We start from the raw sequence: 227,063 nt of genomic DNA on the forward strand, positions 1-227,063 counted from the left end.
CGAAACAATCATGCGATACACCGACGAATAGCTGCCGGTGTAGCCGTGCTCGCGCCGTAATGCGGCCAGAATCGCGGTGCCGGGCACGTTCTGCTCGAGCCAAGACGCAATTAAGGCGCGGTGGACCTCGAGCCCTGAGACAGTCGACCGCGCCTTGTGCGGTGGGCCGAGCGCCGCGGCGATCTCGGCGTCATCCGGTAGCGGCGCGTCGGGCCTGAGCCAGCCGCATTGTTCGGCCAACTCTCGCAGTGCGGCGAGCTTGCGTCGGCCCATGTAGCGGCAGCGCGCCAGCTCGCGCTCGGAATCCCCGTGGCGCATGCGCACGAGAACCTGTCGATATTGATGCATCTCGATTCTCCGTCGGCCCATCGCAGCCTCCCTCCGCGCGTGACGCTACGGTCGTCCTTGACGCTCGGGAACTTGCCGATGGCTAAGTGTCCGTCCTCATCGAGAATTGTGCACTTGGGTCGCATGCCGCCTAGCGACGTACCGCGGCCTCGGAGGTATTTCAGGTCGGCTTCCGTTTCCTTGTTCATCTCCACGGCGCGGGTAGCGCTGAGGAGGTGCGCGAGTTCTAATAGCGGTGGTGTACCGCGACAGCCGTCCTCGCCTGTACGCATGAAGTTGCCCGATGCGTCGAGTAGGCGGAGTGCGCCGATGCGGCTTATGTCGTCGACGCCGAGCAGATAGTCCATCTCGGTCAGTGCGGCGCTGGCCCCGGGGGTACCCGCGGTATGGGCCGCCTTGCGCCGCTTCGCATGGTCGCGCGCAATCACGCGGCAGCCCCAACCATCTGGTCGGTGTCCGCGAACGCGAAGTGAAAAACCGAGTCGTCCTTTGAGGGCGCCTTGCGGAACTGATGTCCCTCGACGAGCGGGAGGTCGGGAGACAATTCGAAGCGATCCGGCGCCGCGAGCCACGTGGTGTCGTATGCGAACGTCGTGAATTCACGGCCGCCGTCTTTGCTGTAGGTAAGCGTGCCAACAGGGCGTCCCGCCTCACCTAGGGCTACCTTGACGGTTTGTTTTATCGCCGGTTTGGTCATAAGGCTCCCGAATCTGGGGCGACTCGCTTTTTGCGAACGCGCCGAGGGAGTTGTTCGTTCATGAGCGATAGGCCGATGTCGTCCGACGCCGTGTCGAGCAACCGGGTGATTTTGTCGAGCTCGCCCAGAACGAAGAATGCCTGAACGATAGTCCCGAGCGAGATCCCGGAGTCACCATGCTCCATTCGACGCACGGTGACCTCGGACACGCGCAGCCGCTCAGCCATCGATGCCTGGGTTAGACGGCGGCGGCGGCGCGCCAATGCCAAGTCCGCGCCGAGCTTTTTTAAGGCGCGTGTAACCGGGGCTGGGAGCGATTCGATCACATCCTTACTAGGCATATTTGACCGCTTAGAAATCATAAAGGTGCTTATTTGATCGCTAAGCGATCTCGGGCCAGGTCGAAACATTGTGCTCCAGGTCAGCAAGACCTGTCAACGTCGTTCAGACTTAACCGATCATATTTGGCTGCTTAAGACATAAAACCGACAATAAATGATCGGTTAAGGTGCATTGCTGAGAAAAGCTCGATGGCGGACACGTGAAGCAGCCGGACAGAGGGCCACCGGACTCATAATCCGCCTCCGAGAGGCCACCATGGGTTCGAATCCCACCCGACCCACCGTTCGACGGTTGTAAGGGGGGGCAGAGCGTTCCGTTTTGGGCATCCCAACCCTTCACATTTCGTCAACGTTCCCTTGCCAGTCAGGTAGTAAGCTCGCTTCCTGGTTCCTCCAAGCGATTCGGCGCTACAACGTCAGCCGATCAGCGACCACTGGCCACCGGTCGTTCCTTATCTAAACCACCCAACGGCTTCGCTACCTAGGCAAGAGGTCCTGGTCAGCCAATCTCACCTCTATTGCGTTTGCAATCCGCAGATGCTCCGGATTGTCGATGGAAAAGATGCCGCTGGAGACGCTGCATATGATCGTGCCCTTTCGCGTACCGCCTTCCACGACTGGCACCAGTTCCGCCGCCTCGGGTAACTGCTCGCGCTTGATTTGTAAGCCGCGCATGAAGCGTTGCATGTTGTACCGCAGGCAGGTAGGGAGGTCGGGATCGGAGGAAAACGAGATAGCGAGATGCTCCTCTCGTGGAGGAAGGATCGGTTGTTGAAGCCTGAAGCTTAGGAAAATGACCACCGCGAAAAAATCGGACTGCCGGCACGTTTGACCGAGCGACGACCAAAGAGCAGCTTGTCGAGCGCGCCTTGCGCGCCACGAATTGTGGGTTCGACTATTGAGGTCTATTGCGCCGACAGCCTCGTCGCAACCCGCATTTGCTGATTTTCCGGCGCTGGTTCAAAGGCATCCAAGTCGTCGCTTGACATGCCGACCGGCGCCGATTTCGCAATAGCTTTCCAGTTGAGAATCACAGCACATACTTCATTGAGTACGCGCCTGGCGTCTGCCTCGGATAGCCAAAAGTAAGAGGCCACCTGCATGACGTCGTTGATGGAATCGACGGGCCCCGAGTCGCCGGTGAGCCAGAGCTCGAGGCGCCCATATCGCGACGCCTGTTCAGAGGATCGAGCGGTAGGTGCCGCCTTCGACGCGCACCGCGGCGCCATTCGATGCCGCGCCCAAAGGACTGGCTAGCAACGCCACCATCGCGGCAATCTCGTCGGCCTCGATCATGCGGGCAATGAGCGAGCTTGGACGATACGTGTCGAAGAAGTGCGATTCGATTTCCGCATCGGTCATATCGGGTCGCGGCGCGGTTTGCCGAAGATAGGCGACGATGCCTTCGGAGCGCGTTGCCGATGGCAGTACGCTGTTGACGGTCACGCCGGTCGCCTTCGTCAGTTCCGCCATTCCGCGCGAGACCGCGAGTTGAGCCGATTTGCTGACACCGTAATGCACCATGTCCGGCGGCGTGAATGCGCCGACTTCGCTAGACATGAAAATCACACGCCCCCAGTTCTTCTCTAGCATGCGAGGAAAGTAATGACGTGACAGCCGTACACCCGACATCACGTTGACGTTGATCATCCGCAGCCAGTCGTCGTCGGTGATCTCGGCGAACGGCTTTGCTTCGTAGTAGCCGAGATTGTTCACGAGAATATCCGTGTCCGGCTGTGCATCGATCAGTTCCGTGACGCCTCGATCGCCGCTCACGTCGGCGACGATTCCACGTACGCTGCCGCGCTGCGCGGCAGCCGAGAGCTCGGCGACGGCCGCGTCGAGCTTGTCGCGTTGCCGCCCGGTGATCGTGACCGCCACGCCTTCCGCGGCCAACGTTCGCGCGATCGCCATGCCGATGCCGGCAGTGGCGCCGGTGACGATCGCAGTTTTTCCTTCAAGTTGCAGATCCACGGTTTGCTTCTCCTTTACTCATCGAGGAACCGGCACTGCCGGTCTATTGCACGGCATTACTTGGGCCGCTTCAGCATTTCGCCGGCGACGCATCGGGAAATTTCAAGCTTGTTGCGAACCGGTGAGCAACAGATGACACATCGCGGCGCCCACGCCGGAAGCCGACTGCGGGTTTTGGCCGGTCACGAGCCGTCCGTCGACAACGACCTTGGCGGTCCAGTTCGGCGCGGGATGGTGAAGTGCGCCGCGCTGCTTCAAGGTGCTCGCGAGCAGGAAGGGGACGACGCGATCGAGCTGGACCGCCCGCTCTTCTTCGTCCGTGAATGCGCTTAGATTTTTGCCGGCGACGAGATATGTGCCGTCGCCAAGTTTCACGTCGACCAGTGCGGCCGGACCGTGACATACGGCGCCGACCACGCCGCCCGCCTCATAGACCGTGCGCGTCACCTTCTCCACGTCGGCATTGCCGGGAAAATCCCACATTGCGCCATGTCCGCCGGCAAAGAAGACCGCCGCATATTTCGACGCGTCGACATCGTCCAGCCGCTGCGTGTGGCGTATTGCGTCGCGGAAAGTGGCATCGCCCCAATAGCGCGCGTTGATTTCGTCGGCGAGATCGAGCCCGTCGACTGGTGGTTCGCCGCCCTGAATCGATGCGAATTCGACGGGAATGCCGGCCGCATCGAGCTCAGCCAGCGGATGCGTCACTTCGCCGAGATAGAAACCGGTCGGCTCGCCGGTCGAGCCTTTCTTCGCTTGGCTCGTGAGTACGAATAGAACCGACAGATTCCGCCGGTCGCGGTGTTCGCCATTCATGCTGTGCTCCTGGATTTCAATGAGTGACTCCACGATGCAGTCACGATGCACGCACTTTATTTGGCTCCTTGGTGCAGATAAACTGGCTCGAAAGTAAAGGTTTTGTTCTTCGGAGGACAAGATGGCACGTAAATTCGACCATCTCGGTGACGTGGAAGCATTCGTGACGGTGGTCGAAAAAGGCTCGATGACTGCCGGCGCGGTGGCATTGGGCAGCACGCCTTCCGTGTTGAGCCGAGCCATCACACGCCTGGAAGCCCGGCTCGGCACGCAGTTGCTACGCCGTTCCACGCGGCGGTTGAGCCTGACGGAGCACGGCAGGCTCTATTTGGAGCAATCGCGGGCGGCGTTTCTGCTGATCGATGACGCCGAGCGGGCGATTCAGGGGCACGGCGGTACCTTGACCGGCCATGTCCGGCTGAGCGTCCCAACGACGTACGGGCACTATCGTCTGCCGCCGCTGCTGCGACGGTTTACGCAGGAACACCCGCACGTTCGCGTCGAGTTGAACATCTCGAACAGAAACGTGGATCTCGTGGCCGAGGGTTTCGACCTGGCGATCCGTCTCGGCGAATTGCCGGATAGCGGTCTGGTCGCGCGCAAGCTCGAGGATGCGGCGCTGTGCCTTGTCGCTTCGCCCGAGTACGTTGCCCGCGCCGGCACGCCCGGAAACGTGGCCGAGCTGGAGCACCATCTTTGTTTGCCGTTCATGCTGCCGAGCAGCGGCCGTATCGCGCCCTGGGTATTCCGTGACGGCGACCGGAACATCGATTGGCTACCCGCTTCGAACGTCGCAGTGTCCGACGATGTGCTCGGTGTCGTGTCGATGGCGCAGAGTGGCGCCGGTATCTGCCAGACCTATGACTTCATCGTTCAGGAGCGGATCCGGGCCGGGAGTCTCGTCGAAGTGCTGCCCCATCTGCGAGGTCGCACAAGGCCGTTTTCGGTCGTCTATGCGCCGCATCGCCGCCTGTCGGCCGCGTCCCGCAACTTAATCGACATGCTGGTCACGTCGGCGGCCGAAGCTTGAAGCGATTGCGATATTTCCCTCGTCGGTGACCCGCGATAAAAAGGCCGGCGCGAGTCGTGGAGTCCAAGCAGGAGCGCATCACGTTTGGTTCGCGCATAGAGCAGATAGTCATCGCCTCCTTCTCGTCCTGCAATAGGTTGCGGTTGAATCAATGGGTCAATGAATCAATCGGGGGATTTTCTCGTGGGAAGATGTCTGAAAAACACTTATTTACGTGCATTGCATAAATGCAGAAACGATTCAACATTGGAGTCTGAGTCTCAACCCGCCTCACACGCGGAATTTCGGATGCCTTCTTAATTTGGTGGTTTTAATATCGCCAATGATCCAGCAAGTCCGTCTGTCGGCACGAAATCCCTTGAAATTTGCAGGCCACCTACTACGCTTCAATCAGTTTGCGGGTATCGATCAGCGGCTGATGGGAATGCCAGACGCCGCCGGCTCGCGGCAAATACTTACCTTTTCGAAAGATCGGAATCACTGTCAATAGTGATTCATTTCCGAGGTCGGTTCAAAGGGCATCGCTAACCACACATCCGTGTCGAGGCTCAACCACGATCCTCCCTTTGAATGATCAAGGCACGCAAGCGCTCTGCCTCGCCAACGACCAGGCATGCTTTCTCGCATATCGCGAGCGTTGTGATGGATTTCGCAATCGCGCTACCGTCCGTTGGACAACCAGCTCACGCCCAATGCATTCAATCCGACGGCACAGGTCGCAAGTGACTAGGGGGCGGTGCTGAGCTTCGCGACCCGGCCGCCGCCGGCGCGTGGCTCGCGCAATTCGACATGGCCTTCGACAACGTACGCAAGGAAGTTCAACGCCTCTTGCTCACCCTGACTGAAGCTTGACGATGATACGTGACCCTTCGATCCTCGTCGCCGCGCGCTCGGTCGCGGATGCCGACCTCGTGGCGTATCTGCTCCGCGACGAATTCGCCAACGTCAAGACGTCAACGACGCCCGAGTACGCAATCGCGGATTTCGAAAAGCGCATGCCGTGCATTCTCGTGCTCAGCTTCGACACCCTGGAGGGGGCACAACGCTACTACCTCGGCCTCTATCGACTTAGCAAGGTTATTCATACGGTGCCGCACAGGACGATCGTCCTGTGCGACAAGAATGAGCTCTGGCTTGCTTATGAACTCTGCAAAAAGCAGCAGTTCGACGATTATGTCTTGTTCTGGCCGATAACGAACGATGCGCCGCGGCTCCGGATGGCCGTTCACCATGCGGTGCAACTGTTGGAGCCGCCTGGAACCGGGTCCGTAACGTTGGGTCAATTCGCCGCGCAAGCGCATCGGATGTCATCTCTCGAGCCGACACTGGCGGAATTCACGCGACAGTTCACGCAGGCCATCGACGAAACGAGCGCCATCGCGCGCACGGGCGCGACAATTCATGGCCGTCCGCTGAGCGCTGAAGAGCTGCGATGGCGAATGCGAAACGTCGAGACCTTTCTGGCAGATCTGCGCCGCGGCGTCGCCGCGTTGCCCGGCGCGATCGCGTCGCAGCTCCAGGCTGCGCAAACGATGCGGCACCTTGCGGAAGCCGTTCGGCCCGTCGTGCTCGCCGTCGACGACGACGCTTTCGAACAAACGCGCCTGACCGGACTGCTGGCCGGAACGAAGGTCGACCTGCTTTGTGCCGGCAGCGGCGCCGAGGCGCTCGGCATGCTCTTCAAGCATCGCCCCGATCTCGTGCTCATGGATGTCGAGTTGCCCGACCTGAATGGCGTCGAGCTTATGCGCCGGCTCAAGTCCGCCCCGCAGTTCGCTCACATACCCGTCATAATGTTGACCGGGCACAGGGAAAAGTCCGTCGTGATGGAAAGCCTCGCGGGCGGAGCATCCGATTTTCTTGTCAAACCCTACGTGCGCGCGCGGCTGCTCGAGAAGCTCAACGCGTTTATACCGGGAAGCGTCGAACGCGCTGGACAACCGGGCGGGCCAGGAACCTTGCATCCCAACGACCCTGGTGCCGTGCCGCCCAGCGCAAGATCAGGATGGTCGACATGATGAATATGTCCGCCAACCGAATCGCAGCGCTCGTCGTCGACGACGAGCCGTTCGCCCTAAGCTCTTTTCGCGGCAATAGAATCAACTGGGCTTTGAGTCCGTCATTTCATGCGGATGGTTACCCGGCTAACCGCGGGGCGCGCGTCACACCACCCTCGACGCATCGAAGCCATTCAACGAGTACCTCGCCAATTCGCGCCGCGTGGTCTTCCTGCAAATAATGAAAGCCCGCGCCCAATTCGACTACCCGGATATTGAGCTGCGTTGCCGCGAACTGCCTGGCGAATGCCGGCGACACCACTGCCCCCGGCGTACCAACGAACAAGAGCTTGGGGTAAGTCGATGTCTTGAGCGCGGCGTGTGCTTCGGTCAGCCAACGATGTACGTCTTCGGGGTGTCCCTCGATTGGCAACTCGTTTGCGAATCGCCAGATCGGTTTGCGCGATTCCTCGGTCGGGAAGGGGGCGCGGTAGGCGGCGAGCTCCTCGTCGGTCAGCGCGCGGTGGATAGACCCCGGCAAGATCCGCTCGAGGAAAAGATTGTCGCGTTCAATGAGGTCCTGGCCGACCCCTGGGGTGCGGAACTTCCGAAACGTCGCACGCGCTTGGGGATTTTGATGGAAGTCGTCCCAGCTATCGAACGGGCGAATGAACTCCATAAACGCCAAGCCTTTCACGCGCTCGGGAAAGCGCGCGGCGAAATGAAATGCGAGCGCGGTACCCCAATCTTGGGCGACGATGTAGAAGCGGTCCAACGCCAACGCTTCGATGAAAGCATCGAGGTATCGGACATGGTCGGCAAAGCGGTATTCGATCTCGGGCTTGCCGGATTGCCCGTAGCCGATCAGATCCGGCGCTATGGCTTGGTGAGAGCCTGCGACAGCGGGCATGATGTTGCGCCAGATATACGACGAGGTGGGATTGCCGTGGAGAAATAGTACGACTGGCGCGCCTTGCGGTCCTTGTTGCCGATAGGCCATCGTAGAAGCGAGCACTGGCACGCGTGATAGCGAAGGCGTTGCGTTTTGGGACATAGCGGCGCTCCGTGGGAGGTTCGGACTGGAGGTACGAAGTAATCCTAGTTACGCGAGCCGCGGTTGATAATAGTGTGCTCGGTGAAGAGACACTGCACTGACAGTGAATAATTCGGCTGGAACGGGAAGGAGCCCGTTTGCCGCGCTCTTCCCCGCTCCAGACGCCTGCTCTCCGGTAGGTGATGGTCGCGTTCTTCTCGGTATGTGGCGTGAGATGCAAGCTCGCACTGTGCACAGGTGCTCGACCGCCCGAGGTATGCCGGGAAATGCGTGCATTTTCCCGATCCCCGGCGTCGGCCCTTGGGAAGAGATTCTGAAAAATCCTCAGCTTTGGCATTGCCGGTTTGACGGTCCCGACATGGAACGGCTCGTCAAGGGTCGTGAGCGGATCTACCTCGGCCGGTTCTGGAATGACTTCTCGGCTAATCCCAAGAACTTCGATGAAGCGAGCCGCGTCCATTACGCCAAGCTTTATGCCCGGCCGAATGCGATGCACGACGGCTTCGAGCAGTTTCACGCGTTCGACCAGGACGCTGTCGACGACCAGGCGTTCCTGACCAACGGCCCGCTGCCGATCGCGGTCCCGGCCGTCGGCGGCGAGAAATCCTTCGGTCCGGAAATGGTGGTTGTCGCCAAGGCGACCTTCAGCAATGTACAGGGCGCCGTTATCCCCGACTCGCGCCATTGGTTGATGGAAGAAAACCCCAAGGCCACCGTCACCGCGATCCAGGATTTCATTCGATAGGCGGCTCGCCTGAACCCAGCTCTGTTCAGATTTGCGCCGGTATCCTTATCGAGCTCGGGCATGCCCAAGTCGCACCGGAGTCGTTGGCCGGTACGACGGAGCCATTGGTACCTAGGGACGTTTTCACGCTGCTATGTCTGCCGACTTGCAACTCGCCGTTGGTAACAGTAAACGCCGACCCGCCGCCGATATTGCTGTTCGTGATCGAGATCCCCGTATTGCCCGATGCGGGCACGCCCATCAAGCTGTTCGCGAGGCCGATGATTGCGCCCTGCGTACCCGAGCCGGTCGCGATCACATTATCGATAGCGACGTTCGCAATCAGCGGCAGATCCCCGCCCGTCCCCGAGGCGTACGTATAAGTAAACAGAAACGGCTGTTGGACGTTGATCATGCATGTGTTCCGGTACGTTACTCCGGTCGTGGCGCCGCTGTCTTTCGCAGTCTGATCCGTCTTGATTCGGTAGCCGTAGTCCGTTCCGTTGAATTCGACATTGCCGACCGTCACCTGCGAGACCCCAGGATCGGCGAGCGTATGTCCGGCCGCTTCCTGACCGCCGATCGAGATTCCATGGCCGCCACCCACCACGCAGTTGCTGATGTTGACGTTGGTCGTTGCCGCTTGACCGGCGTTGGACTTGATCGCGATGTCGTCGTCACCGGTGTCGAGCAAGCAATTCTTGATCGTCGCGACATCGGTGCCGATGATGTCGATAGCGTCCGTGTTCGGTGCGAGGTCCTGACCGCTCGAATTGCGATTGGGGTTCGCATAGATCCAGACGCCGTCGATCGTCACGTTCTTCGAGCCTGACTCGATGACGAGTTGCTCCTTCGGCGAATTGCGAATGATCAATGCGTTGCTTGGGTCGTTCGATGCGGTGGGAAATGCCACCACCGATTGCGGCTTACCGGTATCCGTAAAATTCGCCCCAACCTGAATGTTCGAGCCGGTAATGGCGATCAGTTTCGGGCGAGCGGTGTTGCTCTTGCCGACCGCGCTCGGCCAGTAGGCCTGTCCGTCGCCGTCGATCGCGCCCGCGCCCGTGATGGTGACATTGGAAACCTTACTGCCCACCAGCATCGCGCTATCCGATGGTTGCGACGGCGAGCCCTTGAGCGTGAACCCTTTCTCGAGCTTGAGGACGATGTTGCTTGCCAAACTCACGCTCGTGATGACGGCGGTCGATACGCCGTTGTTCGCGGTGAGATCGATCAGGCCAGGACTGCTGCTGGTCCCTGCGCACTGAGTGATCGCCGCTTGAAGATTGGCGGTGTTTTGGCTCGACGACGAACTCCACTGAGGCGTGCTGCACGGTGCGGCGTCGGCTGCGCGGTGCATCAATAGAAGGGTAGTCGACAAACCCATCCCGAGCGCGAGCATGATGGTTCTCTTTGTTCTCATCAGCATCTCCTTTCATAGTAGAGGGGGTTCTACACAGCGCGTAAATTCGTCCATGCGTCGCGTCGGTTTCGGATAAGTCAAGCAGGCCGCAACTCGACACGTTCAATCTTCTTGACGATCACCAGATAGCTGAACACGGTCACGATCGCATTAACGCCGACAAAAGCGAGCGCGCCGTTGAACGAGCCTTGCGTTGCCACGAGGTAGCCGATCACGATCGGCGTGACGATGCCCGCGACGTTGCCGAACATATTGAACAAGGAGCCCGACAAGCCGATTGCCTCCTTCGGCGCGGTATCGGCAATCACGGCCCAGCCAAGCGCGCCCAATCCTTTGCCGAAAAACGCGGCGGACATGAGCGCGACGACGATCCAGTCGCTGTCCACGTAGTTGCAGCCGATGATGCAAGTGGACAGCAACATGCCGCCGACGATCGGGACCTTGCGAGCCACGGTCAACGAGCGGCCGGCGCGGATTAGCGCATCGGATGTGACGCCTCCCAACACGCCTCCCAAAAAGCCGCAGATGGCCGGAAGCGATGCCACGAAACCGGCCTGCAGGATGGTCATGTGCCGGGCCTGCACGAGGTAGATCGGAAACCAGGTAAGGAAGAAGTACGTCAGCACGTTGATGCAGTACTGCGCGAGATAGACGCCGAGCAGCATTCGGTTACCCAGCAACTGCCGAACGACAGCCCAGCTCGCGCCTTTGCGTTCGGCCGGCGCCGTATTCCGCCGGCTGGTCGCAAGTCCGCCGCCTTGTACGATGTGTTCGAGTTCCTCGCGATTCACGCGCGGATGATCGGCCGGATTCTTCATGGCCTTCAACCACAGGCATCCGATGACGAGTCCCCCCACGCCCATCACGACGTAGACCTGGCGCCATCCGCAAACGTGCGTGATCCATGCCATGAGCGGTGTGAACACCACGGCCGCGAAATACTGCGCCGAATTGAATAGCGCCGACGCCGTGCCGCGTTCGTGCGCCGGGAACCACGTCGCGACCACCTTTGCGTTGGCCGGGAAGGCCGGCGCTTCCGCCGCGCCCATCGCGAAGCGCAGCGCAAACAGGGCGGCGATCGCGGCTCCCGCGCTGCCGAGCAAACCGATCGAGCTCTGCAACAACGTGAAGACCGACCACAGCACGATACTGCCCGCATAGACGCGGCGCGCGCCGAACCGGTCGAGTACCCAGCCGGCGGGTACTTGCGCGAGGACGTACGCCCAACTGAAAGCCGAGAAGATATACCCCATGCGGATAGCATCCAGCCCGAACTCGGTGCGGATGGCCGAACCCGTGACCGAAAGCGTCGCGCGATCGGCGTAATTGAGCGTCGTGATAACGAAGATCAACGCGAGGATGAAGTAACGGACCTTCGTGCGCCTCGCGACTTCGGTCGAAGCTGCAGTGCGGCTCAAAGCCATGTTGATGGACCCTTGTTGTGCGGACTACGACGCCTCGAATGCAATGCGGCACGTTGTCTGACATTGGACGAATTTGTAAGGGAGGATCGTATAGCTCATGAGGCGCGGAATCAATGTCGATTGGACGGAATGTCGCAGAATTGAGGGTAAACGTGGATTTCACCAAGCATGCCGGGCAATGGACGATAGCGACATTGTTAGACAACTTGGGTTGGCGGGGAATGCGCGTTCATGACCTGATTGATATACAAGATTCGGATGGGAAATCGATGCGCAACATGACGGTGAGAGCGAGCCTGCTCGCGGTATTGGTTCTTTTCGGTGTGATGATCGCGATCGGCGGCATCGCAGGGGTGCTTGCCCTCGCTCAAGCCAATGCCAACGGGCAGCGCTTACGCGAAATCGCGCGAGAGACGATCCTCGTGAACGATGGGTATAAAGAAACGACGCGCACACGTTCGGCGCTCGTTCGCGCGTATAGCGCGCTTAAAGAGCGTAACGATACGGTCACGCGCGATGCGGCGCTGCAAAGCGCCAGCAAGACGTTCGAGCTCGCGGCGCATGACACGCAGGCACTGCAAAACGCGCCTCGATTCGAGGGCATGGACGAGGCATTGAGGGGGCAGCTCGTCGAATCGTCGACTAGCCTGGCCGCCACGCTCGCGCGCGCGACCGCGGCGTTGCGCAACGGCGATGCCAGTGCTTACGCGGCGATCAACGATAGCGATATCACCGCCGCGGGCGCGGCCTATTCGGTCAACGTGGAGAAGTTCCAGCAGCTTGCGAACCAGCTCTCGGAAGCGGCACTTGCGCAAGGCAACTTGCGTTATCGGTGGGTGATCGGCCTCGTGGGCGTCGGTGTGGCGCTGGCACTGGCGCTCGTCGCCGGTAGCCATTTCGTTCTGCAAGGTACGGTGTCGCGGCCGCTGGCCGACGCTTGCACCGTACTTGACCGTATCGCATCGAACGATCTGACCGTCGAGGTTCCCCCCGCGGGGCGCAACGAAATCGGGTTGCTGTTCGCCTCGATGCGCCGCATGCAGGCCGGCTTGTCGCGCACGGTGGCCGGCGTGCGCGATAGTTGCGACGCCATCCACGTGGCCGCACGGGAGATCGCCGCGGGCAATCTCGATCTGTCCAGCCGCACGGAGCAGCAATCGGCCGCGCTAGAGGAGACGGCGGCCAGCATGGAAGAACTGACCTCCACCGTGAAGCAAAACGCCGCGAACGCCTCGCAAGCCAGCACGTTGGCATCCGATGCGGCCGAACGCGCCCGGCGCGGCGGCGAGGTCGTGGACCGCGCTGTCCAGACGATGAGGGAGATCAGCGCCAGCTCACGCAAGATCGCTGAAATCACGGGCATGATCGACAGCATCGCGTTTCAGACGAACATTCTTGCGCTGAACGCCGCGGTGGAGTCCGCTCGTGCCGGCGAGCAAGGCCGCGGCTTCGCAGTAGTCGCAGGTGAAGTACGTACGCTCGCGCAGCGCAGCGCGAGCGCGGCTCGCGAGATCAAAGCGCTCATCGCCAGCTCTATCGAAGATGTCCGCAACGGCAACGCATTCGTCGCTCAAGCCGGCGAGGCAATGGGCGAGATCGTCGATGCGGTCGGCAACGTCGCCGCGATCATGGCCGAGATCACCACGGCCACCGGTGAACAGACCGTGGGTATCGAGCAGGTGGGCATCGCCGTCGGCCAAATGGATGCAGTCACGCAGCAAAACGCGGCGCTCGTGGAACAGGCGGCTGCCGCGGCGAGTGCGCTCGAACATCAGGCGCAATCGATGAAGGATGCGGTGTCCGTGTTTCGTGTCGGTGCCATGACGCGCAGCGGCGCGCTGGCCTGAACGATGCGCGGATCGACAACGAAAACAACACGAGAAGGAGCGTCATGAAAACAAAGGGGCCCTTGCGCCATTTCATCTTCGGCGTCTTGGGGCTTGCTGCCTCGCTCGCCGTCCACGCGGCGACTTTCGTCTATGTCGCTAATGCCGACAGCCGCGATATCTCCGTGTTTCGCACCGATGCGCAAAGCGGCGCACTCACCGGTATCGAGACGGTGCCGGTAGGCGGCACCGTGATGCCGATGGCGCTATCGCCCGATCACCACAAGCTGTACGCGGCGTTGCGCTCGGAGCCGTACAGTGTCGTGACGTTCGCGATCAACCCGCTGGACGGCAAACTGACCGAACTCGCCCGCGCGCCGCTCGCACAGAGCATGGCCTATCTGTCCGTCGATGAGAGCGGGCGTTATCTGCTCAGCGCGTCGTACGGCGGCAACTTGCTGGCGGTGAATCGAATCGATGGCAACGGCGTGGCGGGCGAAGTGCTGCAGACGGTGAAGACAGGCCCGATGGCGCACGCCATCCGTACCTCGGCGGACAACCGCTATGCCTTCGCCTCGGTGCTCGGCGCCGATGCGTGGTTGCGATTGAAGTTCGATAGCCACACCGGCACGCTGACAGAAGATCCGATGCCGGCCTACGCTTTGCCGAAGGGCTCAGGCCCGCGCCACTTCGTATTCTCGCCGGATGGGCGTTTCGCTTATCTCATCGACGAATTGGACGGGAAGCTGCACGTGCTTGCGCTCCGTGGGGCCGGTCAGACGGTGAAACCGATTCAGACGATCTCGATCTTGCCGCCGGACTTCTCGGGCGATAAGCCTTGGGGTGCAGACTTGCACCTCGCGCTGGACGGCCGTTTTCTCTATACGTCGGAGCGCACGTCGAGCACGTTGGCTGTCTATCGCGTGAACCGGGTGACGGGCGAGCTCACGCGCATCAATACCTATGCGACGGAACGACAGCCGCGCGGCTTCAACATCGCACCATCCGGACGCTACTTGTTCGCCGTGGGACAACGATCGACGACATTGAGCGCCTATCGCATCGACGCGCGAACAGGTGCGCTCGACCGGATCGGTCAGTACCCGGTCGGCAAGGGGGCGAATTGGGTGGAGGTCGTGCAGTTCGATGGGTCGAACGAATAGCGCGATGTGGCGCGGGGCGTAAGCCGCGCGGTGCGCAAATGACCGGCCGCCCGACGGAGGGCTTCGGGCGGCACGTTCGCGAGGCGTGGGTCACGCCGCCGTTTGCGTGAGGGACGGATAGTCGGTCAGGCCGCGTGCGCCGCCGCCGAAGAGCGTTTTGCGGTCGTGCTTGGCCAGCGCGGCCCCCGTGCGTAGACGCTCGGGCAAGTCGGGATTCGCGACGAACGGGCGCCCGAATCCGATGAGATCGGCCCAGCCGGCGGCAATCGCTTCGCGTGCGCGCTCGGCGGTATACGCGCCCGCATAGATCAGCACGCCGGGGTATGCCGCGCGCAGTTGCCGCTTGAATTGAACCGGCATCTCCGGCGCGTCGTCCCAGTCGGCTTCGGCGATATGCACATAGCCGACGCCGAGTTCGCCGAGCAAGGTCGCCGCGGCGAGATACGTGGTCTGCGGGTCGTCGTCGACGCAGCCGTTCAGCGTGGTCAGCGGCGCGAGGCGCACGCCGACGCGCGAGGCGTCGCCCGCACCTTCGATGAGTGCTTGAGCGACCTCGCGCAGGAAGCGCAAGCGGTTCTCGAGCGAGCCGCCGTATGCGTCGGTACGCGTATTCGCGTTCGAGTCGATGAACTGGTTCACCAGATAGCCGTTCGCGCCGTGCAGCTCGACGCCGTCGAAGCCCGCGTCGACCGCATTACGCGCGGCGATGCGGTATTGATCGACGATCTCGCGGATTTCGTCGATGGATAGCGCGCGCGGCTCGGACGCTTGCACGAAACCCGGCGTGCTGCCGTCTTCACCGGCGATGAATACGTTCACGCCCGTCGCCTGGATCGGCGAGGACGATACCGGTTGCCGGCCGCCGAGCAGGCTCGTGTGACTGAGGCGGCCCACGTGCCACAGTTGCGCGAAGATGCGGCCACGTGCGGCGTGGACGGCATCTGTGACCTTGCGCCAGCCCGCCACTTGCGACGGCGTGTGAATGCCCGGCGTCCATGCATATCCCTTGCCCAGTGGCGCGATGTAAGTGCCTTCACTGACGATGAGCCCCGCACTCGCGCGTTGCGCGTAATAGGCGGCCATCAGTTCGTTGGCTTCGTCGCCGGGCTGGCTCGCGCGCGAGCGCGTCATCGGCGGCATGACAATGCGGTTGGGCAGCGTCAGCGCGCCCAATTGCAGCGGTCGGAATAGCGGATCTTGGGTCATGATGTTCGTCCTGTTCTATGCCCGCGGCCGGTTCGCCGTGGACGTGTAGTTCGATACGCCGATCTGTTTCGTGAGGCCTTGCGACTTCGCCTCGGCGAGTGCGCTCATGAATTCCTCGAGCGAGACGCCGTTGCCGGGCGCGGGCCAGTGGATCAGCGTGAGATCGACTGCGTCGGTGCGTAGTTTCTTGAGGCTGTCTTTGAGGCTGGGAATCAGTTTCTCGCGCGCGTAGTTCTCGACCCAGATCTTGGTGGTCAGAACGAGGTCCTTGCGCGCGATGCCCGATGCGGCGATTGCTTCGCCGATTTCGGCCTCGTTGCCGTAGATCTGCGCGGTGTCGATCGCCCGGTAACCGGCTTCAAGGCCGTTGCGGACCGAATCGATGACGACCTGGCCTTGCAGGCGGAACGTGCCGAGGCCGAATGCTGGAATCTTGCTCATCGTATGCTCCTAAGAGAGGCGAATATCGCGTATGAAGTTGGCGTGAGCGCTATGCCGCGCAGGCTTGCGCCTTCGCATGGAACGCCGGCAGCACGTCCGATGCGATCTCGCGCATCGTTTCGTCGAGCGGACGCTGGTTGCGGCGGAAATGCAGGCCGATGTGTTGTACGCCCGCGTCGCGCAGCGCCGCCAGCTCTTCGGTTAGCGCGACACGCCCGGCTCGCGCGCCGAAGCGGTGCCGCCGCAGCGGTTCGCGCGGGTCTTGCGCGAGGTCGAGATGGATAAAGCTCACGTACGGCTTGTCGCCCGCTACTGCCCGCCAGTTCGCGGCGCGTTGCAGGTGATCGGCCGGCGTGCCCGGATACGCCAGGCAGCCGTCCATGTGTGCGCCGATCCAAGCCGGGGTCTGCTGCGCGAGGCCCGCGACGAGCAGCGGCACCGGCCAATGCGTGGTCGGCAGGATTTCAAGGCCGGGGGGCAGGTGACCGCGGGCGCCGTCGCGCAGCAACGCGATCTGGCCGCGAAAGCGGGCCCCGCGCGAGGCGAAGTCGCGGCCGAACAGCGGATATTCGACCGGCCGGTCGCCGCTCGCGACGCCTAGCAGCAGGCGTCCGCGACTCAATTCCTGGATCGTTGCAGCCGATTTGAGCGTAAGCAGCGGCTCGCGCAGCGGCAGCACGACGGCCGCCGTGCCGAGCAGGATGTCGCGCGTGATGCCGGCGAGGTAGCCGAGATACGAGAACGTTTCGAACACTTGCGCCGCGTCGCCGAACGACGGGTCGTACACCGGCACGTCGCGCACCCATAGCGCGCGGAAGCCGAGCGTATCGGCCAGTTGCGCAAGTTCCGCATGCGCTTCCAAGTCGGGGACGCCGGGGTGGCGTCCGTCATGCCGGCGTTTCCCGTCGCCGGCCGCGGTCCAGTCGTTGTCCAGCGGCAGTTCGATGCCGATGCTGAAACCGCCGTCCGTGAGCCTGCCGAGCGAGGTGGGCATCATCGTAGCCTCCGTTCGAATTGAGGGCAGGCGGCTTTCCAGCCTGCGGAAATCGAGCAACGTCGCTATGAGGAAAACGTGCGCGAAGCGTGCGGTTCAATGAGTCAGTTCGACGGGTTCGGCCGTGCGTTCGGGCAGCCCTTGCCGGCGGTCGAGGCGGCCGCTCAATGCGGTGAGCACGAACGCGCCGAGGGTCACGACGGCGCCGATCCACGGCGTGTGCGCGAGGCCGACGTTCGCGACCACCAGCCCGCCAAGCGACGAGCCGCCCGCCACGCCGAGGTTGAATGCGGCGATGTTGAAGCCCGATGCGACGTCGGTGGCGTCCGGCGCGAAGTGGCGCGCCTGCTTGACGACGTACACCTGCAGGCCCGGCACGTTGCCGAATGCAACGGCGCCCCACGCGAGCATCGTCAATACCGCGAGCCACTTCACGTGCACCGTGAAAGTCAGCGCGAGCAGCACGAGTGCCAGCAACAAAAAGATTCGCTTGAGCGCCTTTACCGGACCGACCCTATCGGCCAGCTTGCCGCCCCAAACGTTGCCGAACGCAACCGATACGCCATAGCCGACGAGCACGAGGCTGACCTGCGACGGCGTGAAGCCGGCGATTCGCTCGAGCAGCGGCGCCATGTAGGTGAAGGCGATCAACGAGCCACCGTACCCGACCGCCGTCATCGCATAAACGAGCAACAGGCGTGGCTGGGCGAGCACGCGAATCTGGCGGGCGAGCGGGGCGGGCGGCGTTTGCGGCAGATGGCGCGGGACGAACGCGATGGAGCCGGCGAACGCGACAAGGCCGAACAGCGCGACGATGAGGAATGTCGCGCGCCAGCCGAAGTGCTGGCCGACGAAGGTGCCGAGCGGAATGCCGGCGACGAACGCGACGGTCATCCCGCTGAACATCGTGGCGATCGCGCTCGCCGCCTTGTCCTTCGGCACGAGCGTGGTTGCGATGATCGAGCCGACCGAGAAGAACACGCCATGCGCGAGGCCGGTGAGCACGCGCGCGACGATCAGCGATTCGTAGCCCGGCGCCTGCCATGCGACGAGGTTGCCGACGGTGAACAGCGCCATGAGTCCGGCGAGCAGCGTTTTGCGCGGTACATGGCCGGTGAGCGCGGTCAGCAACGGTGCTCCGATTGCAACGCTGAGCGCATAAAGGCTAACGAGCAGCCCGGCCGACGGCAGGCTCACTCCGAGATCGGTGCCGATGGTCGGGATCAGCCCGACGATCACGAATTCGGTGGTGCCGATAGCGAAGGCGCTGATCGTCAGCGCCAGCAAGGCGAGTGACATGATGCGATCCTGTTCCGATAAGGATGAACCGCAGTGTGCCCGCTTTACTTTTGCAGAAAAACCGGCCTATGAACCAAATTGTTTTGATTTGAAATCAATAATCGGCGGCGATGTCCCGGGCGATGCCGGCCGGCGCTCATCGGGCCGGCTACTACGCCGATGCGCCGGCGTACTCGCGCATAGCGAGAGACATTGGCGCGATGTGTTCCCTGAGATGCGCGTGCAGATACTTCACGGCCGGCGAGAACTGCCGACGGTGCGGGCACACCAGGTTCAGCGGCGCGCTTTCTCCCGGATGATCCGGCAGGAGAATTTGCAACCGTCCGGCTTTGACATCCTCGTGCACGTCGAGCCACGATTTGTAGGCGATTCCTCGGCCTTCGACGGCCCAGCGTCTCGCTATTTCCGCGTCGTCGCAAAGCAGAACGCCCTTCACCGTGACCTGCCGTCGCGTCCCTCCCACCGGGAACCACCAGCGATCATAGACTCGTCCCCCGAGCACGTAAGGCAGGCAGTCGTGCGACGCGAGTTCATCGAGCGAGCTCGGGACGCCACGCCGCCGCAAGTATTGCGGAGAAGCGACCAGTACTCTGCGATTGTTTTCCGCGAGCGCAAGCGCAACGTAGCTCGCAGTCTCGGGGGCGCCGTAGCGAATGGCCACATCGACAGGATCGCGGAAGACATCGATCACGTGATCGGACACGGAAAGCTTCAAGATCAGCTTCGGATGCATATCGCGGAATGCGCCGAGCAACGGCAGCAAACCATTGCGTCCGAGGTCCGACGGAGCGGTGATCCTGAGCGTGCCTCGAAGGGCATGCATGCTGCCATGCAGACGCTCGCGTCCCTCGTGCAGCATCGAAAGCACTTGCTCTGCATAGGGAAGATATTGTTCGCCCTCGGCGGTGAGCTTCAGGCTTCTCGTCGAGCGCGCGAACAGGCGCACGTCCAGATCGCGTTCGAGTCTTTGAATCGCCGCGCTGACTTGGCCCGGCAACAGATCGGCTTCCCTGGCCGCACTCGAGAAGCTGCCTAGCGCCGCCGTCCGCACGAACAGTCGCAGGTCGTCGAAGCGAATCATTTTCATTCCTGGAGTGAAAGTGTTGCCTAATTTAACGGATTTTTCTTCTAGATGCGCTCAGGCAAGATCGCCCATCCGGAACGCCGGACAAATTGGGAGAACAGGCATGCGTTTCTCGCAGCAAGGCAGCAAGCGGTCTTCATTAGCCCGTCCCAGGGCGGTTGCGGTCGCTATCGGTGTAGGTATCGTCATTTCCGCTGCGTCGATCTTTTCGACGCAGGCTTGGGCCGGCACGCCACCGACAGTCGAGGCGACCGAGCGCACCATCGGTTCCATCGAAACCGTCGCCACCTTCCCCGGCCCGATGCCGACGGGAGTCACGGTGACGCCGACCGGCCGGATTTTCGTGAACTTCCCCCGGTGGGGCGACGACGTACCGTTTACGGTTGGGGAATTGCGCGACGGCCAGGTCGTCGCGTATCCCAATGCGGAAATCAATCGTGCCGACGCATCGCATCCCGCCAAGCGTTTTCTGAGCGTTCAAAGCGTCGTTGCCGACGGCAATGGCCGTCTGTGGGTGCTGGACACCGCCGCGCCGCACTTCTCGAATCCCCTCGCGGGTGGAGCGAAACTGGTCGCGATCGACCTGAAGACGAATCGCGTCGTGAAAACCATCGTGTTTCCGGCGAACGTCATGCGCCCCCAAACGTACGTGAACGACATGCGCTTCGATTTTCGCGTCGGAAAAGCAGGCGTTGCCTATGTGACCGATTCGTCGCTGAGCGGTGTGGGCGGTTTGATCGTGGTCGACCTGAACACCGGAAAGGCCGTGCGGCGTCTCACCGGCGACGTATCGACGTCGGCCGATCCGAAATTCGTCCCCATCGTCGAAGGCGAATCGCTTCGGATTCAGGACGCGGACGGCGCGATCAAGCCGTTCTCGGTAGCCTCCGACGGCATCGCGCTCTCGCCCGACGGCGAAACGCTCTACTACAGCCCGCTTTCCAGCCGTCGTCTGTATGCGATTCCCACCGAGCTGTTGCGCGATCCGTCGGTAAGCGAAGCTCGACTTGCCGCGGCCGTGAAGGATCTCGGGGATAAAGGCGCATCCGATGGCCTGGCCAGCGACGAGCACGGCAATGTCTACGCCGGCGACTACGAGCATGACTCGATTCGCAAACTTCAGCCGGGCGGCGAGTGGCAAACGATCGTGCATGATCCGCGGGTGCTGTGGCCCGATACGCTTTCGGTTGCCACGGACGGTTACCTCTACTTCACCGCGAATCAATTGCATCGGCAGCCGGTATTTCACGGTGGCAAGGATCTGCGCCGGCCTCCGTACGCCCTGTTCCGCGTTCGCATCGATGCCGGTCCCGCTCCGACGCTTTAATCCGTTTGATCTCTTCGATCTATATCACCTCCCACCCACACCCAAGCTACACATATGAATCTCGCTGATGCCGTTCATGCACGCCATACCGTAAAAGCGTACGAGGCTGGCAAGTCTTTGCCCGATGCGCAAGTCGAGACGCTACTGACTGCGCTGCACCAGTCACCGTCTTCCGTCAACTCGCAGCCATGGCATTTTGTCGTTGCGTCGACGGCCGAGGGCCGCGCTCGGATCGCCGCCGCGACGACGGGTGCCTATGCCTACAACGAACAGAAAGTAATCAACGCCTCGCATGTGATCGCGATGTGCATGCGGATCGATCTGGACGATTCTCACTTGGAAGCGATTCTCGAGCGCGAATCGGCGGACGGGCGCTTCAAGACGCTCGAGATGCGTGCGGGCCAAGATAAATCCCGCCGTTCATACGTCGATATGCACAAGTACGAACGGCGCGATACGGCGCAGTGGATGGAAAAGCAGGTCTACCTCGCACTCGGCGGATTGTTGCTCGGCGCGGCGGTGCTCGGTATCGATGCGACGCCCATGGAAGGCTTCGACAGCCGGGCGCTCGATGCGAGCCTCGGTCTGCGCGAGCGGGGGCTGACGAGTGTCGTCCTTGTTTCGCTTGGCTATCGTAGCGACGAAGACTTCAACGCCGGCTTGCCCAAATCCCGCCTGCCGCGCGATCAGGTCTTCACGTTTATTTGATTGGCTCAGGCGTTCTGCTGAAGGCTTGCGGCGGCGTTCTCGCCGCCGTCGTCGTATTCGACGAGCCGATTGATCGGCTCGTGTGCGCTTTTGGTCGCGGCCGCCTCCTTCATCGCTAAGCATATCGGCTGAAGTCCGCCGACTGGCCTTTCAAGGGCTGTCGCAGGCTACTTGGCGCAACGGCTGGTACCGCGCGCAAATAGACAGCCCCCGAAGCAACAACCGTGTCAATCCGGAAACACCGGCTCGCCGAGCGTCAACATGAGGCGGTTTGCCCACGCGAAGATTGCGACCGTATGGTTCAGATCGAAAATCTCGGCCCGCGTCAGCCCGGCTTCGATGAGCGCATCGATCGATGCGGAACCGATCTCATCGGGATGCAAAGTCAGATCGATCGCATAACGGATAATCGCGCGCTCGCGCGGCGTCGTGCCGGCCGTCTCGGGATCGGCAAAAATCTCGCGGATCACGTCGTCGCGCTTCGCGAGCTGCTGGAATCGCTGCGCGTGGACGGAGGCGCAGTACACGCAGCCGTTCACGCGCGACACGACCGTGCTCGCCAACTCCCGCTCGGCGCGCGGCAGGCCGCCTGGCGCGTACATGATGCTGTTGAATGCCCCCGAGCGTTGCCGCAAGATCTCAGGCTCGTGCACGAGCAGCAGATAGTAATCGGAGGTCTTGGCCTGCGGATGACTGGCTTCGAGGACGGCGGTCTGCCCAGGCGAAGCGTCGGCCAGTGCGACGGTGTCGAGCCACGCGGACCATCCCAGCGTTTCCGAAGTGAAGGCGTGCGGCGCGCTCATGCGGTGGCCTCCAATGCGCGCAATCCGGCGATAACCCGTACCTGATAGCTAACGAACGCAACCAGTTGCGAGAGAGCGACGACTTCTCGCGTGCCGAGCCCTGCTTGCCGCAGACGCGCGAGCGCGGGCTTGCCGGGTGGCGGCTCGAGTCGCGCCAGCGCGTGGGTGTGCGAAAGGATTGCGTTGATGCGCGGGTTGTCGCCAGCATCGAAGGAAGCCGAAGCGGGTTGTCCACCGAGTGCATCGCCGCTCGCCACAAGCCGTTCCAGAAGCGCCGACGTTTCATCGCCCGCTGCGGACCGCACTGCGTGCAGACGTTCCCGATAAGCGCGCGCCACGTCGGGCGCCGCCGCCACGTGAGCCGCATAACTGGCCGCGGCGAGGCGTTCTTCGAGCGAGAGGCCCGTTGCATTGCGATCGAATAGGGCGTCGTGGCTACCTTGAGTAAAGCTCGTCACATCGGCACGCGCCGCACGCAGCGCTGCGACGGCGCCGTCGGGAGCGAGGCCCGCGAGCGTGCCGACGAGATCGCCGTTGATGACCGGCTCATTGACTGGTATCGCCATGTGTCCTCCTGTAATGGATTTTTCGGTCGCTAAATCACAATTCGCTCGTGACGACGGGGCGCGACATGTCGGCGTCGGCATCCGTCCATTCGTCTCCGAGCAGTTCGGCCTTGTCGAATGCTTGCAAGGCCGCGAAATGCTGTTCGCGGTCGGCATCGAACAGCAACGAGGCAATGCCGCGCGCGAGCCGCTGCGCGCCGTCGCTGATCGCGGGGATGTCGCCGGCGACCTTGCCGTGCGACAGACTCGCCGCATGATTGAAGCAGTGGATATGGCGCAGTGACGGGCAACTGCCCGGCACACGCTCCTGAAATGCAAGATTCGAATCGAGGTCCGGCGACGCCGCCAGTTCTTCGTTCGCGAGTTCCGGGCTCGGGTCGAAGCGATCGCGCCAGCGCCGCACATGGGGGGCAATCGACGCGAATTCGCTGCGCGTGTCGATCTCGGAATGAAACCCTGTCGCGAAGATCAGATAGTCGAGCGCGTACGTTCCCTTCGGCGTGTCGAGGACGATCTCGTCACCCTCCACGGCCGCGGCGAGCAACGGACTGCCGAGATGAAGGTGCGCATGAGCATGGCGCGTCACGCGCAGCACACTGTCGCGCGGCGCGGGCGTTTGGGATTGCGCCGAATAGTGCAGGAAGCGCCATTTCCACTCGTCGGGCAAATGTTGGAAGCCGTGCACGAGTCCCGGACTGCCGATGCCTGTCAGCTTATTGATGCGCGGCATGTCGCTGCGGCGGATGAACATGTCGACGCGCGCCGCACCGGATTCGAGTGCGACCGCCGCGTTGTCGAACGCGGATGCGCTGCCGCCGACCACGCCGACGCGCTTGTTACGCAGTGCGTCGAAGTCGATGGCGTCCGAGGAGTGCGCGTAAAAGGGTGCGGGCAGCGTGCCGGCGATCGGCGGTAGGTAGGCGCCGCCGAGGCCTTCGCGTCCGGTGGCTAGGATGACGTGTCGCGCGAGGACGGTTGGCGTGCGCGCCGCATCTTCCGCGCGCTCGGCCGCCGCCGGCTGCAAATGCAGCGTCCAAAGGCCATCGGTACGCGGCTCCAGAAGGGCGAGACGCGTGTCGTTCGTTACCGGCAGCGCCAGCACGTCGCGATACCACCGCAGATAGTCCATCCATTGTCCGCGCGGGATCTTGTTCAACGCGTCCCATTGCGCTCGGCCGAACTGCGCCTCGTACCAAGCGCGGAAGGTGAGGGCGGGCAAGCGCAGCGCCGGGCCCGTCAACTGTTTCGGGGAACGCAGCGTATTCATTCGCGCATACGTCACCCACGGGCCTTCTTCTCCCGCGCCGGCTTGATCGAAGAGCAGGATGTTGTCGATGCCGAGCAGACGCAGTTCGGCCGCGGCGGTAAGCCCGGCCATGCCGCCGCCGACGATCGCGACATCGAGGACGCGCTCGTTTTCTGCGAACCGTGGCGGAACCCACGCGGGAGAAGGCAGGTCGAGCCAGGAGAGATCTTCTCGAAGGCGCGCTTCGAGCGCGGCGAGTCCGGAGGCCATCGTTTGCGTTCCGTTGGTTGCATTCATACTTCGGCTCCAGCCGTGTGCCGCGTCGAACGTTTGCTGTTCCTTGCGGGCTTTTTGACGGGTTCGGACAATAGCGTGTCGTGCTGGCCGGCTTCGTGGCGCGTGGCGCCCGGCAGCAGCTCATGCGAGACAGCGTCGATGGCGGCGATCAGCGCATCGAGCGCCGGCGAGCGTGCCTTGTCCGCCGACGTCGCCACGCCGTAGAAAAACGGAATGTGCACGTCGAGCTGCCGCGCGACCACGCCTTCCACCGGCGTGCCGAACGCGGTGGCCGGATCGACGACGGCCACCGCGAAGTTCGCTTGCGCGGCCATGACCGCGTTCAGCGATGCGTTGCTCTCGAGCACGATGGCCGGGGCGAACCCAGCGGACTCGAATGCCCGGTCGATGCGGCGGCGCAAGCGGTAGAGGTTCGCGACGGTCGCGATGCGGCGCGGTGCGAGGTCGCTCCACTTGACGATGGGCGCCGCGGCCAACGGATCGTTGCGGCCGACGACCGCCACGCACGGCGCTTCGATGACGTAGTGCAGCCGCAGCGCATCATGGTCGAGCGGCAGCGTCGCGATGCCGACATCCACCGCGCGCGAGAGCAGTGCCTGCACGACCTGCTCGGCCGATGCGCTGCGCACGTGCGTTTCGCAAGGCGCAATATGCGCCTCGATCTTGGCCAATGCGCGGGGGACGAGCGCCGCGGCAAGCGCGGGCGTCGCGGCGATGCGTAGCGGCGGAGCTTCGTCGCGTCCGATGGCGAGCGCGCTAGCGCGTATCCGTTCGAGCCCGACTAGCGCGCGCTCCACTTCGGCATAGAGCAAAAACGCGCGGTCGGTCGGGGCGACGCGAGGGCCGTTGCGGTCGAACAGCGCGTAGCCGATCTCGTGCTCGAGGTCTTGAATCGTGCGCGATACGCCCGGTTGCGAGCGGCCGAGCAGACGCGCGGCCCCGGTGATACTGCCCGCCGACATGACGGCCGAAAATGCTTCTAGCTGATGCAACTCCATGTGCTCATCCACCCATGTGTTGCACGCATTGTAGGGGCCGTTGTATGCGCAATTCTTATAATAAATTCGGCTATCGAAAGGCGGAATCGGCACGAAAGGGCCAAGCCCCACGCATTGCATGGTGGCGGATTGCCGTCGAATGGCAACGCAGTGCGGTGCGCAAACCCTTGTCCAATAAGGAATTGCTGGGATACAAGAATGACGAGGCGCCGGATCGAAGCGTTCATTGCTCTTATTCCGATAAGCATTTCATCGAAAAGCGAATATCGATCGTCGCTTATCTTGTTTGGGTTGCTTTCGGCCGACATGGTTACATCGCATCACATCATCATTGGAATGCGTGAGATCAACATGTCGATAGAGTCGAAGGTAAAACCGGGCCGTCCGTTGCATCGTGTGTTGTTGGCCTGGGCCTTGAGCATGGCGGCTGCTTGGCCGCTCGTCCAGTCGAACGTGGCGCATGCGGCCGGCGATCCGTACTGGGTTGGCGTGACCGGCCCGTTGAGCGGACAGGATGCTCAATACGGCGAGCAATGGAAGCGCGGCTTCGACCTCGCGCTGGAGCAAATCAACGCGAGCGGCGGCATCAACGGTCATCCGCTCGCGTACGACTTCGAAGATAGCCGCAGCGACCCGCGCCAGGCTGTCGCCATCGCGCAAAAGTTCGTCGACGACAAGCGCATCCTGCTCGAGCTGGGCGATTTGTCGAGCGGCGCCTCGATGGCCGCGTCGCCTATCTATCAGCGCGCGGGACTCGTGCAGTTCGGTTTCACGAACTCGCATCCGGACTTCACGAAGGGCGGTGATTTTATGTGGAGCACCGCGATCAGCCAGGCTGAAGAGCAGCCCTTGCTGGCCGACTACGTCACTAAAGGGCTCGGCTTCCGCAAGATCGCCGTGCTCTACCTGAACACTGACTGGGGCCGCACGAGCAAGGACATCTTTGCCAAAGCCGCGGCGGCCAACGGCGCGCAGATCGTCGCAGCCGAGGGTTATCAACCCAACGAAAAAGACTTTCGCGCGACGCTGACGCGCGTGAGAAGCGCCTCGCCGGATTCGATCGTACTGATCTCGTACTACTCCGACGGCGCGCAGATCGTTCGCCAAGCACGCGCCTCGGGCGTGCGCGAGCCCATCGCGGCGGTGGGCTCCGTGTACTCGCCGAAGTTCATCGAGCTAGGTGGCGAAGCGGTCAACGGTGTCTACACGGAATCGAACTTCTTCCCCGGCGATCCGCGCCCCGAAGTGCAAAGCTTCGTGCAGCGTTATCGCGCCCGCTACAACGCGGATCCGGATACGTTCGCAGCGCGGGCTTACGACGCAATGACGCTCGCGGCCGAACTGATTCGCCGGTATGGCGCGACGCGCGGCGGCGTGCATGACGGCTTTGCAAAGATCGATAACGTACCGAGCGTGATCTTCGGCAAATTCCGCTTCGATCCGCAAACGCGCCGCGTGGCCGGCGCGAAGAATCTCGACCTCGTCGTGAAGGGCGGCAAGTTCGCGCTGTGGGACGGCGCGAGCGCGCCGCACGCTCAGTAATCCACCGCATCGATCGAGGCTTTGTCATGGCAGCGTGGTTCGACTACACCATCAACGGGCTTATCGTCGGCAATATCTATGCGCTGCTTGCCGTCGGCCTCGCGTTGATTTTCGGCGTCTCGCACCTCATCAATTTCGCACACGGCTCGGTGTATATGGCGGGCGGCTTCATCGGCTGGCTGTGCCTCGCGCGGTTGGGCTTGCCGCTGCCCGTTGCATTGCTCGCCACGGTAGCCGGCTGCGCGCTGCTCGGGATCGCTATCGAACGTATCGGTCTGCGGCCGCTACAGGGCGCCGCGCGCATTGCGCCGCTACTCGCAACGATCGGCATCAGTTTCGTGCTCGATCAACTGGCGCAGATCGTGTTTGGCCCGGATCCGCGCGCCGTGCCCGGCTCGTTGCCCCAATGGGCCGTGACGATCGGCGGTGCATCGCTGAACTCGCTGGATCTGCTGATCGCGGCGATCGGCGTCGGCGCGGCCGCCGTACTGTACGCGTTTCTGCGCTTCACGCGGCTCGGCTGGGCCGTGCGAGCGACCGCGCAGGATCGCGATGCCGCCCAGCAGATGGGCGTGAACGTGCATGCGGTGAACCGCACGGTGTTCGCCATCGCATGCGGCCTCGGCGGACTCAGCGGCCTGCTGGTCGGCATGTACTACAACAGCATCGATCCCGCGATGGGCTTTCAGGCGACGCTAAAAGGCGTGGTGGCGTTGTTGATCGGTGGCCTCGGCAACGTGCCCGGCGCGATCGCGGGCAGTCTGCTGCTCGGTCTCGTCGAGAGCTATGGCGTTGCGCTGTTCGGCACGAGTTATCGCGATTTGTTCGCCTTCGCGCTGTTATTGCTGTTTCTCGTGCTGCGTCCCAATGGGTTGTTCAGTGCGAACCGCCGCTTGCCGCCCGAACCGTTGACGGGAACCTTTCTCTCGAACCGGCAAGCGGTGCGTCTCTCGCCGCGCATAGTCGGCGTGCTCGTTGCGATCGCCTTCGCGTTGCCGCTCGCGGCCCCGTTCCCCTATCTGTTGCAGACGCTGACGAACGGCTGGGTGTTCGGATTGCTGGCGTTGAGCCTCACGCTCGTGGCGGGCACCGTCGGGCAGATCTCGCTGGGGCATGCCGCGCTGTTGTTGATCGGCGCGTATGCGTCGGCGCTGCTCTCGGGGAATCTGGGTTGGTCGCCCGTGTTGACGATCGTGCTGGCCGGCGGCATGACGGCAGCCATCGGTACGCTTTTGGTCTATCCGTCGTTTCGACTGCGCGGGCACTATGTGTCGATCGCGACGCTCGGGATCGGCGAGATCGTCGGGCTCGTTATCCTCAACTGGGACGGCCTGACGCGCGGACCGATCGGCGTGACCGGCATCGCGCCGTTATCGCTCTTCGGCCGGCCGCTATCGGATGCGCGCTCGGCCTACTGGTTCACGCTTGCCGTGCTCGTCGTACTGGCGTGGCTGCAACTGCGGCTGTTGCGCTCGCACCTAGGGCGCACATGGCGCGCGATTCGCGAAGACGACGTCGCCGCGCGCGCATACGGCGTGAGGCCGAACCGCTACAAGGCGATCGCGTTTGCGTGCGGCGGCTTGTCGGCCGGTATCGGCGGGGCGATCGCCGCGCACTTGTACAGCTACATCAACTACCAAACGTTCGATTCCCAGGTCTCCATTCTTGGCCTCACGATGGTGATCCTCGGGGGCCTAGGCAACGTGCCGGGCGCCATAGTGGGCTCCGTGGCGCTCGTGGGGCTTCCCGAACTGATCCGCTTCGCAGCCGACTACCGGATGCTGGTCTACGGCGTGGTGTTGCTGTTGCTCGTTCGTTTCCGCCCGCAGGGGCTGTTCGGTACCGTTTGAGGAGAGTGCGATGACGATTGCCGGCAACGAGGGGCGTCCCATCTTATTCGACGTTCGGCATGTAACACGCCGTTTCGGCGGCCTCACGGCCGTCAACGAAGTGAGTTTCGACGTCGCCCAAAGCGAGTGCGTGAGCGTGATCGGACCGAATGGCGCGGGCAAATCGACGCTGTTCAATCTGCTCGCCGGAACGGACAAACCCGACGAGGGCATCGTGCGATTCGACGGCGAAGACGTGACGGGCTATCCGCCCGACGACCTCGCCAGACGCGGCGTGGCGCGTACCTTCCAGCATGGGCGCGTGTTCGGCAACCTCTCGGTGCTCGACAACGTGTTGATCGGCGCGCACTCGCGTCTTACCGTCGCGCGGCCCGGCTTGCCGTTGATCGGCGCGATTGCCGAGGTGTTCCGCGCGCTTGCGCCAAGAGCGGCAGTACGCGACGAGGAGGAGCGTCTGCGCGACGAAGCGAAGCGCGTCCTCGCGCGCTTCGGCACGCGGCTGTTGCCGCGCATCGATGCGCCCGCGCACAGCCTGTCATACGCCAACCGGCGGCGTGTCGAAATTGCCCGCGCGCTGATGCTTCATCCTCGCATCCTGCTGCTCGACGAGCCGACCGCGGGGATGAACGAATCCGAGACGGCGCAGATGGAAGAGCTCCTGCTCGAACTGAAGCGCGAAGGGCTCACGATTCTCTTGATCGAACACAAGCTCGACCTCGTGATGCGTCTCTCGGACCGGGTGATCGTGCTCGACGACGGGCGCGAGATCGCATCGGGGATGCCCGAGGAAGTCCGCGACAACCCACTCGTTATCGAGGCGTATCTCGGGCACCGCCATCTCGGCCGGCAGACCGGCCACCCAGTGCACGCCGCGGCCTGAGCCGCCTGCCCGCGAGCGATCGCACGCCCAACATAGTCTTACGCGACACGCGCCATGACGGATATTCAGCTCAAACTCGACAGCATCGATACGTTCTACGGACAAAGCCAAGTCCATTTCGGCGTGAGCCTCGCGGTGCCGCGCGGCGAAATCGTGTGCCTGCTCGGCGGCAATGCGAGCGGGAAGTCGACGGCGATGAAGGTGATCCTCGGGCTGCACAAGCCGCGTTCTGGAGACGTCGTGTTCGGGGGGCAATCGTTGAAGGGAATGCCGACAGCGCAAATCATTCGGCGCGGCATTGCATCGGTGCCGGAGGCGCGTCGTTTGTTTAGCGACATGACCGTACGCGAGAACCTCCTGATGGGCGCGTTCTCGCGCGGCGATCGCGACGGCATTGCCGACGACTACGAGCGCATGCTCGACCTGTTTCCGCGCGTGAAAGAACGGCTCGCCCAGCGCGCCGGCACGCTTTCCGGCGGCGAGCAGCAGATGGTGGCGATGGCGCGCGCCTTGATGAGCCGGCCGTCGCTCGTCTGCATGGACGAGCCGACGATGGGGCTTTCTCCGCTCTACGTCGATAAGGTCCTCGAACTGATCCGCACCGTGAACGAACAAGGCGTGACCTTCTTCATGGTGGAGCAGAACGCGAGTCTCGCACTGCAGATCGCGCACCGTGGGTATGTGCTGCAAACAGGGCGGGTCGTGCTATCGGGCGATGCGCGCAGCTTGCTCGGCGACCAACGGATACGCGACGCCTATTTGGGCGGCGCGCTGGCTGCGGAAACGGCGTCTTGACGATGCGCTGCATATGACCGGCGCCGCTTTGCTCGTGACGATTTTTTCGTTCACTGCAAAGCATGCCATTGCTAAAGTCACGGCTCGTTGCACGCGGAGCATGCCGACACGGCGCACGCGGTAAGGCAAAAAATATCAAAAAGGGTTTGTCCACATGAAAATCAAATATCTCGGCGCCGCGGTCATGGGGTTGATGCTCGCCGTCTCCGGCGTTGCGCATGCCGATCGTCTCGACGACATCAAGAAGGCGGGCGTGCTACGCGTCGCAACGTTCGACAGCAATCCTCCGTTCGGTTTCGTCGATCCGAAGAGCAACCAGATCGTCGGCCTCGACGTGGATTACGCGCGCGCCGTTGCCGGTAAGCTCGGCGTGAAGCTTGAAATCCAGCCGACCAATCCGGCGAACCGCATTGCGTTTCTGAAATCGGGCAAGGTCGATCTGGTTTTTGCGAACTTCACGATTACCGACGAGCGCAAGAAGGAAGTCGACTTCAGCACGCCGTATTTCGCGTCGGGCACGCAGTTCATCGCGAAGAAAGGCTTTCTCAAGAACCCGCAGCAATTGAACAGTTTGCGCATCGGCGCCGACAAGGGCACGACGAACGAGCAGCAGGTGCGCGCGCAGTTCCCGGGCGCAACGATCGTGGCCTATGACGACACGCCGTTCGCGTTCGCGGCGCTGCGCGCGGGCAACGTGCAGGCGATTACACAAGACGGCCCGAAGCTCGTGGCGCTGCTCGCCAATGTGCCGGACAAGGCCAATTACGAAGTCTCGCCGTTCACGATATCGAACGACTACGAAGGCGTCGGCGTGCCCAAGGGCGAAACGCGGCTCGTGACGTTCGTCGACGGCACGCTCAAGGAACTCGAGGCCAACGGCACCGCGGGAAAGATCTACAACCATTGGTTTGGTCCGGCAAGTCCCGCACCGTTGCCGCGCTTGTTCAAGATCGGCGATCCGCAAAAGAGCTGATTTCATAGCCCCGAATAGAAGAATATCGAATGAACGGCTGGCTGGCGCCGAAGTACGCCGAATGGCTTGCGCGCGGTTTTCTCACGACGTTGACATTGTCGGGTTGCGTGATCGTTACGGCGACGCTGGCCGGGTTCGTGCTGGCGCTCGCGCTCGATCCGCGCATCGTGCGAAACCACGCCGTTGCGCGCGGGGCTGCCTCGTACGTGCTCGTGTTCCGCAATTCGCCGCTGCTGGTCCAATTGCTCTTCTGGTATTTCGGCGCGGCCACGCTGCTGCCGCCAAACTGGATGGGGTGGCTCAATAGCGCGCATTCGTTCAACTTGGGGCCCATTACGCTCACCTGGCCGTCGTTCGAGTTCGTGGCGGCGTGGGTTGGACTCACCTGCTATTCGGCCACGTTCATCGGCGAGGAGTTCAGGGCCGGTATCCGCGGCGTGAAGCCGGCGCAATATCAGGCCGCGGCGGCACTTGGGCTGACGCCGTTCGCCATCTTCCGTTACGTGATCCTGCCGCAAGCGCTGCGAATCGCCACGCCGCCGCTTGCCGGTCAATACATGAATATCGTGAAGAATTCGTCACTCGCCATGGCGATCGGTCTCGCGGAACTCTCCTATACGTCCCGTCAGGTGGACACCGAAACCTTCAAAACGTTTCAGGCGTTCGGCGCCGCGACCGTGCTCTATATCGTCACCATCGCGGCGATCGAAGCCATGCTGCTCGTGCTGAAGCGCCGCGGCGCTCCAGGCTGGCACGGGGAGCAGGCATGAGCACGTTCGAATGGTGGCCGACGTTGCGCTACTTGCTGCTCGGCACATTTCCCGAGGGGCCGCTCGGTGGCGCGGCGCTGACGATCGCGATGTCGATCGTATCGGCGCTGCTGTCCGCCGTCGTGGGACTCGCCGGCGGCATCGCGCTGTCGATGACGCGCGGCGCGCTCCATCTGGCGATGACCGCCATCGTCGGCTTCTTCAGGGCCATTCCGGTGCTGATGCTGATCTTTTGGACGTTCTTCCTGATGCCGATGTTGCTGCATATCGACGCGCCGGGAATCGCAACCGTCATGTGTGCGTTGGCATTGATCGGCGGCGCCTATCTCTCGCACTCGGTGCATGCCGGTATCGCGGCGGTGGGGCGAGGGCAACAGCAGGCCGCGCTATCGCTGGGCATGACGCGCTGGCAGGCCCTGCGTCATGTGTTGCTGCCTCAGGCGGTTCGGATGATGGCGCCATCGTTCGTGAACCAGTGGGTGTCGTTGATCAAGGACACGTCGCTGGCTTATATCGTCGGCGTCCCGGAGTTCACCTTTCTTGCCAATCAAGTGAACAATCGTCTGATGGTCTATCCGGCCCAGATCTTCTTATTCGTCGGATTCGTCTATCTGCTGCTTTGCTCGGCCATGCAATGGTGCGCGGCACGTGTGCTCGATCGCCGGCCGGGGGCCAATCGCGCGCACGCCGCGCTTCTTTAGAAATGAAAATTTATTGGTTCGTCGTGGATCGGCGCGCGGGCATGATCGTTTCCTGATGGCTATAGACGGCTTGGCGCTGATTTATCCAAGCAACGACCTCAGGAGGCGCAATGGCAGCAGTACTCGAAGAGCGGCCGGTCCAAACCGTGCTCGCAGCGGCACGCGAACAGGCGGAAAAAGAAGGGCTGGCCTATGGCGGCGGCGTCGCGCCGCGCGATGCATGGGCCTTGTTTTCGCAGGGCGGTGCGGTGTTGGTCGACGTCCGTACCGCCGAGGAACGTAAGTTCGTCGGTCATGTGCCGGGCAGCGTGCACGTGCCCTGGGCGACCGGAACGAGCTTGACGCGCAATCCGCGCTTCGTGCGCGAACTCGAGGCGAAGACAGGCAAGGAAGCGGTCTTGTTGTTGCTGTGCCGCAGCGGCAACCGGTCGGCGCTCGCGGCGGAAGCGGCGGCGAAGGCCGGCTTCGCGAATGTGTTCAACGTCCTCGAAGGTTTCGAAGGCGCGCTCGACGACGCGCAGCACCGCGGCCGCCAAAACGGTTGGCGCTTTCACGCGCTGCCGTGGGTGCAGGATTAGCGCGCGCGTGCGGTGAATCGTTCGGATGCATCACGGGGATGGCAGGTGCGATGCGTTGCGGACGGGTCTTGCTCAGCCACTTGCCGACGATGAATCATAAGGAGATCAGCCTGTGGCCGTATTCGATATCGATGCAATCGTGGGATCGCTCCATACGGTTCGGCAACGATGGCGCGACGAGCAAAAGCGCGCGCTGGAGCCGGGCGGCCGCGACTTGCCCTCGCGCGATGCGTTGTCGGAAGTGCTCGACGCCCTGAAGGGCGTGCTCTTTCCGATGCGGCTCGGGCCGCCGAGCCTGCGTCAGGATAGCGAGAACTTCTACGTCGCCCATGCGCTCGACGCCGCATTGCACGGCCTGCTCGCGCAGGCCCGGCTCGAATTGCAGTACATCGCGCGTCGTGAGGGCAAAGACAGCGACGCTGTGGAGGCGCGCGCGCTGCAAGCCGTGCGCGCGTTCGCGCAGCGCTTGCCCGAAATCCGCGCGCGGCTGGACAGCGATGTGATCGCGGCATATCACGGCGATCCGGCGGCAGGTAGCGTCGATGAGGTGCTGCTTTGCTATCCCGGCGTACTCGCCATGATCCATCACCGTTTGGCGCATGAGCTCTACGGGTTGGGGTTGCCGTTGCTGGCGCGTATCGTGGCCGAGCTTGCGCACGCGCAGACCGGCATCGACATCCATCCGGGCGCGCGGATCGGCGCAGGTTTCTTTATCGACCACGGCACGGGCGTCGTGATCGGCGAAACGTCGATCATCGGGCAGCGCGTGCGCGTTTATCAAGCGGTGACGCTCGGCGCCAAGCGCTTTCCGCTCAATGCAGACGGTCACCTCGAAAAGGGTCTCGCGCGTCATCCCATCGTCGAGGACGACGTCGTCATCTACGCCGGCGCGACGATCCTCGGCCGCGTGACGATTGGCCGCGGTGCGACGATCGGCGGCAACGTGTGGATTACGCAGGACGTCGCACCGGGCACCCACGTGACGCAGGCCAGCTTGCGCAGCAAATCGAGCCGGGCCGCGGGCGCCGTGCTCGCCGCAGCGGCGGCGGGAGCGCACTCATGACCACGCTCGTTCGGAACTTCGGGGCCGCGGTGCGTGCACTGCGCGAGGCGCACGCCTGGTCGCAAGAGCAGCTCGCGGAGCACGCGGGATTGAACCGCTCGTATGTCGGCGAAATCGAGCGCGGCACGGCGATCGCGTCGATCGTCACGGTCGACAAACTGGCCCGCGCGCTCGACGTTCCCATCGCGACGCTGCTCGGCGTGCCGCCCGAAGCAGCGGCGGTCGCGCCCGCCCCCGCGTTCCCGGGCAGTACCGGCCGGTGACGGCTATAGCATGTTGAACGGTATTTTGAGGCTCTCGATAATTCCCAGCGCTAATAAGCATTCCCGCATGTCTTCTATCGACCTGGAGCCTCAGAATGTCGACGATCGTGAGCGGCCCGACCGCGCTCGGCGATAACGCAGCACGGCAACTCGCCAATGCCACCAAGACCGTCCCGCAACTTTCCACCATTACGCCGCGTTGGTTGACGCATCTGCTGCAATGGGTCCCCGTCGAAGCGGGCATCTATCGCCTAAACCAGGTGAAGAATCCCGAAGCCGTGCGCGCCGCCTGCACGGCACGCGAAGACGAAGGAACGCTGCCGACAACCTTCGTACCTTACGAAGAAAATCCGCGCGAATACTTTCTCAATGCCGTGAGCACGGTGCTCGACGTGCATACGCGCGTGTCCGATCTCTATAGCAGCCCGCACGATCAGATCAAGGAACAGCTTCGCTTGACGATCGAGACGATCAAGGAGTTGCAGGAGAGCCAGCTCATCAACAATCCGGACTACGGCTTGCTCGCGAACGTCGATGAAGAACAGCGCGTCTTTCCGCTGACGGGCGCGCCGACGCCCGATGACCTCGACGAATTGCTGACGAAAGTCTGGAAGGAGCCGGCGTTCTTTCTCACGCATCCGCTTGCCATCGCCGCATTCGGCCGCGAATGCACGCGTCGCGGCGTGCCGCCGCCGACGGTCAATCTGTTCGGGTCGCAGTTCCTCACTTGGCGCGGCATTCCGCTGATTCCGTCGGACAAGGTTCCCGTCGCCGACGGCAAGACGAAGATCTTGCTGCTGCGCGTGGGCGACAAGCGCCAAGGCGTGGTCGGTCTGTATCAGCCGGGTGTCGCGGGCGAGCAAGGCCCGGGGCTGTCGGTGCGCTTCATGGGCATCAACAATCAGGCGATCGCGTCGTATCTGATCTCGCTGTATTGCTCGCTCGCGGTTCATTCGCCCGATGCACTCGCGGTGCTCGATGACGTGGAGATCGGCAAGTACCATGACTACCCTGACACCTACCGGTAACCTGCGCGCAGGCGACGCAGTGGGCGACGTTCCCTCCGCCACGGTGCCGACCGGGCTTCCCGATGCCGATGCGATTGCCCGCCTTGCCAATGCATTTTTCTCGACGCTGCCGGGCAACGTCGCGCCGGAGCAAGGTACCTCGGCCATAGGTGGCCTGCCGTCCGCATGGCCGGCCGCCGTGCCGGTCCTGTCGACGGTCACCAATCCGGCGCCGGCCGGGTCGCCGCTTGCCGGTCCCGGTGGTACCGGCACCGGCGTGCCGGGAGCCTCGCTGCCCGCGGGGCGCGTGCCGGGCGCCAATCTCTTGCCGTCCGCGCCCACGCATGTGCTTGCGCTCGGCAACCGCGCACCGGCTTTGACGCCGCACGCCGCCGCGCAAACGGGCGTGCCCGATAACGTCGCCACCATTGCGCCCGCGCTCGAGCCGCGCGTGGGCGGTGCCGCGCTCGGCGTCCCGCCGCAGACGCGTTCGCCGGCCGTTGCGACTGAAGGCCCCGCGGCGGCATCGGCTGCGTCGGATTCGGCCGCGCCAAGTGCGCCTTATTACTTCATCGGTGCCCCCGAACATGGCTGGCAGCGCCCCGCGCAGGACATCGTCGTGCCGTCGGGCGCGCTCGCGCCGCAATCGTTCGGGTTGCCCGCCGAAGACGATTTGCGTTCGCTGTTGTCTATCCACCGCTTCAAACCGGGTGTCGAGCCGCATCGTCAAGCGCCCGCCAACGTGCCGTACTTTCTCGACGGCGAGCACGCCGCGCTTCGCTCGCATGGCGCGGGCTCGGCCGTTCCGGCTGCGCACCCGCCGTTCGACGTCAACGCGATTCGCCGCGATTTCCCGATCCTGCGGGAACGCGTCAACGGAAAGCAGTTGGTCTGGTTCGACAATGCCGCGACGACGCAGAAACCGCAGGCGGTCATCGATCGCCTCGCGTATTTCTACGCGCACGAGAATTCGAACATCCATCGCGCCGCGCATGCGCTGGCGGGTCGCGCGACCGATGCCTACGAGAATGCCCGCGCCATCGCGCAGCGCTTCATCGGCGCGGGATCGCCCGATGAGATCGTGTTCGTGCGCGGCACGACCGAGGCCATCAATCTGATCGCGAAGACGTGGGGCGTGTGCAATGTGGGCGAAGGCGACGAGATCGTCGTATCGCACCTGGAACATCACGCGAACATCGTGCCGTGGCAACAATTGGCCGCGCAAACGGGCGCGATACTGCGCGTAATACCGGTCGACGACTCGGGCCAAGTACTCCTCGACGAGTACCGCAAGCTGCTTTCGAGCCGCACGAAAATCGTGGCCGTCACGCAGGTATCGAATGCGCTTGGGACCGTGGTGCCGGTGCGGGAGATCGTCGAACTCGCGCATCGAGCGGGCGCGAAGGCCCTCGTGGACGGCGCACAGTCGGTCTCGCATATGCGCGTCGACGTGCAGGCGCTCGATGCGGACTTTTTCGTGTTCTCCGGCCACAAGATTTTCGGGCCGACCGGTATCGGCGTGGTCTACGGCAAGCGGGCCGTACTCGACGATATGCCGCCCTGGCAGGGCGGCGGCAATATGATCGCGGACGTGACTTTCGAGCGTACGGTGTTTCAGCCGCCGCCCAATCGTTTCGAGGCGGGTACCGGCAATATCGCGGACGCGGTTGGACTGGGGGCCGCGCTGGAGTATGTCGAGCGGATCGGCATCGAGAACATCGGGCGCTACGAACACGACCTGCTCGAGTACGCGACGAGCCGCCTCGCTCCGGTGCCGGGCGTGCGGCTGGTGGGTACGGCGCGGGACAAGGCGAGCGTGCTGTCGTTCGTGCTCAAGGGCTATGAAACGGAGGAGGTCGGACGGGCGCTGAACGAAGAGGGCATCGCGGTGCGCTCGGGCCATCATTGCGCTCAGCCGATTCTGCGTCGTTTCGGGCTAGAAGCGACCGTGCGTCCATCGCTCGCGTTTTACAACACGTGCGACGAGGTCGATGCGATGGTGTCGGTCATCCGGCATCTGTCCGCACGTAGGGCCTGAGCCGCGCGCTCGGGCCGTCTTTGAAGGGGGGAGGTCGTCGATTCGATGACCTCCCCCCGTCTCTACGTTCGATTGCGCGTTCGTCGCCCCAATACGCGTTGCGAACCCCAATCCGTCTACCGTCATTTCCTTCGCTCGAAACATCAGTTCGCCGATGCCGATACGGCCGTTAGCATCGTTCGTCTGATGCGCAATTCCGTCCGATCGGGCGGCACACGTCGCTTACTCCAGAGAACCGACCAAACCGGGGAACCATCATGAAGCAACCGAAGCGCGCCGCTTTCGCGCGCGCACGGGCGGCCGTTGCCGCGTTTATCGCCATCGTCTTCACGATGACGCTCGGGGCGATCGCGTCGAGCGTCGCTCATGCCGCGGACGCCGTCCCGGCGGAGCTGAAGCTCGACTACGCGTATTACTCGCCGGAAAGCCTCGTGATCCGCCATTACGGCTGGATCGAGCAAGCGTTTGCGCCGGATCATACGAAGGTCACGTGGGTGCTCAGCCTCGGGAGTAACCGAGCGCTCGAATACTTGAACAGCGGAGCGATCCAAATCGGTTCGAGCGCGGGACTCGCCGCGGTGCTTGCCAAAGCGAACGGAAATCCCATCCGTACCGTTTACATTTTCTCGAGACCGGAGTGGACGGCGCTCGTCGTGCGCAAGGACTCGACCATTCAGTCGCTCGCGCAGCTCAAGGGAAAGAAGATCGCCGCGACGAAGGGCACCGACCCGCATCTGTTCACGTTACGTGCGTTACACACGGCGGGCCTGTCCGCCGACGACGTGGAGATCGTCAATCTCCAACATCCCGATGGACGCACGGCGCTCGTCAACGGGCAGGTGGACGCATGGGCCGGGCTCGACCCGCATATGGCCGCGGCGCAAGTGGATAACGGCGCGCGCCTCCTGTATCGGAACGTGGACTTCAATACGTGGGGCTTTCTAAACGCGCGCGAAGACTTCATCCAGCAGTACCCGGGCGCGCTTGCTCGCGTGCTGAAGGTCTATGAGAAGGCACGGCTTTGGATCGCCGCGCATCCGGACGAGACCGCGCAAATCATCGCGAGCGAATCGAAGATTTCGCTGGCGGTCGCCAAGCTGCAATTGAGCCGCAACGATTTCAGTCAGCCGCAGCCTGGACCGAAGCAAATTGCCGCGCTGAAGGCCGCGGCGCCTATTCTCACGCAGGAACAGTTGGTGAAGCCGGGCACGAACGCGGAGCAGGTCATCGATGCGCTGATCGACGTCGGGCCCGCTCAGGCAGTGATCGCGTCGACGGGTACGCCGTAAAGGATCGAACGATGGCGATGGATGATGCGCTCGCGCCGCGCAGCAGGAGCGCATCGAGCTTAGGGCCGGCCGAGGGTGCCGCACCCACCGCGCGGCTCTGGCATTGGGCCGGTTTTGCGCTGCCTGTGGTGTTTCTGGGCGCGATCGAACTGCTGGTTCGTCTCGGGGTTTTGCCCGCTAACTTAGTGCCTGCGCCCTCGATGATCGCCGGCACGCTGACGCACATGGGCGGAGAGCATCTCGCGCGCCATATCGGCGCCAGTACGCTGCGTGTGTTGGCGGGCTTCGGTATCGGCACGGTGCTCGCGGTGCTCGTCGGCGCCGCGATGGGATTGAGCCGCAAGCTCGAAGCACTCCTCGATCCGTCGTTTCAAGCGCTGCGCGCGATTCCGTCGCTCGCCTGGGTCCCCGTGTTGCTGCTTTGGATGGGCATCGACGAAGCGCCGAAGATCGCGCTCGTGGCGATCGGCGCATTCTTCCCCGTTCACCTGGCGGTGGTGGCGGGCATTCGTAACGTCGAGCGCAAGCTCGTGGAACTCGGGTCGGTTTACCGCTTGAGTCCCTCGCGCATGCTGGTGCGCATCCTGTTGCCGGCGGCACTTCCGCAAATCTTCACGGGACTGCGCACGGGCCTGAGCCTGGCATGGATGTTCGTGGTTGCCGCGGAGCTGATCGCGGCCACGCGCGGCCTTGGTTATCTGTTGAGCGACGGGCGCGAAACCGGGCGGCCCGATATCGTGTTCGGTGCGATCCTTCTGCTCGCGCTAATGGGCAAACTGACCGACGGTGTGATGAAAGCACTTGAAGCACGCGTTCTCGCCTGGCGCGACACGGATACCGGGGAGGGAAGACGATGAGCGATCCGTTGCTCGATGTACAGGTACGGCTCAAGCGGTACGGCGGTCGCGTAGTGCTGAAGGGCGCGCGGCTCGTCGTGCACCCCGGCGAGATCGTGAGCTTGCTCGGTCCGAGCGGTTGCGGCAAGAGCACGCTGCTGCGTATCGCGGCAGGGCTCGATCGCGACTTCGACGGTTCGGTCGGGCTGTGCGGCCTGCCCCTGGACGGTCCCTCGCCGGAACTTGGCGTGGTTTTTCAAGAACCGCGTCTGTTGCCATGGCTCGACGTGGCGGGCAACGTTCGTTTCCCGCTGCGCGCTCACCGGGAAGCCGACGAGCGCGTCGCGGCGCTGCTGGCCGAAGTCGGCTTACCCGGTATGCAAGGACGCTGGCCGAAGGAACTGTCGGGCGGTATGGCGCAACGCGTCGCCATCGCACGCGGGCTGTTTTCACGTCCGAGCGTGCTGCTGCTCGACGAACCGTTCAGCGCTGTCGATGCCATCACGCGAATGCGTCTGCAGGATCTTCTGTTGCAGATCACCCGCGCGCATGAGATGGCGGCCCTCGTGGTGACGCACGACGTGGACGAAGCGCTGCTGCTCTCTGATCGCGTGCTCGTGATGCAAACGGGGCGAAACGGCGCGGGCGGCGGTATCGTGCACGAGTTGCGGGTGGATGCGCCGTATCCGCGCAGCCGCCAAGCGCGAAGCGACGGTGCGTTGCGGTCCGCCTTGCTCGATCGCCTTGCCGCCTCGTTCGAGCAATCCCTCGAAATCGCTGCGGAACGGGTTTAAGGCATCGACACGAGCGGCGAGCGCGGGGTGCCTACGGCACGACTGCCGCGCCGGCGCCAGTGGGCGCCGGCACATTAGCCGTGGAGGGGTTAGAAGTCGAAGCCGGGACCACCGGCACCGGCTCCAGCCGGTGACGCAGCAGGCGCGGCATCCTTTGGCGATTCGTGTACCGTCGCGTCCGTGGTGAGCAGCAGGCTCGCGACCGATGCCGCGTTCTGCAGCGCGGTGCGCGTCACTTTCGTGGGATCGACGACGCCCGTTTCGACGAGATCGCCATATTCGCCCGTGGCCGCGTTATAGCCGAAATTGCCCGATCCTTCCGCGACCTTGGCGACGATCACGCTGGGCTCTTCGCCGGCATTCGCAACGATCTGGCGCAGCGGCTCTTCGAGCGCGCGGCGTACGATGTTCACGCCGGCCGTCTGGTCGGCGTTCGCGCCTTGCAATCCGGCAATCGCTTGTTTGACGCGAATGAGCGCGACGCCGCCGCCCGGCACGATCCCTTCTTCCACGGCGGCGCGCGTGGCGTGCAGCGCATCGTCGACGCGGTCCTTCTTCTCCTTCACTTCGATTTCGGTCGCGCCGCCCACCTTGATGACGGCCACGCCGCCCGCGAGCTTCGCGACCCGCTCCTGAAGTTTCTCTCGGTCGTATTCGGACGTCGCCTCGGCGATCTGAACGCGAATCTGTTTGACCCGCGCCTCGATGTTCGACTTCTGTCCGCCGCCGTCGATCACGGTGGTACTTTCCTTGCCGACCTCGATGCGCTTGGCTTGACCGAGTTCGGCGAGCGTCGCTTTTTCGAGCGTGAGGCCGGTTTCTTCGGCGATCACCTGGCCGCCCGTGAGAATCGCGATGTCTTCGAGCAGCGCCTTGCGCCGGTCGCCGAAGCCCGGTGCCTTGACGGCCACCGTTTTCAAAATGCCCCGGATGTTGTTCACGACGAGCGTGGCGAGCGCTTCGCCTTCCACGTCTTCCGCGATGATCAACAGCGGCCGGCCCGACTTCGCGACTTGTTCGAGCAACGGCAACAGATCGCGAATGTTCGAGATCTTCTTATCGTGCAGCAGGACATACGGCTCTTCGAGCACGGCGAGCTGACGATCCTGATTGTTGATGAAATAGGGCGACAAGTAGCCGCGATCGAATTGCAGACCTTCCACGACATCGAGTTCGTCGGCGAGCGACTTGCCGTCCTCGACGGTAATCACGCCTTCCTTGCCGACGCGGTCGATGGCTTCCGCAATGCGCTGGCCGATCGACTCTTCGCCGTTCGCCGAGATCGTTGCGACCTGGGCGATTTCCTTGCTGGTCGTCGTCGGCTTGCTGATCTTTTTCAGCTCCTCGACGGCCGCCACGACGGCTTTGTCGATCCCGCGCTTTAGATCGAGCGGATTGAGGCCTGCCGCGACGTACTTCTGGCCTTCGCGCACGATGGCCTGTGCGAGCACCGTCGCGGTGGTCGTGCCGTCGCCGGCCGCATCGCTCGTTTTCGAGGCCACTTCCTTGACGAGCTGCGCGCCGATATTTTGCAACTTGTCGGCCAACTCGATTTCCTTGGCCACGGACACGCCGTCCTTCGTCACCGCGGGACTGCCGAAACTGCGTTCTAGCACCACGTTGCGGCCCTTCGGACCTAGCGTGACCTTCACCGCATTGGCGAGCAGATTCACGCCTTCTACCAGTTTGGAACGTGCGTTGTCGCTGAAGACGACTTCTTTGGCTGCCATGTTCGATTCTCCCTCAGGATTGAACGACTGCGACGACGTCTTCCTCGCGCAGCACGAGCAATTCGTTGCCGTCGACCTTCACCGGCTGCCCCGCGTATTTGCCGAACAGCACGCGTTCGCCGACCTTCAGGTCCGGCTCGATGCGCTTGCCGTCGTCGCCGCGGCGGCCCGGACCGACTGCGACGATTTCGCCTTGGTCGGGCTTCTCGGCGGCGCTGTCGGGAATGACGATGCCCGAAGCGGTGCGGGTTTCCTGATCGAGACGCTTCACGATCACACGATCATGTAACGGACGTAGACTCATTTGCTGTTTCCTTCTGAACGATTGAGAGAGCACGGGGTCTCTGCGCTTGCTGCCGTTTCGATCGGCACTCGCTTGCGGCGAGTGCTGCCCGGAAGCCGAGTATAGAAACGGCGCGCAAACGGCTCCAATAACCGATTGGCAGAAGGTTTGCCGGACGCGCGGGATTTGCAATGCACGTTTTGCGCTAAAGGCGCGAGCGCGGCGCGGTAGGCGGCCGTCGCCGCGCCGCTACGACACGCGATCGTCGAGTCAACACATGCCGCCGTTCGCCCGCACGATCTGGCCATTGATCCAGCCGCCTTGCTCGCCGGCCAGGAAGGCGACCACGTTGGCGATGTCGTCGGTCTGGCCCAGCCGCTCCAGCGGATTCATGTGCGCCATCCGATCGATGAGTTCGGGACTCTTGCCGGCGAGAAACAATTCGGTGGCCACGGGCCCGGGCGCGACGGCATTGACGGTGATTTTGCGTCCGCGAAGCTCTTGTGCGAGAACCTGCGTCAATCCCTCGACGGCGCACTTCGTGGCGATATACACCGCATAGGTCGGCAAACGTACGCCGGTCACGCTCGTCGTCAGGTTGATGATGCGGCCGCCGTCGCGCACACGGCGGGCGGCTTCGCGCGAGACATTGAAGGCCCCCTTGAAATTGATGGCCACCGATCGATCGAACGTGGCATCGTCGAAATCGACGATCTTTGCCTGCCGCATCACGCCGGCGCTGTTGACGACCACGTCGATGGCGCCGAAAGTTTTCTGTGCCGCGTCGAACATGGCGATCGTGGCGGCCGGATCGGCGATATCGGCTTTGAAGAGCAGCGCCTGGCCGCCCGCCTCGCGAATCTTGGCGACGACTTCTTCCGCGGGAGCGGAACCGCTCGCATAGTTGACGACGACCTTAAAGCCATCTCGTGCGAGACGAGTCGCGATATCGGCGCCAATGCCGCGCGACGAACCGGTGACGATGGCAACTTTGTCGGACGATGAGGACATACTAGACTCCTTGAGGTGAAAGCCGGATAGTGGTCGGCACTGCGAGATCGAAGGACCGAACCCGGGCACTTGGATCGAAATGGGGGATGGAAACGGTGTGGCGGCGCGCTCGCTTATGCGCCGTTGTGGACGCGTGGCGTCAGCAGCTCTGATAGCCCCACCCGGTGCAGCATTTCGGCGCGCAGACGATCGAGAACCGTGAAGCCGACATTGGCGCCGTCTTCGGTCGGATCGACGTGCACGCGGAACGGACGCTTGCCGAACGGCGCATCGACGACTTTGACGATGGCGTCGGCAACGAGGCCCGCATCGGCTTCGGGCGGCACGATGGCGGCGAAGGCTTCTTGAACTTGCTTGCCGAAGCCGGCATAGGGCCCTGACTCGTACTCGTCCGCGCGCGTCTGATCGGCGGGGAGCGCGGCGTGCGCGAAGTGATTGGTGCCACGCGTGAATGCGCCCGGCACGATGATCGACGTTTCGATACCCCAACGCGAGAGTTCGCGCGCATAGAGCACGGCGATCGCATCCATGGCGGCCTTGGCGCCGAAGTAGGGCGCGAGGTAGGGCGGCGTTCCGCCGGCCACGCTGCTGCTCGATACCCATACGACGAGCCCTTGCCGCTGCTTGCGCAGATGGGGAAGCACCGCGCGATTGACCCGCTGCGTGCTGACCACGTTGACGTCGTAAAGCTGCGCATACTGTTCCGGCGTGAACGCTTCGGCCGGGCCGTACGCCATATGGCCTGCGTTGTGAATCAGCACGTCGATGCGTCCGGCATCGGCGATGACCTTGGCGACCGCCTCGTCCACCGACGTGTCCGACGATACATCCATTTCAATCGGGCGGAGGTCCAGGTGGGCTTGGCGAGCCTGTGAGGACATGGCCTCGACGACCGATGCGTTGCGGCCGTGCGTATCGCGCATCGACGCATAGACGGTGTATCCGGCTTTCGCCAGCGCTTCGGCGCTGAGCCGGCCGAAGCCGCTGGATGCGCCGGTGATGAGAACGACTTGGCTCATGATCGAATCTCCTTGAGCGGTTGGATGAAGTGACGCGCGAGTGCGCGCGATAACGGTCGAAGTCACGCGTCGTGCGCGTCTTGGGCAGTGCGGGCGGGGAGCGGTGTCCATCGCTGCTCGATGCGTCCGAACTTCCATATCGAAGCCGAGACCGCCCATGTGGCGATGAAGAGCGCGACGATGGCATAGCCGGCGCGGTTGAGATCGATGCCCGACGCCCACGTCCACATTGAGCGGTGCGCGCCGAGACCGGCATCGAGCAGACCGAGCACTTCGATGCCGGCGATGCCTACCGCGACGCTCGTGGATAGGCCGGTCACGATCAGGTTGTAATAGACCTTGCGCACGGGTTTATCGAGCGCCCACGCGTACGCGTAGCTCATGAACGAGCCGTCGATCGTGTCGAAGAGCAGCATGCCGGCGGCGAACAATACCGGTAGGCATAGGGCTGCGTACCACGGCAGCCCGGATGCGGCGCCCGAGCCCGTCAGCACGAGCAGCGCGATTTCCGTCGCCGTGTCGAAGCCGAGGCCGAACAGCAAGCCCACCCAATACATCTGCGCGGGTTTGCGTACGATGCGCATCAAGGGCGCGAGGATGCGCGCCAGTAGGCCGCGGTTTTCAAGGCGTTGCGTAAGATGCTCGTCGTCGAAGCGCCCCGCCTTCATTTGCCGAAAGATCCTCACGATGTCGCGCAACGCGACGACGTTCTGGAGCGCGATCAGAAATAGAAAGCCACTCGAAACGATGGCGCCCAGGACAGCGGCCGACGTGTGCCACGACGAGCCGCTATCGATCAAATGGCTCGACACGGACCGCATGCCGAGCGCGATCGAGAGCGATAGTCCGAAAACGATGCTCGAATGACCGAACGAGAACCAAAAGCCGATCGATGACGACGCCTTCCCTTCGCCGACGAACTTGCGCGTCGTGTTATCGATGGCGGCGATATGGTCCGCGTCGAATGCATGACGCATGCCGAGCGCGTACGCGGCGATACCCGCGCCGATGCCGAACGCGGTGGACCCCACGCCGCGATGCGGCTGGGCAACCGAGGCGAACAGCGTGCCCCACCCGAGGGCGTGCAGGAGCGCGATGAAAGCGCCGATCCCGACGATGGGGTGCGTCGCTTTAGGCGAGTGAGATAAGGTGCGGCGTCGGAACCGGAGCACGGCCCCGGCGCCATCTCGGCGTATAGACATGGCGGCCTCGTCAAATGAGGGAAGCGCGGCTGGCACGTTGAACGTGCGCCCCGGTGTTATGCGACGGCTTTGGGCACGTACGGAAAGGTCGCCGAAGGTTTCGACGTGACGGATTCTTTTCCGATGCCGAGGCTAATCGGCGTATTCGCCGCGATCGTAAACATGACGTCGGGCGCGTTGTCCGTCATGTTCCGCCCGTTCCAGAGCGCGACGCCGAATACGGCGGGCGTCCCCACGGTGTACGGAAGAACGTTCGGCAAAAAGCGGTGGGCGACGGCGGTGGCGTAGCCGAGCGGGTCTTCGGTCGTGCCGTTGGCCCGCACCGCGCCGGCGATCGACTCGATGAGCAGCGCGCCATAGGTCTGGAGGTCGTCGGCGGGACGGCCCGCATTGAGTCTATCGCCGAGCGTTTCGTTGTACTGCGTGAAGAGCGGATGAATCATCGGCAGGCCGACGCGGTTGATCGAACGCCAGCCCCCGGCATCGGTGGCGAGCGTCGCCACCGCCCATACGCCGATTTTCCGGTTCGCGCCGGCTGCCGCCAGCAGTTCGGCGTCGGACACTTCGAGTACGATCGAGTAGACCGTGTGTCCCGCGAAAAGATTGCGTGCGTGGGCGGGTTGCCAGCCGCCGAGGTCGAGCGGCGCGCCGTCTTGGAACGCGTGACCTACCGCATGCAGTACGTCGGGCTCGATCCAAAAAGGATCGCCTGCCAAACCGGCCCACACACGAATGCCCGAGGATGTCGCGACGATCTCATCCGTGCTGCCTCGTGCCACCACTTCGCCTTGCGCATGAGGATCGACTGCCTCGGCGCCGGCAATCCGCCGCAAGACGTAGCGTTGTGTTCCTTTTGCATCGCGTTCGTCGAACGTGATGCGATACGTCAGATCCTCGATGGCATCGTTGTCGAGATCGATCTTGAATTCGTAGAAGCCTTCGGGATGGTAGCCGGGCGTACGTGCGTCGCCGGCTATCGAGTGGCAGACGTTGATGACGAATGCGGTGCCGGTCTCGCCGCGGAAGCAGTAGAGATCCGTGATATCGAGGCGCACGTCCTGCCGGGCGAGCGGGGAGTCGAGATGATGGGACATGATTCGATCCTTTCCGTGATGTCGATGACGAGGGGCCGCGCCGCGGGGGAGGCCCCGATTGCGGCGCATGGCGCTGGACGACGGAAAGGAGTGTGGCGCGCGCGTGGGATGCGCGCTGTCGGCAAACGAATGGGTTTTGCCGAATTGCACGGTGAGGACGCGACGCGTGTCGCGCCGCGGACCGGCTACGGGTTAGCGGCTTTGCTTTGCTCCGCGGCGATACGCGAGAGGCGCAGCATGCCAATCGCGATTAGCGTGGTGGCAGCCGACACGAACACATACCAGCCGGCGGCCCCGCGCGTCCCCGCCCAAGCATTGAACGAAGCGACGACGAAAGGCGTCGTGCCGCCGAACAGCGCCACGCCGGTAGCGTAGACGAGGGACATGGCGACGGCGCGGCCGCGTCGCGGAAACATCTCCAGAATGAGGGCGATGGTCGGGCCGCCGGCAAGTGCGGATAGCCCCGCGAACAGCGCGACCACGGCAAGCAGCGCGATCGGTTGCGGATGGACCGCGGCGTAGTGAAACGCCGGCACGACCGCCGCCATCGTCAGCGCGCGGGCGCAGGCGATGGTCCGCAGGCGGCCGATACGGTCCGCGAGCCAACCGCCCGCTACCGAGAGCGCCAGCGTGACAGAGCCCACGACGGCGGTCGTCGCAAACGACGCATAGGCGGACGGCGAGGTACCGGTCACGCCGAACGTCGTCACGTAGGTTGCCACATACGTGGGCACGGTCCCGCCGAAAATGAGTATTACGGCGAGAACCCATTGCCCGCGCAACGGACTGAGCATGCCGCGCACCGGCTGCTCGCCGAGCGGCGGCTGCGACGTCTCCGCGATATGGCGGCGCAGATGGATTTGAACCGGAATCAGTGCGCCGGCGAGCATAAATGGAGCGCGCCAACCCCAGTGTTCGATTTGCGCCGACGTGAGGAACGCGTGTAGCGCGATGCCGCACGTGCCGGCCGCCACGAGCGCCAGTCCTTGCCCTGCCATCAGCCAACCGGCGTAGAGGCTCTTTTGTCGCGGTGGGCAATGTTCGATCAATAGGGCTCCCGACGAACCCATTTCTCCGCCGACGGCCACGCCCTGAAGGATCCGGCAGAGCAATACCGCTACCGGCGCAGCGACGCCGAGCACGGCATAGCCCGGGATGAGCGCAACCCCGAGCGAGCCGGCGGTGACGAGCGCCGCCGTCAGCAGCAGTGCCGGCTTGCGCCCGGCGATGTCCGCCTGCAAGCCGATGAGCAGCGCACCGATCGGGCGCGAGAGAAATCCGGCCGCAAACGTGCCGAGAGACAGCAATGTCGCGGAGACCCCCCCCGCATGCGGGAAAAACGCTCGCCCAATCGATGCGGCGAACAGCGTGTAACAGAAGTAGTCGAAGAACTCGATCGCGTTCGCCAGCACGATCGTGGCGAGCGTGGCGCGTGCGAGACGCGGCGAAACCGTATCGTCCGCGTGGCCGTGGAAAGGGTAGAGCGGCATGCGAAAGCGGCGCGTTAGAGCGAGCCGTGGTTCTCGTTCGGCCCTCGCCTCGCATCCGCGCCGAGTACTCCGGCGGAACGCGCGCGGGCCGAACGCGGCAGCGTGAAGCAAAACCGGGTGCCGGATTCGCCCGTGTCCGCCACCCAGATCGAGCCCCCGTGCGCCTCGACGATCGACTTCGAGATCGGCAAGCCCATACCCATTCCATCGCTCTTGGTGCTGGACAGCGGCTGGAAGATCGCATCGGGCTGCAAGGACTTGATCCCGCCGCCCGAGTCGATGACTTCGAATAGCGTCTGCGTGTCGTTGTAGGGACGCGCCCGCACGGTCAGCAGCGGCGCGCGGCCGTGCGCGTTCGCCGCGGCGATCGCATGGATGCCGTTGATCAAAAGATTCGTCAACACCTGCTGCAGTTGGATCCGGTCGGCATATGCCGTCAATGCCGGTTCGATTTCCTTTGCCAGCGTGATCGCATTGGCATTCGCCTCCGACGCGATCAGCAGCATCGCGGAGTCGACGATCTCGGCGCAGTCGAGTTCGACCGCCTCGACGGGCGCGCCGGCGAGAAAGCCCCGCAGACGCCGGCAAATACCCACGATGTCATCGGTCCATTGCGACGCGTGACGGAACGCGGCCAGTGCCTCGGCGATATCGGGCGCGGGGCGGTCCAGCCAGCGCACGGCGGCGTCCAGGCCGGTGCGGACCGCGCCGAGCGGCTGGCCGATCTCGTGCGTGATCGACGCGACGAGCTGTCCGACCATCGACACGCGCGCCGTGCGCGCCATCTGTGCGCGCAGCGCCTGCAGCCTGTCGGCGTTCTCCTTATGCTCGGTGACGTCGAACGCGTAGAAGTGCAGCCGTCGATACGCGTCGACGTCCTTCGGGAGTGAGCAGCGCCAGACGATCGGTACTTTGCGGCCGGTGAGCGTGGTCAGGACCCGCTCGCCCTGGCACGAGGTCCGGCCTTCGAACATCGCACGCAACACTTGCGAGTTGCTGAACCGGTTTGCCGGAAGCAACTCGCGCGACCACGCGAAAAAGGTCTCCTTCGATTCTGCATCGAAGAGGGCGAGCGTCGCGTCGTTGGCATCGACGAACGCGTGCAATTCGCGCAATTTGTCGATGACCTCGGGGTGTTGATCGATAAACGATTCGAAGTCGTTCACGCCGCTCGTCCTGAGCGAGTCGATCCATGCTTTGATGCCCGACCAGTCCTCGATCAGGATCGGGATCGGCGCGTCGCGGAATAGCCCGTCAGTCTCGACCGGCGCGTCGCTCACGGAGCGCGTGGACGCGTCCAACGGTTTCCGTGTCGGCGCGGTTATCGCCTGGGCATTGTGCTCGTTCATGCGGCAGATCCCGATGAGGGGCAGGTGGACAACTTTCCCTGAACTATGGCGGCGGGAAGTCGCGAGAAGAAAGTTGCCGCGATTATACAAAATCAAAAGGGGCGCAAACCGCAAAATGCGTCCCGTGATTTCGTTTCGACGACTTCTTCGATCCGAGGAAAGTTATCTGATCAGCCGCGGGCAGTCCGCGCGGGCTCGGAGGATCCCGCGCGCAGCCATGCACGGTCACCCGCCGAAGTAGGGCGTGCAAAAGCTAATGGGGCCGCTGCACGAGGTTGCCGCGCCGGTGCCCCCACCCGCGTGGGTGTGCGTGCCGCTTGCCGCCATGGCGCTCATCGGTGTGCCGCCGACATCGGCCGCCACCTGCTGTTGCTCGGCGCCGACCTTCGCCTCGGCCGCCTGAATATCCGCGGGATACCGCGGATCGTCTCCGGCCGCTAGGTTGTAGCCGGCTTGCTCCACGCGGATTAGATCGGCGCGCACTTGCGCGCGTGTCAGCGGCGTAGTGCTCTGAGCGAAGCTCAGCGCGGGAGCGGCGAATGTGCCGATGACGAGAATGAAGCAAGCAAGCTTATTCATGATGAGACTCCTTCCGGTGAGTGAGGCGCGAAACACGTTCCGCGGCCGACACGCGCGGCGGGCGGCTTCTCGCTGCTCGCGTTTCACGGCGTGTCACCCGTGTTTACGCCTGCGGTCGCAGCTTTATTCCTTGCGATAACCGCGCGCCGCTCAGCTTGGTTGAAATTGGCGATCTCGACGCCGGGCCCCCGCGGAAACATATTTTGTGCGCGACGGCTGTATGGCGCGCGATACGGCAAGACTCTGTGTGTTCATGGTCCATACCCGACCTATACGGACATATAGGGCAGCCGATCCCTCCAACGAGCCGGCCGGCGTCCGGCCCGCGTCAATGCGTTGCCGCGCGCGCATCGGTTAAACCTTCATATAACGTGGTCAAACGATCGACGGGTCCGGGCCACCCTTTCCGGGCTTGAACCAACCGAACGTACGTCTACTTCGGCGGATCGAGTTTCGATACCTTGTCTTCAACGCGCCGTCATGCCCGCGCGCCGTGCATCTCCGATCCCGTTAGGTAGCCAGCCATGCTTCTCTTAACACCGAAACGTTCCGAGTTAGCGGACGCGCGCATCGCGGCGCATGCCGCCGCTCGCCCCGTGTCCAGTCCCATCAGCGTCGAGCGCGTGTGGCGCGAGCCCGAAGCGGCGTACGACGCCGACATCGTGCTTTCGCGTTGGACGCGCAACGCGCGGCAGCCGGTCGAACTCGTCAACGCGGGCAGCCAGCGCTGGCACTGCATCGGCATCAACCTGAAGTGCACGACCGTGACGTTCGCGCATGCGGGCCGTACGCTCGTGCAAGGCCGCGTGACGCCGGGCGCCGCGCAGGTCACGGCACCCGGCGTGGCGTGCAGCGCGGTGTTCGATGCGCCGAGCGACGTGCTGCATCTATTCGCATCGCAATCGGTCTTTGCCGAATGCTATGAAGACCTATTCGGCCGGCCGCATGGGGGCGATATCGTCATCGACGATCCGCGCCTCGTGCGCGATCCGGCGCTTGAACGCCTCGGCCAGGCGCTGGCCGTCTCGCACACGCAGGATGCCGCGCTCGGCAAGGTGTTCGCCGACAGCGTGAGCCTTGCGATCGTCTCGCGCATCGTCGCGCGGCACTTCGCGGTACGGCCGAGCGATGCCGGGAGCGCCGCCGCACTACCCGCATGGCGCATGCGACGGACCATCGAGTACGTCGATGCCCACCTTGGCGATCCGATCGGCCTCGAAGACATGGCGCAAAGCGCGGGGCTCACGCGCATGCACTTCGCGGCGCAATTCCGCCGTGCGACCGGCCTGCGACCGCACGAGTATTTGATGCGGCGGCGCATCGAGCACGCGCAGCAGTTGCTGCTCGAAACGCGCCACGGGGTATTGGATGTGGCGTTGAGTTGCGGTTTCCGCTCTCAGGCGCATTTCACGGCGGTATTCAAACGCTTCGTCGGCGAGACGCCCCACTGCTGGCGGACCCGAGCGAATGCCGATCGATGAGAGGGTTCCGGCGCTCGGCGGCCGCCCCTATACCTACATATGATTTTCGCGCCGGAGCGTTTTCATTAAGATGGGGTTCGACCTGGCGGGCCGTTCCGGCTCGCTTTGAACGTCATTTCGGCCGAGGACCCGTTGCTTGCACATGAATCCGATCGTTTCGATTGTCGACGACGACGAGTCCGTGCGCGTCGCAACCTCGAGCCTCGTCCGCTCGCTGGGCTGGACGGCAAGGCAGTACGCATCGGCGGAGGAGTTCCTTGGTTGCGGCGACATCGATGGCGTGGCCTGCATCATCTCGGATATTCAGATGCCGGGCATTTCGGGGCTGGAGATGTACCGGCGTTTGCTCGAGACAGGCATCGACGTGCCTGTTATTTTCATTTCGGCCTTCGCGTCGGAGCTCGTGCACCGGCAAGCGCTCGAAATCGGTGCGCTTTGCGTGCTGAGCAAACCAGTCGATGCGGCGGCCGTGTCACGTCATCTGGAAGCGGTAAAGGCCGGTGGCGCGGGTACCGAGCGTTGAGTGCGTCGTCATGGTCATGCTAGTGGCGTGCGCGGTGGGCCTGTTCGCAATTGCCGCCACGGCGATCCTCGCGTTGCGCAATCGGACCGATATGCCCACGCCCCGCGTCCCCCCGGACGTGATCGAGCGCATCGCCGCGCAGCATGCGCTCGAGCGCTCGCGGGCGGAACTGGCGAATGCCGAGCGAACGACGATGCTCGGCGAGATGGCTGCCTCCATCGCCCACGACGTGACCCAGCCGCTGGCCGCGATCGTGACGGCGGGCGACGCCGCTTTGCGGTGGCTCGATAGGCCGCGGCCGGACGTGGCGGAAGCGCGGCAATCGATCGAGCACATGATTCGCGATGCGAAACGCTCGGCCGACGTGATCGGCCGCATGCGCGCCATAGCGCGCAAACGCGCACGCGAAGACGCATTGCTCGATCTGAATACGGTTGTGAGAGAATCGCTCGATCTCCTCGGGCATGAGATCGAGCGTCACGGCGTCGAACTCGAAACCGACTACGCGATGGCGCCGCAGCGCGTGCGCGGCGATCGCGCGCAGCTAAAGCAGGTGGTCGTCAATCTCGTGCTAAACGCGGTGCAGGCCATGTCGGGCGTGAACGCCGGTGCGCGCCGCTTGCTGATTCGTACGCGCGCGTTTGACGATCGCCATGTGCAGGTGATCGTCGAGGACACGGGAGTGGGAATCCGCCAAGCCGACTTCGATCGGCTCTTTAGCGCTTTTTATACGACGAAGGTCGATGGCATGGGCATGGGACTGTCGATTTGCCGGTCCATCGTCGAAGCGCACGGCGGCCGTATCTGGGCCGAATGCCGAGCCCATCCGGGGACCGTCATGCAGTTCGTATTGCCAGTCGATGAGGACATCTCCAATGAGCACTGAGGCACAAGAGTCTGTCGGACAATCGATCGTCTACGTCGTCGACGACGATGAGTCGATGCGAACGGCGGTCGACATGCTGCTTCGGTCGGTGGGGTTGCGCGTCGAATCCTTCGCGTCGGCGCAGGAGTTCCTTGCATTCGACAAGCCCGACGTGCCGAGCTGCCTCGTTCTCGATGTGCGCCTCAAAGGTCAAAGCGGTCTCGCGGTTCAAGAGCAAATCGCGGCCGCCGAGTTGCATCTGCCGATCATCTTCATGACCGCGTACGGCGATATCGCGATGTCGGTGAAGGCGATGAAGGCCGGCGCCGTGGATTTTCTCGCCAAGCCGTTCCGCGAGCAGGACATGATCGATGCGGTGACGTCCGCGCTGGCGCGAGACGAGCAGTGCCGAGGCGAAGTTCGGTCGCTCGCCGCGCTTCGGCGCTTGTATGCGGCGCTGACCGCACGAGAACGTGAGGTGATGGCATTCGTGGCGAGCGGGCTGATGAACAAACAAATCGCGGCGGCCATGAATCTGAGCGAAATCACCGTCAAGATTCATCGCGGCCAAGCGATGAAGAAGATGGAGTCGCGTTCGTTGGCCGACTTCGTCCGCAAGGCGGAGGCGCTCGGCATTACTGAACCGGGCGATACCGCTGTCCCGGCCAAGATTCGGAGCAGTTGAAACCGGCGCTGGAGCCGGTCCGAACGTTCGGCCGACGCCGCGGGCGGCACGACCGCTATGATTTTCGGGGTTGCCGCGGCGGCATGGAGGACGACTCGTGAGTATCAACTTCGATCTGAACGACTTGCAGGCGTTCCGCGCCGTGGCGGAGTTGGGGAGCTTTCGCAAGGCCGCGGAGGCCGTCAATATTTCGCAGCCGGCCTTGAGTCGCCGCATCGATAAGCTGGAAGAAGCGCTCGGCGTGCGACTCTTCGAGCGCACCACGCGCAGCGTCACGCTAACCACAATCGGCCGCGTATTCGTGCCGAGCGCCGAACAACTGCTCGACGATCTCGACGCCGCGCTGCTCGGCATCCGCGATGTGTCGACGAGCCGTCTGGGTCATGTGACGATCGCCTGCGTGCCGTCGGTGGCGTACTACTTCTTGCCGAGCGTGATCTCGACCTATCGCCGCCGCTTTCCGCGGATCAGAGTCAAGTTGCTCGATTCGAGCGCCAACGAGGTCCTCGCCGCCGTGCTCAGCGGCGAAGCCGATTTCGGCGTGAGCTTTATGGGCAGCCAGGATCCGGAGGTCGAATTCAAATCGCTGCTGGAGGAGCGCTTCGTGGCGGCGTGCCGCCGCGATCACCCTCTGGCCGGCAAGAAGCGCGTGACCTGGAACGAGCTCTACGAGCACGAGTATGTCTCGGTGGATAAGACGTCCAGCAACCGCTTGCTGCTCGATCGGGCGTTATCGGCAGTCACGCCGCGCGCACCGAGCGTCTGCGAGACACGGCACGTGACGACGATGCTCGGCTTGGTGGAAGCGGGTCTCGGCGTCGCCGCGGTGCCGTCGATGGCCATGCCCGGGAACAATCACCCCGTTCTCACGAGCGTGCCACTCGTCGAACCCGTCGTGAAGCGCCGCGTGGGTATCGTGAAGCGTCGCGGCCGCTCGTTGACGCCGGCCGCCCAGGAATTTTACAAAGCGATCGTCGAGAAGCGGCGCGGAGATGGTGCGGACGAAGGCATCGCAAGTAAGAAGGCCCCATCGAAAGCGAGGAAGCGCGCCGCTGTCTAGCTCGACTCAATGGCCGGAAACGCTATCGAGCCCCGTCGATTGGACTTGCGCCTGCACGCCGGGCGAAGCGAGATACTCGAGCAAGGCTTTCGCTTCCTGCGGATGCTGTGCATGGACGGAAATGCCGGCCGCGTAGCGCGTGATCGATTGCAGCGACTCGGGGATCTTGCCGACGAACGTTGCGCCTTTGACGGATAGCAGTTCGCTGACCTGCTGAAAGCCGACTTCGTAGTCGCCATTGGCGACGACCGAGGCCACCGGGATCCTCGGAATCATCTTCGCTTTCGGCTTGACCTGATCCTCGATGCCGAGCTTTCTAAACAACTCTCGTTCGATATAAGCGCCGCTCGCACTGTCCGAGTAGGCGATCGATTTGGCATGCAAGAGGGTCTGCCGCAGGCCATCGGGCGTGCTGATGTCGGGCTTCGCGGCGCCTTCGCGCACGACCATGCCGATGCGCGAATCGGCGAGCTCGACGCGCGATCCGGGGATGACTTCGCCGTTTTGGATCAGCGCGTCGAGTGCGTATCCGACCATGATGACCGCGTCGGCTTGTTCGCCGCGCGCAAGCCGGTTGGGAATTGCTTCGGGCGATTGGCCCATCGACGGGCCAAGCTGGGTGTCGAGCGTGTTGCCGGTCGCGGCGGCGAACTTGGGGCCGAGTAACTTGTACGCGGCCGTGAACCCGCCGGAGCTCATCACATGGAGATCGGCTGCTTGCACGTTAACCGTCGCGGCCGACGTTGCGACGAGTGCCGCCGCGCATAGTTTCCGGAAAAGATTTCTCATGATTGGACTGGCATCGAATGGCAGGTGATCGAAAATGGCAAATAAGCGAGCAGATAAGATGCCTAACGGTGCGCCGGCGTCAAAGCCGCTGCGTGCCGGCGATAAAGCGCGAGCGTCGCAATGAGGGCGCAGGCCGCGGCGAAGCTCATCCAGTAGCCGGGCGCGGCTTTGTCGCCGGTCATATGAATGAGCGCCGTCGATATCGCGGGAGTGAAGCCGCCGAACACCGCGGTTGCCAAGCTATAAGCGAGCGAGAATCCCGCGACCCGTACATGCGCCGGCATCACTTCCGTCAGGGCAACGACCATTGCGCCGTTATACATGCCGTACATGAACGAGAGCCAGAGCAGCACGAGCAGCATATTCGCGAAGCTCGGCGCGTGTGCAAGCAGCGACAGTGCCGGGTATGCGGTCGCGATGTTCAGCAACGTCATGCCGATCAGCAACGGGCGGCGGCCGATCTTGTCGGACAACGCGCCGCCGATCGGAAGCCACACGAAGTTGGACACGGCGACACAGAGCGTGACGAGTAAGCTATCGGCGGTGCTCAGGTGGAGGACTGTCTTGCCGAACGTCGGCGCATAGACCGTGATGAGATAAAAACTCGAGGTGGTCATCGCGACCAGCATCGCGCCTGCGACGACGACGGCCCAATTTTGCCCCAGTGTGCGAAACACCTCGCTCATGCCCGGGCGATGCTGACGTGCCTTGAATTCCCGCGTTTCTTCCAGGTTGCGGCGAAGCAAGAAGATGAACGGTACGATCATGCAGCCGACGAAGAACGGAATGCGCCATCCCCAGGCCGCGATGGCTGCGGCGCTGAGCAATTCGTGCAGCGCGAAGCCCAGCCCCGCCGCAATGACGATCGCGACTTGCTGACTCGCGGACTGCCAACTCGTAAAGAACCCCTTGCGGCCCGGCGTCGCCATTTCCGCCAGGTATACCGAGACCCCACCTAACTCCGCGCCGGCGGAAAAGCCTTGCAGCAGCCGTCCGGCCAAAACGAGTGCGGGCGCCAACAAGCCTATCGCGCCGTAGTCGGGTACGAACGCGATGAGCAGCGTGCCGCTCGCCATGATCGAAAGCGTGACGATGAGCCCTTTGCGACGGCCCACCTCGTCGATATAAGCGCCGAGTACGATCGCCCCCAGCGGCCGCATCAAGAAGCCGGCTCCGAAGACCGCGAACGTCATCATCAACGAGGCGAATTCGCTTCCTGCGGGAAAGAAGACTCCGGCGATCTGCGTCGCATAGAAACCGAACAGAAAGAAGTCGAACTGTTCGAGGAAGTTTCCGGCTGTCACGCGCAAGACCGTCGCGGCCTTCGAGCGTCCCGGCGAAAGGGAGGAGGGGGAGGGATGCATCGGGGTGTCTCCTGAGATTCCGAAAGGGGCGGTGGCTCGCTCTTCGTCGTTTCAGGGATATTCGCCCGCGGCCGGATAAACGATAAGTGCAATGTTTCGAACGATTGATGTGTTTTCATTATCAATCGGCCGAACGCAACGATTGCGCGCGCCATTTCGCGGGTGTGATACCGACCTGCCGTTTAAAAACGCGTTGGAAGGCGGCTTCCGATCGATATCCCACCGCTTCGCCGATCTCGGCGACAGGCAGCCTCGTTTGCGCGAGTTTTCGGCCCGCGATCGCCATGCGAATTTCCGTCAGCACGTCGCTCGGAGAGCGGCCGATTGCTTCGTCGAAATGACGAGCGAAGGTGGCGCGCGACATATGACATAGCTCGGCGAGCGCCGGCAGCGTCCACGGCTTGCCGGGTTCGTCGAACATCGCCGCGAGCGCCGGTTGCAGACGCTGACGCTGCGCGAGCGCAAGCAAGCCGCGTGGCGCTTCGCCGCTATCGGAGGCGCAGCGCAGGGTCAGTGCAAATAGCGCGCCGGAAAGCTGATTCACGACCGTCTCGCTGCCCGGGCGCAACTCGAATGCTTCCTCGCGCATCAAGTCGATGACACGGGCCAGCCGGCTCGCCGCGAAGGCGGCGTCGCACGCCGGTCCCTGCGCCGCGCCGACGCTGCTCACGAGCAGACGCCCCGGTAGGTGATCGCGCATCAATTGCCGCGGGACGGCCGGCAGCACGAAGCGGCCGCATAGAACGTCGGCGCCCTCGCGCTTGCTGCTGTTCGTGACGACGCTCAATTCGCCGACATGTTGCTCGCGCACCGCCCGCGGCGACTTGCCGCTGCCGTCGTGCAATCTATGCGCGCCGCCGGCGGGGAACAATACGATATCGCCGGCCTTCATGTGAAGCGCCGGTTCGCCGTTCTGCGCGGCGCCGGTTTCGACGATCGCCTCCCCGCGCAGCAGCACGTGATAAGGAATCTCCCACTCGCTCGACGCGGGATGGTCGATGCGCCAAGGGGCGCCGAAATGGCACCGTACGTCGAGCCGGCCGGTGACCGGCATCAGCGACAGCAGTCGATCCAATAGTTGCATGTGAGTCAATTGAGCATAATTTTGCGAAATTATGGCATTAAACAACTCGACGCGCCTCAGTACACTGCCTCCCATGCCATACGACATGGCTAACGCGCTCAACCACCGATCAACACTGAACAAAGGAGTCCATCATGTCCCGTCTGCATACCATTCGCCCTGAAGACGCCACCGGCCCGGCAGCGGAAGTGTTCGCCAAGCTCAAGAAAGCCGTCGGCAAGGTGCCCAACGCCTACGCGACCGTGGGCTCGCAGAGCCCCGAGGCGCTGAACGCGGCGCTCGCATTCGATGCGGCGGTTGCCGCGAGTACGCTCGCCAAGGCGGACATCGAAGTCATCAAGCTCGTCGTGAGTGAACACGTGGGCTGTGACTATTGCGTGGCCGCGCATACGCTGATGGGCAAGCTCGCCGGATTATCGAGCGATGCGATGAAACAAGTGCGCGCCGGGGTTGCAACGGGGGATGCGAAGCGGGACGCGCTCGTCACGTATGTTCGTGCGCTTGTCGGTACGCGCGGCACTGTCCCGGAGGCGGTCGTCGATGCGGTGCGCGCGGCCGGCTATACGGAGCGGCAGCTCATCGAAATCAATCTCGCGATCGCGTCGATCACGTTCACGAATCTCGTGAATCGCGTGAACGATACGACGCTGGATTTTCCGTCTGTCGCGTAGGTAGATATCGTAGTATCGGGTCTAGACTGGTAAGCGCTGTCAACCCGATACCGATTTCGTTCGCCCATGCTGACCTCCCTTGCGATTTCCAACTATCGATCGATTCGCGAGCTAGTTATCCCGCTGAGTCGCCTGAACGTGGTCACGGGCGCGAACGGCAGCGGTAAGTCGAATCTCTATCGCGCATTGAGCTTGTTGGCCGGCGTCGCGCAGGACGGCATCGTCGGACCGCTCGCGAGGGAGGGCGGGCTGCAGTCGGTTCTTTGGGCGGGCCCGGACGATCGCTCCGGCCGCATGCGGCGAGGCGACGTGCCGGTGCAGGCTCGCGCCAAGGGATCGCCGCCGCCTCGTTTGCGGCTGGGATTCAATGGCGAAGACTTCGGCTACGCGGTCAGCATGGGGATCGTAACGGGTTATGGAAACGAGGATAGGGAGACGTCGTCGTCATTCACGCTCGATCCCGAGTTCAAACGCGAGTCGATCTGGTGCGGGCCCCTTCTGCGTCCGGCCGCCGTTCTCGTGGATCGCGAGGGCGGCGTGGTACGGCGCAGGACGGATGATGGATGGGCTGTCGTGACTCAGCACCTGCCGCGCTACGAGAGCCTGTTTTCGCAGATCGGTAGAGACTCCGTGAGCCCGGAGGTTTTTCACGTTCGCGAGTCGATGCGAAGTTGGCGGTTTTACGACCACTTCCGCATCGATCCCGATGCGCCTGCCCGCCGTCCCCAAATCGGTACGCGTACCTCGGTGCTGCATCATGACGGCCGGGACCTCGCCGCGGCCTGGCAGACGATTCGAGAGATCGGCGATCGCGAGGCGCTCGACGATGCCGTTGCCGATGCGTTCCCGGGCGCGAGCGTCAAGATAGATAGCCAGCCCGGCGGGCTTTTCTCATTGCAGTTCAACCAGCACGGGCTGATGCGTCCGTTGACGGCAGCCGAGTTGTCGGACGGCACACTTCGGTATCTGCTGCTCGTTTGCGCGCTGTTGACGGCGAGGCCGCCCGATCTGATGGTACTGAACGAACCGGAAGCCAGTCTGCATCCGGATTTGATGCCCGCGCTCGGGCGTTTGATACGTCAGGCGGCACGTCATACCCAGATCTGGGTGATCTCGCATTCGTCGCGGCTGGCGGCGGCGCTCGAGGAAGATCCCGAATGCAACTGCCTCGAACTCGAAAAGACGTTCTCGGAAACGGCGCTCGCCGGTCAGGGGCTATTGGATCGTCCCGCCTGGCGGTGGGCCGACTAAGGATCGCCCGGTCTTATCCCCCGCTAACCCACCGTTCTTCCGAAGCCATCAAGTGCGCGCGCATCGCCGTTTGCGCAGCGATGGGGTCGCCGGCTTGCAGAGCCTTGAGCACGGCCTCATGCTCGTGCACGGCGACCGTCCAGGTTTGCGGGTTTTCCGTATGGTCCCGCATCGCAGCGGCGATTGGATCATGCCGACTATCGAACAGCTCGCCCACGTAACGGCTCAGCACCGAATTGCCCGCGGCTTCGGCGATCAACATGTGAAATTGCCGGTCCGCCTCGACCGGCGATTTGCCGGCCGTGGCCAATCTGCGCATCCGATCCACCGTACGGCGCAACCGGTCGAGGATGGCCGCGGTCATATGCGCCGTCGCCAGCACGACCACGCTGCCTTCGATCGTCGCTCGCGCTTGCATCAATTCCGACGGACTGTCGCCTAGCGCGCTCACGGTGCCCGCCGCGTCCTCGCTCGCTTCGCAAACGTAGACGCCCGATCCCATCCGGATCTCCACTTGCCCGCCGATCTCCAGCGCGATCAGCGCCTCGCGCAGCGACGGGCGCGATACGCCCAGCTTCAGCGCGAGTTCTCGCTCGGGCGGCAGGCGCTCGCCCGCCGGGAATTCGCCCTGACGAATCAACGCGAGGATCTGGGTAGCGACGGATTGGTAAAGCCGCTTGGGTTCTGTCGATTTCATCTTCTGCCTGAAAAGGCCCTGCTCACGACCATGTACGTTGCGTCGGAGTCTAGCACGAGGGTCCGCTGCCGTTGCCTGGCAAGCGATTCGGCGATCCATAGGGTTTTCACCATTGGTAAGATGGGTTTAAGTAAACGAACATTGGCTTGACCAAGTCGATGATTTTGTCTTTAATTCAGCAAAATTGGACTGACCGGATAGAAGCCAGGTCGGCCGTACATGGAGACGGGATGACAGTGCTCAGCAGTTCGCCAAGCGTTGCCGTGACCGATCGCGATGCGCCGGGGCGCGAGATCCTGCGCCTCGAAGGCGTCGTGAAGCGCTTTCCGGGCGTGGTCGCGCTCGACGGCATTCGTCTGGACCTTCGGGCGGGAGAGGTGCACGCGGTCTGCGGCGAGAACGGCGCCGGCAAATCGACGCTGATGAAAATCATCAGCGGCCAGTACCAGCCCGACGAGGGCACGATTCACTATCGCAACGCGCCGGTCCGGTTCGGTTCGACTGCCGAAGCCCAGGCAGCCGGCATCGCCATCATTCATCAAGAACTGAACCTGGTTCCGCATTTGAGCGTGGCGGAGAATTTGTTTCTCGCTCGCGAGCCGAAGCGCGGGCCGTTCGTCGATACCCGCAAGCTCAACGCCGACGCCGCGCGCTGCTTACAGCGCATCGGCCTTCATGTCGCCCCCACGACGCTCGTCGGCACGCTCTCGATCGCGCAGCAACAGATGGTGGAGATCGCGAAGGCACTCTCGTTCGATGCGAGCGTGCTGATCATGGACGAGCCGACGTCGTCGCTCACCGAATCGGAAACAGCCCAGCTTTTTCGGATCATTCAAGAACTGCGCTCGGCGGGTGTCGCGATCCTTTACATCTCGCATCGGCTCGACGAGATGGCCCAGATCGTGGACCGCGTGACGATCTTGCGCGACGGCCGGCATATTTCGACAGACGAGTTCGCCGCGCTGACGGTGAACGACATCGTCGCGCGCATGGTCGGTCGATCGCTCGATGACGCCTATCCCACCCGGCAATCGGTTCCTACCGGCGAGGTGCTGCTGAGCGCGCGCGACCTGCGCCGCGACGGCGTGTTCGGGCCGGTCTCGTTCGAATTGCGCAAAGGGGAAATCCTCGGCTTCGCGGGCCTCATGGGCGCCGGCCGCACGGAAGTCGCGCGCGCGATCTTCGGCGCCGACCGGTTGGACGACGGGACCCTCGAATTGCACGGCGAGCGCTTGACGATCCGGTCCCCGCGCGAAGCGATTCGTCATGGCATCGCCTACTTATCGGAAGACCGCAAGCAAGAAGGCTTAGCCCTCGGGATGTCGGTCGCCGCGAATATCACGCTTTCGAACGTCGGCGCCGTCTCGTCGCGCACGGGCTTCCTGCGCTTCGCCGAGGAAGCCGAGATCGCGCGTCGCTATGTGCGCGATCTATCGATTCGCACACCGTCGATCGAGCAGATCGTTCGCAATTTGTCGGGCGGTAATCAGCAGAAGGTCGTCATCGGTAAATGGCTTTATCGCGGATCGAAGATTTTCTTCTTCGACGAACCCACGCGCGGGATCGACGTCGGCGCGAAGTTCGCGATTTACGGGCTTATGGATCGGCTTGCGGCCGACGGCGTCGGCGTCGTGCTGATCAGTTCGGAATTGCCTGAACTGCTGGGCATGACCGATCGGATCGCCGTCTTTCACGAGGGCTGCATCACCGCGGTTCTCGAAACGAAACAAACCAGTCAGGAGGAGATCATGCACTTTGCTTCGGGGCGCACCCATGCTTGAAATGACTTCGGATCGTAGCCAAAGCACCGACCGCTCGGCGCAGCAGCGGCGCCGCGACCTCATTCAGAAGTTCGCGGCCCTCGGCAGTCTCGTGGCGCTCGTCATTGCGTTTTCGGTCTCCAGCTCGGCGTTCTTTTCGGTCGGCAACATGATGACCGTCAGTTTGCAAGTGACGTCGATCGCCTATTTGGGCGTTGCCGCCACCTGCGTCATCATCACGGGCGGCATCGACTTGTCCGTCGGCTCGGTACTCGCGCTCGCGGGCGTCTCGGCCGCACTGCTCGCCAAGGCCGGAATACCTGTGCCCCTCGCCATGCTGTGCGGCGTACTCGTGGGCGCGCTATGCGGCTACGTCAACGGCATCTGCGTGACGCGCATGGGCTTGCCGCCGTTCATTGCGACGCTCGGCATGATGCTGGTCGCGCGCGGTCTCGCTCTACAGATCACCGGCGCCCGGCCGGTCTCCGATTTGAGCAATGCGTTCGGCGTTCTAGGTAACGGCGCATTGTTCCGAATTTCTCGCATCGGCGCGGACGGATTTCCGGATACGACCTTCCCGGGCATTCCCTATCCCGTCGTCATCATGGTCGTGTTCTTCATTGCGGGCGCCATTCTGCTCTCGAAGACGTCGCTCGGCCGGCACATCTACGCGGTCGGCTCCAACCCCGAGGCGGCGCGTCTCTCGGGTGTCCATGTAAGCGGCGTGAAGATGTTCACCTACGTGCTCTCCGGCGCATTGGCCGGCGTCACCGGCTGCGTGCTGATGTCGCGCCTCGTGACGGGCCAGCCCAACGAAGGCGTCATGTATGAACTCGATGCGATCGCCAGCGCCGTGATCGGCGGAACGTCGCTGATGGGCGGCGTCGGAACGATCTCGGGCACGGCGATCGGCGCGTTCGTGATCGGCGTGCTGCGCAACGGCCTGAATATGAACGGGGTATCGAGTTTCATCCAGCAGATCATCATCGGCGTCGTGATTCTAGGCACCGTTTGGATCGATCAGATGCGAAGCAGGAAGCGGTAATCGAGCGTAGTTCAATCATCAAAAAAGAGGAGCGAGACATGGGCAGGCTTTCGATTTTTGCGGTATCGGCAATGTTGTGCGCGGCGTTCAGCACGGGCGCCTACGCGGCGGGCGGCGAGATCGCCGTGATCGTGAAAACGGTCAATTCGAACTACTGGCAGAACGTGCAGAAAGGCGCGAAGGCCGCGCTCGACGACGCGAAGGGATACACGATGACGTTCCAAGGTCCGGCGGCCGAATCGGATATCACCGATGAAGTCAACATGGTCGAGAACGCCGTCAATCGGCATGTGGCGGGTATCGTGCTGGCGCCGTCGGATCCCGATGCGCTCGTTCCCGCGATCAAGAAAGCCTGGGAAGCGCACATCCCGGTCGTGTTGATCGACTCCGCGCTGTCCGATTCCGGCAAGCAGTATTACCAGTCGTTCTTGTCGACCGATAACGAGAAGGCCGGCGAGCTTTGCGCGCAGGCCTTGATCGATCGTGTCGGACAGACCGGCAAGATTGCGCTCATGTCGTATGTGCCGGGCGCGGGTTCGGAAATCGGGCGTGTCGGCGGCTTCAAGAAGTATCTCGCGGCGCACTCGAAACTGCAGATCGTCGGGCCGTACTACTCGCAGTCTCAGATGGCGACGGCGCTCAATCAAACCACCGACGTGCTTTCCGCGAACCCCGATCTGAAGGGCATTTTCGGTGCGAACGAGCCTACCGCGATCGGGGTGGGCCGTGCGCTCAAGCAATCGGGCAAGGCCGGCAAAGTCGTGGCGATCGGGTTCGACGGCAATCAGGATCTGCAAAATTTCGTGCGCGACGGGACGATTCAAGGGATCGCCGTGCAAGGCTCGTATCAGATGGGCTACAAGGGCATTCAAACGGTCGTGAACGTCATCGAACGCAAGCCCGTCGCCAAGGATATCGATACGGGCGTCGTGATGGTCGATAAGCAGAATCTCGACTCTCCCGCGGCGAAGAACGTCCTTTATTAACGATGTGGTTGGGCCCGCGTCGGCGCCGAGAAACCGGCGCGGGTTTATCCGGGTATTTCCGCAACGATCGAACTATTCACGAACGTCTCCCTCGATGATCAACGCTCGCGAAACACGTGCTTTGCCGCGTAGTGGGTTGGAACTGACGGCCTTGGGGCTCGGTTGTTCTCAACTCGGCGGTCTTTATCGTCCGATCTCGCGGGCCGATTCCGAGGCGCTCGTCGATGCCGCGTGGTCGGCCGGCTTGCGGTACTTCGATACGGCGCCGTACTACGGCTACACGCTGTCCGAACGACGCATCGGGCAAGCGCTCGCGGCACGTGACCGAAACGCCTTCACGCTCAGCACCAAGGTCGGGCGCCTGATGCGCCCCGATGCGAGCGTGCGGCCCGGGGACGATGGGTGGGCCGAGCCGTTGCCCTTTCGTCCGGTCTTCGATTACAGCTACGGCGGCATCATGCGCTCGTACGAGGACAGCCAGCAGCGGCTCGGAACATCGCGTATCGATATCCTCTACGTACACGACATCGGAGCGATGACCCACGGCGATCGTCACCCACACTACTGGACGCAACTCACTGAAGGCGGCGGTTTTCGTGCTCTGCGGCAATTGCGCGAGAGCGGCGCGGTGCGCGCGATCGGCCTTGGCGTCAACGAGTGGGAGATCGTCGCCGATGCGATGAATGAGGTGCATCTCGACGTCGTGCTGCTTGCGGGAAGGTACACCCTACTCGAGCAGACCGCCCTCGAACCGCTGCTCGACCGTTGTCTGCGGGCGGAAACCGCGATCGTCGCGGGCGGCGTATTCAATTCCGGGGTGCTCGCCGGTAACGGCAAATTCAACTACGGGGATGCGCCTGCTGAAGTTATCGACAAGGTGCGGCGTCTAGCCGACGTATGCAATCGTTACGACGTGCCGCTGCCCGCGGCCGCACTGCAATTCCCGATCGCACATCGGGCTGTCGTCTCGTGCGTGGTCGGCGCCCGGAGCGTTGACCAATTGCAGCAGAACATCGCATGGCTCGAGCGGCCGATACCCGATCAGTTTTGGCGCGCATTGAGCGATGAGGGGTTGATTGCGGCCGATGCGCCCGTTCCGAAGGGGGAGGCATGACGCCGCGTATCGATGCGCATCAGCACTACTGGCAAATCGATGCCCGCACCGGTTATTGGCCGCCGCGCGACTTGGATGCGATCCATCGCGACTTCGGCCCGGCCGATCTGGCTCCGGAGTTGGCCGCTGCCGGGATCGGCGGAACGGTGCTCGTGCAGTCGCTGCCTACCGAGGAAGACACGCGCTTCTTGCTCGACCTCGCGCAGCGAACGGCGACCGTTTGGGCCGTCGTCGGATGGGTCGATATGAAAGCCGCCGACGCGGCGGAAAAGATCTCGGAATTTGCCGGGCACCCGAAGGCACGTGGCCTACGGCCAATGCTTCAAGACCTGGCCGACGATGCTTGGATCGACGATCCGGCGCTGGATGGCGCCGTGGCGGCCATGATCGAACATGACCTGCGTTTCGACGCCTTGGCGATGCCGCGCCATCTCGCTTCCCTCTATGAATTCGCGCGGCGCTATCCCGATCTGAAGATCGTTATCGATCACGGGGCGAAGCCCGACATCGCGGCGCGGGCGCTCGAACCATGGCTGAGCGCGATGACGAGGCTCGCGCTCCTTCCCAACGTCCATTGCAAGCTTTCGGGGCTTTGGACCGAAGCCGGCGATGCGGCCGGTGACGACGCGCTGAATAACCGCGTCCGCCCCTATGTTCGGATCCTGGCCGAACTGTTCGGCGCGCGGCGCTTGATGTGGGGCAGCGACTGGCCGGTGCTGCGCCTGGCGCCTGCCGGTGGCGGCTATCGCGAATGGCTGGTTGCTTGCGAACGAGATTGCGCGCGGTTCTTGGGAGCGGGGGCGATCCCCGACGTTTTCGGTGGAAACGCCGGCAGGTTTTATCGCGTAGGCGAATTCATTCGCCACGTTTGAATTGATCGAGAGGAAATCCATATGCTTAGCGTGATCTGCGAATCACCCGGGGTGTTGCGCGCCCAGCAATCCGATGCACCCGTTCGCGCGGCCGGGGAGGTGCTATTGCGCGTATGTCGCGTGGGCATCTGCGGGACGGACTTGCACATCTTCACGGGCAACCAGCCCTACCTGCAATATCCGCGCGTAATGGGGCACGAGTTCTCGGCGGTGGTCGTCGAAGCCGAGAGCGGCTCGGGATTCGCGCCCGGCGACGGCGTCTACGTCATGCCTTACCTTTCATGCGGTCGCTGCGTCGCATGCCGGCAAGGGAAGACCAATTGTTGCGTCGACATCAAAGTGCTGGGCGTACACCGAGACGGCGCGCTAACCGAATACCTGAGCGTACCGGCGCAGTTCGTTCATAAGGCCGAAGGCGTCACGCTCGATCAAGCCGCGATGCTCGAATTTTTGGCCATCGGTGCGCATGCGGTGCGGCGGGCGAATGTTGCGGCGAATCAGCGCGTGCTCGTCGTTGGGGCCGGTCCGATCGGCATGGCTGCGATGATCTTCGCCAAGCTGCGCGGCGCCAATGTCACGTGCCTCGATACGCGCGCCGATCGTCTCGCGTTCTGCCAGGCCCAGTTGAACGTCGATGCTGCCGTTGCCGTCGGCACTACTGACAAGGAACAACTCGCCTCGCTGACGAACGGCGAATTCTTCGATGTCGTCTTCGATGCGACGGGCAATATCGATGCGATGAATCGCGGCTTCGGATTTGTTGCGCACGGCGGCACCTATACGTTGATCTCGATCGTACCGGGGCAGGTGACGTTCTCCGATCCGGAGTTTCACAAGCGCGAGACGACTTTGCTGGCCAGTCGCAATGCCACGACCGCAGACTTCGAAACGGTGCTGGAGGCCATGCGGGCCGGACGCATCCCGGATCAAGCGCTCAATACGCATCGCATGCGATTGGCGGATGTTCCGGAGGCATTTCCGCGCTTACTGGAGACGGGGCAAACCGTGGTGAAAGCGTTGGTGGAATGCTGAGCCCAGCCATGAGTGAGGCCATCCTTCAGTTCGGTACGAGCCGGTTTTTGTTGGCGCATGTTGCGCTATTCGTCTCGCAGGCGTTGGAGCGGGGGGAGGCCATCGGCGGTATCGGCGTGGTGCAGACGACGGGCAACCCGGCCAGTCAGGCGCGTATCGCCGCGCTGTCGCGAGAGGGCAGCTATCCCGTGCGAATTCGCGGCAACGAGCATGGCGCAACGGTCGATAAGGTCGTCGTCTGCAATGCGATTCGCTCGGCGTGGACGGCCGATCGCGACTGGGCGACGGTACGCCGCGCAGCCGTCGAAAACGTACGCGTGATCGTCTCGAACACGGGCGATGCGGGTTATCGCCTTGACGATCGGGACTCGGCGGACCTGCTTGCGAACACGGATGCGGTGCCGCGCAGCTATCCCGCGAAGCTGCTCGCCTTGCTTTATTCGCGTTGGCGAGAACGCGCGGAAGAAGGCGTATCGATCTTTCCTTGCGAATTGATCGCGAACAACGGCGACACGCTGCGCGACATCGTGCTCGATTTGGCGAGGCAGTGGTCGTTGCCCGACGCTTTCATCGACTACGTTCATCATCGATGCGTCTGGGTGAACTCGCTCGTCGATCGGATCGTGTCGGAGCCTATCGATCCCGTCGGTGCGGTCGCTGAGCCGTATGCCCTGTGGGCGATCGAGCGGCGTCAGGGGATGGCGTTGCCGTGCAAGCACGAGAGCATCGTCTTGACGGACGATCTGCGCAGCCACGAACGATTGAAGCTGTTTTTCCTCAACTTGGGCCATACTTGGCTCGCGGAGCATTGGCTTGCCGAGCAGCGGTCGCAGTCCGAAACGGTGCTCGATGCGATGCACGATTCGCGCATGCGCGCCGAGGTCGAAGCGGTCTGGCAAGAGGAAGTCTTGCCCGTTTTCGATGCGCTGGGCATGAGTGTTCAAGCGCAGGCGTATCTCGCTAGCGTTCGGGAACGGTTCGAGAATCCTTACCTCGAGCACCGAATCGGCGATATCGCGCAAAACCATGTCGCCAAAGTCAAAAGGCGGGTGTTGCCGCTCGTCGAACTCGCGCAGTCTTTGCCGGTCCGCATCGATCAACCGCGGTTAAGGGGCTTGCTGAGCAAGCGAGGGTTTCTGTAAATGCGCTACGGTCTCGCACTCGATCTAAAGGACGATCCGCAGCTTATCGCCCGCTACGAGGAATTCCATCGCGACGTTTGGCCCGATGTCATTCGGCACATTCGTCAGCATGGCGTGACCGGCATGGAGATTTACCGGTTGGGGACGCGATTGTTCATGATCATGGAAACGGACGACGCCATTTACGATGCCGATCGCATGGCTCAAGCGGCGCTTAACGACCCGGCCGTTCAGCGATGGGAAACCTTGATGTGGGAGTTCCAGACCCCTACCCCTTGGACGCCCGCCGGACAGAAGTGGGTGCGGATGGAGCGGATATTCGAGTTGGGGTAGGGGGAGGGTGGGGCGATATCTGTGGCAAGGAAGCCGGCCCGCCGAATTAGTGGGAGGTCAGCGGCGCATCCGCCTCCCGAACAACCGTGACTTATTCACAGTTTTTGGGGGCAACGCTGTGCATAACTGGGTAGACAGCTCCGTAAGTCACTGAGCAGCATCGGTTTTTCCGCGGCGCTCCGTTTTCGTCTACTAAGCGCCCGACATGGTCCACCGCCGCGGACGGTAAAATTCGGCGAACAGACCGTGTCGGAGCAGGTGTTTGGCCACGCAGAACGAAGGATTCATTTTGACCCGCCACTGGCGGGACACACCGGCGGGTACGGAGGTCGTGTTCTGGCTGGCGACGGACGACGGCCCGCGCCAGCTTCGCCTGCGTCCGCAAGAATCCGTCGCATTCGTTCCCGCCGCGCAGCGCGAACACATCGAGCAAGCCCTGCGTCGCGATCCGTCGTCCGGGCGCATCGAGTTGCGCCCGCTCGAATTGCGCGACTTTCATCGCCGCCCCGTACTGGGGCTTTACAGCCGGCAATACCGCCAACTGACTCAGCTCGAAAAGCGCTTGAAGCAGACCGGCGTCGACGTCTACGAGGCGGACATCTTCCCGCCGGACCGCTACATGATGGAGCGTTTCATCACCGCACCTGTCTCGTTTAGTGGCCGGCCGAGCGGCGACGGGCGGCTGCTCGACTGCGACTTGAAGCCCGCACCGAACTATCGCCCGCAATTGCGCCTGGTCTCGCTCGATATCGAAACGAGTGCGCAAGGCGAACTCTATTCGATCGCGCTCGAAGGTTGCGGGCAACGCCAGGTCTACATGCTAGGCCCGGTCAACGGCGACGGCAGCCGGGTCGATTTCGCCCTCGACTACTGTGAAAGCCGCGCGCAGTTGCTCGAGCGATTGAACGAGTGGATGGCCCGGCACGATCCCGATGCGATCATCGGCTGGAACCTCGTGCAGTTCGATCTGCGGATCTTGCATGAGCACGCGCAGCGCTATGGCGTGCCGTTGCGCCTCGGCCGGGACGGCAGTGCGATGGAATGGCGCGAACACGGCCTGACGCAAGGACATTTTTTCGCCGGTGCCGCCGGCCGCTTGATTATCGACGGCATCGAGGCGCTGCGTTCGGCGACTTGGAGCTTCCCTTCGTTCAGCCTCGAATATGTGTCGCAAGCAGTGCTCGGCGAGGGCAAGGCCATCGACAACGCCTATCAGCGCATGGACGAGATCCAGCGCCGCTTCGATGAGGACAAGCCGGCGCTGGCCCGCTACAACCTCAAAGATTGCGAACTGGTGACGCGCATCTTCGCCAAGACCGAATTGCTCGCGTTCTTGCTCGAACGCGCGACGGTGACCGGCTTGCCCGCGGATCGCAGCGGCGGCTCAGTGGCCGCGTTCACGCATCGCTATATGCCGCTCATGCACCGCCTTGGCTATGTCGCCCCGAATCTCGGCGATGTGGCCGGCGCGCCGAGTCCGGGCGGCTTCGTCATGAATTCCCGGCCCGGGCTGTACGACTCGGTGCTCGTACTCGATTACAAGAGCCTCTATCCGTCGATCATCCGTACGTTCCGCATCGATCCCGTGGGACTGATCGAAGGCATGCGTCATCCTAGCCCCGCCGACTCGATTCCCGGCTTTCTCGGCGCACGCTTTTCGCGCACGCGGCATGGCTTGCCGTCCGTCGTCGCGCAGATCTGGGATGCGCGCGAGGCGGCCAAGCGCGACCGGAACAAGCCGCTGTCGCAAGCGTTGAAGATCATCATGAACTCGTTTTACGGCGTACTCGGCTCGACCGGATGCAGGTTTTTCGACCCGCGCTTGGCGTCGTCGATCACGATGCGCGGACACGAGATCATGCACAAGACACGCGAGCTGATCGAGGCGCAGGGATACGAGGTTATCTATGGGGACACCGATTCGACCTTCGTTTGGCTCAATCATGCGCGTACCGAGGAAGAGGCCGCGCGCATCGGAAGAGGACTGGTCGCGCATATCAACGACTGGTGGCGGCAGCACCTACGGGACCGTTTCGGAATCGAAAGTGCGTTGGAGTTGCAGTTCGAGCGGCACTATCGCCGGTTTTTCATGCCGACGATCCGCGGTACCGACGAGGGCAGCAAGAAGCGTTACGCTGGCCTGACAGTACATGAAGATGGGCGCGAGGAAGTCGTCTACAAGGGGCTGGAGACGGTCCGAACCGACTGGACTGCCCTCGCTCAGCGGTTTCAGCAAGAGCTTTACTTGCGCGTGTTCAAGCGAGAGCCCTATCAAGACTACGTGCGCGACTACGTACGCCGGACGTTGAGCGGGGAATTCGACGAACTGCTCGTTTATCGCAAGCGGCTGCGTCGTCCGCTTGCCGCCTACGAGCGCAACGTGCCGCCGCATGTGCGAGCGGCGCGTATGGCGGACGAATACAACCGGCGGCAAGGGCGGCCGCTGCAATATCAAAGAGGTGGCTGGATCAGCTACGTCATGACCGGCGCGGGGCCGGAGCCGCTCGAGGCGCGGCGATCGCCGCTCGACTACCAGCACTACGTCACGAACCAATTGCAACCGGTCGCCGACGCGATACTGCCTTTGCTGAACGATGATTTCGAAACGTTGACCAGCGGTCAGCAAACGTTGTTTTAAGATAGCTCGGGTTGGCTATCGCTGGTCTCTTGCTGGGATTCGTTTTACGCATGCGTGCAATGTGCGGCTAGGAGCTTGCCATGGCGGGGATGCTGTCCGGAATCGATCATTTCGTCATCGCGGTGCGCGATCTCGATGCCGCGCGCGAGAACTACGCACGCATGGGTTTTGCGCTCACACCGCGTGGACATCATACGGTTGGCTCCGAAAATCATTGCGCTATCTTCGGGAACGGATATTTGGAGTTGTTGGCACTAAGCCGCCCCAATCCTGTAACGGCGTATTTCTCGCGTTTTCTCGAGCAAGGCGACGGCGCGGCTGCCATGGTCGTCGCAACCGGCGATGCCCAAGCGCTATTCGAACAATGGCGCGCCGCCGGCTTGCCGGCCGAGGCACCGTTGAGCTTTTCCCGTCCCGTGTCCGGTTCCGGCGGCGATGCGCTCGCCCGTTTCCGAATCACGCAACTCGATGCGACCTATACTCCCGGCGGCCTCGTCTTCGCATGCGAGCATCTGACGCCGGAACTCGTCTATCGGCCGGAACAGTCGGTGCATCCCAACGGCACGATAGGGCTCGCGGCCGTGACGATTTCGATTCCCGCTGCGCAATTGAATGTAGCCGCGCACCGCTACGCGCGTGTGTTGTCATCGAGCGCTGCCGTGCTTGACGACACCGACCGTCTCATTCAATGCGGAGACGTAGAGGTGCGACTGGAAGCCATCGCATGCGACGGCGCGTCGCGCCGCTTGCCATGTATTGCAGGATTGACGTTGATGGTCGAATCGCTCGACTTGTTATCGAATACGTTGCGCGCCACCGGCATCGCCGCCGAACGCAGCGATGGCGCGCTCTCCATCGACAATGAGTTCGCCCATGGCATCACGCTGCGTTTTATCGAGTGTGATCCCGCACGATGCGGGGCGCCGCAGCCAAGCACGTTAGGGCCATCGAGCCGGCACCCCTTTTCCTGAGCTTGCAAGAAGCTGTCACACACATTTCATCTAAGCCATCGATACTCCGCGCAGATTCGAAAAAACGAATCCGCTCGGTGCCTCGCGCACGGACCGACAAAACGGAGGCTTGCGCGAGCAACGCCTCTTTTTTTCTCGATCCGATGCACGCGTGTGCAACGACGAGTCAATGCAGGTTCTTCCACGGGTGGAGCACGAGTTCAAACATGAAGAAGTCACTTTTCGCAGTGGTTGCGCTTAACGCTGTTTGCGCGGCAGCCCACGCTCAGGGAAGCGTGACGTTGTACGGTATCGTGGACGCCGGGTTGGGTTACACGAGCAATCAGGCCGTGGTCGCCACGGCCGGCAAGGCGGGCACGCCCGCCGTGCTGGTCGGCAAGTCGGCTTATAGCTTTGCGAGCGGCACATGGTCCGGAAGCCGCTGGGGCTTGAAGGGCAAGGAGGAATTGGGCGATGGCCTCGCGGCGATCTTCCAACTCGAAAACGGCTTCAATATCGGCAATGGTCAATTGGGTCAAGGCAGCCGCGAGTTCGGCCGCCAGGCATTCATGGGCCTGAAGAGCACGAAGTTCGGTACGGTGACGATGGGCCGCCAGTACGATCCGATCGTCGATTTCGTCGGCTCGATCGGACCGTCGAGCTTCTTGACGGGCATGGGTGCGCACCCGGGCGACCTTGACAATATCGATAACCAATCGCGCGAAAACAACTCGGTCAAATACACGAGCCCCTCGTTCGGCGGCCTGACGCTCGGCGCGTTGTACGGCTTCGGCAATCAAGCGGGCAGCGCGAAGAACCAGAGCACGTGGAGCTTGGGCGGCCAGTATGTGAACGGCCCCTTCGCTATCGGGGCGGCGTATCTGTTGGCAAACAACGCATACGGTCCGACGACCGGTTGGACCGGCGCTTACGACGGCACGTTCGCTTCGTCGATCAATCAAGGCTTTGCAAGTGCGCAGTACCAGCGCATCATCGCCGCGGCGAGCACGTACACCATCGGCTCCGTCACGCTCGGCGTGTCGTATAGCAACACGCAATTCAAGGCGAGCAGCGTCTCGCTTTTCCAAGGCAAGGAAACCTTCAACTCGGCCGGCCTGACGGCCTCGTGGCAAGCCACGCCCGCCCTGCGCGTCGCGGCGGGCTACGACTACACGGCCGGCAGCGCGGTGGCCGGGCAGTCGGGGCCGAAGTACAACCAGTTCAACCTGTCCTCTTACTACAGTCTGTCCAAGCGCACGGCGCTCTACGGCTTGGTCGGCTATCAAAAGGCCAGCGGCAAGACGCTCGACCAATACGGCAACGTCGTGAACGCGACGGCCTCGATCGGGGACGTCGCCAACGGCATCTCGTCGGCAGGCAATTCTCAAACGCTCGTGCGTCTCGGCGTGCGCCACACGTTCTAAGCAAGACGCTCAAAGCGCGGACGCGGCAACGATTTGCTGTGCCGCCTCGAACAGCAGCAGAACCAATGTGGTCGGGTCCGTCGCGGACCCTTTGTGCGGCGGCCGCGCGAATGCACGGCCGCTCTCTTTTGTGCCTTGCCTTGCTTTGCGTCGGCGTGTGCTGAAAGACGCGCAGTGCGGCAGACAGACTGATTTGAAGCCCTCTTCACAGGACCTCACGCGTGGCAACGCTGACATTTCACGCCGTGCATAAGGCGTACGCCGGACAACAACCGGTTTTACACAACATCCATATGAACGTAGCCGACGGCGAATTCATCGTGCTGGTGGGCCCGTCCGGTTGCGGCAAGTCCACGTTGCTGCGCATGGTGGCGGGGCTCGAAAGCGTGACCTCGGGCGAGATCCGCATCGGCCGCCGGGTCGTGAACCAACTGGAGCCGAAGGAACGCGATGTCGCGATGGTATTCCAGAACTATGCGCTGTATCCCCACATGACGGTCGAGCAGAACATCGCTTATGGTTTGAAGATTCGAGGCACGGCACCGCGGACGATTCGTGAGCGCGTGAACGCCGCCGCGGCCATGCTCGAACTGGAGCCGCTGCTTGGCCGCCGCCCACGCGAGCTTTCCGGCGGACAGCGGCAGCGCGTGGCAATGGGGCGGGCGATGGTGCGCGAGCCCGCGCTGTTTCTGTTCGATGAGCCGTTGTCCAACCTCGACGCGAAGCTGCGGGCTCAGATGCGCGTCGAGATCCGTAAGCTGCACGCGCGGCTCGGCACGACGAGCCTTTATGTGACGCACGACCAAGTCGAAGCGATGACGCTCGCGCAGCGCGTCGTCGTGCTCAACGGCGGAAAGATCGAACAGATCGGAACGCCGGCGGAAATTTACGAGCGTCCCGCCAGTACGTTCGTGGCGAGCTTCATGGGTGCGCCGGCGATGAACTTGCTTTCGGGCCGGGTCAGCGAAGATGGCCGACATTTCGTGGTCGCGAACGGGCCTAGGTTGTCGATCGAGGGACTGCGTACGGCGGGCGCCCCGTTGATCCCGAATCGCGATTACGTGCTCGGTGTTCGGCCGGAGCACATGCTGGTGGGCGAGCACGTGGCGCAGGTTGGGCTGCCGGTCGATATCTGCGAATTGCTCGGCGCGGACAATCTCGTGCACGGACGATGGGGAGAGCAGAGCGTCGTGGTGCGTTTGCCGCATCAAGCGCGTCCAAATGCGGGCGACTCGATCGCATTGACGATCCCGCCGTCACGCATGCATGTTTTCGATAAGGAGAGCGGTCGCCGGATCGGGTGATGCGGCCAGGGTAAACCTGCAAGCCGATCTAAGGCGCCTTGCTTTTCGCTGCGAATTGTCCTACGAATCTTGTGCAAGCTCTCGTCATTCGTGAGCTTGTAAAAATCAATAAATGACCACGAATTCGGGGGCCGTCATGAAGACAGCGCAGCGCCAAGCGCACCGTGGCACCGTCGTTGTGTTAATGGTTTGCGGTGCCTTGTCCGGGTGTTCCACTGATAAGCTCGCTGGTGCCAACGGCTTGCGGGACACTTGGAGTACCCAATTAGAACAGTACGGTATGTCCGCCGTATTTCCACCGCGTGCCGATATCCAAGTAGGCGATATCTATCTGACCTGCGGATCGACAACCGCGGAAAAGACCTTGTCCGATAGCGAAATTCAAAAGGCGCGACGGCGGGTTCCCAACGCGGTCTGGCTCGCATCGATCTCCGGAATGCTGGACGAAGCTCGGTGGCGATCAGCCGTTGACCTATCCCGGCGGACAGGTGACGGTGGTGACCGCGAACAGCGCGGGCATCAATATGAATCGCAAATTCGAAATTCCCGTTGTGATCGGTTACCGGGGATTTGCGATGGATGTCGACACATTCGATTTCATACGAAAACCGTCAGAGCAGGGTCCGAAGCCGGGTAAGGCGTCCACCGTCCACGTAGGCAATCACGCATACGCGCCATTGAGTAACCCGATTAGTTGGTACCAGCAGTAACGGGGGAGATATGCAACGAAGAAACCTTCTCGCCGTCGCGGCGCTGTGCGCGCTTGCATTTCTATCGAGCTGCATGAGCGCTCGCGCACCGCTTTCAGGGGTAGTACAGACAGAGGAATCCGGCTATCTAACCATGCCGCCCGGCGGGGTTCGACTCGTCAGCGAAACCGAATCGCAAACCATTTACACGTTCTTCTACGCCACAACGCGTCGGCCTCTAAATGCGGGGGAAGCTTCGACCGATGGTCCTTACTCGATTCAGCGAGACGACAAGCTTCACTTTGGCACCATCGACATGGTCGTACCGAAACATCATCAGCTAGGTTCAGTCGGGTCGGACTGGGGCACCGTCACGGGCACCGACCCCAAACTTGAGATCAGGGATTCCGATATCCATTCATATGCCGACGAGTCGGCTTTCCTAAGAGACGCCTCGCTTCGCCTTCGCGTAGCGACGGAGCCGGATAGCTTTGTCGTCTATATCCACGGATATAACAATTCGTTCAAGGAGTCCGCGACCAGGGCGGGACAGTTGGGAGTCGATCTGGGGATACCGTCCTACCACCTGTTTCTGTTCAACTGGCCGTCGGCTGCAAAACTCGTCCACGGATATTTCATGGATGAAGCAACGATCGATGCTAGCGAAGCTTATCTCGCCAAATATCTGAACTCGATTGCCGAGCTGGCCGGCTCGCGAAAAATACATGTCATCGCCCATAGCATGGGCAATCGGGCGATGCTGCGGGTTGCCGCTACGTTGAACGAGGTAACGTCCCATCGGCACATCCGCTTTGGTCAAGTCATACTCGCCGCGCCCGATGTCGACGTTCAAGTATTCAGCGAACTCGCACCGGCCTATGCGAGTGTGGCCGAACATACGACGGTCTACATGTCCCCTTACGACAAGGCTGTGCATGCATCGGAAGCCTTGCATGCCTATCCTCGCGTCGGATGCGGTAGTGTGCCGCTAGCCCCTGTCAAACAGTTCGACTATGTGGTGTCCTACCTCGACGTGGACTTCTTCGGCACGGGTCACGACTATTTCGCGAGCGCTGCACCTTTTCTTGCCGATACGAAGAGCCTGATTTATTACGGGGCCGCCAGCCACGCCATCGGAGATTGGAAGAAGAACGGAGACTATTGGATTGTCAAAGACCCTCAGCGGGGAGGTCCCCGACCGATCCTCGTCGATCAGTGGGGATGCGAGAAGCAACCCGCCGTGCAAGATGGCGGCGTGCTCTCCGGCACAGTAAAGCCGCCGCTAGCCGCGGATTTGCACTAGTCAAGAGGCGGATGTGACGCTCCGTTGACACGGGCGCGTCATGATCCGCCGCCACAATCGCTCCTTGTTTGTATTTTCGTCGAGTCTTCGCGCACTACGTTGCACGCGCGTGCAACGTCCGCGCCGCGTAATGCCTAGCTCATAACGAGGCATCATTAATCAGTGGGGATGGTTGATACTTATGGCTTCTTTGGGAAGGCGAACGAGCGTGTTCGCATGCTTGCGTACCGCGGCTGTCGCAGTCGGTCTAGCTGCCGTCTCGCACCTCGCCTCGGCGGCGGATCTAGTCATCGCGGGACGTGACGATATCTATGGACGTGCGCTGGCGCAAGCGGTCGATGGCTTCATCGCGCAGCACCCGGGCACCGAAATCGAACTGTTGAAGTTACCGAACGGCGATCTCTATCAGAAGCTCAAACTGTCGATGCGCGAGAAGACCGGCGCATACGATCTCGTCCTGATGGACGATACCTGGGCGCCCGAGTTTATCGGCAACGACTGGCTGGCGCAATTGCCGTCCAACTTGGCCGATGCGGACATGATCGACACCACTGTCGCGCTCGGCCGCGCGCCGTCGGGCGGGCTCTATGCACTGCCGATCGTCGGCAACGTCGAAATGTTCGCCTATCGCAAGGACCTGCTAGCCGCCCGGGGCCTTCAGCCGCCGCGCACGTGGGACGACGTGCTGAAAATCGCGCAGACGATCGGTGCCGCGAACAAAGGTACCTCGGGCGTGGTCTTCCGCGGGGCGAAGGGCAATCCCATCGTGACCGGCTTCCTGCCGATTCTTTGGGCCTACGGCGGAGACGTCGTCGACGCGGGCGGCAAGGTGACGATCGATTCGCCGCAGGCGCTGGCGGCGTTGAAGACGCTGCTTGCGCTCAAAGCATCGGCGCCGAAGGACGTCGATGTCTACGGCGCCGCCGAGGTGCGCGATGCGCTGCAACGCGGTACGGCCGCGCAATCGATCGAAGTCTGGCCGGCATGGATTCCCGCACTCGACGATCCGGCGCAATCGCGCGTGGTGGGTCAAGTCGCGCTGCAAGCGCCGCCGGGTCAAGTGAAGGGGCCCGCGCCGATGCTAGGCATCTGGCAAATGGGCGTGCCGAAAGATGCGCCTCACGCGAAACTGGCCATGCAGTTCCTCGCCTATCTGACGTCGCCGGCCGAGCAGACGCAACTCGCGAAGCTGGGCATTCCGCCCACGCGTAAGAGCGTGTTTGCGAACGCCGAGCTATTCAAACAATTCCGCTGGTATCCCGATCAGTTGAAGGCGCTCGAAGCGGGGCGCGCTCGCCCGCGCGTCAAGAACTGGCAGCAGGTCGAGGCGATCTTGGGTGAGTCGCTGCAGCTTGCGGTAACGGGGCAGATGGCCCCGGATGTCGCGCTGCGCAGCGCCTCGCAAAAGATCGCACAGGCGTTGCCTGTGGCGGCGAAGTAATCCGCCGGTTTGGCCGAACGACACGCCCCGATGAATTCGTCTCGCCGCTATTTGCCGCTGGTCATGCTGATGAGCCCCGCCGTGCTCGTGTTAGGCGTGCTTGCGCTGTATCCGCTCGTGCGTGTAATCGTCGATTCGTTTTGCGAGGTCGATTACGTGTCCGGGCACCGCGCATTCGCCGGTCTGGCGAATTACCGCACGGTTGTCTCGGACCGCGCGTTCGACGCGGGCTTTCTCCATACGCTGCATTTCATGGTAGCGGCGTCGTTAGCGGAAGTCTTGCTCGGCCTGGCGTTGGCGCTCGTCTTCGCCCGCTCGTTTCGCGGCCGCAAGATCGCGCTTCCGCTCGCGATCCTGCCGATGATGATCTCGACGCTCGTCTGCTCTTCGATTTGGCGCAGTTGGTTCAACTACCACGGCTTTCTGAACGCGCTGCTCGCCGTGTTTGGAATCGAAGGTGTGCCGTGGTTGTCGGACCCGCACATGGCGATTTGGTCTCTGATCGTCGTCGACGTGTGGCAATGGACGCCTGCCGCGTTTCTCGTGATTCTTGCCGGGTTGCAGTCGATTCCGCAGGAGCTTGTCGAGGCCGCGCGCACGGACGGCGCAAGCGAGTGGCAATGCTTGCGCGACATTACGCTGCCGCTCGTGGTCCCGCACCTCATGCTGGCCATGCTATTGCGTTCGATCGATACGTTCAAGCTGTTCGACAAGGTCTACGCGTTGACCGGCGGCGGTCCTGGAAACGCGACCGAGACGCTTTCAACCTACATCTACGACACCGGATTCCGGTTTTTCAACGTCGGGCCTGCCAGCGCCGCATCGGTTCTGATGCTTGCAGCATGCGCCGTGCTTGTCTCGGGTTACATATGGAAATCGGCCGCGAAACGGCAACGATGAGATCGCCTTCTCTGGACGTGCGCCAAGGTGGGCGAATCGCGCTCGGAAGTCGGGTTTCGGGTTTACTGAGGCTCTGCGCGCTTGCCTGCCTTTTGCTGCCGTGCGTGTGGATGATCGGCGCGGCGTTTATGCCGACGCTGGAGCGCCTCGATCATCCGCTCGCGCTTTGGCCGTCGTCGCCCACGCTCGCGCATTTCGTGTCGGTCTGGCACGGCGGAATCGGGCGGCCACTGCTGAATTCGGCGCTAGTCGGGCTCGGTGCGACGCTGCTCTCGCTTGCGATTGCTTTTCCCGCGTCGTATGCGCTCGTCCGTTTGCGCTTTCCCGCGCGCCTCGATCTAGTGTTTTTGATGTTTGTGCTGGCGCTGAAGCTGATGCCGCCGATTACGATCGCCGTACCGCTCTTCTCGCTGGCAAAGAGCCTGCATCTCCTGGACTCGAAGGCGGGGCTGATTCTCGTCTACCAAGTCTATACGCTGCCGATGGCGATATGGATGTTGCTGCCGTTCGTCGGCGAATTGCCGATCGAGTGCGAGGAGGCCGCCGGGATCGACGGCGCCACGCTCGCGCAGCGCCTATGGCATATCGTCCTGCCGCTTACCGCGCCCGGGCTCATCGCCGCCGGCATCTTCGTGTTCATCACGGCATGGAACGAGTTTTTGCTCGCGCTGCTGTTCGTTTCGTCGCCGAGTCGTTTCACGTTGCCGCTCGCGATCGCGGGCTATGTCACGGAAAACGGTGTCGATTGGGGAGACTTGATGAGTGCCGGGTTGATCGCCTCGGTGCCGACGCTCGTGCTCGCGAGTTATGTGCAGCGATATTTGCTGCGCGGCTTTAGCGGCGCATTGAAATGAACGTGGCATGAGCCCGTTCCGCCGGCTACTCGCGGCGACGCTACGCGCAACTTTTTCGCACGACGGCTTCGACCGGCACGATGCGCGTACGCGAATCGCCCGGGAACGTGCCGATCCGGTCGACGAGAAGATCGACGGCCGTGTTCGCGAGTGCCTGCGTGTCTTGGCGGATCGTCGTCAACTGATAGTTCGCATAGCTGGAAGCGGGGATATCGTCGAATCCGACCACAAATACGTCGCCGGGCACTTGCAAGCCGTAGCGATGACGGGCCGTATCGATCAAACCGAGTGCCAGCAGATCGGACGAACAAAACACGCCGTCGGGCCGTGGCGCCGCGGCGAAGATCGCATGCGCGGCGGCCACACCCGATTCGTAGTCGTCGGAGGCGCTGACGTGGACGCCCATAAAAACCGCATCGCCGGATCTGGAGCGCTTGATCGCGCGGCCGAATGCGGCGCCGCGCGCGCGTGCGCTGTAGCTCGTCTTCGCGGGGCCGACGAAGATCAATTGTTGCGCGCCCGCGCCGGTCAGCATCCGCACGGCATTCGAGGCTCCGCTGACGTTGTCGCTCAACACGACGTCCGCGCCGGGCAAATTGGCGGCGCGGTTGATCATGGTCACGGGGATGCGGGACTTCAGATACTGCCGGGCGAGCGCAACGGGCGGCGAGGCGGATGTCATGATCATGCCGGCGATCCGATAGCTCAGCAGCACTTCGAGGGAGTGCTGGATCTGACGCGGATCCTCTGCGTTCAAAACCAGCGGCGTGAGCGCGTGGCCGCTGAGCGAGGTAATGATGTGCGAAAGCAGTTTCGCGCGAAAAGGATTCTCGAATCCCGCGGTCACGACGCCGACCATGCTGCTGCGCTGCATGTTCATCTCGCGGGCGATCATGTTGACTTGATAGCCCAGCGCTTGAGCGGCCTTCATGACGCGTTCGCGCGTTTCCGGCGCGATGCTGGCCGTCGGCGAAAAGGCGCGCGATACGGCCGAGCGCGAGACGCCGGCTCGCAGCGCGACGTCCGACGAGGTGACCCAATGCTTTTGTGGTTTCTCTTTCATGCGCGATGAAGACGAGCCTGGAAGTTCGGGCCGTTGACCCGCTGCCGAGGAATCGGCGAGCGACATGATACGGCGCCGCGGACTTTAGTGCGGTGAGTATGCCGCTAAAACCTTTACCGAATATTAACGGTCGATCGATGGCCCGCGTTTGTCCTTCACTATCGTTTCTATGCAAGACTTTTTGACCGCATTGGCGGTTTCTCCAGCCGACTGGATGTCGTCGATAGCCGGCAATCGTAAGTTACATGCGCTATCGCTGCCCGGCAGCCACGACACCTGCGCTTACACGGTGGATGACGCGCTCGCGCGCACGCAAGACGCGACGCTCGAAGCGCAATTGAACAACGGCGTGCGCGTGCTCGATATTCGATGCCGTCATGAAAACGACACATTCTCCATTTACCACGCGGGCATTTCGCTTGGTATGAGCTTCGACAGTGTGCTCGATACCTGCAGGCGGTTTCTGGCCGCTCATCCGCGCGAGTGTATCGTGATGTCGATCAAGGAAGAATGGCAGGCGCGAGCGTGCAGCCGCGCGTTCGCGCAAACGTTCGAGCGTTATGTCGCACATGGCGCGAGCGTGCGCTGGCACCTTTCCTCGGAGGTGCCGACGCTCGACGCCGCACGCGGCTCGGTCGTGTTGCTGCGCCGCTTCGCGAGCGATCGGCCGCTCGGCATCGATCTGACCGCATGGCCGGAGAACTCGACTTTCACGATCGACGAAGCAAGTGCGCCGTTCGCGATCCAGGATGAGTTTCGCGTACCGGTCCGCGCATCGATCGACTACAAATGGCGTGCCATCGAGTCGATGCTCGACAGTGCGTGCGACGCAGCGGCCGCGCGGTGGGTACTGAATTTTTGCAGCGGCACGGGCATGAGCGCGTCGCCTCATTGGGTTGCCCATGGCGACGAGACGGTCGCGGGAATCCACGGTCGGCTCGAGCAGCGGCTCGCCGCACGCCGGCAAGCGTGCGGCACGGTCATGCTCGACTTTTGCGACTGGTCGGATTGGTCGCTGGTTCGCCGGCTAATCGCGTGTAATGCCGATCTCGCCGGTTAGCCGCCCACGTAACGAGCGGGCAGGGGCGGCGCATCGGCCGGGATCGAAACGAGCGCCGTGTTCAGCCACTGCTGCGGCGAGCCGTTCGACTGCGCGTAGGCGCCGACGTAAGGCATCATCCGGGTCGTCTGATAGACCTGCGGCGTCCAGCCCGCCGGCGCAAGGAAGACGGATGTCGCGCGCTTCTCGCTGTAGGGGGACGCGCCGAAAGTGGAAATGTTCCAGAGCGTCGCTTGATAGGTCGCGTAATCGGCATTGTGACGCGAACCGCCCGCTTGCCATCCTTCCAACTGAATGAACGTGTTGTACGCACCCGCGCCGGCGAGCGCATTGTTGACGGTACGCCCATAAAGGAACGAGAGAATCAGGCCGCAATTGGCCGGCGCGAAGTCGCTGCCGACGCTCAAGTAATACCGGCCTGTCGTGTTGACTACCGAAGCGTAGTGGGAATTGCCGATGTCGGCCGAGGTCGAGACGCCGCTCGCCCCCATGAAGTCGTCGAACGCTTGGACCGAGACGCCGGCGGGAATATCGCTCGTGGCGCTGATCGCCACCAAATGAGAGCCCGCGGCGAAGAGCGTGAGAAAGGCGGAGACGCTGTCGGCGATCCAATTGCCCGATGCATCGACGAAAGGAAATGCCCGGTATCCGCTCAGGTAGAACGCGGCGGGGCTCGTCCCCGCTTGATAGGCGATTTGCGGCACCCACATCGTGAGTGGGCCATTGCTGGCCGCATTCGTCACGTAACGTTTGAGCGCGTCGAGTAGTTGCGCGTCATCGCTCGGAACCACCGAGTTTCCGGAGCCGTTAATCCAGCGGCTCGTCCACTGCGCAACGAACGACGCCATCTGGTTGCCCGTGAAGTCCGCCGGTGGAACGAACCCGGCGGCGCCGGTGCTTTGATACGCCGACTGGATGACGTTCGCCGTGCGCACGTTGCCGCCGAACATGCTGTTCGCGAAGTCCTGGCAATTGTTCCAGGCGTTCGCGGCGAGCAGACCGAGCGGCACGACGAAGCCTCCTGCCGTTGCCGGGACGGCCCGATAGAGATTGACGTTCGCGGTCGCGGCGTGGCCCGAGTAGGTCGCGGCGTCGGTGCCCGCGATATAGCCGGAGGATGGCGACACACCGACTGTCGTCGCGCCCGAACCGAACGGGTGGACATACGAGACGGCGAATGCGGCGGCGCCGCCCGACAAGCTAAACGAACCCGTGCAATCGGACGCGTTGCTCGAAGCGCTCACGGTGATGCTTTGGCCCGGCGCGGCCAGCGACGCTGACGATTGCGGCGTCGACCCGCTTTGGCTCGACGCATTGCCGAACGCGAGCGTCAAATCGGGGATGCGATTGGCGAGGTTGATCGTCATCGAACGCCCGAATACACCGAGGCTGGTGGCCATCGCGGTTCGAGCGCGCGCACCGGAGGCCGAAGCCACGGTATCCGTCGCACCGCCGCCGCACGCGGAAAGCGCGCCGACGACGGGGGAGAGCGCGAGTGCGGCGCTGCCTTTGAGGAACGTTCTGCGATTGCCAGTTGACGGCTGTTTCCTTGACGTGCGTGCCATGGGGATCCCTATCGTTCGTTTCGGTTGAGATTCGATCGAATTCGGTTGAATTCAGTTGAAACACGGCGGCGCGTTGCATACGTGTGCAACGATGCATGGTTTATCAGTGCTGCCGCGGCAATACAACCGTCTTTATGAACGGGTTTTGTTAAGGGAGTGCGACATAGCACGGGAACGAAAAAGCGCACCGATCCCAGGCGGGAATCGGTGCGCTCGTGATAGCGGACGACGGCGGCGATTTACTTCGCGACAGGCATCGAGAACTCGGCGCCTTTTTCGGTGCTTTCCGGCCAGCGCTGCATGATCGACTTCTGCTTCGTATAGAAGCGTACGCCTTCCTCGCCGTACGCGTGCATGTCGCCGAACAAGCTCCGCTTCCACCCGCCGAAGCCGTGCCAGGCCATCGGCACGGGAATGGGGACGTTGATGCCGACCATCCCCACTTCGATTTGCCGGCCGAACTCGCGCGCCACGTTGCCATCGCGCGTGAAGCATGCCACGCCGTTGCCGAATTCGTGGTCGTTGATCAGTTGGACTGCTTCGGCGAAATCCTTCACGCGCACGCAGGCCAACACGGGCCCGAAAATCTCTTCGCGATAGATGCGCATCTCGGGGGTGACGTGGTCGAACAGCGTCCCGCCCGTGAAAAAGCCGTTCTCATGGCCCGGTACCTTCAGGCCGCGGCCGTCTACGACGAGCGTCGCCCCTTCCTCGATGCCCGTGGCGATGTAGCCTTCGATGCGTTCGAGCGCCTGCCGCGTGACGATCGGGCCCATCTCGGCATCGGGCTCCATGCCGTTTTTCACGACGAGTTGGCGTGCTCGCTCGGCGAGACGCGGCATGATCTTATCGGCCACGTCGCCCACGAGCACGGCAACCGAGATCGCCATGCAGCGTTCGCCCGCCGAGCCGTATCCGGCGCCGATCAGCGCGTCGATCGTTTGATCGAGATCGGCGTCGGGCATGACGACCATATGGTTCTTTGCACCGCCCAGCGCCTGGACGCGCTTGCCATGCTTCGCACCCGTTTCGTAGATGTAGTTGGCGATCGGCGTGGAACCGACGAAGCTGACGGCCTTCACGTCGCGATGCTCGAGCAGGGCGTCCACGACGACCTTGTCGCCTTGCACGACGTTGAACACGCCGTCGGGCAGCCCGGCTTCCTTGAGTAGACGAGCCATGAAGAGCGATGCCGAAGGGTCGCGCTCGCTCGGCTTGAGCACGAACGTGCAGCCGGCCGCCAATGCCACGGGGAACATCCAGCACGGCACCATGCAGGGGAAATTGAACGGCGTGATGCCGGCGACGACGCCGAGCGGCTGACGCACGGTCCAATTGTCCATGCCGCGCGAGACTTGTTCCGTGTAGTCGCCCTTGAGCAGTTGCGGGATGCCGGCCGAGAATTCGATGACGTCGATCCCGCGCGCCACTTCACCTTGCGCGTCGGAGAACACCTTGCCGTGCTCCGCGACGATGATCGCCGCGAGTTCGTCCTTGCGCTGGTTCATCAACTCCAGGAAGCGCAGCATGATGCGCGCGCGCCGGATCGGCGGCGTGTCGCGCCATTCCGGGAAAGCCGCTTTCGCGCTGGCCACGGCCGCATTGACGTCGGCCACTTCGCCAAGTACGAGGCGGCGCGCGATGGCGCCTGTCGCGGGATTGAAGACGGGCTGCGTGCGGTCGCCGGCGCCGCGTACGGTCCCGCCGCCAATGAAGTGGATCACGTCTGCTGAATCGGTATAGGGTTGCATGCCGTCTCCTGGCGAGTTAGTTCATACAGTGCAGTGTAAGAACCGAAAGACGGTATGCAAAGCACCCGGCGCTGAATTGATTGTTTTTTATAGCGAACAATCGTTATGATGTAGCGGTTAAATATGCCCGGTCACGGTTCTTTGCTCGGTCCGGGGCATGCGAGCCTTGGGAATCGAACGGATGGACACCGAAAAAGTCGAAGCGCTTTGGACGCATCTGCACTGGTTGAACGTGCTGGCCGCGCAAGGCACGTTTACGGCCGCGGCCGCGCGCCTCGGCGTAAGCAAGGCGGCGGTGAGCCAGCGCATCGCGGAGCTCGAGCGGGCGGCCGGCGTGGTGCTGGTGCAGCGCACCACGCGCAGCGTGCGCTTCACCGAAGCGGGTACACGGTTGGTGGATGAAACCCGTCAGGACTTCGAGCGCATCGCAGCCAGTTTCGCCAGCGTGCGGGAGCTGGCCGATGTCGTGCGCGGGACCGTGCGCGTGACGGCGCCGGTCGCATTCGCGCGCCAGCAACTCGTACCGCGCCTTGCCGAGTTCTCGCGCGCGTATCCGGAAGTGCGGGTGCAACTGGAACTGTCGGATCGTTTGAGCTCGATTGCCAGCGAGGGCTTCGATCTCGCTATCCGGCATAGCGCGCAGGTGCCCGATACGCACGTGGCATGGAAGCTCTGCGATACGCGGTCGGTGATCGTCGCAACGCGAACATATCTTGAGCAGCGCGGCGTGCCGCGGGCGCCCGACGATCTCGCCGTCCACGACTGTCTTTACTATCCGCGCCCGGTCGGCTCCGGCGTATGGTCCTTCGAGAGAATCGGCAGACGCGCCGCGAGCGCACGCGTGAACGTTACCGTCAACGGACCGCTCTCGGCCAACAATAGCGAAGCGTTGCGCGACGCCGCGCTCGAGCACCTCGGCATTGCGCTGTTGCCCGACTTCACCGCGCAGTCGGCATTGCAATCGGGCAAGCTCGTAGTCCTATTGGAAAACTGGCGTCCGGTCGGCGCATTCGCGTCGCAACTGCATGTATTGCGCCCCTACGGCGTGCAAGTGGCTCGCTCGGTGAAGTGTTTTATCGATTTCTTGCGGCAGACGTTCAAAGACGGTTTTCCGCTAGGTTAGCGCTGGAGCGTCGCCTCGCCGTGGGGCAAGCGCCTTCAAAACTTATGTTTGATCCCGGCGCCTAGTGCCCATGGCGCGTAACCGGGCGCGACCGAATCGTTCGCAAAGACCCCGACGCCGACGGTCCCGTCGCGATTGTTGTGGTAGTAGAGCGCGTCGGCAAAAAGGGTCGTTCGGCGCGATAGATGATAGGCGTAGTTCAGCGAATAGCTTTGAGTGACCCGGTCGCCCCGTTGACTGACGTGTGCGGTACCGACGTTGATGTCATAGGCCCCCAAGGGAATGCCTGCATTGATCTGCCAAGACGAGGCGAACCAATTATCTCCGGTGCGGTGGGCGTGAATATAGTTGCCGCCTATTTCGATGCCGCGCCACCCTTTGTAAGCGAGGCTGACGAGTTCGGTTTTCCAACTGGACGATAGGGAGGTTTTACTATCCGCGTAGTAGCCGTAGTCGTTATAGGCCACGTTGAACTTGAACGGCCCGACGGCGTAGCGAATTCGTGTCCCGATCTGACGGCCCGCTAGCGATTGAAAACCGGCGACGTTCGAAAACCCGTAGGCAACATCGGCGCTGAACCCTCGCCAATGCGGCGTGGAATAGTAGACGCCGTTCGAGAAGTAGTCGGTGTAAGTGTCGTAGCCGAGCACGGTGTCGTATTGAAGCTTGATGGCCGCAAGGCTCGAATCGCTGAAATCGAGGTTGCGGTCGGAATCCACATAAGCCCAATAATCGGGCTTGTGCATGCGGCCGAGTTCGAGCCGCCCGAACGCCGGGTTCGCTAGGCCGACATAGGATCCCTTGCTCCATTCGAGGCCGCCCGACGGTCCCTTGCCGCTTAATAGCTTGAACCCTTGCTCCAAAAAGAAGAACGCGACGGTGCCGCCGCCGAGCGATTCGGTACCTCGCAGCCCCCAATACGAAGTGCCGTTCCACATCTCGCGATTTTTCTGGCCGGCATCGGAATTGCCGAGCATGAAGCCCGTTTCGACTTTGCCGTAGAGCAGTAGCGAAGAGATATCGGGCACGTGCTTGGCCGTATTGTTGAAGCTTCCGATGTCCGGATCTTGAGCGGTCGTCGAGGCGTAATCGGCAGAGTCTCGCGGGGGGGCGCAATGGGCGGTATGCGCGAGCAGACCCGCGGCGCCTGCTGCCAGCAGGCGCCGTCCAGTCGTCTTCATGCAATGTCTCCTAGAGGATGGCTTTTTTTATGCGCGGCGCTGCAAGCGCCGCCATGCGTTACTCGTGTTGGGCGAGGCAATCGGGTGACAACGACTGGCGGGCGATGCTGACGAACCGGTCGAGCCGGCAAGCGGTGCCTTCGGCGGCATCACCGCAACCGGGAAGCGCCAGAGGCAGCCGGGAAGGCGGCGCGGCGAGCGTGAGGGTTTTCATCTCGCGCAATTGATCGAGCGACTGATAAACGAGTTCGACGCTCACGAAATCGCTATGGCTGGCCTTGTCTCGCCACAAGGAGAAGACGAGCGCGCCGCCGGGAGGCGTGTCGTCGGGCTGATCGGGCAACGTCCAGTCGAGCCCGAGCATGCCCGCGAGATTGGCCAAGTTCGTATCGTGCGCGGCGAGCAGGTAGACACGGTTGCCGGCCGGCGCGTGCGTCGCGAACGCCGGGGTACCCGTCGCGGCCTGGGTGAGGGCGCCAAGGATGTCGGCCATCAACGGCGTGCCTTTGCGCGACGCAAGATAGGGCGTTTTCGCCATCAGATCGAACTGAGCATTGTGCGCCGCGAGTAGCCGCGCCCAATCTTCCCCGCTGTGAATGGTGCCCCACCCGACTTCGCCGGGCGCCATCCCTTGGGCGTATTCGAGCAAGAACACCTCGGAGACCGTCGACGCAATGCCGAGCGGCCCGTCGAGGCGACTATGCCGGCCCGTCGCGTCGATTTGCACGCGATTGACCAGGCTGGGCAGACGGCAATTCGTTGCCTGCTGATCGCGCTGACAATAGGGGCTCGATTGAAACTGGAGCGTGTCGTCCATCCGCTCCAGCGACGCGCGATAACGGTCGGCAATGGCGTCTAGCCCTCGACCATCGAACCTGGCGTCGATCGCCGCGCGTGCCGTGGCCGGGTCGAGCTTGCATTGTCCCGACTCCGTCGCATGAAAGAGCGGATCATCCGCATCGAGCTCCGGCTCGTGAGCCGCGTGCAGATTGCAGTGCGGCGCGATCGCATCGACCAAGGCATCGCCGGTTAGACGGGTGCGCTGATCGACGTCGGCCCAAGCAGAGACTTCGTTCGGTGCCGGGCAGGCGTGTTCCGGCAATACCCGCTCTTGCTTCAGCCACGCGCCGTAGTAATCGCCCATTAGGCCGATCAAGTGCGCACCCCGCGCGGTCAACTCGCCCGGCTTCACCGGCCAGGCGGGCCAAGGCTTGCGCGTCAACATCTCCAATGGCGGTTTGGTCTTCGTGGGCGAGCGCACGCCGTGACGGCTGACGATGACGACCGATTCGAGCTGCCATGCCGGCCTCGCGGCGGCGTTCCCGTTGGGCGCTCGCACCGTATCGGCATATGTCGCGGCCGGCGCCGCTGCTAGCGCTGCGGCGAGAGCCAGCCCGCCTAGCAAGCCTACCGTCGACGAGCTGCTCCGCAGTGGATTCGTCATTCTTTTTTGCACTCGATTGCAATTTAGTCTAAACATAATGGGCGATCAGAAACGTACCGTCATGCCGACGATGACGGCCACCTGGTTGCTGGTCGACGATGGAGTGGAGTTTTGTGAATCTCCGGCGAGCGCGGCGGCATCGATGATTTGCGCCGCACCCTTTGCCCCGAGTGTCTGGCCGTTCGCATGCGTATAGGCTTGCAATGCGTACAGCGTCGTTCGCTTGGAAAGGTTGTATGCCTCTTTCAGCGAGACCTGATGATAGCGCGCGGCCGAGCGGATCCCGTTTGCTTTGGATGCCAGCGTGTACGAATATCCGGCGCCGAGCGAGAAGGCGGGCGTGAAGTTGTAGGAAGCCAGTCCGCTATAGGTATTGAAAATCGCCGTGTCTTTGAAGAGGGAGCGCCCGCCCGGCGCGTACCTGACGTTCGAATAGTTGAGGCCGAGCACGAGATCGCCGATCGTGTAGTTTCCCGCAACGGCGAAATGTTGGATGCTGCGGGCCGAGACGTATCCGGCATTGACGGCAGAAGTGGGAATGCTAGCGGTGGATGCGCTGTCGAAGCCGCTCGCGAGTTCGGTGTTGTACATCTTCAGGTAGCCCGCGGCGATGCCGATGGGACCTGCCGCATAGCGCACCGCGGCGCTGAGCGACTGACCGCGCTCGATGCTGCCCGCGATACCGCCGACGCCGTATTGGGCCGAAGCCGTCACCCCGGCAATCGTCGGCGAAACATACGAAACCGAGTTGTTGATGCGAAAACTGCTGTCGAGTCCATCGATGTCGCCGGGATGCGCTCCGGTCGCGCCCGTCAACCAGTTGCTACCGGTATAGGGGCCTAGGAACAGGTAATACGGAGTGTATTGACGTCCAAGCGTAAGCTGGCCGGCTCGGTCGCTCTTGAGCCCGACGAATGCTTGGCGGTTGAACAGCAACCCCGACGTGGAGTTGGCGCCCGTATTCATGTCGAAGCCCGCTTCGAGTTGGAATAGTGCCTTCAGGCCCCCGCCCAAATCCTCCGTGCCTAGCAAACCGAACTTGGAGGTGGAGAGATTGCCGGCTCGCAGGTAGGTGCGCGATGCCCCGAGCGAGTTGTTGACGTACGCGATCCCGTCGTCGGCGACGCCGTAGAGGGTGACCGCGCTTTGCGCGAGCGCGGCGTGGGCGCCCAGTGCGAAAAGGCTGGGGATGAGCCAGCGTAGGGCTGGTTGCGCGCCATGAATGCGCGCGGGGTGAGGCATCGACATGTAAACGTCTCCGATCGTTATGAATCGCGGCGCTCGAGGCCGCGTTTGCCGCCGCCCGCTCGAGCGACGGTTTCGAGGTGCACTCGCATTTCTGATTGCACACGAGTGCAATATTCGAGCAAGTCCGAGAGGCTTTCAACCCGTCAAGCCGCCGTTGGGATCGGCAATTACCCGAATTCGCGGGTAAACACGGGCCTCGCGCTCCCCTTGACCGGCATCGAGAAATGAACACGAGTGCGAGGCGCATGTCTTTTGATAAGCTATCGCCCACGACCACAGGCAGCGCCACGAAGGTGCGCGAGGACATGAGCGAGAAGGACAAGGATAAAAGCTGGGCGACGGCCGAGGACGTGGCCCGTCTGGCGGGGGTGTCGAGATCGGCCGTTTCGCGCGCTTTCACGCCGGGCGCGAGCGTATCGAGCAAGACGCGCGAGCGGATCATGAAAGCGGCGGAGGAACTGGGCTACCAGGTCGATTACAACGCGCGCAACATGATCCAAGGCCGAAGCAGTTTCGTCGGCGTGGTGACGTCGGGTCTGGACAATCCGTTTCGTGTGAAGCTTCTGGCGCCGATCGCGCATTACCTCGGCGAACATGGGTTCTTGCCGATTCTCATGAACGCCGACGACAGCGATCAAATCGCGCATTCGCTGCAAATCCTGCTGAGCTATCGCATTGCCGGCGTCATCATGACTTCGGGGGCGCCGCCGCTTGCGCTGGCGCGCGAGTATCTGAATCGACGCGTGCCCGTGGCGATGGTGAATCGCGCGGCCGAACTGGACGGCGCCGATGTCGTCAATAGCGACAACGAGGGTGGAGGACGCTTCGCGGCGCAGCGGCTCGTCGATTCGGGCGCGAAGCGATTCGCTTTCGTCGGGCCGCATTTGTCGAATTTCAGCGGCAAATCGCGTTGCGATGCCTTCGTCTCCGCGCTCAAGGCGTTGCCCGGCAAGCGCGGAGAGACGGAGATCTGCAATACGCCCAACGACAGCTACGAGAGCGGTCAGCAGGCGGCCAATCAGTTGTTGAACCGGGCGCGCGGAGTGCCCGACGGCGTCTTCTGCGCAACCGACATGATCGCGCTCGGTTTCATGGATGCCGCGCGCCACCGGTTCGGCCGGCGCGTGCCCGAAGACTTACGCGTGGTCGGCTTCGACGATATCCCGCACGCGGCGCTGGACAGCTATCGCTTGACCACGGTCGCCCAGAACGTCCAGGAACTCGCGCGCCAGACCGTGCAAGTGCTCGTCGAACGCATGGCCGACTTCCATATGCCCGCGCGGATGCGCGCGGTACCCGTCGCGTTGATCGAGCGAGACAGCGCGGGCGTATTGTCGGGGTAAGCCCCTACGTTTTTTTCGGTTTTCCCACCCGATTCGGTTCGAGCCGCTGTTGAACCCGGTCTCACTTGGTGTTAAATTGCACTCGTGTGCAAAACGACTTCGACGATATGCGGAGCCGAGCACGCAGGGCAGCCCGGTCCGGCCGGGTGGTCGCTGTCCGTTAGGGACATGGCGGCCGCGCCACTCAAATAAATGGAGACAATCGGATGAAACCGCTCTTGCGACGCTGCGTCGCCGTGCTTTTCGCTTGTGGAACGATCTCGGCCGCGCATGCGGCGGGGAAGCTGAACGTGTTGTGTTCCGCCGACTTGGAATGGTGTCAATTGATGAAGACGCGTTTCGAGAAGGAAAGCGGGATCGACGTGTCGATGATCCGCAAGAGCGCCGGTGAAAGCTTCGCGCAGATTCAAGCGCAGGCGAAGAATCCGCAGGTGGACGTGTGGTGGGCAGGCTCGGGCGACGCGCATCTGCAAGCGGCCTTCGAAAATCTCACGCAGCCGTATCAGTCGCCCGAACTGCCGCATCTGCAACCGTGGGCGCAGTCGTTCGCGAAGGTTGCGCAGTATCGTTCGGTCGGCATCTATCAGGGCGTGCTGGGTATCGGCTATAACGAAACGGAACTGAAGGGGCGCAAGTTGCCCGTACCGAAATGCTGGAAGGATTTGCTCAATCCCGCCTACAAGGGGGAGATTCAGATCGCCAATCCGAATTCGTCGGGCACGTCGTATGTCGCGCTCGCGACGCTCGTCCAATTGTTCGGCGAGGACGACGCCTTCAAGTATCTGCGCGCGTTGAACGCGAACATCAGTCAGTACACCGATACGGGCGTCGCACCGGGCGAGGCCGCATCGCGCGGAGAATCGACGGTCGCGATCGAGTTCATGCACGATTTGATCAAACAGAAAGCGGCGGGTTTTCCGATCGCCGTGGGACCGGCGTGCGAAGGGACCGGCTATGAGATCGGCGGGATGAGTATCGTGGCCGGCGCCAAGAATCCGCAGGAAGCGAAGCGCTTCTACGATTTCGCGCTGCGCGCCGACACCCAAAGCGCCGGGATCGAGGCGAAGGCCTATCAGATTCCCTCGAACGTCGCGGCGAAGATTCCGCCGCAGGCGCCGAACCTCGCATCGATCAAGCTTATCGATTACGACTTCGCCAAGTACGGCTCGCCGCAGGTACGCAAGCATTTGCTGCAGCGTTGGACGGCGGAAATCTATTCTCACGGCAATTGATTGGCGAAGATGAAAAAGATCTTGTCGATGTGGCTCGCGGCGGGCGCATTCGCGCTGGCGGCACTGCCGTGGTACCAGCAGGACGGCGGCGTGTTCGCGCTGCATTGGTTATCGCCCGCGGTTTACGGCACGCGCGCGGGAGCGCCTGCTTTGTTGCAGGCTTGGCGCTGGGGGCTAATACCCGTAACGGCCATGTTTGCGATTCTGGCGCTGCTTGCACTCTCTCTGGTTTGCGTGACCGCGCGGCGGCGGCTCGGCTTGCTTTGGGCCGCGCTGGGCGCGGCCGGACTCGCCGCGCTCGCGTGGGCGGCGTGGGGACCGGGGATGAACCTTCCGACCGGGCTCGGCGCGGGGGCACTCGCGGCGGCGGCGGTATTCATCGTCGCGACGACGAGCGGGACTGCTTTAATGGGCGCATGCCGAGGCGATCTGTTCGTGACTGGCGCCATCGGTATCGTCGTCGCGCTGATCGGCATTTTCGTGTTCTGGCCGGTCGGCAATATCTTGCTCGATGCTTTTCGTGACATGAACGGCGCTTTCTCGCTCGCCGCCGTCGCGCCGCGCATTGCGTCGCGCAGCGTCTGGGGGCTCGGTTGCCTCTTCGGGGGGCGCAGTTGCGGTGTGGCGTGGAATACGGCGGTGCTGGCGTTTGCGAGCGCGAGCGGTGCCGTGGCGCTCGGGGCGGTGTTTGCGCTGCTCGCGACGCGGACACGCTCGCGTGGCGTCAAGTTGCTGCGCAGCCTCGCGGTGCTGCCGATCATTACGCCTCCGTTCGTGCTCGGGCTTGCGCTGATCTTGCTGCTTGGACGTAATGGCGTGCTGACGCTTTTCGTCGCGAACCTCCTCGGCGTGGCACCGGGCCGGTGGCTCTACGGTATGACAGGCGTGTGGCTCTCGCAACTGCTCGCGTTCGCGCCGATCGCTTTCATGACGCTGATCGGCGTCGTCGAGGGCGTGGGGCCGTCGCTCGAGGAAGCGTCGCAAACGCTCGGCGCATCGCGCTGGCAGACCTTCGTGACCGTGTCGCTGCCGCTGATGCGCCCCGGTCTCGCGAATGCGTTTCTGCTGTGCTTCATCGAGAGCATGGCCGACTTCGGTAATCCGATCGTGCTCGGCGGCAATTTCCACGTGCTCTCGACGGAGATCTATTTTTCGGTGGTGGGCGCGCAGAACGATCCCGGTCGCGCGGCGGGGCTCGGGCTCGTCCTGCTCGCCTTCGCTCTCGGCGCGTTTCTCTTGCAGAATCTTTGGCTTGGCCGCAAGTCGTATGTGACCGTATCGGGCAAGGCTGATAGCGGCGCCCACGCGGCGCTCGATCCGCGCTTGCAAGCGGGTTTGTGGTGCGTGGCCGCGCCGTGGTTCGTGTTTACCGTCGTCGTGTACGCGATGATGCTGCTGGGTGGGTTCATCAAGGTATGGGGCGTGGACAATAGCCTCACCTTCGCGCATTACCTCGACGCTTTCGCCGTGACGAGCCATGCCGGCGGGTTGCATTGGCAGGGCCAGGCGTGGCCGTCCTTTTTCACGACGATCGCGATCGCGGCGATCGCCACGCCGCTGACCTCGCTCGTGGGCATGCTCGCCGCTTGGCTGCTGATTCGGCAACGTTTCGCGGGCAAGCGCCTCTTCGAATTCGGCACGCTGCTGAGCTTCGCGATTCCCGGTACCGTGATCGGCATTGCTTATTTGCTGACGTTCAACGCGGGACCGATCGAGCTCACGGGGACCGGCGCGATTCTGGTGCTGTGCTTCGTGTTCCGCAACATGCCGATGGGGCTGCGCAGCGGCATCGCCGCCATGCGCCAGCTCGACGCGAGCCTCGACGAAGCCTCGATCATGCTGCGCGCGAGCAGCTTTACCACCATCCGGCGCGTGATCTTGCCGTTGTTGCGGCCCGCGCTCGCATCGGCACTCGTCTATAGCTTCGTGCGCTCGATTACGTCGGTCAGCGCGGTGATTTTCCTCGTGAGCGCCAATTACGACATGGCCACGTCCTACATCATCGGGCTCGTGTCGAACGGCAACTACGGCACGGCGATCGCCTATGCGAGCGTGCTCGTCGTGGTCATGCTCATGATGATTCTTCTGGTGCAGCGTTTCGTCGGCGTGCGGCGGCTGCGGGCCCAGACACGTGTACAAGCCGCGGGCAAGCGCCCCGCGGTGTTGAAGGAGAAAGCGGCATGAACAACGGGCAACAACGAGGTGCGCTCGCCTTCGAGCGAGTCACGAAGCGCTACGGCAAGAGCATCGCCGTCGACGACATCACGTTCGCCATCGAACCCAAGACCATGGTCACGCTGCTCGGGCCGAGCGGTTGCGGCAAGACGACGACGTTGCGCATGATCGCGGGCCTCGAGCGCGTCGACGAAGGGCGTATTCGGATCGGCGGGCGAGACGTGACCGAGCTGTCGGCGGCGGAGCGCGACGTGAGTATGGTCTTCCAGTCTTATGCGTTGTTTCCGCATATGAGCGTGCTGGAGAACGTCGCCTATGGACTTACGGTGGCGCGCGTGCCGAAGAAGCAGGCGCATGAGCGTGCGCACGACGCGCTCGCGCTCGTCGGTTTGGCGGAACAGGCCGCGCGCTCGCCGAGCGAGCTATCGGGCGGACAGCAGCAACGCGTGGCGGTCGCGCGCGCGCTCGTGCTGCAACCGGAAATCCTGCTGCTCGACGAACCGTTGTCGAACTTGGACGCGAAGATGCGAACCCGCGTGCGCGACGAAATCCGCGACTTGCAGGTGAAACTCGGGCTCACGGCGGTCTATGTGACGCACGACCAGGAAGAAGCGCTCGCCATCTCGGACCAGATTGTCGTCATGAATCGCAAGAAGATCGCGCAGCAAGGTACGCCGCGCGAGATCTTCGAGGCCCCCGCGGACGAGTTCGTGGCCGACTTCATCGGCAATGCCAACGTCGTCGACGGCGAGATCCGCGTGGCCGACGGCAAGACGGCTCGTTGCGCCGTGAGCGGGGCGCAGATCGATCTGCCCTACGGGGGCACGCGTACCGGCGCGGTGCGCATTGCCATGCGTCCCGAGGCGATCGAGCTTGCGCCGTGCGAGACCGGCAGCTTGGTCACGGGCGAAGTCAGCCGGGCCATCTATCTCGGCAGGGAAATGCAATACACCGTTCAAACCCAACTTGGAGAGCTATTCGTGGTGTGTCATCGACTCGATCAAACTTTTCCGCGCGGCGCGCAGGTCGCGTTGCGGTTCAAGGCGCACGGCGCGGCTATCGTCGGAGCGCACGCATGAGCGAGGTGACAGCCGTCGCGGGCGAGCAAATCGATATCGACCAACGCTATGCGCTCGCATGCCGGATCGCGCGCGAGGCGGGGCGGCGCGCGATGTCTATGTGGCGCAAGCGGGACACGCTGACGATCGAACATAAGGGACTGCAGGATGTCGTCAGCGTGGCCGACCGGGAGGTGGAGCAGCTCGTGCGCGCCGCCGTGAGCGAGGCCTTTCCCGGCGATGCGTTCCTGGGCGAGGAAACGGCGAGCGAAGTGGGCGAGGGGATTGCGCACGAGCGCGTGGTCTGGGTGGTCGATCCGATCGACGGCACCAGTTGCTTTCTGAACGGCATGCATGCTTGGTGCGTGTCGATCGGCGTGCTCATCGACGGCGAGCCCGCGATCGGCGCCGTCTACGATCCGAATAGCGACGAGTTGTTCCACGCGGCGCGAGGCCGTGGCGCCTGGGTGAATGCGGCGCGCATGCGTGCAAGCGATGCGCGCTCGGTGCGCGACGGCGTGCTCGGCGTGGGGTTCTCGCACCGCGTGAAAACCGACGCCTTCGTTCCGTTTCTCGAACGGCTCTTGACGCAAGGCGGCATGTTCGTTCGAAACGGCTCCGGCGCGTTGATGATCGCCTATGTAGCGGCCGGCCGGCTGATCGGCTATTACGAGCCGCACATCAATTCATGGGATTGCCTGGCGGGTCTCGTGCTCGTGCGCGAGGCCGGCGGCACCGTCAACGACTTTCTGGCAGAGCGCGGTCTGCTGCGCGGCAATCCCGTGATCGCCGCCAGCGAGGGCTTCTATTCGGATCTGGTCGGTTTGATCGAAGGGACCACTCGCGCGGGGTGAGTTCCACGATCGCCGCAACGCACGCCTCGCTTGCCTATCGTCCCTGCGTTTCGAGGCAAGCCGTGCGGCCCGATTGCCGCGCGCGCCTCTCGGCGCCGCGTTGCGCGGCCCCGGCCATGGCCCAGACGCCTAGGCCGCCCAATGCGAGCAGGGCGCCGACCCATCCCGGCGAGGTCCAGCCGAACCCACCTGCTATTGCCAGGCCGCCGAGAAACGGCCCCAGCGCATTGGCCGTATTGAACGCCGAGTGATTGAGCGCGGCCGCGAGCCCCTGTGCGTCTTCGGCCACGTCCATCAAGCGCGTCTGCAAGACGGTGCCGAGCGCGCCGCCTACGCCGATCAAGAAAACGTCGATGGTGATCGTCCAGACGTTCGGAGCAGCCAGCGGAAAGACGAGCAGCGTCAATGCGCTCCAGACCAGCAGCAGCCCCGCCGTGCGCATCACGGCGCGGTCCGCGAACGTCGGCACGATGAGATTGCCGACGGTCATGCCGACCCCGAAGACGCCGAGCACGAGCGAGGATGTCGCGACCGACGCATGCGTGACGGCGGCGAGTACGTTGGCGAGATACGTGTACACGGCGAAGAGCCCGCCGAAACCGATTGCGCCGATTCCGAGCGTGTACCAGACCTGCGCACGTTTGAGCGCGCCGAGTTCGCGCAGCGGGCTCGCACCGGCCGCGGCCGGCGTGGACGGCGCCCACAGCCGCACGCAAGTCATCGTGGCGGCGCCCATGAAGGCGGCGAAACCGAAGCTCCAGCGCCAGCCGATCGCGTGGCCGAGCCAGTTCGCGAAGGGGACGCCGACGATCGTCGCCACGGTCAGGCCGAGGAACATGCGGCCCACGGCGACGGTGCGGCGATTTTCTGGCACGAGCGAAGTGGCCACGAGCGCGGCCACGCCGAAGTAAGCGCCGTGCGGCAATCCGCTGATGAAACGGAAGACGAGCATCCAGTGATAGCTCGGCGCGAGCGCGCTAAGTGTATTGCCCACGACGAAGAGCGCCATCAATGCGATGAGCAGGTCGCGGCGATCGAGCCGCGCGCCGAGTACGGCAAGGGCGGGCGCGCCCACCACGACCCCCAGCGCATACGCGCTGATCACGTGCCCGGCGACGGGCGCGCTGATGCCGAGCCCTCGGGCGAATAGGGGCAGAACGCTCATGGTCGCGAATTCGGTCGTGCCGATCGCGAAGCCGCCTACCGCCAAGGCGAAAAGAACCCAAGCCGTTCTGCTCTTTGCTGCTTCAATGTGGTGCATTGCCAACTGCCATGATCAAGTGGGGTTTACGCGCAAAGCAGCCATTCTAGTGGCGTGGCGAAAACTTCGCTTGGGTGGGGCGGAGACAGGGGAAGGCGGGGGGTGGCCGACTGCGGTCAGGTAGTCCCGACCAGATCGGGATGATTTTGCTTGAGCCATTCCGATACGGACGAAAGAACGTCGGTCGCTAGTTGCAATGCGTCGCCTAAGGTTTGTTCATCAACGGAATCGAATCCGTCCTATTTGCTGTTGCTCAGGTCCAGCAGCGTCTCGAGTTCATCGTGCCGTCTGCCGAAGCCGAGTGTCGCGGCCAGTCCTTCCAAGGCGATACGGTGATGGCCTAACCCTGACGAGATTCGGAAACCTTGCGCAACGAAGACCGCTAGCGCACAGAACAAAACCGCGTCATAAGCCGCATCCAATCTGGTTGGGCCCGATACGCCACTGTGCCGGGCGTCGTGGAATTTCTGAACTGCCGCTCGTAACTGCGACTGAATTGTCTGCCGAATTCCGGGTGCGCTCTTGGCGGACCAGTTCGGGGTGGTCCCGAACTAGTGATAAGGGGTCACGAAGAGGCATAGTCGAAGATTCCTTTTAGCAGGATAAAGGGGCGGGAGACAATGTTGCTCGCAAAGCCTTCGCCGGCGGCTAGCTTTTGTTCGAATTCTCTGCGTGACGCAACGGTGGCGTGAATTTCACGGTGATGCTTTCGGCCAACGGGTTTCAACCGCGCATTAATCTTTAGGCTGCTCAAACCATTTCCTAATACCAGCACATCGACATCCGACTTTGCGGATTCTTCCCCTCGGGCAACGGATCCGAATACCACCGCCGCCTCCACTTCGTCGGGTAGCGTATGCGTAATGTCATCAAGTATCTCGTCGCTTTTACGCGCTATTTCAGTGAGGCTCGAAAGCAGTGGGTCATCACCTGCCTGATAAGTGATGTGCAAGCCCTGCTCAGTCCGCTTTGCCAGGCCGACTGTCGACCACTTACGGAGCCATCGAGAAACGTTGCCTCGGTCCGCGCCGGCCATCCGGGAAAGCTCGAGCGTGGTGTAGCTCCGCGTCGGGTCACGATAGAGTAAGCGAAGCAAGGCAAAGCGTTGAACTCCGCCGAATAGCTCACTGAGCATCGCATTTTTCATCGTAGTTCAGATGTGCAATATACATCGAGGTTGTGTACCGTACACTGATGTCATTCGATCATCAAGATGTTTATTCTACATCCTTGATGTATGTTGCACATCGAACGGTGACATTGCTCGGTCGCGGGGCACCTTGAAAGCGGCATTTCAGTTTCACTGCCCGGACGCTCCCCCCTCTCCACCCGACGGTGCCATATCCGGCACGTCCGGCGTTGGCGTCGGCGACGAGCCCGCGCCCGCCGGTGGGAAACCACTGTTCCCGCGTGGCGCGCCGGACTCCGGCGGTAGGATCGTCGGCGCCAATTGCGGCGCCGTCGCGCTAGCCGGAACGCCAATCAGCGGCGGTTCGGACGCCGGCAACGGCTGCGACGCCGGCGGCACCAACCCGCTCGAAGCCGGTTCGGCCGCCGACGCCGGCGCGGATACGGGTTCCGCCGGCGACGCAGGCAAAGCCGGCGCCGGAGCACGGTGAACCGGCCCCGAAACCGCCGGCGCCTGCTGCTTGCCGCCCGAGAACCACGCCATCCAAGCGCGCAGCTTGTCGCGGAACACATCGAACGTGCTCGGCTGCACCTCGGTGTCGAACCGCACGCGCGAATCGATCAGCCGCGCTCGCAGCGCACGCTGATAAAAATCGCCGACGATGGGCAATGCGCTATGCGCACCTTCGCCCCAGTAATTGCCGAGCGCGATACGCCCGTCGTCGAAGCCGACCCAGGCGCCCGCCACGAGTTGCGCGTGCATCAGGATGAACCATCCATCGGTGTCGTCCTGAGTCGTACCCGTCTTGCCCGCCACGTCCGCGCGAATCCCGAAACGCGAGCGGATGCCCGCACCGGTACCGCGATTGACGACCTCGCGCATGACATCGAGCAAGGTGCGGTCGGCCGCCACGGGCAACGCCTGTTCCGGTGAAGCCGGTTCGAACCGCGCGAGTTCGTGCCCCTCGCGGTCGTCGATGCTCGTGACCATGCGCGGTTCGAGGTAGGCGCCGTCGTTCGCGATCGTCGCATACGCCGACACCATCTCCTTGACCGTCACCGGGCTCGTCCCAAGCGCAAGCGAGGGCACCGGCTGCAACTCGCTGTCGCGCACGCCCATCGCGCGCGCCAAACGCGCCACGCGCTCCGCGCCGACTTGCTCGATCAACTGGGCGGTAATGCGGTTGCGCGAGTACGCGAGCGCGTCGCGCAGCGTCATCGGCTTACCGCTCGGCGGGACGTCGTCGGTCGGGCGCCAAATCTCACCGCCCTTCAGCGGAATTTCGACGGGCTGATCGATGAACGTATCCGTCGCCTTCACGCCGGCCGCGAATGCCGCCCCGTACACGAAAGGCTTGAACGTCGAGCCCGGCTGACGACGCGATTGCTGAACGTGATCGAACGGCTCGTCGGCGAAATTGCGGCTGCCCACCCAGGCCTTGATCTGTCCGTTGCGAGGATCGATTGCAAGGAAGCCCGCTTGCACCTGCGTTTTGTCGTGACAGAGCTTGCGCATGAACGCTCGGTCGGCAATAAGCTGCTTGAGCGCCGCGTCGTCGGTCTGGCCTTCGTCGCGCGCGCTGCGGTATTCGGCCGATTCGCGCATGAACGTCTTGAACAGGTCGTTCGACGGCGAACAGCCCGCGCGTCCGCTCCATTGCCCGTTCGCGATCGACTGCAACTGATTCGCTTGCAGCGCGACCGCCGCCGTGGCCATCGCTTGCAGCCTCGAATCGATCGTCGTATGCACGGTCAACCCGTCGGAGTAGATGTTGTAGCCGTTCGCATCGGCCCAGCCGATCAACCATTTGCGCAACTGCTGCGCAAAGTGCGGTGCCGGCCCCGGCGGTTCGATCTGACGCTCGAAATCGACCGTCAGCGGTTTGACCTTCAGCTTCGCATACGCGGCCGGCGAAAGACGGCCGTACTTGACCATCTGCCCGAGCACCGTATTGCGCCGTTGCAGCGCGCGCTCGGGGTTGATCACCGGGTTGTAGTAACTGTTGCCCTTGAGCATGCCCGTCAGCGTCGCGGCTTCGAGGATGTCCAATTCATCGGCCGATTTGCCGAAGTAGGTGCGCGCGGCCATCTCGACGCCGTACGCGTTATAGAGGAACGGCACCGTATTCAGATACGTCTCGAGGATCTGGTCCTTGCTGTAGGCCATCTCGATCTTTTCGGCGGTGATCGCTTCCTTGATCTTGCGTGTGAGGGTGGGGGCGCGGCCCACTTCGTCGGGATAGAGGTTGCGCGCGAGTTGCTGCGTGATCGTCGAACCGCCTTGGCGGCTGCCGCCGAACGTATGCAGCGCGGCGGACACGGTCCGCTTCCAGTCGATTCCGTGGTGCTCATAGAAGCGATGATCCTCGGTCGAGATCAACGCATCCACCATGTGCGGCGAGATGTCCTTCAGCGAAACCCATTCGCGGTTCGACGGCTTGAATTCGGCAAGCAATTTGCCGTCGGCCGACAGAATTTGCGCGGGCCGATCGACGCGCGCCTTGCGGATGTCGCTGATGCTCGGCGTGAACGGGACCAATGCGAGCACGTACAGCAAAACGAGCGCGGGCGGCGTAGCGAGCGTAAGCAGCACGCCGCGCCGGGTCGGATGCCGCACGTGATACCAGACGGCGGACAGCAATGAGCGGATCGATTGGGCCGTCAAATCGAGCAGCGCCAAGGCGACATGCCAGCACATCGCGGCTGCCCGGCCTACGCGGCCAGCCCACCTCGTCAGGAAATCACGTACGGTCGTCATCAATCGGTGCGCCACGAAAACCGTGAGCCTGTTCTGAAAACGCTGCATGGTATCAAACAGGCTGTCGCACTCCGGCAACGGCCCGCCCCGGCGCGAACGTCAGCGTGCTTTGCCGCGCGCCGGCTTCTTTCCGGCGTGGGCGCCCGGGGCCGGCGCGGCGGTTGCCGCGGCCGCGCGGGGCACCGGACCGGACATCTGCTCGATCCATGACAACGCTTCGATATACGAAAGGAAGTGTTGCAAGTAGCCGGGTGAAACCTCGCGCATCAGGGACAGCGATCGATGCACGAGATGACTGGTGTTGAGCGGGCCCGCGTTCTCCGGCACCTTCTCGAGCGACTGCCGGAGCTGTTTTTCGGCGCTGAACTTCGACCATGTCTCGCGGAAATAATCGAGCACGGGCAACTCCGGCGAGCGGTCGAGTCGATGCCCCGGTAGGGCGCCGGCGTCGGGCGAGGCTTCGTCTTGTATGGCGGTGGTTGTGCGGCTCGCGACGAGTATGCCGGTCAATTCGGCGAGGGCGCTACCGGGGCGCGACGTGCTTGACGTATCCGTGGCTTTGGTCGTTGGCGTGGCCTCGGTCGCCGCGCGTTCGAACTCGCGGGCGTAATCGGCGATCAGGGCCACCAGCCGCGCATCCAACACACGCCTCACGTCGCCGTCGTATCGTTGCGCGCGCCGCGCGAGCGCCTCGATGAAGCGAAAGCGCGTGGCGTTCACGCGGTCGGCGCCGCGTGCGCGCCATTCGTCGAGCACCGCGCCCACGCCGCCGATACCGTCCGTGCTGTCGATCTCGCTACTCATGCGGCTGGGCTGTCGCGTTCGAGCGTTTCGGCACGGGGGCGATCTCGACGCGGCGGTTCTTTGCGCGGCCGGCGTCGTCCGCATTCGAACTCACGGGCTGTTGTGACCCGAATGCCGCCGCGAACACCGATGACGCGGGCACGCCCGCATCGATCAAGGCACGCGTGACGGTCAGCGCACGCTGGGCGGAAAGCTCCCAGTTGTCGGCGAAACGGCGGTTGCCGGCTCGGACCTGCTGGTCGTCGGCAAACCCGCTGACCATCAAGATCTCTTCGTGCGATTGCAAGTAGACCCTCAACGGCCCGGCGAGCGACCTCAGCAGATCGCGGCCTTGCGGTTGCAACTGATCCGAATTCAACGCAAAGAGCAAGCTGCCGCTGATGCCGATGCGTCCGTTCACGAGCGTGACGCGGCCGGCCGCGAGCGGCCCCGCCAGCGCCTGCTCGAGCGTCTTGCGTCGCTGCGCCTCGACTTGGCGCTGCTTCACCTGGTCTTCGAGCCGCGCCGAAAGCTCGAGCTGTAAACCGATGACGCCGACGAGGATCAGGACGAACGCGCCGACGAGTACCGACATCAAATCGGCGAACGCAGCCCAGACCGGCGCGGACGGCTCGACGCCGCCGTCGATCTCCTCGTTCATGCCGCCTCGGCTCCGTTCGATGCGCGCTGCGCGGCAAGCTGCTGCAGGTCCTCGACGATGTGCTTTTGCGACAACATGCTCAGGTCGATCACCTCGCGGGCTTGCGCCACGTAGTAGGCGAGTTGTTCGTCGCTGCGCGTGAGCGATCGATCGAGCGCCGATTCGATCCGCTGCAAGTGCGCGACGAGCCGTTCGTTCGATGCGCCGAATTCCTGGACGGCCGCGCCGAACGCATCGGTCAGGCTCGCGATTTCCACGGCGCTGCCCGTCACCTGCGCCGCCACGGAGCCGAGATTGCCGGCTTGCGCTGCAATGGTGTCGGAGAACTGCGTACCCACGCGCGCGAGCAGATCGGCCGACGTCGAGACGAGTCCGTCGATCGCGTTGCGCTGCTCGTTGGAAGCATGGTTGACCGCGTTCAGCAGCGTACCGAGCGTATCGAGCAGACGCGCGCGTTCCTCCAGCATGGCGGTATCGCGCACCATGCTGTCGGAGAGCTTCTCGCGCAGTTGCGCGACGACTTCCGCCGCCGCGCGCGGCGCTTCCGATGCCGCTTGCACGAGCCGTTCGATTTCGGCGATGGTCTCGGCTGCGCGCGCTTGCGTTTGCGCCGAGATGTCGGCGGCGGTGCGAGCGAGCGTGTCGCAAATCGCTTGCTGGCCGCTTGCGGTCTGCGCGCTGCTCAGGCGCCATGTTTCGCCGAGCGAGGTCGCCATCGCATCGAGCTTGTCCGCCCAGGCTTGGAGTCGCGTCTCGTCACGCGCGGCCAACTGCTGTTGCAGTTGCGCATGAGATTCGGCGAGCGTCTGGACCAGCGTGGCGGCATGCTGCTCGAAGGCGGCGATCGAGGCGGCAAGCGCCTGCTCGTGATGGGCCGCCTGCGTCTCGCTCGCGCGTGCTTGCTTCGTCAGCGCGGCTTCCCAGGCGGTCGTCAAGTGATCCGCGCCCGCGTCGATGCGGGCGGAAACGCCGTCCAGCAAGCTCGAGAACCGCTCGTCGAACGTGTGCGCGAAACCCTCGAGCGCGCCACGTAGATGATCGACGAGCGCCTCGCCGGAGCGTTGCTGTTGCTCGATCGCTTCGGTGTGAAGCTTCGTCACCGTCGAGGTGGTCGTGGCGACGCCGTCGGACAGCGCATCGAGTTGCCGCTGGACCGCCTCGGTGACGGTCGCGCCGAGCGTCGTCATTTCGCGCGAGAGCCCAGCCATCGTCGCTTGCACGACCGGTGCGATCGCCGCGCTCGCGCCGCGCGCGCTCTCGGCCGCGCTGTCGCGCAGCGAGCGCCCGACGGACGATGCAAGCCCCGCATAGGCTGCTTCGATGCTGGCATGCAGCGCCTGCTGGTTCGCGAGTTGATGTTCGTGCAACGCCATGCTCTGCCGCTCGATCGTGGTCATCATCGTTTGCAGACGATCCACGAGCACCGGCATCGTATCGGCTTGGCGCTGCATCAGTCTGAAGCTTTCCTCGCGGCGCCAAGTCGAGGAGTAGGGTCGTAGCGTCGTCGCAATCCGTTCGTCGAGCCCGCGCGCGGCTTCTATCCGTTCATGCCGGCACAGGGCCGAGAGTAGACCGAGCATCGCGGAGGTCGCGACGCCCGCGATGGAGGTGCCGAATGCAAAGCTCAGACCTTTGATCGGCGCGGCGAGCGAGGCGCGAATCGCGGCGAGATCGGTCGCGCTGTCGAGCGCGGCGCCGGTGCCGCGCAGCGTCGTCACCATGCCGAGCAAGGTACCGAGCATCCCGAGCAGGACGAGCAGGCCGACTAAATAAGGCGTCAGCGACGGTCCAGGCAAGGCGGCGCGCTCGCCTTCCACGCGCGAGCGGACCGTGCCGCGCAGCGTGGGGTCGAGACGTTCCAGCCACGCATCGAGGCTCGCGGGCGGCGCGGTCAGCTCGGCGACGGCACGCGCGAGACTCGCCGTGCGTTGATGGAAGCGGCGCAGTTCGAGTGCGCCGGCGACATAGCAAACGCCAATCAGCAACGTGACCGCGAGCGCAAGCGGGTTCGAGCCGGCGTAGCCCGCGGCGATCCAGCAGACGGCGGCGAGCCCGGCGAGAAAGACGACAAGATCGAGGCGATATCTGGACATAAGGTCCCGGTTAGCAGGCGCGAAGGGCGGAGCGCAGCCCTTCGACCGGTTGAAAACGAATCTCGAGTTCGGCGATGAGCACGCTGCGCATGTCCTGACGGAATGCGTCGAGCCACGGGCCATCCTTGAGCGGCGACTCGGCATCCGCTACTTCGGCGGATCCGTTTCCGCTCTCGCTCGCGGCCAATTCGGCGTCGCGCAGGCGCTCGAAATGCGCGGCCAGCAAGCCGGGGACGGCGGCTAGCGCATTGTGCTCACGTACGCCGAGTACGCGCTCCATCACGGCGTCCACCGACGCGAGCCGCGACAATTCCGGCGTCCGGCTCGCCAGCATGCCTCGCAGGACCGTGCGCAGATTGCCGATCGCGCTGTCCATGCGCTCCTGCAAGGCCAGATAGGCTTGCCTAAACGCCGCATACTCGGGCGCGATATCGGCCGGCGCCGGGTCTCGTCGATGACGCGCCCGGCCGCCGGCCCGTTGCGGCGCGAGCGTGGCGTCGCGGTTGATGGCGTCCGTCAGCGACGTGCGCACGCGCATGCAAAGCGCGTCTTCCGCCCGATCGGCTGTGGGCCCTTGCGCCGGGGCGCAAGGCGGCTTGGCGCCCAGCGCCGAGGACAACGCGATGGCATCGGTCCAGCCGAGCCATTGGCCCAGCCGATCGGCGAGCGGCTGCTCGGATTCCGGAAAGCCGGCGTCCGTCAGACGGGCGAGTAAGCGAATGAGCGCCGGGCCTTTGAGGAGCCCGCGCCCGGGAGCATGCACCATTGCCGTAACGCAAAAAAGGCAGCAGTTTACACGCCCCGGGGGTGGGGCGGTCCATGCCCCATTAAAACGCGGGGCGCGGCGGTCGGGGCTCGACCGCGCCGCACGCGCCCATTCCCCTTGACCCTCACGTAGCGTAAGGTCTTAGCCTCCAACGTGCGCACTAAAAAAGGGAGGCTCGGATGTTGTTGAAAGTGGGAGAACTGGCCAAGCGTAGCGGATTGACGATCCGGACGTTGCATCACTACGACGAAATCGGTCTTCTCACGCCTTCCGCGCGCGCCGATAACGGCTACCGGCTATATGACCGGAGCGACGTCGCCCGGCTGCATCAAATACAGGCGCTCCGTCGCTTCGGGCTCTCGCTGGCCGAGATCGGCGCTTATTTCGCCCAGCCGAACGCTCCGCTCGCCTCCATCGTGGAACGGCAGATCGCCATGCTCGACGATCAGATCGAACACGCCGCACGCCTGCGCGCGCATCTCGTGCAATTGCGCGACACGCTGCTGGATGGGCAGGAGCCGGAACTGGCCGATTGGCTCTCAACGTTGGAGTTGATGACGATGTACGACAAATATTTTTCGAAGGATGAATTGGCCCGCTTGCCGATGTACTACGACAGTCAGGCGATGCAAGCCCAATGGAGCGAACTGATCGACGAGGTGCGCGCCTTGATGGAAGCCGGCACGCCGCCGGAAGCCGAAAAGCCGCGCGAACTCGCGGTGCGGTGGATGACGATGCTCGTGCGCGACACGAACGGCGATCCGCGTCTATTCGCGAAGCTAAATCGGATGCATGAGTGCGAGCCGTCGATGCAGGCGCATATCGGAATCTCGACGGCGCTACGCGATTACGTCTTGCGGGCGTTTTCCGAAACGAAGATGTTGATCTATGAAAAATATCTGTCGCCCGACGAAATCCGCTTCATGCGAGCCAATTACGGAAAACGGGCGATGGAGTGGCCGCAGTTGATGGCCGACGTTCGCGATGCGATCGAGGCTGGGTTGGCTCCGGATTCGCCGGAAGGCGCCGCGCTTGCCCGGCGCTGGCTCGATCTCTTTCGAAGCTACGCGGGCGACGATCCCGAGACCCATGCGAAGTTTCGCACCGCCCTCCAAAACGAACCCGGGCTGCGTGCCGGAACGTTGGTTGACGACACGCTGGTCACGTTCGTTCGCCAGGCGATGCAACATGTGACGCCATCGCGCTGACGACCGCCGCCGCGGCCCGCTTGCGTTGCAGGAATGCGCGCACGGCGGGGTCGGGCGCCAGGCCGATCGCGAGATCGTACGACTCTAGCGCGGCGCCCTTCGCCCCGGCGCGCGCGAGCAACTCCGCGCGCGTCGCCCAATAGGGCTGGTATTGGGCGAGACGCGCATCGCCGGCATAGGGCGCGAGCGCGTCGAGCCCGGCTTGCGGGCCGTCGCGCTCTGCCAAGGCCGACGCGCGGTTGACCGCTACGACGGGAGAGGCCGCGATCGCCAGCAGCGCATCGTAAAGCTCGACCACCTCGTCCCAATTCGGCCGGCGCGTGCGGCAACGGTGGATATGCGCCGATTGCAGCGCCGCCTCCAGTTGAAAGCGTCCGATCGCACGGCGGGCGCTCGCCCGCAAAAGCAGGGCTTCGGCCGCGTCGATCATCGATGCATTCCATTCGGCGGGGTTCTGCGCGGAGAGCGGCACGTATTCGCCCGCCGCATTGCGCCGCGCGCCCGCTCGAGCCTGCGTATAGAGGATCAAGGCCAACAAGCCGAGCGCTTCGGGTTCGTCAGGCAGCAACTCGACGAGCAATTGCGCAAGAAATAGTGCTTCGCCGGCCAGATCGTGCCGCGCGGCGTCGCCGCCGGCGGTGTCGGTCCATCCCTGCGCGTAGACGGCGTAGACCGCTTCCAGCACCGCTCCGAGCCTCTCGGGCAATTCTTCGCGCGCGGGCACGCTGAACGGGATGCCCGCATCGCGTATCTTCGCCTTGGCCCGTGCGAGCCGCTTGTTCATCGCGGCGGGCGACGTCAAGAACGCGGATGCGATCGCCTTGGCATCGAGCCCCAGCACCACTTGCAGCATCAGCGGCGTGCGGATGGCGGCGTCGAGCGCCGGGTGCGTGCAGGCGAACAGCAGCGCCAGGCGGCGATCGGGCAGGGCGCTCGGGTCATGGTCGTCGATTTCGTCCGCAATCAGCGCAAACTCGTGCACGAGCGCGTCGCCGATGCGCCGGTGGCGGGCGCGATCGATCGCGCGGCGCCGCGCGACCGTCATCAGCCAGGCTTCGGGGTTGGCCGGGCATCCGTGCTTGGGCCAATCGATGAGCGCGGCCGACAACGCATCGGCCAAGACGTCCTCCGCCGCGGCCACGTCGCGCGTGCGCATCGCCAGGAGCGCGACGAGCTTGCCGTAGCTGCGGCGCACGACGGCGTCGGCGACCGCGCGGGCGTCGTAGTCCGCGTCGGGCGCGCAGCCGGGCGCGTTCATACGGAGGCGGGATTGTCGTAGGGAGGCGCCCAGACGGGACGCACTTCCATGACGCCGTAGCTCGCACCGGGGCAACGGGACGCCCAAGCGATGGCGGCGTCGAGGTTCGGCACGTCGATCAGATAGTAGCCGGCGAGCTGCTCTTTCGAATCGCTGTACGGTCCGTCCAATACCTGCGGCTTGCCGTCGATGAGCCGCACGGTCGTCGCCGCGCTGGTGTACTGAAGCCGGTTCGAGCCGAGGACGACGTCGGCCTTGCGCAACGATTCGGTATAGGCGCGATAGACCGCGATTCGTTCTTGCCGCTCGGCCTCGTCCAACTGCTGCGTGGCGCTCTCCGACGAGTAAATGAGCAGTAAATATTGCATTCGAGCCTCCGTCATGGGTGGAAAGCGGTTCCGATCAGATCGTCCGCTATGACAATGACGCTCGAGCTGCAACCGAAGGGACAGGCGGGGTTCAAGCGTTGACGGCTTACCTCCGCTCGTTATAGACGGTGGCGCGCGCGGCTCCAAGTCCGCGTCGCCGTCTGGGACGACAGCGGTTCGATCAGCTTCTGACATAAATCATTCATTGAAATGATTTTGCGGGCTTATGCATTGGTTATTTTTATCTGTCACCATGCGCATTATTCATTTGACTAAATATTGAGGCAGATAATCGGCCGGTTATTCCTCGCGTGCGATCGATTGACCGCGCCGGCGGCAAGCGCGGCGCGGCGCTGTTGCTCGCGGGCGCCGAAAGCAGCAGAATCGACGTTTCCGGCGACGCCGTGCGCCGGCGGACAACCCCCTGACTCGCGACTCTTCCATGACTTCCTTCGAACTTCCTACCTATGCCGACGTCGAGGCGGCCGCCGCGCGTATCGCGGGCGTGGCCAATCGCACGCCCGTGCTGACCTCGCGCACGCTGAACGAGCTGGCCGGTGCGGAGCTGTTCATCAAATCCGAGAACTTTCAGCGCATGGGAGCCTTCAAGTTCCGCGGCGCGTTCAACGCGTTGTCGAAGTTTTCGCCGGAGCAGCGCAAGGCGGGTGTCGTGGCATTCTCGTCGGGCAACCACGCGCAAGGGATCGCCCTGTCCGCGAAAATCCTAGGCATTCCCGCCACGATCGTCATGCCGCACGACGCGCCCGCGGCCAAGGTCGAGGCCACCAAGGGCTACGGCGCCGAGGTGGTCGTCTATGACCGCTACACGGAAGACCGCGAAGCGATCGGGCGCCGTCTCGCCGGCGAACACGGCCTCACGCTGATCCCGCCGTACGATCACCCGGACGTACTCGCGGGGCAAGGCACGGCCGCCAAAGAGCTGTTCGAGGAAGTGGGCGAGCTCGATTATCTGTTCGTACCGCTCGGCGGCGGCGGATTGCTCTCCGGAACCGCGCTGTCCACGCGAGCACTCGCGCCCCGCTGCGTCTTGTACGGCGTCGAACCGGAGGCCGGCAACGACGGTCAGCGCTCGTTTCGCAGCGGCAGCATCGTCCATATCGACACGCCGAAGACGATTGCCGACGGCGCGCAGACGCAGCACCTGGGCAACTACACGTTCGCGATCATCAAACGCGACGTGAACGACGTTCTCACCGCATCCGACGCGGATCTCGTGAGCGCGATGAAGTTCTTCGCCACGCGGATGAAGACGATCGTCGAGCCGACGGGCTGCCTCGGGCTCGCCGGCGCGCTCAATATGAAGCAATCGTTGAAAGGTAAGCGGGTGGGGGTCATCGTCAGCGGCGGCAATATCGATCTCGAGCGGTTCTGCGCACTGGCGGCCGTGTAACGAGGTAACGAGCCGACGAGCGGCGAGCGCTCGAGCAACGTCAAGTCAGAGGGTGCACCATGAACAGCCCAACATTCGTCGCCGATCCGGCGGCGCCCGAGGAAGAAATCCCTTATTCGTCGCTCGAGCACCGGCAGCATCAGCTATTTCCCAAGCTGACCGCGGCCGAAATCGCGAGCTTGCGGCGGTTTGCGAGGCCGATGTCGTTCAAGGCCGGCGACTTCGTCTTCGAAACGGGACACGTCGCACTGGGCTTATTCGTTCTACTGAGCGGGCGGGTGCGGATCTGCTCGCGCGATCGGGCCGGCAATCGGACGCGTATCGCCGAGCACGAGCCGGGCAGCTTCATGGCGGAAATGGCTCAGCTCTCGGGCAGGCCGGCGCTCGTCGACGGCGTCGCCGAGACCGATTGCGAGACATTGCTCGTCGAGCCCGAGAAGTTGCGCGCGTTGATCGTCGCCGACGCGCAATTGGGCGAGCACATCATGCGCGCGCTGATCCTGCGGCGGCTCGGGCTCATCGAGCGAGGGCTCGGGCCGATTATCGTCGGCGACGGGTCCGATGGGCGCGTGGTCGCACTGCAAGGTTTCTTGCGGCGCAACGGGCATCCGTCCACGGTGCTCGATGCGCGTCACGACGAGGAGGCCGTCGCGCTGCTGGGGGACCTGACGTTCGAGGCCGGCGATTTCCCGCTCGTTTTTTGTCCCGATGGCTCGGTGCTGCGCGCGCCCGACGAAGTGCGCTTGGCGACCTGCCTCGGGCTCGTGCCGTCGTTCGAATCGGCGTGCGTCTACGATGTTGCGATCGTCGGCGCGGGCCCCGCGGGGCTCGCCGCCGCGGTTTACGCGGCCACCGAGGGTTTGTCCGTCGCCGTGTTCGATCAACGCGCGCCGGGCGGGCAAGCCGGCGCGAGCGCGCGAATCGAAAACTATCTCGGCTTCCCGACTGGAATTTCCGGACAGGCGCTCGCGGCCAGAGCCTATCAGCAAGCGTTGAAGTTCGGAGCGCATCTCGCGATTCCCAGCCGCGTGGTCGACGTGGCGCGCAAAGACAGCCGTTTCGTTATCTCGCTCGAAGACGGTCAAACGATCGGCGCCCGCACTGTCGTCGTGGCGAGCGGCGCCGCCTATCGCAAGCCCGCCGTTGCGAGCCTCGACCGGTTCGAGGGGCGTGGAATCTATTATTGGGCGTCGCCGATCGAAGCCAAGCTGACCCGCGGCCACGACATCGTGTTGATCGGCGGCGGCAATTCGGCGGGCCAAGCGGTGGTCTTCCTGGCGAATTTTGCGCGCAGCATTCGCGTGCTGATCCGCGGCCGCTCGCTCGAATCGAGCATGTCCAAGTACCTTATCGATCGCATCGCGGCTTTGCCCAACGTTTCCGTGTGCACGGGCTGCACCCTCAAAGCGCTCGAGGGTGACGAAGCCGGTCTGGCTCGAGTCGTGATCGACCACGACGGTGAAGCGGAAACGATCGCCTCGCGGCACCTGTTCTTGTTCGTCGGCGCCGATCCGAAAACCGATTGGCTCGCGCAAAGCGGCGTTGAACGCGATCGCAACGGTTTTGTGTCGACCGGTTTTACCGGCGACGGCAACCGTACCGCCTATCCGCTCGAGACGAGCATCCCCGGCATGTTCGCGATCGGCGACGTGCGCGCGCAATCGACGAAGCGAGTCGCCTCGGCCGTGGGCGACGGCGCCGCCGTGGTCAGTCAAATTCACGCCTATCTGCGCGACGCGCCTTGATCGGCTGCGGTGTTCTTGCCGCGCAGGCGCGGCCGCCACGCGCCGGGCGTGGATCGCCGGGGCGAGCCGTGCCAAATCCGGCGGGCAGCCGCGCACGGGCTACAATAGCGCTTTGCGCGTCGCCTGCGCCCCTGCCGGAGTGGCGCGGATTCCTGACGGCCGGTTAGTTCGATTTACCCTCTATCCTCGATTGAACGGTTTCCTTCATGAGCACTATTCTTGAAAGCCTCCCGACTGGCCAGAAGGTCGGCATCGCCTTTTCCGGCGGCCTCGACACGAGCGCCGCGCTGCACTGGATGAAACTGAAGGGCGCCGTCCCGTACGCCTACACGGCCAATCTCGGCCAACCGGACGAAGACGACTACGATTCGATCCCCCGCCGCGCGCTCGAGTACGGCGCAGCCGGCGCGCGACTGATCGATTGCCGCGCGCAGCTCGTGGCCGAAGGGATCGCCGCGCTGCAATGCGGTGCGTTCCACGTTTCGACGGCGGGCATTACGTACTTCAATACGACGCCGCTCGGCCGGGCGGTCACGGGCACGATGCTCGTCGCGGCGATGAAGGAAGACGGCGTCAACATCTGGGGCGACGGCAGCACGTACAAGGGTAACGACATCGAGCGCTTTTACCGTTACGGCCTGCTCGTCAACCCGAGCTTGAAGATCTACAAGCCCTGGCTCGACCAGCAGTTCATCGACGAACTAGGCGGCCGTGCCGAAATGTCGGAGTTCATGCGCCAATCGGGCTTCGCGTACAAGATGTCGGCCGAGAAGGCGTACTCCACCGATTCGAACCTGCTTGGCGCCACGCACGAAGCGAAAGACCTCGAAAGCCTCGAGTCGGGTATCAAGATCGTCAACCCGATCATGGGTGTCGCATTTTGGCGCGACGACGTGCAGGTCGCCAAGGAAGAAGTCACGATCCGCTTCGAGGAAGGGCGTCCCACCGCGCTGAACGGCGTGGAGTATGCCGACGCCGTCGAGCTGATGCTCGAAGCCAATCGGATCGGCGGCCGTCACGGCCTCGGCATGAGCGATCAAATCGAAAACCGGATCATCGAGGCGAAGAGCCGCGGCATCTACGAAGCTCCGGGGCTTGCACTGCTGTTCATCGCTTACGAGCGCCTCGTCACGGGTATTCACAACGAAGACACGATCGAGCAGTACCGCGACAACGGCCGCCGCCTGGGCCGCTTGCTGTATCAGGGCCGGTGGTTCGATCCGCAAGCCATCATGCTGCGCGAAACGGCGCAACGCTGGGTGGCGCGCGCGATCACCGGCGAGGTGACGCTCGAGCTGCGTCGCGGCAACGACTATTCGATTCTCAGCACGAAGTCGCCGAACCTGACCTATCAGCCCGAGCGCCTTTCGATGGAGAAGGTGCAATCGACATTCTCGCCGCGCGATCGTATCGGCCAACTGACGATGCGCAATCTCGACATCACCGACACGCGCGAGAAGCTGCGTATCTATTCGCAAGTGGGCCTGCTCACGCCGGGCGAGGCGTCGGCGCTGCCGCAGATCAAGGGCGAGGACAAGTAACGTTCCTTCGCAGCCGGGCCGCGCGTTCGCGCGGCCCGTGCGGTCATGCGCCGCATGCATGCGACGCTGACTGGTTGCGATGCCGGCCGTTTGCGGCGGCGCCGCAAGTGCCATAATCGAGGCTTCCCACGCGGCCCGGAGCAACGGCTATGAGAAGCATCGACAACCCCACCCATGATCGAGAAGTCGGCGTTGCCGACGCCACGCAGGACACCACGCGCATCGACGACGTTCGCATCGGCGCCGTGCGTCCGCTCATTTCGCCGGCCTTGCTGCAAGACGAATTGCCTGTCGAGCCCGAGGTGCAGTCGCTCGTGGAGCGCGCACGTATCGATATCGGTCATATCTTGCATGGCCGCGACGATCGTCTCGTGGCCGTTGTCGGTCCCTGTTCGATTCACGATCACGACCAGGCGCTCGAGTACGCGCACCGGCTCAAGGCCGTTGCCGACGAATTGCGCGACGATTTGCTGATCGTCATGCGGGTGTACTTCGAAAAGCCGCGGACGACCGTGGGTTGGAAAGGCTACATCAACGACCCTCGGCTCGACGGCAGCTTCAGAATCAACGAGGGGCTGCGCGCCGCGCGGCGCTTGCTGCTCGATATCAACGGCTTGGGATTGCCGGCCGCCACCGAGTTTCTCGACTTGCTCGGTCCGCAGTACATCGCGGACCTCATCGCGTGGGGGGCGATCGGCGCGCGTACGACCGAGAGCCAGAGCCACCGCCAGCTCGCATCGGGACTCAGTTGTCCGGTCGGCTTCAAGAACGGTACGGACGGCCGCGCGCAGATCGCCGCCGACGCCATCGTTGCGGCCCGGGCAAGTCATGCGTTCATGGGCATGACGAAGATGGGCATGGCCGCGATCTTCGAAACGCGCGGCAATCAAGACGCCCATGTGATTTTGCGCGGTGGCAAGAACGGCCCGAACTACGACGCGCAAAGCGTCGAGCAATGCTGCGCCGTGCTTAAGTCGGCGGGCTTGCGTGAGCAAGTCATGATCGACTGCTCGCACGCGAATTCGGGCAAGTCGCATGAAAGGCAGATCGATGTCGCGAACGACATCGCACAGCAGCTTGCCGACGGCGAACGGCGCATCATCGGCGTGATGGTGGAGAGCCACCTCGAAGCGGGCAGGCAAGATCTAAAGCCCGGCGTGCCGCTGCGCTATGGCGTTTCGATTACCGACGCGTGTTTGAGTTGGGCGCAAACGGAACCGGTGCTCGAAGTGCTGGCCGAGGCGGTGCGCCGCCGCCGCGGCGTAGTTGCGCGCGCGAATTGATCGATTCAATGCCAAGCCGGCGCGAAATCAAGGCGCTCTTCAGCAAGTCCCTCGAGTCGACTCGGCAACCAATGTCCATCAAACCATCAAATCAAGCAGATCGACGATGTGCCGTCGGATGGGCATTCTGAGACAAATCTGATAAATCGGGCTGTCGGTTCGGATGTAGCGTAACGGTTTCCCATTCGAACAGGAATCTTGATTTATGGCGGTCTATTACGCAGTCGTGGAAGGCGATCCGCTCGACAACGGAGGCGACAGTCATGTGATGGAGGGTGCGCGCCACTCGACCATCGAAGGCCCGGACGGGTGCTCGCGCGGGCAAACACACTTGGGCCAGAAGGCGTGGTGCGCGGTCTGTCAGTCGGTGGGCGTTATCGCGGCGGGTTCGGGCATATCGGATTATCTGCGTGGCTGGGACGGACGCCTGAATGCCATGGAAGCCGTCGGTGGGGATATCGTGCTCTGCAAATGCGAACAGCCCCCTCGCATCATGTCGGTTTACGCCCGTTGTTGTGAGTACATGGACGCGAGCACCAGCAGCACGGCCTGTTCCTTTGCATCGAATGCCCTCGCGTCGGCAACGCTCGCCGAATCGCAAGAAGAACTCGAACACTATTTCGAGATGGTTGACGGGAAGACCGGGGCCCCGATCGAAGGAATGACCTATAAGCTAACGAGCAATGGTCAATCTCTCGTGCGCGATTCGACGCTAGCCGGCGGGCAAACGCCCGCGTTCTCTTTCAACGAGCATCCGAATCTGACATTCGTGGCATGGTGTCAAGGGGATGTGCGATGAGCGACATAATCGGCAAGGACGCGCGATTGCTGGCCGCGATCGCTTATGGGGAAGCTTCCACGGCTAACGACCCACAGGAAATCGGGGGCATCGCGTTTGCCGTAGCCAATCGGTGTCGAGCATGGGACGGCAAGACAGTATCGGAGTTGCGCACGGCAGACCCGAACTATTCATATGCATGGGATGGCTCCAACGCCAGATTTAACAAATTGATGCGTACCCCCGACAGTGAAATTGAACTGAATCCGGGGATGAAGCTGGCTGTCTATTGGGCTCAAAAAGCATTGGCCAACGATGGGCCAGATCCGTCGAACGGAGCGTTTTGGTGGGACGGGCTCGACTTTCAAACCAACTATGCGAACCATCCCAAGGTGCGCGATGGGTTCAAATGGGGCTCAGCATCTGACAACATTTTCGACGTGCAAGAGCAACGGCGCGAAGTCATCGTACGATGGAAGGTCCGTAACAAGAAGACCGGGAAAATCGTCGATGGTGTCGAACGCGGCCGTTACGATTCGGTATGGGTTTCGACGGCAGCTCACGGCAGCACTGTATTTTGGCAGCACAACCCGGACTACCTGAAAGCTAGCGGAGGAAAGTCATACCGATGAAATCGGGAGTGATACTGATGGCGGCTTTGGCCGCCCTGTCGGCCGGTGCACATGCCGCCCAGCCCTACGACAGCTACGATGAGTTTTACGCCGCCCAGCCGGGTGCGGTGTTTGGCGCCCCGGTCGCGCAAGTGGCTGGCAGCGTCTATTCGCACCCCGGCGAGCAGGGTATTTACACGCATCTGCGATCCGTTCTCGACGGCAAGGCTGTATTGATCGATGTTGCCGAGAATCGCATAACGGTCAACGGCAAAACCTACCGCTTTACGCGCGCAACGATGTTTCCGGACGAGCATGCAGTAGACGTCTATCCTGCCGGCACGAAGGTATTTCTCGCGGCGGGAACGAGTAATCGTCCGTCCGCTATGTGTGTGGAGGGCGATGGGAGTGGTTCAGGTGAAGCTGACCGTCATAAGCAGATATTCCTTTTATTGGACCCTCTAGCTCGCAATCCGACGTTACTGCACCTGCCAAGCTTACTTTCGTCATGTCGGGCCATAGTGGCGACGAAGGATGGTAAGTTTGTCTTTCCAAAAAACAGCTATCTGTTCGATGATGCGCAGGAATCCCGCATCGGCTTGTTGGTGTCGTACTACACGTTCGAGCATCAGCGCTTTGCTTCGGTTCCGGCTCCCAAACAACTACGGCTTAAATTTGCGCATCCAGAGATACCGTTTCAATTTTCGGTTCAGGACAATGACTAAGTGGCCACCCAGGTGCCTAGGCGCACCTGGCAGAACCAGCCATCAAATAATGAGCCGGGAGATCTTGGTGCCTTCGAGCGAGACGCCGGCCATTAGACCTGCATTGGTCAGGACGAACGCTTCGACGGGACTCGTGGCCGTGGACGTATCCATATTGCCGTTCGCGCCCACGCGCACCACCGCGACCGTCGCGTCGACACCGGCCGCCCACCCTTGGCTGCCCGTGAATTTATCGAGCGCCTCTTGCGTCATGAACAGCATGACGATCGCTTTCGACTGCGCGCCGATCTGCAATCCGAACGAGGCCGCCGCGACGCTGTAGTACCCGGTCGTTTGTCCGCCGACACGCAGCGAACCTTGGCCGTACTGGCCGCCGATCCAAAAACCGGCCGAAATGACGGATGGAAACACGAGTACGCCGCGGGCATTGCCGACGAGCTCGCGCGAGCCGTTCACGGTCGAGTAGAGGCGGGTGAGCGTCGCATCGACGTCCGCATCGATCGTTGCACGCCGTCCCGCGTTCGCGGCGGGGGAACCCGATCCGGAAGGGCCCGTGGTGGTGCATCCGGTTAGCGAGAGGCCGCTCGATGCGAGCATGGCCCCGGTCATTGCGATGAAGCGACGGCGTTGCATGGATTCTCCTGACAAGCGAACAAATCGGTCGCGGCGGTGCGGCGCCGCATGCGCCGCGAGCCTAAGGCAGAGACAAGCGGGATGCGGCTTGAGTTCCGGTCTATCGAGGGTACCGGCGCGTCACGTCGATCCCCGTTCCGCGGGACGGTCGCGCTGGACGGGCGTCGTAGCATCGTTAAGCGGTGCTTAAGGCATCATCTCCGGTGATCGGCTACGATCTGAAGCTTGCCGGCGCCGACCGCCGGTAGGATGACGACAATGAACGGTACGGATGTCGATTTCGCGTGCACGCAGTGTGCGAAGTGCTGCCACGATTTGCGGTTGCCGCTCACCGTCGGCGAGGCGATCGACTGGCTCGCGCGCGGCGGCGCCGTGCAGCTCTTGTGCGAGGCGATACCTTGGTTTGCCGAGCCGCCGCCTGAGAACGTCGGGGCGGCACATAAGCGTCGCCGATCGTTCGCCGCATCGAGCGGCGAGCTGCCCGTGCGAGTGGACGTGATTCTGGCGGCCGCGTTCGCCGGGCCCTGTCCGAACCTGCAACTCGATAAGCGATGCGGTATCTACGAGGAGCGCCCGCTCGTGTGCCGCATTTACCCCGCGGAGATCAATCCGTCGGTGGCATTCGATTCGCGCCATAAGGCATGTCCTCCCGAGGCCTGGGCCACGGGCTCATCTGCGCTGCTTCGAGCGGGGCGGCTCGTCGATGCCCGCACGATCGAACTCGTCGAACGATCGCGACAGACCGATGCGAGCGAAGTCCCCGTGAAGGCTCTCTTATGTCGGGCGCTGGGTATCGATCGCGCCGCGATCTCCAACGAAGGGTTTGTGGTGTACGAGCTTGATCGAAGCGTATTGCGGGAGGCTTTGCGGCGCGCAAAGGAGCGGTTGATGACGCGTACCGCGCCGGTTGAAGGCGACCGAGAGGATGGCGATTGGCGATTGGTCTCGAATCGAGACGCGAGTCTCGCGGCGCTAGCCGCTGTCGGTGCCCATGGCGAACGGGCCGGCGTGCAGCCGAATGTACCGTTCGGGTATTTGCCGCTCCGCGATTCCGTGCCATTGCCATAAGCGGCGGCGCATCATCGATTTGCTATGGCCGCCGCTTTTTCGCCGATAGCGTGCTTTAACGATTAGCGATATATAGCGTGATTTCGAAGCCCAGGCGCATGTCGGTATAAGCGGGGGTGGTCCATTGCATGATGCACTCCTTGAGTCGTTAAGAGATCATTCGCCACGCGGCTGCGTGGTGTGATGAATAAAGCAAAGGCTATGCCGGTCACGGTAGACCGAAGCGCCAATCCGCCGTTGCGAGCGGCGGGCGCATGCGGTGCGCAGGCGCCGGGCTTCGTCGGGTGTTCCCGATCGGTACGGCTCTGTTACAGATTGGGTCAGTGTTCATGTGCCGGTGTGCAACGCGCGAGCGAAGGCACATCGCGGCTATCGATCGTCATCGGGCTCGAGCGGCTGCCTTGCTTCGGGCCGCGGCAGTTTCCTGTAAATGGTCGTGCGGGACACGCCGAGCGCCCGTGCCGCGGCCGAGACGTTGCCGTCATGCAGCGCCAGCGCGGCAGCGATCGTGGAGACCGCCACCTCTTGCAGTTTCGATCCGCTCTGGGCCGGCTCAGGACCGTGTATCGATGTGCTGTGCCGCGCGGCTAGATCTTCGAAGAAATCGTCGGGCAAGTGATGCCGCCGGATCAATCCATCTGGATCGACCATGACGGCCGCCGTTCGCAGCAGGTTGTCTAGTTGGCGCACGTTACCCGGCCATGAGCATTGCTCGAATAGCTGCATGACATCGGGCGATAGGCTCAAGCGCTGGCCCCTGTCGCCCGCCAGCGATTCGTTCTCCAATACCCGCTCGACGATCACCGCTAGGTCCGTCCGTTCGCGCAGCGGCGGCAGCTTTACGACGAGCCCGTTTAAACGGTAGTAGAGATCTTGGCGGAAGAGGTTTCGATCGATCATCTCGCGCAGGCCGCGATGCGTGGCGCAGACCACGGCGATATCGACGGATACCGACTTCGCCGAGCCGAGCGGATTGACGACACGCTCTTGCAATACGCGCAGCAGCCGCATTTGCAGCGGATAAGGCATGTCGCCTATCTCGTCGAGAAACAGCGTGCCGCCGTTCGCCTGTATCAACTTGCCCGCCGAGCCCTTGCGGCGTGCCCCCGTGAAGGCCCCTTCCTCGTAGCCGAAAAGCTCCGATTCGATCAGCGTTTCCGGGATCGAGGCGCAATTGACGGCGACGAACGGGGCGTGCCGCCTCGGCGATTCGTTATGGAGCGCCTGCGCGAGCAGCTCTTTGCCGGTGCCCGTCTCCCCCGTGATGAGCACGGGGATGTTTTTGCCGATGACACGCCGTACCTTCGCTATGACCATCGACATCCGTGCGTCTCCCGTATCGAGATCGGACAACCGCGGAGCGTTCGCCGTCCCGCCTGCGGGCAGTACGGCGCCGGTGCTCGCGACGAAAGCAGGGGGACGCGCTGCTTGTTGTTCGTTTGCCGCCGTTGCATTTCGCGGCGAGCTAATTCGCGCGAACACGACACCGCCATTGCGCGGCGTGAGTCTCACGCGGCCTTCCACGCCCGCGCGCGTCTTGTCCAATAACTGCCCCAATGTCACGCCGAGCAGCGAGCTGAGCGTATGGGTGTGGGGCGCATCGAGTGACAAATTGAGTAACGACCGGGCGTTTCGGTTGGCGGACAGGAAGGTGCCGTCGAACGTAAATGCGGCGATGCCTTCGTGCAAGGTGCCGAGCGACTCGGGCCGCGGGTGAAAGGCAACCTGTAAACGATCGCGAAACGCGTCGGCGAAGAGGCGCTCCTCGATCATGCGCACCGACATTTCGACGAGCGCCAGCGTATGCCGATGGTAGCCGCGGCAGTCGCCCGTCACGTCGAGGACCCCGACGATCGCACCATACGCATCGAAAATCGGCGCGCTCGAACATGTCATGAAGCGATGGGCGGCAAGATAGTGCTGATCGCCGCATATGGTGCCCGCGCTGCGCTCGACGAGGGCCGTGCCGATCGCATTCGTACCTTGATGGCTTTCAGCCCAGTTCGCGCCCGGACGCAAGGCGACTTTCTCCGCTCGAGCAAGGAAACCGTCATCGCCGGTCGAGTGCAAGACCAGACCCTGCGCATCGGCTAGCACGACGATACTTTGGCTATCGGCGATTTGCTTGTGCAGCGTCTCCACGAGCGGCAATGCTTGCGCCGTCCAGATCCGGTTCTCTTCGAGTTTGCGGGCGAGTTCGGCCTCCGATACGAGGTCGTAATCCGGACGCGTGAAGCTCTGAAGCCCGAAGCGTCTCGATCGCTCGTGCGCCGAGCGGACGCGGCGCATCCGGCCGCCGGTTTCCATTTCATCGTTGGGGACCGCCATCGGGTCCGGGTCCGGGGTGCCGTGCATGCTCGGCTCACGTCAAACTGTTATCGTCTTGCCGGGCGGCGCCGCATGCGCCGTTCGCGATGAGCCCAATGATCTTCCTTTCCTTGATGGCGCAGCTTTAATGACAGCGATCAAATCAGCCTCTTTACGGTTGACGCCTACCGAAACCGTGCAGGTCACCCGAATCGCCTTGCGGCGCGATGGCTACCGCATCGCATGCACGGTGGCCGGCGCGGCCGGCGGCGAGCCGGTCGTCGTGCTCCACGGCGGGCCCGGTAGCGGCAGTCAGCCGAGCGTGCTGCGCCTCGTCGATTTGGCTCGCCTGTGTGTGGTGTTGGTCGATCAACGCGGCACGGGGGCATCGGCGCCGGGCGGCAGCGTGCGTCAGAACCGGACCGATCGGTTGATCGCGGACATGGAGGCGGTTCGCCGGTATTTGGGCTATGAGCGCTGGGGCGTGGTCGGCGGTTCCTGGGGTGCCGCGCTCGCGCTGGCCTACGCGGGTACGCATCCCGAACGCGTCACCGGCGTCGTTCTGCGCGGAACGTTCCTGACTTCGGCTCGGCAAGTGCGCGGCTTTCTGGTCGAATCGCGCAAGCGCGCGCCGCGCCCATGGCGTGCGTTGTGCCGGGCGGCGCGATGCGCGGACCCGCTGCAACTGCTGCGCTGTTGCGCGAAGGCATTGGACACGCGCAGCCCTTTCGATCGCCGGCGCGATGTCGCGCTCTCGTGGAATCGATACGAGGACGCCGTGCTCGGCTCCGCCGCGGCGCGCCGTCGCGCGAGTCGAGCTCGCCTGTCGCGGCCGGCCGAACAAAGGCTGATCCGAAAGTACCATATTCAAGCTCACTATCTGACGCATCATTGTTGGCTCGGCGAGCCGCGGCTGATGCGGCACGCGCGTCGCGCCTCGCTCAGCGGCGTACCGATCGCGGCCGTGCACGGCACGCTCGATCCGGTCTGTCCGATCGAGGCGCTAGATCGGCTCGCGCGGGCCGTGCCGGGTATCCGAGCGATGCGCGTGCGCGCGGGACATCTCGGCAGCGAACCGGCATTGGCTGCCGCGCTGGCGCGAGAAATCGAGACGATGTTCGTCCGTACGCCCTAAGCGCTAATCGGCGAAGGTGCTTGGACTTACTGTAGCAATTTAAAGTGCGGCTGCTGGCGGATGCAGTGGGAGGCAGCCGGCGAGGGAGGACGGCACGCGCGTCGGTATCAAATACTGCCAAACGCGCCCGCCCGATCGTGCGGCCAAGGGGCTAATGCACGACGAGATCGCGATTCGGTGGTCGATGCCGCCGAATCGCGAACCCGGTGCCACGCGCGCGTGTCAGCGCGGTACGTTGACGATGCCTGCGTTGACGTCGATCGCATTGCTGCCTGGATTCGGCGCGATCGCGGGCAGATTCGCGGTGGTCAGCGCGGGTGCGGCCCCGGGCGTACCGCCGCGCGGGATGGTGCGGATGACTTGCGACGGCGGCAGAGCGGTGCCGTCCTTCAAGTGATGCCACATCAGGTCGAGCGCTTGCAAATAGTAGTAGTGGACCGGGATGAACCGCGTATCGAAGCCTGGAAACGGCAAGAACGCATCGAAGTGCTGGCCGTTCGTGACTTCGTACAACGCTACCTGACTGCTTGCCCCCTCTCGCTCGCTGTTCGCGGCGAGGTAGGCACGCGAAGCATGGTTGATCGGCACGAGCGCGTCGCTGCGGCCTTGTACGAGGATGGCCGGTTTGCCGTGCAAGTCGGCCTCGACCCGAATCGCGCGTACGCTGGCCGTCATCCGCGGGTCGTGCGCCGTCCACAGGCGCCGCATGCAGACGGCTCCGGCGAAGCTTGCATCGGGCGTGGCGAAGCGATGATCGGCGGCGCCGCTTACGCCGTCGTTATTGACGAGATTGATACCGCCTGTCGGCGGCACGCCGTTGCCGACGCCGAACACCGTGGGCATGGGAGGCACGCTCGGCGGCACGCCCGCCGCGCCGGTTGCCGCGTTGGTCGTGCCGAAGCTGAAGCCGCACAGATTGTCGAGCACGCTCGATCGCGTGTAGGCATTGGCATAAGTAACCGCGACGGCCGGCACGGCTTGGGAATCCCACATGGGCGCTTGCAGTAGGTCGGAATCGGCTTCGTATCCGGCCGCATGCAATTGCTTGAGCGCGTCGTCGGCTTGTGCTTGCCAATCGCCGCCCGCAACGTAACCGGCCGCTGCAAGCGATGCGCACCGGGCTTGCCGGATCGCCGTGGTTTGCGCGAGGGGCAGCGCCGTCAAGTACGGCGCCCCGGCGGCCGCTTGCGCGAGGGCGGCGCACGGTTGCAGCAAATTCGCCAGCGTGACGTAATCGGCAAGCGGCTTGCCCGCTTGCTCGATCGGCTGTCCGCTCTCGAGCACCCGCGCGCGGTGCGGCATACGCACGTTCACTTGCGGTTCGCCGACCACGACCGCCGTGATCCATCCGCGGGTGTCTTGTTCGGCTGCTTGGAGCGACGCGCCGCCGCCGTTGCTGACCGAAGCGGCGATCGTCGTGATGGTGCCGGGTTCGTATCGTACGCGGTGATGCCGGCCGCCGATACTCTGGCCGAATTGATGATTCAAGACCCAATACGCGAATTGAACGGCTTCGAGCGTGTCTTTGCCCCAATCTTGCTCGGGGTTCTGCTGCGAATGCGCGTGCTTGAACGCATATCGGTACGGATACTTGGCGTCGTAACGCGCGATCTCGGCGGCGCTTGCATTGACGGTGAACAGGCTGTCGTGCCCCGCGGTGGCGGAATCGGCCAGGCGCCCGTCCATCAGCGTGACGGTGCCGGTCATCAATTCCTGCGCGCCGTTGCCCGTGCCTTTATCGTTGTACGCCACGGCACACCCGCGTTTTAGCCCCCATTCGCCGGCTGCCGAAATAGCGCCGTACACGCCGCGCGAACCGGACGAGGTGGCGGTGACGATACACGGATTGTTCGGATCGAAACGCGCGGGCACTTGCACCATCAAGGTGACGTTTTGCTTGCCGCCGCCGTTGTCCGCGTAGGCGAGGTACTCGGTACCTGGGATCTTGCCTTCGCCGAGTGTGTCGTTGCCGTCGAGATCGACGTTCGGTCCCCAGAGCCGGCCGTATCCACCGGCCGGTGACATATCCACGAGCGCGCGATAGTTCGACCAAATGGCGAGACGGCGTAATTCGGCCGCGGTTGGGCTGGCGGGATTGGCGATTGCCGGGGCCGCGCCTTGCAGTCCCGTTTTGCCGAGGCCCGCGGTCAGCAGATCGTCGCTGACGCCGTCGTATGTCGTAGTTCGGAGGCTACCGGGAACGACGAACCACGGCAGGTGGTGCAGGCCCGGCGGCGCGCCGCGGCTATCGTCGGCATGTGCCGTGGAAAAGAGGAAGGCGCCCGCGATGGCGGTGCCCGTGACTAAGGCTGCACTTCGAGCTGCAAGAGCAATGGCTTTCATCCGCGTCTCCTAGCTTGGCTTGGCGCGATTGCGCTGTTTTCGATGCGAAGACCCTGCGTGACACTGCCATGACATCGAGCGGCGGATTTTGCGTATTGCATTCTTATTTACGCCGCCGGTCGATCACGCATTGTGCGGAAACTTCGCGCCGCCAGCAAGCGGCACCTTTCCGTTTTATCGCGTGCCGGTGACGGGGGGCGCCGCGGCTAGCGCGGCAAAATCCGTTTGCGGGGATCGACACACCGTCGCGGATCGACCGGTTCCGCATGATGGCTGCTTTGGGCCGGTACGCGCGAAGCAAGGACCTGATCGGCAAGTTTTGCGAGCTCGACGAGCAATTCGATACCGCTCATGGAGGTCGCGTGCGATGGGGCCGAAGCGATTTCGACTCCATGGCTCACGAGTTCGGCCGTCGTTTCCAAAACGTCGGCTCGTGCCGCGGTGCCCGAATGATCCGGGCGCTTCCCTGGCTGCGCATCTCCGCGATCTTGCATCTCTATGACCTCCTAACCAAAGCGGCGGCTCGGACATACGAGCCGAAGTTTGACATTAATTCCGTATAACATGTAGCATACGCAATAACGAATAACGGATCGTAACACGAATGGCCCGTGGACTTGGTGCGCCGAGGACTGATTTGATCGACTTGCTGACGTCGCCGCTCGGCGGCATCGTCGCCAAGCGGATCGATGACGCGCATGCCGCAGCCCCGGTGGCCGGATGGGCATGGCCCGATTTCGAGCGCGCGGCCGCGCGCGTGACCGTGCTCGTGCGGGCAATGAGCCGCGATCAACTGGCGAACAGCGATGCGGACCTGAACGTTTTTTTCGGCGCGGTGCCGTTCACGCTTGCGATTCCCGTTGCGGTGGCCATCGAAATGAAGTGGCCGCATCACATCGAGACGCTGCCCGAGGCTAGGCAGCGTTTGGATTTAGTGCGCAAGGCCGGTCAATATGCGTTGCTGTTCAGTGCGGAGCGCGTTGCCGATGTGCTGTCCGCGGTCAACAAGCGCGAAGCGAGGGGGTAACGTGCCGTACCTGCCGTTTCCACCGATGCCTGCGCAAACATTCGACTATTGCGTCGCACAGGCCGAACAAAAGTATCAAGTACCGTCCTGCATCCTTGAAGCGGTACATCAAGTCGAATCCGGCGGCGAGTTGCGGCCTGGGCTCGTACATGGAAACAGCAACGGCACCCGAGATTACGGGGTCACGCAGATCAATACGATCTGGGCCGACTACTTTCATCGGAAGTTCGGGATCACGGCCATGCAACTGGCCGCCGACGCGTGCCTGGCGGTGAACGGATCCGCCTACATCATTCGCTACGAGATCAATGCGACAGGCAACTTTTGGGCTGGGGTGGGCAACTACCATAGCCGCACGCCGGGCGAGCACGACCGGTACGTGATGCGCGTCGCGCGCGCTGCGCAGGAGTACGGATGTCGGATCAAGTAAGCCAGAAAAGCGCCACGCCCGTCGCCTTCATCGCCGCCGCGGGATTCGGATGCGTGCTGTTTGCGTTTTGGCACCTGAAACACGACGCGATCGTGCGCGCGGCGATGCTCCTTTGCGACTACGAGGCGCGTCCGCTCTCGGGTTGGTTGGCCCTTTCGAGCGGGCTTCGGCAGCGGGCGCACGTCTACTTTCGCTATGCGAACGTGGTTTCGTTCCAAGAAACGTTGATTCTGGCATGGCAGATCGGGGCCTTTTACCTCGCCATCCCAATTGCAGTCGCCGGATGGAGCGCGTCGCGGGCGATGCGCCACCCGATTGTGCGCGCACGCCGCGTGCACAGCGTTCAAACATTACTCGAAGCTCAAAGCAAGAGCTTTTCCGCGGTGGCGCCCGTCTTGCGGCGCGATTTGTCGAACGATCGGTCGAGCGAGTGGGCTTCGTCGATGCATCCCGAGGAATGGGTGGCCCAACATCGTCTACTCGTCGACGGGAAGCTCGACACCGACCGCGCCCGCGCGTTGCTCGTGGCGCAATTGGGCAAGCCCGTGAGTTCGTTCGACGCATTGAGCGCCGTCGAACGAGCGCTGTTCGCGGTCTTTGGTTTGAGGGTGTTTTTCAAAGATGTCGAGGCCTCCAAGGCGCTCGTCGATGCCCTTAATTACAGCGCCCAAAACGCGCACTCGAAACCGAACCTCGCATTGGCCGATGAGGCTTTCAAACGCTGCGCGCTCTCGGATCAGGCGAAACGCTGGCTGCACAAGCACCGATATCCGCGCACGCTTTTGATGGCGCTCTTGCTGGAGGCGAGGCAATTGGGTGTATTGCCGTCGTCGATGTTCATTTGGCTCAAGCCGCTCGATCGCGCGCTCTGGTACCCGCTCAATACGGCCGGGCGCAAGGTGCCGTTCATGGAATCGGCGGGCGTATTCAACCAATGGCAGGCCGAACAGGTTGCATCGGAAAACGGCTGCGTGCTGAACGGCCCGCATGTCGAGGACGCGCTAGCCGGTTTGCGGCGATATCTCGAGGACACCGGATTGCTGGCCACACCGCAATCGGATCGACAATAAGGAAAACATATGCGATTGAAATTCGAACGGAGCGACACGCGCGTGCGTGACATCGTGTTGATCGAGACCGATGGGACGGTCTATACGTCGTTCGCAAAGACCGGGTATTTGCGCGCCGCCACCCGTACGCGCTTCGCCCTTGGTCCGTCTGCGGCCACCGGAGCGTTTTCGATCTCTAGTGGACAAACGCAGACCGCGGAAGCGGGCGCGCACGGTCAGGCGAACCATGGGCTCGTTTTTGTCAGCGAAGTCGATGGCCAAGAGAAGATCGCGTTGATCGAACGTTTCGCAACCGAGGCGGATGCCGGACGCGCGCTCGGAGCGATCGAAACGGCGTTGCGGCGCGCGGCTGTCGCGCAACGCGGTTTGCGGCTGTGGAGGACCTTGCTTTGCTGGGCGGGGGCGCCGTTTCTTTTGTTTATTGTCTCCATGTCGGGCGTTCAATTTCTTAACTCGCACAACGCGGCATTGGAGGACCTGAACAAGCTCGCTCACCTTGCTCAGCAAAACCCGAGCATGTTCGGCCTTCCCGCTGTGTCGTTGCCCTCGACGGGCGCGGCCGCCGGGTCCGCGGGGCAAACTGGAACGGGCGGTATGACACCGGCGCTATCGCCTGAACCGCCGCTCGCGCCCGCCGTGGCGGCGTCGAGCGCGGCTGCGGATGCGTCCGTTGCGCCGGCCCTCTCGGCGATTGCAGCGGGGGCACCGGGCATGGCGCAGATTCACTTCGGACTCGAGCATCAACCGGCGAAAAAGACGCTATACGTTTATTCGGATCCCAATTGCCCGGCCTGCCGGCAATTTGAAGCGCACCTGAACGACCTGGCGCGCGACTTCTCCATCTACGTGATACCCGTGGCGTACCAGCATGGGTCCGCGCCCATCGCCTCGCAGATTCTGTGCGCGACCGACGACAAGCAAAAGTGGATCGAGGCCATGAATCGAGCGAATACGACCGACCCCGTGGCGGGCGAGGATTGCGAGCGCGGCTATGCGGGGCTGAAGGCGAATATGGCGATGTTCAGTTCGCTCGGCTTCGACTCGACGCCGCGTGTGGTCGGCGGCGACGGTACCGTGTATCCGGCGGGCGCGACGGCCGGCGCGATCCGCATTCGAGCAGCCGCACGGTAAGCGACGTTTATGGCGCAGCGATACGGTTCCTCGCGCTGGCAGGAGATCGATCAACAGAGGATCACCCTCGATCCGCGCACGCTCTCCGAACGTTTTGCCGGGTGGCTGCTCGAACCGCGCAACTACGCGAAGTTCCAGGTCGCCATGGCAGCAGGCGCATGCGTACTCGCGTTCGCGTGGCTGCCGATCACGATCGCGATGCTGTTGACTCACGTTTGGTTTGCGCTACAGCGGCAGACGCTGCCGATGCGCTATCCGAAGGACCTCGGCGGCATCGACCCGACGCTGGATGTGGAAAAGCCCAACCCGAACGGTAAGGGCGAGTTGGTCGAACGACGTCCCGCCGACGGCATTCTTTATCTGGGCAATCAACGCTCGAGCGACCGCGACGAGCACTTGAAGGAGCTTTGGGCGACCAACGACGACGCGCGTACGCACATGCTGCTCATGGGCACCACGGGCTCGGGCAAGACGGTGACCTTGCTGTCGTTGTGTTTCAACGCGCTGGCTTGGGGCTCGGGCTTCTTCTACTCGGACGGCAAGGCCGATTCGAGTTTGCATGCGTCCGTATGGGGACTATGCCGGCGCGTGGGGCGGGAGGACGATTACCTCGTGCTCAATTTCATGACCGGGGGCGCGGATCCTTATGGCAAACGCCGTTCGACGGAGAAGACGTCCAACGGCACGAATCCATGGTACGAGGGGAGTCCGGACTTTCTGTCTCAACTATCGTCATCGCTATTACCCAAGGCGACGGGGGACGGCGCGCAATGGCAGCAAAAGGCCGTCAACATGATGGATGCGCTCATTCGCACGCTCTGCTACGAGCGTGCCGTGGGCAATTTAACGTTGTCGATCGGCGTCATCCGCGAATATCTCGCACTGCCGAACCTCGTCAAGCTGTACCTCAAGGGAAAGCGCGGGGAGATTCCGGAGTTCGCGTTCCTGCCGATCAAGGCTTACCTCGAGACGGGCTTGCCCGGTTTTCGCCCGGAATATGCCGAAAAGCCCGACAAGTGGGATCAAACGGTCTGGGATCAGCATGGCTATTTGACGGGGCAATATGCGCGCACGCTGTCGATGCTGACGGATACCTACGGCGCCATCTTCAAAGATAAGTACTCCGAAGTGGATATGATGGACGTGTTGCTCAATCGCCGCGTCCTCGTCGTAATGATTCCGACACTGGAGAAGTCGGCGCAAGAAGCGGCGAACCTCGGCAAGCTGATCGTGTCGAGCATTCGGCTCATGATGGCGATGAACCTCGGGCACAAGCTCGAGGGGACGTATGCGGACGTGATCGACACCAAGGCCACGCGGTCTCCCGCCCCCTACATCATCACGATGGACGAGCTCGGCTACTACTTCGCCGAGGGCATCGCATTGATGTTCGCCCAAGCGCGCAGCCTTGGCTTCATGATGATCGCGGCGGGGCAGGACATTGCCGCGATGGCGAAAGGAGACAACAAAGAGGAAGTCGATTCGATGATCGCCAACACGAAGATCAAGTACTCGTTGGCGCTCGAAGATCCGGACAAAACGCTCGATGTATTCAAGAAGGTAGCCGGGGAGTCGATTTCGGTCGAAGTCGGTTCATTCGAAGGCGCGACGAGCCACTTCACGTCGGCGCACTACCGGCGCAATTTGACCGGCTCCATTCAACGCCGCGACCGCATCGATTTGCAGGAACTCAAGGCGCTCAAGGAAATGGAGGGCGTGCTTATCTTCAAGGATCAGGTCACGCGGGCGCGCAGTTTTACGTGGTTTCATTCGGTCGAGAAGACGAAGCTGCCGTTTAGACTCAATCGATTCCTGCAAGTGGATCGGCCACGCATTGCCGACCTGCCAGTGCGCAAGCGGGCGGCGCAGCGAGCGCCCGCAAGTTCGAATGCGGCAGCCCGAATCGAGCGAATCTTGCTCTCGGGACGAGCGCCCGGGGTCCCGCCGACGGTCGATCCGATCATCGATGCGGTTCGCGCAACATACCGGAGCATCGAATCGCAAGGGGGAGCGTCATCGCCCATCGAGCGCGGCATCGCGTACTACATGGCAGCCATCGAGGCGATGAAGGCAAACTCCGCTGACGAGCGGGGGCGATATTGGCGAGTGGTGGAACAGGCGGCCGCGCGGCCGCCCGAACAGCCGCAGCCGGTCGAACAGCCGCGGCCGGCCCCCGAAGCAAGGCCGCGGGCAGAAGATGCCGCCCCTGTGTCTACGCGCAATCCGCTTTACCAGGATCCGCCTCTATGCGAGAAGGCGCCGAGCGGTGCGGCCAGCTCGACGATCGGGTTTACGGACGAGACGCTCGATCGGCTCATCGAAGTGGAGGCAGCGCTTGGGCGAGAGGATCCGAGCGCATCGGTTCGGGCGATCGAAGGGCAGGTCGCGGCCCAGCTCGCCTGGACTAAGCCGCCGCTGACAGTAGCCGAGGAGGAACTGCGGGCATTGTTGGCGCGTCTCGAAGCCATGGCGGGCGCGGTAGCCGGGGGACAACTTTGATGCTCGGACGACGCGCGTTTTGCAAATCGTTTGCGGCTGCCGTCGCCGTCGCGCCGTTCATCGCGCCGGCCCGCGCGCTGGAGGCGGCCGACGTTGCCCCGCCCACGCTGCTTTGGCTGCGACGCGGATCGGATGAAGCGATGATCGACTACTCGACCGACCAGGGCTTCAGTGCCGTCGCGTGGATGCTGCGAGATGTCCGCGCCGGCGTCGTCGGTGTGCCGGAGTGGCGGCTGCTGCAGCAATGGTCGTGGATGCAGGCGTGGCTCGCGGCATATGGACGGCACGTGAGGTTCGATATTCACTCCGGTCTACGGACGAAGGAGACGAACGCCCACTATGAAGGCGCTTTGGCTTCTTATCATTTACCGGACGCTCGGGGCGTATTCCGGGCGGGCGACTTCAGTACGCCGTCGATCCCCAGCGAGTATATGGGACGGCTAGCCTATTTATCGCAGCAAGGCGGGGTGGGCCTTTATGCACGCGACTTCATCCATACCGATGTGCGGGGGCGTACGCTCGCTTGGCGGTCCCGATGAGGCACGGAAACCGCGTGCGTTCACGATTGTTCATATGATTATGGCCGATCAGTACGGAGCATCGATGTTCAACTCGTGGGCACGGATGCGTATAATGTGGCGGATACATAATCGAGCAGGGAGCGCCGCATGATTTGCAGTAGTGCAGGATCAGGGTTCGAGTGCGTAATGACAATGGTCGCGGGCAACGCTCGCACGTGCGGCGCCGGCAAGGCGACGGATGGGACGGGGCCTGCACGATGACGCAAAAAAACGCGCCGAAGGCGCCGATCCTCGCGCTCGACCTCGAAAAGTTCCGCGTGAAGTACGGTCTGTCGATCAGTTCCGCGTGCGAGATTTTCGGTTTGCAGCGAGCCAAGTGGACCGCGCTTCAGAAAAGTCCCTCCGCGGTATTGTCGGACAATACCGTATGCATTTTATTGGACTTTTACGAACGTAATCCCTCCACGATTCCGATCCGGCGCGTGATCAACATCCGGCAGCACATGATCGACCTGGGCTACGATCCCGACAATCCCACGGACAAAGCGTTGTTCGCGACGACGCATGGTCGCGAGAAGGCCGCGTCGTATCGATGGGATGGCGGTCAAGGCGGAATCAGCAAGCCGGTCGAGCGGCTCATCGAGGCGACCGATCGCTTGCCGACCGAGTCGGGCAAGAAGAAGCGGCAGATCCTCGAGGCGATCGCCCGCGACGTGGCGACGAGACAGGGCATACGCGACCCGCTGGCGCGGGGTTCATGGCGCAAGGATGACTAGACGAGGAGCGAATGATAAAGGCTAAGCGTCCAGGCATCGACGTGAGCGTGGTGGTGTTCCATAAGCCGGGCAATTTGCCGTCCACGCTGAATGTCTCTGAGATCTCAGTGCCGCTGGCTCGCCGGATACCGGGATACATCACCGGGCTGTCCGGACATCAGCGCATGGAGAGCATGATGTACGCTCGGCAATACGCCGATGCGAAGCGGCTCGAGATGATCGTCGTCGATTTGCTCGTCGGCTTCGAGTTGCCGCTCTATCCGAAAGTGCTGCCGCCCGAACTCGTGAAAGATCACGACGTTTTGAATCTGTTCCGGGCCTCGAAGGAATTGATTGCATGGATTGCCGAGTATTGGCAGCAATGGGTTGTCGAGGACGAAGGGCCGCGTGCGAAAACGCGCTATGAGTGGACGCGGGCAGCCGATTTCGTCGCGCGGCGGCCCGATTTGCTGCCGCGCTTGCTTGAACTCGAGCCGTTTCAGCACATTCATTTGGTCACGCATCCCGTCATTACGGGCTATCACGACAAGCCCTTGACCGCGACGTCGTTTCGCGTCGGGTATCCGCTCATCGAACGCGCCACGGCGCGTTTTCATCCGGATATCGAGATCGTCGTTTAGGGCGGCGGCACCCGCTATACCGGTGCCCCGGCATTCCGATGATGTACGGGGCTATCCATGCATGAGGGAGCTAGCCTGCGGGCGATCTCCAATACTGCGAGCGCGAACATCACTTGTTTTCGGTTGTTTGATTGCGTATGATTAGGTCGATACGAAATATGTTCGAGCATGCATCATGCGCCGTTGCGGCGCCATAAAACATATCGAGGCGCGTATGGAAAACACATTGCAGGCGAGTGGAGCGGCAGAGGGCATGCGACGCGAGGCGGGCGGGGTCGAACTTACCGCAGCCGGGCGATTGCTCATCGTGGCGCTGATTGCCGCGGTAGGGTTCGGCTGTTGGCTTACGTATCAGCGTTACGACGCGGGCAAGGCGCCGGGTGCGCCCGTTCGTGCGGGCTCCGCTCATACGCCGTCCAATCCTGCGATCAGTGCCGGCGGCGGCACGAGTGGCGCAAGCATTGGAAGCGAATCGGCCGTATCGAAGCTCGCGCAACTAACCGATACCCTGCAACAGGAGCGGGCGGTGCGCAGCGCGCAAGAGACGGCATGGCGCGCGATGGCCGATACAAGCCGGCAGCAGCTTGCGGTGCTGTCATCGCAACTGCAGGCCGTCGAGTCGAAAATCTCCGCATTGGAGCGCACCGCGCCGGTTCCGCGGGCGCCTCGCGAAGAGGTCGCGGATATAGCGGCGAGTGCGCGCGCCGTGCGCGCCGCGATGGAGTCGGCTAAGAGCACCGCACAGGTGGACGTAGCGTCTTTGCCGGTGGAAACCGCAACCGCACAATCGTTGAACCTGACTGGACTCGGCAATGGCGTCGTTCAACTTGGAACGCAAAAGCTCGCTGTCGGCCAGGCATTGACGCCCGGCGAAACGATCGTCGCGGTCGACCCGGTCAGCCGGTCGATTGTCACGAATCGACGCATTCTCAATGTTACGAACTGAGGTCCCGATGAACGAACCCGGCTTACTCGTGCGCGTCGCGCTTGGCATCGGCTTGGCGAAACGTACTGTGCCCGCGGCCCGCTTGCACTCGGTGAACGATGCGCCTGCGGATGCGGCGGCATCCCCGCCGATGAAACGGCCACAAGCGATCTCGACGTCCCAGGCGCCTCACATGCCTCCGTCCGCGCAAGCAGCCGAGCGCACTCAGTCGAGCGGATCGGCGCCCCGATCGGAGCGCCTTGCCGCGTCGCGGCCGGCTCAAGCGGCGAGCAACGCGGCACCGAAGCCGCAGCAGTCCCTGGGCGATGGGTTGCCAACGCGTGGCAAGTCCACCGATATCGGCACTGTAATGCCGGCTGCGGCGCAATTGAACGGCGATCTCGAGATTGAGGAAAGCATTGTTCTGCAATGCGTCGTGCGGGGCAATGTGACGCAGACTGGCGATCACCAAGTGGTACTTACGGCGACCGGCGGCATCCATGGCGTCCTACGGGCGCATACCGCCGTGATCGGCGGAACAGTCGAAGGCGATGTGTATGCGGACCGCGTCGTGTTGCTCGAAACGGGCCTAGTTCACGGCAACATCGAATATTCGACGATCGCCATCAAGGAAGGCGCGACCGTCAATGGAATTCTGATGCGAGTCGTACCGAACGTCGTCGGAACAGGCGAGCGCGATGCACAGGAAGAAGCGGGGCGGAGCGACCCGCCGGGCTTACGCGCGGTGGGAGCTTCCGTCGATGCTCGCGAACGTGCGGCTTGACGATGCATCTTCGAACTACGTTGACGTATTGGGGGGCGCTCGCGGTTTGGAGCATCTGCTGTGCGGTGCTATCCCAATGGCATTTTCAACACATGCTCGTCATATGCGAGCAAGTCGAGGCGCTCTATCACGGTATGGCCGACGACGCCACGGTTTCGCTCGTCATGCGCACCTTTGTCGTGGTCCTTTGGGCCGCAGGCGCTGGGGTACTCACGATATGTTGGCAGGTCTTCGGGCTGGCGCGTTGCGATTCAGGGCGATGAAACGTTTGCGCCTTGGATACACGGAAGTTTTCTTCGTGGTCCTGATTGTTACGACTGCTCTCGCCCGGCTAATCGACGCGTGGCCTGCATCGACGCACGAGATCGATGCATTGAAAGCGCTGGCTGCGACGAACGGTGCGGCGCGCTCGTTCGTCGCAAGCAGCCTATCGGCGGACGATAGCCCCACCACGAAGCAGGTGAGGCAATGGCGCGCGCGGGTCGAGGCAATCGAAGGCACTAGGGTGCGCGGCGTTGTGAACGCATCGAGCCGCTGGGCACGCGGCGTGGCGCAGGGCCCGGAGACCGGCGCCCAATTCAGATAGAGGCTTATACATGGCATTGGACGACAACATCGATGCGGTTCGGGATTTGCACGATTCCGGCGCGCATGCGGCTCGCTTGTTGGAGTACTTGAGAATTGGCGTGCTGCCGAGCCGAGAAAACATTGCGCACGCGCAGCAGTGGCTGGTTACCGCAACGGACAAATTGGCGCCGGTGCTTGAGCAGGCGGAAACCGATCGTACGTCGCAGCGCTTCCAACCCGGGCCGAAGGGCTGACGGATGGCGATTCGCGCGAGATTCAACCCTATAGAGGAATGCTTTATGGGCATGCACAAAATCGCCAGCGTCGTGGCGATCGCTATGATCGCCGTGACCATGTCCGAGCCGGTGTCGGCTCAATGCGCGATGGAAAGCCAAATGCAGGCGGCGCAGCAGGCCGAGCAGGCTAGGCGTTTGGCGGCGATCAATGCGAATGCCCAAACGCTCGCATTGCTCAACCAACTCGAGACCGCGTGTATGCAGGGGTTTCAAATGATCCCCACGGAGCATCTTCCCGACGGCCAGATCGTGTTCGGCCTGCTCACCGCCATCGAGCAAAAGACTTGTCAGGGTCTTGCGAATCAAGCGCGATCGACGGCGCAGTCGGCCATGGCTGCGGCGCAGGCGCAGGTTCAACAGCAGATCGACAACATCACGGCAAGCGTCGGTAAAGGCACTGGGGGTAACGGCATGCTCGCGCAGCAGGCGGCCGCATCGAACGGCGCCGGCTGGGGCTCGGCGGTGGTGAACGCGATGTCGAGGATCTTCAAATGAAAAAGGGAATAGGAGCGTCCGCTGTCCTGTGCCTTGCGTTTGGACTATCCGCCAGTGCGAACGCGTATGCCGTTTGCGACGGATGCGTCGTCGCGGCTGTGACTCAGGCGAACATCGCCATTGTCGGCGCGATCGGTTCGCTCGGAAGCGCGCTGGAGTACGAACTCAATTCTATCGATAGCGATATCGAGGCGATCGGCGGGAAAAATTCCGCCACCAGTTCGATGGCCGCAAATACGCAGCGCGAGATGACAGCTCAAGCACAGCAGCAAGGTGAAATAGATTCGACGCTTCAACAAACGGAGTTGCCGCTCGATCCTTGCGCCACCTCTACGAGCAACTACGCGATGCAGGCGGTCCATAGCGTCAACACGACTGCGTCGAGTTACCGGCCCGGGGGGAGCGCTCCGGTATCTAGCGCGCCGTTGCAGAAGGCGTTGAACAGTTCGGCACCCTCCATCGAGGCGTCGCGGCGCGCATCCACTTCGATTCATGAGTCATCCTATTGCAACGCGAACGAGATCGCGTTGGGGTATCCGGGATGCTCGTCTTCGTCGATGCCCGATGGCGATGCGAGCGCCGACTCTCTGTATAGCGGCGCGGGTATGCCGGGCAAGGATGTCGATTTGACGTTTACGCCGCAGCAGATCGAGGCGGCGCGCGCGTACGAGCGAATGTCGATCGATCCCGAGCCGCCGCAATACATTACGCGGGCGGAGGCGGGAACGGAGGTCGGCAAGCTGTACATCGCGATGCAGAAGGCGTATATGGCGAACGTGACGTCGGCCCAGAATACGTTGAACAATATGATTGCGTCGCGCGCGCCGTTCCCCGGCAGCGCTCAGCTTATTAACGACATCAACGCGTCCTCTGATTCGGCGCAGCGGTATTTCAACGCAAATGCTTCTCCCGTCGCCAAGAGCACAAGGACGATGAGTCTGGCGGAACTCGAGGACTTCGAAGCCGGCCGGCGCTGGCGCAATCCTTACTGGCAGATCGAAATGGGTGCCGTGGCCGATCCGACCAAGCTGGCGCGCGAGCAGCTTTACACGATAGCGTTTATGGCCGATATGGCCTATCAAAGCTACCAACGATCGCAGCACATGGAGGTGCTGCTCAGCCAGATTCTTGCAGTGATGGAACGTACCGGCGAGCGGCCGATGCTCGAGGCGCAGCTTCAGCGTGTCCATGCGACCAATGCGAGGTAAACGGAAGGGACGATTCAGTGGAAGCATGTCGCAATGGTTGCGGCTGCGGACGTGACGTCCTGTTCGGGGAAAAATAGCGCATGGATGCCATTGTTGGGTACTTAATTGCGCTGGTCCTATCGATGACCGGCGTGTCGGCATTTGCGACGTGGGCAAGGATCGGTGTGACGAACGTGAAGACGGCTGCTACCGCCAGTCAAATGGTCATTTTCGATCAGGCTGCGCAGCAATACGTTCACGTCAATGCCTCGACGCTCGCGACGCAGGCGACATTGAACAAGCCGGTCACGTTGCACGTCTCTGACTTGGTCGACTATCTTCCAGCCGGTTTTTCGGCGACGAATCCGTTTGGTCAGGTCTGGCAACTGCAGGTGCTGCTGTCGCCAAAAGGGCAGTTGCAACCGCTGGTTACGTCGCAAAACGGTGTGTCTATCTCCGATACGAAGCAATTGGTACAGATCGCTGCTCAAGCGGGAGCGGCAGGCGGGTTCGTGCCGTATGCGAATCAAGCGGGCGATGCGAGCATGAACCCGGCGTTTGCCGTCGGGGCTTACGGCGGATGGAGATTGCCCCTCGTGAATTACACCAACCCGGGGAGCGGCCACCTCGCTTCCTTGCTGGCCGTCACAGATCCGCAGGCGTCGAACAACGATTATCTCTATCGGGTAGCGGTGCCCGGGCAGCCGGCGCTCAATCAGATGGAGACGGCGATCGACATGAACACGAACGACATTGTCAATGCCGGAAACGTCGCTGCCCAGGGCGTGACGGTGCAAAATCCGAGCGGACAGTCCACCGTAAATGTCGGGGCAGGTTCTGTGTCTTACAGCAATGCCACGCAACAATTGTCGCTGACGGCCGCGAGTGGTGTGCAAATCACGAACCCCGCGGGAGTACCAGCGCAGCTCACGGCGGGGGACATTACGGGCGGGACTCTGCGTCCGACGACATTGGCGACGCCGGGCAGTCTGTGTCAGTATCCGGGCACGATGGCGACCTCCAGTATCGGTCCGTTGTTTTGTGAGGTTAGTCCAATATCGGGGCAAGCCGCTTGGTGGGCGACTAGTCTCTCTTGGCCGGGAGGATATGAGACAAAAAGCAACTGCGGCGCTTCCAATCTTTCGGTTCCGATCCCGGCCGGGGCCACCTCATATCAGTTGACCGCTACAGGGGTTTGCGCGGCCTCCGGCGGCACGGCGTGCGAACTGTTGATCAACGGACGAGGGCAATTTACTAGCGGGGCAGGCGGTCCGTTCAATCAGTCGGTTTCCTCGGGTTGGTCGCCGAACGCCGCGGAAATGGCGAGTGGAGTCGTGAAGATTTCGGTGCGGTCGATCGACACGGGCGGGAACGTGCAATGTCTAGCGACGTATGCGCGCAGCGACATTACTTGGTTCCTCGAGCAGTAGCGGGGAGCGTTAGTGAGGTATCTAAATCGTACGGTGAAGGGCGGACTGGCATGAGGACCGTTCGGCACCAAGAAAAACGCGTGACGCGGAGCATGGCGGTGACCCTCTATGCGGGCGACCTGGACGCGGGACACTACGGCATAGGGTGCTAAAGGATGGACGCCATTGTTGGGTACATGATTGCGCTCACGCTATCGATGATGGCGGTAGCGGGCTTTACGACCTGGGCACGCCAGGGCGTCGCGAATGTGGTGACTGCAGCAACCGCTAGTCAGATGGTGATTTTCGATAGGGCGGCGCAGCAGTATGTGCAAGACCATGCCGCTGATCTTGCCATCGGCGCGACTGCGACCACACCCGTGACGGTGACCGCAGGGATGTTAGGGCAATACTTGCCGAACGGTTTTTCCGCAAAAAATCCATTTGGACAGATCTGGCAATTGCAGGTGTTGCAGCCGTCCCCAGGACAACTGCAACCGCTCGTGACATCACAGCTAGGGAGGCCCATAACGGACACGAAGCAACTCGTGCAGATCGCCGCGCAAGCCGGGGCGGCGGGCGGGTTCGTGCCCTATGCAAATCAAGGTGGCGATGCCGCGATGAATCCCACCAAGGCCAGCGGCGCTTACGGTGGTTGGTCGGTTCCTCTTGGCTCCTACACGAACCCCGGCAGTGGTCACTTGGCATCGCTACTTGCGTTTACGAACCCACAGTCGATGAACAACTATCTGTATCGTGTAGCGGTACCGACTCAGCCGCAGCTCAATCAAATGCAGACCGCGTTGGACATGGGCTCGCATGACGTGAACAATGCCGACAATGTCACGGCGTCGGGCGTGAGCATTCAAAACCCGAATGGCAACTCTACACTCTTGCTCGGTCAGCAGGCGTCCGTCGCAGGCAACGACGCATATCAGCAGATCTACATGCACGCCAATAACGGTGTCGTAGTGACCAATGCGGCCGGCAATGCTTACGAAGGAATCACTTCCGGTTGGGCGAACGTACAAAACGCCAATCATTTCCCGACAATCACGTTGGGCAATTCGTCGATCGCCAATGACGATGCCCATCAGCAACTGACGTTGCACGCCGACGGTCAAACCGTCGTGACCAACAATGCGGGGACGGCTTACGCACCGTTCATTGCGGGCAGCGTGACCAGTACCGGTGACATGAGTAGCGGAGGCAACGTGGTTGTCAATGGAAACATCTCCGGTAAGGGCGTCGTCAACGGGGGGTACTTGCAGCCGACCGCGCTCGCTGTGGCGGGTACTACCTGCACGAACAGTGGTGAGATTGCAAATTCCGGGAATGGTCCGCTGTTCTGCCAGTCTGGTGTTTGGCAAACTGCCGGGGGGCCGCGCATCCATTTTGACCAAGTCACGTATCAATACGTCGGGGACGGTGGCACCTGCCCGCCCAATACAGTCGCAATTGGTGCGGGCGGTTGGTACATGACATACACAGCCGGCTACCTGTATTGCGCTCAATACTATTGAGCGGACAACGTCTAGGAGGCGAGCAATCGTTCAATGATACGGTACGTATCGCTTTCGAAGTCGGTTGACCACGCTTTTCTATGGGCGTATCGTGCGTATCATACGGAACTTTAAATATCCAGCTGTTCTGTTTGGATGAATCGCTGCGCTGGACTGGTTCGAATTCCGACGATCCGTGGGCAACGTTTACGCAGGAGGTGCAGTGGTTCATGAGAGCAAAATGAGCGGCCTCCGGCCCGGTGCGCGCTTCGACGATCGTTTCCCCGTAGAGCTGATTCACAAGCTCACGCTTGTCGACGAAGGGCAAGCGCTCAGGACCCTCTATGTCATCAACGGTGTGATCGTCTATAGCGGACTGGTTGAACGCCTATTTTGGGAGCAGCGCTCGCTCGTCGCGCAATCGTTCATCGAGGGCTCTACGTTGACGTTCAGCGACATGGGCGGCGCAGGTCTGCAATATAAGATCGCGGACGTGATGCGGATTACGCGCGCACCGCGATATGTCGAATGGCTCGAGCAAATCGATGCGCTCGCTCGTACGCAGTGGAACGAGCACCACTATGCGAGGCGAACGGGTGCGCACACACCGGGCGACTCCTGGATCGAGTCGTATCTCGAAGGGTTGACGCCGAGCGATGCTTGGGAAATTGAAAAGCGCGCTGCCTTGGCAGTAGACGGGAATGCGTCGGCCTTGGCTGTCAGTGCGGCCCATGCGCTTCGGCGTGACTATGCGTTGCCAAGCGTTTTTATGCGCTAAACTCGCGCGATTTCAATCGATTTCCATTACACGACTGGGGGCCAAGTGAAGTTGCGTCAAATTGGAGTTTTGCTCGCGATGACAGGAGTACTGTGCATGACGAATGCGACGGCGGCGAATGCCGGGAATCCACCGGAGCCCAAGCTCGAGCGAACCATTTCGCTGGGGCACGCACCGCTATTGGGGTTGGGGACTTTGGCCGGGAAGTTCGCTCCTATCGTCAAGAAGATGAGCTTCAGTCCGGACGGACGTTTTCTGGGATTGGTGGTGACGACGAGCGAGAGCCCGACCGATATCGTCGTTTGGGACGTGAAAGCCAATAAGGAACAGGCGCGCATTCATTTCGATCAGGTTTACGCCAATATGCCTTGGGAAAAGCTTCTATGGCTCCAAGGCGGTAAAATCGTGACGTTCGGCGCTCAGTGGCAGTGGGATGCCATGACAGGCAAAGCACTTCCCGATAATCCGGCTACCGGCGGGATGGCTCGGCTCAATAAGGATGGGACGAAGATGCTGACGGTGTCGGGCACCATCGGCGATCCCTCTATGATCCACGTCTATGACACGAGGACGTGGGCGGAGCGGAAGATCGATCTCGAAGGCTTGCAAGTCGGTGGTGCGGTATGGACTGCTGATGACAAGATTCTCGCCCTGGTTAGCGAGACCGCCGATTCTCGTGGGAAGGTGGCGAACGGACACCACGTCAAACCATATGACACCGCAATTAGACTGATTGACCCTACGGGCGGCGCGCCAACACGCGATGTCTGGTTTGCCGGAGAAAAGACGGGCGATCCGACGATGCCGTTGAAAACGGCGCTTCCTGTTGAGACCGATATGGAACCGAGCTTCGCGACCAATCAGGTGTTCCTCTATTCTGGGGAGGTAATCGACAGTTCAACACTGGCGGTCCGGCCTTTCTGGGATGAGGATACCGGCGGAATTACCGTTAGCCCGGATGGGCACTGGTTGTTTTCGAAAGGAATGACTTCTGTCGACCCCAAGCTCAAACCTGTGCTCAATGCAGTTGTAGACACCACAACAGGAAAGGCGATAACGCATTTTACCGGTGGCATGGAGCATCTGGGCGGCATCGCTGCTAGCCCTGATGGTAAATGGCTTGCTATCGGCGATGAGAACGCTGTCTATTTATATAGACTTAATTAAAGACCAATATTAAAAACGGGGAGTCCGCATATGAGTCAGTCGAAGCCGTCCGCAACGGTCGAAGACATGCTGACTGCCGATGTTGCTGCCTACGGAGACCCGGGAGGTCCGCAACTAGGTAGTCAGTGGACGCCACTGCCGCTCGAGCGTTTCAGTGACGCGAAGCTTAGACGCGCGATGGACCGCTTCGGCTACTCGGGACGAATCTACGCTGATGTGAAGACTGGAGAAGTGATCATCGCCAACCGGGGTACGCAAAACCGAGCTAACTTCAAGTCGGACGTGGGCGTCGCGATGGGGATGGTGGCGGACGCACAGTCTACGGCAGACGAATTTGCGAGGCGAGGACTGATAGCGGCGCAGCGATTCTTGTCGGACCACGGCGTCAAAATGAGCGCGATATACACCACAGGGCATTCGCTCGGCGGCGCGGAAGCCGAGGGGCAAGCGCAGATGCTTAGCATAGAAAACGGCCCGCATGCGCTTCCGCCTGACGTTCACATCACCAATTTCTCGATCGATGCCCCCGGGGTTGGCTATCGCGCACACCGAGGAGACCGGAGCCGATACACGAGCTACAACCTGTCCGCGCAGGGCGATGTCGTTCACAAGGCCGGCGGCGATCAGTTGGAGGGTACCGTTCAAGTATCGCTGCCCATCGGTCCTGGAATCATGCAAACCGAGGGCAAGATGATCGCCGGTGCGGCTATCGCGGTGGAATTGCCGTCGGTTGGCGTGCCGATACTGGCCGACGGTGCTAAGCAAGCGCTGGACGCGCATAGAAGCACGCTGATTCTGAACCAAGTAAGTGGTACCGCGCTAGCAAGCACGAAGGTCACTGAACTGGGGACATCGGCGGGCGATATCCTAGCGGCATTCAAAACGAAGTCGAACCAGGCGCAACCCACTTCAGTGCAAGCGCAATCGAATGCCGATGCTGCGACCGAAAAACACGCGGCGGCAATCGGTGTCGATCACCGCGATATTTGGGGGCTCGATACGAAGGGGAACATCGACCCCGCTGCGCTGAACGGCTGTACGAAGCAGGACTATACCGAGCGATGGCTCGACCTGAACGGATTTGAGTCGAAGCCTCGGATGCAGCACAAGAATGGGTAGGGGATTCGGCGAAGTTCACCCATAAGGTAATCAAAAAAAGGCAGAAAGTGAAGGTCCGAAATTTTTTTGCTTCGAGTTGTCTCGTCGTTGCCGGAGCGATGCTGCTGGGAGGGTGTGCTATTGGCACGGATACGCCGGTGCACGCGTTCGACTTCGATGTACGCGATGACAGCCCTGGTGTCGAGGTGATGGACTACCAGTACGGCGCGTCGCGCTTGCCGGGAGTGCGTCCGCCGGCGGATGCGTTGGCGCATGACCAGGTGCCGCAGCAAACCGATGTCGATGGGGCGATGCGTCGCGGGGACTTCTTGTACGTGAAATGGCGGATTCAATCGACAGGAAAGGTGTACGAAGATCGGGTGGATTTGCGCAGTCGCCTGCCTAGCAATCTTGATCATTGCCGGATCCATTTCGCAATCGATGGCCGCCAGTTGTATGTATATCTTATTTCACCCGAGAAAGTGACGGGGCTATGCCCAGACGACCCCGGTGAGGCGTACAAGCGAACGGCTCCTTATAAACAAATACTTATCACGTACTGTTTCAAAAAAATAACACAGATATATCCGAATTAAAAAAGGTTTTGCGAGGTGACCCATGAGTGTAAGCGAAACCCTAGCGTCAGACGATGTCGCGCGTGCGCGGCAACAGGGAGAGTCAATTGCCGTCAGCGGTAGGTTAACCTCTGGTTTGAATCGATTCGTGTTTTTTTCGGCATTTGACGGGACAAACAACGATAAGAGCGACGTAAAGCTATCGGGTAACCCACAAAACACAAATGTCGCCCAATTGTTCGATCAAGTCGATAAAGCTTCCAAGCTTACTGAAGGATTAAGGACGAGTTATTTTCCCGGCCCCGGAACCCGAGGTTCCCGAGCTGGATCGGCATGGTTCGGCCCAGAAGTCACGGCCCAGATAGTCGATACTGCACAGCGAGCTTATGCGCAATTCTGCGCAGAGGCGAGCAAATGGCTTGACAGGCACCCCAACGGTTCGGTCACCGCCATGATGACAAGCTTCAGCCGTGGTAGCGCTTCTGCTGCAATCTTCTCCCAACTTCTATGGGAGCACGGTTTAGTCGATCCGAAAACCGGCAAAACATTGATCCCTCCCGGCGAAGTCGGCGTCACTGCCGGCCTCATCTACGATCCCGTCGACACCGGCGTCAGCGGCAATCTCGCCTTCGCGCCAAACGTGCGCAACATCACGGTGGTACGTTCCCTCGACGAGCACCGCACTGAATTTAGAGGCGCCGACTACACCGGTCAGCCCGGCGTTACGGTCTTGCCGTTCACCGGCAACCATTGCGATGTCGGTGGAGGCTACGACAACGGCCTAGGTGCTCTATCCCTGGAAGCGGGGACTGCATTTTTTCGCAACTCAGGGCTACCGATCGCGGACGTGGCAGAAGCCCGCAGATTCGATCCGACGCAACCGGTAGTCATCCATACGGAAGGCGTAGACGACCACGGGCGCAGACAATGGTCTGAGGACGCCTTGCATGGCTACGGCGTTCCCCGCTTGAATGAACGCGTGGTGACTGCGGCTATGATCCAAGAGAAAAGCGCTAACAGCCAGACTACGCGCTTCACGGATTTCAACGGGACGCACGTAACGTTGACCACTCGCCCGGACGGCGGCTACACAGAGCGCATGACCACGCGTGACGGGCATACGGTAGATACGTCGAGTAACAACCGAGCGCCGGTGCAGACCAATACCGACTCAGCAATTGGTCACTCACCTTCATCCGAAACTGCCGGCGAATTCAATATCTATGGCATCGACACTAAGGGCAATATTCATCCGTCGCTGATCAATGGTGCGAAAGGCGCCAACGAGGCGTACGTGAAGCAATGGTGCGATGAGAGGGGCTACCGCGAGGCGCCTTCCCGCTCGTTCAAGAATGCGGGATGACCGGCACGCCGCGATCCTCGCGGCGGCTCCGTCCCAGCGGCGCTCTCCTGGCGCACGACTCTCCTGTCACTGAGCGCAGATCGCATGCGCGATGCACGTACCGCTATTACCCTCGTTGCAGTAATACCCATTCCCCGACGGCGCGCAGGTTCGAGGCGAGATTTCTCGTCCGTCTCCACCGCGGAACATGTCGCAACTCCCGCCCGTTAGCGTATAGCCGGCCGGGCACGAGACTGTTGCCGACGGTTGCCAGCTTCCCGAACTTACGGCGACCGTCGTGATCGTGCCGGCCGCAGTCCAATAGCCGTACTCGCAAAATACGGCGGTGCCGGCGTCAGACCTTCCAATCATAAAATTCTGTCCACAGGGAAGGCCCTGTGTTGCACCACCATTGATTTGGACATATTGATCCGCGATCACTTGGCCGTTGAATTCATTGCTGTTGAAGTTGCTAACCATCTTACCGCTGTTGTCGAAGCCGCCAGCATCGAGATAGAGTGTGGCTCCACCCTTTGGCTGAATGAAAATATCTCCGTCGCTGGTCAGTCCCGCTTGAGTCAGCGCAGTCTGAGTACCGTGCAGCCCCCCCGCCGGTGAAGTCGATGTGACTGCGCCAGTCGCATTGATTGTTCCGTTTGCCAAGACCGCGCCCGAGTACAACGGCTGCGGATTGCCGGCGCTATCCGCCAGCACGGTACCGCCCGGTGCGTTCACATAGAGCTGATTTGCCCCCGCGAAGTAAGAAAGCGACGCATTGCCGACCGTGACGGTCGACGCTCCAACGTTGCCGGCATTGTTGATGTTATTCGACGCCATATCCAGCGCCGTCTTCATCTGGTTCAACTGAGGCTGACCTGGCACCGCCACTCGGTACAAATAGTCGTTATTGGCTTGTGAATCGGTGAACGCGAGCAGCGAGGCCAGGTGCCCGCTACCGGGATTTCCATAGTTCGCCAGCGGCAGGCTCCAGCCGCCGTATGCACCAACGGCGTTACCTGTATTCATCGTCGTGTCACCGGCCTGATTCGGGTAAGGCACGAAGCCGCCTTGCGCACCCGCTTGCGCGGCGATTTGCACGAGTTGCTTGGTGTCGGAAATCGCCCTGCCCTGTCGCGAGGTGACGAGCGCTTGCAATTGTCCGCTTCCCGTTTGGAGGACCTGCAATTGCCATATTTGACCGAAAGGATTGATGAAGGAGAATCCTTGCGGCAGATAGGGCTTCAACTGAGCCGCGGGAACCGGATATGGCGCGTTCGTAGAGGCCACGGACAGCAGAAAGCTTGCATTTTCCTGCACGTACTGCTGAGCGGCCTTATCGAATACGAGCATCTGACCGGCCGTGGCGGCCGATTGCACATTGGAAACGCCGAGCTTCGCCCAAGTAGCGAAGCCGGCAACGCCCATCATCGATAGCGTCAACGCGATGATGTATCCAAGCAGAGCGTCCATGGCGCGTCCTCAAGGCGTAATCTGAACCCATTCGAGCAGGTCGCCCGCGGGGACCGTCGCCGGTATCGCCACGGTCTGCCCCGTGGCGACCATGACGCCTTGCCCTACGGCCGGCACCCGATACCACGCTTCGCTCCCCTGCGTATCGGTCATCAGTTGCGCGGCTTCGCCCGGCTTCGATGCCGCAAACGCATAGACGTTGCGCGCGCCTCCCGCCGCGGGCGTCGTCATACAAACCGCGCCTTGCGGTATTACCGCTCCGACGGGCAATGTGGTGAGCGGCAAATTTTGGCTAATCGTCCCGGGGTTCTTGGTCGCCTCGTCGAGGCAGGCCGCGCCATACGTCTGCATGCGCTGAGAGGCCACCATGGCGGCGTTCATCATCTGCCCGGCCTTGCCTGCGCCCGTGACGGCTTGCGCGAGCTGGTCCATCTGCATGCCGAGGCCGATAAAGAACAATACGACCATGATGGGGAGTACGAGAAAGCCCATTAGATTCTTCCCGCTTCGACTGTCGCACTGACGATTCGGCGTTGCCGGTCGATTTCCGACGACAACTGAGAAAAATCGCCTTTGCGCAGGGTGGCGCGGATCGCCGTCTCGTTTGTCGCGCCCGAAATCACAAGCGGGGTGACGGTCAGCATGCGGCGTTCGGTACCGCCGTAGCTGGCCATCCGCATGCTTTGATGGATCACGGCGCACAGCGCGTCCGCCAAGAAGCTCACATCGAGGCCCGATTCCCGAACCATGTTTTTCATGCGTTCAAGCGCCGTTTGTACATCGTTCGCATGCAGCGTCGACGACACGAGGTGTCCGCTCGTCCCCGCGAGCACCGCCTGGGCCGCAGCCTCGCGCGTGCGGATTTCGCCGAGCATGATGAGATTGGGCGCGGCGCGCAGGAGGCGATGGATCGTCGTACCGAATTCGGCGTCGCTGTGCACTTCCGTTTGATAGCACGTGCCGACGATCGGCCCCGCGCCATGGCGCCCTTGCAAGACGATTTCGACGGGGTTTTCGACGGTGCACGCGGTACCGCCGAACTTGCGCAATCGCTCGATCATCCACGATGCCTGGCTCATGGACTTCCCGTCGCCCGTCGCGCCTGTCCATAGAACGAGGCCCCCTTTGCCGAAATGCTCGGAAAGCATCGCATCGAGCAGGCGCGGCGGATAGCCGAGCTTGTCGTAATCGATCGGACGGTCGAGCAGTCGGCGACAAATATAAACGTCGCCTTCCAGCGTTTCGATCCGCTGGACGCGTAGGCCGATGCCGTCCCAGTCGGCCCGGAAATCGAGGCCCGTTCGATGCTCCTGCAACCGGCGTCGCAGCTCGAGCGTTTCTTCGAGCATGACTTCGCCCAGTACGCGGCGCTCCCGGTCGCTGGGGCTCGTTTTAAACCAAGCGCCGTCCGGTTCCAGATACAGATCGGAAAAGGGCAGTCCTCTCAGAGACTGGCCTTGCATGAACTGCCCTTCAGCCATGGCGCACCTCGTGACTCGTAGCGCAGGCGAACTTCGTCATTGGAACGTCAGAACGATCGCCAACCCGGCGGTGCAAGCTTGCGCCGCGGATACGGCGTCCGGCTGGACCGCTTGCGTAAACGTCGTGCCGCCGCCGACCTGCAGCGAGACGTAATCCTTCAGGCTGGTAATGACGCTCGCGCATTGCTCCACCGTTTCTGACCCGCCACCGCCGAATGTGATGGTGCCTTCGGTACTGCCGGCCGCGTTGCCGAGCTGCACGGCATTGCCCCACGCGTCGGTCACACCCGCCGCGCGGACCATATCCGAAGGAATGACGCCGGCTGTAACGAGCGCGTTCGCGTTGTTCGTCGTGAAGTTCGTATAGCCGTTGCTGTTCTGCGAAAACTGCGAGCGTGCGTTCGTGACAATTTGCGTGATATCGGTCGAAATCGTACTGCTCTTGTTCGCCGCAAAAGCCTTGTAACCCGCCAAACCCACACCTGCCAGTGCGAGCAGGCCCAGCACGATCGCGACGACACGCCCTAAAATCCCATCCATCAGTAACTCCTATTAGTCAAAAATTGCACGCGCCGGTCACATCGTTCCCATGGAGGAAGCGAGAATCGAGGAAATGGCGTTGGTGCCGAGTTGCAACACAAAAAACGCGGCGAACATGAGCCCCGAAAACAAGGCCGAAATCACGACGCCCTGAAACATCAAGCGCCGTTCGAGCGTCTCGGCATACTGGCGAGCGACGACTTCGATTTTTTCCGGGAAATCGGGGAAGCCCACGTAGGCACCGATTTCGTCGATCAGGTCGAGCGAGGGGAATTCATAGCCGGAGCGGCGCATCGCGGCATCCATCTTCAATCCGTTTTTCAAGCCGCCGTAGATCGGTCGCAGCCGCGAGGCCTGCCAGGCCGACGATGTAAAAATTTGTCCCGCCAGCGCCTCGGTATCGGGTACGCCCGCGCGCAATAGCGCGGCGAACGAAAGCAGCCAGGCAAAGCCGACAATTTCGCGGTAGACCGAAAAGGCAAGGATGTATTTGTCGAAGAAGGCTCGGCCGGGCACGCTTTGCTGTCCGGTCCAGCGCGGCAGTGCCCACCAGGTCAGCGCCCCGGCGATCACGATAAGCATCAACACGATCGGGCCGGTCCATCCCGTCGCCGCTTGTCCCATGACGTAGAGCGCGTAGGCCCATCCCGTCCATTTCGACACGGGTACGGCAGCCGAGAATTGCGGCACGATATAGGCGCCGATCACGAATAGAACGGCGTATAGGGAAAACAAATACATCGTGGGCGCGAAGAAGCTCGCTTGCAGTTTGCGCCGCATCCGCGCGGTTCTTTCCCGAACGTCGAGAATAAGCCGCATCGCGTTCGGCAACTGGCCCGTCTTCTCACCCGATGCGAGTACGCTACGCTCGAGGTCGGTTAGGCTAATTTGCATCGCGCGCATCAACGTTTCGCCGTCGATCACTTTCCGCCAGACGCGATGCGCGGCCTCCGCAGCTTGCTTTCGGCCGCGCCGGCGCAAGCGGTCGCGGAAATCCTCGAGAATTTCCGTGAGCGTCCTGCCGTTGTCCATTTGGCTCGCCGCCTGTTCGTAAAGCCTTTTTCGAAGGCTCCAGGACAACCCCACGGTCATAATGCCTCCATCTTCGATTCGAGTTTGTGGACGTTGCGATGAACGTCGAGCGGATCGACGCGGCCCGCGAACACGAGATCGATCGCATTGGCGAGCATCGATTTGTCGGAGCCTTCTTTGCGGCGATGATTGCGCCGCGCGACGAGTAGTCCGTGCGTTAGAAAGTCGGTCATGAAGGCTTCATCGGTGACGACGATTTCGGCGACGGCCTGTCGGCCGCGGATCTTGTCGCCGTGACACGTTTGACACCCTGCGCCGCGCACGCGCACTTGCGACAGGTCCCCCCATGTGCGCAGCGCATCGACCATATAGGCGGGCAGCGATTCAGGCGCATCGGCGAGCGGCACGCTGCAATCCGGGCAGAGGACGGGCACGACGCGCTGCGCCACCATGCCGACGATGAGTTCGTGGTCGCAGAGCTGGGCACGGGCCAGACGCTCGCGGTCGAGCATCTCGAGCCGCGGGATGGACTTGTAGGCGTCGGTCACGTGCAGCGTGGTCCAAACGAAGTGGCCTGTCATCGCGGCCTGCAACGCGGCAACCGCTTCATCGGCGGCGCGAATCTCGCCTAGCAGAATGATGTCCGGGTCCATCCGCAACGTCATCCGCACCATGTCACGAAAGTCCTCGCCGTTGGCTGCCAAGGAAATGGCCCATGGCTGCGGATATTCAGGCGGATCTTCGATCGTGATTTGGCGCGCTTCGGGGAAGATCTGTGCTTGGTACTTCATGAGCTTGAACAACGTCGTGGTCTTGCCGCTGCCGGTCGGCCCGGTGACGATCACGATTCCCATCGGCAGGCGCACGAGCCGTTCGCACAATTCGAGTTGCAGCGGCGTCAGACCTTCGACGTCGAAGGCGCCCTCGGGACGAGACGGTGTGCGCAGATCGATCGGCCGCGCGGCAGCCGGCGACAAGGAACGGTCGCGGCCATACTGCAAGCGCGCCACCATGAAGCTGCAGCCCGCTTCCAGCGGATACATCGGACCACGAATGATCCGGACGCTCGACAGGCCCGTGTCCGGCAGCGCATCGCCGTGAATCTGGGCATCTTGGAACGTGCGCGGGTTGTAGGTCGATTGTTTGACCGTCGCGAGCCCCGTATAGATCGCGCGGACCAGCGCTTCGCCTTCCTCGCGGCGCATCGTGAAATTCTTCGCGACCTTGTAGTCGCCCTTTAGGCGAATTTGCACTTCGGCATACTTCTCGCGCACGAGCACGCACATGTCGCTGGCACCCATCGCGGCGCTATCGACGAAGATGCGGCGAGCGAGGCTCAGCGTCATCAGATCCGCTTCGTCTTGAGCTCCCCGGCCCGATTGAGCCTGGCGTAGCGCTTCGAGGTCTTGGGCCGAGACTTTATGCACCTTCGGCACGACGCCTTTGCGCGAGAGGTCGCCGAGCCAGGTTAGGAACGGCGGCGTACCCGAATGCCTTGCGTCCACGTGAATCTCGAGCGACTGCGCATCGAGAATTTGCTGAACCTGTTCCTGCGTCAACAAGCCCGCGCGAATGGCGAGATCGCCGAGACGGCCGCCCGCTTTCTCCTGCGCGTTCAGCAGGCGAGTGAGCTGACTTTGCGAGAGTAAGCCGAGGTCGATCGCAACGCGGCCGAACCGTCGTCCCATCGTCGCCCGATAGACGACGTGCGGCTGCAGACCGACCGGGGGCAGCGGCAGCGGGGCGGGTTCGTCGAACGTCTGTAGTGCCATGGCCGCCCGGGCGTCCGCGGACGAATCCGCGACGAACGTAGGCTTGCGAAAGCGTTCGGATATACGCATCAGAGTTGTCCTTCTCGCGAGGGCTGCGCGCCCATGGCAGGTAGGGGATGCGGGACCGTTTGCGCGGGCAATCGGTCGAGCGTATAGAGCGCCATGGACAGCGCCCAGCGGCGAGAGGCTGCCGTCCAGGCAAGCGCTTCGACCCGCAGGCCGGGCACGCTATCGAATGCCGGCCCCAGCCCGCTCCAAGGGGGAATGCGCTCCGCGATCGAGGCCGAAAGGCGTTGCCAGGGATCGGGGACGGCTTGAGCACCGTTCTCGCCCGGTGCGATCGGTCTGGGCACCGTAGGGGGATCGATCGTCAGAGCGAATCCGTAGCGTTGCGCTAGTGTCCAAAGTGCCCGGCGTGCGGCCGGCTGGAGGTCAGCACGTGGGGACGGTGCGGCGAACGCAACCTGGTGTTGGATATCTTCGGCCGAGCTTCGGGCATCGGATGAAAGTTTGCCTGGCGCGTTTGCCGCCAGCCCGCCCGCGCTCACCCACCCACGGTGGATATCGATACCGTGCGGCTGGGCTCTGCATTCCCAACTCGAGAGCATCCACCCGTCGCGCGCGAGCGGTTGCTCTCTCCATGCATCGCGGCAAGCGTCGAATACGGACGACGGCATAGCCGTTTGCGTCCAAGGCAGAATGTGGGCCTGCGCATTGTCGCGCGCATGTAGCGCGGCGGCGATTGCGCGCTGCCGTTTGGCCTCGGCTTCCCGTTCCTTCTCGAGCTGATTCTCGCGATAGAACCAAGCCCCGCCGCCTGCCGCTCCGATCACCAGCAAGACGGACGAGGCCACGGCAACGTTGACCCACGGCCGACGCTGTAGATCGCGCAGGACGAGGTGCTTCGGCGTCGACAGCGCCATCTCGGCCAGGTCGTCGAGCGTGCCCTCGGCTTCTTCCCAATCGCCAAGCGTCAAATGCTGTTCGCGCACGCGCAGCAGATCGTCGAGCTTGCCGATCTGATCGCCCTCGGGGATGACTTCCTGTCCATCGCGAACGGCGATGTACCAATAGCGGTCCTCGCCGAGCTTGTACAAGCCCATCCAAGGTTGCGGCCGCTGCTCCGCCACGATGGTTGCGAGCGCCTTTACCTTCGAGGGGGCGCTCGCTCCCGCGATCGGTTCGCAGAAGCCGACCTGAACCGAGCCGGCGATCGTCCTGCGCACAAGGCCCCAGCGCCCCTTTTCCATCGATAACGCTCGAAGCTCGGCCGCTCTCGGGATCTTGTCTTCGTGCCGCCACGAAAGGCCGGCTGCGAACGTGCCCTTGACGCCGGGAAGCGTGATGAGTTCCGCCACCTCAGACCCTCAGAACGACGACGCGCTTGCCGTGTGCGAGCGTCACGCTCGACTCGGTGATGCTGGTGACTTTCCACCCGCCCTCGATGGTCTCGCCCGGACGAACCGATACGGTGCGTCCGTCTATCGTGAGGACTGCCTGATATCGACCGTCGAAGCCGCTGATGGAGACGGCTTGCATTCCCGGTTTGTCGGCCGATCCGCTGGTCGCGCTGCTCGACCCGCTCTGCGAGGTCGATGCTGGAGCGGGAGTGCCGCCCCACGCGTTCATCGGCGAGGGCATACCCTGTGCCAAACCCGAAGGAGCGGTGCCCCCGTTCTCGATCTGCGCTTTTAGTTTGGCGATTTCAGCCTTAGCTTCGAGAATCGGAATCTGCGCTTGCAAGTTGGCGAGTTCTTCCGCGGGCGACGCCTCGCTCGACGGCGTTTGGCTCTTCGCCGCGCTCGCTGCCTGCGCTTGGAGCTGTGGTTGTCCCAACGCTTGGGCGCCGGCGGCCAGCGGGGCAAGGCAAGCGGCGATCGACGCTATGACGATCGCGGCCGAGGTGAATGGAGATGTTCTCGACATGGGTGGCTCCGTTACAGCAGTCGGGCGGAGATGACGACCGCGATGATGCTGTCGGCCTTTTGCGCGTCGACACCACCCCCGAAGATCGGTACGTAGGGGCTGCCGACGCCATTGTTCGTGGAACTCGTCTGTTGCTGACGCATACCGGTCAGGACCAACGTTTCGCCCGGTTTGAGGCTCACGCTCTGCTCGAAGCGCGTCACTTGCATCGTCGGCAACTGCACGCTCGATTGGCCAGACCCCGATCCCGAAGTAAACGTTTGGAGGCTCAGCAGATCCGACAACGTCATGTCGAAATCGATGAGAATGCGCCCGTTGATCACCTTCGGGAGGAAGCTGCTCGTGAAGCCGGGGACGAGCGTGGCCGTCTGCATCGTCGTGGACGAGCCGACGCTGGCCGTCTGCGTACTTTGCGTGGACGAGACGTAGCTTTGCTGTTTGGCCGCTTGCAGCGCCAGCAGCTTTCCGTTCTGCGTGATACCCGAGCGCGATATCAACTGCGACACGTTGCCCAGCGTCGAAAGCGCTTGGACCGCCGCTGTCGTTCCGTTCATCGTGCCGCTCAGGATGTTGGCGCCGAACGTCATCGGCGATGAACTGCTCGTGACGGTGGGCGGCGCCGCGCCGGTCACCTTCAGGCCGGTATGGCCGCTTGCCGACTGGTAAGCCAGCGTCAGGTTCAAGCCGTAATTTTCTTCTCGCGACAGTTGCACTTGATAAACGTGAACGTCGATGGCGACTTGCTTGCCGAACATCGCGTCGAGATTTTTCACCCACGCTTCGACTCGGTCGCATTGCGGCGGTGTGCCCGTCACGGTCAGCACGCCGAGATTCTTATCGGCGACGACCTGTGCTCCCGGCCCCGCCACCGCCTCGGCCGTCTTCTCCATTTGCTCCCATGGGCTTACACGTACGCCTAGCGTGATCGTTTGCCCGCCCGTGCCTGACGAGGTGCCGCCGGAGGTACCCGCTTGCGCCGCGCTCGAAAGCGTTGCGCCCGCGCCTTGCGATCCCTGCGACGATGATCCGCTCGAGTCGCCGGTCGAAATCGAGCCGCTCATGCTTGCGACGTCCGCGATGCTCGGTAGCGTGAAGCTACGCGTCTCTGTCTTGAAGAACGTGACCATGCCGTCGCGGTAGCGCGACCATACGGCGTAACGCGCATCGACGACGTCGAGGAATCCTCGGAAGGTCCCGGTGTAGCGCAGTGCCGGACGTGCGATATCGGCGGCGCTTTGCGCTTCGCGCGAATTGGTCCCGTTGGGCGACGGCAGCTCGGGCAGTCTCGGGCCGCCCGGCAGACTCGCGGCTGGGGATGGCAGCATGCGCGTGGGCGTCGGCGTAGGCAGCACGGGCGCCGCGGAGCCGGATGAGAAACTGGAAGCCGACTCGACCGAGGCATCGACCACGGCCTGGACGCCGACGTTGTCGGCGATCCATGCCGCGATATCGCGCAGCGTCGTCGAATCGTTGCTCTTGAAGACGACCTGCTTGTCGTAGATCTCGGGCTGCGGCTTGCTCGCGCGGATCTTTTCGCCGAGCAGCCAAGCTCCTTCGTGTACCTGCACGATGGGCCGCGTGGGCGTAACTGTTTCGAGTTGGCTGCGCGCATCGCGGTCCAGCGCGACTTGCGTATCGTGAACTTCTTGGAGCCCGCACCCGGCGAGCGTGGCGAATATCATGACCGCCGCAGCCGTGCGAGTGAGTGGACGCGTCAGTTGCATTATTCGTGTGCTCCCGCTTTATCGACGACGACCGCGCTGTTGCCCTTCCAGATGTCAGCGCGTACGTCGGCGCCGTCATCGGCCAGTTGTGTGAAGACTTGTTGCACGGCGTCTTGGAAATTCCCTGTGTACGTGTAATCGTGCGGCACGACCCAGTCGTCGGGCGTATTCCACGTCAACGACCACCCCGCCCGTTTGGCCCATTCCTGCATTTGCGTCTCGAGGGATTGACCGCCTACGAGAGCGAACGTCGGATCAGTGGGCGGCGCGACGGCGGCTGCCACGGGCTGCACGGCTTGCGTCGCCTGCGCAACCGCCGAGGCGATGCGTCGCAACGAAACCACACGTCGATCCCAGTCGATCGTCAGGCCCACGTTGGACACGGGTGCGAGCGCGTCGGCGAGTACGACGTCCCAGGGCGAGCCGCCGCTCCAGCTCGCAAGTTGATTGCGGTCCACGTTCCCGAAATCGATCGTGAAGGTGTGGGGCACGACGACGGGCAACATGTCCGCCAATGCGATATCGCGTCCGCTCCCGCGCGGCACGTCGATGCCCGAGGGACGGAAGCCGACTTGCGCCAATTTATGCGTGTCGGGGATGGACATCGGCTCCGCGAGCGGCTGCGCGGTGACGGCGGCCGATGCGGCGGGCACGGTGCTCCTCGCCGCCGCGGCGACGGGGACACTGGGCGCGGGGGCTTCGTTGACGAACCCGGCTTGCGCCCCGGCTGCCCAGGCGATTCCCCCGGTAAGCATCGTCAGGGCGGCAATGCGATTGACGCGATCCATCTTGCACTTTCTCATTCGTAAAATCTCCGGTGATGCCACCACGCGCGTCCGTGAATCACCGAGCCGCGCAGCGCGTGGCGAATCGCGCGCAGCAAAACGGGCAGCGTGTAGCCCTTGCGTTCCATCAGATAGAAGCCGCCGATCGCCAGCCCCGCCACGCCGAAGGTCCAGACGCGCGGGTAGTAAAGAGCGATCAAGATCGGGAAATAGCCCCGGGCGTCGATGCCCATGATCCGTGGCGTGAGAGAGGCATCGCGCCATATCGAACGGCGAACTTTCATTCGTTGGATTCCCCCGCGTAACGCCGGAACGATTTCTGATCGATGAGACCGGCGTCGAGCAAGCGACGGAGCCCGGTTGCCATGTCTTGCTGCTTGTGCGCGACGACCTTACGCAGGAATGCGCCCCATTGCGTATAAGGCATGTCGCTCATCTCGCGTTTGGTATCGCCGTCGAAATAGAGGTACTCGCGCACGGCGCGGCGATTTCCGTCGAGCGTCGGTACCAGAATCTGCACGACGATCAAGCGCAACGAGCCGAGAATTTTCGAGGCGATGGCGGAATGCTCCCCGGCGGGAAATACTTGAATCGCACGGCTGATCGTTTCGGATACGCTTTCCGTGTGCATGGTCCCGTACGCGCCGTGTCCCGTGAGGGCTGCTTCCACGAGCGCTCCGATGGTTTCCGCATCGCGTGCCTCGCCGATGCCGATCAAGGTCGGCTTGCAGCGCATCGCATTGCGAAGGCCACGTGCGAAGCTGGGAATATGCCGCCCGATTTGCATTTGACGAATCTTCGGTCCTTTGTTCTTTACCTTGGTGAACAGGAATTCGATCGGGTCTTCGTAAAGCAATATCTTCGCGTCGCCGTTGCGCTCCGATACGTCCGCATAAAAGGACGACATGAGCGTGGTTTTGCCCGAACCGGTGGGGCCGCAAATGAGCACGAGCCCGCGGGGCTGGAACAAGTTCTCGCGGATGCCGGGCGGCAAGTCGAGGGAATCCAGCGGCGGCGGGACCTCGGGGATCGTACGCATCGTGATCGATAGGCCGTCTTCAGCGTCGCCTATCTGGGCACCCGCGATGTTGACCCGGTACCGGCTCGTATCGCGCTCGACCACGAATCGATAGGGACGATCGGCGTCATTGCCGCCTTTGATCACACCGATCAGCTCGCTGCCGAACGAAACGGCGAGCAGTGTTTTAATCTCCCCGTCCTTGATCGTGCGTTCCGTCAGAGCGACTTGCCGCCCTTTGATTTCCCCCCATACGACATCACCCGTTTGGAAAACGATGTCGGATGCGCCGATTTCCGTGCAGTAGGCAAGGAAGGCCTGCAGATCATGGGCGCCGAAATTGGCGTCGAGCTTGAACGGTTGCGGCGCAGCGTTCATTTGCCAGCTCCCGCAGCCGGCGCCGCTACACTTGCTTGCCACTTCGAAGGGTCGGTGACGAATCCGCCGTGGTCGGTAACCCGGTAGAGGGTGTCCCCCACGTCGATGTGCGTACGATCGCCCGAGACGATGCGCGGCGCGACGGCAACCTCGGGCTCCGAAACCATGCCTCGGTTCAGTAGCTCCGAATACCGCAACATCCCCGTGTAGTCGCGATTCAAACGTGCCAAGTTCGTTTCCAGGATTTGGTCCGCAAGCGTGCGCCCCTGCCGATAGCCGAGCTCGACCTGCTGTTTCCAATAGGCGCGCTCCGCGGCGGTCTTGGGCAACATCGCGGAAAACGGCAGCGCGTCCACTTGGGCCTTGATTCGAAGGCCGACGTAGAGGTAGTCGCGCCAGGAAGGCGCGATCGACGCGAACCGCGCAGGGACCGCGATTTTGTACATCGCATCGGCTCGGCGTACTTGATCGTTGGATGCCTCGATCGCGTCACGCGCCTCGGTGATGACGGGCGGCAGCACGCCGTTGCGCGTGATCAGGGCGCCAAAGCGATACATGCTGTCGAGGCGCGCGGCCCGTGCGTCGAGCGCCGCGATGAGCTCGGCCGATCGATCCGCGAGTCCTTTATGGCTCCCGAGCGGTAGCGCGGCTTCTCGCAGCACGTTGGCGCGAGCCGGTGTGATCGCGGCTGCCGCGGGTGCGCTGTCGGCGGATAGATTCGCTATTTCTTCGACCGACATCCGCGACGTGTCGGGTGCTCCGTCGTCGGCGCGGACGGACGCGCAACCAATGCAGAGCGCGCCCCAGGCCAGGACGCGCGCCAATGCGGGCAGGGGCAGCTTATAAGGCACGGTATCGCAACTCGAGAGAATCGGTCTTCAGGACGACATCCGCGCGCGCCCCCAATTGCGTTCCGATGTTTTCGAGCACCGACACGAAATCCGTATTCGTCGCATCGATGGCAATCGGCGAGGCAATCGGCTTGCCCGCGACACTGAACTTCAAGCCTTTCGCCTCGGCGATCTTGCGCAGCACTTCAGGGGCGTCGCCGTTCCAACGTACCGTAATGAAGTCACCCGCGACGAGCACCACCCCGCTGCGCGGCGCGACCGCCGAAATCCCGCCGGCGCGCGAAATGTCGCCAAGCAGCGTGTCGATCCGGTGCGCGGAGTCGTTCAACTGCGAATCGAGCATGCGCCCGGTCGGGTCGGCGGGCTCGGATTGGGTGGCGCAGCCCGCGAACAAGCAGGCGAGCACTGAAACCGCAACACGTACCAATTTCATTTGGATGCTCTGTCTATCAAAAATGCACAAGCGCGACGTACGATCAAATTCCGTATAAAGGCTATCATACGCAATGAAGAGGGCGCAAGAGAAGTTCGTATAGGAGCGGGCATACGAAACGAATCGACGCGCCCGGAGCTTCGAAAATCCTTTCATTCCTTTCGTCTTCGTGACCGTGCGCAGGCGGTAACAAAGTGCAACGCCGCTTGACTGGCCGAAATTGCTTGACACGCAAAAAAATAAGGCTGCATAATTGCGTACAGTTATAACGATATAGAATGGCGACCGGGGAAATGAGCGTTGAATCGAGACCACTTACGCTGCTCAAGGCGTATCGAATCTTCCACAACTTGGATACCAACAAGATCTGCGAGCAGGCGAAGATCTCGCGTTCGTATCTGACCAGAGTCGAGCAGGGGGCTACGCCGAGTGCGGAGATCGCCGCACGACTCGTGCAAGTCCTGACCCAGGTCGATTGCGTGCGCGCATCGCAGCCATCGAATACACGGAATCAACTCGAGACGTTCGAGAGTGCCCGCCGCCTGATCGATCGCATGAAGGCGTTGCATGCGGAATTCGCGCGAGAGGGCCTGCGGGAAATCCACCTGCTATATCCGAAGCGATTCCAATTGGGGGAAGACGAACATGCCCTCGCCTAAAGGAGGCGCGGCCGCGTCCGCGCGTTACCCGATCGAAGTGCATCCCGCCGTGCGCCTCGTTTCAGAGACGTTCCTCTATAAGTTCAGTTGGCCCAAATTACTTGGGACGACTCTGATACTCGGCGTGGCGCTGCTCATATCGATATCGGTCAACGTCGTGTTGATGACGCGCAATGTCGCTCCCGTGTATTTCGCCGTTACGCCGGACGGGCGGATGACGCGGCTGGCACCGCTGTCGGAGCCACTCGTTTCGCCCGAGGAAGTGACGCAGTTCGCGCAGAGCTGCGTGACCCGATCGTTTTCCCTCGACTTCGTTGCCGAACAGTTGCGCGGCAAGCTCGAATCGTTGCACGACTGCTATACCGACGAAGGCTTTCATGCGTTGATGGTTGCGTTCGACAAAAGCAACCTGCTGGCGAAGATCCGCGACGGGCGCCTCGTGTCGTCGGCGGTCGCCACGGGCGCGGGGGTCATCACCGCAATCGACGCGCACGATCCTAAGGGCTATAAGTGGACGGTGCAGCAACCCATTGCCATCACATTAGTAAACCAGACCGAGCGTCGCTCCTACAGCTACATCGTCGAAATGCATATTCAGCGCGTGCCGACCGTCGACAATCCCAGAGGGATCTCCGCGACGGCGCTGCAATTCCTTGGCAACGGTCAAAACAACTAGGTGACGGCATGACTGACGGCTTCAAACCCTTTCCTACGGCGATCGCGATAGCCGAGGAATCGAAGGATAAGGACGGCACTCATCCCCTGGCTAGCGTCGAGGGTACCGACTGGCATCATGAGTTCGAATTGATCGACCCGTTTATCGCCACGCGCAAAGAACTCGAGGAGCTATGGTTGACGGCGCCCAATCGCCGTGCGCAAGACTGGATCACCGGCATTATGGATACGCGCCGGATGTACGCGATCGTAACGGGCAATCCGTTTTGAGGTGGTATCGATGAGCCGTCCGCTCCTGAAGTCGGCCTGTATGATCGCGTTGCTGCAACTGCTCGGCGGGCTGCATTGCGCCAATGCGCAACTGGCTGGCGCCGGTACGCCCGCGAAGCCCGGCGCGCCGGGAGGCGTTTACGCCAACCCCGATGCGCCTCGCCCGCTGCCGCCGCTCACGCAAACGAATGCGAACTTCGACGCCGCGGTCGACCTCGTTACGCCTTTGACACCGGATCAGATTCGCGCGCTTCGCAAACGTATCGACGAGGCGAAACGCGCCGCATCTACGAGTCCCACGCGGCCGCCCAAGCCCGTGTATTCCGTCCAGACCGTCGACCTATCGCCTGGCGCGGCGCCCCCGATCGTGCGTGTGAGCGACCTGGGCTCCGCCGTCACATTCATCGACATCGAGGGCGCGCCGTGGGACATCACCGAAGTCGACAACATGGCAAAAGGTCGCTTCGAGGTATTGCGGCCGGTTCCCGGTGTACCGACGATCACGATTACCGCGGACGGTACGTATGTCGAGGGTGACGTCGCCGTGTTTCTCAAGGGGCTGCCGTTTCCAGTCGTCGTAAAGATGATCGCGGGGCAGCGCGAGACCGACTATCGGCAAGATATTCGGATCCCGCGGCGCGGGCCCAACGCTCAGGCGCCTATCGCGGCGGCGCCAGCCATTTCGCTGCCCGGCGACAGCATGCAGGCCATTCTCGACGGCACGGGCGCGCCCGACGCGAAGCCCGTCAAGATCGAAAACCCCCCGCTGGGCATGAGTGCATGGCAGATCGGCGAGCACCTCATGGTACGCACTGGCTTGTTTCTGAGCGACCCGGCGTATTACGGCGCACTGACGGGCGCGGACGGCACGCATGTGTACGACATTCCCCGCACGCCGGTCATCACGGTGAGCGAGAACGGCGTGAGCCGAAACATCGTATTGGATTTGGAGTAACCCCATGGCGGACCAATCGCGCCGTAAGATGCATCCGGGTTTTTTGCGCAATGCCAAGATCATCGCCGTCATCGCAGTGCTCGCCGCAGTCTGCGTAGCCGTCGCATTTTTTGCAATGAAACGCCGCGCGGATACGGCCCCCGAGGTGGACGTTCCGGCCGTGAGTGCGCAGGGCGGCACGCCCCAAGCGGAAACGCAGCGCTATGCACAAACACTGAACCAGGCAAACAAGGAGGGCTTGGCTCAGGCGCAAAAGACGGGAGCGACTTTCATCCCCGCGTTCTCCGATCGCAATGCGCAAATCGAAAAGGTATTGGCGGATCGATCGTCGGAGGCCGCGGCTCAGCCTGAAAAAATCGACTATCAGCATCCGAACGGATTGCCGCCCGGACAATCCGCTCCGGCGTCGCAGCAGCCATTGCCTAGCTTGCCCGCGCCGACGCAGGGTGTTGGCTTGCAAGTGCAGCAGCTTGTCAATCAATGGGACACCCCGCCGCAATCTCAGGAAGTGCTCGGCTTGCAGAAGGAGGCGCAAGGTGCGGCGCCGAGCGCTGGAGTGGCGGCGGCAAGCGCTGCGCAGGCGGTCGTCGCCTCGCAAACGAAGCTCGCGACAATTCATTCGAGCGATCGCTTCTACGCGCATCTGGAAAATGCGATCGACACCGATACGCCTTCGGATATCCTCGCGGTGCTAGATCAAGGTCCATGTAAAGGAGGGGAGTTGATGGGCAACGGCAAGCTCAGCAACGAGACGGTAACCGCGACCTTCACTTCGATGCGCTGCGGCGGCAAGACCGTGCCCGTTACGGCGGTCGCGTTGAACGATCAGACGCTGAGCAACGCGCTACCAGCGGACCTCGATCATCACTTGATGGCGCGTGTAGCCATCCCGGCACTCCTCGGCGCCCTCGGCACGGCCGGCAGTGTGTACAGCAATGCGGGTTCGACGATATCCAACAATCCACTGGGCGGGACGACGACGATTCAAAACCCGAATCCCAGCGCGAAACAGCTCGAAGGCGCCGCGGTGTCGGGCAGTGTGACGGGCGTGCAGGGCGTCGTCCAACGGGAAGTGGCCGGCATACCGCCGGTGACGGGGCATGTCGACGCAAATACCCCGCTCATCATTCTATTCAAGGCCGATGTCGTCCTCTAAATGGCATATCGCTTCGACGGTATGTTTACGTATAATATTTTCGATACGAACTAAAGCCGCGCCACTATCATGAATGAACACGATCACTTCTCAAGCGTGCTGGACGTCGAGTCGATCGAGGAGCCGCTCGAGCCTCATTTCGACGGTCATGCCGAGTTTGCCGCGGACGATGAGGAGGCGCAGTTGCATGAGCAGCAAGCGCCGCGCAAAAAGCCGATTCCGAAGGCGCTGCTGCTTGTCGGCGGTATGGTGGCATTCGTTGTGGTAGGGGTGGGGTATCAGCACTTCTTCGGTCAGCGCCCGCAAAGCGGGGCGTCGTCGGGCATGCTCGGCACGGCGTCTGCCGACGCCGGCGACACGCCACTGCCAACCGGTACTGCGATTACGCAGCAGTCGCGCAACGGAATGCTGACGCCAAGCGTGACCGTCCCGCCGTTGCCAAATCGGATGCTGGGACAGGCGTCGGAGCCGGTAGGAGCGATGGCAATACAGCAGACGAGCGGCGAGATGTCGACCCGTTCGGCTATGCCGGCGTCGGTGGCGTCGATCGCATCGGTGGCGCCGGCGGGTGACGATACGCCGCAAGATTCGGCGGGGGCGACATATCGTCAAGGGGCGGGCGTCCCCGCGATCGCTGCGCAAGGTGCGCCGATTGCGGCTCCCGGCGTTGCCGGCCCGGCGGCTCCCGGTGTCGTGGCGATGACTCCGGCGTCGTCCGCGGCTGGCGCTGCGGCCGGGTTGCTAGCCGCCAACGTGTCCACGGTCGCCGGCTCGGATGCACCGTCCCCGGTGCAAGCGGCGACGGCACCGGACCCGAGAGACGCCCAGATCGCGAAGCTGCAAGCGCAGGTCGCTGAATTACAGCGGCGCGATCATGCCGTCGACGGGGTATCAGCCCCCGCTCATTCGGCTGCTCATCGGGTCGGCAACCATGCCGTCCATAGTTCGAGCACTGCCCATGCACATGCCGCCGGGAGCGCTGCCACGAGCCGCGGCGCACGTTACGCGCGTCACCCGGAGCGGGCGAATAGCGAGGTGCTCGTCGGCTACGCGATCAAGCAAGTCATTCCGGGGCAGGGATGGATTCAAGACGAGGAAAGCGGGAAACAGCAAGTTGTCGCTGTCGGTGATTTCATCGGCACCGCAAAGGTCGTACGCATCGATCCCGACAACTATCGAATCGTAACGACCGCTGGAGTCATTCAGTAATGGACTTGACGACGATCGTCACCAGCATTGCCTACGACATTCTGGCGTTCCGAGATCTCGCCCAGGTGCTGGCGATCGGCATCGGGATCTTCTATTGCGGCAACTCGCTGCGCCAAGCAATTCGTAAGTCGGCGTCGCCGGGTATCGATATCAGCGGCCAGAGCATCTTCGCGTCGTTCTTCATCGGGGCGTTGATCGTCAACTTCGCGAGCACCATGAATAGCACCCTCGGCTCGATCGGTGAATCGGACACGACTTACGGTGCTGTCATTTCGTATGTGAACCTCTCGTCGGCCGGCCAATTCGCTCCCGTGATCTCCGCCATCCTGACGATCGTTTCAACCTTCGGCTGGTGGTACGCCCTCAAGGGCTGGACGATGCTTCGCAAGGCATCGAGCGGCGGGGGAGGCGGCGGATACGAAGACTACGCATGGAAAGGGTTCATTCACATCCTAGGGGGCGCGGCGCTCGTGAACATCAACGAGACGCTCGCCGCGTTCCAGGGAACACTCGGCATCAGTTCATTCAACTAACGGAGAAATCTCACATGCCACAAGCCATCCTCATCCATCCGTTCGCGCGCTTGCATTTGTATGCGAGCGAGCATGCTCGCACGTTCATCGTGGGGGCCATGATGCTCGCGGGCATCGGCCGCCTCATGATGACGGACATGCCCCTCGCCGTCGCGGCGATCCTGTTCATCGCCACGGCCATGTGGCATACGTCGCTGCCTCGCGCGGCGCGACTTTCGAATAAGCATCTCGCGGTGACAGCCTTGATGCTGTTCGCCGTGACGAGCCTCGTCTTCGCCGGCGTGGCCGACGCCCAATCGAGCGGCAGCACGCTCGGCGGCATGGCGACAAGCCTGAAGAACGACATGGCGTCGGTCTACAACATGGTCATCTACGCGTTCTACGGCGGCGGTATCGTGAGCACCGGCATCGGCGTGAATAACGGCATCAAGAAGTCGAAGGGCGATCAGCAAGTCACGACGGGCTCGATCTTCGGCTACGGCTTGGGCGGCCCCGCGCTCGGCATGGTCGGCTACATCATGAATTCGGCCGCCGGCTCGATGGGCGCCAGCTCCAGCAACTTGAACGCGCTGCCGTCGGCCGCGCATTGAAATCGATGGATCCCGGCGGCAGGCAGACGGCCCATGAACGAGACTAACGACGACGAGTTCGGCATGCTGGCTGTCCCACTGGTTTCGGGTGTGCGGCATCTCGATGAAGTGGGGCAAGCCAAGCATGGCGTGCTGATCGACTCTGGCAGCTTGCCGCAAGCCGAGATCAATCACCTGCAGAGAACGATTGCGGTCGTGCTTCAGTGCGGCGATGAGGCGCAGCGCGCCGAGGCGCATGCGCTCTTGCAGCATTTGGCGAGCCGCAGCGAACTCGTGGTCGGTACCTGGGGCAGCGCCAATCCGAGCGATTTCGCTCGCGCTCTGCGCGCGGCGGCGCAGCAGCCTGGTGTGGCCTCGGCAGCCTTGGCGCTGCTGTACCGCCCAGCTCGCTTCAGCCGCAAGATCAAGCAGTGGCTCGATGCGCATTACCGCCAATTGCCGCTTGAAGCATGGAAAGAAGTCTACGCTCGCGTGAGCGGGCATACCGTGCGTTAGTGCGTGTACCGAGCAAGACCGATAAAGTGCACCGGAGAATAGCCTGATGAGCGTAGTGAGTGCGCTTCTCGATAACGTCGAGGCGTTCATCGCCTGGATTTCCAGCCACGCCCTGGGAGCGGATCTGCCGTCCTATTGCCAACTAGAGACCGCGATCGGCCTCGATCTCGACGATCCGCGCGCCAAGCAAATGGCGGCAATCGATCCGAAGGGGGCACGCCCGTACATTTTGATCACGCGCCAATGCGCGATGTTGACGCTGTTCGAGTTGACGGGTTCGATGGATGTCGTGGGCGAAGTCGAATTCGAGCAGATCACCGATGACCTGCGGCGCGCGTTGACCTCCTACTTCCAGAAGGCAGGGCATTCGATCGAACTGTCGTTCGAGCGCGATCCGGAAATGATCCGGCATAAGGTCAAGACGTTGATGCAGCCGTCCTACGACACCTGCGAACGCGTCGGGCTCGACTTAAAGGATATGCTGGACGACCGTTGCGAGCGTGTGGCCTCGCTGTGCTCGCACGAGTCGTGTTACGTCTTGCTCTACACGCACCTGTCCTCGCTCACGCCAGATGAACTCAAGCGTGAAATGGAGACGCATCGCCTCCGAATGAAAGAGAACAAGGTCCAGCCGATGCTGGAAGCGCAATCGGTGACGGCGATCTTGAAAGGGCTGTTGAGCCGCCACGAAACGTTCGTCGATGCCATCGAGCGCGATTTCGTCCACGCGAAGCTGCATGTTGAGCGGCTTTCGACGCATGAAGCGGTGCGCGCGATTCGGCAGTCCTACGACCGGCGCCGGACGGACCATAAGTGGAAGCCGGCATTGCCCGGAGATCGGTATACGCCGCGCAATACGCGCAATCAGTCGGTGTCGGGGTTATATCTGCCGAAACTTTCCGAGCAGATGTGCTCCGGCAAGGTTCATACCGAGGGCGACTTCGTCTATATCAACGGCGAATATCACGGTTCGGCCTACATGGAGGTCGGTCCGCAGGAAATCCACGATTTCATGATGTTGTTCAATCGCGTCGGCAAGGAGATCCCCTGGCGCGTGAAATACTCGATTGAGCCGGGCGGCCTCGAGGCGGCCAAATTGAAAAATCTGGCGGTCAGCATCATCGGTTTCATGGGTAGCACCAACAAGGCGATCAAACGATCGTTCGATGCGCTGGAGCAAGCGCAGCGCGACGGGGAGTGCAATGTTTCGCTGCGTCTTACCGCAGCGACATGGGGCCCCGACAAGAAGACGTGCGAGGACCGGCTGTCCGCGCTCGTTGCCGCCCTGCAAGGATGGGGCGTCTCACAGGTGAGTACCGACACCGGCGATCCCGTCCAAGGTCTCGCCTCGACGGTGCCGGGCTTCACGGATAAATCCGTTGCGCCGAGAATGATTCCTCCGCTTAGCGATTTGGTCCGGCTGTTGCCAATACAACGCGCTGCGTCGCCTTGGTTCGCGGGCGGTTCTATTCTTCTGCGCACACTGGACGGAAAGGTGTATCCGTTCCAGCCGAATTCGTCGCTCCAAACCGCATGGATCGATTTGATTTGGGCCGTGATGGGTTCGGGCAAATCGGTATGGCTCAACACGCTCAATCTCGGCGCGATCCTATCCCCGGGTCTTAAACGTTTGCCGCTCATTACGATCATCGACGTGGGCGTGAGCTCGAGCGGTCTCATCGAGTTGATCCAAAACGCGCTCCCCGAAGACCGCAAACACGAGGCAATTTACGTGCGCTTGCGCAATACGGGCGAATTTTCGATCAACCCTTTCGACACGCTGCCGGGGTGCCGCAAGCCGACGGCGTTCGATCGAGAATTTCTGATCTCGCTGTTGACGGCGCTCGCGACGCCGGTGGGCCAGAAGCAGCCGTACGCGAACTCTTCGGAATTGGCCGGCATGGTGGTCGACGAAGTATACGAGCGCTATTCGACGCGCGGATCGGAAAAGCGCTACGAGCCCACCATCGACGCATTCGTCGATGCGGCGCTGACCGAAACGGGGTATGTCCACGACGAGTACACCTCGTGGTGGGATGTGACCGATCATTTGACGGCAACCGGCCACGTCCGGGCGGCGCGGTTGGCGCAGCGGTTCGCGGTTCCCGTGTTGGCGGACCTGATCGAATCGCTCGGCGCCGAGCGTATCCGTAGCGTATTCGAGCCGAAGGAGGATTCGAAGGCGCGCGTCGACAATGGAATGACACTGCTCGATGCGATGCGGATGGTCATTACGTCGGCCTTGCGCGATTTCCCGATCATCGCATCGCACACGCGCTTCGAGTTGAACGAGCAGTCGCGAGTCGTCGCGCTCGATCTGGAGGAAGTCACGCGCGGCGCGGGTGAGGACGGTGAAAAACGGGCCGAGATCATGTACGTATTCGCGCGGCAAATCGCTGCGCGCCAATACTATTTGCCCGAGAGTATCGCCGAGCTTGCGCCGGCCATGTATCACGAAGCGCATCGTCAGCGCTACGAGGATATCAAGGACGAGATGAAGGCGATTTGCGTGGACGAAGTGCACCGGACCGCGGGTAAGAAATCGTTTCGCCGGCTACTCTCGCTCGATCGGCGGGAGGGCCGCAAACACGGCATCCGCGTCTCGCTCGCGAGCCAGTTCATGGCCGACTTCGAAACCGACGGCGAGTCGATCACCGAGTCGGCATTCTCGGCCTACATCATGAACGCCGGGAGTCCGAATTCCCGCGCGGAGGCCCAACGGATGTTCGGTTTGTCCAATTCCGCGATGACGGCGCTTCAGCGCGACGTTCGAGGGGCGGGGCGCTTTCTCGTGTGGCATCAAACCAAGAGCGGCGTCGTGACGCAAGTGCTGCACAACGCACCGGGCGCAATCGAGCTGTGGGCGTTCTCGACCACGGCGAAGGACGTCGGTTTGCGGCGGCGCCTTTATCGGCGTACGTCGCCCGCCATCGCGCGCCGCATCTTGGCAAAAGAGTTTCCGAGCGGTACCGCGGCGCAATACCTGGAGAGCCGACAGGCCGAACAAGGCGCGCGCGACGACGACAACATCATCGATACCGTCGTGCACGAACTCGTGGTCAAGTACGGCCTCGAGCGGGCAGGGGCCCCGGCATGAGTGCGCCGCGACAGGCGGGCGACAAGCCCCGCGCGGCCCGGCGCGCCGCGCGGGCCGGGTTGTATCTCGTCCCCGGATATCCGTTGATCAAAACCGTGGCGTCGTTGAAGGAGACCGCCGCCGGCGGCATACGGACGATCGCGGATCGCCATCGCGAGCTCGCCGCAAAACGCGTCAATCCCACGTCGCGCACCTTCAGCGAAGCGATGGCGATGCGCTCGCCGGATGCGTTGCCGCTCGAGGCAATCGAACGTTCCTGTTTGCGCAGGAAACAGGTTTCCCTCGCGTTCGCGGTCGTATCGGCGAGCTTCGTCATCGGCAGCGTCGGGGGACGCAACGTCTTCGGCGCCTTTCTCGGTCTGCTCTTCGTGGCGCTGTGCGCATTGTTCGCCCTCAAATACGAGCATCGAGTGTGGCAGATCGAAACCGGACGCGCGGCGCCGGACGAGCCGCTCGGCGGATACCGGCAGTTCTTCTCGCGCAAAGGCGCGATCAAGCGGTTATTCAATCCCCACTTGTTCAGTTGATATTCGCCGCCCCCCCAACCCATCGGAGCTACGAGATGACGGTAATCGCTCGGCGAGTGCGCGGCGTTGCCGCCTTCGCCTCACTGTTTGCAGTGTCGAGCGCGGCATTTGCCCAAGCGGCGTCGACGCAATCGATCGGCTCGATCACGAGCGCCGCCTCGAACGGTACCGACAAATCCATGTCGGCGCTGCAGCTCATCTACGGCGCGATCGCATCGAACCCGCTGTCGGGCGGCTCGGCTACGACCGGCACCGCTTCGAGCGGATTGATTTCGCAAGTCTTCCTCGTTCTCAACTCATGCATTCTGGCCGTGGGCGTGCTGTGGGCGATGTATCACTTCGGCTCGGCGATGATCGCGACGGGGCAGGACGGTGAGTTCCTTGGGCAAAAGAAATCGTCTCCCTGGTTCATCATCCGCATGGGCGTGGGCTTCACCGGCCTCGTACCGATGTTCGGCGGCTATTGCGGCGCCCAGGTCATCATGCTGTGGGCGACGATGATGGGTGTGGGCATCGCGAACCTGTCGATGACCTCCGCCGTGAACGTGTTGACCAATGGCGGGACGCTGATCGCGACACCTGTCGTGCCGCAGGTGACGGCGCTCGCGCGAAGCTTGTTCGAGTCGAACCTGTGCGCCGCGGCGGCGAATCAGGCGGTCGCGAATTTGCAAGGCGATGCGAACGTCGGCGCCGACTCCGGCGAAACCTTCAGTGCGAATACGACCGCCATGAAAGTCGTACTGATGAATCAGAACGGGCTCTCATGTGGAGGAGCACAGATAACGGGAAACGCGCAGGGCTCGTCGGGGACGTCCTCCGCTTACGGTTTGTCGGCCTATTCGACCGATATGGCATCGGTGCAACAGCAGTTATTGTCGGCGCAAGGTCAAGCGCTCGTTTCAATGCAGGCGACGCTGTCGAGCGCGGCACAGGCTTACGTATCGGCCGTCAACAATCAAACTCAGCCGATCGATCCGCAAACGACGATCGACGCCGCGGCGAAGGAGTATCAAAGGGAAGTACAGGCCACGGTGACGAGCGTATCGAGTTCGCTCACCGGGGTCGCGGGCGACATCGGGGCGGAACTGGCGCGTGATGGTTGGATCATGCTGGGCTCGTGGTATCAAACGTTCGCGCAGACGAGCTCGCAACTGGAGGATTTGGCCGATACGGTCCCCGTGGTCGTGCCGCCGACGGACTTGTCGAATTTGCCCTATCCGCAGCTCTATCAGAGCGTGATGGCCAGTTACCAACTACAGCTTCAACAAGACGCGTCGACTTCAACCGGTGTCTCGACCATGGACACTTCGAACAACTTGTTCGCCGGGAACGTGACGCAAGATATGGATGTCAACATTCTTGCTCAGTTGTTCCCCGGTGCCGACCTTGTGGGTCAGATCAAGGAGGTCATGGTTAGCGCCACTCAACCTACCAATGGTTCGCCGCTCAATCCGCTCATCGTCATGAAGAGCGTGGGCGATAAGATCATTCATGAGACGGTGGAGTATCTCAACCATTACCTTGGCCGCGACAGCCGGCGCGCGGACAAAGCACCCGCCAAGCCGGGCGCCGGCACGTCGAGCGGCAGCGCCGCGCAAAACGGCGCCGTCAGCGATTCGATCGAGCCTTTCGTCGTCGCGATAGCCGTCACACTGCTCTTTTTCGGCGTGATGCTATCCGTTTATATGCCGATGTTGCCGTTCATCGTCTGGTTCGGCGGCGTCGTTTCGTGGTTCATGGTGGTGGCCGAGGCGATGGTGGCGTCCCCCCTCTGGGCGATGACGCACCTCGACGGCGACGGCGAGGGGCTCGGTCATCGGACGCAGCATGGATACGTCTTCCTGCTGAACGTCATGTTCCGGCCTGTCGTGATGGTGTTCGGTTTCTTGCTTGCCGGCGCGAGCGTGATCGTGCTCGGCAGTTTGCTCAACACGATGTTCGGCATCGCGGTGCAAAACACGCAGTACGGCTCCACCGCGGGGCTCGCGGGGTTGATCGGCTTCGTCGTGCTCTACGTGGGGATGTGCCAAACGCTCTGCAATTCGGCATTCAGCCTCGTGCATACGCTCCCCGACAATCTATTCTCGTGGATCGGCGGGCAACTGGCATCGGCGCATACCGGTTTCGGCGAGGGTGTCAAACAGGGCTTCGAGTCGCACCTGAATCAAGGCAGCGCGGACGGGCATTCGTTGGGGCATGCCCCGAAAGGAGGCCCAGGTCCGCGGACCTCGTCCTCGGGCATGGGGGGAGTACACCCCCGATAGGCTTTACCCCTTGGCGATCACCTCGATGCGCAGCGCCTGCGCACCAGAGGCGATCTCCAAGAGCCGATCGACGTTGGGGTGCGCGCCGGGACGATTGCGGGCATCGGCCGTATGTTCGGCGAATATCGCGAGACCGTGCTCGGCCGCCTTGGCATCGAGCTTGCCGAATGCGCGTTGCAAATAGTGGTAGACGGCGAGCGAGCCCTGTTTGCCCGGCTTGTTCTCGATGCCGGCTACTACGGCGCCCGCTTCGTCGACGAGATCGATGCGTTCGATTGCATCGATCGACGGCAGCAGGGCGAGGTTTTCTTTGAATACGTTCGTCGGTTCGATCACTTATGCGGCTCCGCTTATCGGTTGGAAATAGCGGGCCGTATACTAGCCGATCCGGCGGTGCGGCCGGCCGTCATCGCGCGTTCGTTTCGGCATCGGCGGCCGTATCGACCGCTGCCTTCGGCGTCAGATACCGCGGCAGCAATGCAATCTCTCGCTTCGGCAGCGGCCTGCTGTAGAGATAGCCCTGCGCTACCTCGCAACCGTAGACGTTGAGGAACGCAGCCTGCTCCATCGTCTCCACGCCTTCGGCCACGACGCGATGCCCGAGACAGCGAGAGATCGAGAGGATCGCTTTCACGAGTTCGGCGTGGCGGTGATCGCTCGTGACCTTCTGAATGAACGTCCTGTCGATTTTGAGCGTGTCGATCGGAAAGCGCGTCAGGTAGCTCAACGCCGAATAGCCCGTACCGAAGTCGTCGATGGCGATCGAGAGCCCCATATGCTTGAACGCGGCGAGCGCGTAAGCGACTGAATCGTCTTCGTCCAGCAGCAGGCTTTCCGTGATTTCGAATTCGAGCCATTCCGGGCGGCAGCCCGTTTCGGCGAGAATCTTTTCGACCAGCGGCACGAATCCGCGCGACTGAAACTGTCGCGCCGATAAATTGACGGCCACCGTGTGCGGCGAACCGCCTGCATTCCACTGCGCCGCGGCACGGCACGCTTCACGTAACACCCACCTGCCGATATCGACGATCAGGCCCGTCTCTTCGGCGACGGGAATGAATTGGTCCGGCGGGATGAACCCGGCGCCGGATCGATTCCATCTGAGCAGCGCTTCCGAGCCGAGTACCTGTGCATCGCGAAATGCGACTTGCGGCTGATAGTGCAATTCGAGCTCGCCTCGCTCGATCGCGCGCCGCAATTGCGACTCGAGCGCGAGATTCGCCGCCGCTTCGACGGTCAAATCGTTCGTATAGAAGCGGAAACCGCGACGGCCCGAGCGTTTGGCCAGATACATCGCCGAATCGGCGTACTTCAAAAGATCGTCGGCGTCGGCGCTGTCGATCGGGTAAAGGGCGATGCCGACGCTGCACGAGATGAACACTTCCTTGCCGTTGAGCACGAAGCGCTCGCCGAGACGCTGGATGATCGTCGTCGAGATCTGCTCGATCGTCCGCCGGTTATGCACGTCCGGCAGTAAAACGGCGAACTCGTCGCCACCGAAGCGCGAGACCGTATCGCCGGGCCGCACGCTCGATAGCAAGCGCGCCGCCGCCTCGCGGAGCAACTCGTCGCCCACGGCGTGACCCATCGTGTCGTTCACGCTCTTGAAGCGATCCATGTCGATCATCATGACGGCGGTGAACCGATCCGGCACGGCGTCCGATGCGAGCTTGCGCAGCGTCTCGTTGAATGAGCGGCGATTGGGCAGTCCCGTCAGCGCATCGAAATACGCCATGCGATGTATTTTTTCGCGCGAGACGTGCAGCTCGGTGATGTCGCGGCCCACCGCGAGCACGGTCTCCACTTTGCCGTCGGGCCCGAGCTCCGGCGTCAATCGAATGAGTGCGCAAAGCTGGCCGCCCGCGGCGGGCTGCCACCGCAGTTCGAATTGCCGGTCGGTCGCGCTAGCGAATACTTCTTCGAGTTCGTGCTCGTAAAGGACGGTGTTGGGACCGCCCGGATACTCGGACGGGGTTTTACCGAGCAACGCGTCCAGCCCGCCGGCGGCAAGCCCCGCAAACGTGGGGTTGACGTAAAGACGCCGCAAGTTACGGTCGTAACGGGCCACCGTGTCGGGCGAGTGCTCCACCAGCGTTCTGAATTCACGCTCGCGCAGGGCCAGCGTTTCGTCGAAGCGCCTGCGTTCCGTGATATCGCGTGCCACGGCCAGTATGCCGGTGACTTCGCCCCGTTCATCGAGGACGGGCAGCCGCCGCGTCTCCAGCAAGATGCGCTCGCCGCTCGCCGGGCTTACGACCCATTCGTCGTTCACGCAAATGCACTTGGCGCCGATCGCCGCTTGTTCCCGCTCACGGAAGAAATCGGCCACCTGAGCGTTGAAGAAGTCGTAATCGGTCTTGCCGAGAATCTCCTCTCTCGACTTACCGACGAATCGTTCGACGCCGTGATTGCATAGCGTGAATACGCCGCCCGTACTTTTTAACCAGACCATGTCGGGAATGGTATGCAGTACGTTCATGAGATGGGCGCGAGCTTCGGATAACTCGCTGGCCTTGTCTTGCAGCCGTTTATTCAGTTGCAGTATTTTTTCGTACTGCGCGCGCAACTCGGTTTCGGCCCGCTTGCGGTCGGTGATATCGAGAATAGCGCCGATCAATCCGGCTTGGCGGCCCTCGGCGTCATGAAAGACCGCCTTGGTGAATTCGACCTCGCGATCTTCCTTCCGTGCGTTGCGCGCCTTGAATTCGTATCGCTGAATCCCGCCGTTCGCGAATAATTCCTCGTCCTTGACAAAGTAGGTTTGGGCGAGTTCGGGCGGGTTGATTTCGAACACGCTCTTGCCGACAAACTGCTCCTTGGGGATGCCGAGAAAATCTTCGAACGCTTTATTGAGTTGCAGGTAGCGCCCCTGCCGATCCTTGGAAAAGACGGGGATGGGAATGGTGTCGAGCAGCGAGGCGAGAAACGACTCTCGCTCGCGTAGCTTGGCCTCGGCAAGCTTGCGCGGCGTGATATTGAAGCACATGGCCAGCACGCCCGGGCCTTCCTCGGACGCCGGATCCGCGGCGAGCTGGACGAGGTAATGTTCGCGCTCGGCCTCGCGCAACGCATCGAACGTCAATTCGATCTCGCGCGCAGTGCCGGTTGCCGCCACTTCGCCGATCGCGTCCAGATAGCGCCGCAGCGTCGCCGCGCAGAGCAATTCCGATTCGGCAAGGACAGTCGGGGTCCCGCCGCGCGGCGCGCTCATCATGGCGGTGGCCGCGCGGTTCATATATCGCCGGCGGCCGTTCGCGTCATAGCGGATGACGGCGACGTGCAAGTCGCCGACAGGCACACGATATTCGTTCTCGTTGTCTAACCCAGGGTTTTCCATGCCGTCACAGAGACTGTATTTTCCACGCATTGCCCCTCAGTGCTCGCGCCTGGAAGCGGTCGAGCCGTGTGCGCGAGGGCGTGCCAACTGCATGGATAACGGCTGGAAGACGGGATTTCTGAAGCGCGGGATTGCCCTGGGCGCGCCGGTCCGCCGCACCGGGCGGAGCGGCTCCGCTGCCACGGTGCGATCAGCCGGGGCGTCGCGCGCCCGATGTCAGTCGTCGAACGTGCCCCGATAGGCTTCGGACGCATCCGAGCGCGTATTGATTTCGAACATGATGCCGCCCGGCTCGCGGCAGAAAAACCGGGAGCCGCGTCCATTATTGAACACATCCGTTTCCATTTGGACGCCTTCTTCCTTGAAACGGGCGTATAGCTCGTGCACGGCGGCCAAGTTCGGTAACTCGAACCCTAGATGAAAGTTCCTTGGCCATTGAGGAACGGCGTCGCTCACATGGTCGATCACGACGTCGAACCCGGGGCGCTTCAAAATGGCCGACTTATCCCAAGTCTCGGCTACCCTGAAACCTAAATGGCGTTCGAAGAATTCGGCTGTGGCAGCCACATTGGCTGAAGGAAAGCTCAGGTGGTTGAGCTTCATCGTTTTAACGAATGCAGTCATCGTCAGTCCCTTCGGTTGCGGCACGGCCCCATGCCGTGCACCGCTGGAGGACTTCAGAATATAAGTAAAAGCTCACATTCAACAACTCGCATCGGACGCAGCGGCCCGCCCGGCCGGAACGCAGCGGCCGGCAAGGCGGGCGCGGGCGGCGCGCGGTGCGAGCCGCTCGGCCTGCTCACATTTTGAATGCCGAGCCGGAGAGGCGGTTAGCCGGTGCCGATTTTCGAGATATAGCCGAAGATGGCGGCTCGCAGACGCCGGTGCAGGTCTTCGAGGTCGGTTTCGCCACGCTCGCCGGCGGCGTCGACCATGCCGCGCGTGATCGCGTACAAATCGCCCGCGGCGATCTCGGGATGCCGATGCTTCGGAATGGCGCGCTCCGCCACGGTCGCGAACAGCGCCTTCAGCTCCGCGTTGCCTACTTCGCCGCGCAGGCCGGGCCGGCCTTCCTCGATATCGAGCAGCTTGGCTAGGACGGGACGCTGCAACTGCTGCCGTACCGCGGCGCCGATTAAATATTCGAGCGCCGCCTTGCCGCTGCGCAGCGTCAGCGCGACGGCCATGTCGTCGTGGAAGCGCTTCGTTTCGCGCCGGATGAGCGCGACCGTCAGCGCATCCTTGCCCGGGAAGTATTGATAGAGCGAGCCGATGCTGACCCCGGCGCGGCGGGCCACGGCGTTCGTGTTGAACCCTTCGAAGCCCTCGCTTTCAAGCACCTGCGCGGCAGCCTCGATGATCGACGCCACCGTTTCCTCCGAACGCGTCTGGCGAGGCGCTTTGCGCGGCTTGTACTGCTTTTGCGCGGGGCGTTCGCTCATGGTTTCGCGGAGACGGCGGTTTTTGCTTTGGCTTTCGATTTGGGCTTTGCCTTCGACGCATTCAGTTCGATCGCCTCGCGCACGAGTGCTTTAAACGCATCGGCGTCGATCGTTTCTCCCTCGCGGATATCGATAGCGCGTCTGACGTTGCCGTCCAAGCTCGCGTTGAAGAGTTTTCTGGGGTCTTTCAGCGAGGCGCCTTTGGCGAACGTGAGCTTCACGACGGATCGATACGATTCGCCCGTGCAAATGATGCCGTTATGCGACCAAACGGGCGTACCCATCCATTTCCACTCTTCGACGACATCGGGATCGGCTTGCCTGATGAGTTCGCGCATCGCGCTCAACGTCGCGCCTCGCCAGTCGCCGAGGCCGGCGATTCGCTCGTCGATCAATTCGGATGCCGTTTTGCCTTCGGTCGTATCGGACTTATTCATGTCGTTGGAACCTCGTTCAACTTTTAGATGAGACGGCGTTCGAGCGCGTCGATATATACCTATCGCGGGATCCGAATGTCAAGGCAGGTCATACGCCGGTTCAAGCTGCTTGCATTCGCGCCGCGGCTTGCATCAGACGGGACACGAAATCGAGCACCTCGGGCCGCGCCTCGCGTTTCGCGGTCAGGACATGATAGGCGAGCGGAGAAGGGGTTTCGAAGCGGCCGATGCGCACGAGATCGCTGCGCGCGATCCATTCGTCGGAAAACGGTTCGCGCGCCAAGGCAATGCCGAGTCCCGCTTGCGCGGCCGCCAGTACGAGCCCGTAATCCTCGAAGCGCCTGTCCTGCGGACGTGGCTTGAGCGTAATGCCTTGCTGCGCGAACCAGGCTCTCCAGCCGGTGATGTCGGAGTCATGTAGAAGCGGCCAGTCGAGCAATTGCGCCGGCTTGCGCGCACCGAGCTTGGCCGCGATCGAGGGGGGCGCCACCGGGTAGAGCCGCTCGGGCAAGAACGGTTGAGCATCGAGGCCCGGCCAATGTCCCCGCCCGCAACGCACCGCCACGTCCGCCTCGCCCGCGGCCAAATCGGCATTGCGGTGCGTGATGTCGAGTTGGATCGAGAGCGTGGGCGGCCCCGCTTCCAGCCGCGCCAGCCGCGACAATAGCCAAAGCTGGGCAAAGGCGGGGGTTACGCTGACCTTGACGATGCGCGGGGCGCGCGCGGGGCGCCATTGATCCGACGCGCCGTCGATGATCGAGAACGCGTGCTCGATCCGCCCGACGAGCCGTTGCCCGTCGGGCGTCAGACGCACGCCGCGCCCATGCCGCTCGAACAAGGCGTAGCCGAGCCAGTTTTCGACGGTCGCGATACGGCGGCTGATCGCTCCGTGCGTGACGCCCGTGGCGTGCGCGGCCGCGCTGAACGAACCTTCTCGCGCCACGACGCAGACCGTTTCGAGGCTGGCGAGCGGCGGGCGGGACGATTCAAGGCTGTGCATTTCATTCACACCTCATTGGCTATTTGTGCTCTAGCTTAACAGCTCAAAAGGTCAGATCATCGCCTGATGAACTCTTCATCCTCTTCCGTCCAGTCGCGCTCGCTCGCCTCGCCCGTGGCGGCCGCTCTTGCCGTCGCCTTCACGATCGTTTCGTGGGCCAGCGCCTTTCCGTTCATTCGTATCGGCTTGCAGGGCCTCACGCCGTTACATCTGGCCGCGGCGCGCTTCGGTACGGCGGCTTTGCTCGTGACGGCTTGGCTTGCCTATCGGCGCCCGAGATTGCCGGGGGCGCGCGACATGCTGCGCTTTATCGGCTGCGGGTTCTTCGGCATCGCGATCTACAACGCGCTCCTGAATACGGGAGAAAAAACGGTGGCACCCGGTGCGGCCAGCTTCATCGTCAATACGTTACCGATTTTCACGGCGCTATTCGCGACGATCTTTCTCGGCGAGCGGTTCAATCGCTGGGCGTGGCTGGGCTCGATCTTCAGCTTCGCCGGTATCGGCGTGATCGCGAGCGGCCAGCCTGGCGGGCTCGTTCCCGGCGCCGGTGCGAGCCTCATATTGTTGGCGGCGGTGTGTTCGGCCGCGTTCATCGTCATGCAGCGGCGATTGGTTCCGGTTTACGGGCCGCTGGCGTGCACGGCCTATACGATCTTGGCCGGTGCGTTGTGGTTGGCGCCATGGCTGCCCGGCGCGCTTACCGAGCTGTCCTCGGCGTCGGCCCCGACGGCGTGGGCCGTCGTCGTGCTCGGTATATTTCCGGCCGCGTTGGGCTATGCGACGTGGGCTTATGCGTTGGGTTATTTCGGCGCGGCGCGCGCTTCGAACTTCCTGTATTTGACACCGGCAGTGGCCACGGCGCTTTCGATCGCGCTGACCGGCGACGAGCTGCATGCGACGACGGCGATAGGCGGTCTCATGGTCATTGCGGGAGTGGCCTATGTCGCGTGGCTCGGACGGCGCTGAGACTTCCCTGTAAACCCTCTCATGTGACTTTGCAATCACACGATATCGTTTGAGGCGCATGAATTGCGCGGCGAATCGACGCATGCGGCTTTAATAAGTCAGACGTTTCGGTAATTTCCCTTAAACCGTCATTAAAAATAATCGGCACTCCGAACTAACCCGCCCTGCAGAATTGCTTCGTGCCGCCGTTAATCAATGTGAATTCATTGTTGAGCGACGTGCCGATTGCATTGCACCAGCGGTGTGCATCGGCTTTGCCCTTGGGGGAAGTGTGGATCGTCTAACGCTAAGTAAAAAATTGGGTATGGCCTTGCTCGTCATGTGGCTCGGCTTGCTGTTCTTCGGGGGCTGGGCCGCGTTGCAAACGCGCGAGACGATGTTGAACGGGCGCCAGGCGGCCGTGCAAAACATCGTCGAGGCGGGGGTGGGTGTCGTTGCGCAATATCAGCAAATGGCCGAGCGCCACGAGATGTCGGTGGAGGAAGCGAAACGCGGCGCGATGGCGCGGCTCTCCGCCATGCGTTTCCCCGGCAACGGCTACCTGTTCATCACGGACGGCCGCCCCGTCGTGATCATGCATCCGATTTTGGCGGACTTGGTCAATCAGGACATGACCAACTATAAGGACGCCAACGGCAAGCTGCTGTTCATGGAGATGATCAAGGTCTCGCGCGAGCACGGGCAAGGCTTCGTCGATTACATGGCGCGGGTTCCCGGTAAGAACGAGCAGGTGCCGAAGATCTCGTTCGTGAAACGTTTCGAACCGTGGGATTGGTATATCGCATCCGGCGTCTACGTCAACGATATCGATGCGGCCTTTCACGTGCGGTTGATCAACTATCTGCTGACGATTCTCGTACTCGGCGCATTGAGCACGGTCGCACTCGTGATGATCATTCGCAACGTGCAGCGCAGCCTGGGCGGCGAGCCCGCCTATGCCGCGGCGTTGGCCGAATCGATTGCGGGCGGCGATTTGACGCAGGACGTCATCGTGCGCGACGGCGATCGCGGCAGCATGGTTTTGGCCATGCGGCAAATGCAAAATCGTCTCGCGGAAACCATGCATCGGATTCGCGGCGGCACGGAAACGATCAACGACGCCGCGCAGCAAATCGCAGCCGGCAATCTCGACTTGTCCTCGCGTACCGAGGAGCAAGCGGCCTCGCTGGGCGAGACGGCGGCCAGCATGGAGCAGCTCACGGCCACGGTGAAGCAAAACGCGGACAACGCGCGCCAGGCGAATCAAATGGCGGCCGACACCTCGCGCATCGCGGGCGAAGGCGGAGAAGCCGTGCAACAGGTCGTGTCGACGATGCAGAATATCGCCGCGAGTTCGGCGCGCGTCGTCGACATCATCTCCGTGATCGAAGGTATTGCCTTCCAGACGAACATCCTCGCGCTGAACGCGGCGGTGGAAGCCGCGCGCGCGGGGGAACAAGGTCGAGGCTTCGCCGTCGTGGCGGGTGAAGTGCGCAACCTTGCCCGCCGCAGCTCCGAAGCGGCGAAGGAAATCAAGGGGTTGATCGAGGAATCGGTCGGCAGCGTCGAGGCGGGGAAGACGCTCGTCGAAAGCGCGGGCAGCAAAATGGACTCGCTCGTGCATTCGGTCAAGCGCGTGACCGACATCATCAGCGAAATCTCGGCCGCCTCCGAAGAGCAGAGCCGCGGCATCGAGCAGGTGAACATCGCCATCGCACAAATGGATCAGACGACGCAGCAAAACGCGGCGATGGTCGAACAAGCGGCCGGCAGTGCGCAGGCAATGCAGGAGCAAGCGCGGTTGCTCGCCGACGTCGTCAGCACGTTCCGTACGCGGCGCGTCGCGCACTGATCGTCCGAAGTCCGAAGCGAGGCGGAGGGGGGCGGATCTCACCGCCCCTGCCTCAGCGGCCCAGCCGCTCGAGCAGTGCGCGCGCCTGCGTGTCGATGTCCGGCGCGTTCGGATGCAACTCGAACGCCTGCGCGTGCGGCAGTTCGGCGAAATGCCCCTTGCTGCTGCGCGCGTACGCCGGATCGTAGTGCAACTCGATGAGTTCCTCGAAGAGCGGTGCCCGGGCGTTCTCGTCGACCAGACGGCACCAACGCGTGACGCGCTCGCGGCTATGCAGGCCGATCAGTTTCGTCAATTGCGTCTTGAAGGCGTCGGGCGCATCGAACCAGTGCCCATAGTCGTCGAGCAGAAACGCGATGCGTTCGTCGCGTTGCGCGTGGATGGCGATGCAGCGGGAACGATGCATCGCATCGAGCAAGGCGGTGGGCAAGGCCAACTTCCCGATCGTTCGGCTTTCCGCTTCGATGAACACCGGCCGCTCGGAAGCGAAACCTCGCAGTGCCTGTACGAGCCCGGTCTCGAACGCCTTTTGCGAGGGCTGCGGTTGGCCCTGGACGGCGCCGAGCAGAGAACCGCGATGCGCGGCGATTCGCTCGAGGTCGAGCACCTGGGCGCCCGCGTTCGCGAGAGCGCGTAGCAGACGCGTCTTTCCGCTGCCCGTCGCACCGGTGAGAACGATGTATTCGAAGCTTGGCGGCAATGCGACGAGCGCATCGAGCACCGAGCGCCGGTAGGTCTTGTAGCCGCCCTCTAGCCGGCGCGCTTGCCAGCCCATCAAGTTCAGCCAAACCGCCAGCGACTCCGAACGCTTGCCGCCGCGCCAGCAGTAGACGAGCGGGCGCCATCCGCGAGGGCGGTCGGCGAACGTCGTTTCCAAATGCCGCGCGATATTGCGCGCGACCATCGCCGCGCCGGTGCGCGTGGCTTCGAATGCCGATACCTGTGCGTAGAGCGTACCGACGACCGCACGCTCCTCGTTTTCCAGGACGGGAGCATTGATCGCACCGGGGATGCGGTCTTCGGCGAATTCGAGCGGCGTGCGCACATCGACGATTTCGTCGAAATCGGCTAGACGCTCCAAGCTGACGCTGAGCTCTTTCATGGGCGATCCGAAAGGGACCGGAGGTGCGGGCGATTATGACACGGTGCGTGGCCGCCGCCTCCCCCTCCGCCTCCGCCGCAAGCGAGCCCGTGCATGGCCTATGCTAGTGGTTTTATGGGCGGGGAACCGCCGTATCGCTACCTATCGCTACCGAAGGAAAACCGATGCGCCAATCGCTTGAACATCTGCGAGTCGACGTGCGTGGTCGCGGTCTCGTCGAAATCACCTCGAAGGTACGCGAGTTCGTCACGCGGCAATCGATCGAGACGGGCCTCGTCACGTTGTTTTGCCGGCATACGTCGGCGTCGCTGCTGATCCAGGAGAACGCCGACCCTTCGGTTCGGCGAGACCTCGAGCGCTATTTCGAAACGATCGCGCCCGAAGACGCGCGTCGTTACGAGCATGACACCGAAGGCCCGGACGATATGCCTGCCCATTTACGCACCGCGTTGACCCAAGTCCAATTGTCGATCCCGATCGAACACGGTGCCCTCGTCTTGGGAACCTGGCAGGGCATCTATTTGTTCGAACATCGTAAGCAGCCGCATCAACGCGACGTCGTCATGCATGCGATCGGCGAATAGCGCGCGCTGGCCCGTTGCCGCTATGAGCGCGCGCAGGGGCTGGCCGGGGCAACCGCGGGCCGCTTCGCCGATGCTCAGCCCAAGTCGAGCGCGGCCGTGAGATCGCCGGGCGGGGTCTCGCCGCGAGCCAGGAAAGCGCGGTTGCGCGCCGCGACGCCGTCGAGCGGCGCGAGGTCATGGACACGGTCGATTAGACGCAGGATCGAGTTCGTGTCGTAGAACGTGTGATCGACATAGCCCTTCTTGGCAAACGGGGCAATCACGAGGGCCGGAATGCGCGAGCCGGGCCCCCAGCGGTCCCCTTGCGGCGGCGCCACGGGATCCCACCATCCTCCGTTCTCGTCGTGAGTCATCACGATGAGCGTGTCGGCCCATTGCGGCCCGTTGCGGATGTGATCGATGACGTTGGCGATGTGCTTGTCGCCCGATTCGATGTCCGCATAGCCCGCGTGCATGTTCAGATCGCCCTGCGGCTTGTAGAACGAGACGGCGGGTAGGCGGCCCGCGTCGATGTCGGCGATGAAGCGGTTCGTCGATGCATCGTCGCCCATCCCCGCATCGCGCAAATACCGCGCGCGCGCCTCGGTGCCGGGCGCGTAGTTCGAAAAATAATTGAACGGTTGATGGTGATACTGAAAGTCCGGTCGCATGCCCGTATCGCGATGCTCGAGCGCGTACTGCCAGGCGCCGCTATACCAGGCCCAGTCCACCCCTTTTGCCGTCAGACGATCGCCGATCGTGGCGTAGCGTTGCGGGGGCATCACGCGAGGATTGGCGGGATCGGCCAGCGTGGAATCGCCGCCCGGCGCCGGTGCGACGAAGCTCGGTTGATAAGGCGGCGCCATCGTGTTGACGGCGTAGCCGTCGGGTGTGAACAGGCCGTCGCGCACGAATTTCGGCGGACCGTCCAGGGCGGACGCCTTTGCATCGGGGGCGAGCTTCAAGCGCGTGCCGAGCGGGTCGTCGCCCTCGAGGACCGAGACGAGGTCCTTCGCGGGGCTCGTGCCGATGTTCGGATAGAACGGGGCTTGCGCGGAAATCAAAAAGATGTGATTGAGCCACGAGCCGCCGAATGCGGCCATGAAGAAGTTGTCGCAGAGCGTGTATTGCCGCGCGAGATTCCAGAGCCTCAGCGTTTGCGGGGAATTCCGGTAATAACCCATCACCAGCGCGCCCGAGTCGGCCCATGCGACGAATTGGTCGTTGCGCCCGCCGTTGATTTGCATCTGGTTCTGATAGAAGCGATGCCACAGATCGCGCGTGATCACGGCATTGGGCAGCGGCTTGCCGTGGGCATCGGCCACGACGAACGGGCGATTCGGCAAGTGCGAGATGTCTTGCTCGCCGATCATGTAGCGCGTCATGCCCACTTGCTGCGCTTGCGGCACGAGACCGCCCCAGATTTTCGGCAAATACGGCAGCGCGGTCTTACCGTCTCGATCGAGTTGCAAAGGCGCTTGCCCGCCGAGCGCGGCGAGCGGATCGCGCACGCCTGGAAAGCCGCCGTAGAGGTTGGCGAAGCTGCGATTCTCGGCATAGATGACGACGATCTGGCGAACCCGCGCGCGCAGGGCCGCATCGATCCTCAGGTCCTCGGCCGTTCGCGCCGCGGCGCTCTCGCGCTGGACGGCACGGCTCGCCGGCGTGCTGCAAGCGGGCAGGGCAAGGCCCATGCTCACGGCCGCAAGTCCGCCCAACAGGCGGCGGCGTTCCGGGTTCGTTGGCCGGTCCGCGTCCGTCGGCGGCGGTTCGGGATGGGGCGCGACTTTGGGCGTTTCGTCTTGCATCGGCTCGTCTCCGTCGATCGTTGCTTGACCGCGCACATGCCAATCGGCGCATATGCGCTCTAGATACCGCGCGAATCGCCGCGCGGCCGGGCGACATAGTAGCGCGCTCGATGGCGCAGTCGTGTGAAAACGGTTTCTGGCAAGCAAGCGGGCCTGGCGTGTGCGACGCGGCCTAAGCGAGCCTTAAGGTATCGCCCGCGATAATGAGACCTATTTTCAACACCTTCCCATCGATGCCGGAGAACGAACGATGACAGTACGAACCTCGATAGCCGCGCAGCAGGGTAGCGATGCATGGCTCAGCAAAGTGCCGCAAGCCACCGCTGTGTTTTGGCTCGTCAAGATTTTTGCGACCACCGTGGGCGAGACGGGCGGCGACGCGCTTTCAATGACCTTGCAATTGGGTTATGCGGTCGCGACGTTCGTTTTTCTGGCGTTTTTCGTCGTGACGTTGGCAATTCAGGTGCGCTCGCGCAGCTATCATCCGGCGGCCTATTGGGCCGTGGTCGTGGCGACGACGACTGTCGGCACGACCACGTCGGACTTTCTCGATCGCACGGCGGGACTCGGTTATGTCTTGTCGTCGGCGCTGTTGCTGCTCGGCGTATTGATCGTGCTGGCGGTATGGCGAGCCGCCGCGGGGAGGATCGAGTACGATCGCATCGCGAACCCGCGCGACGAGATCTTCTACTGGGTCACCATCTTGGTGTCGAATACGCTGGGTACCGCGCTGGGCGATTTCGCCGCGGACGATCTGGGCCTGGGCTTCGAGCATGGCGCGCTCCTATTCGCGGGGCTGCTCGTCGTGGTCGCGCTCGTATGGCGCCTCGCTCGCCGCGTACCGGTCGGCGTGCTGTTTTGGGCTGCCTATGTATTGACGCGTCCGCTCGGCGCCACGCTCGGCGATACGCTGACCAAGCCGCTCGCCCAAGGCGGGTTGAATTTGAATCGGATCGCCGCGTCCCTTGCCATCCTTGCCGCCATGATCGCGGTCATCCTCATCCAGCATTTTGCGAGCGGCGGTGCTCGCGCGCGGCGCGCGGCCCCGGCCTCGTCGCGCTAACCGTCCTCGCCGCGCGGCCCGCTATTCAGCGCGGCGCTTTCTTCGCGGCGGCGCCTTTCGTTCGAGCCGGGTTGCGCGGTGCGCGCGGCGTCACCGCGGCGGCCGGCTCCGCTTCCGGTTCGCGCGGGCCGCTCGCGCTGGTCTTCTTCGCCGCCGTCATGCCTTGGCTTTTCGGCGCGCGCGAAAGCGATTGGAATGCCGCATGACCGTCGTCGAACAGCGGTAACGTGCCGACGGCGATGAGTTCCGCCGGCCCGGGGCCGACGTTGACGACGCGGTGCCGGTGCTGCGCATCGAAATGCAGCGAGTCGCCCGCCGTCAGTTCGTAGTCCTTCTTCCGCAGCGTATAGCGCACCTTGCCGGATAGCACGTAGACGAATTCGTCGCCGCTATGGGCGACCCATTCGGAGCTATAGCCCTCCATCATCTGCACTTTGACGGCATTGAGCAGACTGCCGCTGAACGTCGTCGAAAGGCGCTCGTACTTTTGCCGCATCGGACCGACTTGGTACGATTCGCGCCGTCCTTCGTGCGAATCGGGCTGCGCCTGCCGCGGATGCTCGAGCAATGTGCCGAGCGGCACGCTCAGCGCCTTCGCCACGTTCACGAGCGACGAGATCGAGATGCCGGTCAAGTTGCGCTCGACCTGCGACAAAAAGCCAACCGACAAGCTCGATGCGGTCGCCACTTCGAGCAGGGTCATTTTCGATTCCCGGCGCAGCCGCCGAATGCGCTGACCGATGTGATTGATATCCGAATCCATGAATCCTCGAGCCTGGAGGAGATCGCCGCGCGCCGCCGATCCGGCGAGCGTTTCGCGCGGTACGGCAAGCACGCTGCCGCGCGACGCGGATCGGCGCGTCGCGCGGCAGCCGGGCAGCAACGTGCGCGCATTGTACCGCGCCGTTTATAGCCTAACGCCGTTACGGCGCAAGCGCGCAATTTTTTAGTGGCACCAAAATTTTAGCTTGACGTAAATTCGTCGCGCCGGTAGTTTTCACGATGGGGGCACAAGCGCCGAAACACGACAGAACGAGCGAATCCGATGATCGACCGACTTCAATACAATTTTTCCGATCTTCCGAACTACGAACCTTCGGTGGCCGACGTTCAGGCCCGGCTCGGCGCCTTCATGGAGCGCCTGAAACTCGATGCGCTCGTGGTCACTTCGCAAGACGAATTCATCACCGAATACGTGCCGCGCCGCAATAGCCAGCGCTTCGCCGTGTCCGGCTTCGACGGCTCCGCGGGCTCGGGCATCTTCCTGAGCGAAGCCGCGGCGGCGCGTATCGGCGTGCCGCGTTTCGTGCTGTTCGTGGACGGGCGCTATCACCTGCAAGCCGAAGTGCAATGCGATAAGACGCTCGTGCAAGTCGAAAAGCTCGAATTGGCGGTGCCGATCTGGACGGCGCTCGCGCGATGGCTGTCGAACCATGCCGACGTCCTGCGCTCGGTCGGCTACGATGCTTTGCGTATCAGCGTGGGCCAACGCGACCGCTTGTTCGACGATACGCGTCGCGACGCGCTGCGATGGACCGCCTTGTCGGCGCGCGAGATCGACCGCGCGATCGGTCTGCCGGGCTGGCAAGTGAAACGGCCGATCTTCGAGGTGCCCGAAGCGCTCACGGGCACGACGGTCGCGAGCAATATCGCCGCGTTGAACGATCGTTTGCGCGGGCATCTCGGCAATGCCGGTGCGCGCGTTTGCTGGCTCACTTGCGCCGCCGACGATATCGCGTATCTGCTCAATAGCCGCGGCTATCACATGCCTAACGCGTCGTCTCACCTCGGCTACTTGTTCGTCGTGGGCGATCAAGTCGCGCTCTATTTGCCCGAGGGCTGCGACGAGTGCCCGGTCGAACTCGACGCTTATCCCAAGCTGCAGATATTTCGCAACGATCTCGCGGCGCTTGCGCGTTTCCTCGCGCTATTCGACGTCGAGCATATCTGCTACGGGGCGGACTTCGTAAACTGCGCGATGCCGGACGCGCTGAGCCGCGTCTGGCCGCATGCCCGTCATTCGAGCTTCAGCCCGGTGGAGTCGATGCGCGCGTCGAAGACGCCGCAAGTGCTCGATCATTTCCGCGACGCGTTCAAGCGCAGCAGCGCCGCGATCGCCGAAACGATGCGGTGGGCCAAGTACGGCGAGCCCGGGCAGCATCCGAGCGAATACGATCTGGCTCGCAAGATCAACGATGCGTATGCGGCGCGCGGCGCTGTGGGGCTCACCTTCACGACGATCGCGGCGAATGGCGCCAATAGCGCGCTCGCGCACTACACGGCTGCAAGCGCGGACGTGGCGCTGGAGGAGGGCGCGCTCGTGCTGCTCGACAGCGGCGCCTATTACGAGGGCGGATTCGCGACGGACTGCACGCGCGTGGTCTTGCGCAAGACCGATGCGCGGACCCAGGCCGAACCGTGGCAGCGCGAGATTTATACGATCGCGCTGAAGGCCTGCATCAAAGGGCTCGTCACGCGCTTCCCGGCCGAGTTGACGGGCGGCGAGGTGGACGAAGCGGTGCGCGACGTTTGCCGGGCGAGCGGCTACGACTTCAATCACGGGACGGGCCACGGTATCGGTATCCATGTCCATGAAGGCGGCGTGCGATTCGCGCCGAACTCGAAGTACGGATTGGCGCCCAACGCGGTCATCTCGGTTGAGCCCGGCATCTACCTGCCCGGCAAAGGCGGCGTTCGGATCGAGAACGTCGTCATCATCCATCCGAGCGAGCGCGAGCCGGGTACAGTGGAATTCGAAAACATCGTCGCCGTCGGCTACGACTGGGACCTCATCGATCTGGACTTGCTCGACGATGCCGAACGGTCTTATCTGCGCGACTACGAGCGGTTGTGTGCGCAACTGGGCAACGACGTGACACCTTGTCCGCTGCTGTAACCATCGATGGGTTAGCGCGGCCCCGCGCGCCCCGCTTGCGCTGAAATTTTGCGACGCGTATCTTGATCGGCCTCATCCCAGATGCGTGGCCGCCGCGCCGCGTCATGCGCCATGTCAGACACGTCCGCCGCATCGAATACGCCGAACCGGTCTCTCGCGGAACGCCGCACGATCGATTACATCCCCGATGCGGAACGTCACGGCAGACCGGTCAGTCAATTTACGCTGTGGCTCGGGGCGAACTTGCAGATCACGGCGATCGTCACGGGCGCATTGGCGGTCGTGCTGGGCGGCGACGTGTTTTGGTCGCTCGTGGGTTTGGCGGTCGGCCAAATGCTGGGCGGTGCGGTGATGGCGCTGCACGGCGCGCAAGGTCCGCGGCTCGGCCTCCCGCAAATGATTTCGAGCCGGGTCCAATTCGGCGTGGCGGGCGCCACGCTGCCGCTCGTGCTCGTATGCCTCATGTATGTCGGCTTTTCAGCCGGCGGCACCGTATTGGCCGGACAGGCCATCGCGCAATTGAGCGGCTTGACCCCCACGGCGGGCGTGCTCGTTTTCGCGGCGCTCGTGATGCTTTCGGCCGTGCTCGGCTATCGCCTCATTCATGGATTGGGGCGTTTGATGAGCGTCGTCGGCGTGATGGCGTTCGCGTATCTGTTTGCCCGCTTGCTCGCCGAGCACGATGTCGGGGCATTGCTTGCGATCCGCCATTTCTCGCTCGCCAACTTCCTTTTGGCGATGTCGTTGTCGGCATCCTGGCAGATCGCGTACGGGCCGTACGTGGCCGACTATTCGCGTTATCTGCCGCGAGCTACGTCGGCGCTTCGTACGTTTTGGGCCGTCTGGCTGGGGTCGGTCATCGGTTCGCAAGCGTCGATGACCTTCGGCGTATTCGCGGCGGCGCTCGCGGGTCAGGCGTTCGCCGGCCATGAAGTAGCGTTCGTCGTCGGCTTGGGCGGCAGCGGCGGGGCGGCCGCGCTGCTTTACTTCGCTATCGCGCTCGGAAAGCTGACGGCCACGACGTTGAATGCATACGGATGCGTGATGTCCGTCGCAACCATTGCGACGGGGCTGGCCGGGCGGCGCAGCATCTCGGCCGCCGTGCGCACGGGCTGCGTCGCCGCGATGCTCGCGATCGTCGTCTGGCTCGCGCTGGCCGGACAGCACGCGTTCTTGAAAGCCTTCTCTTCGTTCATTCTGTTTCTGCTCGCGTTTTTCACGCCGTGGAGCGCGATCAACCTCGTCGATTATTACTGCGTGACGAAGGAGCGCTACGACGTGCCCGCGCTCTACGAGCCCAACGGGCGGTATGGCAGGTTCAACGTCGCCGGGCTGACGGTCTATGCGATCGGCGTGCTGGTGCAAATGCCGTTTATCGCGACCGGCTTTTATACAGGCCCGCTGGTGGACGCGCTGGGGGGCGCGGACATTTCGTGGATCGTCGGCCTCGCGGTCCCCGCGCTCCTGTACTACCTCGCCGTCCGGCGCGACCGAGCCCACGTGCCCGACCGTCTCATCCTGCCCGTCGATGCGTCGTCACGCTGAGCGCGCCTCGTCGAGCGATGCCAAGAAGCGGCGCATGTGAGCGGCTACCTCATCGCAGGCTTCGTCGAGTGCGAAGTGGCCGGCGTCCAGCAAGTGCACCTCGGCATTCGGCACGTCGCGCCGGTAGGCGTGCGCCCCTTCCACCGTGAACGACGGATCGTACTTACCCCATAGCACGAGCATCGGCGGCTGATGCTCGCGCAGATAATGTTGCCATTGCGGATAGCGTTCGACGTTCGTCCGGTAGTCGTAAAACAGTTCGGTCTGGATGTCGATTTGCCCGGGGCTCGACAAGAAGGCGAACTCGTCGTGCCATGCGTCGGGATCGTAGCGCTCGGGATGCGCGGTATGGCCCACGTGTCGAAGGCGCGTCGCGTCGAACGAAAGGAGATTGGCCCGCAGCGCGGCCTCGTGCCGCGTCCGGTCGGCCCAAAACGCCTTACGCGTTTCCCAAAGTGGCCCCAAACCCTCCTCGTGCGCAACGGCGTTTTGCACGACGATGGCGCGAATTCGATCCGGTTGCGCTTGTGCCATCCGAAAGCCCACCGGGCCGCCGTAATCCTGGACGAATAGCGCGAAACGCTCGAGCTCGAGCCGGTCGGCGAAACGCGTCATGACCTCTGCGATGCCGTCGAACGTATAGTCGAATTCATTCGGCGGCAATGCCGTGCTATGACCGAAGCCGGGGTAGTCGGGTGCGATGAGGCGATACCGATCGGCGAGCGCGGGCAGCAGCGTTTCGTACATGCGCGATGACGACGGAAAGCCGTGCAGCAGCAATAAGACCGGGGCGTCGTGCGGACCTGCCTCGCGGTAAAAGATATCCAATCCGTCGATACGGACAGTCTTATATCGGATGTTTGCGCGAGTCCAGTTCACGTTTTTCTCCTAGATGGGCATGGGGTAGTTAGGACAGCGTTCGATCGCGATGCGTCTGATGAATCAGTGCGGCGCAGGCGAAGGCGACGAGCGTGACGGCAGTGACACCTAGCCATCCGAGCGAAGCAAGCGTTGGGCCGGATAACGCCGCGCCCACCGCGCCGCCGATAAAGAATAGGCCGGTAAACAGTCCATTGACGCGGCCGCGCGACTCGGGCGCGAGCAGGTTGATCGCGCGCCGTCCCAAAGCTTGATCGGCGATAACGCCCGCATCGAGCAGGAACGCCGACGCGGCCGCGATGCCGATCGCCCACGGGCGCGGCAGCGGTGCGCTCAAGGCCCACGCGGCTGTTGCGATGGCGGCGATCGCGATGGCATGCGCCGTTTGTTTCGCCCGCCGCGCATGTCCGCGATCGGCCGCATGGCCCGCGATCGGCGCGGCGATCGCGCCTCCTGCACCGGCAAGGGCGAACGCGGCGATTTGGGCGGCGCTGCAATTGAACGGCGCGCGGGCCAGTACGACGGCGGCGCTCGTCCAAAACATGTTGAAACCGATCATGAGCAGCGCTTGATACAGGGCGTGCCGCCGTAGTGTTTCGATGGATACGACGAGGCGACCGAGCGAGGCGATCAACGCGCGATACGAAGGTTTGCCGACGGGCAACAGCGGTGGCAGGCGCGGCACGGCGCAGGCGGCGACGATGGCGAGCAGTGCGGCGTCGGCAAGAAAAAAGCCGCGCCATCCGAGCGCTCTCGTCGCGATGCTGGCGAGCGGGCGCGACAGCAAGATGCCGAGCATGAGCCCGCTCATGACGTTGCCGACGACGGCGCCGCGCGCTTCGATCGGTGCGAGCGCCGCGGCGGCTGGAACGAGCATTTGGATCGCGCTTGCGGTGATACCGATCGCAAGCGATGCCGAGAGAAACACGATCGGCGTGGGGGCTAGGGCCGCGATAGCGAGGCAAATCGCTTGCGCCGCGAGCGTGGCGCCGATCAGAGGCCGATTGGGCAAGCGATCGACGAGCGGGACGAGCGCGACGAGTCCCACCGCGTAGCCGAGCATCGTGAGTGCCGTGACGAGCGTGGTCCACGCGCGCAAATGCAACGAGGCGTCGAGCGCACCGAGCATGACCTGCGATGCGTACAGCGGCAGCACGGCCACGCCGGCCAAGGCGGCGAATAGTAGAACCGGGACGTCGTGACGGCCGGCCGTCGGTGGCGATATCGCGTGCCGCGAGCAAGTGTCCATGGGAATACCTTTTTGAAAGGAGGGTCCGGCCGATGCTACTCTCCCGGTCCGACGATGTAATCGGCGAAACGATTGAGACATAATCTATAAAAATGGGAGAATGACGATGCAATCGTTGCGCGAATTGGAAACCTTCGTGGCTATCGCGGAGGAGGGGAGCCTGACGGGCGCCGCGCGGCGGGTGGGCCGATCCCTGCAAGCGGTGAGCCGTGGCTTGCAGACGCTCGAAAGAGAAATGGGCGCGACGCTCGTCGTCCGGACGACGCGCACGTCGCGTTTGAGCGGGGCCGGGGAGCGGTTTTACCAGCGGGTGAAGGCGATCCTGGCCGACCTCGAAATCGCCCAGACCGAACTCGCCGAGGATGCTCGTCGGTTGACGGGCAGGTTGCGCGTCAACGCGCCGAGCCTGTTCGGGCCGCGCTTCGTCGTGCCGCTCGTTGCCGAATTCTTGCAGCGTCACCCGCAGCTTGCGGCGTCCGTGACGGTGGAGGAAGAATATAGCGATCCCGCGACGAGCGGCGCCGATGTCACGGTGCGCATCGGCACGACGCCCGATTCGCGATTGATCGCGCGCAAGCTGGCCGACGTGCGGCGCGTCGCGTTCGCGTCGGCCTCGTACCTTGCCGCCCACGGGCACCCGCGCACGCCCGAAGAGCTCGCATCGCATGCGTGCGTCGTGCGAACGGGGGTGGCGAATCCTTATCGGTGGAGCTTCACGGCCCGCACGGGCGAGGAAGTTTCGGTGAACGTGGGCGGCCGCTTCGAAAGCGATCAAGTGGCGGCGGTCAACGCGGCGGTGGAGGGAGGATTGGGGATCGGGCTCGCCGCATTCTGGCAAATCCGGGGCGCGCTCGAAGCGGGCCGCGTCGCCATCGTGCTGCCGGAGCACGAACCGGCACCGTTGCCGCTCTTCGCGCTGTGGATGCGTACGCGCAAGATGCCCGCGCGCACGCGATTGCTGATCGATTTCCTGGCTGCCCGCCTTGCCGGCGAGAAACTATGACGATCGCTCCGATGCCGTGGACCGGCCCACGGCCCTACCGCGCCGAAGGCACGTTCGCATCGATCGGCGTAGAATGCGCGTCGTCGCTGCCCGCGGCGGGTCGCGTAGGTGCCGTTGCCGCCAGCTAGCGTTATTGGAGGAGTCGCCGTTCACCATGACCGAGTCGCCTGCTTCGGTTCGACTACCCGAGCCCTCGCCGCCCGATCGCGCGGCGCTCGATGCCTTGTGCGAGTTCATTGCCACGCACAAGCGGCTGTTCGTGCTGACGGGCGCGGGCGTGAGCGTCGAATCGGGGATTCCCGGCTACCGGGACTTGAACGGCAACTGGATGCGCGCGCAACCGATCCAATGGCAGGCATTTCGCGACTCCGAACAGGCTCGGCGCCGCTATTGGGCGCGTAGCATGGTCGGTTGGCCGATGCTCGACAAGGCCCGGCCCAATGCCGCTCACGATGCGCTGGCTCGGCTGGGCACGGCCGGCCGCATCGCCCGTCTCGTGACGCAGAACGTCGATGGACTCCATCAACGGGCCGGCAGTGCGGATGTGGTGGAGTTGCACGGCAGCATCGACGACGTGCTCTGCCTCGACTGCGGCAGCCGATACGCGCGTGCCGAAGTCCAAACCTGGCTCGTGCGCGATAATCCCGACCTCGCCGACGTGAGCGCCGCGGCCTCGGCCGATGGCGATGCCCATCTCGAGTGGGACGCGCTCGATGTCTTTCGCGTGCCGGCGTGTCCGCATTGCGGCGGCATGCTCAAGCCCGACGTGGTCTTCTTCGGGGAGAATGTGCCGCGCGAGCGCGTGCAAGCGGCCTCGGAAGCGCTTGAAGCCGCCGATGCGATGCTCGTGGTGGGCTCGTCGCTGATGGTGTTTTCGGGCTATCGCTTTTGCCTGTGGGCGGAAAAGGCGGGCACGCCGATTGCCGCGATCAATATCGGCGTGACGCGCGCCGATGCGCTGCTCTCGCTCAAAGTTCAGGCGCCGTGCGGCGAGGCGTTGGCCGACGCGGCCGCGCGCCTCGCTCCTTTAGTTTCTTATCGTTGACGGTCGTACCGTCGTGACGCGTGCGGTGCGATCCGCCGGGCGCGTCGGCCTCTTGGAGAATTCGACAAATGGGCAAACCAGCCATTGGCGTGATCGGGCTTGCGGTGATGGGCCGCAATCTAGCGTTGAATATCGAAAGCCGCGGTTATACGGTCGCGGTCTATAACCGAAGCCGCGAGAAGACGGACGAACTCGTCGCGCAATATCCCGACCGAAAACTCGTGCCGGCGCATTCGCTAGAGGCGTTCGTCGATTCGCTCGAAAAACCCCGTCGCATTTTGCTGATGGTCAAGGCCGGCGAGGCGACCGATGCGACGATTGCCGCGCTCAAGCCGCTGCTCGATAAGGGCGACGTTCTGATCGACGGGGGCAATACGCCGTTCACCGATACGATCCGCCGCAATCAAGAGCTTGCGCAGGCGGGATTGCATTTCATCGGCACGGGCGTCTCCGGCGGCGAGGAAGGCGCGCTGAAGGGACCGGCGATCATGCCGGGCGGCCCGCGCGACGCGTACGATCTCGTGGCGCCGGTCCTGACGCAGATCGCCGCGAAAGCGCCGGACGGCGAGCCTTGCGTGGCGTACATCGGTCCGGACGGCGCCGGGCACTTCGTCAAGATGGTGCACAACGGTATCGAATACGGCGACATGCAGTTGATCGCCGAAAGTTACGCCGTACTCAAGCAAGTGGCCGGGCTTTCGAACGACGAATTGGCGAAGGTCTACACGGAGTGGAACGAGGGCGAGCTCGATAGCTACCTCATCGATATCACCGCGAAGATTTTCACGAAGCGGGACGAGCAAACCGGTCAGGATCTCGTCGACGTGATCCTCGATCGCGCCGCGCAAAAAGGCACGGGCAAGTGGACGAGTCAAAACGCGCTCGATCTCGGCGTGCCGTTGCCTCTCATCACCGAATCGGTGTTCGCGCGCGTGCTCTCGTCGCTGAAATCGCAACGCGTGGCGGCGAGCAAGGTGCTAGCCGGGCCGCAAGCCAAGCCGTTCGCCGGCGACCGCGCCGCATTCGTCGAAGCCGTGCGCCGGGCGCTCTACTTCAGCAAGGTGATCTCGTACGCACAAGGCTTTGCGCAATTGCGTGCCGCCTCCGAGGAATACAAATGGAACCTAGACTTCGGCGGCATCGCGAAGATCTTCCGCGCGGGCTGCATTATCAGGGCGCGGTTCCTGCAGAAGATCACGGATGCTTATGCGGGCGATCGCGCGTTGGCCAATCTGTTGCTCGACCCGTATTTCCATGAAATCGCCGAGCGTTATCAAGCGGCGCTGCGCGACGTCGTCATCGCGGCCGTGACGGCCGGCGTGCCGGTACCGGCGTTTGCTTCGGCGATCGCTTATTTCGACGCCTACCGCTCCGAACGACTGCCTGCGAACCTTATTCAGGCCCAGCGCGACTTCTTCGGCGCGCATACGTTCGAACGCGTCGACCGTGAGGGTAGTTTCCACGCGAACTGGGCATAAGCATCGATGGACAGGGCGGGATCAAGGCGCAAAAACGTGCGATTGATCCCGCTTTGCGCAGGAAACTTTGCTGCTTTTCGCGCATTGTTGCTTTTCTGGAAATTCTATTTCGTCGAATTAGTGGTTTTCCCTAGGTGATCGACTGACTAGACTGGAATCAATCGCTGCGGCATATCGCATGCGGCGAACCAGTAACGGAGGTTGATCATGAAGTCATTCGTGTATGCAATGGTTGCGGCTTCCGCTTTGGCAGCCCCGCTCGCGTCCTACGCTCAAACGTCCGGCAACAACGGCCCGGTGACCCGCGCCGAAGTGCGCCAGGATTTGATCAACGTTGAACGCGCGGGCTACAACCCGAGCGCTCGGAGCCCCTACTATCCGGACGATATCCAAGCGGCCGAACAGCGCCTGAACGCGCAACAAGGGCAAGAAGGTTACGGCGGCGTGAGCGCCGGTAGCTCGCAGTCGGGCGCCCCTTCGGCGGCCCGGCCGATGGGTACCGGCAACTCGCCGCAGCAATCGATCTACTTCGGCCAATAAAGGCAGCCGACGGAACGTGATCGCGCCCCATCGGTCAGACGGGTAGCGATCGGTCGGAATGCGACTGGCTCGCTGTCCCCGCAAGGGGCGCGAGCCAGTTTTGTTTTGTCTTGCGGCGCGAGGGATGTACGATGCTCGGCGAGTACGATCGTGATAGACGAGAAACGTCCGTCCGCCGGCGCGGGCCATGGCCAGATGCCGGCGGACGGGTCCAAAAAGGCAACATCGCATCGATCGAGGGCCGAGGGTGAAAACAGTGAGCATGCGAGCACGACAGCGCCTCGTTTGGGCGCGCACTGCGTTGGCGCTGACCGGCGCAACGATTTTGGCCGGCTGCGCGACCGGCGATTGGTTTCAATCGCCGTTCGGATCTCAGCCTCAGTCCCAACCGGCCCAGAATGTCCGCGTTCCGGCAGGCTTTTATCGCGTCAATCCCGGCGATACGTTGCCGGGCGTCGCTAGCGCGTTCGGACAAAGCGCCGATCAGTTGGCGTTGTGGAACAACCTGCCGCGCACGGCAATGCTGACCCCGGGGCAAGTGCTGCGCGTGGCGCCGCCGCCCGGCGCCGCCGCGGGCACGAACGTCAACGAGCCGATCGTCGTGCGCCCCGCGTGGCCCGCCTATGGGCAAGTCGTCCGGCTCACGGGCGATGCGGGAAACACCAAGGGCATCCTCATCACCGGCCGCCCCGACGAGCCGGTCAAGGCCTCCGCGGACGGCAACGTCATTTACGTCGGTACCGGCATCGATCGATATAAATCGCTGGTCGTGGTTAAACACGGCGGCGATGTCGTGACCGGCTACGCGATCAACGGAGAGGTATTCGTCAAGGAAGGCGATGCCGTCAAACAGGGGCAACTGCTCGCGCAGATGGGCACCGATACCTCGGGGCGGGGCACCGTCGAATTCGAAATCCGCCGCGCCGGCAAGCCCGTCGATCCGCTCGCCTTGCTGCCGCGCTGATTTGCTCGATCTCCCCTTACGCTTCGCAGGCACCCGCCGTGCTCGCGTCCTTGTACAGCGACGCGGGCGCGGCGGCAGCCGTTTCACATTCGTATGAAACGCTTTCGGCCATGTCCCGCGGCGCGCGATCGCTTGGTTGCGCCCATGTCGGCAGGCCATGCTTCACGCCCGCTGCAAATGGCGTAACCTGAATGTTTCCGCGGTAGGCGTCCGGGGCCGCCCGCCAGCAAGGCGCATGCCGCTTGTTGTTCGAGGAGGAAATCGATGACAGCCGTCGATCTGGAATTCGACCAGCTCAACAGTACCGTCGACGCGCTTAGGCGCTCCATCTCCAACCGCTTGATGTACGGCGTGGGAAAAGACGCCGTCGCCGCGAGGCCGCAAGATTGGCTCAATGCCGCGGCGCTTGCCGTGCGCGACCGGCTCGTGGCCCGTTGGATGACGACCACGCGGCAGCAGTACGAACAAGACGTCAAACGCGTCTATTACCTGTCGATGGAATTTCTGATCGGCCGCACGTTCACGAATGCGCTGCTTGCGCTCGGCATCTACGATCAGATGAAAGAGGCGCTGGCGAGTCTAGGCGTCGACATGGAGGCCGTGATCGATCTCGAGCCCGATGCCGCGCTCGGCAATGGCGGCCTGGGCCGGCTGGCCGCCTGCTTTCTCGACTCGATGGCTACGCTCGCCATCCCCGGTTTCGGCTACGGTATTCGATACGACTACGGCATGTTTCGTCAGCAGATCGTTGACGGCGAGCAGGTCGAGACGCCGGACTATTGGTTGCGTGCCGGCAATCCGTGGGAATTCCCGCGCCCCGAGGTACAGTACATCGTGCATTTCGGCGGACGCACGATCGTGCGCGACGGACAGACCGAATGGGTCGACACCGAGCACGTCAACGCGATGGCCTTCGACACCGTGATACCGGGCTTTGGGACGAGCGCGACGAATACGTTGCGGCTGTGGTCGGCGCGGGCCACCGAGGAACTCGACCTATCGGCGTTCAACCAAGGCGACTATCGCCGCGCCGTGGAGGCCAAGGAACATTCGGAGAACGTGTCGCGTCTGCTCTATCCCGACGATTCCACGCCCGCGGGCCGCGAATTGCGGCTGCGCCAGGAGTATTTCTTCGTCTCAGCGACGATGCAGGATCTGATTCGCCGCTATCAGCGCACGCACAGTACGTTCGGACGTTTCGCGGAAAAAGTCGCGATCCACTTGAACGACACGCACCCCGTGCTCGCGATCCCCGAACTTATGCGCCTACTCGTGGATATCCATCATGTGCCGTGGGACCGCGCATGGAAGATGGTGCATCAGGTGTTTTCCTATACGAATCACACGTTGATGCCCGAAGCGCTCGAAACGTGGGATGTCGAGATGCTCGCGCGCTTGCTGCCGCGACACCTCGAAATCATCTTCGACATCAATGCCGATTTTTTGAAGGAGGCGAGCGAGCACTTCGGACACGACATCGACGTCATTCGCCGCGTGTCGCTCGTCGACGAGTTCGGGCAGCGGCGCGTGCGCATGGCCCATCTGGCGATCGTCGCGAGCCAGAAAGTCAACGGCGTCTCGCAGTTGCATTCGCAGTTGATGGAGCGCGAGTTCTTTAGCGAGTTCGCCCGTTTTTTTCCCGAGCGCTTCACGAACGTCACGAACGGGATCACGCCCAGGCGCTGGTTGTCTCAAGCGAACCCGCCGCTGTCCAAGCTCATCGACTCGCATATCGGCACGAACTGGCGCACGGATCTGTTCGAACTATCGAAGCTGCGCGCGCTGAAAGACGACGCGGCGTTTACGTCCGAGTTCCGGGCGGCGAAACGGCGCAACAAGATTCGACTCGCCCAGCGTCTGCTGCACGAGACCGGCTGCGTCGTGCATCCCGATGCGCTGTTCGACCTGCAAGTGAAGCGCATCCACGAGTACAAGCGGCAACTTTTGAACGTGCTGCACGTCATCGTCCGCTACAACCGCATCCGCGCGCGGCCCAACGAGGATTGGGTGCCTCGCGTCGTCATCTTCGCGGGCAAGGCCGCCTCCGCATACAAGATGGCGAAGACGATCATCAAGCTGATCGGCGACGTCAGCGAGAAAATCAACCGCGATCCGGTCGTAGGGGATCGCCTGAAGGTCGTGTTCGTGCCGAATTACGGCGTGAGCGTGGCGGAAATGCTGATTCCGGCCGCGGACTTGTCGGAGCAGATTTCGATGGCGGGTACCGAGGCCTCTGGCACCGGCAACATGAAGCTTGCACTGAACGGAGCGCTGACGATCGGCACGATGGATGGCGCGAACATCGAGATCTGTGAAGCGGTGGGACGCGAGAACATGTTCATCTTCGGTCTCGCGGCCGACGGCGTCAGTGCCTTGCGGGCGTCCGGTTATCGGCCTCGCGAGATCTACGAGCGCGATCCCGAGCTACGGCTGGCGCTCGACCAGATTCGATCGGGGTACTTTTCCGACGGCGACCCGCATCGCTTTTCCGATATCTTCCATACGCTGGTGGATTGGGGCGACCACTACATGGTGCTCGCCGATTTCGCGGCGTTCGCCGCGGCTCAAGACGCCGTCGATGCGCGTTTTCGCGACCCGCGCGGGTGGACTGCGAGCGCGATCGAAAACGTCGCCGGCATGGGGCGCTTTTCTTCCGACCGGACCATCGACGAGTACGCGCAAAAGATCTGGCGCGTCAAGCGGCTATCGTTCGATTGAACCACTCGCGCCCGCCGCTCGATTGTCAGCAGCATCAGGAGCGGCGGGCGTACGCGTTACTGAGCCGTGGCCCCGTGAATCGATGCGAGCGCGCCTCGTAGTGCTTGATCGACGCGTTTGACGAAGTCGGGATCGGGGCTCGAGAGCGCTTCCCGGTCGCCGCTTTCAGTCGAGACCATGAGCCGGTGCTTGATGTCTTGCGTCGTCCATGCGAGGAGGCCGACAACGATCGTCATCACGCCGAGCGTGAGCGCGGCGCCCGAGGACCGGACGGCTCCGGCGGCGGCGACGGCCGCGCCAGCGAGCGACAGGGTGAGCGGCAGGACCTTATTCTTTTGAATCGTCTCGACGCGTGTGCTTTGAATCTCGCGCAACGAAAAGATCTGGCCGCCCGCGCTCAGCCCGTTGCGCGTGATCATGACGCCACGCTCGTTGAAGTTGTTATCCATCGAGAAACGTTGGAACGGAGGTGATTGGGCCGTCAGCCTAGCAGATAATGGCGCGCCGCGTCATCGGACACGGCGCCGCACCGCCTGGGGCCTCGCTTCAGCACAGTTCGTCGAAGTACACGCGCCCTGGAATATGCGAAGCGACGAGCCTTGCGATATCCGTATCGGTGTACTCGGCCGGCACGACGCATCGATTCGACGGGGAATCTTTGTGCATCGTCCATTCGACGAGCCGGTAAGTGCGCCCCCAAGGGCGTTGGACGGGCATGGACACGCGGCAGCTTTGGACCGGTAGTGCGTGCTGCCGCTTGAGCATCGTGCGCAGATGCTTGAACACCGTATCTTCGATCATCGCCGTTTCCCTTTACGGCGCCGCACGGGCCGTGCGGCCGCCACGCGTAGGACTTTAAAAAAACGCCGCCGATGCTCCGGCGGCTCAACAGGGGTGGTATGGGATGCATGGTCGCAGCCCAGAATTAAGCCAACCTTAAAGGAACGCGGTGTTTCGCACGCACTTTGATTTGTCGCCAATGCTTGAAATTGCAGGTAACGCGCTGAATGCTAAGGTTTTTCTTATGTGATCGGGTGCCGCCATGTAATACCTCGTCACACTTTCCGCGGATCACCGGACATGGTGCGCATACCTTTGCGGGCATCGACTTCGTCGAAAATCATCTGGGCGAATTCGGCGGCGTGCGGTAAGTCGTCGTTGTGCAGGATCACGAACTCGACGTCCGGCAATGGCGGAAGACCTTCGGTTGCACCGAGCTCGCGCAATTCGTCGCCGATCATGCTGTATGGCAGTGGGGCAATCGCGATACCGGCTCGCGCGAACATATGAACCCCCATGGCGCTAGGACTTTCACATGCGATCCGATACGGCATGCCGACCAACGCGAGTGCCTTCATAGCCGCTTCCCGGAACGGACACGGATCGGGAAAGCACGCTAGCGGCACCTCGCCTTCGGGAAGCGGCTCATGCCGCGCGAATGCCCAGGCGAGCGGTTCGCGCCAGAGCGTCGTACCGTTGTCCAATGGAGCGCACCGGCTACCGACCACGACATCGAAGTCTCCTTTCGCGTGCCGTCGAAACAAGCGGTCGCCAATGTCGACGGTCAGATCCAACCGCAAGCCGCGGCGCGCGGTGCCGAAGCGGCGCATGGCGTCGGGGAGCCATCCGCTTGCAAAGTCCTCCGAAACGCCGATGCGCAGCTTTCCGCCGTACTCGTTATCGGTCCCCAATCGGCCTCTTGCTTCCTCGCTCAGATTCAACATGGCGCGTGCGTAGGCGAGCAGGATTTCGCCATGCTCCGTCAGCGCGACATTGCGCGTATCGCGCACGAGCAGCGCACGTCCGACCTGTTCCTCCAGACGGACTACCTGCGCACTTACCGCGGATTGACTCAAATGCAGCCTGCGGCCCGCGCCAGTGAAGCTTCGGGTGTCGGCGACGGCGACGAACGTATGGAGCAGGGCGGTGTCGAGCGGACGGTTCATTGATCACCGATCGAGGTTAATTCGATCATCTAATATCGTTTCAAAATTATAAGCGCGCTGGGTAGGCTGCGAATACGGCGAGCGACAGTGCATCGAAGCTGTTGCCGTTCACCTCTAAGGGACTGGTGCCATGACTCGCGTGCTCTATATCGAAGGCTCACCCAACAAGACGCATTCGGCGTCCATCGACGTATGCGGCGCATTTCTCGATGCGTATCTGACGGCGCATCCGGATCACGTCATTGAAAAGTTCGACGCGTGGGAGGAGGAACTGCCCGAGTTCGACGCAGACGCGCTCGCCGCGAAATACGCGGGTCTCGCCGGGGAAGCGTTTACACCGAAGCAGTCGGCCGCATGGCGGCGCATCGAAGCGCTCGCGGCGCCCTTTCACGAAGCGGACAAGTTGCTGTTCGGGGTGCCGCTATGGAATTTCAGCATTCCGTACAAGCTGAAACATCTGATCGACTTAATTTCGCAGAAGGACGTGCTTTTCTCGTTCGACGGCTCGGGTTTCGCCGGTTTGTTGCGGGGGAAAAAAGCCGCGGTCGTCTATGCCCGCGGACTCAGTTACACGTCGCCGGGCAGCTTCACGCCGGCCAGCGAGTTCGACCTTCAGCGTCCCTATATGGAAACCTGGCTTAAGTTCGTAGGAGTGACGGACGTCGTCGGCATTGTGGTCGAGCGCACTTTGTTCGGCCCCGACGGCAAGGCAGATCGAAGCCGGGCGATCGAAGAGGCCCGCTCGATCGCGCGCGAGTTCTGACTGCCGCGCTTGCATGCCCGCGCGCGTCCCGCTTTCAAATCAGCGACTTAGGCCATCCGCCCTCAGGTTACCCACAACCTTGCCAACAAAATCTGGGGATAACCCTGTCGTTCTCCACAAGCGGGCGCGCGCCGGTGCCCGTGCGCCCTGACATCCTCTATCTCCGACCCTAGGGGTAAACACAAATGCCCCATGACTCCCCTGGCGATCTAGAATTTGCTCAATTCATAGATAGCAAAAACGCTTGCTATAGTTTAATTTGCAGTCAGGAGAGGCAGGAGACGCCATGACGGTCGATTACCAAAAGCTGCGGTTCGACTACGTTCGAGCCGCCGAGCACGACGTTCCGACGCAGGCGTTACACCCGGTCGTCGTCGTAGGCGCGGGACCGGTGGGTCTTGCTGCGGCGATCGATCTCGCGCAGCAAGGCGTCGACGTGGTTCTGGTGGACAACGACGACACGCTCTCGACCGGCTCCCGGGCGATCTGCTTCGCCAAGCGCACGCTCGAGATCTTCGATCGCTTGGGCTGCGGCAACCGCATGGTCGAAAAGGGCGTGAGTTGGAACGTAGGGAAGGTGTTCTTCCAGGACGAGCTCATCTACACGTTCAATTTATTGCCGGAAGCGGGGCACGCGCGCCCGGCGTTCATCAACCTGCAGCAGTATTACGTCGAAGGCTACCTCGCCGAAAGAGCCATGGCGCTCGATAACATCGAGATTCGGTGGAAGAGCAACGTGGCCGGCGTCACGCAATGCGACGATCACGTCGAGTTGCAAATCGAAACGCCGGACGGCACGTATCCTTTGAGGGCCCAATACGTGATCGCCGCGGACGGTGCACGAAGCCCGATTAGAAATATGCTTGGTCTCGATAGCCATGGCCGTACGTTCAAGGATCGCTTTTTGATCGCCGACGTGAAGATGAAGGCGCCGTTCCCCACGGAACGCTGGTTTTGGTTCGATCCTCCCTTTCATCGCAATCAGTCCGTGCTGCTCCATCGTCAGCCCGACGACGTCTGGCGAATCGATTTTCAGTTGGGCTGGGATGCCGATCCCGTCGCGGAGAAAGCGCCGGAGAAAGTCATTCCGCGCGTGAAGGCACTACTCGGCGAAAACGTCGAATTCGAACTCGAGTGGGTCAGCGTCTACACTTTTTCGTGCGTGCGGATGGACTCGTTCCGTCATGGCCGCGTCTTGTTTGCCGGCGATAGCGCGCATGGCGTGTCGCCGTTCGGCGCGCGCGGCGCGAACAGCGGCGTGCAGGATGGAGACAACCTCGCCTGGAAGTTGCGGCTCGTGCTCGATGGCAAGGCGCCCGACGACTTGCTCGATACGTATGCGTCCGAACGTGAATTTGCCGCCGACGAGAACATTCGCAATTCGACGCGCTCGACCGATTTCATTACGCCCAAGAGCGCGGTGTCTCGACTGTTCCGCGACGCGACGCTCAAGCTCGCGAAAGACTGTGCGTTCGCGCGGCGCATCGTCAACAGCGGCAGGCTATCGGTGCCGTGCGTGCTGTCCGGCTCGCCGCTGAATACGCCCGATGCCGCGGGCGATACGTTCGCCGGTCCGATGGTCCCCGGCGCCGTTTGCATCGACGCACCCGTCTCGATCGACGGCAAACCCGCCTGGTTTTTGAACGCAACGGCGAACAGCGCATTCACCGGTATCTATTTTCCAGGCCTGGATGACGACGCGGCGAAGATGGCTGAGCAACTGAACGCGCTGCGCCGGCTGCCGATCGGCGTGCAGTCCGTCATCGTCATTGCACGCGGCGCTCGGGTGCCGCCGATTCCGGAGGCGACGATCGTGGAAGACGTCGAAGGTCTCGTCACCGACCGCCTCGACGCGCGTCCCGGCACGTTCTATTTGCTTCGTCCCGATCAGCATGTCTGCGCACGCTGGCGGCAACTCGATGTGCGCTCGATTTCGGCCGCGGTCGATCGCGCGACCTGCAACGCGACTTTGAACGGTTGAACGACCATGAGCCATCTCAATCTCGATCCGAACATCGCGGACATGGACGCGTTCTACGAGCAACTGATCGACACGCACCAGGGGCTGAGCGACGCGGATAGCCATATGCTGAACGCGAAGCTCGTCCTGTTGCTCGCGAATCATATTGGCGACATGGACGTCCTTAAAGAGGCCTTCGCGAAGGCTCGCTCGGGCCTCGTACCGGCTTAGCCTAGTCTCTTCAGGACCAAGCCAGCGTCAAGTTGGGCTCAAGCCGGGCTCAAGCCTCGTTCGACTCGGGCGCGAGCAAGCCGAAGCGCCAGGACAGCCGCTGCGTCGCGCCGAGCAGTGCGCGCCCGATCGGTCCCTGCGCGCTGCGATCGAATCCGCTCGACGGACCGATCACGGCAATCACCAATCGAATGCTGCCGGTATGGTCGAAGACAGGCGCCGCAAGCGTGCCGATGCCGGGAATCGGGGCATCGAACGCCTCGTCGATACCACCCTCGCGAATGCGGGTGAGACGCGCCCGATAGCTTCGGGAGAGCGAGGCGGGCGCCGCCGGATCGCCCGCGAGGCGAATCGGCTCTTGCGCCAAAAAGCCGTTCAGCAGGTCTTCCGTCATATGCGCGGCGAACACGCGTCCGATCGCCGTATTGACGAGCGACATGACGGTACCGACGCGCAAGCTGATATGTTGCGGCCGCGCCGATTCCTCCAGCCGAATCACGGTGGGGCCCAGCGGTCCCAGCGTGGCGGCCGCGACGGAAAGCTCGGTTGCCGCCGCCAGCGCGACGATTTCCGCTTCGGCATCGCGCGTCGGCGACAGCCGTTGCAACGCAATCAGGCCGAGTTCGAACGCGAGCGGGCCGGCGGTGAAGCAGCCGTCGTCGTTACGCGCAAGCAGACCGATCTTTTGCAAACTGACGAGATGGGGGAAGGCTTTGGCGGGTGGCATGCCGGCGGCCGCGGCGAGATCGCGCAGGTTGAGCGGGTGGCCCGCTGTCGCGAGCGCCGATAGGAGATCGCCGGTGCTGTCGAGCGCGTTGATGCCGCGCTGCGCTTTGGCTTGCGTCTGCCCCACGTCATCGCTCAGGGCTTCGGTGGGATCAAACGGCATGAGTCGGTGTCCGGTCGAGCAAGGCTTGCGTGATGCGTTTCGCGGTTTCGCTCATCTCGCGCGCGATCGCCCCGTCCCAGCCGATGTCCATCGTGCCCGACGGCCCGATCACGGTGAGCGCGAGCAGCAGGTTCTCGTCGGCGTCGAGCACGGGTACGCTCATGCTGCTGATGCCGGGGCTCGGCATGTCGACACTGCGGGCGAGGCGCCGCCGCCGGATCGCGTCGACGCTCGCGTGCTTGTGCCCGCCGGACTCGGAATCGTCGGCAATCGTATGCGGCTGAGCCAATCCCTGGCGTTCTCGCATCGCGGAGAGTGCGTGCTCGTCGAGAAAGGCGCTGAAGAGGCGCCCGGTGGACGTCGTCTCCAGCGACATGACCGTTCCCACATGCAGATTGACATGCAGCGGATTGCCGCCGCGCTCGTAACGCACGATCGTCGGCCCTTGCGCGCCCGCAATGCAGACGGCCACGCTAAAACCGGTTCGTTCGGCCAATTGCGCCGCATAAGGCACCGCCACGCGGTATGCCGGTTGCTGCTCCACATAGATGAGCCCGAGCCGTAGCGAAAGCGGCCCCGGTTCGTAATAGCCCGTTAGCGCATCGCGCTTGACCAGTCCCAGCTTCGTGAGACTCACCAAATACGTGTGCGCTTGCGCGGTCGAGAGGCCTGCGCTCGCGGCCAAATCGCTGAGCCCCATTCGCTCTCGCCGCGAGGCGAACGCGTCGAGGATGCGTCCCGCTACCTCGACGCTTTGGATGCCGCGTTGCGCTTTAGGGTTTGCTTCGTTCAATGTGATATCCGCTTCTGCCGGTTTACGTCACGGTGCACGATCGTAACGCATTCGCCGATCGCGCCTTGCCCCGGGGTTTTCCCGTAGTTCAACTATAGCAAGATCGTTTGCTATTGACAAAAATCAAGCTCGACGTGACGATGAGGTTATCCACCGCCCACTCATAGGAGACAGACGTGGCCAAGGCATTCGCATCGCAAGCAGACCTCGAGGAAAAGAAGATCACCTTCACGCAGTTGTCCGAGAACGCATGGGCTTATACGGCCGAAGGCGATCCGAATTCGGGCGTCGTCATCGGCGACGACGGCGTGTTGATCGTCGATACGACGGCCACGCCCGCGATGGCGCAAGATCTCATCGCAAAGATCCGCAGCGTGACCGACAAGCCGATCAAATACGTCGTCCTGTCGCACTACCATGCGGTGCGCGTGCTCGGTGCGTCGGCTTACTTCGAGGAAGGCGCGCAGCAGATCATCGCGAGCCGCGGTACGTACGAGATGATCGTCGAGCGCGGCGAGCAGGACATGAAGTCCGAGATCGAACGCTTTCCGCGTCTTTTTGCCGGCGTCGAGACCGTCCCGGGGCTGACGTGGCCGACGCTCGTCTTCGACAAGGAAATCACGCTCTGGCTCGGCAAGCTCGAAGTGAAGATCGCGCATTTGGGCGCGGGCCATACGAAGGGCGATACGGTCGTATGGCTGCCGTCGCAAAAAGTGCTGTTCTCCGGTGATCTCGTCGAATACGACGCGGCCTGCTATTGCGGCGATGCGCAGCTCGAAGCGTGGCCCGCGACGTTGGAAGCGCTGCGCGCGTTAAACCCGGAAAAGCTCGTGCCGGGCCGCGGCCCCGCGCTGCTTACGCCCGCGGACGTGAACAAGGGGCTCGACTACACGAAAGACTTCGTGACCACGCTGCTGCAAGCAGGGCGCGACGCCGTCAAGGAAAAACTCGATCTGAAAGGCGCGATGGCGCTCACGCGTAAGACGATGGATCCCAAGTTCGGCCATGTCTTCATCTACGAACATTGCTTGCCCTTCGACGTTTCGCGCGCTTACGACGAAGCGAGCGGCATCGCGCATCCGCGTATTTGGACCGCGCAGCGCGACAAGGAGATGTGGAGCGCGTTGCAGGAATAAATCCAAGCGGTGTAGTGACGCAAGGTCCCGTCCCGATGGGACCTCCCCCTTTTCTGACGAACGATCGAAGGCGCGAAAGACGCCGAAAAAATGCGGTCCGCCTAATAACGAGCGGCCCCATGGAGCGAGACAATGCAAAGCACCCTAAACCTCGATGCGTCGAGCGCGGCCCATACGGCGGCCGATGAGCAGCGAATATTCGCCAAGGTCGCCTGGCGTACGATCCCTTTCTTGTTCGTTTGCTACGTGGTGTCGTTCCTCGACCGGATCAACATCGGTTTCGCACAGTTGCAAATGAAGCACGACCTCGGCTTTAGCGATGCGATGTATGGGCTCGGCGCAGCGGTCTTTTACATCGGTTATGTGTTGTGCGAAGTGCCGAGCAATATGCTGCTGGCCAAATACGGCGCGCGCAGAACGTTCGCACGCATCATGCTGCTCTGGGGCGCCGCGTCGGTCGGCATGATGTTCGTCGCGAAGCCGTCGCACTTCTATATTTTGCGTTTCATGCTCGGCGTGTTCGAGGCCGGGTTCTTTCCCGGCATCGTGCTCTATCTGACGTACTGGTTCCCGTCGAATCGCCGGGCGGCCGTCATGTCCGTATTCTTCGCCGGCGTCGCGGTGGCCGGGGTGCTCGGCGGGCTCGCGTCCGGCTGGATCATGCGCGACATGGGCGGGGTGGCGGGCCTGTACGGCTGGCAGTGGATGTTCGCGTTGGAGGGTGCGCCCGCGCTGTTGCTGGCCGTCGTCGCCTTCTTCTATTTGGTCGACAAACCCAAAGACGCGCCGTGGCTCAGCGAAACGGAAAAGACCACGCTCATCGCACTTTGCGCGCAAAGCGAGGCGGGCGTTAAAGCTACAGCTATAGCCAATAGGGCCCACGATACGCGCAGCTTCGCCGCCGCACTCGTGAACCCGCGCGTGTACCTGTTCGCGTTCATCTATTTTTCGCTGACTTGCGCATCGCTGACGCTGAACTTCTGGATGCCGCTGATGATCCGCGACTTCGGCATCAAGGATGTCGTCGAGGTCAGTCTTTACACCGTGATACCGAATGCGATCGGCGCGATCGGGCTCGTCGTCATCGCCCGGCATTCCGATCGCAAAGCCGAGCGCCGCCGCCATTTCGCGTTTTGTACGATCGGAGGCGGGATCGCGCTGGCGGCCTTGACGCTGCATTTGAGCAGTTTCGCCGCGATGCTCGCCATCCTTTCGGTGGCGGCGGCCCTCATCTTTGCCGCGCTGCCGATCTTTTGGGCCGTGCCGCCCGGCTATCTGCCGGGCAATGCGGCGGCCGCGGGTATCGCGCTCATCAGCAGCATCGGCATTACGAGCGGGATCGTCAGTCCGTGGGCGATCGGGCACATTCGCACGAGCACCGGGAGCATGGATCTGGCCGTTTATCTATTGGCGGGGTTGCTCGTGATCAGCGGCATGGCACTGATGGCGGGCATCAAGCCGCGCGCCGGCACGCCTCGATGATTCAGACGAACCGGAACGAGATCGACCCGAGCCGTCCGTAGTCGATATGGAACGCATCGCCCGCCGCCGCCGGTGCCGGGCGCGTAAACGAGCCCGCGAGCACGATGTCGCCCGCGTTGAGCGTCTCGCCGTGCGGTGCGATCTTGTTGGCAAGCCAGGCCACGCCGGTAGCGGGGTGATTGAGCACCGCCGCCGCCAGGCCCGTCTCCTCGATCACGCCGTTTTTGTGCAGCATCGCGCCGACCCAGCGCAGGTCCACGTCCATCGGTTTCACGGGCCGGCCGCCGAGCACGATGCCCGCGTTCGCCGCGAAATCGCTGATCGTGTCGAATACCTTGCGCATTGCGCGCGTCTCGCGATCGAATTGCTCGATCCGAGCGTCGATGATCTCGACGGCCGGCACGACGTAGCTCGTCGCCGACAGCACATCGAATAGCGTGATACCCGGGCCCTCTAGCGGCTTGTCGAGGACGAACGCCAACTCGACTTCGACTCGCGGCGCGATAAAGCGGTTGACGGGGATGTCGGTGCCCGCGTCGAAGAACATATCGTCCATCAGCGGCGCGTAATCGGGTTCGTCGATTTGACTGGCCTGCTGCATCGCGCGCGACGTCAGCCCGATCTTGCGGCCTTTGATCGTCCGGCCGTCGGCGAGTTCGAGCTGGACCCATGCGCGCTGGATCGCATAGCCGTCGTCGATCGTCATGCCGGGGAAGCGGCTCGAGAAATGGCGCAGCGGCGTGCGGGTCTTGCGCGCCTCGTACAGTTCGCGCGCCAGCGAAGCGATCGTATCTTGGGTAATCATCGGTCAGCCTTGCGTAAACAGCGGATGCAGGGAGCTTAGGCGGCCGTTGTAGACTTCCAGGCCCTCGTCGATTTGCAGCGTGATGCCGATATGCCGCGTCTTGAGCAGTGAAATGAAATGGCCCTCGGTGCACGCGAGCAGCGCGCGGCCGACCGACTCATGCACGGCCGGGCTCCGTCCTCGCGCGAGCCGCAGGTTCAGATAGACGAAGCCGTACTCGCCGGTGCCGCCCGCCGCGCGTCCGGCGGCGCCGCCGTCGGCAACGGCGCTGTGAGCCGCGGGGTAGGCGAGCACCCGAATGCCGCCGGTCGCGAATACCGGATTGCCCGCTTCGTCATGATGCAGGCGCATTTTTTCCGCGAGCGCCGTACAGAGCGCTTGCATGTCCGCGCCGCCGTCGGCAACGGGACGATCGAGATCGGGCGTGTAGAAAATCGTTAGGTGCGGCACATCGTTCTCCTCTCGTTCCGCTGGTTCCAGTTCTACTCGACACGGCGGTCATCATAGGCGCGTGGAAGCGCGGTATCGCTTCGCACTCGACGCTTCGGCGGCTGGGATCGCTTGACCGCTTTGCGGCGTGACGGGAAAGACGGCATTGATCTGCCCGGTGCCGGAGGCGCCGAAATACGGCGTGATGATTTCCGCTCGGCCATCATAGTCGGACCACCCCAGCGCGCCGAGCATCATCGCGGTATCGTGCATGAACCCTTCGCCGTGTCCTTTCGATGCGTACTCCGGCAACATCTCGCAGAAGGTGGGCCAATCGCCGCGCTCCCACATGGCGACGACATCTCGATCGAGCGTCTCCAACAGGGGACTCCAAATCTTGAATGCGTATTCGGGCGCCAGCCCGTTTTGCGCGAATCGATGACTCAAGCTGCCGCTGGCGAGGAACGCGACCTTGCCGTCATATCGCTGCTCCACCGCGCGACGCATCGCCCACCCGAGGCGGGCGCTGTCGTTCAAATAGTGAGCCATGCATAGCGCCGAAACCGAGACCACTTTGAAGTGTTCGTCTGCGTTCATGTACCGCAGCGGAACGAGCGTGCCGTACTCGGGGGCGAGCGTCGTCGCATCGTGCGCGAGCGTTTCCACGCCGTATTCGGTGCAGACATCGGCGAGCAGCCGGCCGAGTGCCGGATTGCCCGGGGCCTTGAAGGGCATGTTCGCAATGAAGTGAGGCAGCTCGTTGCTCGTGTATCGCCCTTCGAAGTGCGGCGCGCAATTGATGTGGTAGTTCGCGTTGACGAGCCAGTGCGTATCGAACACGACGAGCGTGTCGACGCCGAGCGCCTTGCAACGTCGGGCGATTTCGCGATGTCCGTCGATCGCGTCTTGGCGGGTGCCTCGGCGCGGACCATCGAGTTCCGAGAGGAACATCGAAGGCACGTGCGTGATTTTTGCAACGAGCGCGAGTTCGCCCATGATCGTCTCCTCGGTACCGCGTCGATCAAACACGTCCCCATTGAGGAATAGCATGCGCGCCGAGCGACACACATACGTTCTTCGGCTCGAGGAACACCTCGTAGCTCCACGTGCCGCCTTCGCGTCCGACACCGGAAGCCTTCGTACCGCCGAACGGCTGGCGCAGGTCGCGCACGTTTTGGCTATTGACGAAGCACATGCCAGCCTCGATCGCGGCGGCGACGCGGTGCGCTCGGCCGGCGTTTTCCGTCCACACATAGCTCGACAATCCGTATGCGATGTCGTTTGCGATCCGGATGGCGTGAGCCTCGTCGTCGAACGGAATCAGGCATGCGACGGGACCGAAGATTTCTTCTTGCGCGATGCGCATTCGGTTGTCCACGTCGACGAATACCGTGGGCGCAACGTAATTGCCGTGCCTCAGCGATGCCGGCAAGTCGAGCGCTTCGAGCCCGCCGCAGGCCAGCGTCGCACCTTCTTTCGGGCCCAGCTCGATGTAGCTTCGCACCTTCGCGAGGTGGCCGCGGCTGATCATCGGGCCGACGATCGTATCGTCCCGCATCGGATCGCCCACTTTGAGCCGCTTCGCGCGTTCGATGAAACGATCGCCGAAACGCGCATAGATCGACCTTTGCACGAGGATCCGAGAACCCGCCGTACACCGTTCGCCGTTGTTGGAAAAGATCATGAAGACGGCCGCGTCGAGCGCGCGCTCGAAGTCGGCATCGTCGAAAATCACGAAGGGCGATTTGCCGCCCAATTCCATCGAGAATTTCTTTAAGCCCGCCGATTGGACGATGCGCTGGCCCGTTGTCGTGGAGCCCGTGAACGACACGGCGCGGACGTCGCGGTGTGAGACGAGCGGCTCGCCCGCTTCCGGGCCGAAACCGTGCACGACGTTCAATACGCCCGGCGCGATACCGGCCTCGAGTGCAAGCTCGCCCAGACGCGACGCGGTAAGCGGCGACAATTCGCTCATCTTCAGCACGGCGGTGTTGCCGAAGGCGAGACACGGCGCCACCTTCCATGTTGCCGTCATGAAAGGGACATTCCACGGCGAAATCAGTGCGCAGACGCCGACCGGGTGAAACAGCGTGTAGTTCAGATGCGTCTCGGTCGGGTAAGTATGTCCGTCCACCCGCGTGCACATCTCGGCGAAGTAATGGAAATTGTCGGCCGCGCGCGGGATGAGTTGTTTGCGCGTTTGCGCGATGGGCTGGCCCGTGTCGTTCGTTTCCGTCGCCGATAGCTCGGGCACGTACTGCGTGATCAAGTCGCCGAGCTTATGCAGCGCACGCGCGCGGTCTTTAGGCGAGCGCGCCGCCCAGCCCGGGAACGCTGCTTTCGCGGCTGCGACGGCGGCCTCGATCTCGTCCTGGCCGCCGCGCGCCACTTGCGCAAGCACGGTTTGATCTGCCGGGTTCACGGTTTCGAAGTAATCGCGCCCAGCGCGCGGCCGGCCGTCGATGAGGTGATCGATGCGCATGGAAGGACCTTTTTCGATTTCGTTCAGACGCGCCCGAAGAGGGCGTCGGATCCGATGTCGTTGAGGAGACGGCCGAGGCCGTCGATTTCGCAGACGATCTCGTCTCCCACGTCGACGTTTGCGACGCCCTCCGGCGTACCGGTCAAGATCACGTCGCCGGGGGCGAGCGTCATAAAGCTGCTCAGATATTCGATGAGCGTGGGCACGTCGGTGACGAGGTCGCGCGTGTTGCCGCGTTGGCGCAACACGCCGTTGACGTAGGTGCGCAACTCGAGGTTGGCGATATCGGCAATATCGGCCGCATCGACGAACCAAGGTCCGAGCACCGTGCCGCCGTCGCGGTTTTTGACGCGCAGGTTGGGGCGGTAGTAATTCTCGAGGTAATCGCGAATCGCATAATCGTTGGCGATCGTATAGCCCGCGACGTACTCCATCGCTTGCGTGCGCGCGACTTCTCGCGCCGGCCGGCCGATCACGACGGCGAGTTCGCATTCGTAGTGCATGAAGGTGACGCCGGACGGCCGGCGTGTGACGCCGCGATGACCGATGACGGTGCCCGGTCCCTTCAGAAAGACGAGCGGCTCATCCTGCTTGGAGAATTGAAGTTCCTTCGCGTGGTCCGCGTAGTTCAGGCCGAGTGCGAAGATCGTGCCGGTCTCGATGGGCGGAAGCCAGACCACGTCCTCTTCGCGCACGATACGGCCATCGGCAAGCCGCAGGCCTTCGCCGTTCGGATACGCTTCATGAATGGCGCCTGAGTAGGCAACGCGAGCGCGCATCATTGCATCGCTCCCGGCAACGAATGTATCCGCGCAAACGATACGCGAAGCGGCGCGAATTCGCCGATGGCGATGCTCGCGTCGTCGCCGGCGCGGGCGACCGGCGCGCCGTGCGGCACGCCGAGCGTCAGAATGTCGCCGGGGGCGAGCGTCATGAAATCGGTCACGTCCACCAGCAAGCGCGCGACACCGCGTACCGCCGTGGCCGTTGTCGCCTCGAACGCCGCGCGGCCGGCGATATCGATGCGAATGGCGAGGCGATCGGGATCGGGCACATGCTGCTTCGCCACGAGCGCGGGGCCGATCACGCAGAACCGATCGCGTGCGCGAAAACGTACCGACGGACGATAGAGACTCGTATGAGGGATGCTCAAATCGGCTACGGCGGTGTACCCGGCGACATGGTCGAGCGCGTTTTCGAGGCTCAGCCGCGTGGCGGTGCGGCCGATTACGATACCGAGCGAGGCGCCGACTTCGATTCCGTCCGTATCCTCGGGCATCGTTATGCAACTGCGGTGCCCGGCGTGCGTATTGCGCGGCTTTAGATAGAGGATGGGGGCTTGGGGCGGCGCCCTATAGGGTGCCTCGGCCATCTCGCCGCCGAGCGCTTCGAGCGCCGCCCGGTCGTTGAGCAGGACGCCGTATACAGCGCCGGGCACCGGCACGCGAAAGCCGGTGTCGCGCGCGAGCAAGTCGCGCAGCGTCCGCGCATCGACCTCGCGCGGTAGCGCATCGCCGTCGAGGTGGACGAGATGATCGGCCAGTGTGAACATGTACCGGATCCTAGCTGTAAAATCGCTAATATGTTAGCGAGTCTGCGCTTGATATGATTCGCGGTCAACCAGATTGCTGTGTTTCTGCGGGTTTTCCCTCGAGGCGCGATGCCTCATTCGTGTTCTGATAGCCATGTCATATTCCGCTGCCGACGTTCGCGTTCATCGCAACTTGCCGATGCTGTTGCTGCGCGCGAGAGAAAAAATGATGGAGCGGTTTCGGCCGCTTTTGACGGCGAACGGTTTGACGGAGCAGCAGTGGCGCGTCATTCGCGCACTCGACGAAAACGGCGCGCTGGAGCCGCGGCAAATTTCGGATCTTTGTACGATTTCGAGCCCGAGCATGGCCGGGGTCCTGGCGCGGATGGAGGCGATGGGGCTCGTGACGAAGGAACGCTTCCCCGACGATCAAAGGCGCGTGCGTGTGTCGCTGACCAAGAAGAGCGTGAATCTCGTGCGCGTGCTATCCAAGGACCTGGAACGGCAATACCGGTTGCTCGAGCAACAAGTGGGGGCGGACGTGGTGGCGGCGGTGTACGGCGCCGTCGACGCATTGTTGGCCGGACTGGAAAAGCACTGATAGCGTGATCTTATGCGACGACTTCCTCCGCTAGCCAGTCTTCAGGTGTTCGAGGTGGTGGCGCGCCATCGCAGCTTCACGCGCGCCGCCGAGCACCTGTGTTTGACGCAGGGTGCCGTCAGCCGGCAAATCCTTGCGCTCGAAGAGCACTATCATTGTTCGCTCTTCGTGCGAGGAAGCAAAGGACTGACGCTGACGGTCGAGGGCGAGATCTTGCTGCCCGTCGTCAGGGAAAGTCTTGCGAGGATCGAGGAGGTATCGCTCCGATTGACCCGGCAACGGACGGACCTCGCGCTGAAGGTGCCCACTTGCGTCATGCGCTGGGTACTGCCCAAGGTTTTGCGCTTTCAGAGCGAACATCCTCAATTGCAGGTCAAAACGACGACGACTTGGCAGCATGACGTCGATTTCACGTCGGAGCCATTCGATGCGGCGATTATTTATGGATCGTCGCCCGGTACCGATGTGCATGCCATTGCGCTGTTCGAGGAGCAACTCATTCCCGTGTGCGTCCCCGAACTGCTGGAGGAGCGGCCGCTCGCGATGGTCGACGATTTGGCCGCTTGCACGCTGCTGCATCCGACACGGGACCATCGCGATTGGAAGTTATGGCTCGACCGAGCCGGCGCGACGCGCGTCGATCCTAACCTCGGGCTGAGCTTCGAAACGCTCGACCTGGCGACCAATGCGGCGATGCACAGGCTCGGCGTCGCCATCAGCGACAAGACGCTCGTCGGCGAAGACATTGCGGCCAAGCGGCTCGTCACGCCGTTCGAGACGGCCGTCGAAACGGGATTCCGCTATTACTTCGTCTATCCGGACAGCGTTGCCCACCAACCGAAGGTCGAGCTTTTTCGCGACTGGATCATGCAGCTTCGCGATAGCGGCTATCCGGAGTTCGCGGGGCCGTGAAGCGAAGCGCCGCGGGCCGATGCTGCTTTCCGCATGCGCCCGCTGCAGTTTATTCGTCGAATCAGCCACTTAGGCTACCAACCCGCAAGTTACCCACAACCTTGCTCACAAAATCTGGGGATAACCCGGGATGCGCAGAGGCATTGGCTTGCCCATGCCCGGTGGGCCGGGTGACGCGGCCGGCCTTGCCGCCTCGATACAACTCGATACATGCCGGAAACATGCGCGATACGTCCGGGGTTTGAAATTCGTCCTGGCTGCTTACCGCGCATGCATTGCGCGCCTCGAGCCCGGGCGAGGTCGTCTCTCTTCGATGGCCGGGCGCGCGCCCCATTCATTCCGGAGGGTTGAACAATGAGCAATCGAAAAACGTGGTTGATCACAGGATGTACAGGCGGGTTAGGGCGCGCACTGGCGCAGGCGGTGCTCGAACGCGGAGACCGGCTGATTGCCGCTGCGCGCGACGCGGCTCGTCTCGACGAGTTGGCGCAGGCGTACGGAGACCAGGTCCGTACGATCGCGCTCGACGTCACCGACGCCCGGGCGGCGCGTGATGCGGTTGCGTATGCGGTGACGGAATTCGGCTCGCTGGACGTGCTCGTCAACAACGCGGGGTACGCCGACGTAGCCTCGATCGAGGATATGACGGAGCAGTCGTTTCGCGATCAGATCGACGTCAACTTTTTCGGGGTCGTCAATCTGACGCGCGCGGTCTTGCCGGTCATGCGCGCCCAGTCCTCGGGCCGCATCATCCAAATTTCGTCGGTGGGCGGCCGTGTCGGCGGCCCCGGACTGAGCGCTTACCAGGCGGCCAAATGGGCCGTCGGCGGATTCTCGGAGGTCTTGGCGAAAGAAGTGCGCGGTTTCGGCATTCGCGTGACGATCGCGGAGCCTGGCGGCATGCGTACGCGTTGGGCGGGATCGTCGATGACGATCCCGGCTATCAGCGAGCCGTACAAGAGCGTGATCGAACCGGTCGCGCAGCGCATGCGCGAGGCGGACGGTAAGCAACCGGGCGATCCTAAGCGCATCGCCCGTGTCTTGCTCGACATAGCGGACTCCCCCACGCCGCCTTTGCGTCTGCTCTTGGGCAGCGACGCCATCGCCGTGGCGCGCGAAGCGGCGAGGGCGCGCGCGGACGAAGACGCCCTCTGGCGAGAGGTCGGCGAGTCGGTCTCGTACCTCCCGGGCGAAGCATAGTCCGCGGCAGCGCGGCGCACACCCCATACGAAGGGATGGGTGTGCCATCACAAGAGGCGATGAGGCTATCCCCTGAGCGGATATGGCCGGCGAGCGCTTCTCCTTAAGCTTCAAACATTGCCGGCGAGGTGAAACGCCGCTCGCCGGCGCGGGCACGCGCACAACATCGTGTTCACCACAATCGATCCATATTTGGAGAAATAAGCATGTCTGATGAAATCAACGCACGGCGCAGGCGCATGTTGGGTACCGGTATCGCCGGCATCGCGCTGCTGGGCTCGGGGCTGAGCGAAATCGTCAACGCTCAATCGTCGTCCGCGGCAACGGGCGTGGCAACGGGTGGGCGCGCCGCATCGTTCGGCGCATTGCGCCAAGTGCAGGCTAATGGGCTAAACATCGGCTATATCGAGGCGGGGGCGGCTGATGCGCCGCCGGTCATCTTGTTGCATGGGTGGCCCTACGACGTCTACAGTTTTGCCGAAGTCGCGCCGTTGCTCGTGTCGGCCGGCTATCGCGTACTTGTGCCCTACCTGCGCGGCTATGGCCCCACGCGGCTGATCTCCGAACATGCGCCCCGCAATGGTCAGCAAGCCGTGGTCGCTGTCGATGTCATCGCATTCATGGATGCTTTGGCGATCAAGCAGGCCGTCATCGGCGGATTCGATTGGGGCGCGCGTACGGCCGATATCGTCGCGGCGCTCTGGCCCGAGCGTTGCAAGGCGCTCGTCTCGGTCAGCGGCTACTTGATCGGTAGTCAAGAGGCGAACAAGAAGCCGCTGCCCCCGCAGGCTGAACTCGCGTGGTGGTATCAATTCTATTTCGCGACCGACCGCGGCGAAGCGGGCTATGCGGCAAACCGGTTCGAGTTCAACAAACTGATTTGGCGGTTGGCCTCGCCGCAATGGCGTTTCGACGACGCGACCTACGCGCGTTCGGCAGAGGCGTTCGACAATCCCGATCACGTGGCGATCGTCATCCACAACTATCGCTGGCGTCTGGGCCTCGCCCAGGGCGAGCCGCAATACGACGATTTGGAACAGAAGCTCGCGCGCTCACCCGATATTTCCGTGCCCACGATCACGCTGGAGGGCGACGCGAACGGCGCACCGCATCCGCAGCCCGCCGCCTACGCGAAGAAGTTCAAGGGCCCGTATCAGCATCGCAACGTCGGCGGCGGCATCGGCCACAACCTGCCGCAGGAAGCGCCGAAAGCCTTCGCCGATGCGATCGTGCAGGTTCAAAAACTCTAAAGGCCTAACGCATCCGCCGCTTGTAGACGCACGCGGCGGATGCTCGCTTAGGTGCTACGAGAGACCAAGCAGCGTTCGAATGCGCGCCTCGGTCTCGACGTAGTCGCCTTCGCCGAAGTGGCTGTAGACGAGGTTGCCCTTCTGATCGAGCAGATAGACGGCCGGCCAGTACTGGTTGCCGTACGCATTCCACGTTGCGTACTGATTGTCCTGAGCGACAGGGTAGGTGATGCCATAACGTTTGACCGCATCCGACAAGTTCTTGGTGTCGCGCTCGAACGGATATTCGGGAGTGTGTACGCCGACTACGACAAGCCCCTTATCGCGGTATTTCTCGTACCAACGTTCGACATGAGGCAGCGTATGCGCGCAGTTGATGCAATCGAACGTCCAGAAGTCGACTAACACCACTTTGCCGCGCAGTTGACCAAGGCTCTGGGGCGGGCCGTTGAGCCAATGGTCGATGCCGGTGAATTCGGGGGCGGGCGAGCCGCGGGCGATCGACGCGCCGGCCGGCGAGACATTGGTCGATGCATAGGCTACCAGGGCAGCCGCGGCGACGCCGGCGAACACAGTCGCGATCTTGATCCGTTTCATCATGGTTACACCTCCAAGGAGTGGGCTTCAGGTGTATTTGAGCGCGGTGACGTATTCGGCATTTGTCGGGATAAGCGGCATGCGAATCGCCGTGTGTCTGAGCATACGGCGGATACGTTCGGATACAAAGCTGCTTGCGATGCATTCGATTGCGCCCGGCATGTATCGGCATGTATCCGCGCCGGGTCCGGATACGCAACGTTGCGTATCGCCTGCTTTATGAAATCTCCCGCATACGTTAGGCGATTCAAATGGGCGGGTAGCCGAAGCGGCCGTGTCGATTTCCGGCACTTGGCCGGTGCAAACCGTCGATAAGCTTTAGGAGGTAGAGATGCTGCTCATCGTCATTGGGTTCCTGGGCGGGGTGCTGACCATTGCGAGCCCATGCATTTTGCCCGTCGTTCCGTTCGTGTTCGCACGCTCGGACCGGCCGTTCGCGACGAGCCGTTTGCCGCTGCTGATCGGCTTGGCGAGTACGTTCGCGTTGATCACCGGCATCGGTATCGCCGGGGTAAGCGGTGCCGCGCAATTGGATCACTACGGGCGGTACGTATCGTTGGCGTTGTTCGCGTTGTTCGGGGTATCGCTACTGTTCCCGGCACTGTCCGCACGTGTCTCGGGGCCGCTCACTCGGATCGGCAATCGCCTGCTTGCGTTGTCGGACGCCGGCAGCGAACGCCATCAGGTGTTCTCCGCGCTCGTGCTCGGCGCCGCGACAGGCATGCTGTGGGCGCCTTGCGCCGGCCCGATCCTCGGCGCGATTCTCGCGGGGGCCGCATTGCATGGGGCGAGCTGGCAAACGGCGACGGCGCTTTTCGCTTATGCCGCGGGAGCCGCTACGTCGCTCGCCGTCGTCTCGCTGGTTCAAAGCAACGTGCTCAAACGCGTACGGCGTATCGCAGGTGCGGGCGAGCCTTTGAAGCGTGCGACGGGCGTTCTCATCTTGACCGCCGTAGTGGCGATCGCGTTCGGATTCGACGGCATCGCGCTCGCTCACGTGCCCTCGGCACCGACCAACGGTATCGAAAGCAGGCTTGTCGGATGGCTCGCATCGAACGATTCGCGTGCTGCATCACGGGGCGCCGAACCCGAGGCCGGCTCACGTTCGCCGAAGCCTTTGCCGGTGGAGGGCCGATTGCCTTCGCTCGACGGTGCCGACGCATGGCTCAACTCACCGCCGATCGCGAGCGGCGATTTGCACGGCAAGGTGGTGCTCGTCAACTTTTGGACCTATTCGTGCATCAATTGCCTGCGTACGCTGCCCTATTTGAAGGCATGGGAGAGCCGCTATGCCCGCGATGGGCTCGTCGTGATCGGCGTGCATACGCCGGAGTTCGGTTTCGAGCACGACGTGGGCAACGTCAAGCGCGCGGCAGCCGATCTTTCTGTTCGCTATCCGATCGCGATCGACAACGGTTACCGGATTTGGCAAGCGTTCGGCAACCAATACTGGCCCGCGTTCTATCTCGCGGACGCGCAAGGCCGGATTCGGTACCACCACTTTGGAGAGGGCGAATACGACACGGCTGAGGACGCGATCCGGCAGTTGCTGGGGGAGGCGAAAGGCGCCGCGTCGGCGCCCCAGCGCGCGAAGCCTGATGCCGCCGGTGCCCTGGCTGCCGCCGATCAGGCCGATATCGGCTCCGGCGAAACGTATCTCGGCTATCGCGAGGCGACGGGGTTCGCGTCGCCCGAGGAGGTGCGGCAGGACACGGCTGCGACTTACTCTATTCCCCAGCGGCTTTCACTGAACACATGGGCGCTCGGCGGTCCTTGGAGCATCGGCGCCGAGGCCGCCTCGGCGAGCGGCGCGCATGCGCAAATCGCTTACCGGTTCCACGCTAGGGATCTGCATCTCGTGCTCGCACCGGCTACCGACGGCCGCCCGATCAGGTTTCGCATCGCCATCGACGGCCAGCCGCCCGGAGCGGCACATGGCAGCGATACGACCGCGGATGGTTACGGCACCGTTACCGCCGCCCGTTTGTACCAACTGGTGAGGCAGGGCGACCCCGTGCGGACGCATACGTTCACCATCGAGTTTTTCGACCCGGGTGTCCACGCTTATACGTTCACGTTCGGTTAGCCGTATCGACCGGACGTGGCCGAGCTTGAACATTCCGCGCTTTTTCAACGCTTTTTACAACGCTTGAGGTACGAAGATCATGTTCAAATTTTTCAATCGTCTGTTTGGCGCGCTGCTGATGGCCGGCATGACCGCGGCGGTGCCGGCGGCGCACGCCGAAGCAGCTCACGAAACCGGCACTACGACGGTCGTGCTGACGCATGGCGCGTTTGCCGACGGCTCCAGTTGGAGCCGCGTGATCCCGCTTCTCGAGGCGAAGGGCTTGCATGTCGTCGCCGTGCAAAATCCGCTGAGCTCGTTGAACGATGACGTTGCCGCGACCAAACGCGTCATCGAGCAGCAGACGGGACCCGTCGTGCTCGTCGGGCATTCATGGGCCGGCGTCGTGATCAGCGAAGCGGGCAACGACGACAAAGTCAAGGCACTCGTTTACGTATCCGCGTTCGCACCGGACGCGAATCAATCGATTGCCGACTTGATCAAGGACTTGCCGCCGGCGCCATGGAGCAAGGAGTTGCATAAGGATAGCGCGGGCTTTTTGACGCTCTCGGACCGAGCGATCCATCGATACTTCGCCCCTGACTTGGCGCCAAGCGAACAGGCGGTCGTCGCCGCGACGCAAGGTCCTTGGTATGTGGGCTGTATCGACGAAAAGGTGACTCGCCCTGCTTGGCGCGACCGGCCTTCGTACTTCGTCGTCAGCACGCAGGACCAGATGATCGATCCCGCTTTGCAAGAGCGCATGGCCAAGGATATCGGCGCTACGATTACGCGTGTTCGCGGCAGCCATGTGGCGCTCGTCAGCCATCCGCAAGCCGTGGCGAACGCGATCATCGAAGCCGCGGCGCACGTGCGGCAGTAAGCCCGATAGAAGCGATTCGCATTTGGAGGGGGCATGACTCTGGCAAGCCGGTGCCGATATCGAAGCGCGCGGTATGCCCATCGTGGCCGTCTATCCCGACAGTGAACGCGAGCGAACGCAAAAAAGCTCGTGAGATTCGCCTTAAAAAACGAACCGCTTTTGCTAAACTCGGAAACACCCGGCAAGCAAAAGCACCCTGCTTTCTTTCGACTCGCCTTTCGCGTTAAGACTCGATGGCCAAAACTGAGATCGTCTCGCCGATAGCATCGGCTGCCCACTCTGCCTCCGGCGTCGTCTATGTCGTGGACGACGACGATCAAATGCGCGGTGCGCTCGTGAGTTTGCTTCGCTCGATCGACCTCGAGGTCAAGGCGTTCGGGTCGGCGGAGCAGTTTCTGGCTGCGCCCAAGGGACCTCGGCCGGCTTGCCTCGTACTCGACGTGCGATTGCGCGGACAAAGCGGGCTGGCGCTTCAAAAGTCCCTGCTCGAGCAGGAATGCGCCGCCATGCCCATCGTCTTCATGACGGGGCATGGCGACATTGCGATGACGGTCGAGGCGATGAAGGCGGGGGCGATGGATTTCTTGACGAAACCATTTCGCGAGCAAGACATGATCGATGCGGTGCGTAGCGCATTGGACCGCGATGCTCGGCATTTTGCCGAGGATAGCTCGCTGATCGAAGTGCGTGAGCGGTGGGCCTCGCTGACCCCGCGTGAACGCGAGGTGCTGACGCACGTCGCGGCCGGGCTGCTCAACAAGCAAATCGCGGCCGAGATGGGGATTGCCGAAGTCACCGTAAAGATCCACCGCGGCCAAGCCATGCGCAAAATGAACGTGCGGTCGGTAGCGGATCTCGTGCGCCGGACCGAGGCACTCGGTGTGAAAATCGTCGGCGGTCGGTAAAACTCGTTCGTGGCGTGTGTATAGCGCCGGAGCGCCGTGGCCGGCGCCTGCTTAAGGCGCCGCAAGAGGCAAGACGATCGTTGCGCGCGTGCCGCCCTCGCGGCGCGGCGTCAACTCGAGTTGCCCGCGATGTGCTTGTACGATCGACTTGCAGATAGCGAGGCCCATGCCCATGCCGTGCGGCTTCGTCGTGAAGAGCGGTTCGAAGATGCGCTGCGCCAGCAGTGGGTCCACGCCGTGGCCGTTGTCGTCGATATGAATGCAGACGTGCTCTTCGCCGCGATCGCAGCTCAGCACGAGCATACGCTCGCTTTCCGGTATGGCGTGCATCGATTCGGCCGCATTCATGAGCAGACCGATGACGGCCTGTTGCAATTGAATGCGCTCCCCGCTTACGGGAAACGAGCCCGATAAGCCTCGCAGACGTAAATCGACGTTCATCGCGTCGAGCGTGCATGCCACGATTTCGGCGGCCTCGCGTAGCACCTCCGCGAGATCGAGTGCGACGAATTCCGGCGCTGCTTGCCGCGCTCTGGCGCGCAAGGCGCCGATGATCGTGCGCGCGCGCATTGCGCATGCGCAGATGTGGGCAAGCATCTCGCGGGCAGCGTCGATATTGGGCGTGCTTCGGTTCAGCCATTTGAGGCCGGCGCGGGCGGAAGTGTCGAGCGCGCTGACGGGTTGCGCTACTTCATGCACGATCGATGCCGCCAACTCTCCGTAAGACTTGAGCCGGCTTGCGCGATCGAGTGCGGAAAGCGTCTCTCGCATATGGGCTTGCTGGAGATCGAGCGCTTCGTGAAGACGCGCGTTATCCAATGCGAATCCGGCTTGCAAAGCGATGATTTCGAGCAGCGCGATGTGTGCGGACGTGAAGGCGCCGGGCAACTCGCGGTGCTCCAAATACAAAGCACCCGTCAACGTGCCGTCGAACCGAATCGGCAGACAAGTCAGCGAACGTGGCTTGAATCGACGCACGTAAACGTCCGTATGCCAATGCTTTGAGCCGTAGGCATCCTGCAGCGTGAGGCCGTTGCGAAGCCGCACGGCAACAGTCAGGATCGAGACCGGCAGTCTTTTACGCGGCGCCTGCCGATGGGACCTATTCGACGAGCGAGATATTTCCCTGCTGACCGCCGCTTCCCATCCGTCCTCGCGCAACAGTGCGATGAACCCGCCGGTCGCTCGCGTGCTATCGATCGCGGCGTCGAGCAGTTTTTCGATCCGTTTGGCAGGCACGCGTTCGCTGGCCACCGTACGCGAGACCCGGCGCAGCGCGCCGACGTCGAGTCCCGGCAACGAGGGGCGCGCAAACGCTTCGAGGGGCGGGGCCACAGCGAAAGCCGCATCGCTCGTGACCGTGTGCGACGGCCAACCACGCAGCGCCGCGCAAGCGCCGTAGGAATTGTCGGGTTCGTTGTCCATGGGTCATCTCCCGCTTGGCGAGGGTGCTCTCGGTGAACGTGATTTTGCGTTTCATGTAGTGAGTACTCCACAAACGAACGTTAGCACACTCCATTTTGAAATGAAAAGATTGTCTTTGTATGCGGACCAAGAAGGACGGCTGCTTGCGTGCGATAGTGATCGACATGCCTTTGAAAATTAACAAAAAATTATGAATGTTGTTGATTCGATGTGGGTCGTGTATCATCATTCATTCATGTAGCGCTCACTGTATGAAATTTTTCGCCGCGGGCGCGAAGCTTAATTTTTAGGATGGGTGGTGTGGGTTGACGCCTGCCATGGGAGCGGTATGAACCAAGCGGCAAAGAGGAAGACCGTGCGCGGAACGGGGGTGCGTGAGGCCGCGGCGCAAGAAACGCGAGAGAAGATTCTGCGCGCGGCGACGAAAGTCTTCGCACGCTTCGGCTATGAAGGCGGCAGCGTCGAAAAGATCTCCAGTCTGGCGAAGTCGTACGACCGGATGATCTACTACTACTACGGCAGCAAGGAAGGCCTCTTCGTGGCGGTGCTGGAGGGCATCTATCGGCGCATGGACGAGGCGGAAAGCAAAGTCGCCCTTGATCCCACGGTGCCCGTCGAAGCGCTCAAGACGGTCATTCGCTTCAAGTTGGACTACTATTGGCGCAACCCCGATTTCATGACGTTGCTCAACACGGAGAACCTGCACAAAGGACGGCACGTGTCGAAGCTCGAGCGAAAGGGAGAGTATTCCTCGCATGCGGTGCGCAGCATCGCGAAGATTCTCGAGAACGGCGTCGAGCAAGGGTTGTTTCGCAAAGACCTCAACGCGCGCGACGTGTTTTTGTTGATTGCATCGACGGCGTATTTCTATACGTCGAACCGTTATACGCTATCGGTATTTTTGGGCGAGGAACTCGGTGCGCCCGAAGCCGTGCGGCATTGGGAGTCGTTCGTGATCGACAGCGTGCTGCGCGTGGTTCGCGCGGATCCGCCGTCGCACGCCTAGCGCCCCCTTAGCCCCGTCGTCCGTCGTTTCGATGAAGGCGCACGCCACCCGCAATGAACTATCTTCGCGCTCGTACCGTAGAGGAAGCGCTCGCTAGGCTCGGCGCTCATCCGCGGCCCCGTATCGTCTGCGGGGCCACCGATGTATTTGCGGATGCGACGCTCGTGCCGTCACGATTCGAATGGCTCGATATCAGCCGGCTCGATGCGCTGCGCCGTATCGAGCGAGGCGACGGCATGGTCAGCGTCGGCGCAGCGTGTAACTGGGAGGCGATCGCCGGCACCCCCTGGTTGCCCGCTTCGCTGACGCAGGCTGCCGGTTACGTCGGTTCGCGGCAAATTCGGATTCAGGGCACCGTCGGCGGCAACATCTGTCATGCCTCGCCGGTCGCGGACGGCGTTCCCGCGCTGCTCTCGCTGGACGCTCAAGTCGAACTCGCCAGTCTGCGCGGCGTGCGCCGATTGCCGTTGGCTGATTTCGTTTTAGGCAGTGGCCGCACGGCGCTGCATGCGGACGAACTGCTCACTGCCGTATTGTTCGCACTGCCGCGCACGCAAGACCGCACTGCTTTCGTCAAATGTTCGAATCGCGATGGTCCGGCCATCGCCGTCGTGTCGGCCGCCGTTCATCTACGCCTATGTGCACGCGGCACCGTGCGGGCGGCGGCGGTCGCCGTCGGCGGCGCATCCGAGGTTGCGGTTCGCATGCGTGCCGTCGAAGCAGCGCTATTGGAGCGGCGTTGCGGCGATGCGATAGACGCGCTCGCCCTGGCCTCGTTCGATGAACTGGCTCCGATCGACGATTGTCGCGGTACGCCCGCGCATCGGCTTCATCTTGCGCGCGTGGCGGTGATGCGCGCGCTCGCACATTGCATCGAGGACTCGGCGCATGGCGCATCCATTGCTTGAAGAGTCAGCTCACGTCGACAAGGAAGCGGCAATGGCGAGCGCGAGCGAAGCGCCGGCCGGGGCGCATGACGCGTTCGAATTGAACGGGGTGCGCGAGCGTCTACCGGCGGACCCATCGCAGCGTTTGATCGACTACTTGCGGGCGGGTTTGCGTCGCTTCGGGACCAAAGAGGGCTGCCGGCAGGGCGATTGCGGAAGCTGTACCGTGCTCGTCGATGGCGAAGCGCGATACGCTTGCCTCATTCCGTTGGCGCAAGTCGCGGGGCGCCGCGTGGTGACGGTCGAAGGCCTCGCGCAGGGCACGCGATGCGGCAGCCGTCTACAGCATGCGTTTTTGGCGCATCAGGCGGTGCAGTGCGGCTTCTGTATTCCGGGCATGCTTACAGCCGCGGCCGCGGCAATCGATGCCGGCCGGGTCACCGGGCGCGACAGTGCGCGGGCGGCGATCGACGGGGTGCTATGCCGATGCACGGGCTATCAAAAGATCGTCGATGCCGTGACCGAGGTGGCTTGCGGCCGCACGCAGACGCAATGCATAGCGGCGCCGCGCGAAGGGCCGTCGGTCGGCGTGCCGCTTACGCGACTCGATGGGCCGCAAAAAGTCGACGGCAGCCAGCGCTTCGGCGCCGATGCCTACCCGGCCGATAGCTTGTTCCTGCGTGCCGTTCGTTGCCCGCATCATCGCGCGCGTTTCACGTTCGGGGATATTGATGCGTTCGTCGCGGCTCACCCCGGTATTCGATGCGTCTTGACATATGCCGATGTACCCGGCGTGAACATGCACGGCGTGGCAACCCCATATGCCGATCAACCCGT

The 227,063-nt window shown here is 62.7% G+C and carries 209 protein-coding genes and 3 pseudogenes (1 of these 212 running past the window's edge); 124 read left to right on the forward strand and 88 right to left on the reverse strand.

The window, feature by feature from the left end:
- From DXT59_RS18270 to DXT59_RS18300, 6 genes and pseudogenes are all read right to left on the reverse strand, one after another.
- Positions 1-348: pseudogene (locus DXT59_RS18270) on the reverse strand (IS21 family transposase); the annotation flags it as partial.
- Positions 349-772: 424 nt separating this feature from the next.
- Positions 773-1,045, reverse strand: coding sequence for a HipA N-terminal domain-containing protein (locus DXT59_RS31225; RefSeq protein ID WP_240324569.1), 273 nt, complete (start codon positions 1,043-1,045; stop codon positions 773-775).
- Complete coding sequence (locus DXT59_RS18280; protein WP_240324570.1) at positions 1,042-1,371, reverse strand: helix-turn-helix domain-containing protein; 330 nt, start codon at positions 1,369-1,371, stop codon at positions 1,042-1,044. Before DXT59_RS18280 ends, DXT59_RS31225 begins: the two co-directional genes overlap by 4 nt.
- 492 nt (positions 1,372-1,863) lie before the next feature.
- Positions 1,864-2,073, reverse strand: a complete 210-nt coding sequence (locus DXT59_RS18285; protein WP_116138645.1) for an Imm52 family immunity protein — start codon at positions 2,071-2,073, stop codon at positions 1,864-1,866.
- Positions 2,074-2,565: 492 nt separating this feature from the next.
- Positions 2,566-3,360, reverse strand: a complete 795-nt coding sequence (locus tag DXT59_RS18295) for an SDR family NAD(P)-dependent oxidoreductase (protein ID WP_116138285.1) — start codon at positions 3,358-3,360, stop codon at positions 2,566-2,568.
- Positions 3,361-3,462: 102 nt separating this feature from the next.
- Complete coding sequence (locus DXT59_RS18300) at positions 3,463-4,176, reverse strand: type 1 glutamine amidotransferase domain-containing protein (RefSeq protein WP_116138286.1); 714 nt, start codon at positions 4,174-4,176, stop codon at positions 3,463-3,465.
- Positions 4,177-4,297: 121 nt separating this feature from the next.
- On the opposite strand from DXT59_RS18300, the gene DXT59_RS18305 reads away from it, so the two are divergent.
- The gene (locus tag DXT59_RS18305; protein WP_116138287.1) at positions 4,298-5,206 is read left to right on the forward strand and encodes a LysR family transcriptional regulator; all 909 of its coding nucleotides are present in this window, start codon (positions 4,298-4,300) and stop codon (positions 5,204-5,206) included.
- A gap of 854 nt (positions 5,207-6,060) precedes the next feature.
- Positions 6,061-7,224: a response regulator gene (locus DXT59_RS18310; RefSeq protein WP_116138288.1), complete on the forward strand. Its 1,164-nt coding sequence runs from the start codon at positions 6,061-6,063 to the stop codon at positions 7,222-7,224.
- Between the two features lie 118 nt (positions 7,225-7,342).
- Here DXT59_RS18310 and DXT59_RS18315 read toward each other — a convergent pair whose 3' ends face one another.
- Positions 7,343-8,257: a haloalkane dehalogenase gene (locus tag DXT59_RS18315; RefSeq protein WP_116138289.1), complete on the reverse strand. Its 915-nt coding sequence runs from the start codon at positions 8,255-8,257 to the stop codon at positions 7,343-7,345.
- 358 nt (positions 8,258-8,615) lie between these two features.
- Between DXT59_RS18315 and DXT59_RS18320 the strand changes: the two genes are divergently transcribed.
- Positions 8,616-9,002: an alpha/beta fold hydrolase gene (locus DXT59_RS18320; RefSeq protein ID WP_240324571.1), complete on the forward strand. Its 387-nt coding sequence runs from the start codon at positions 8,616-8,618 to the stop codon at positions 9,000-9,002.
- Positions 9,003-9,027: 25 nt separating this feature from the next.
- On the opposite strand, the gene DXT59_RS18325 is transcribed toward DXT59_RS18320, so the two are convergent.
- Together DXT59_RS18325 and DXT59_RS18330 are read right to left on the reverse strand one after the other, a co-directional pair.
- Complete coding sequence (locus tag DXT59_RS18325; protein WP_338065184.1) at positions 9,028-10,368, reverse strand: glycoside hydrolase family 28 protein; 1,341 nt, start codon at positions 10,366-10,368, stop codon at positions 9,028-9,030.
- A gap of 113 nt (positions 10,369-10,481) precedes the next feature.
- Entirely contained in the window at positions 10,482-11,828 is a 1,347-nt protein-coding gene (locus tag DXT59_RS18330) for an MFS transporter (protein WP_116138291.1), read from the reverse strand.
- 269 nt (positions 11,829-12,097) lie between these two features.
- Here DXT59_RS18330 and DXT59_RS18335 point away from each other — a divergent pair, with 269 nt between their 5' ends.
- Both DXT59_RS18335 and DXT59_RS18340 read left to right on the forward strand, forming a co-directional pair.
- Positions 12,098-13,675: a methyl-accepting chemotaxis protein gene (locus DXT59_RS18335; protein WP_116138292.1), complete on the forward strand. Its 1,578-nt coding sequence runs from the start codon at positions 12,098-12,100 to the stop codon at positions 13,673-13,675.
- A 44-nt stretch (positions 13,676-13,719) separates the two neighbouring features.
- Positions 13,720-14,817, forward strand: a complete 1,098-nt coding sequence (locus DXT59_RS18340) for a lactonase family protein (RefSeq protein WP_116138293.1) — start codon at positions 13,720-13,722, stop codon at positions 14,815-14,817.
- Between the two features lie 90 nt (positions 14,818-14,907).
- On the opposite strand, the gene DXT59_RS18345 is transcribed toward DXT59_RS18340, so the two are convergent.
- The 5 genes and pseudogenes from DXT59_RS18345 to DXT59_RS18365 form a co-directional block, all read right to left on the reverse strand.
- A complete protein-coding gene (locus DXT59_RS18345) occupies positions 14,908-16,023 on the reverse strand; it encodes an alkene reductase (protein ID WP_116138294.1) in 1,116 nt (371 codons plus the stop codon).
- A 45-nt stretch (positions 16,024-16,068) separates the two neighbouring features.
- Positions 16,069-16,464: pseudogene (locus DXT59_RS18350) on the reverse strand (aldo/keto reductase); the annotation flags it as partial.
- A 49-nt stretch (positions 16,465-16,513) separates the two neighbouring features.
- Positions 16,514-17,458 carry a TIGR03571 family LLM class oxidoreductase gene (locus DXT59_RS18355; RefSeq protein ID WP_116138646.1) on the reverse strand — a complete coding sequence of 315 codons (945 nt, stop codon included), beginning with the start codon at positions 17,456-17,458 and terminating at the stop codon, positions 16,514-16,516.
- Between the two features lie 96 nt (positions 17,459-17,554).
- Complete coding sequence (locus tag DXT59_RS18360; RefSeq protein ID WP_116138295.1) at positions 17,555-18,757, reverse strand: MFS transporter; 1,203 nt, start codon at positions 18,755-18,757, stop codon at positions 17,555-17,557.
- Positions 18,758-18,908: 151 nt separating this feature from the next.
- Complete coding sequence (locus tag DXT59_RS18365; protein ID WP_116138647.1) at positions 18,909-19,838, reverse strand: LysR family transcriptional regulator; 930 nt, start codon at positions 19,836-19,838, stop codon at positions 18,909-18,911.
- A 106-nt stretch (positions 19,839-19,944) separates the two neighbouring features.
- Here DXT59_RS18365 and DXT59_RS18370 point away from each other — a divergent pair, with 106 nt between their 5' ends.
- Positions 19,945-21,168, forward strand: coding sequence for an L-dopachrome tautomerase-related protein (locus DXT59_RS18370; protein WP_116138296.1), 1,224 nt, complete (start codon positions 19,945-19,947; stop codon positions 21,166-21,168).
- Positions 21,169-21,222: 54 nt separating this feature from the next.
- Positions 21,223-21,876 (forward strand): oxygen-insensitive NAD(P)H nitroreductase, encoded by a 654-nt coding sequence (gene nfsB, locus DXT59_RS18375; RefSeq protein ID WP_116138297.1) that lies wholly within the window; start codon positions 21,223-21,225, stop codon positions 21,874-21,876.
- 227 nt (positions 21,877-22,103) lie between these two features.
- On the opposite strand, the gene DXT59_RS18380 is transcribed toward nfsB, so the two are convergent.
- From DXT59_RS18380 to DXT59_RS18395, 4 genes are read right to left on the reverse strand one after another with little or no spacing between them, the layout of a single operon-like run.
- Complete coding sequence (locus DXT59_RS18380) at positions 22,104-22,679, reverse strand: peroxidase-related enzyme (protein WP_116138298.1); 576 nt, start codon at positions 22,677-22,679, stop codon at positions 22,104-22,106.
- Positions 22,676-23,245, reverse strand: a complete 570-nt coding sequence (locus tag DXT59_RS18385; RefSeq protein WP_116138299.1) for a CMD domain protein — start codon at positions 23,243-23,245, stop codon at positions 22,676-22,678. Before DXT59_RS18385 ends, DXT59_RS18380 begins: the two co-directional genes overlap by 4 nt.
- Before the next feature lie 34 nt (positions 23,246-23,279).
- Positions 23,280-24,761 carry an NAD(P)-binding domain-containing protein gene (locus DXT59_RS18390; RefSeq protein WP_116138648.1) on the reverse strand — a complete coding sequence of 494 codons (1,482 nt, stop codon included), beginning with the start codon at positions 24,759-24,761 and terminating at the stop codon, positions 23,280-23,282.
- Between the two features lie 23 nt (positions 24,762-24,784).
- On the reverse strand, positions 24,785-25,786 hold the full coding sequence (locus tag DXT59_RS18395; protein ID WP_116138300.1) for a LysR family transcriptional regulator: 1,002 nt from the start codon (positions 25,784-25,786) through the stop codon (positions 24,785-24,787).
- 44 nt (positions 25,787-25,830) lie between these two features.
- Between DXT59_RS18395 and DXT59_RS18400 the strand changes: the two genes are divergently transcribed.
- The 16 genes from DXT59_RS18400 (at position 25,831) to DXT59_RS18475 (ending at position 41,165) form a co-directional block, all read left to right on the forward strand.
- Entirely contained in the window at positions 25,831-26,130 is a 300-nt protein-coding gene (locus DXT59_RS18400; protein ID WP_116138301.1) for a hypothetical protein, read from the forward strand.
- A gap of 76 nt (positions 26,131-26,206) precedes the next feature.
- The gene (locus DXT59_RS18405; RefSeq protein WP_240324590.1) at positions 26,207-27,328 is read left to right on the forward strand and encodes an ABC transporter substrate-binding protein; all 1,122 of its coding nucleotides are present in this window, start codon (positions 26,207-26,209) and stop codon (positions 27,326-27,328) included.
- 26 nt (positions 27,329-27,354) lie between these two features.
- Positions 27,355-29,178 carry an ABC transporter permease gene (locus DXT59_RS18410; protein ID WP_116138302.1) on the forward strand — a complete coding sequence of 608 codons (1,824 nt, stop codon included), beginning with the start codon at positions 27,355-27,357 and terminating at the stop codon, positions 29,176-29,178.
- A 10-nt stretch (positions 29,179-29,188) separates the two neighbouring features.
- Positions 29,189-30,058 (forward strand): ABC transporter ATP-binding protein, encoded by an 870-nt coding sequence (locus DXT59_RS18415; RefSeq protein ID WP_116138303.1) that lies wholly within the window; start codon positions 29,189-29,191, stop codon positions 30,056-30,058.
- A gap of 54 nt (positions 30,059-30,112) precedes the next feature.
- Positions 30,113-30,853: an ABC transporter ATP-binding protein gene (locus DXT59_RS18420; protein ID WP_116138304.1), complete on the forward strand. Its 741-nt coding sequence runs from the start codon at positions 30,113-30,115 to the stop codon at positions 30,851-30,853.
- A 154-nt stretch (positions 30,854-31,007) separates the two neighbouring features.
- Positions 31,008-31,826, forward strand: a complete 819-nt coding sequence (locus DXT59_RS18425) for an ABC transporter substrate-binding protein (RefSeq protein ID WP_116138305.1) — start codon at positions 31,008-31,010, stop codon at positions 31,824-31,826.
- A gap of 29 nt (positions 31,827-31,855) precedes the next feature.
- Positions 31,856-32,596: an amino acid ABC transporter permease gene (locus tag DXT59_RS18430; protein ID WP_116138306.1), complete on the forward strand. Its 741-nt coding sequence runs from the start codon at positions 31,856-31,858 to the stop codon at positions 32,594-32,596.
- Positions 32,593-33,297: an amino acid ABC transporter permease gene (locus tag DXT59_RS18435; protein WP_116138307.1), complete on the forward strand. Its 705-nt coding sequence runs from the start codon at positions 32,593-32,595 to the stop codon at positions 33,295-33,297. Before DXT59_RS18430 ends, DXT59_RS18435 begins: the two co-directional genes overlap by 4 nt.
- A gap of 110 nt (positions 33,298-33,407) precedes the next feature.
- On the forward strand, positions 33,408-33,875 hold the full coding sequence (locus DXT59_RS18440) for a rhodanese-like domain-containing protein (protein ID WP_116138308.1): 468 nt from the start codon (positions 33,408-33,410) through the stop codon (positions 33,873-33,875).
- A 112-nt stretch (positions 33,876-33,987) separates the two neighbouring features.
- On the forward strand, positions 33,988-34,938 hold the full coding sequence (gene epsC, locus DXT59_RS18445) for a serine O-acetyltransferase EpsC (RefSeq protein WP_116138309.1): 951 nt from the start codon (positions 33,988-33,990) through the stop codon (positions 34,936-34,938).
- A complete protein-coding gene (locus tag DXT59_RS18450) occupies positions 34,935-35,201 on the forward strand; it encodes a helix-turn-helix domain-containing protein (RefSeq protein WP_116138310.1) in 267 nt (88 codons plus the stop codon). The genes epsC and DXT59_RS18450 overlap by 4 nt, the downstream gene beginning before the upstream one ends.
- 95 nt (positions 35,202-35,296) lie before the next feature.
- Complete coding sequence (locus DXT59_RS18455) at positions 35,297-36,229, forward strand: family 2A encapsulin nanocompartment shell protein (protein WP_116138311.1); 933 nt, start codon at positions 35,297-35,299, stop codon at positions 36,227-36,229.
- Positions 36,204-38,246, forward strand: coding sequence for a family 2A encapsulin nanocompartment cargo protein cysteine desulfurase (locus DXT59_RS18460; RefSeq protein WP_116138312.1), 2,043 nt, complete (start codon positions 36,204-36,206; stop codon positions 38,244-38,246). Before DXT59_RS18455 ends, DXT59_RS18460 begins: the two co-directional genes overlap by 26 nt.
- 332 nt (positions 38,247-38,578) lie before the next feature.
- On the forward strand, positions 38,579-39,535 hold the full coding sequence (locus DXT59_RS18465; protein ID WP_240324591.1) for an aliphatic sulfonate ABC transporter substrate-binding protein: 957 nt from the start codon (positions 38,579-38,581) through the stop codon (positions 39,533-39,535).
- Positions 39,536-39,546: 11 nt separating this feature from the next.
- Positions 39,547-40,392, forward strand: coding sequence for an ABC transporter permease (locus tag DXT59_RS18470; RefSeq protein ID WP_116138314.1), 846 nt, complete (start codon positions 39,547-39,549; stop codon positions 40,390-40,392).
- Entirely contained in the window at positions 40,389-41,165 is a 777-nt protein-coding gene (locus DXT59_RS18475; protein WP_116138315.1) for an ABC transporter ATP-binding protein, read from the forward strand. The genes DXT59_RS18470 and DXT59_RS18475 overlap by 4 nt, the downstream gene beginning before the upstream one ends.
- Before the next feature lie 89 nt (positions 41,166-41,254).
- On the opposite strand, the gene groL is transcribed toward DXT59_RS18475, so the two are convergent.
- From groL to DXT59_RS18520, 9 genes are all read right to left on the reverse strand, one after another.
- Positions 41,255-42,895 carry a chaperonin GroEL gene (groL, locus tag DXT59_RS18480; RefSeq protein WP_116138316.1) on the reverse strand — a complete coding sequence of 547 codons (1,641 nt, stop codon included), beginning with the start codon at positions 42,893-42,895 and terminating at the stop codon, positions 41,255-41,257.
- A gap of 13 nt (positions 42,896-42,908) precedes the next feature.
- Complete coding sequence (locus DXT59_RS18485; protein WP_116138317.1) at positions 42,909-43,199, reverse strand: co-chaperone GroES; 291 nt, start codon at positions 43,197-43,199, stop codon at positions 42,909-42,911.
- Positions 43,200-43,448: 249 nt separating this feature from the next.
- Positions 43,449-44,189 carry an SDR family oxidoreductase gene (locus tag DXT59_RS18490; protein ID WP_116138318.1) on the reverse strand — a complete coding sequence of 247 codons (741 nt, stop codon included), beginning with the start codon at positions 44,187-44,189 and terminating at the stop codon, positions 43,449-43,451.
- Between the two features lie 113 nt (positions 44,190-44,302).
- Positions 44,303-45,208, reverse strand: a complete 906-nt coding sequence (locus DXT59_RS18495; protein WP_116138319.1) for an SDR family oxidoreductase — start codon at positions 45,206-45,208, stop codon at positions 44,303-44,305.
- 62 nt (positions 45,209-45,270) lie between these two features.
- Positions 45,271-46,410: a Nickel transporter NicT gene (nicT, locus tag DXT59_RS18500; RefSeq protein WP_116138320.1), complete on the reverse strand. Its 1,140-nt coding sequence runs from the start codon at positions 46,408-46,410 to the stop codon at positions 45,271-45,273.
- A gap of 56 nt (positions 46,411-46,466) precedes the next feature.
- The gene (locus DXT59_RS18505; RefSeq protein WP_116138321.1) at positions 46,467-47,504 is read right to left on the reverse strand and encodes a DUF4331 family protein; all 1,038 of its coding nucleotides are present in this window, start codon (positions 47,502-47,504) and stop codon (positions 46,467-46,469) included.
- 185 nt (positions 47,505-47,689) lie between these two features.
- Positions 47,690-48,994 (reverse strand): MFS transporter, encoded by a 1,305-nt coding sequence (locus DXT59_RS18510; RefSeq protein ID WP_116138322.1) that lies wholly within the window; start codon positions 48,992-48,994, stop codon positions 47,690-47,692.
- A 14-nt stretch (positions 48,995-49,008) separates the two neighbouring features.
- Positions 49,009-50,343 carry a PAS domain-containing sensor histidine kinase gene (locus tag DXT59_RS18515; RefSeq protein ID WP_116138323.1) on the reverse strand — a complete coding sequence of 445 codons (1,335 nt, stop codon included), beginning with the start codon at positions 50,341-50,343 and terminating at the stop codon, positions 49,009-49,011.
- A 225-nt stretch (positions 50,344-50,568) separates the two neighbouring features.
- Complete coding sequence (locus DXT59_RS18520) at positions 50,569-50,922, reverse strand: DUF4148 domain-containing protein (protein ID WP_116138324.1); 354 nt, start codon at positions 50,920-50,922, stop codon at positions 50,569-50,571.
- A 524-nt stretch (positions 50,923-51,446) separates the two neighbouring features.
- Between DXT59_RS18520 and DXT59_RS18525 the strand changes: the two genes are divergently transcribed.
- From DXT59_RS18525 to DXT59_RS18545, 5 genes are all read left to right on the forward strand, one after another.
- Positions 51,447-52,403, forward strand: a complete 957-nt coding sequence (locus tag DXT59_RS18525; protein ID WP_116138325.1) for a helix-turn-helix domain-containing protein — start codon at positions 51,447-51,449, stop codon at positions 52,401-52,403.
- Between the two features lie 136 nt (positions 52,404-52,539).
- Positions 52,540-52,926: a response regulator transcription factor gene (locus DXT59_RS18530; protein WP_116138326.1), complete on the forward strand. Its 387-nt coding sequence runs from the start codon at positions 52,540-52,542 to the stop codon at positions 52,924-52,926.
- Between the two features lie 10 nt (positions 52,927-52,936).
- A complete protein-coding gene (locus DXT59_RS18535) occupies positions 52,937-53,812 on the forward strand; it encodes a sensor histidine kinase (RefSeq protein WP_116138327.1) in 876 nt (291 codons plus the stop codon).
- Positions 53,802-54,476: a response regulator transcription factor gene (locus DXT59_RS18540; protein WP_116138328.1), complete on the forward strand. Its 675-nt coding sequence runs from the start codon at positions 53,802-53,804 to the stop codon at positions 54,474-54,476. The genes DXT59_RS18535 and DXT59_RS18540 overlap by 11 nt, the downstream gene beginning before the upstream one ends.
- A gap of 97 nt (positions 54,477-54,573) precedes the next feature.
- Entirely contained in the window at positions 54,574-55,536 is a 963-nt protein-coding gene (locus DXT59_RS18545) for a LysR family transcriptional regulator (protein ID WP_116138329.1), read from the forward strand.
- A gap of 6 nt (positions 55,537-55,542) precedes the next feature.
- Here DXT59_RS18545 and DXT59_RS18550 read toward each other — a convergent pair whose 3' ends face one another.
- From DXT59_RS18550 to DXT59_RS18560, 3 genes are all read right to left on the reverse strand, one after another.
- A complete protein-coding gene (locus tag DXT59_RS18550) occupies positions 55,543-56,325 on the reverse strand; it encodes a substrate-binding domain-containing protein (protein WP_116138330.1) in 783 nt (260 codons plus the stop codon).
- Positions 56,326-56,387: 62 nt separating this feature from the next.
- Positions 56,388-57,689: an MFS transporter gene (tcuC, locus tag DXT59_RS18555; RefSeq protein ID WP_116138331.1), complete on the reverse strand. Its 1,302-nt coding sequence runs from the start codon at positions 57,687-57,689 to the stop codon at positions 56,388-56,390.
- A gap of 121 nt (positions 57,690-57,810) precedes the next feature.
- Complete coding sequence (locus DXT59_RS18560; protein WP_116138332.1) at positions 57,811-58,773, reverse strand: cupin domain-containing protein; 963 nt, start codon at positions 58,771-58,773, stop codon at positions 57,811-57,813.
- A gap of 134 nt (positions 58,774-58,907) precedes the next feature.
- Between DXT59_RS18560 and DXT59_RS18565 the strand changes: the two genes are divergently transcribed.
- Positions 58,908-59,444 carry a carboxymuconolactone decarboxylase family protein gene (locus DXT59_RS18565; protein ID WP_116138333.1) on the forward strand — a complete coding sequence of 179 codons (537 nt, stop codon included), beginning with the start codon at positions 58,908-58,910 and terminating at the stop codon, positions 59,442-59,444.
- A gap of 66 nt (positions 59,445-59,510) precedes the next feature.
- The gene (locus DXT59_RS18570) at positions 59,511-60,695 is read left to right on the forward strand and encodes an AAA family ATPase (protein ID WP_116138334.1); all 1,185 of its coding nucleotides are present in this window, start codon (positions 59,511-59,513) and stop codon (positions 60,693-60,695) included.
- A 13-nt stretch (positions 60,696-60,708) separates the two neighbouring features.
- On the opposite strand, the gene DXT59_RS18575 is transcribed toward DXT59_RS18570, so the two are convergent.
- Entirely contained in the window at positions 60,709-61,392 is a 684-nt protein-coding gene (locus DXT59_RS18575; RefSeq protein ID WP_116138335.1) for a FadR/GntR family transcriptional regulator, read from the reverse strand.
- Positions 61,393-61,622: 230 nt separating this feature from the next.
- On the opposite strand from DXT59_RS18575, the gene DXT59_RS18580 reads away from it, so the two are divergent.
- The 16 genes from DXT59_RS18580 to DXT59_RS18660 all read left to right on the forward strand — a co-directional run bounded on the left by DXT59_RS18580 (position 61,623) and on the right by DXT59_RS18660 (position 81,179).
- A complete protein-coding gene (locus tag DXT59_RS18580; RefSeq protein WP_116138336.1) occupies positions 61,623-63,173 on the forward strand; it encodes a sugar ABC transporter ATP-binding protein in 1,551 nt (516 codons plus the stop codon).
- Complete coding sequence (locus DXT59_RS18585; RefSeq protein WP_116138337.1) at positions 63,166-64,197, forward strand: ABC transporter permease; 1,032 nt, start codon at positions 63,166-63,168, stop codon at positions 64,195-64,197. Before DXT59_RS18580 ends, DXT59_RS18585 begins: the two co-directional genes overlap by 8 nt.
- 38 nt (positions 64,198-64,235) lie before the next feature.
- Positions 64,236-65,183, forward strand: a complete 948-nt coding sequence (locus DXT59_RS18590) for an ABC transporter substrate-binding protein (RefSeq protein WP_116138338.1) — start codon at positions 64,236-64,238, stop codon at positions 65,181-65,183.
- Positions 65,184-65,280: 97 nt separating this feature from the next.
- The gene (locus DXT59_RS18595; protein ID WP_116138650.1) at positions 65,281-66,297 is read left to right on the forward strand and encodes an aldo/keto reductase; all 1,017 of its coding nucleotides are present in this window, start codon (positions 65,281-65,283) and stop codon (positions 66,295-66,297) included.
- On the forward strand, positions 66,294-67,169 hold the full coding sequence (locus DXT59_RS18600; RefSeq protein ID WP_116138339.1) for an amidohydrolase family protein: 876 nt from the start codon (positions 66,294-66,296) through the stop codon (positions 67,167-67,169). The genes DXT59_RS18595 and DXT59_RS18600 overlap by 4 nt, the downstream gene beginning before the upstream one ends.
- 21 nt (positions 67,170-67,190) lie before the next feature.
- Complete coding sequence (locus DXT59_RS18605; RefSeq protein ID WP_116138340.1) at positions 67,191-68,201, forward strand: zinc-binding alcohol dehydrogenase family protein; 1,011 nt, start codon at positions 67,191-67,193, stop codon at positions 68,199-68,201.
- Between the two features lie 8 nt (positions 68,202-68,209).
- Entirely contained in the window at positions 68,210-69,343 is a 1,134-nt protein-coding gene (locus DXT59_RS18610) for a mannitol dehydrogenase family protein (protein WP_116138341.1), read from the forward strand.
- The gene (locus DXT59_RS18615) at positions 69,344-69,676 is read left to right on the forward strand and encodes an L-rhamnose mutarotase (RefSeq protein WP_116138342.1); all 333 of its coding nucleotides are present in this window, start codon (positions 69,344-69,346) and stop codon (positions 69,674-69,676) included.
- Positions 69,677-69,938: 262 nt separating this feature from the next.
- The gene (locus DXT59_RS18620) at positions 69,939-72,314 is read left to right on the forward strand and encodes a DNA polymerase II (protein ID WP_116138343.1); all 2,376 of its coding nucleotides are present in this window, start codon (positions 69,939-69,941) and stop codon (positions 72,312-72,314) included.
- Positions 72,315-72,394: 80 nt separating this feature from the next.
- On the forward strand, positions 72,395-73,285 hold the full coding sequence (locus tag DXT59_RS18625; RefSeq protein ID WP_116138344.1) for a VOC family protein: 891 nt from the start codon (positions 72,395-72,397) through the stop codon (positions 73,283-73,285).
- A 206-nt stretch (positions 73,286-73,491) separates the two neighbouring features.
- Positions 73,492-74,688, forward strand: coding sequence for a porin (locus DXT59_RS18630; protein ID WP_116138345.1), 1,197 nt, complete (start codon positions 73,492-73,494; stop codon positions 74,686-74,688).
- A 221-nt stretch (positions 74,689-74,909) separates the two neighbouring features.
- Positions 74,910-75,992, forward strand: a complete 1,083-nt coding sequence (locus DXT59_RS18635; protein ID WP_116138346.1) for a sn-glycerol-3-phosphate import ATP-binding protein UgpC — start codon at positions 74,910-74,912, stop codon at positions 75,990-75,992.
- A 720-nt stretch (positions 75,993-76,712) separates the two neighbouring features.
- Positions 76,713-77,984, forward strand: coding sequence for an alpha/beta hydrolase (locus DXT59_RS18645; protein WP_116138348.1), 1,272 nt, complete (start codon positions 76,713-76,715; stop codon positions 77,982-77,984).
- Between the two features lie 181 nt (positions 77,985-78,165).
- Positions 78,166-79,425, forward strand: a complete 1,260-nt coding sequence (locus DXT59_RS18650) for an ABC transporter substrate-binding protein (protein WP_116138349.1) — start codon at positions 78,166-78,168, stop codon at positions 79,423-79,425.
- Between the two features lie 30 nt (positions 79,426-79,455).
- The gene (locus DXT59_RS18655) at positions 79,456-80,325 is read left to right on the forward strand and encodes a carbohydrate ABC transporter permease (protein WP_116138350.1); all 870 of its coding nucleotides are present in this window, start codon (positions 79,456-79,458) and stop codon (positions 80,323-80,325) included.
- Entirely contained in the window at positions 80,295-81,179 is an 885-nt protein-coding gene (locus DXT59_RS18660; RefSeq protein ID WP_420823400.1) for a carbohydrate ABC transporter permease, read from the forward strand. Before DXT59_RS18655 ends, DXT59_RS18660 begins: the two co-directional genes overlap by 31 nt.
- Positions 81,180-81,219: 40 nt before the next feature.
- Here DXT59_RS18660 and DXT59_RS18665 read toward each other — a convergent pair whose 3' ends face one another.
- A complete protein-coding gene (locus DXT59_RS18665; protein WP_116138351.1) occupies positions 81,220-82,242 on the reverse strand; it encodes a LacI family DNA-binding transcriptional regulator in 1,023 nt (340 codons plus the stop codon).
- 169 nt (positions 82,243-82,411) lie between these two features.
- On the opposite strand from DXT59_RS18665, the gene DXT59_RS18670 reads away from it, so the two are divergent.
- Positions 82,412-83,302, forward strand: coding sequence for a phosphatidylinositol-specific phospholipase C (locus DXT59_RS18670; RefSeq protein WP_162878134.1), 891 nt, complete (start codon positions 82,412-82,414; stop codon positions 83,300-83,302).
- Here the strand turns inward: DXT59_RS18670 and DXT59_RS18675 are convergent.
- Together DXT59_RS18675 and DXT59_RS18680 are read right to left on the reverse strand one after the other, a co-directional pair.
- A complete protein-coding gene (locus DXT59_RS18675; protein ID WP_116138352.1) occupies positions 83,299-84,867 on the reverse strand; it encodes a pilus assembly protein in 1,569 nt (522 codons plus the stop codon). The two genes, DXT59_RS18670 and DXT59_RS18675, sit on opposite strands and share 4 nt — an antisense overlap.
- 239 nt (positions 84,868-85,106) lie before the next feature.
- Positions 85,107-86,618, reverse strand: a complete 1,512-nt coding sequence (locus DXT59_RS18680; RefSeq protein WP_116138353.1) for a CoA-acylating methylmalonate-semialdehyde dehydrogenase — start codon at positions 86,616-86,618, stop codon at positions 85,107-85,109.
- 181 nt (positions 86,619-86,799) lie between these two features.
- Between DXT59_RS18680 and DXT59_RS18685 the strand changes: the two genes are divergently transcribed.
- Positions 86,800-87,741 (forward strand): LysR family transcriptional regulator, encoded by a 942-nt coding sequence (locus tag DXT59_RS18685; protein WP_116138354.1) that lies wholly within the window; start codon positions 86,800-86,802, stop codon positions 87,739-87,741.
- 35 nt (positions 87,742-87,776) lie between these two features.
- Here the strand turns inward: DXT59_RS18685 and DXT59_RS18690 are convergent, their stop codons facing one another.
- Genes DXT59_RS18690 through DXT59_RS18700 form a run of 3 tightly spaced genes read right to left on the reverse strand, consistent with a single transcriptional unit; the run spans position 87,777 to position 91,614 of the window.
- Positions 87,777-88,922, reverse strand: a complete 1,146-nt coding sequence (locus DXT59_RS18690) for a porin (protein ID WP_116138355.1) — start codon at positions 88,920-88,922, stop codon at positions 87,777-87,779.
- Positions 88,923-88,980: 58 nt separating this feature from the next.
- On the reverse strand, positions 88,981-90,366 hold the full coding sequence (locus DXT59_RS18695) for a histidine-type phosphatase (protein WP_162878135.1): 1,386 nt from the start codon (positions 90,364-90,366) through the stop codon (positions 88,981-88,983).
- A gap of 45 nt (positions 90,367-90,411) precedes the next feature.
- On the reverse strand, positions 90,412-91,614 hold the full coding sequence (locus DXT59_RS18700) for a porin (protein WP_240324573.1): 1,203 nt from the start codon (positions 91,612-91,614) through the stop codon (positions 90,412-90,414).
- A gap of 245 nt (positions 91,615-91,859) precedes the next feature.
- On the opposite strand from DXT59_RS18700, the gene DXT59_RS18705 reads away from it, so the two are divergent.
- From DXT59_RS18705 to DXT59_RS18725, 5 genes are all read left to right on the forward strand, one after another.
- Entirely contained in the window at positions 91,860-92,957 is a 1,098-nt protein-coding gene (locus DXT59_RS18705) for a LacI family DNA-binding transcriptional regulator (protein ID WP_338065181.1), read from the forward strand.
- Positions 92,958-93,163: 206 nt separating this feature from the next.
- Positions 93,164-94,189 carry an ABC transporter substrate-binding protein gene (locus DXT59_RS18710; RefSeq protein ID WP_116138357.1) on the forward strand — a complete coding sequence of 342 codons (1,026 nt, stop codon included), beginning with the start codon at positions 93,164-93,166 and terminating at the stop codon, positions 94,187-94,189.
- 9 nt (positions 94,190-94,198) lie between these two features.
- Positions 94,199-96,373 carry an ABC transporter permease gene (locus DXT59_RS18715; protein WP_116138358.1) on the forward strand — a complete coding sequence of 725 codons (2,175 nt, stop codon included), beginning with the start codon at positions 94,199-94,201 and terminating at the stop codon, positions 96,371-96,373.
- On the forward strand, positions 96,370-97,443 hold the full coding sequence (locus DXT59_RS18720) for an ABC transporter ATP-binding protein (protein ID WP_116138359.1): 1,074 nt from the start codon (positions 96,370-96,372) through the stop codon (positions 97,441-97,443). The genes DXT59_RS18715 and DXT59_RS18720 overlap by 4 nt, the downstream gene beginning before the upstream one ends.
- Positions 97,440-98,276, forward strand: coding sequence for an inositol monophosphatase family protein (locus tag DXT59_RS18725; protein WP_116138360.1), 837 nt, complete (start codon positions 97,440-97,442; stop codon positions 98,274-98,276). Before DXT59_RS18720 ends, DXT59_RS18725 begins: the two co-directional genes overlap by 4 nt.
- Positions 98,277-98,310: 34 nt before the next feature.
- Here the strand turns inward: DXT59_RS18725 and DXT59_RS18730 are convergent, their stop codons facing one another.
- The 7 genes from DXT59_RS18730 to DXT59_RS18760 form a co-directional block, all read right to left on the reverse strand.
- A complete protein-coding gene (locus DXT59_RS18730) occupies positions 98,311-99,537 on the reverse strand; it encodes an MFS transporter (protein ID WP_116138361.1) in 1,227 nt (408 codons plus the stop codon).
- 565 nt (positions 99,538-100,102) lie between these two features.
- Positions 100,103-100,684 (reverse strand): nucleotidyltransferase domain-containing protein, encoded by a 582-nt coding sequence (locus DXT59_RS18735; RefSeq protein ID WP_116138362.1) that lies wholly within the window; start codon positions 100,682-100,684, stop codon positions 100,103-100,105.
- Between the two features lie 153 nt (positions 100,685-100,837).
- On the reverse strand, positions 100,838-103,423 hold the full coding sequence (locus tag DXT59_RS18740) for a penicillin-binding protein 1A (protein WP_420823401.1): 2,586 nt from the start codon (positions 103,421-103,423) through the stop codon (positions 100,838-100,840).
- 99 nt (positions 103,424-103,522) lie between these two features.
- Positions 103,523-104,227: a DUF2894 domain-containing protein gene (locus DXT59_RS18745; RefSeq protein ID WP_116138364.1), complete on the reverse strand. Its 705-nt coding sequence runs from the start codon at positions 104,225-104,227 to the stop codon at positions 103,523-103,525.
- Complete coding sequence (locus DXT59_RS18750; RefSeq protein WP_116138365.1) at positions 104,220-104,867, reverse strand: OmpA family protein; 648 nt, start codon at positions 104,865-104,867, stop codon at positions 104,220-104,222. Before DXT59_RS18750 ends, DXT59_RS18745 begins: the two co-directional genes overlap by 8 nt.
- Positions 104,864-106,960, reverse strand: coding sequence for a DUF802 domain-containing protein (locus DXT59_RS18755; protein WP_116138366.1), 2,097 nt, complete (start codon positions 106,958-106,960; stop codon positions 104,864-104,866). Before DXT59_RS18755 ends, DXT59_RS18750 begins: the two co-directional genes overlap by 4 nt.
- Positions 106,961-106,970: 10 nt before the next feature.
- Positions 106,971-107,726 carry a DUF3348 domain-containing protein gene (locus DXT59_RS18760; protein WP_116138367.1) on the reverse strand — a complete coding sequence of 252 codons (756 nt, stop codon included), beginning with the start codon at positions 107,724-107,726 and terminating at the stop codon, positions 106,971-106,973.
- Positions 107,727-107,905: 179 nt separating this feature from the next.
- On the opposite strand from DXT59_RS18760, the gene DXT59_RS18765 reads away from it, so the two are divergent.
- Positions 107,906-108,934 (forward strand): MerR family transcriptional regulator, encoded by a 1,029-nt coding sequence (locus DXT59_RS18765; RefSeq protein WP_116138368.1) that lies wholly within the window; start codon positions 107,906-107,908, stop codon positions 108,932-108,934.
- Here DXT59_RS18765 and DXT59_RS18770 read toward each other — a convergent pair.
- Together DXT59_RS18770 and DXT59_RS18775 are read right to left on the reverse strand one after the other, a co-directional pair.
- Complete coding sequence (locus tag DXT59_RS18770; protein ID WP_116138369.1) at positions 108,888-110,192, reverse strand: RNA polymerase sigma factor; 1,305 nt, start codon at positions 110,190-110,192, stop codon at positions 108,888-108,890. The two genes, DXT59_RS18765 and DXT59_RS18770, sit on opposite strands and share 47 nt — an antisense overlap.
- Positions 110,189-110,560: a YciI family protein gene (locus DXT59_RS18775; RefSeq protein WP_116138370.1), complete on the reverse strand. Its 372-nt coding sequence runs from the start codon at positions 110,558-110,560 to the stop codon at positions 110,189-110,191. Before DXT59_RS18775 ends, DXT59_RS18770 begins: the two co-directional genes overlap by 4 nt.
- 442 nt (positions 110,561-111,002) lie before the next feature.
- Between DXT59_RS18775 and DXT59_RS18780 the strand changes: the two genes are divergently transcribed.
- The 7 genes from DXT59_RS18780 to DXT59_RS18810 all read left to right on the forward strand — a co-directional run bounded on the left by DXT59_RS18780 (position 111,003) and on the right by DXT59_RS18810 (position 118,654).
- Positions 111,003-111,971: a threo-3-hydroxy-L-aspartate ammonia-lyase gene (locus tag DXT59_RS18780; protein ID WP_116138371.1), complete on the forward strand. Its 969-nt coding sequence runs from the start codon at positions 111,003-111,005 to the stop codon at positions 111,969-111,971.
- Positions 111,972-112,030: 59 nt separating this feature from the next.
- Positions 112,031-113,716 carry an FAD-dependent oxidoreductase gene (locus DXT59_RS18785; protein WP_116138372.1) on the forward strand — a complete coding sequence of 562 codons (1,686 nt, stop codon included), beginning with the start codon at positions 112,031-112,033 and terminating at the stop codon, positions 113,714-113,716.
- Between the two features lie 206 nt (positions 113,717-113,922).
- On the forward strand, positions 113,923-115,257 hold the full coding sequence (argG, locus tag DXT59_RS18790; protein ID WP_116138373.1) for an argininosuccinate synthase: 1,335 nt from the start codon (positions 113,923-113,925) through the stop codon (positions 115,255-115,257).
- A 149-nt stretch (positions 115,258-115,406) separates the two neighbouring features.
- Complete coding sequence (locus tag DXT59_RS18795) at positions 115,407-116,540, forward strand: 3-deoxy-7-phosphoheptulonate synthase (protein ID WP_116138374.1); 1,134 nt, start codon at positions 115,407-115,409, stop codon at positions 116,538-116,540.
- A gap of 205 nt (positions 116,541-116,745) precedes the next feature.
- Positions 116,746-117,339, forward strand: a complete 594-nt coding sequence (locus DXT59_RS18800; RefSeq protein WP_116138375.1) for a PAAR domain-containing protein — start codon at positions 116,746-116,748, stop codon at positions 117,337-117,339.
- The gene (locus DXT59_RS18805) at positions 117,336-117,950 is read left to right on the forward strand and encodes a hypothetical protein (protein ID WP_116138376.1); all 615 of its coding nucleotides are present in this window, start codon (positions 117,336-117,338) and stop codon (positions 117,948-117,950) included. Before DXT59_RS18800 ends, DXT59_RS18805 begins: the two co-directional genes overlap by 4 nt.
- Positions 117,947-118,654 carry a hypothetical protein gene (locus DXT59_RS18810; RefSeq protein WP_116138377.1) on the forward strand — a complete coding sequence of 236 codons (708 nt, stop codon included), beginning with the start codon at positions 117,947-117,949 and terminating at the stop codon, positions 118,652-118,654. The genes DXT59_RS18805 and DXT59_RS18810 overlap by 4 nt, the downstream gene beginning before the upstream one ends.
- Before the next feature lie 42 nt (positions 118,655-118,696).
- Here the strand turns inward: DXT59_RS18810 and DXT59_RS18815 are convergent, their stop codons facing one another.
- Complete coding sequence (locus DXT59_RS18815) at positions 118,697-119,287, reverse strand: BPSL1445 family SYLF domain-containing lipoprotein (protein ID WP_116138378.1); 591 nt, start codon at positions 119,285-119,287, stop codon at positions 118,697-118,699.
- A gap of 258 nt (positions 119,288-119,545) precedes the next feature.
- On the opposite strand from DXT59_RS18815, the gene DXT59_RS18820 reads away from it, so the two are divergent.
- Positions 119,546-120,355, forward strand: coding sequence for a YkgJ family cysteine cluster protein (locus tag DXT59_RS18820; protein WP_116138655.1), 810 nt, complete (start codon positions 119,546-119,548; stop codon positions 120,353-120,355).
- A gap of 55 nt (positions 120,356-120,410) precedes the next feature.
- Here DXT59_RS18820 and pqqA read toward each other — a convergent pair whose 3' ends face one another.
- Both pqqA and DXT59_RS18830 read right to left on the reverse strand, forming a co-directional pair.
- Positions 120,411-120,485, reverse strand: a complete 75-nt coding sequence (gene pqqA, locus DXT59_RS18825) for a pyrroloquinoline quinone precursor peptide PqqA (RefSeq protein ID WP_116138656.1) — start codon at positions 120,483-120,485, stop codon at positions 120,411-120,413.
- 239 nt (positions 120,486-120,724) lie between these two features.
- Entirely contained in the window at positions 120,725-122,683 is a 1,959-nt protein-coding gene (locus tag DXT59_RS18830) for a sigma-54-dependent Fis family transcriptional regulator (protein ID WP_116138657.1), read from the reverse strand.
- Positions 122,684-122,810: 127 nt separating this feature from the next.
- On the opposite strand from DXT59_RS18830, the gene DXT59_RS18835 reads away from it, so the two are divergent.
- Positions 122,811-123,797, forward strand: coding sequence for an alpha/beta fold hydrolase (locus DXT59_RS18835; RefSeq protein ID WP_116138379.1), 987 nt, complete (start codon positions 122,811-122,813; stop codon positions 123,795-123,797).
- 222 nt (positions 123,798-124,019) lie between these two features.
- Here the strand turns inward: DXT59_RS18835 and DXT59_RS18840 are convergent, their stop codons facing one another.
- Together DXT59_RS18840 and DXT59_RS18845 are read right to left on the reverse strand one after the other, a co-directional pair.
- On the reverse strand, positions 124,020-126,140 hold the full coding sequence (locus tag DXT59_RS18840) for a D-(-)-3-hydroxybutyrate oligomer hydrolase (RefSeq protein ID WP_116138380.1): 2,121 nt from the start codon (positions 126,138-126,140) through the stop codon (positions 124,020-124,022).
- Positions 126,141-126,346: 206 nt separating this feature from the next.
- A complete protein-coding gene (locus DXT59_RS18845) occupies positions 126,347-126,634 on the reverse strand; it encodes a hypothetical protein (protein ID WP_116138381.1) in 288 nt (95 codons plus the stop codon).
- A gap of 110 nt (positions 126,635-126,744) precedes the next feature.
- Between DXT59_RS18845 and DXT59_RS18850 the strand changes: the two genes are divergently transcribed.
- From DXT59_RS18850 to DXT59_RS18955, 22 genes are all read left to right on the forward strand, one after another.
- Entirely contained in the window at positions 126,745-127,167 is a 423-nt protein-coding gene (locus tag DXT59_RS18850) for a hypothetical protein (RefSeq protein ID WP_162878136.1), read from the forward strand.
- Positions 127,168-127,192: 25 nt separating this feature from the next.
- Entirely contained in the window at positions 127,193-127,597 is a 405-nt protein-coding gene (locus DXT59_RS18855) for a lytic transglycosylase domain-containing protein (protein ID WP_116138383.1), read from the forward strand.
- Positions 127,582-128,667, forward strand: coding sequence for a secretion/conjugation apparatus DotM-related subunit (locus DXT59_RS18860; RefSeq protein WP_116138384.1), 1,086 nt, complete (start codon positions 127,582-127,584; stop codon positions 128,665-128,667). The genes DXT59_RS18855 and DXT59_RS18860 overlap by 16 nt, the downstream gene beginning before the upstream one ends.
- A gap of 9 nt (positions 128,668-128,676) precedes the next feature.
- Positions 128,677-129,798 (forward strand): thioredoxin fold domain-containing protein, encoded by a 1,122-nt coding sequence (locus DXT59_RS18865; protein ID WP_116138385.1) that lies wholly within the window; start codon positions 128,677-128,679, stop codon positions 129,796-129,798.
- Positions 129,799-129,807: 9 nt separating this feature from the next.
- The gene (locus DXT59_RS18870; protein ID WP_116138386.1) at positions 129,808-132,297 is read left to right on the forward strand and encodes a hypothetical protein; all 2,490 of its coding nucleotides are present in this window, start codon (positions 129,808-129,810) and stop codon (positions 132,295-132,297) included.
- Complete coding sequence (locus DXT59_RS18875; RefSeq protein WP_162878137.1) at positions 132,297-132,836, forward strand: D-Ala-D-Ala carboxypeptidase family metallohydrolase; 540 nt, start codon at positions 132,297-132,299, stop codon at positions 132,834-132,836. The genes DXT59_RS18870 and DXT59_RS18875 overlap by 1 nt, the downstream gene beginning before the upstream one ends.
- Positions 132,837-133,075: 239 nt before the next feature.
- Positions 133,076-133,594: a hypothetical protein gene (locus DXT59_RS18880; RefSeq protein ID WP_162878138.1), complete on the forward strand. Its 519-nt coding sequence runs from the start codon at positions 133,076-133,078 to the stop codon at positions 133,592-133,594.
- A gap of 11 nt (positions 133,595-133,605) precedes the next feature.
- Complete coding sequence (locus tag DXT59_RS18885; RefSeq protein WP_162878139.1) at positions 133,606-134,214, forward strand: hypothetical protein; 609 nt, start codon at positions 133,606-133,608, stop codon at positions 134,212-134,214.
- 214 nt (positions 134,215-134,428) lie between these two features.
- The gene (locus DXT59_RS18890; protein WP_116138390.1) at positions 134,429-135,160 is read left to right on the forward strand and encodes a hypothetical protein; all 732 of its coding nucleotides are present in this window, start codon (positions 134,429-134,431) and stop codon (positions 135,158-135,160) included.
- A gap of 7 nt (positions 135,161-135,167) precedes the next feature.
- Positions 135,168-135,923, forward strand: coding sequence for a bactofilin family protein (locus tag DXT59_RS18895; RefSeq protein WP_162878140.1), 756 nt, complete (start codon positions 135,168-135,170; stop codon positions 135,921-135,923).
- 2 nt (positions 135,924-135,925) lie between these two features.
- Complete coding sequence (locus DXT59_RS18900) at positions 135,926-136,186, forward strand: hypothetical protein (RefSeq protein ID WP_116138392.1); 261 nt, start codon at positions 135,926-135,928, stop codon at positions 136,184-136,186.
- 35 nt (positions 136,187-136,221) lie between these two features.
- Positions 136,222-136,509 carry a hypothetical protein gene (locus DXT59_RS18905; protein WP_162878141.1) on the forward strand — a complete coding sequence of 96 codons (288 nt, stop codon included), beginning with the start codon at positions 136,222-136,224 and terminating at the stop codon, positions 136,507-136,509.
- A gap of 10 nt (positions 136,510-136,519) precedes the next feature.
- The gene (locus DXT59_RS18910) at positions 136,520-136,744 is read left to right on the forward strand and encodes a hypothetical protein (protein WP_116138394.1); all 225 of its coding nucleotides are present in this window, start codon (positions 136,520-136,522) and stop codon (positions 136,742-136,744) included.
- Positions 136,745-136,789: 45 nt separating this feature from the next.
- The gene (locus DXT59_RS18915) at positions 136,790-137,281 is read left to right on the forward strand and encodes a hypothetical protein (protein ID WP_116138395.1); all 492 of its coding nucleotides are present in this window, start codon (positions 136,790-136,792) and stop codon (positions 137,279-137,281) included.
- Positions 137,278-138,489, forward strand: a complete 1,212-nt coding sequence (gene traW, locus DXT59_RS18920; RefSeq protein WP_162878142.1) for a conjugal transfer protein TraW — start codon at positions 137,278-137,280, stop codon at positions 138,487-138,489. Before DXT59_RS18915 ends, traW begins: the two co-directional genes overlap by 4 nt.
- An 80-nt stretch (positions 138,490-138,569) precedes the next feature.
- Positions 138,570-139,898, forward strand: a complete 1,329-nt coding sequence (gene pilV / locus DXT59_RS18925; RefSeq protein ID WP_116138397.1) for a shufflon system plasmid conjugative transfer pilus tip adhesin PilV — start codon at positions 138,570-138,572, stop codon at positions 139,896-139,898.
- A gap of 155 nt (positions 139,899-140,053) precedes the next feature.
- Positions 140,054-141,400: a shufflon system plasmid conjugative transfer pilus tip adhesin PilV gene (gene pilV / locus DXT59_RS18930; protein ID WP_116138398.1), complete on the forward strand. Its 1,347-nt coding sequence runs from the start codon at positions 140,054-140,056 to the stop codon at positions 141,398-141,400.
- Positions 141,401-141,620: 220 nt separating this feature from the next.
- Positions 141,621-142,157, forward strand: coding sequence for a hypothetical protein (locus tag DXT59_RS18935; RefSeq protein ID WP_116138399.1), 537 nt, complete (start codon positions 141,621-141,623; stop codon positions 142,155-142,157).
- A gap of 96 nt (positions 142,158-142,253) precedes the next feature.
- Positions 142,254-143,324: a WD40 repeat domain-containing protein gene (locus DXT59_RS18940; protein WP_162878143.1), complete on the forward strand. Its 1,071-nt coding sequence runs from the start codon at positions 142,254-142,256 to the stop codon at positions 143,322-143,324.
- 30 nt (positions 143,325-143,354) lie between these two features.
- The gene (locus DXT59_RS18945) at positions 143,355-144,443 is read left to right on the forward strand and encodes an alpha/beta hydrolase family protein (RefSeq protein ID WP_162878144.1); all 1,089 of its coding nucleotides are present in this window, start codon (positions 143,355-143,357) and stop codon (positions 144,441-144,443) included.
- Between the two features lie 137 nt (positions 144,444-144,580).
- A complete protein-coding gene (locus DXT59_RS18950) occupies positions 144,581-145,018 on the forward strand; it encodes a hypothetical protein (protein ID WP_162878145.1) in 438 nt (145 codons plus the stop codon).
- A gap of 22 nt (positions 145,019-145,040) precedes the next feature.
- Positions 145,041-146,360 carry a phospholipase effector Tle1 domain-containing protein gene (locus DXT59_RS18955; RefSeq protein ID WP_116138403.1) on the forward strand — a complete coding sequence of 440 codons (1,320 nt, stop codon included), beginning with the start codon at positions 145,041-145,043 and terminating at the stop codon, positions 146,358-146,360.
- Between the two features lie 66 nt (positions 146,361-146,426).
- Here DXT59_RS18955 and pilV (DXT59_RS18960) read toward each other — a convergent pair whose 3' ends face one another.
- From pilV (DXT59_RS18960) to DXT59_RS19025, 14 genes are read right to left on the reverse strand one after another with little or no spacing between them, the layout of a single operon-like run.
- Entirely contained in the window at positions 146,427-147,809 is a 1,383-nt protein-coding gene (gene pilV, locus DXT59_RS18960; protein WP_116138404.1) for a shufflon system plasmid conjugative transfer pilus tip adhesin PilV, read from the reverse strand.
- Between the two features lie 9 nt (positions 147,810-147,818).
- Positions 147,819-148,301, reverse strand: a complete 483-nt coding sequence (locus DXT59_RS18965) for a hypothetical protein (protein ID WP_116138405.1) — start codon at positions 148,299-148,301, stop codon at positions 147,819-147,821.
- A complete protein-coding gene (locus DXT59_RS18970; RefSeq protein ID WP_116138406.1) occupies positions 148,301-149,290 on the reverse strand; it encodes an ATPase, T2SS/T4P/T4SS family in 990 nt (329 codons plus the stop codon). The genes DXT59_RS18965 and DXT59_RS18970 overlap by 1 nt, the downstream gene beginning before the upstream one ends.
- Before the next feature lie 36 nt (positions 149,291-149,326).
- Positions 149,327-149,830, reverse strand: a complete 504-nt coding sequence (locus DXT59_RS18975) for a type 4 pilus major pilin (protein ID WP_116138407.1) — start codon at positions 149,828-149,830, stop codon at positions 149,327-149,329.
- Between the two features lie 36 nt (positions 149,831-149,866).
- Entirely contained in the window at positions 149,867-150,922 is a 1,056-nt protein-coding gene (locus DXT59_RS18980; protein WP_116138408.1) for a type II secretion system F family protein, read from the reverse strand.
- A complete protein-coding gene (locus DXT59_RS18985; protein ID WP_116138409.1) occupies positions 150,919-152,703 on the reverse strand; it encodes a GspE/PulE family protein in 1,785 nt (594 codons plus the stop codon). The genes DXT59_RS18980 and DXT59_RS18985 overlap by 4 nt, the downstream gene beginning before the upstream one ends.
- Positions 152,703-153,992, reverse strand: coding sequence for a type 4b pilus protein PilO2 (gene pilO2 / locus DXT59_RS18990; protein ID WP_116138410.1), 1,290 nt, complete (start codon positions 153,990-153,992; stop codon positions 152,703-152,705). Before pilO2 ends, DXT59_RS18985 begins: the two co-directional genes overlap by 1 nt.
- Before the next feature lies 1 nt (position 153,993).
- Positions 153,994-154,560: a type IV pilus biogenesis protein PilP gene (pilP, locus tag DXT59_RS18995; protein WP_116138411.1), complete on the reverse strand. Its 567-nt coding sequence runs from the start codon at positions 154,558-154,560 to the stop codon at positions 153,994-153,996.
- 11 nt (positions 154,561-154,571) lie between these two features.
- Positions 154,572-156,284, reverse strand: coding sequence for a secretin N-terminal domain-containing protein (locus DXT59_RS19000; RefSeq protein ID WP_116138412.1), 1,713 nt, complete (start codon positions 156,282-156,284; stop codon positions 154,572-154,574).
- The gene (locus DXT59_RS30715; protein ID WP_162878146.1) at positions 156,284-157,087 is read right to left on the reverse strand and encodes a toxin co-regulated pilus biosynthesis Q family protein; all 804 of its coding nucleotides are present in this window, start codon (positions 157,085-157,087) and stop codon (positions 156,284-156,286) included. Before DXT59_RS30715 ends, DXT59_RS19000 begins: the two co-directional genes overlap by 1 nt.
- Positions 157,084-157,353 carry an IcmT/TraK family protein gene (icmT, locus tag DXT59_RS19010; protein ID WP_162878147.1) on the reverse strand — a complete coding sequence of 90 codons (270 nt, stop codon included), beginning with the start codon at positions 157,351-157,353 and terminating at the stop codon, positions 157,084-157,086. The genes DXT59_RS30715 and icmT overlap by 4 nt, the downstream gene beginning before the upstream one ends.
- Positions 157,350-158,465, reverse strand: a complete 1,116-nt coding sequence (locus DXT59_RS19015) for a type IV pilus twitching motility protein PilT (RefSeq protein WP_116138414.1) — start codon at positions 158,463-158,465, stop codon at positions 157,350-157,352. The genes icmT and DXT59_RS19015 overlap by 4 nt, the downstream gene beginning before the upstream one ends.
- Positions 158,462-159,316 carry a type IV secretory system conjugative DNA transfer family protein gene (locus tag DXT59_RS19020; protein ID WP_162878148.1) on the reverse strand — a complete coding sequence of 285 codons (855 nt, stop codon included), beginning with the start codon at positions 159,314-159,316 and terminating at the stop codon, positions 158,462-158,464. Before DXT59_RS19020 ends, DXT59_RS19015 begins: the two co-directional genes overlap by 4 nt.
- Entirely contained in the window at positions 159,306-159,749 is a 444-nt protein-coding gene (locus tag DXT59_RS19025) for a DotD/TraH family lipoprotein (RefSeq protein ID WP_162878149.1), read from the reverse strand. The genes DXT59_RS19020 and DXT59_RS19025 overlap by 11 nt, the downstream gene beginning before the upstream one ends.
- Positions 159,750-160,042: 293 nt before the next feature.
- Between DXT59_RS19025 and DXT59_RS19030 the strand changes: the two genes are divergently transcribed.
- The 12 genes from DXT59_RS19030 to DXT59_RS19085 all read left to right on the forward strand — a co-directional run bounded on the left by DXT59_RS19030 (position 160,043) and on the right by DXT59_RS19085 (position 172,179).
- On the forward strand, positions 160,043-160,408 hold the full coding sequence (locus tag DXT59_RS19030; protein WP_162878150.1) for a helix-turn-helix domain-containing protein: 366 nt from the start codon (positions 160,043-160,045) through the stop codon (positions 160,406-160,408).
- Positions 160,395-161,084, forward strand: a complete 690-nt coding sequence (locus tag DXT59_RS19035; protein WP_162878151.1) for a DotI/IcmL family type IV secretion protein — start codon at positions 160,395-160,397, stop codon at positions 161,082-161,084. Before DXT59_RS19030 ends, DXT59_RS19035 begins: the two co-directional genes overlap by 14 nt.
- A gap of 8 nt (positions 161,085-161,092) precedes the next feature.
- On the forward strand, positions 161,093-161,353 hold the full coding sequence (locus tag DXT59_RS19040) for a hypothetical protein (RefSeq protein WP_116138419.1): 261 nt from the start codon (positions 161,093-161,095) through the stop codon (positions 161,351-161,353).
- Between the two features lie 10 nt (positions 161,354-161,363).
- Positions 161,364-162,308 carry a DotH/IcmK family type IV secretion protein gene (locus tag DXT59_RS19045; RefSeq protein ID WP_162878152.1) on the forward strand — a complete coding sequence of 315 codons (945 nt, stop codon included), beginning with the start codon at positions 161,364-161,366 and terminating at the stop codon, positions 162,306-162,308.
- 4 nt (positions 162,309-162,312) lie between these two features.
- Positions 162,313-163,464, forward strand: coding sequence for a DotG/IcmE/VirB10 family type IV secretion system protein (locus DXT59_RS19050; protein ID WP_116138421.1), 1,152 nt, complete (start codon positions 162,313-162,315; stop codon positions 163,462-163,464).
- A 69-nt stretch (positions 163,465-163,533) separates the two neighbouring features.
- Positions 163,534-164,673 carry a hypothetical protein gene (locus DXT59_RS19055; RefSeq protein ID WP_116138422.1) on the forward strand — a complete coding sequence of 380 codons (1,140 nt, stop codon included), beginning with the start codon at positions 163,534-163,536 and terminating at the stop codon, positions 164,671-164,673.
- Positions 164,673-165,206, forward strand: coding sequence for a conjugal transfer protein TraQ (traQ, locus tag DXT59_RS19060; protein WP_116138423.1), 534 nt, complete (start codon positions 164,673-164,675; stop codon positions 165,204-165,206). The genes DXT59_RS19055 and traQ overlap by 1 nt, the downstream gene beginning before the upstream one ends.
- A gap of 14 nt (positions 165,207-165,220) precedes the next feature.
- Entirely contained in the window at positions 165,221-165,796 is a 576-nt protein-coding gene (locus DXT59_RS19065) for a hypothetical protein (protein ID WP_116138424.1), read from the forward strand.
- A gap of 33 nt (positions 165,797-165,829) precedes the next feature.
- On the forward strand, positions 165,830-166,291 hold the full coding sequence (locus tag DXT59_RS19070; RefSeq protein WP_116138425.1) for a hypothetical protein: 462 nt from the start codon (positions 165,830-165,832) through the stop codon (positions 166,289-166,291).
- Between the two features lie 46 nt (positions 166,292-166,337).
- A complete protein-coding gene (locus DXT59_RS19075; RefSeq protein WP_116138426.1) occupies positions 166,338-169,388 on the forward strand; it encodes a calponin homology domain-containing protein in 3,051 nt (1,016 codons plus the stop codon).
- A complete protein-coding gene (locus DXT59_RS19080; RefSeq protein WP_116138427.1) occupies positions 169,385-169,915 on the forward strand; it encodes a hypothetical protein in 531 nt (176 codons plus the stop codon). The genes DXT59_RS19075 and DXT59_RS19080 overlap by 4 nt, the downstream gene beginning before the upstream one ends.
- 35 nt (positions 169,916-169,950) lie before the next feature.
- Positions 169,951-172,179 carry a DotA/TraY family protein gene (locus tag DXT59_RS19085; protein ID WP_240324576.1) on the forward strand — a complete coding sequence of 743 codons (2,229 nt, stop codon included), beginning with the start codon at positions 169,951-169,953 and terminating at the stop codon, positions 172,177-172,179.
- 3 nt (positions 172,180-172,182) lie between these two features.
- On the opposite strand, the gene DXT59_RS19090 is transcribed toward DXT59_RS19085, so the two are convergent.
- From DXT59_RS19090 to DXT59_RS19115, 6 genes are all read right to left on the reverse strand, one after another.
- The gene (locus tag DXT59_RS19090) at positions 172,183-172,515 is read right to left on the reverse strand and encodes a DUF2322 family protein (protein WP_116138428.1); all 333 of its coding nucleotides are present in this window, start codon (positions 172,513-172,515) and stop codon (positions 172,183-172,185) included.
- 70 nt (positions 172,516-172,585) lie between these two features.
- A complete protein-coding gene (locus DXT59_RS19095) occupies positions 172,586-175,477 on the reverse strand; it encodes a bifunctional diguanylate cyclase/phosphodiesterase (protein ID WP_162878153.1) in 2,892 nt (963 codons plus the stop codon).
- Between the two features lie 255 nt (positions 175,478-175,732).
- Positions 175,733-176,140: a VOC family protein gene (locus DXT59_RS19100; RefSeq protein ID WP_240324577.1), complete on the reverse strand. Its 408-nt coding sequence runs from the start codon at positions 176,138-176,140 to the stop codon at positions 175,733-175,735.
- Positions 176,141-176,346: 206 nt separating this feature from the next.
- Positions 176,347-176,958 carry a TetR/AcrR family transcriptional regulator gene (locus DXT59_RS19105; protein WP_116138431.1) on the reverse strand — a complete coding sequence of 204 codons (612 nt, stop codon included), beginning with the start codon at positions 176,956-176,958 and terminating at the stop codon, positions 176,347-176,349.
- Positions 176,955-177,395: a DUF1801 domain-containing protein gene (locus DXT59_RS19110; RefSeq protein ID WP_116138432.1), complete on the reverse strand. Its 441-nt coding sequence runs from the start codon at positions 177,393-177,395 to the stop codon at positions 176,955-176,957. The genes DXT59_RS19105 and DXT59_RS19110 overlap by 4 nt, the downstream gene beginning before the upstream one ends.
- 100 nt (positions 177,396-177,495) lie before the next feature.
- Positions 177,496-178,395: a LysR substrate-binding domain-containing protein gene (locus tag DXT59_RS19115; RefSeq protein ID WP_116138433.1), complete on the reverse strand. Its 900-nt coding sequence runs from the start codon at positions 178,393-178,395 to the stop codon at positions 177,496-177,498.
- A 66-nt stretch (positions 178,396-178,461) separates the two neighbouring features.
- On the opposite strand from DXT59_RS19115, the gene DXT59_RS19120 reads away from it, so the two are divergent.
- A complete protein-coding gene (locus tag DXT59_RS19120) occupies positions 178,462-179,364 on the forward strand; it encodes a DMT family transporter (RefSeq protein WP_116138434.1) in 903 nt (300 codons plus the stop codon).
- A 304-nt stretch (positions 179,365-179,668) separates the two neighbouring features.
- Complete coding sequence (locus tag DXT59_RS19125) at positions 179,669-181,195, forward strand: methyl-accepting chemotaxis protein (RefSeq protein ID WP_116138435.1); 1,527 nt, start codon at positions 179,669-179,671, stop codon at positions 181,193-181,195.
- A 52-nt stretch (positions 181,196-181,247) separates the two neighbouring features.
- Here the strand turns inward: DXT59_RS19125 and mnmH are convergent, their stop codons facing one another.
- On the reverse strand, positions 181,248-182,297 hold the full coding sequence (gene mnmH, locus DXT59_RS19130; protein WP_116138436.1) for a tRNA 2-selenouridine(34) synthase MnmH: 1,050 nt from the start codon (positions 182,295-182,297) through the stop codon (positions 181,248-181,250).
- Positions 182,298-182,461: 164 nt separating this feature from the next.
- Between mnmH and DXT59_RS19135 the strand changes: the two genes are divergently transcribed.
- Positions 182,462-182,881 carry a secondary thiamine-phosphate synthase enzyme YjbQ gene (locus tag DXT59_RS19135; protein ID WP_116138437.1) on the forward strand — a complete coding sequence of 140 codons (420 nt, stop codon included), beginning with the start codon at positions 182,462-182,464 and terminating at the stop codon, positions 182,879-182,881.
- 74 nt (positions 182,882-182,955) lie between these two features.
- On the opposite strand, the gene DXT59_RS19140 is transcribed toward DXT59_RS19135, so the two are convergent.
- Positions 182,956-184,668, reverse strand: a complete 1,713-nt coding sequence (locus DXT59_RS19140) for an acid phosphatase (protein WP_116138660.1) — start codon at positions 184,666-184,668, stop codon at positions 182,956-182,958.
- Positions 184,669-184,918: 250 nt separating this feature from the next.
- Here DXT59_RS19140 and DXT59_RS19145 point away from each other — a divergent pair, with 250 nt between their 5' ends.
- A complete protein-coding gene (locus DXT59_RS19145) occupies positions 184,919-185,731 on the forward strand; it encodes a COG4705 family protein (protein ID WP_116138438.1) in 813 nt (270 codons plus the stop codon).
- A 25-nt stretch (positions 185,732-185,756) separates the two neighbouring features.
- Here the strand turns inward: DXT59_RS19145 and DXT59_RS19150 are convergent, their stop codons facing one another.
- Complete coding sequence (locus tag DXT59_RS19150; protein ID WP_116138439.1) at positions 185,757-186,494, reverse strand: cupin domain-containing protein; 738 nt, start codon at positions 186,492-186,494, stop codon at positions 185,757-185,759.
- A gap of 282 nt (positions 186,495-186,776) precedes the next feature.
- Between DXT59_RS19150 and DXT59_RS19160 the strand changes: the two genes are divergently transcribed.
- Positions 186,777-188,627 carry a M24 family metallopeptidase gene (locus DXT59_RS19160; RefSeq protein WP_116138441.1) on the forward strand — a complete coding sequence of 617 codons (1,851 nt, stop codon included), beginning with the start codon at positions 186,777-186,779 and terminating at the stop codon, positions 188,625-188,627.
- Positions 188,628-188,738: 111 nt separating this feature from the next.
- On the forward strand, positions 188,739-190,172 hold the full coding sequence (locus tag DXT59_RS19165) for a purine-cytosine permease family protein (protein WP_116138442.1): 1,434 nt from the start codon (positions 188,739-188,741) through the stop codon (positions 190,170-190,172).
- Here DXT59_RS19165 and DXT59_RS19170 read toward each other — a convergent pair.
- Together DXT59_RS19170 and DXT59_RS19175 are read right to left on the reverse strand one after the other, a co-directional pair.
- Positions 190,164-191,051, reverse strand: a complete 888-nt coding sequence (locus DXT59_RS19170) for an alpha/beta fold hydrolase (protein WP_116138443.1) — start codon at positions 191,049-191,051, stop codon at positions 190,164-190,166. The genes DXT59_RS19165 and DXT59_RS19170 overlap by 9 nt on opposite strands.
- Positions 191,052-191,079: 28 nt before the next feature.
- Positions 191,080-192,300: an MFS transporter gene (locus DXT59_RS19175; RefSeq protein ID WP_116138444.1), complete on the reverse strand. Its 1,221-nt coding sequence runs from the start codon at positions 192,298-192,300 to the stop codon at positions 191,080-191,082.
- Between the two features lie 106 nt (positions 192,301-192,406).
- Here DXT59_RS19175 and DXT59_RS19180 point away from each other — a divergent pair, with 106 nt between their 5' ends.
- The 6 genes from DXT59_RS19180 to DXT59_RS19205 all read left to right on the forward strand — a co-directional run bounded on the left by DXT59_RS19180 (position 192,407) and on the right by DXT59_RS19205 (position 200,048).
- Positions 192,407-193,303, forward strand: a complete 897-nt coding sequence (locus DXT59_RS19180; protein ID WP_240324579.1) for a LysR family transcriptional regulator — start codon at positions 192,407-192,409, stop codon at positions 193,301-193,303.
- Positions 193,304-193,457: 154 nt separating this feature from the next.
- Positions 193,458-194,348, forward strand: coding sequence for an NAD-dependent protein deacetylase (locus tag DXT59_RS19185; RefSeq protein WP_116138446.1), 891 nt, complete (start codon positions 193,458-193,460; stop codon positions 194,346-194,348).
- Between the two features lie 68 nt (positions 194,349-194,416).
- On the forward strand, positions 194,417-195,826 hold the full coding sequence (gene gndA, locus DXT59_RS19190; RefSeq protein ID WP_116138447.1) for an NADP-dependent phosphogluconate dehydrogenase: 1,410 nt from the start codon (positions 194,417-194,419) through the stop codon (positions 195,824-195,826).
- Positions 195,827-196,033: 207 nt separating this feature from the next.
- Entirely contained in the window at positions 196,034-196,366 is a 333-nt protein-coding gene (locus DXT59_RS19195; RefSeq protein ID WP_116138448.1) for a DUF4148 domain-containing protein, read from the forward strand.
- 262 nt (positions 196,367-196,628) lie between these two features.
- Positions 196,629-197,330: a murein hydrolase activator EnvC family protein gene (locus DXT59_RS19200; protein ID WP_116138449.1), complete on the forward strand. Its 702-nt coding sequence runs from the start codon at positions 196,629-196,631 to the stop codon at positions 197,328-197,330.
- A 264-nt stretch (positions 197,331-197,594) separates the two neighbouring features.
- Positions 197,595-200,048, forward strand: coding sequence for a glycogen/starch/alpha-glucan phosphorylase (locus DXT59_RS19205; RefSeq protein ID WP_116138450.1), 2,454 nt, complete (start codon positions 197,595-197,597; stop codon positions 200,046-200,048).
- Positions 200,049-200,104: 56 nt separating this feature from the next.
- Here DXT59_RS19205 and DXT59_RS19210 read toward each other — a convergent pair whose 3' ends face one another.
- From DXT59_RS19210 to DXT59_RS19220, 3 genes are all read right to left on the reverse strand, one after another.
- Entirely contained in the window at positions 200,105-200,497 is a 393-nt protein-coding gene (locus DXT59_RS19210) for a DUF6232 family protein (RefSeq protein ID WP_116138451.1), read from the reverse strand.
- A 97-nt stretch (positions 200,498-200,594) separates the two neighbouring features.
- Entirely contained in the window at positions 200,595-200,849 is a 255-nt protein-coding gene (locus DXT59_RS19215; protein ID WP_116138452.1) for a DUF2866 domain-containing protein, read from the reverse strand.
- A gap of 254 nt (positions 200,850-201,103) precedes the next feature.
- The gene (locus DXT59_RS19220) at positions 201,104-201,994 is read right to left on the reverse strand and encodes a LysR substrate-binding domain-containing protein (protein WP_116138453.1); all 891 of its coding nucleotides are present in this window, start codon (positions 201,992-201,994) and stop codon (positions 201,104-201,106) included.
- A gap of 130 nt (positions 201,995-202,124) precedes the next feature.
- Between DXT59_RS19220 and DXT59_RS19225 the strand changes: the two genes are divergently transcribed.
- From DXT59_RS19225 to DXT59_RS19235, 3 genes are all read left to right on the forward strand, one after another.
- Positions 202,125-202,757: an FMN-dependent NADH-azoreductase gene (locus DXT59_RS19225; protein WP_116138454.1), complete on the forward strand. Its 633-nt coding sequence runs from the start codon at positions 202,125-202,127 to the stop codon at positions 202,755-202,757.
- 286 nt (positions 202,758-203,043) lie between these two features.
- Entirely contained in the window at positions 203,044-204,738 is a 1,695-nt protein-coding gene (locus DXT59_RS19230; RefSeq protein WP_116138455.1) for an FAD-dependent oxidoreductase, read from the forward strand.
- Between the two features lie 6 nt (positions 204,739-204,744).
- The gene (locus tag DXT59_RS19235; RefSeq protein WP_116138456.1) at positions 204,745-204,948 is read left to right on the forward strand and encodes a DUF2783 domain-containing protein; all 204 of its coding nucleotides are present in this window, start codon (positions 204,745-204,747) and stop codon (positions 204,946-204,948) included.
- A gap of 49 nt (positions 204,949-204,997) precedes the next feature.
- Here DXT59_RS19235 and DXT59_RS19240 read toward each other — a convergent pair.
- Positions 204,998-206,636 (reverse strand): annotated as a pseudogene (locus tag DXT59_RS19240) (IclR family transcriptional regulator).
- A 170-nt stretch (positions 206,637-206,806) separates the two neighbouring features.
- Between DXT59_RS19240 and DXT59_RS19245 the strand changes: the two are divergent.
- Both DXT59_RS19245 and DXT59_RS19250 read left to right on the forward strand, forming a co-directional pair.
- Positions 206,807-207,766: an MBL fold metallo-hydrolase gene (locus tag DXT59_RS19245; RefSeq protein ID WP_116138457.1), complete on the forward strand. Its 960-nt coding sequence runs from the start codon at positions 206,807-206,809 to the stop codon at positions 207,764-207,766.
- 132 nt (positions 207,767-207,898) lie between these two features.
- The gene (locus tag DXT59_RS19250; RefSeq protein WP_116138458.1) at positions 207,899-209,248 is read left to right on the forward strand and encodes an MFS transporter; all 1,350 of its coding nucleotides are present in this window, start codon (positions 207,899-207,901) and stop codon (positions 209,246-209,248) included.
- Position 209,249: 1 nt separating this feature from the next.
- Here the strand turns inward: DXT59_RS19250 and hpaH are convergent, their stop codons facing one another.
- Genes hpaH through DXT59_RS19280 form a run of 6 tightly spaced genes read right to left on the reverse strand, consistent with a single transcriptional unit; the run spans position 209,250 to position 214,516 of the window.
- Positions 209,250-210,053, reverse strand: a complete 804-nt coding sequence (gene hpaH / locus DXT59_RS19255) for a 2-oxo-hept-4-ene-1,7-dioate hydratase (RefSeq protein WP_116138459.1) — start codon at positions 210,051-210,053, stop codon at positions 209,250-209,252.
- 3 nt (positions 210,054-210,056) lie between these two features.
- Positions 210,057-210,503 (reverse strand): 5-carboxymethyl-2-hydroxymuconate isomerase, encoded by a 447-nt coding sequence (locus DXT59_RS19260; RefSeq protein ID WP_116138460.1) that lies wholly within the window; start codon positions 210,501-210,503, stop codon positions 210,057-210,059.
- 51 nt (positions 210,504-210,554) lie between these two features.
- Positions 210,555-211,478 carry a 3,4-dihydroxyphenylacetate 2,3-dioxygenase gene (hpaD, locus tag DXT59_RS19265; RefSeq protein ID WP_116138461.1) on the reverse strand — a complete coding sequence of 308 codons (924 nt, stop codon included), beginning with the start codon at positions 211,476-211,478 and terminating at the stop codon, positions 210,555-210,557.
- A gap of 25 nt (positions 211,479-211,503) precedes the next feature.
- Positions 211,504-212,964 carry a 5-carboxymethyl-2-hydroxymuconate semialdehyde dehydrogenase gene (gene hpaE / locus DXT59_RS19270; protein ID WP_116138462.1) on the reverse strand — a complete coding sequence of 487 codons (1,461 nt, stop codon included), beginning with the start codon at positions 212,962-212,964 and terminating at the stop codon, positions 211,504-211,506.
- 23 nt (positions 212,965-212,987) lie between these two features.
- Positions 212,988-213,746: a fumarylacetoacetate hydrolase family protein gene (locus DXT59_RS19275; protein WP_116138463.1), complete on the reverse strand. Its 759-nt coding sequence runs from the start codon at positions 213,744-213,746 to the stop codon at positions 212,988-212,990.
- Positions 213,743-214,516, reverse strand: coding sequence for a fumarylacetoacetate hydrolase family protein (locus DXT59_RS19280; RefSeq protein ID WP_116138464.1), 774 nt, complete (start codon positions 214,514-214,516; stop codon positions 213,743-213,745). Before DXT59_RS19280 ends, DXT59_RS19275 begins: the two co-directional genes overlap by 4 nt.
- A gap of 133 nt (positions 214,517-214,649) precedes the next feature.
- Between DXT59_RS19280 and hpaR the strand changes: the two genes are divergently transcribed.
- From hpaR to DXT59_RS19300, 4 genes are all read left to right on the forward strand, one after another.
- Complete coding sequence (hpaR, locus tag DXT59_RS19285) at positions 214,650-215,096, forward strand: homoprotocatechuate degradation operon regulator HpaR (RefSeq protein WP_240324580.1); 447 nt, start codon at positions 214,650-214,652, stop codon at positions 215,094-215,096.
- A 12-nt stretch (positions 215,097-215,108) separates the two neighbouring features.
- Positions 215,109-216,008 (forward strand): LysR substrate-binding domain-containing protein, encoded by a 900-nt coding sequence (locus DXT59_RS19290; RefSeq protein ID WP_116138465.1) that lies wholly within the window; start codon positions 215,109-215,111, stop codon positions 216,006-216,008.
- Between the two features lie 354 nt (positions 216,009-216,362).
- Positions 216,363-217,208, forward strand: a complete 846-nt coding sequence (locus DXT59_RS19295) for an oxidoreductase (protein WP_116138466.1) — start codon at positions 216,363-216,365, stop codon at positions 217,206-217,208.
- 206 nt (positions 217,209-217,414) lie between these two features.
- Positions 217,415-218,458: an alpha/beta fold hydrolase gene (locus DXT59_RS19300; protein ID WP_116138467.1), complete on the forward strand. Its 1,044-nt coding sequence runs from the start codon at positions 217,415-217,417 to the stop codon at positions 218,456-218,458.
- Between the two features lie 54 nt (positions 218,459-218,512).
- Here DXT59_RS19300 and DXT59_RS19305 read toward each other — a convergent pair whose 3' ends face one another.
- Positions 218,513-219,058: a thioredoxin family protein gene (locus DXT59_RS19305; RefSeq protein ID WP_116138468.1), complete on the reverse strand. Its 546-nt coding sequence runs from the start codon at positions 219,056-219,058 to the stop codon at positions 218,513-218,515.
- 328 nt (positions 219,059-219,386) lie between these two features.
- Here DXT59_RS19305 and DXT59_RS19310 point away from each other — a divergent pair, with 328 nt between their 5' ends.
- The 3 genes from DXT59_RS19310 to DXT59_RS19320 all read left to right on the forward strand — a co-directional run bounded on the left by DXT59_RS19310 (position 219,387) and on the right by DXT59_RS19320 (position 222,908).
- A complete protein-coding gene (locus DXT59_RS19310; RefSeq protein ID WP_116138469.1) occupies positions 219,387-221,141 on the forward strand; it encodes a cytochrome c biogenesis protein DipZ in 1,755 nt (584 codons plus the stop codon).
- Positions 221,142-221,220: 79 nt separating this feature from the next.
- On the forward strand, positions 221,221-222,003 hold the full coding sequence (locus DXT59_RS19315) for an alpha/beta fold hydrolase (protein ID WP_116138470.1): 783 nt from the start codon (positions 221,221-221,223) through the stop codon (positions 222,001-222,003).
- Positions 222,004-222,236: 233 nt separating this feature from the next.
- Positions 222,237-222,908, forward strand: coding sequence for a response regulator transcription factor (locus DXT59_RS19320; protein WP_116138471.1), 672 nt, complete (start codon positions 222,237-222,239; stop codon positions 222,906-222,908).
- A 51-nt stretch (positions 222,909-222,959) separates the two neighbouring features.
- Here the strand turns inward: DXT59_RS19320 and DXT59_RS19325 are convergent, their stop codons facing one another.
- Positions 222,960-224,333, reverse strand: coding sequence for a sensor histidine kinase (locus DXT59_RS19325; RefSeq protein ID WP_116138472.1), 1,374 nt, complete (start codon positions 224,331-224,333; stop codon positions 222,960-222,962).
- A 328-nt stretch (positions 224,334-224,661) separates the two neighbouring features.
- On the opposite strand from DXT59_RS19325, the gene DXT59_RS19330 reads away from it, so the two are divergent.
- The 3 genes in view from DXT59_RS19330 to DXT59_RS19340 are tightly spaced (at most 53 nt apart) and all read left to right on the forward strand, a layout consistent with a single transcriptional unit that may run on beyond the window.
- Positions 224,662-225,339: a TetR/AcrR family transcriptional regulator gene (locus tag DXT59_RS19330; protein WP_116138473.1), complete on the forward strand. Its 678-nt coding sequence runs from the start codon at positions 224,662-224,664 to the stop codon at positions 225,337-225,339.
- Positions 225,340-225,392: 53 nt separating this feature from the next.
- Positions 225,393-226,247: an FAD binding domain-containing protein gene (locus tag DXT59_RS19335; RefSeq protein ID WP_116138474.1), complete on the forward strand. Its 855-nt coding sequence runs from the start codon at positions 225,393-225,395 to the stop codon at positions 226,245-226,247.
- Positions 226,228-227,063, forward strand: partial view of a molybdopterin-dependent oxidoreductase gene (locus DXT59_RS19340; RefSeq protein WP_116138475.1) — the beginning only. 1,990 nt of this gene lie beyond the right edge of the window; 836 of the gene's 2,826 nt are visible here — the first part of the coding sequence; its start codon is at positions 226,228-226,230; its stop codon lies off the right edge, out of view. Before DXT59_RS19335 ends, DXT59_RS19340 begins: the two co-directional genes overlap by 20 nt.

Origin of the sequence: Trinickia diaoshuihuensis, from assembly GCF_003390925.1 — a bacterium.
GTDB classification, from domain to species: Bacteria; Pseudomonadota; Gammaproteobacteria; order Burkholderiales; family Burkholderiaceae; genus Trinickia; species Trinickia diaoshuihuensis.

What these genes read in the sequence shown, in the direction of transcription:
- DXT59_RS19275 (WP_116138463.1), bottom strand. Translation starts at nt 213,746, where the DNA reads ATGATGCGCGCTCGCGTTGCCTACTCAGGCGCCATTCATGAAGCGTAT.
- DXT59_RS18680 (WP_116138353.1), bottom strand. Translation starts at nt 86,618, where the DNA reads ATGCAACCCTATACCGATTCAGCAGACGTGATCCACTTCATTGGCGGC.
- DXT59_RS18490 (WP_116138318.1), bottom strand. Translation starts at nt 44,189, where the DNA reads ATGTCCTCATCGTCCGACAAAGTTGCCATCGTCACCGGTTCGTCGCGC.
- DXT59_RS19250 (WP_116138458.1), top strand. Translation starts at nt 207,899, where the DNA reads ATGCAAAGCACCCTAAACCTCGATGCGTCGAGCGCGGCCCATACGGCG.
- DXT59_RS18450 (WP_116138310.1), top strand. Translation starts at nt 34,935, where the DNA reads ATGACCACGCTCGTTCGGAACTTCGGGGCCGCGGTGCGTGCACTGCGC.
- DXT59_RS18335 (WP_116138292.1), top strand. Translation starts at nt 12,098, where the DNA reads ATGCGCAACATGACGGTGAGAGCGAGCCTGCTCGCGGTATTGGTTCTT.
- DXT59_RS18540 (WP_116138328.1), top strand. Translation starts at nt 53,802, where the DNA reads ATGAGCACTGAGGCACAAGAGTCTGTCGGACAATCGATCGTCTACGTC.
- DXT59_RS19180 (WP_240324579.1), top strand. Translation starts at nt 192,407, where the DNA reads ATGCAATCGTTGCGCGAATTGGAAACCTTCGTGGCTATCGCGGAGGAG.
- pilV (WP_116138398.1), top strand. Translation starts at nt 140,054, where the DNA reads ATGGACGCCATTGTTGGGTACATGATTGCGCTCACGCTATCGATGATG.
- DXT59_RS18660 (WP_420823400.1), top strand. Translation starts at nt 80,295, where the DNA reads ATGGAAATCGGCCGCGAAACGGCAACGATGAGATCGCCTTCTCTGGAC.
- DXT59_RS18705 (WP_338065181.1), top strand. Translation starts at nt 91,860, where the DNA reads ATGTCTTTTGATAAGCTATCGCCCACGACCACAGGCAGCGCCACGAAG.
- DXT59_RS18330 (WP_116138291.1), bottom strand. Translation starts at nt 11,828, where the DNA reads ATGGCTTTGAGCCGCACTGCAGCTTCGACCGAAGTCGCGAGGCGCACG.
- DXT59_RS18775 (WP_116138370.1), bottom strand. Translation starts at nt 110,560, where the DNA reads ATGCAATATTTACTGCTCATTTACTCGTCGGAGAGCGCCACGCAGCAG.
- DXT59_RS19195 (WP_116138448.1), top strand. Translation starts at nt 196,034, where the DNA reads ATGAAGTCATTCGTGTATGCAATGGTTGCGGCTTCCGCTTTGGCAGCC.
- DXT59_RS19325 (WP_116138472.1), bottom strand. Translation starts at nt 224,333, where the DNA reads ATGGACAACGAACCCGACAATTCCTACGGCGCTTGCGCGGCGCTGCGT.
- DXT59_RS18320 (WP_240324571.1), top strand. Translation starts at nt 8,616, where the DNA reads ATGGAACGGCTCGTCAAGGGTCGTGAGCGGATCTACCTCGGCCGGTTC.
- DXT59_RS18610 (WP_116138341.1), top strand. Translation starts at nt 68,210, where the DNA reads ATGAGTGAGGCCATCCTTCAGTTCGGTACGAGCCGGTTTTTGTTGGCG.
- pilP (WP_116138411.1), bottom strand. Translation starts at nt 154,560, where the DNA reads ATGTCGAGAACATCTCCATTCACCTCGGCCGCGATCGTCATAGCGTCG.
- groL (WP_116138316.1), bottom strand. Translation starts at nt 42,895, where the DNA reads ATGGCAGCCAAAGAAGTCGTCTTCAGCGACAACGCACGTTCCAAACTG.
- DXT59_RS18585 (WP_116138337.1), top strand. Translation starts at nt 63,166, where the DNA reads ATGCTTGAAATGACTTCGGATCGTAGCCAAAGCACCGACCGCTCGGCG.
- mnmH (WP_116138436.1), bottom strand. Translation starts at nt 182,297, where the DNA reads ATGAAAGAGCTCAGCGTCAGCTTGGAGCGTCTAGCCGATTTCGACGAA.
- nicT (WP_116138320.1), bottom strand. Translation starts at nt 46,410, where the DNA reads ATGTCTATACGCCGAGATGGCGCCGGGGCCGTGCTCCGGTTCCGACGC.
- DXT59_RS18735 (WP_116138362.1), bottom strand. Translation starts at nt 100,684, where the DNA reads ATGAAAAATGCGATGCTCAGTGAGCTATTCGGCGGAGTTCAACGCTTT.
- DXT59_RS19045 (WP_162878152.1), top strand. Translation starts at nt 161,364, where the DNA reads ATGAGCCGTCCGCTCCTGAAGTCGGCCTGTATGATCGCGTTGCTGCAA.
- DXT59_RS18460 (WP_116138312.1), top strand. Translation starts at nt 36,204, where the DNA reads ATGACTACCCTGACACCTACCGGTAACCTGCGCGCAGGCGACGCAGTG.
- DXT59_RS19105 (WP_116138431.1), bottom strand. Translation starts at nt 176,958, where the DNA reads ATGAGCGAACGCCCCGCGCAAAAGCAGTACAAGCCGCGCAAAGCGCCT.
- DXT59_RS19225 (WP_116138454.1), top strand. Translation starts at nt 202,125, where the DNA reads ATGACTCGCGTGCTCTATATCGAAGGCTCACCCAACAAGACGCATTCG.
- DXT59_RS18345 (WP_116138294.1), bottom strand. Translation starts at nt 16,023, where the DNA reads ATGACCCAAGATCCGCTATTCCGACCGCTGCAATTGGGCGCGCTGACG.
- DXT59_RS18840 (WP_116138380.1), bottom strand. Translation starts at nt 126,140, where the DNA reads ATGAAAGCCATTGCTCTTGCAGCTCGAAGTGCAGCCTTAGTCACGGGC.
- DXT59_RS18720 (WP_116138359.1), top strand. Translation starts at nt 96,370, where the DNA reads ATGAACAACGGGCAACAACGAGGTGCGCTCGCCTTCGAGCGAGTCACG.
- DXT59_RS19110 (WP_116138432.1), bottom strand. Translation starts at nt 177,395, where the DNA reads ATGAATAAGTCCGATACGACCGAAGGCAAAACGGCATCCGAATTGATC.
- DXT59_RS18780 (WP_116138371.1), top strand. Translation starts at nt 111,003, where the DNA reads ATGACTTCCTTCGAACTTCCTACCTATGCCGACGTCGAGGCGGCCGCC.
- DXT59_RS18955 (WP_116138403.1), top strand. Translation starts at nt 145,041, where the DNA reads ATGAGTGTAAGCGAAACCCTAGCGTCAGACGATGTCGCGCGTGCGCGG.
- DXT59_RS19175 (WP_116138444.1), bottom strand. Translation starts at nt 192,300, where the DNA reads ATGGACACTTGCTCGCGGCACGCGATATCGCCACCGACGGCCGGCCGT.
- DXT59_RS18865 (WP_116138385.1), top strand. Translation starts at nt 128,677, where the DNA reads ATGCGATTGAAATTCGAACGGAGCGACACGCGCGTGCGTGACATCGTG.
- DXT59_RS18625 (WP_116138344.1), top strand. Translation starts at nt 72,395, where the DNA reads ATGGCGGGGATGCTGTCCGGAATCGATCATTTCGTCATCGCGGTGCGC.
- DXT59_RS19280 (WP_116138464.1), bottom strand. Translation starts at nt 214,516, where the DNA reads ATGTTCACACTGGCCGATCATCTCGTCCACCTCGACGGCGATGCGCTA.
- DXT59_RS18650 (WP_116138349.1), top strand. Translation starts at nt 78,166, where the DNA reads ATGGCTTCTTTGGGAAGGCGAACGAGCGTGTTCGCATGCTTGCGTACC.
- DXT59_RS18360 (WP_116138295.1), bottom strand. Translation starts at nt 18,757, where the DNA reads ATGTCACTCGCCTTGCTGGCGCTGACGATCAGCGCCTTCGCTATCGGC.
- DXT59_RS18770 (WP_116138369.1), bottom strand. Translation starts at nt 110,192, where the DNA reads ATGAACGCGCCCGGCTGCGCGCCCGACGCGGACTACGACGCCCGCGCG.
- DXT59_RS19065 (WP_116138424.1), top strand. Translation starts at nt 165,221, where the DNA reads ATGCCACAAGCCATCCTCATCCATCCGTTCGCGCGCTTGCATTTGTAT.
- DXT59_RS18615 (WP_116138342.1), top strand. Translation starts at nt 69,344, where the DNA reads ATGCGCTACGGTCTCGCACTCGATCTAAAGGACGATCCGCAGCTTATC.
- DXT59_RS18550 (WP_116138330.1), bottom strand. Translation starts at nt 56,325, where the DNA reads ATGAGAAATCTTTTCCGGAAACTATGCGCGGCGGCACTCGTCGCAACG.
- DXT59_RS18980 (WP_116138408.1), bottom strand. Translation starts at nt 150,922, where the DNA reads ATGACCGTGGGGTTGTCCTGGAGCCTTCGAAAAAGGCTTTACGAACAG.
- DXT59_RS18325 (WP_338065184.1), bottom strand. Translation starts at nt 10,368, where the DNA reads ATGGGTTTGTCGACTACCCTTCTATTGATGCACCGCGCAGCCGACGCC.
- DXT59_RS18970 (WP_116138406.1), bottom strand. Translation starts at nt 149,290, where the DNA reads ATGGCTGAAGGGCAGTTCATGCAAGGCCAGTCTCTGAGAGGACTGCCC.
- DXT59_RS19075 (WP_116138426.1), top strand. Translation starts at nt 166,338, where the DNA reads ATGAGCGTAGTGAGTGCGCTTCTCGATAACGTCGAGGCGTTCATCGCC.
- DXT59_RS18535 (WP_116138327.1), top strand. Translation starts at nt 52,937, where the DNA reads ATGGTCATGCTAGTGGCGTGCGCGGTGGGCCTGTTCGCAATTGCCGCC.
- DXT59_RS19215 (WP_116138452.1), bottom strand. Translation starts at nt 200,849, where the DNA reads ATGATCGAAGATACGGTGTTCAAGCATCTGCGCACGATGCTCAAGCGG.
- DXT59_RS18525 (WP_116138325.1), top strand. Translation starts at nt 51,447, where the DNA reads ATGCTTCTCTTAACACCGAAACGTTCCGAGTTAGCGGACGCGCGCATC.
- DXT59_RS18420 (WP_116138304.1), top strand. Translation starts at nt 30,113, where the DNA reads ATGACGGATATTCAGCTCAAACTCGACAGCATCGATACGTTCTACGGA.
- DXT59_RS18880 (WP_162878138.1), top strand. Translation starts at nt 133,076, where the DNA reads ATGACGCAAAAAAACGCGCCGAAGGCGCCGATCCTCGCGCTCGACCTC.
- DXT59_RS18400 (WP_116138301.1), top strand. Translation starts at nt 25,831, where the DNA reads ATGCGCAATTCTTATAATAAATTCGGCTATCGAAAGGCGGAATCGGCA.
- DXT59_RS19000 (WP_116138412.1), bottom strand. Translation starts at nt 156,284, where the DNA reads ATGCAACTGACGCGTCCACTCACTCGCACGGCTGCGGCGGTCATGATA.
- hpaR (WP_240324580.1), top strand. Translation starts at nt 214,650, where the DNA reads ATGTCATATTCCGCTGCCGACGTTCGCGTTCATCGCAACTTGCCGATG.
- DXT59_RS18455 (WP_116138311.1), top strand. Translation starts at nt 35,297, where the DNA reads ATGTCGACGATCGTGAGCGGCCCGACCGCGCTCGGCGATAACGCAGCA.
- DXT59_RS18870 (WP_116138386.1), top strand. Translation starts at nt 129,808, where the DNA reads ATGGCGCAGCGATACGGTTCCTCGCGCTGGCAGGAGATCGATCAACAG.
- DXT59_RS18740 (WP_420823401.1), bottom strand. Translation starts at nt 103,423, where the DNA reads ATGACGACCGTACGTGATTTCCTGACGAGGTGGGCTGGCCGCGTAGGC.
- DXT59_RS18675 (WP_116138352.1), bottom strand. Translation starts at nt 84,867, where the DNA reads ATGGCACGCACGTCAAGGAAACAGCCGTCAACTGGCAATCGCAGAACG.
- DXT59_RS19200 (WP_116138449.1), top strand. Translation starts at nt 196,629, where the DNA reads ATGCGAGCACGACAGCGCCTCGTTTGGGCGCGCACTGCGTTGGCGCTG.
- DXT59_RS18560 (WP_116138332.1), bottom strand. Translation starts at nt 58,773, where the DNA reads ATGCAACTATTGGATCGACTGCTGTCGCTGATGCCGGTCACCGGCCGG.
- DXT59_RS18855 (WP_116138383.1), top strand. Translation starts at nt 127,193, where the DNA reads ATGCCTGCGCAAACATTCGACTATTGCGTCGCACAGGCCGAACAAAAG.
- DXT59_RS18745 (WP_116138364.1), bottom strand. Translation starts at nt 104,227, where the DNA reads ATGAGTAGCGAGATCGACAGCACGGACGGTATCGGCGGCGTGGGCGCG.
- DXT59_RS18975 (WP_116138407.1), bottom strand. Translation starts at nt 149,830, where the DNA reads ATGGATGGGATTTTAGGGCGTGTCGTCGCGATCGTGCTGGGCCTGCTC.
- pilV (WP_116138397.1), top strand. Translation starts at nt 138,570, where the DNA reads ATGGATGCCATTGTTGGGTACTTAATTGCGCTGGTCCTATCGATGACC.
- argG (WP_116138373.1), top strand. Translation starts at nt 113,923, where the DNA reads ATGAGCACTATTCTTGAAAGCCTCCCGACTGGCCAGAAGGTCGGCATC.
- DXT59_RS18435 (WP_116138307.1), top strand. Translation starts at nt 32,593, where the DNA reads ATGAGCACGTTCGAATGGTGGCCGACGTTGCGCTACTTGCTGCTCGGC.
- gndA (WP_116138447.1), top strand. Translation starts at nt 194,417, where the DNA reads ATGGGCAAACCAGCCATTGGCGTGATCGGGCTTGCGGTGATGGGCCGC.
- DXT59_RS18600 (WP_116138339.1), top strand. Translation starts at nt 66,294, where the DNA reads ATGACGCCGCGTATCGATGCGCATCAGCACTACTGGCAAATCGATGCC.
- DXT59_RS18465 (WP_240324591.1), top strand. Translation starts at nt 38,579, where the DNA reads ATGACGCTCGGGGCGATCGCGTCGAGCGTCGCTCATGCCGCGGACGCC.
- hpaH (WP_116138459.1), bottom strand. Translation starts at nt 210,053, where the DNA reads ATGATTACCCAAGATACGATCGCTTCGCTGGCGCGCGAACTGTACGAG.
- DXT59_RS18935 (WP_116138399.1), top strand. Translation starts at nt 141,621, where the DNA reads ATGAGCGGCCTCCGGCCCGGTGCGCGCTTCGACGATCGTTTCCCCGTA.
- DXT59_RS18285 (WP_116138645.1), bottom strand. Translation starts at nt 2,073, where the DNA reads ATGCAACGCTTCATGCGCGGCTTACAAATCAAGCGCGAGCAGTTACCC.
- DXT59_RS18390 (WP_116138648.1), bottom strand. Translation starts at nt 24,761, where the DNA reads ATGGCCTCCGGACTCGCCGCGCTCGAAGCGCGCCTTCGAGAAGATCTC.
- DXT59_RS18565 (WP_116138333.1), top strand. Translation starts at nt 58,908, where the DNA reads ATGTCCCGTCTGCATACCATTCGCCCTGAAGACGCCACCGGCCCGGCA.
- DXT59_RS19080 (WP_116138427.1), top strand. Translation starts at nt 169,385, where the DNA reads ATGAGTGCGCCGCGACAGGCGGGCGACAAGCCCCGCGCGGCCCGGCGC.
- DXT59_RS18725 (WP_116138360.1), top strand. Translation starts at nt 97,440, where the DNA reads ATGAGCGAGGTGACAGCCGTCGCGGGCGAGCAAATCGATATCGACCAA.
- DXT59_RS19015 (WP_116138414.1), bottom strand. Translation starts at nt 158,465, where the DNA reads ATGAACGCTGCGCCGCAACCGTTCAAGCTCGACGCCAATTTCGGCGCC.
- hpaE (WP_116138462.1), bottom strand. Translation starts at nt 212,964, where the DNA reads ATGCGCATCGATCACCTCATCGACGGCCGGCCGCGCGCTGGGCGCGAT.
- DXT59_RS18645 (WP_116138348.1), top strand. Translation starts at nt 76,713, where the DNA reads ATGCAACGAAGAAACCTTCTCGCCGTCGCGGCGCTGTGCGCGCTTGCA.
- DXT59_RS19050 (WP_116138421.1), top strand. Translation starts at nt 162,313, where the DNA reads ATGGCGGACCAATCGCGCCGTAAGATGCATCCGGGTTTTTTGCGCAAT.
- DXT59_RS18940 (WP_162878143.1), top strand. Translation starts at nt 142,254, where the DNA reads ATGACGAATGCGACGGCGGCGAATGCCGGGAATCCACCGGAGCCCAAG.
- DXT59_RS18575 (WP_116138335.1), bottom strand. Translation starts at nt 61,392, where the DNA reads ATGAAATCGACAGAACCCAAGCGGCTTTACCAATCCGTCGCTACCCAG.
- DXT59_RS18700 (WP_240324573.1), bottom strand. Translation starts at nt 91,614, where the DNA reads ATGTCGATGCCTCACCCCGCGCGCATTCATGGCGCGCAACCAGCCCTA.
- hpaD (WP_116138461.1), bottom strand. Translation starts at nt 211,478, where the DNA reads ATGGGCGAACTCGCGCTCGTTGCAAAAATCACGCACGTGCCTTCGATG.
- nfsB (WP_116138297.1), top strand. Translation starts at nt 21,223, where the DNA reads ATGAATCTCGCTGATGCCGTTCATGCACGCCATACCGTAAAAGCGTAC.
- DXT59_RS19185 (WP_116138446.1), top strand. Translation starts at nt 193,458, where the DNA reads ATGACCGAGTCGCCTGCTTCGGTTCGACTACCCGAGCCCTCGCCGCCC.
- DXT59_RS18820 (WP_116138655.1), top strand. Translation starts at nt 119,546, where the DNA reads ATGAACGGTACGGATGTCGATTTCGCGTGCACGCAGTGTGCGAAGTGC.
- DXT59_RS18685 (WP_116138354.1), top strand. Translation starts at nt 86,800, where the DNA reads ATGGACACCGAAAAAGTCGAAGCGCTTTGGACGCATCTGCACTGGTTG.
- DXT59_RS18800 (WP_116138375.1), top strand. Translation starts at nt 116,746, where the DNA reads ATGGCGGTCTATTACGCAGTCGTGGAAGGCGATCCGCTCGACAACGGA.
- DXT59_RS18305 (WP_116138287.1), top strand. Translation starts at nt 4,298, where the DNA reads ATGGCACGTAAATTCGACCATCTCGGTGACGTGGAAGCATTCGTGACG.
- DXT59_RS19145 (WP_116138438.1), top strand. Translation starts at nt 184,919, where the DNA reads ATGACAGTACGAACCTCGATAGCCGCGCAGCAGGGTAGCGATGCATGG.
- DXT59_RS18890 (WP_116138390.1), top strand. Translation starts at nt 134,429, where the DNA reads ATGGAAAACACATTGCAGGCGAGTGGAGCGGCAGAGGGCATGCGACGC.
- DXT59_RS19220 (WP_116138453.1), bottom strand. Translation starts at nt 201,994, where the DNA reads ATGAACCGTCCGCTCGACACCGCCCTGCTCCATACGTTCGTCGCCGTC.
- DXT59_RS18380 (WP_116138298.1), bottom strand. Translation starts at nt 22,679, where the DNA reads ATGAGCGCGCCGCACGCCTTCACTTCGGAAACGCTGGGATGGTCCGCG.
- DXT59_RS18365 (WP_116138647.1), bottom strand. Translation starts at nt 19,838, where the DNA reads ATGATTCGCTTCGACGACCTGCGACTGTTCGTGCGGACGGCGGCGCTA.
- DXT59_RS19335 (WP_116138474.1), top strand. Translation starts at nt 225,393, where the DNA reads ATGAACTATCTTCGCGCTCGTACCGTAGAGGAAGCGCTCGCTAGGCTC.
- DXT59_RS18395 (WP_116138300.1), bottom strand. Translation starts at nt 25,786, where the DNA reads ATGGAGTTGCATCAGCTAGAAGCATTTTCGGCCGTCATGTCGGCGGGC.
- DXT59_RS19235 (WP_116138456.1), top strand. Translation starts at nt 204,745, where the DNA reads ATGAGCCATCTCAATCTCGATCCGAACATCGCGGACATGGACGCGTTC.
- DXT59_RS19140 (WP_116138660.1), bottom strand. Translation starts at nt 184,668, where the DNA reads ATGCAAGACGAAACGCCCAAAGTCGCGCCCCATCCCGAACCGCCGCCG.
- DXT59_RS18485 (WP_116138317.1), bottom strand. Translation starts at nt 43,199, where the DNA reads ATGAGTCTACGTCCGTTACATGATCGTGTGATCGTGAAGCGTCTCGAT.
- DXT59_RS19310 (WP_116138469.1), top strand. Translation starts at nt 219,387, where the DNA reads ATGCTGCTCATCGTCATTGGGTTCCTGGGCGGGGTGCTGACCATTGCG.
- DXT59_RS18815 (WP_116138378.1), bottom strand. Translation starts at nt 119,287, where the DNA reads ATGCAACGCCGTCGCTTCATCGCAATGACCGGGGCCATGCTCGCATCG.
- DXT59_RS19150 (WP_116138439.1), bottom strand. Translation starts at nt 186,494, where the DNA reads ATGGATTCGGATATCAATCACATCGGTCAGCGCATTCGGCGGCTGCGC.
- DXT59_RS18515 (WP_116138323.1), bottom strand. Translation starts at nt 50,343, where the DNA reads ATGAACGAGCACAATGCCCAGGCGATAACCGCGCCGACACGGAAACCG.
- DXT59_RS19135 (WP_116138437.1), top strand. Translation starts at nt 182,462, where the DNA reads ATGCGCCAATCGCTTGAACATCTGCGAGTCGACGTGCGTGGTCGCGGT.
- DXT59_RS18590 (WP_116138338.1), top strand. Translation starts at nt 64,236, where the DNA reads ATGGGCAGGCTTTCGATTTTTGCGGTATCGGCAATGTTGTGCGCGGCG.
- DXT59_RS19030 (WP_162878150.1), top strand. Translation starts at nt 160,043, where the DNA reads ATGAGCGTTGAATCGAGACCACTTACGCTGCTCAAGGCGTATCGAATC.
- DXT59_RS18690 (WP_116138355.1), bottom strand. Translation starts at nt 88,922, where the DNA reads ATGAAGACGACTGGACGGCGCCTGCTGGCAGCAGGCGCCGCGGGTCTG.
- DXT59_RS19160 (WP_116138441.1), top strand. Translation starts at nt 186,777, where the DNA reads ATGATCGACCGACTTCAATACAATTTTTCCGATCTTCCGAACTACGAA.
- DXT59_RS19120 (WP_116138434.1), top strand. Translation starts at nt 178,462, where the DNA reads ATGAACTCTTCATCCTCTTCCGTCCAGTCGCGCTCGCTCGCCTCGCCC.
- DXT59_RS19315 (WP_116138470.1), top strand. Translation starts at nt 221,221, where the DNA reads ATGTTCAAATTTTTCAATCGTCTGTTTGGCGCGCTGCTGATGGCCGGC.
- DXT59_RS30715 (WP_162878146.1), bottom strand. Translation starts at nt 157,087, where the DNA reads ATGAGAAAGTGCAAGATGGATCGCGTCAATCGCATTGCCGCCCTGACG.
- DXT59_RS19115 (WP_116138433.1), bottom strand. Translation starts at nt 178,395, where the DNA reads ATGCACAGCCTTGAATCGTCCCGCCCGCCGCTCGCCAGCCTCGAAACG.
- DXT59_RS19070 (WP_116138425.1), top strand. Translation starts at nt 165,830, where the DNA reads ATGAACGAGACTAACGACGACGAGTTCGGCATGCTGGCTGTCCCACTG.
- DXT59_RS19025 (WP_162878149.1), bottom strand. Translation starts at nt 159,749, where the DNA reads ATGAAATTGGTACGTGTTGCGGTTTCAGTGCTCGCCTGCTTGTTCGCG.
- DXT59_RS18860 (WP_116138384.1), top strand. Translation starts at nt 127,582, where the DNA reads ATGTCGGATCAAGTAAGCCAGAAAAGCGCCACGCCCGTCGCCTTCATC.
- DXT59_RS18570 (WP_116138334.1), top strand. Translation starts at nt 59,511, where the DNA reads ATGCTGACCTCCCTTGCGATTTCCAACTATCGATCGATTCGCGAGCTA.
- DXT59_RS18405 (WP_240324590.1), top strand. Translation starts at nt 26,207, where the DNA reads ATGGCGGCTGCTTGGCCGCTCGTCCAGTCGAACGTGGCGCATGCGGCC.
- DXT59_RS18630 (WP_116138345.1), top strand. Translation starts at nt 73,492, where the DNA reads ATGAAGAAGTCACTTTTCGCAGTGGTTGCGCTTAACGCTGTTTGCGCG.
- DXT59_RS19040 (WP_116138419.1), top strand. Translation starts at nt 161,093, where the DNA reads ATGACTGACGGCTTCAAACCCTTTCCTACGGCGATCGCGATAGCCGAG.
- DXT59_RS18850 (WP_162878136.1), top strand. Translation starts at nt 126,745, where the DNA reads ATGGCCCGTGGACTTGGTGCGCCGAGGACTGATTTGATCGACTTGCTG.
- DXT59_RS19305 (WP_116138468.1), bottom strand. Translation starts at nt 219,058, where the DNA reads ATGATGAAACGGATCAAGATCGCGACTGTGTTCGCCGGCGTCGCCGCG.
- DXT59_RS18710 (WP_116138357.1), top strand. Translation starts at nt 93,164, where the DNA reads ATGAAACCGCTCTTGCGACGCTGCGTCGCCGTGCTTTTCGCTTGTGGA.
- DXT59_RS19125 (WP_116138435.1), top strand. Translation starts at nt 179,669, where the DNA reads ATGGCCTTGCTCGTCATGTGGCTCGGCTTGCTGTTCTTCGGGGGCTGG.
- DXT59_RS18475 (WP_116138315.1), top strand. Translation starts at nt 40,389, where the DNA reads ATGAGCGATCCGTTGCTCGATGTACAGGTACGGCTCAAGCGGTACGGC.
- DXT59_RS18670 (WP_162878134.1), top strand. Translation starts at nt 82,412, where the DNA reads ATGCAAGACTTTTTGACCGCATTGGCGGTTTCTCCAGCCGACTGGATG.
- DXT59_RS19205 (WP_116138450.1), top strand. Translation starts at nt 197,595, where the DNA reads ATGACAGCCGTCGATCTGGAATTCGACCAGCTCAACAGTACCGTCGAC.
- DXT59_RS18875 (WP_162878137.1), top strand. Translation starts at nt 132,297, where the DNA reads ATGCTCGGACGACGCGCGTTTTGCAAATCGTTTGCGGCTGCCGTCGCC.
- DXT59_RS18355 (WP_116138646.1), bottom strand. Translation starts at nt 17,458, where the DNA reads ATGCCCACCTCGCTCGGCAGGCTCACGGACGGCGGTTTCAGCATCGGC.
- DXT59_RS18805 (WP_116138376.1), top strand. Translation starts at nt 117,336, where the DNA reads ATGAGCGACATAATCGGCAAGGACGCGCGATTGCTGGCCGCGATCGCT.
- DXT59_RS18470 (WP_116138314.1), top strand. Translation starts at nt 39,547, where the DNA reads ATGGCGATGGATGATGCGCTCGCGCCGCGCAGCAGGAGCGCATCGAGC.
- DXT59_RS18765 (WP_116138368.1), top strand. Translation starts at nt 107,906, where the DNA reads ATGTTGTTGAAAGTGGGAGAACTGGCCAAGCGTAGCGGATTGACGATC.
- DXT59_RS18310 (WP_116138288.1), top strand. Translation starts at nt 6,061, where the DNA reads ATGATACGTGACCCTTCGATCCTCGTCGCCGCGCGCTCGGTCGCGGAT.
- DXT59_RS18730 (WP_116138361.1), bottom strand. Translation starts at nt 99,537, where the DNA reads ATGCACCACATTGAAGCAGCAAAGAGCAGAACGGCTTGGGTTCTTTTC.
- DXT59_RS18750 (WP_116138365.1), bottom strand. Translation starts at nt 104,867, where the DNA reads ATGAACGAGGAGATCGACGGCGGCGTCGAGCCGTCCGCGCCGGTCTGG.
- DXT59_RS19295 (WP_116138466.1), top strand. Translation starts at nt 216,363, where the DNA reads ATGAGCAATCGAAAAACGTGGTTGATCACAGGATGTACAGGCGGGTTA.
- DXT59_RS18760 (WP_116138367.1), bottom strand. Translation starts at nt 107,726, where the DNA reads ATGGTGCATGCTCCCGGGCGCGGGCTCCTCAAAGGCCCGGCGCTCATT.
- DXT59_RS31225 (WP_240324569.1), bottom strand. Translation starts at nt 1,045, where the DNA reads ATGACCAAACCGGCGATAAAACAAACCGTCAAGGTAGCCCTAGGTGAG.
- DXT59_RS18655 (WP_116138350.1), top strand. Translation starts at nt 79,456, where the DNA reads ATGAATTCGTCTCGCCGCTATTTGCCGCTGGTCATGCTGATGAGCCCC.
- DXT59_RS19100 (WP_240324577.1), bottom strand. Translation starts at nt 176,140, where the DNA reads ATGACTGCATTCGTTAAAACGATGAAGCTCAACCACCTGAGCTTTCCT.
- DXT59_RS18910 (WP_116138394.1), top strand. Translation starts at nt 136,520, where the DNA reads ATGGCATTGGACGACAACATCGATGCGGTTCGGGATTTGCACGATTCC.
- DXT59_RS19300 (WP_116138467.1), top strand. Translation starts at nt 217,415, where the DNA reads ATGTCTGATGAAATCAACGCACGGCGCAGGCGCATGTTGGGTACCGGT.
- traW (WP_162878142.1), top strand. Translation starts at nt 137,278, where the DNA reads ATGAAAAAGGGAATAGGAGCGTCCGCTGTCCTGTGCCTTGCGTTTGGA.
- DXT59_RS19165 (WP_116138442.1), top strand. Translation starts at nt 188,739, where the DNA reads ATGTCAGACACGTCCGCCGCATCGAATACGCCGAACCGGTCTCTCGCG.
- DXT59_RS18505 (WP_116138321.1), bottom strand. Translation starts at nt 47,504, where the DNA reads ATGTCCCATCATCTCGACTCCCCGCTCGCCCGGCAGGACGTGCGCCTC.
- DXT59_RS19085 (WP_240324576.1), top strand. Translation starts at nt 169,951, where the DNA reads ATGACGGTAATCGCTCGGCGAGTGCGCGGCGTTGCCGCCTTCGCCTCA.
- DXT59_RS18430 (WP_116138306.1), top strand. Translation starts at nt 31,856, where the DNA reads ATGAACGGCTGGCTGGCGCCGAAGTACGCCGAATGGCTTGCGCGCGGT.
- DXT59_RS18520 (WP_116138324.1), bottom strand. Translation starts at nt 50,922, where the DNA reads ATGAATAAGCTTGCTTGCTTCATTCTCGTCATCGGCACATTCGCCGCT.
- DXT59_RS18755 (WP_116138366.1), bottom strand. Translation starts at nt 106,960, where the DNA reads ATGTCCAGATATCGCCTCGATCTTGTCGTCTTTCTCGCCGGGCTCGCC.
- DXT59_RS18830 (WP_116138657.1), bottom strand. Translation starts at nt 122,683, where the DNA reads ATGGCGGTCCCCAACGATGAAATGGAAACCGGCGGCCGGATGCGCCGC.
- DXT59_RS19330 (WP_116138473.1), top strand. Translation starts at nt 224,662, where the DNA reads ATGAACCAAGCGGCAAAGAGGAAGACCGTGCGCGGAACGGGGGTGCGT.
- DXT59_RS18945 (WP_162878144.1), top strand. Translation starts at nt 143,355, where the DNA reads ATGAGTCAGTCGAAGCCGTCCGCAACGGTCGAAGACATGCTGACTGCC.
- DXT59_RS19290 (WP_116138465.1), top strand. Translation starts at nt 215,109, where the DNA reads ATGCGACGACTTCCTCCGCTAGCCAGTCTTCAGGTGTTCGAGGTGGTG.
- DXT59_RS18835 (WP_116138379.1), top strand. Translation starts at nt 122,811, where the DNA reads ATGACAGCGATCAAATCAGCCTCTTTACGGTTGACGCCTACCGAAACC.
- DXT59_RS19035 (WP_162878151.1), top strand. Translation starts at nt 160,395, where the DNA reads ATGCCCTCGCCTAAAGGAGGCGCGGCCGCGTCCGCGCGTTACCCGATC.
- DXT59_RS18425 (WP_116138305.1), top strand. Translation starts at nt 31,008, where the DNA reads ATGAAAATCAAATATCTCGGCGCCGCGGTCATGGGGTTGATGCTCGCC.
- DXT59_RS18495 (WP_116138319.1), bottom strand. Translation starts at nt 45,208, where the DNA reads ATGAGCCAAGTCGTTCTCATCACCGGCGCATCCAGCGGCTTCGGCCGG.
- DXT59_RS18985 (WP_116138409.1), bottom strand. Translation starts at nt 152,703, where the DNA reads ATGCGTATATCCGAACGCTTTCGCAAGCCTACGTTCGTCGCGGATTCG.
- DXT59_RS19210 (WP_116138451.1), bottom strand. Translation starts at nt 200,497, where the DNA reads ATGGATAACAACTTCAACGAGCGTGGCGTCATGATCACGCGCAACGGG.
- DXT59_RS18900 (WP_116138392.1), top strand. Translation starts at nt 135,926, where the DNA reads ATGCATCTTCGAACTACGTTGACGTATTGGGGGGCGCTCGCGGTTTGG.
- DXT59_RS18810 (WP_116138377.1), top strand. Translation starts at nt 117,947, where the DNA reads ATGAAATCGGGAGTGATACTGATGGCGGCTTTGGCCGCCCTGTCGGCC.
- traQ (WP_116138423.1), top strand. Translation starts at nt 164,673, where the DNA reads ATGGACTTGACGACGATCGTCACCAGCATTGCCTACGACATTCTGGCG.
- DXT59_RS18965 (WP_116138405.1), bottom strand. Translation starts at nt 148,301, where the DNA reads ATGGGCTTTCTCGTACTCCCCATCATGGTCGTATTGTTCTTTATCGGC.
- DXT59_RS18300 (WP_116138286.1), bottom strand. Translation starts at nt 4,176, where the DNA reads ATGAATGGCGAACACCGCGACCGGCGGAATCTGTCGGTTCTATTCGTA.
- DXT59_RS18885 (WP_162878139.1), top strand. Translation starts at nt 133,606, where the DNA reads ATGATAAAGGCTAAGCGTCCAGGCATCGACGTGAGCGTGGTGGTGTTC.
- DXT59_RS18845 (WP_116138381.1), bottom strand. Translation starts at nt 126,634, where the DNA reads ATGCAAGATCGCGGAGATGCGCAGCCAGGGAAGCGCCCGGATCATTCG.
- DXT59_RS18715 (WP_116138358.1), top strand. Translation starts at nt 94,199, where the DNA reads ATGAAAAAGATCTTGTCGATGTGGCTCGCGGCGGGCGCATTCGCGCTG.
- DXT59_RS18665 (WP_116138351.1), bottom strand. Translation starts at nt 82,242, where the DNA reads ATGAAAGAGAAACCACAAAAGCATTGGGTCACCTCGTCGGACGTCGCG.
- DXT59_RS18895 (WP_162878140.1), top strand. Translation starts at nt 135,168, where the DNA reads ATGAACGAACCCGGCTTACTCGTGCGCGTCGCGCTTGGCATCGGCTTG.
- DXT59_RS18410 (WP_116138302.1), top strand. Translation starts at nt 27,355, where the DNA reads ATGGCAGCGTGGTTCGACTACACCATCAACGGGCTTATCGTCGGCAAT.
- DXT59_RS18370 (WP_116138296.1), top strand. Translation starts at nt 19,945, where the DNA reads ATGCGTTTCTCGCAGCAAGGCAGCAAGCGGTCTTCATTAGCCCGTCCC.
- DXT59_RS18415 (WP_116138303.1), top strand. Translation starts at nt 29,189, where the DNA reads ATGACGATTGCCGGCAACGAGGGGCGTCCCATCTTATTCGACGTTCGG.
- DXT59_RS19055 (WP_116138422.1), top strand. Translation starts at nt 163,534, where the DNA reads ATGAATGAACACGATCACTTCTCAAGCGTGCTGGACGTCGAGTCGATC.
- DXT59_RS18695 (WP_162878135.1), bottom strand. Translation starts at nt 90,366, where the DNA reads ATGACGAATCCACTGCGGAGCAGCTCGTCGACGGTAGGCTTGCTAGGC.
- icmT (WP_162878147.1), bottom strand. Translation starts at nt 157,353, where the DNA reads ATGAAAGTTCGCCGTTCGATATGGCGCGATGCCTCTCTCACGCCACGG.
- DXT59_RS18785 (WP_116138372.1), top strand. Translation starts at nt 112,031, where the DNA reads ATGAACAGCCCAACATTCGTCGCCGATCCGGCGGCGCCCGAGGAAGAA.
- DXT59_RS18605 (WP_116138340.1), top strand. Translation starts at nt 67,191, where the DNA reads ATGCTTAGCGTGATCTGCGAATCACCCGGGGTGTTGCGCGCCCAGCAA.
- DXT59_RS19230 (WP_116138455.1), top strand. Translation starts at nt 203,044, where the DNA reads ATGACGGTCGATTACCAAAAGCTGCGGTTCGACTACGTTCGAGCCGCC.
- DXT59_RS18340 (WP_116138293.1), top strand. Translation starts at nt 13,720, where the DNA reads ATGAAAACAAAGGGGCCCTTGCGCCATTTCATCTTCGGCGTCTTGGGG.
- DXT59_RS18510 (WP_116138322.1), bottom strand. Translation starts at nt 48,994, where the DNA reads ATGCCGCTCTACCCTTTCCACGGCCACGCGGACGATACGGTTTCGCCG.
- pilV (WP_116138404.1), bottom strand. Translation starts at nt 147,809, where the DNA reads ATGGACGCTCTGCTTGGATACATCATCGCGTTGACGCTATCGATGATG.
- DXT59_RS18580 (WP_116138336.1), top strand. Translation starts at nt 61,623, where the DNA reads ATGACAGTGCTCAGCAGTTCGCCAAGCGTTGCCGTGACCGATCGCGAT.
- DXT59_RS18315 (WP_116138289.1), bottom strand. Translation starts at nt 8,257, where the DNA reads ATGTCCCAAAACGCAACGCCTTCGCTATCACGCGTGCCAGTGCTCGCT.
- tcuC (WP_116138331.1), bottom strand. Translation starts at nt 57,689, where the DNA reads ATGCATCCCTCCCCCTCCTCCCTTTCGCCGGGACGCTCGAAGGCCGCG.
- DXT59_RS18795 (WP_116138374.1), top strand. Translation starts at nt 115,407, where the DNA reads ATGAGAAGCATCGACAACCCCACCCATGATCGAGAAGTCGGCGTTGCC.
- DXT59_RS19320 (WP_116138471.1), top strand. Translation starts at nt 222,237, where the DNA reads ATGGCCAAAACTGAGATCGTCTCGCCGATAGCATCGGCTGCCCACTCT.
- DXT59_RS18385 (WP_116138299.1), bottom strand. Translation starts at nt 23,245, where the DNA reads ATGGCGATACCAGTCAATGAGCCGGTCATCAACGGCGATCTCGTCGGC.
- DXT59_RS18440 (WP_116138308.1), top strand. Translation starts at nt 33,408, where the DNA reads ATGGCAGCAGTACTCGAAGAGCGGCCGGTCCAAACCGTGCTCGCAGCG.
- DXT59_RS18915 (WP_116138395.1), top strand. Translation starts at nt 136,790, where the DNA reads ATGGGCATGCACAAAATCGCCAGCGTCGTGGCGATCGCTATGATCGCC.